Raw genomic sequence first — 230,686 nt, forward strand, 5'->3', positions numbered from 1 at the left:
TATTCAATAGTGATATTGTATGGACAAGTACATTTTGATTACAATTACTTTATCATACTTTTTTTCTAATGGCACAGGTAATCGGAACTTGTGTTGTACCAAAGCTAACATGTCAGAACGATCATAACTCATAGTATCAGGCACATTGAGTATACTATTGAAAAATAAAGAAGGAGCAGATGAGCTGGAAAATGTGGTGCAATCAGATTTCTCAGTTGTCTGGGGCACAAGACCTTTGCAGGCTGGCATTAATAATTGCAAAGGGGGAAATAACCACACCTCACTGGTAGTCTCACGTCTATGGCGGGTATCCCAAAAGACCATTCCTGTTGCTCATAATGATTGTTTCTGTTAGTAGGTATAGATCTTGTATTTCCAGTATACTATGAACATTTAAAAGAGATGAAACCGCCAATAGTTCGACCAAACATATTCAGTGCCTTCTTATTCCACTTGCACCCGCGCACAATCCCTGAGTCCACACTGAGGTTTGGCCTCAGTTTAGGTTTAGGCGGAATGGCCGCAACCCTTTTTAGTGTGATGGTGATAAGTGGTTTACTCCAACTTCTTTCCTATTCTCCCCAACCTGAGTCCGCATATTCTTCCATCCAACAGTTGTACAACGTCGGGGAGGTGGGTGGCTTTATCCGCAATGTTCATTTTTGGTCTGGCAACCTGCTGGTCATTATGAGTTTTTTACATTTGCTCAGGGTTTTTTTTACAGGAGCCATAGACCGGAAAAGGCGGATGAACTGGCTTGTTGGAATCTGTCTTTTTATTCTTCTACTTTTCACAAACTTCACAGGCTACCTCCTCCCATGGGATCAACTGGCCTATTGGGCGGTGACAATATTTACCAATATGTTGTCATATGTTCCTGTAATAGGTGAACAACTGGCCCTGCTCTTCAGGGGCGGTCGTGAAGTGGGTGCTACCACCCTGCATATCTTTTTCGGGCTCCATGTTGGTTTGATTCCTCTTATCATTGTTGTGTTGTTAGTATTTCATTTCTGGCTTGTACGAAAAGCAGGAGGTTTGATTCGTCAGGAGGCTAATGGTAAACGGATAGCTGTTGTTCCCCATCTTATCAGCCGGGAGTTTGCAACAGCGACTGTTATTGTTGCGCTGGTTTGTATCTTTTCATCCCTTGTGGATGCGCCACTGGCTGGACCAGCAAATCCAGGTGAAAGCCCAAATCCTGCAAAAGCTGCCTGGTATTTTATGGGGCTGCAGGAGCTGCTCCTCCATTTACACCCCACCGTTGCAATCTGTCTTATACCTGCCCTAATGCTTCTTTTTCTTGGAGTTATTCCGTATATCAAAGGAACCACATTACCTGGCGGGGTATGGTTTGGCGGCAGTAGGGGCAAACGTCTCGTTGTAAATGTTTTTCTGATGATGAGTATTATGACCTTTATGGTCGTTATCTTTGATGAGCAGCTGCTTCATGGGGAGGGTTCTGTGCAGGCAGATGATCTTTGGCTATATAGGGGGCTTTTCCCCCTTGGATTACTCATATTTTTACAGGTATTGTTGTATTTCGTTGTGACTCATTTTTTTGCCTTTACAAGGCCCGAAGGTGTGATGGCAGTATTTGTGGCGAACATTGCGATCATTGTCTCCCTTACTGCCATAGGTATCTGGTTTAGAGGTGCTGGAATGGCCCTTGTCTATCCTTTTTGAAACTGAAATAATACATTACCCATGAATACAGAAGAAATCCCAACAGAGAATGAATCCTCAGATTCGGCAGAAGAAACAATGGGGCGCAGGTCGGTCATTCGCTGGTTCTGGAAAATAGTTGGTGTTCTTGCTGTGATCGAAATGGGGTGGCTTACAAGTCGTGTACTGCGCTCTTCTGGTCGTTTAACAACAGATACGAGTACAAAGCTAATAGATGTCGGAATGGTCGCAGAGTTTGCTCCTGGAACGGTAACTGCGGTCCCCCAGGGTCAGTTTCATCTTGCCTGTCTTGAGGATGGTAGTTTTCTTGCCCTGTCAAAATCCTGTACTCACCTTGGTTGTTCAGTACCCTGGGATGAGGATCAAAATAAATTTATCTGTCCATGCCATGGTTCTACCTTTGATTTACAGGGGAACGTCTTGACTGCACCTGCCCTTCGTCCCCTTGATTACTTCCCGGTATTTCTTGAAAACGGGCTTGTGCGTGTAGATATTTCAAAGCCTTTGCGGCGGGATTCCTTTTCCTCAACTCAAACGACAAGAGTGTAAGATGACGGACGGAAAAGGTAGTAAGAAAAATATAACAGCATCTGAATCCAGCCTTAAACCATGGTTGTGGCTTGCCTGTGTTGGTGCAATTTTAATCCTGTTGAGCCCTTTCTTCTATTTACAGCGTTCTGGACATAACATTGCAGTGGTTGAAGAGCAAGAGAACCATTTTGTGGGCAGTAAGGCGTGTGCCAGCTGTCATAAAGGAGTCTATGAGAAGTGGGAGAACTCCCACCATGATCTTGCAATGGCTGTAGCCACTGATGAAATAGTTAGAGGGGACTTCAATGATGCTGTCTATTTTGACAAATATTCAGGTGTTACAAGCAGGTTTTTTCAGAAGGCTGAAAAGTACTTTGTCGAGACTGAGGACGGGGATGGTGTTGTAGAACGTTTTGAGATCACCCATACCTTTGGCGTTTACCCGCTGCAGCAATACCTGATTCCCTTTAATGGAGGTAGACTCCAATGCCTTAATATTGCCTGGGATGACAAAAAAAAGGTCTGGTACCGCCTCCCTCCCTATGAGGTGGATGGTCCTTCCGATTGGCTCCACTGGACTAAGGGTGGGCAAAACTGGAATGGGATGTGTGCAGAGTGCCACTCAACAACTCTACAGAAAAACTACGACAAGAAAAGCAATAGTTACTCAACAAATTGGTCGGAAATAAATGTGGGCTGCGAAGCATGCCATGGTCCTGCTTCTAAACATAGGGATTGGGCCGAAAAACCGGCCATGGGTAGACCGGAACTTAAAAATGCCGGTCTTACTGTTACCACAAGAGACCTCCCTGCTAAAAAAATGGTAAGCCTCTGTGCTCCTTGTCATTCCAGGCGGTTTCAGCTAGGCGATAATGATCATAGTGAGGGGGAACTGCTCGACAAAATGGTGCCCAGCCTCCTCGATGAAGGGCTTTATTACCCTGACGGCCAGATTTTAGAAGAGGTGTATGTGTACGGTTCCTTCACCCAGTCAAAAATGTATAAAAATGGTGTGAAGTGCAGTGATTGTCATGATCCCCATAGTATAAAAACCCATGCTGAGAAAAATGAACTCTGCCTCCAGTGTCACCGAAAAGATGAGTATGATACTGAGACCCATCATTTTCACAAAGAAATGTACAAGGGAAAACCAAGTGATGGGCATCTCTGTGTGAAATGCCATATGCCGGGCCGCTATTATATGGGAGTCGATTATCGACCTGACCATAGTCTTAGGATACCCCGCCCGGATCTGAGCGAGAAACTTGCAACTCCAAACAGCTGTTCGGCTACGGACTGTCATGGGGATAAAACCATTGAATGGGTGGTGGAGAGTTATAACAAATGGTATGGCACCAAGCGCAAACCCCATTATGGAGAGGTCTTCTCCAAGGCCCGGCAGGGGACTCTTGAAAAGAGCGTGGAGTTACAGAATCTGGCAGATGATGCGCTGCTACCAGCAATTGTACGAGCAACAGCACTCTCTTTGTTGCGACACTACCCCGGCCCTGAGACGCTCAACACCTTTATACGAGCCCTGCAGGATGGTGATGCACTTATTCGCTATACTGCACTTCGCAATCTATCCCAGTTGCCAAATGACAGGCTCGTGAAGCTGGTTGCCCCAAAACTCTATGACTCGGTAAAGGCTGTACGAATTGAGGCCGCTTCGGTTTTGGCGAAGGTTCCTTTACAAGAGTTGCGGCCTGTAGATAGAGAGCTGCAGACAAAAACAGTGGAGGAATACCGCACGGCCATGCTCTACAACAGTGACTTTGCACCCCAGCGCTATAATTTAGGGAATCTCGCCAGTTCCCAGGGCGATGGTGCTACTGCAAAAAAATACTTCCGTGAAGCCATAGCAATTGATAATCTTTTTTATCCTGCAAAGGTTAATCTGGCCATGCAGCTTAACCGCGAGGGGTTGAACGAGGAAGCTGAAAAACTGTTGGAAGAAGTCGTGGCTGAACATCCTGAGCATTATGAAATTTCTTATTCCTTGGGGCTTTTGCAGGCTGAGCTAGGTAATTACAAAGGGGCGGCGATAAGTCTTGGTAAGGCTGCTGACGGAATGCCGCAATATTCTAGAGCGAGGTATAATCAGGCCCTTGCATATATGAAATTACAGGATTGGGACCAGGCGGAAAAACGTTTGCTTCAGGCCCTTGAAATCGATTCAGGTAATCGGCAGTACTTTATAACACTTACTAATTTCTACCTTAGAAATAATAGGCACGATAAGGTGAAGGTGCTGGCAGAGACTGTTTTGTCTCGTTTTCCTGATCATCCCGAGGCACTGGAAATAATTCGGCTCCTTCAGCAATAATTTCTGCTCTTAATATTGAGAATATTCCCCATAGGTTTTTAAAAAAACCAGAACAGATTGATTTCCTCATACTTTGATCTTATACTGCTACATGTTGTTAATGTATTTCCAGTATTGTCGAAATTTCATATGTATTACAAAATGTTACCTGGGAGGGAATTATGCACCGAGTACCAAATTGGTCGGTAAAGCGGATGTTTGCCGGGACAGTAGTCTGTTTGGGGCTAGCTATGCTCGCAAGCGGTCAGGCTGTGGCAGCAGACAAACCGAATATTGTCGTTATCTGGGGTGACGATATCGGTCAAACCAATATTTCAGCCTACTCCAGAGGGATGATGGGCTATAAAACTCCAAACATTGATAGTATTGCCGATGAGGGAATGATGTTCACCGATTACTACGGTGAACAGAGCTGTACCGCAGGACGTTCTTCATTCATCACAGGTCAGTCTGTTTTTAGAACTGGCCTCAGTAAGGTCGGCCTTCCCGGCGCAAAGGAAGGTTTAATGGCAGAGGATGCAACAATTGCGGAAGTTCTAAAGCCACTGGGTTATGCAACAGGGCAATTTGGTAAAAACCATCTTGGTGATCGGGACGAACATTTGCCCACTGCCCACGGTTTTGATGAGTTTCTTGGAAATCTCTATCATCTCAACGCCGAAGAGGAGCCGGAAAATTCTGATTATCCTAAGGATCCTGAGTTTAGAAAGAAATTTGGACCCCGTGGTGTAATTGCCTCCACTGCAGATGGCAAGATTGAAGATACCGGCCCCCTTACTAAAAAACGTATGGAGACCGTTGATGATGAAACCGTTGCTGCGGCTCTCGACTTTATGGACCGTCAAGTTGCTGCTAAAAAGCCATTCTTCCTCTGGTGGAATGGAACCCGTATGCACTTTAGAACCCATGTCAAAGAAGAGCTGAAAGGCATCTCAGGACAGGATACCTATAGTGATGGTATGGTAGAGCACGATATGCATGTTGGTCAGATTTTGAAGAAAATTGATGACCTAGGCATTACCGATAACACCATCGTCTTTTATTCCACAGATAATGGTCCCCATTACAATACCTGGCCCGATGCTGCTTCTACGCCGTTTCGCGGTGAGAAGAATACCAACTGGGAAGGTGGATGGCGTGTACCTGCCATGGTTAAGTGGCCTGGTAAAATTGAAGCAGGTAGTGTCTCCAATGAGATTATGCATCATATGGACTGGTTACCGACCTTTGCAGCAATGGCAGGTGATCCTAATATTAAGGATGAGTTGCTGAAAGGATATCAGCTTGGCGATAAGAACTTTAAGGTCCACCTTGATGGATATAACTTTTTACCATATCTGACTGGTCAGGAAGAAAAGGCACCGCGTAAAGAAATCTTCTATTTCTCTGATGATGGTGACCTGACAGCACTTCGCTATGATGACTGGAAGCTTATTTTTATGGAGCAAAAAACTGAAGCAGGGCTCAGAGCGTGGATGGAGCCTTTTGTGCCCTTAAGAATACCTCTGATTTTTAACCTCCGTCGTGATCCGTATGAGCGATCTGAAATCACCTCAAATACCTACTACGACTGGTTACTGGATAGGGCCTATCTGTTGGTGCCTGCCCAGGCGTATGTGGGCGAGTTCTTGAAAACATTTAAAGACTATCCACCGCGACAAAAGGCCGCATCTTTCAGCCTTGATCAGGTAATGGAAACGTTATTGGAACCTAGCAGTCACTAAGGTGTAAGAAATTCACTCCCGATGGCCAGAAGCTGTCGGGAGTTTTTGTTTAAGGATCACTCTAATGAAACGGTATTGCTGTATTTCAATTCTATTCTTTTGTTTTCTCCTTCAGTTTTCCACCTTTCTCCAGGCTGCTGACTCTAACCCGCCAAAATTAATTCTGCAGATTACAATTGATGGTCTGCGTGGAGATTTGCCATTTAAATATATGGACAGGTTTACATGTGGTGGTTTCAAATACTTCATGGATAAAGGTGTGGTCTATACCAACAGCCACTACCAATACGCAAATAACGAGACAATTGTAGGGCATACGACTCTGGCGACAGGTGCCCATCCCGCATCCCACGGTATGATTGGAAATATCTGGCTCGATCAGGCGACTGGTGAGTTGAACTACAATATAGAGGATCCTGATTACTCAATTATTGGTTCAGGGGCCGCTGTAGACAAAAAGACAGAGATCGACCCAACCCAGAGAGCAGCACGCACAGATGGTAGGTCGCCACGGGCGATACGGACCTCCACCTTTAGTGATGAATTGTTATTAAGTTCCAATGGGAAGGCGAAGGTATTTGCTGTCTCTGTAAAAGATAGAGGCGTAGTTCCTCTTGCAGGTCATGGTGGTAAGGCGTTCTGGTTCAGTAAGCAGAGTGGAGAATTTATAAGCTCAACCTACTATTATGAAGAGTATCCCAACTGGGTGACTGAGTGGAGTGGGAAAAAACTGGCAGATAGTTATAGTGGTGGGCAGTGGGCCCTTATGCAGGAGCTTGATAATTATGTGTTAAAAGATCGGGATGATCGGCCATATGAAATTGATATACGAGGTTACGGGCGAACCTTTCCCCATCCTTTTGGAGATGACCTTAAGTTGTTGTACACTCTTTTGACCTTAAGTCCTGTGGGAGATGAACTGACTCTCGATTTTGCGAAAACGCTCATTGCAAATGAAGAGTTGGGAGCAGACTCTGTAACTGATTATCTCTCTGTCAGCTTTTCTTCGACAGACTACGTGAATCACGTCTTTGGACCATCAAGTCTTGAGATGGAAGATAACTTACTGCGTGTTGATAGGACTTTGGCAGAACTCCTCAGTTATGTTGAAAAGAAAATTGGGCTAAGTAATACAGTAGTTGTGTTATCTGCTGACCATGGTACTCCAGAAGCCCCGGAACAGATGGCAGAACTTGGTATGGATGTGCATAGGCTTTCACCTGAACGGGTAAAGACCGATAATGTAGAGAAGCGTCTGCAAAAACAGTTTGGAATTGGCAAGGAACTCATCCAGATCTACTATCATCCCTATATCTACCTTAATCGTTCACTGATTGCAGAAAAAGGACTGGATCAGCTGGAAGTTGAACAGGCGATTGCCGAAGAGATTATGAAAATTCCTGGTATTGCTGCAGCCATATCGAGCAGTGCTCTGCAGCAGAGTGATTATATCAACACAATGTTCAGCAGCCATGTGAAGAATAACTACCACCCCCTTCGTTCTGGAGATATTTATGTTATCCAGGAACCCTATAGTCATTTGGTCTCAGATGAATCGACACCGCTTGCCGCAATGCATGGCTCTCCGTGGACCTATGACACATTTGTGCCCATGATGTTTGCTGGAGCAGGCATCAAAGCGCAATTTGTTGAGAGAGCAGTTCACCCTGTTGATATTGCAAGAACGCTATCGGCCATTATGAGGATTAAAGCACCATCTGCGGCCGTTGGTGATGTTCTTATTGAAGTAACTGGGCAGTAAAATACTCACAAAGGGTATGAATAACTTGCATCGTATCTCTAAAATTTTGATGTTAATAATTTCCCAGTCGTTTCTCATATGTTACCAAGGTTATCACAAGCAAGGCTCTAAACCTAAGGAGATAGCATGACTTCCCATGAAGTGATTATGGACCTGCGCGGGCGTATGGCCCAAAATATCATAGGTCAGCAGGATATTGTTGATAAACTTTTACTGGCACTTTTGTGTAATGGTAACGTGCTTATAGAAGGGTTGCCAGGTCTTGCTAAAACACGGGCAGTGAAGGGGCTTGCAAAAAATCTGGATTCAGAGTTCAGCAGGATACAGTTCACTCCGGATCTACTACCTGCAGATATTACCGGCTCAGAGATGTATCTGGGAGAAAATTCTGCGAACCGTTTTGAGTTTCAGCCAGGGCCGATTTTTGCCAACCTCGTCTTGGCCGATGAGGTGAACAGGGCTCCTGCAAAGGTTCAGGCGGCGCTGCTTGAGGCAATGGAGGAGCGGCAGATTACAGTTGCAAACACAACCCATGATCTTCCTCCGTTATTTATGGTAATGGCGACTCAAAATCCCATTGAACAGGAAGGCACCTATGCGCTGCCCGAGGCACAGATGGATCGTTTTCTCATGCACCTCTATATTTCTTATACGGATGATCTCTCAGAGCGTGAGGTTATACGGCTGGTACGCGGTGAAGAGATTGGACGAGCTCAATCTGGATCAGAATCAAAAAAAACGCTCCCAACAATTCAGCAAGACGCAATATTTACAGCTCGAGAAGAGATCGCGGCTGTTACTATCTCTGAACCAATGGAAGACTATATAATAAGCCTTGTTGCGGGCACGAGAAGACCAGAAGAGCTGGGTGATGATTTAGCCAAATATATTCAGGTTGGTGTCAGCCCCAGAGGTTCAATTGCTCTTGATAAGTGTAGTCGCGCCCATGCCTGGTTCAGTGGTAGAAATAGTGTGACTCCAGATGATATACGGGCTGTAATTAATGATTGTCTCAGACATCGCCTGGTCCTCAGCTATGAAGCCCAGGCCGATGGAGTGACCTGTGATGAGCTTATCCATATGTTGGTTAAGCTGGTTCCAGTAGCCTGAATCCATGGACTGGTCAAGAGTTAAGCGAAACAAAGCTACCTCAAACAAACCAAGAGGGCCATATACAAGCCTTGATGAACTGGTGCGGCTTCAATTTAAGGTCCGGGACTTTTCTTTGAAACCAACCCAACCTGTGACGTCTATTTTATCTGGAAGATATGGTTCTCACTTGCGAGGCCGTGGTCTTAACTTTGAAGAACTCCGCCGCTATCTGAGTGGCGATGATATTCGAACCATTGACTGGAAGGTTACTGCACGGACCAGAACACCCCATGTACGTGTGTACAGTGAAGAAAAAGATAGAAAGGTACTGCTTCTTGTCGATCAGCGCATCAGTATGTTTTTTGGGACCAGAGATAAATTTAAATCAGTCACAGCAGCAGAGGTAGCTGCGATCGCTGCCTGGAGAGCCATTGCGGCCGGGGACCGTGTGGGTGCATTGGTCTTTAGCGATGAAACTATTCTTGAGACAAGGCCGGGGCAGAGCAGTCGGGCCGTACTTTCTATCTTAGGTAATATCGTAACATTGAACCATTGTCTGAGTAAGGATATGACGACTGCTCCAAACGATGAGATGATGAATCAATGTCTTGAGAGCGCAATGAGACTTGCCCCCCATGATGTCCTTGTGGTGCTCATAACCGATGGCTCTGGCCTTGATGAGACGGCACAGCGGTTGATAACGAAGATTGGGAGAAAAAACGACATCATAACCATGTTGATACACGACCCCAGTCGACTTGAACTTGCACACCAGTCCATTACCTTAAGTGATGGGAGACGTCAGATGGAAGTGGATTTTAGTAAGGATACGGTACGGAGTGCCTTACTGGATCATTATGTAAAAGAGCAGGAACAAATTCAACATGTACTCAGGAAATTGACAGCTCCGTTACTTCCTGTATCCAACCAGGGCGATGTTGGGGATCAATTACGCCAATTGTTGGGTGTCGTTCCCAGGAGATAAATTTTTTATACCTCACCGTACTAGCTAGAAAAGGATGGTGCAGAGAGACGAATGGAAAGTACTCAATCATCTTTAAATAATCTCAGCGATATTGTACTACCGGATCCAGTGTCATTCTGGCCGCCTGGGCAGGGAAGTTATCTGTTGCTTGTGGCGGTTTTGATAACTGCAGTGGTCTTGGCCTATCTGTATAGAGAACGTTACAGGAAGAATCAGTATCGTAGAGTTGGCCTCACTCTTTTGAGTAGTGCTGTTACTGTCTATGATGTTTCTGTGGTGCTTAAACGGGTGTCCCTTGCTGTTTTTCCACGCACACAGGTTGCAGCGTTGTATGGGGATGAGTGGGCTGAATTTCTTGAGGAAACATGCCCGGGTTGTACTATCAAAGAGATCAGGGCTCACCCGGAAAGTGAGGCGGGAAAGGGGCTAAAGGATGCAGCCAGTCTCTGGATTCGAAACCACACTGTGAATGGTAAGGGGTAGGAGGAGAACATGTATGTACTGACCTATCCCTGGCTGTTACTCCTCGTCATTCTCCCTCTTGTTGTACGCTTGTTGGCACCGGGTGTAACCCATAAAGAGCAGGCTGTACGGGTGCCCAGGCTCGATAGAATCGGTAAAGTCCTCGGCCTTACACCCCACGAGGGGGCAACAGTTTACAGAGAAAATAAATTGTGGTTGCTCCTGTACTGGCTGCTCTGGGTGATACTTGTTGTAGCCCTTGCAAGGCCCCAACTCGTTGAGCCTCCCATAGAGCGCGTTTTGCCGACCCGGGATATCCTCTTGCTGGTGGATCTCTCAGGCTCCATGGAAACCAATGACTTTATAAATAAAGAGAGCAGGCAGGTTAATAGGTTAGATGCGGTTAAAGAGGTCCTCAATGATTTTCTGAGTGAAAGAACCGGGGATCGTGTTGGCCTGATTGTCTTTGGTAACAGTGCCTTTGTTCAAGTACCTTTTACCCAGGATCTTGATGCTTGTCGTACGCTCTTGTCTGAGCTTCAGGTACGGATGGCAGGGCCTAAAACGGCCTTTGGCGACGCCATTGGCCTTGGGATTAATCTCTTTAAAAACAGTGAGATCGAAGACCGATTGATGCTGGCTCTCACCGATGGCAATGATACTGGTAGTAGGGTTCCTCCCACTGAGGCGGCCAACATTGCAAGGGATAATAATATAACCATCCATGTGATTGCAATAGGTGACCCGTCAGCCGTTGGCGAAGAGAAGCTGGACGAGGAGACGTTAAAAATAGTTGGTAAGAGTACTGGTGGGACCTATTTTCATGCCGATGATCAACTGCGGTTACAAGAGATCTATGAGGAAATTGACAAGCTTGAAGTACAGGAGGTGCAGAAGGAAATTTACTACCCGAAAACAGACCTGTATCATCTCCCTCTTGGTCTTTTCCTGCTGAGCAGTTTGTTACTGTACACCTTGCGTCTACGTTTTATTTTTCGTGGTGGGAGGGGCAAGTGATGACTGATTTCCATTTACTGAGACCCTACTGGTTGCTAACAGTAATACCGATTGTTCTGATCTGGTTGCAGTATAAAAAACATGGCAGGGATGGAAAACGTTACAAGGCCCTGATTGATCCCCATCTGCTGGAACACCTTTTAGTTGGCGAGACAGAGAAAAAGAAAATCACTCCACTCAATGTTTTACTTGTGCTGTTACTGCTGAGTGTTGTGGCACTAGCCGGGCCCACTTACAGGCAGGAAGCATCCCCGTTTGCAGGTGATGAAGCGGGGCTGATGGTGCTGCTGAAAATGAGTACATCCATGTCCAGTAAAGATCTGCAACCTTCTCGAATTGAACGGGCCAAACAAAAGCTTCGGGATCTGCTCGATGTGAGGAAGGGAAAGGCCACGGGTCTTGTTGTGTATAGCGGCAGTAGCCACCTTGTGATGCCTCTCACAAATGATGGTCAGGTCATTACGTCGATGATTGAGGATCTCACACCGGACCTTATGCCAAGAGAAGGTGATGAATTGGCAGCGGCGATAACACTTGGGCAGAAGATGATTGATCAGTCGGCAAAGCCCGGGTCAATACTTCTCATGGCTGATAGTGTGGCCCCATCCCAGCTTCCGCTTCTTGAAAAGTTGCAAGTAACGACTCCACTACAGATCCACGGTTACAATCCTTCTGGAGCTGCAAATGACCGGGGCCTGCTGCAGGTGGCTAAAATCTATGATACCAGTGTGGTTGAGGTGAGTCTTGATTCCAGCGATGTAGAGCTACTGGCCCAAAGGGCGGCAACTTCTCTTACCCGGATCTCTAATAGCGAGATGGGTGAGAGATGGCGCGATGATGGCTACTGGTTTTTGCCCCTTATAGCAGGCTGTTTTCTGTTGTGGTTTAGAAAGGGGTGGGTCGTCCAATGACAGGGAATAGTGGAATAGTAATTAAAAAATCTGGAGCACGAATTGTGACCCTTGGGGGGCTACTCCTGAGCCTTGCACTTGTGGTGGTTTGCCTTATTGATAATAGTTATAATCTTCTGACGGAAGATCAGAAGGGATATCGGATGTTTGAAGGCGAAAAATTTGAGCTGGCAGCAGAGGAGTTTCACTCATTGGCCTGGAAGGGTGTGGCGTTGTATCGGGGAGGCAAGTTTGAGGAGGCTGCGAACACCTTTTCAGGTATGGATAGTCCCGAAGGTGCCTTGAATCATGGTAATAGTCTTCTGATGCTGGGTAAATATGAGGATGCCATTGAACGGTATGAGAGGGCATTAACCCTTAAACCGGATTGGCCTCCTGCTGTTACTAACCTTGCCATCGCAAAAAACAGGGCAACGTCACTTGAGAAAAAAGGTGGTGAAATGACCGGCGGGAAGTTGGGTGCAGATGAATATGTTTTTTCCAACAATCCGTCCAAAAACGGAGGTGAAGAGACTGTTGCTGGAGCGGAAGCTACTGAGGCGGAGCAGCGCGCAATATGGTTGAGACAGGTACAGACTAAATCCGCCGATTTTCTGCGAACAAAGTTTGCCTATCAGTATCAGATGAAAGACAGAGAAACTGTACATGCAGAAACTGAAGAGTCAGAGTCTCAACCGGGGCAGGAATAGCCTGTGAAGCGTCTGATCCCCATCGCATTGTTAATTGTTGTTCTTTGCTATAGTACTGTTGCCTGTGCGACAAGTGGTGTGGTTGTGAGAGTTGCAGCTGAGCCGGCATCCCCTTGGGTAGGGCAAAAGGTAACTCTTATAATTGATGTTCTGGCCAAGGGCGGCTGGGCAACGATTAATACTCTGCCGCATATTGAGGTGCCCGGTGCATACCTGCACCGATATGAGACTCAAGGGACTCGGTTGAATGAAAATATTGATGGGATAAGCTATACAGGTCAGCGATATGAACTACTGCTGTTTGCTCAAGCGGCTGGAGAATTGACCATCGACTCGTTTCCTGTGGAGGTTTCAGTAAAGAGTTGCTGGGCAGATGCAGCAACGAAAGTTGAAAAGTTGTCCACAGAACCGGTACAGCTCTCTGTCGTAATGGTGGAAGGCATTTCCCCATCAGACTATATGCCGGTCACCGAGAAACTTGAGGCCACACAAAGCTGGTCTTCAGAGAGTACAGAATACAAGGCAGGAGATGCCATACAAAGAACGGTGACTCGAAAAGCAGAAGATGTTTCCGCAATGGTTTTCCCTCCGTTTCCTCCCATAAATATTGAGGGAATGAGCTGTTATCCAGACCAGCCTGAGGTGGATGATACCTTTAATAGAGGTGTGTTGACTGGAATCAGAACTGATAGATTGAGCTGTATCTTTGAGAGGGAGGGCGAGTTCAGCCTGCCCGACATAGAAGTCTCATACTGGAAGGTAACTGAGAAAAAATTAGAGAGAATTTTGCTGCCTGGGAAGGCATTTATAGTTAAGGGGGGAGCCGGGGAGCATAGGTTGGGCGTGGGAGGATCGAATACTAAAACGGAGACCCGGCTCTGGTGGTATCTGTTACTTCTTGCTGCTTTACTGTGTATTATTGTGTTCTATTTCAGAAGCGGTTTATCAGCTTTTTTTAGAAACCTGCGTGAAAAAAGGCAAAAATCAGAACAATTTCTATTTGCGCGTATTAAAGCCGAAGCCAGAAATGGTAATAAAGACAAAATGCTTTCTGCAATAATGTCTTGGCTTGACCGTTTGCCAGGTCTGACCCAACCTGCAAGGTTAGAGGAATTTACAGGAAAAGCAGGGAGTGAAAAACTTCTATCTCTGCTCTTAGAACTTGCGCAAAAACAGAAGTGGACTGTAGAGGAGTGTCATGTACTCAAAAGAGAACTTCAGACAGGACGTAAGGCCTATCTAGCCGCAATTTTGAAAGAATCGGGATTAGAAGCAGAGCTTCCATCTGTAGGTCTACGTCGTTAACTTGACACATCTATTTTTTCCATTTCTCATCAATTTCAGCGTAGCACTCTTCGCAAACGCCATGGGAAAATTCACTGTCACTCCGGGTGGCAATGTACTTTTCCATCTGGTGCCAATGACCCTCTTCATCTCTAATCTTTTTACAATAACTGCAAATAGGCAGTATGCCTTTTAAGGTTTTGACTTCCTTCAGGGCCTGGTTGAGTTCATCGATGAGTCGCTCCTGATTTTCCATAAGGCGGCGCAGTTGCAGGTGGGTCCTTACCCTTGAGATCACCTCCTCCTGTCGATAGGGCTTGGATATGTAATCAACGCCCCCGGCTTTAAAACCTTGGACAATGTCTGCTGTTTCCTTTTTTGCAGTAACAAAGATGATAGGAATGGTCGCTGTAGCTGGATCATCTTTTAATTTCCGACAGGTTTCAAACCCATCCATATTAGGCATCATAACATCCAGGAGTATCAGTTCAGGCTGGTCATGGCTTGCAACATGGAGTGCCATTTTCCCGCTGGTCGCTATGCTGATGTCATAGCCCTCCATCTCAAGAAAGGTCAGCATGACGTCGATATTGGCCGTGTTGTCGTCTACAACAAGTATGCTTCCTGCACTTTTCTTGGGATCTTTTAGATCATGTTTGTCATCTTTGTCCATGGCTTTACCTAATTCTCTATTTACTGGTCGATGTTAAAATATCGAGGATGTTATCAAGTTGGTACTTTTCGAGGTAACCCTCTATGGTGTCCACCAGGGTAGTATTGACACTTGCATCGTTCTTTAGAAGATGAAGAAGTGTTTTGAGCTCACTGACTCGGCCAAATTCGGCCGCCTGTTGTAATTTTATCCTGAGTTCTTCGGGAATATAGAGCTCTGTAGAATTCAGCTCGATTTCACCCGGCGTCTGTGATAATTCTGGCACTGGCTCTTCTGTGACCGTTTCCAGGTTAAGGGTGGTGGATAGACATTTCAGAACCTGATGTATTTCGATGGGCTTGAACAGAATTCCAGCAATTCCCATTTCTTTTACCGAGAGATTTTCTGACTCAAATGCTGCAGCTGTAATCATAACAATTGGCGGGGCGGAAGAGCCAAATTGTTTTTGTATTGTTTTAATTGTCTCTACACCATCCATCTCCGGCATATATCGGTCAAGAAAAATTATATCTGGGCTCTTTTTCTGTAGAACTTTCATCGCATCGACGCCATTTACAGCCTCAATTGTATCTATGTCTGCTTTGTTGAGAAGATAGGCCAGCATAGATCTGCTCAGCTTGTCATCGTCAACTATTAGTGTTGTGAGCTTATGGTCCGTGACAAGTTTAGTAATCGCTTGTGGCTGGGAGGTGGCCAGTGGGGATAAAAGTTTTCCAGGGGGCAGTACTAGATTAAAGCAAAACCTGGAACCATGCGGTGTATTGTTAAGCACCTCAAGGTTACTGTCCAGCATAACCAGAAAACTTTGGCAAATTGACAAGCCAAGTCCGGTACCTTCTTTGCCATTACGACCACTCATCTGATTAAAAGGGTCTAAGATCTGGTCTTTAGCACTGTCGGGGATACCAATTCCTGTATCCTCAACGCAGAAACGGTAGTTATTCTGATTGCTTATTATGATGCGCAGTACAACCCCACCCCTGTCTGTAAACTTAACCGCATTGCCGAGAAGGTTGATCAGTATCTGGCGAAGTTTGCCGGAGTCCCCATATACTGGAATAACCTGGGAAATATCCAAGCCAACCACCTGCCAGGTAAGGCTTTTTTCAGTGCAGCGTAGCTGAAACATACTGGTGATGTTTCGTAAGAGTAGACATAGGTCGAAATGGTTTGGTTTGAGTTCGACTCTTCCGGCTTCGATTTTCGAAAGGTCAAGAATATCATTTATAATTCCAAGGAGGTGACTTCCACTTTTATCGATAGCCTTGAGGGCCTTTCTGTCTTGCTGGTTAAAGCCATTTTTACTCAGCAAAATTTGTGCATAGCCGATAATGGCGTTCAAAGGGGTTCTGATCTCATGGCTCATGTGTGCAACAAAATTGCTCTTATACATATTGGCCTGTTCTGCCGCATCTTTTGCTTCTTTGAGTTCAGTTTCTGTTTTTTGCCGAACCAGAATCTCCTTTTCAAGGATATCATTGGTTTTAATGAGATCGGCTGTACGCTCATTCACCTTTCGCTCAAGATCGAGGTAGAGTTGCTCAAGGTTTTTACTCATTTCATTAAAAGATTGCGCCAAATGACCGATTTCATCGTTTCTGTTGGCGTCTTCTGTCTCAACAAAATCTCCGCGGGCCAGGTTTTTTGCAGCTTCAGACAGGTTGATTACGGGCGATATGAAATTGCGGGACAAAAACACATAGAGGGAGGCTGCGACCACAGTTAAGATAATGAGTACTGAGGCCATAAAGCCGTAGGTGTAGTTGGTGATCTTGGTCTTGATGGGGGAGATCTCCAGACCAATTTCTACTCTTCCTAAAGAATTGCCATCCTTTGTTATTTCTTTTACAATAACAAGGACTTCAGAGTCTGTTTGGCGACTCTTCTTGACCAGGGCTTTACCGTGGATGGTTGTGTCAACAAGTACCAATGAATCGCCATTGGAATTATATATCTCACAAAATGCTACACCAGGGGTATCTTCAATACTCCTGGCAACTTCCTGAACAATATAATAGGTGAATTTTTCAATAGGTGTTGCACAGAATTTTGCCACAAGAGTGGCCAGGGTTTGACCTTCCCGTTCCAGTGCGCTTTGCAGACGCAGTTGCTCCCGTTGGAGAAAAAACGAACCGGCCAGTACCATGCAGGCAAACAGAATGAGGAGTGTTCCCAATGTGATTTTTGGTCTCAGACTGAGTGATATTGCCATAAAATCTATCCTTGCAATTTCTGCTTATAGTATCTTTTTTAGTGGTTTTGAATCTTAATTTTCCCGTTGATGATGTCCGTTTTTATTTGATCAATCTCGCTCATCACGGATTCAGGAATGAGTTGATGTGTAAATTTCATGGGACTGAGACCAACCCCGTTTTCTGCAAGGCCATAGGTAACAACGCCGTGGGTAAGGTTACCATCAATGATCTTTTTGACCTCGGTATATGTTGCGATATCCAGCCGTTTCATCATACTGGTGAGGACATTGCCTTTTGCCAGGTGGTCTTGGTCTGAGTCCACCCCTATGGCAAATTTTCCTGTCTCTTTTGCAGCCTGGATAACACCGTTTCCTGAAAGTCCAGCTGCCGAAAAGATAATGTCGATACCGCTGTTATAAAATTCGTTTGCCACCGTATGTGCTTTAGCGGGATTTTTGAAGCCGGAAAAATCAGGGGCAGTAGATATAAACTGTTCTTTTACTGATACTCTGGAATTAATATAGTGAACTCCTTGTGTGAATCCTCCACTGAACATATGCATAATTGGAATATCTACCCCGCCAATAAACCCCACTTGACGACTCTTGGTCATAAGTGCTGCAAATGCACCTGCAAGAAAGGAGCCTTCGTTGACTGAGTAAAGAATTGAGACTACATTTTCTAAGTCTGTAACGGTTGCATCCTGTAAAATGAAATATATTTTTGGATGGAGTTTTGCATATTTTTCAACCAGCTCCTGCATATAAAAACCGTTGGCGACAATAATGTTTGACCCCTTTTGTATAAGCCGCTGCATGGAAGATTCGAACGCTTGTACGTCTTTTTTGCTGTCCTCGAAAATCAGACGGATGTCATGCTCTTTTTTAACTTTAAAAAGGCCTGCATAGGCCATGTCATTGTAACTCTGGTCCCCAAGACCAGAGACTCCGACCATGAAGCCCACAGTGATCTTATCATCTGAATAGGCAGAGATCGGAGCGGACAGAGTCAGGATGGTGAACATAAAAATGGAGAAAATAGACCCACATTTTTTTATACAATTATGGAAAACGTATCTTGCCATTGATGATATCCTGTTCAGCTTGCTCAAGGAGTTCGAATGTCTTGTCCGATATAAGATGACGGGTAAAGCGCATGGGAGAGAGGCTCACTCCTCCATTGTTAAGACTGTAAAATTTGACGCCCGGTTTAAAGTCCCCTCTTAATATTTGATTAATTTCAGCATAGGTTGAGCGGTCAAGTCGTTTCATCATACTTGTCAGGACATGACCCTTGGCCATATGATCCTGGTCTGAATCGACACCAATAGCCATTTTGTTTTTGCGCAAGGCTGCCTGAATGACACCATTTCCTGTGAGTCCCGCGACAGCGTAGATGATATCAACCCCATCATTGTACATCTGGTTGGCGATTTGCAGACCTTCATTTGGCTTATCAAAACCTGAAAAATCACCCGCTTCTGTCATGTACATGCTGATAATAGTAAGCTCAGGTGATATCTTTTTTGCTCCTTTAGTATATCCAGTTAAAAATTTTTGGATTTGGGGTATATTAACACCCCCTATGAAACCGATTTTACCAGTTTTACTATAAGATGCCGCTAGTAAGCCTGCAAGATAGGACCCCTCCTCATGGGCAAAGACGGTTGATGCTATATTGGCATACCCTTCAATGGCGCTGGAGTTGACAACAAAATATCTATCGGGATATTGTGGTGCATGCTCAATTATAAGTTCATCAAGCCCTGCACCATTTGCAACAATGATATCTGCATGCTCGTCTAATAATTTCTTAAGTGCTTTTTCCTGGGATTCAGTTGTTCCAAAAGATTCTTCGATGATGAGCTTAAAGTTGTGTTCCTGTTGTGCCTTGCCAAGTCCAGTGAGAGTCATGTCATTATATGACTGGTCACCAAGACCACCTGATCCCACCAGAAAGCCAATGGTCTTCACCTCCGCCCTCAGTGGCCCTGGTTTGAAAGCTAGACATCCAATAAGCGCTAAGGTTATAAACAACAGCCTTATGTGATTGCTGAATTGTTTTTCTATCATAGGACTTTGCGTAAGTGATGGTGAACGCAGGGATGTAGTCTGGTCGAAGATACCGTATGTGTTAAATAATCTTGTTTTCATAGATTTAGCCTATCACAGCGGTTTGGATAGCTCCAGAAAAAATTACGGCAAATGGTAGGGGGCTTGTGTTGCTTGTTTTATGCGGATTGGCCAAAAACTTTATTTAAGACTGGAATTCTCTGGGTAGACAAGGTTTTCCGGTCTGATATCCTTTAGTATCTCTCTAAAGAATGTACCGGCCTCAGCCTTTGCCTTTGGAAGATCCATTAAGGTGTGATTGCCGCATTCTATAGCTGAAGCACCGGGTATTTCGCTACTAAATTGAGCAATGTAATTGAACAATTCACGAATGAGGGGGATGATTGCAACGGACTCTATCTTTTCAGTGAGAAGCAGGTAAAACCCTGTTAGACAGCCCATGGGGCCGAAGTAGAGTATTTTGTCTCGATATTCCTTGTGGTTGCGTAAAAATGTTGCACCAATATGTTCTATGGTGTGTGCAGCGGCAGAACTGAGTGCAGCCTCATTGTTTGGTTCTTTCATGCGAATATCAAAGGTTGTTGATATACCGTCTCCAATCCTGTCTTGGCGGGAGACATAAACGCCTCTTTTCAGTTTTGTGTGGTCAATTGTAAAACTAGCTATTGTGTCCATTGTTGGTCCTGTAGTTCATGGATTATTCGAAGTACTATCTTAGTTGAGTTCGAGGCTGCCTTTTCCAGCCATTTTGAGTAGGTTGCTGGGTTGCCCTGTTCAGAAATCTTGTCAGAAATGGAGCGAATCAAAACAAAAGGTACATTAAAGAGAAAGGTGGTTTGGGCAACAGCTGCTCCTTCCATTTCTACTGCCATCACACTGGGGAATTTATCAGCCAGAAAAGAGACCTGTTGGTCTGTGTGGATAAAGGAGTCACCTGAAAGGATTGGCCCGTGGTGAACGGAGATATCGTCGCAAATGGACCCGGCTTTATAGGCAAGTCTAGAAAGAAGAGTGTCTGCTTTGTACACAGGTGGCATTTTAGGAATTTGGCCGAGTTTATAATCAAAGGCTGTTGCATCTGCATCATAGTGGCTCACTTCGGATGAAATGACCACATCTCCTATCTTAACATGATCAGGGAATCCACCGGCGACACCAGTGTTTAACAGAAAATCGGGATTGAACTTATCAAGAAGCAATGTTGTCCCAACTGCTGCGTTCACCTTTCCAATACCACACTGAAAAAGAGTTACCTCAATATCATCTATTCGGCCTGTGTGATATCTGAATTGTCCAAAAGATGAGGTTTGAACATCTTCGAGATTATTTTTGAGAAGGGCCAGTTCTTCTTCCATTGCTGCTATAATACCTATTTTCACATCGTCTCCATTTAACTGTTACCGTCTATGTTTGAACAGTGGCTCAGGATACGCGAGGTATGGGTTGTTAGTAAAGTTAATTGTAATTAACTGAACTGTTAGCTGTGCTAATGAAGGACTGGATTGGTTTTTAGGAATGACGTAACAACAGGGAGAAGCGCGTTGATGTTTTTTTTCTGCTGTCAGGTAATTGTGAGAGACTGGTTGTAGTATGACAGGTAATGAAAGATCAAACACTCGAGTAAGTACAACTTAATGGAGGTGTGATATGTCATTACTACAAGAAGCCATCGTATTAATTCTGTTTCTTCCCCTTCTACTACAACTTGTTCTGCCCCTAGCAATGCTCCTTGTCTATCTTGTATCCTTTCCTGTTCGGTCTCTGTTTTTTATAAAGCAGGCGCAGATGGAGCTTGATTCAAAAAAACATTCGTCTATAGAACAGCCCGTCTAAAAAAGTTTCGGGTGGGGAAATAAACAGGGTGGTAGTGGTTTGTGTCTGTGGAATGGTTCTGTTCTGCAGGTAGGAGGAGTGTTGTCATTATAGTACCTTCACCTTTTTTTTGTTTTTCCGCCCAGCACAAATATATTTTTTATCTGCAGGAACATCACCTTAGGTCTGCTGGCTACATGTTCAGCCTTGTCCATCACAACAACGTGTTTGTATTCCCACCCCAACGATATGGACTCACCCTTATTGTATTATCCTCTGTTGAAAGTCGCGCTAGCCGAGGAAAATAATGCAATAATTTGCAAAAATTAAAAGCTGTGAGATAATTATTAAGAGAAGTGTCTGAGCTATGAAAGAAATCAAACTAGCGTAATTGCATATAGGTTTGGTGTCTATTTGTGTAAATAGTTATCTTTGCGAAGAATGTGACGAGCAGTTAATGGAAAAAGTACACAGATAATACGATTCATTTATGAAAAAACCGGCGATTCCTCTTAGTTTGAATTTTGCAATTTTAGCGTTGTTCTGGACGATATTTATCATTGCAATGGGAGTGTATGATTACCATTCCACCAAAGTCACTACGGTTGAGCTTGCAAGAATCCAGGCTATTACAGGACTAGAGAAAGATATAATTTACAGAAAATGGAATGCCCTGAATGGTGGAGTTTACGGTTCGATTTCAGACAAAACTGTTCCTAACCCCTATCTAACAAGCAAGGAAAGAGATATTGCAACTCCATCTGGGGGGCGTCAGCTTACTCTTATCAACCCGGCTTATATGACCCGCCAGGTTCATGAACTTGAAATTGAAAATAATGGTGTGGTTGGCCATATAACAAGTCTTCTGCCCATTCGACCAGAAAATAAGGCGGATGAGTGGGAAGCTCAAGCCTTAAAGAAGTTTGAGGCGGGAGTGGCCGAGGTGAGCAGTCTGGAGCAGATGAACGGAAATGATTATCTGCGAGTGATGAAGCCGCTCATGGTAACCGGGGCCTGTCTTGCCTGTCATGCAACTCAGGGCTATCAGGTGGGGGAGGTGCGCGGTGGCCTCTCTATTTCTGTACCTATGAAACAGTGGTATGACTATCGACAACAGACTCTTCGTCGTCACATTTTTTTCTTAGCGGGGTTATGGCTTGTTGTTCTGATCGGTTTGTCGTTTGGGTTTTGGAACTTGCGCAAAAAAATTCTGCTGGTTGATCTTACTCAGAACGATTTGAATAAACTGAAGAATGTTCTAGATCAGATCAATGACAGTGTTTTTCTTGTTGAACCCAGGACGCTTCTTTTCACTTATGTAAATCAGGCTGCTCTTCATTCGTCAGGATACAGCGAGGATGAATTGTTTAAGCTGACTCTTGAGGATATTTTTCCGGGAAGGTCACAGTTCTTAAATGTTAATTATGTAGAAAAATTAAAGAAAAAACCTGAAAAAATTTTTCATTTTGAATCGGCATTTACAAATAAAAAAGGAGAATTAAGCCCAGTTGATGTGCAGCTTCAATACTTAAAACTTGAACAGGGGACAGAGCTTGTGGCTGCTGTTCTACGAGATATAAGTAGCAGGAAGGATTTAGAGGAAAAACAGAGGGCAATGGTTGAGCAATTACAGCGGTCACAAAAGTTGGAGTCAGTGGGGCAGCTTGCTGCAGGCATTGCACACGAAATTAATACACCGGTCCAGTATATAGGATCAAATCTCGATTTTCTGCAGGATAATTTCTCGGACGTGAGAAAACTTGTTGAAATACAACAGAGCTACATCGAGACCGATCAGCGAAAAGGAGGTGACTCCTACGCAGAGCTTGTTGATCTAAGAGAAGAGATGGACTGGGAGTATCTGGGTGAGGAAATACCCCAGGCAATCATCCAGTCGCAGGATGGTGTAAAGCAGATCAGCTCTATCGTTCTTGCCATGAAGGATTTTTCCCACCCAGGGTCCGGTGAAAAGGTGATGGCCGATGTTAATCACTTGATACAAACAATCGTAACGGTCGCCAGAAATGAGTGGAAGGGTATTGCTGATGTACGTTTGGATTTGACCAAACAAGGGAGCTCAGTCCCGTGTCTACCTAATGAAATAAGCCAGGTTTTTCTCAATATCTTAGTTAACGCTGCCCATGCAATTGCAGACTGTGCAGAGGATGGGGATGAATCCAGGCTTGGAAGCATTGACATAAAGACACATCGCATGGACCAGTTCATTGAAGTCCAGATTCAGGATTCAGGGCAGGGCATCCCCGCAAATATAATCAATAGGATATTCGATCCATTTTTTACCACAAAGGAAGTTGGTAAAGGTACAGGTCAGGGGCTTGCCATCGCCCATGATATAATAACAAAAAAGCATAACGGAAGTCTTGAGGCGATCTCAGAGGAAGGGAAAGGGACGATCTTTACTATCCACTTGCCGCTTGACGACAAAGAACAGAAGAATCTCATGACTGAGGAGTAACTGAATAGTGACTAAATCGATTCTATTTGTAGATGACGAGCCTAATATTCTTTCAGGCCTTAAGAGAATGCTCCGGTCCATGCGCAAGGAGATGGATTTTAACTTTGCTGAGGGTGGCAAGCAGGCTCTTGAAATTATGGCGGAAAAAGAGATTCATGTTGTTGTGTCAGATATGCGGATGCCAGGAATGGATGGTGCTACGCTGTTGACCACTGTGCAGGAGGAGCATCCACATATCATCCGTATAATGCTGACAGGCCAGGCAGATGATGACTCGGTAATGCGAACTGTGGGAGTTGTGCATCAGTTTCTTGCCAAACCTTCCGATCCGGATACCTTGAAAGAGGTGTTAACAAGGGCCTGTGCCTTGCAGGAATTGATGGTGAATACAGAGCTCAAGGGTCTTGTTTCAAGCCTTGGAGGGCTTCCGAGTTTGCCAGATGTCTATAGTCAACTGCAGGAGGCGCTGAAAGATCCGGAATGTGCTATTAGTGATGTTGCTAAGATCATTGAGCAGGATATGGCCATGAGTGCTAAGGTCCTACAGCTGGTGAACTCTGCTTTTTTCGGTTTATTTAAAACAATTGAGAGCCCTGCACATGCTGTCAATCTTCTTGGTCTCGATACAGTAAAGGCCCTTGTTCTTGGGGTTGGAGTGTTCTCCGAAATCAGTCCAGCGAATCATGCTTCGTTTTCGGCAGTATCGTTATGGTCACATTCTGTGACAACAGCGGCATTTGCCAAAAAGATTGCCCAGGCTGAAACAAGTGATAAGGATATTGTGGACAGCTCTTTTATTGCAGGCATGATTCATGATATTGGTAAATTGTTACTCTTTTCACATGTGCAGGAATCTTTTGTCGAGGCCGTGGAAATGGCTAATGATACCGGGATGTCCCTTGTGGAGTGTGAACAGGATGTCTTTTCAGCAAACCACTGTGATGTTGGTGGTTACCTCATTGGACTTTGGGGTCTTAAGGGGGATGTTATCGAAGCAATCACTTTTCATCATAGGCTGGATAGTTATCCTGCTCCTTCTTTTTCTCCTGCAATTGCAGTTCATGCTGCTGATGTCATCTATTATAAATTACATCCTGATCAGATTACAGGGGCTCCACCGGAGTTAAATGAAGAGTACTTAACTCTTGCTGGTGTGGGTGGAAAGCTTGAGGCGTGGACTGAATTGTGTAAAGAACTTATGGAGTAGTGCAGATAAGAGAGCTGGACCTGCCCTCTAAAAGCAGTATAATGGGCTAATGTAGGTGTGAAATTAATACTTTGAAATATCCATGTATCCATGCGCGGTAGAACACTATGACGGAAAAGATACTTTTTGTTGATGATGAGTCCCATGTGCTGCAATCGATCAAAAGACAACTGCGAAAGCGGTTTACGCTTGAGATTGCTGAAGGGGGTGCTGCTGCCTTGAAAGTACTCGAAGAGAAGGGTCCCTTTGCGGTTATCGTCTCGGATATGCGCATGCCTGGAATGAATGGGGTTGAGTTGCTAGCAAAAGTAAAGGATCTCTATCCGAATACCGTTCGAATGATGTTGACCGGAAATGCTGATCAGGAAACTGCCATGGAGGCGGTCAATACAGGCCATATTTTTAGATTTCTCACAAAACCATGTCCGCCAGCAACTTTTATAACTTCCCTTGCCCTTGCCCAGAGACAGTATCGATTGCTCAATGCTGAAAAGGAATTACTTCAGCAAACTCTCCGTGGCAGCGTGAGTGTCTTGTCTGAGTTGCTGGGCATAGCAAATCCTCTGGCTTTTAGTTCGGCGGGCAGGATTAAACACTTCGTGGTACAGCTGGCAGAAAAATTCAGTCTGCCGGGATCCTGGCAGTATGAGGTTGCTGCCCTTGTTTCTCAAATTGGTTGTATAACCCTTCCCGGAGACGTTCTTAATAAGATGTATTCCGGTATAGATCTGTCCGCGGAAGAACAAGAGATGTATGAAAGGCACCCGGATGTTGGTGCGAAGCTGCTGGAAAAAATTCCCCGCCTTGAAAATGTTTCCAGAATGATTGCCTTGCAGCTGCTCTCTTTTGAAGATTATACTGAAGATTTCGCTGATGTAGAAGTGGAAGAAGTCATTGCTGGAGCTCAGATATTAAGAGTTGTCATTGATTTTGATCGCCAGATTTTTAGGGGAGCAAACAGGGGGGAAGCAATCTCATGGCTACGAAAGCAAAGGGATCAGTACAATCCAAAATATATAGATGCTCTTGCTGAAATTAAGATGAATTATGAGGTGCAGACCATATCGGTTAAGGTGCAGGAGCTTACAGTTGGTATGGTACCTATTCAGGATGTGTTGGCGAAAAACGGGGCGATGATTATTCCCAAGGGACAGGCTATTAGTTGGTCACTGCTGCAGGGGCTGGGCAATTTTGTGAAGCAAATTGGGGTTGTTGAGCCAATAACTGTTCAAGTTGGAATCACCGAATAGGAGTTGTCACTGCTCTGTCTGTTGAATGTATTGATGAAGGTCCTGTTGCAATCGCTTCAGGGCTTTTTTAGTTTCTGATGTTGATTTATTTTGCGGAGCTACTCTGATATTGTTGGTCGCTGGGTAGGATAATGGGCTTGCTTAATGATTTACCTTTTCACTTCTGGTAGCTATATTCCTGAAACATTTTTATTAAGAAATCATGATAAAGAGCAAATAGGAATAATAGGAACATTATGAACACCACCCGGTCATTGAAAGAGCAGATAGAAAAGACAAAAACCATCCTTGTAGAATCCCGTGAGAATTACGAAAAGAATCCGGAAAGTTATAGTGCCCAGCTTCTTCTTATGAGCACAGAAAACTATCTTGCTGATCTCTTAAAGGAGCTTGATACATTGGAAAATTCTTCTGGAAGTGAATAACGATTGTTGTCGGCGGTTTTGTCGCCTAACCTAAAATGTGTGAGTTGATGATAGTTGGAAGTATCTTCAAGTTACTGGTGGTGATCTCGGTTCTGTTTTGGGGTACCATGAGTTATGCAACAGACTACCATGTCGGGCCGGACCAGGCGTATTCTTCAATTGGAGATGTGGTCTGGGAATCATTAGGCCCTCATTTCACAATGAGTAATATATGATTATACCAATAGATAACGATGTAGATGTTGATACAGACGCTCTCAGTAGTGAGGAACGCCATATTCTGCAAAAACTGTTATGCTATAAAGTGATAGCAGATTCTTTGGACAAGTTCAGAGAGGATACAGAACGTGCTTTTGTAAAAGGTTGGAATGATTCTGGTCCTGTTGGTAAAAGTGAGACTCTTGTTAAGGTGATTGTGCAGATGGAAAAAGATCTGCTCTTACGTTTAGCTGGAGACCCTGATCAGAAAGAGACGTAGAACAGGCCTCTGAGCTAAGAAAAGATAAAAATACGGGCATACTATTTCACTTCCAGGTGGAAAAGTCACTTTTACCCCCCCCATGCACGTAATAACTCATCCCTATAACGGTGAGTTGCGAAAGCGCAACATGGTGCGTTATTGCAACTTTACTCGTCCTTTCCGTCCTTAACAGCTGGTTTTTGGCTCTGTTTCGACTCGTGTAAAGAAAATTCTACGGTCGGTTGCAGGATTTAAGCAGTGGGAAATAAGTGCTGTTGCATTTATGCACCTTAGATACGTTGTAACTCCCTCCAGCAGTTTCTTCATTCTAAATAAAATAATTAAAATAGGTAGTTATCCACTTGGCATACAATATGCTATTCGGCTGAGAACATTTAGAACGTTCAGTTTTATCGTCTTGGTAGAGCCGGGCATTACAGGATTTGCAGGTGACGCTTTATACCCATTATGGCAGGCGGATCTGACAAGTTTACTGCATGTTATGAGACCAAAATTTGTTCTGATAACGAATATTTATATAGAAATTGGACAAAACAGGAGGCTAACAGAGTGGGCATAATAGACTTTCGATTTAGGCCGAACACCAAGGAAACCTTAGATGGAATCGGCAACAGCCCAATGTTCGCGGGCTTGTGTGATCTCATTAAATTTCCTTCCATGGCACCCCAGACCATGCCTGAAGTTGTGGGTGATCTTAAGGCGCATAACGTGGTTAAGGCAGTAATAACAGGGCGCGATTGTGAAACAACCTATGGTGCAAAATCAAATAATCAATCTGTTCTGGATTTTGTAGCTGCATATCCGGATATGTTTATCGGCTTTGCAGGCTTTGATCCCCACAAGGGCATGGCAGGTCTTCGTGATTTCACCGGAGCCATTGTTGACAAGGGTCTCAAAGGTGGAGCAATCGATCCGTACCTTGCAAAGATCTATGTCAATGATGCAAAGTACTATCCTTTTTACGCAAAGTGCTGTGAACTCGACGTTCCAATGATCATCACAACCGGCCCTGCAACTCTGGTTCCCCAGGCAGTGATGGATCATGTTGCTCCACGGTACATTGATTTCGTTGCACGTGATTTCCCAGAGTTGAAGATCATTGTCAGCCATGGTGGTTATCCATGGATTTCAGAGATGATCAACGTGGCTCAGAGAAATGCCAATGTGTACGTGGATCTTTCAGAATATGAGCGTTCCCCTCTGTCTGAAGCCTATATCCAGGCTGTAAACACCATGATTACCGATAAGGTGCTCTATGCCAGTGCCCATCCATTTGTTGATTTCAAAACAGCACTGAAAACCTATGAAGATCTTCCTTTCACGCCCGAGGCGAGAGAAGCGATCATGTACGGTAATGCGGCAAAACTGCTTGGTCTGCCAGCAGCGCAGTCGGTAGGTGCAGGGGCAGGTGTAAATTCAGATGAGGAAAGTCGTCTTGTGGAGCAGGTGTTGAGAAGACTCGCTCAGGAAAATATCAAGCTCGCTTAGTTTTTGTCTAAGGGGTGCGACGATCACTCAAAGTGATCCTCACATTTCGAGTGGCAGAACGCGATAGTGTGAGAGTGTCGCGTAAATTAAAATCAGCAAGGAGTAGGAACTATGGTGGATAAAGATCTCTTATCCATACAGGAAGCCAGATCACTGGTACGATCCGCACAAAAGGCCAGGTTGGAAATTAACAGCCTGAGTCAGAGCCAGATCGATGCAGTGACCGAGGCTATCGGTAGGAGTGCTGTTCAGAATGCTGAAGTCCTCGCAAAGCATGCAGTTGAGGAGACAGGGTTCGGAAAGTGGGAAGATAAGAAGGCAAAAAATCTTCTCGCAAGTGAGATGCTTCTGGATAACATTCGCGGCATGAAGACCGTGGGAATGATCAATGAAGATGACGAAAAAGGTATTTGGGAATTTGCTAAACCTGCAGGTGTAATCGCAGCGCTGATTCCTTCAACAAATCCTACTTCGACCACTATCTTCAAGGCCATTATCGCAATTAAGGCCGGGAACGCGATAGTTTTCGCCCCCCACCCTAGTGCCTTAAACTGTATCAATGCAACAGTTGCTATGATCAAGCGAGTGCTGGCTGAGCAAGGTGTACCCGAAGATCTCGTGAACGCCATGAGTGTTCCCACAGTTCAAGGTACTGAGGAGCTGATGAAACAGTCCGATCTCATTCTTGCAACTGGTGGTCCTGGAATGGTTAAGGCGGCGTACAGCTCCGGAAAACCAGCTCTTGGTGTAGGTTCTGGTAATGTGCCGGTTTACCTTGAGCGAAGTGCCAATATCGAAGATGCCGTTGAAAAAATAATGGCGAGCAAGACCTTTGATAATGGAACTGTCTGTGCCTCAGAACAGGCGATACTTGCAGACCGCGTAATCACAGATCAGGTTAAATCGACACTGAAGGCTAAGGGGTGTCTTTTTCTTGAAGGCGACGATGTGCTGAAGGTTAAAGCGATTATGGAACGTCCCGGTGGCGGCATGAATCCAAAGATCGTTGGTAAGGATGCACAGACTGTAGCTGCCATGGCTGGAATTACAATTCCTCCGGGAACTCGTCTGCTGGCCTATGAAGAAGAAGGTATCGGACCTGAATTCCCGTTTTCAAAAGAAAAGCTCACCGCTCTTATCGGTTACTATACCGTTGAAGATTGGCGCCAGGCTTGTGAGTACTGTCATAAACTACTCATCAATGGCGGTATTGGTCACACCCTGTCAATCCATTCAAATGACAGAGCGGTAATCCGGGAGTTCGCCATCGCAAAGCCTGTTTCAAGGCTTGTGGTAAACACGGGATCCACTCACGGTGCGGTTGGTATCTCCACTGCGCTCGCCCCTTCTCTTACTCTGGGATGTGGTACTGAGGGCGGAAGTTCAACTTCTGATAACGTTGGTCCGGAACACCTCTTTAATGTGCGAAGGGTGGCTTTTGGCAAGGATCAGGCTGCACCAAAAACAGCTGCTGTTCCAGCTGTTAATGTTGACGAAGTGACAAGAATAACTGAGCTGGTTATGCAAAAGCTTAAAGAAGGCGCTGTAATTTAAGTGTTTGTCCATAAATGGCCATTTTTTTTTAGCTCGTCGTTGCGCTCAAAATTTGATCCTCGGAATGTTAAGTATATGCCTGTGGTTAAATTTATCTCGCGCCTTGATTTAAGAAAAAATGTCTCACCTATGGACAGAAACTACCACGTTCTATGTGAAGAAAAATGAGAGATCGTCTTCACCTGGAAACTCATTAATTGACGTACTATTATCCGAAACGGAGGATTTATCATGAATGCTTTAGGAATGATCGAAACAAAAGGTTTTGTAGGTGCAGTAGAAGCGGCTGACGCAATGGTAAAAGCTGCAAACGTAACCATGGTTGGAACCACCATGGCAGGCGGAGGTTTGGTTTGTGTTGTTGTACGTGGCGATGTTGGTGCTGTAAAGGCAGCCACCGATGCAGGTGCTGTTGCTGCTGAGAGAGTTGGTGATCTCGTGAGCGTTCATGTGATTCCACGTCCGCATAACGATGTAGAAGATATTCTTCCAAAGGCATAACTGGCCCAAGTGAGAAACAGTCCGGACCGGTGGTGTATTGTAGGCCGCCGCCGGGCCAGACTGTAGAGCGAATTGAATTCTGGAGTAGGACACAATGGCTGAAAGCAAACCACGTAAAAGAAAAGCACCTGTAGCCAAAAAGACGGTCGCAGCCAGAAAGCCGGCTGCAGCTAAAAAGACAGTTACTGCCAAAGAGCCACGCGGTGCGCTAGGCATTGTTGAAACCGTTGGATATGTTCCCGCAATTGAGGCAGCAGATGCAATGCTGAAATCAGCAAACGTTACTCTTGCCGGAATCAAAAAAGTAGGCAGTGGACTCATCTCAATCATCGTTCGTGGTGATGTTGGGGCCACCCAGGCAGCAACTGAAGCAGGAGCACAAGCGGCAAAAGCTGTTGGCCGGGTAAAGAGTGTCCATGTCATTCCTCGTCCCCATGAGGATGTGGAAATTGTACTTCCCGAAAATGACGGAACTGCGCTGCCAAAGGTTTGATTGGGACGAACCGGTCCCTGTGGAGATGGTCAGGGCTGATTAGCACCTTAGAAATACCCGCTTTTGCAACGAATGCAGAAGCTGGGGGTAGATGGATTCGTAAGATATTGAGAGGCATGAGTAGATTATGGCCGTAAGTGAAGAACTCATTTCAGCAATAGTTGGGGAAGTAACAAGGAGACTCAGAGAGCAGTCTCAGCCATCTAATAACAATGATATACCAATAGAGCTTTCTGCGAAACACGCTCATCTTTCCGAAAAAGATTGGTATGAACTTTTCAGTGAGCCTCCTAAGCAAATACGTGAACTTTCACAGCCTGGTCAATATCTTCTCGATAAGAGGATTCGTCTCATCGGTCCAAAGGGTGTGGTAGACAATATTGCTATTTTAGGACCATTTAGAAAAGAATCGCAGATTGAGCTCTCAGTCACTGATGCTCGTATGCTCGGAATCAATGCTCCGGTGCGACACTCAGGTGATCTTGATGGCACTCCGGGTGCTGTTATTTCATCACATGACGGTTTAATTGCTCTTGATCGCGGGGTTATTGTGGCTGGCAGACATATCCACATGCACCCTGATGATGCAGAGCGTCTTGGTGTTAAGGATATGGACCTTGTTTGTGTTCAGACAGAGAGTGCCAGGCCAGTCATTTTCCGTGACGTTCTTATCCGTGTGAATAAAGATTTTAGATTATCCATGCATATTGATTTTGATGAAGGCAATGCCAGCGGTTGTAGTTCAAAAACCAGATGTACAATAATTAAAAATGTCGCAGAGGTTCAGTGTGCGTGTTGATAAAGAACTCGTAGAGCAACTGGTGGTACAGATACTTGGACAGCTATCCAGTGGGCATGACGTGGAAAATGTTCTTGTCCTTGGCTCAAGGAGTGAGGCAGACCAGCTTAGGTTGCCAGGCAGCGCTGATTCTAAGGTTAACGTGCTCTGCGTGGATGATGTGTATAACGCGGGCGAAATTGACAGATATATTCTTCCAAGGCTTGAAGTAGAGGACATGGCTGATCTTGCTGTTGGTAAGGCAACTTCGAGTAAGGCCAAGGATGTCCTCGCGCTTCTTCTGGGCGGTAAGACTGTGGAAGTCTATCAGTATGGTTATACAAAATTTGAAGAAACCGCCCCCGTACAACTGTATCAACTGTACTCTGATTACGCAAAAACATTGAGTGATTTTGGCCTTTGCCCGCTTCAGAAACAGGTGAGAAGAGTGGTGAGAGTTACTTCGAAAGTTCTCAGTGAAAAAGATATTGAGAAGTGTGCTGCTGAAGGAGTGACGCGGATTGGTGTTTCCGGAAAAGCTCTTGTAACATCTCTTGCAGAAGAATGTGCTAAGAAATTCGGGATTGAAATTGAACGAAATTAAAGAGGTACATAAATGATAGTTGCAAAAGTAGTTGGAAATATCTGGGCCACCCGTAAGGAAGAAAGTCTGCAGGGAATGAAACTAATGATTGTTCAGGCTGTCGATCCGGTGACCAATGAAAACTGTCGGGCCTTTGTGGCTGTAGATCAGGTAGGTGCCGGTATTGGTGAGAATGTCATTGTGTCCACTGGTAGTTCGGCAAGGCTGGCAAAGCTTGGAAGGCACTCTCCCATAGATGCAATTATTGTGGGTATTGTCGATGAGATGGACGTGCCTAAAGGTTGAGGTTAAAGGACACGTAGGATTTTTACTCGATGCTGTAGGGTTTTCAGATTGTTGCTAAACAAATATTGATGTTGATGGAGAAATTATGAAGAAGAAGCTGGTTAGCGCAGAAAATATCTCTGATTTTCTAAGCACAGGTGCAAAGGAATTTCAAATTGATAACAGTATGATAGTTACATCCGGAGCGAAGGATTATCTGCGTGAAAAGGGTGTAAAGATTGTCTACGGAAAGCAGAGTTCTTGTTCTGCATCTCCTGCGAGCGTGAAGCCTGGCGTTGGCCAGGACCTTAAGAGTGTCGTGACTAGAATCGTTTCCATATTACGAAACGACCTTCAAGTAAGGGATGCTGCAACTGTAGAGAGTGTTACACAGAAAGTGCTGTGTGGCCTTAAGCGTAGATAGTTCCATCTTAGCACCTTACTCATCAAAACCTGTCGTAAAAAACAAGAAATTGAGTTGAGGTAAATGTATTGTTTCGAGTAATTCACAAGGCATTTATCCCGTTTGTCGGGGTTAGATTGTATTGAGTGTTTTTGGGGTTTAAGTAATTATGAGCAAGAATCCGATTGTTTCTGAAGTTCAAGAGAATGGTATTGTAGGGGCCGGTGGTGCCGGTTTTCCTACCCATGTAAAGCTGGCTTCAGAGGCCAATACCATTATTGTTAATGCTGCTGAGTGTGAACCGCTTATCCATAAGGATAAGGAGATACTCCTCCATCACACCGAAGAGTTCCTTGCGGGCTTAAAGATGGTCATGGAAGCCGCTTCTGCAAGTGAAGGCCTTATTGGTATAAAGGAAAAGCATACTCATATAATTGATCATTTGAATACGTATGTGAGTGGGGGAATTCGAGTTGCTCCAGTGGGAGACTTTTACCCGGCAGGAGATGAAATTACACTTATTTATGAGACAACCGGCAAGGTCGTTGAGGCTGGTAAGATACCAATAACCCAAGGCATTATCGTAAGTAATGTTGAGACTCTTCTTAATGTTGGACGAAGAAGACCGGTCACCACAACCTTTGTCACTCTTGGTGGCGATGTTGAAAATAAGGTGACCCTTGAAGTTCCCATCGGTATTCCAATTAGTACTCTGATCGACTACGCTAAGCCTACTATAAGTGACTACGCAGTGCTGCTAGGTGGGCCTATGATGGGAAGATTGACCACTGATTTTGGTGAGTTGACTTCAAAGACGAGTTCTGCCATTAATATCCTGCCTTCTGATCATACTCTTGTTAAAAGAATGCAGACCATGGGGCAGCCCGATACCGTGCGGAAGATTGGTAAGTCCGCCTGTGATCAGTGTGTGTTTTGCACAGCACTCTGTCCAAGATATCTACTTGGGCACCCCATTCAGCCCCATAAGTCCATGCGTTCTCTGATGTTCACACCTGTCGGTGAGTCTGTCCCTGAGATGCACGCCATGGCCTGTTGCGAATGTAACCTCTGTACGCTTATTAGCTGTCCGGAAGGATTGTATCCTGGAAGTGTAAGCTCTTTAAGCAAGCGCTTTGCCAGTTCACAGGGGATGCGATTTGACTCAGATGAATTCCCGTCCACTGGTCCCCATCCGCTCATAAAATATCGTCGCACGCCAACAAGTAAGTTGAAGCGTGTTCTCGATCTTAACCGCTTTGGTGACACCGGCCCTCTTGCAGATTTTAACTATAGTCCAAAGACTCTTTTTGTTCCAATGAGACAACATATTGGTAAGCCTGCCGAGGCAATTGTTTCTGTAGGGGAGAAGGTGAGTGGTGGACAGAAGATTGCTTCTGTGGGAAAAGATTTGGGAAGCGAAATCCATGCGCCTTTAGCTGGCACGGTTCTCAGTGTAAATGAGAATGTAATTGAGCTTGCAGTAGCCTGAGACGCTGTGAATTAACGTAATATTAACAATAAGTGAAGAAGACAATGGCAAATTCTATTGGTGTTATAGAACTTTCAAGTATAGCAGCTGGTTATCAGGCTCAAGATGCGATGATCAAGGCAGCTGATGTGCAGATTTTACTGGCAAGAACTATCTGTTCGGGTAAGTACCTTGTCATCGTTGGTGGAACTGTGTCTGCTGTGGATGCCGCGCTTGATGCTGGGGAATCCCAGGCAGGATCATACATGATTGAGAAACTCACCATTGCTAATGTTGACGAACAGGTCTTTGGTGCTATTGCAGGGTCGGTTTCTGTAAGCGATGATTCCTTTCGTGCCCTTGGGATTGTCGAAACCTTTTCAGCAACAAATATTATTGAGGCAGCCGATGCTGCTGCAAAATCCGCCGATGTCATAATTTTTAGAATTCATGTTTCCATGGCAATTGGCGGTAAGGGTTATTTTCTTGCAACTGGTGATGTTAGTGCAGTGCAGGCAGCAGTAGATGCAGCTTGCTCCGCAATTCAGCACACTGGAATGTTGATGAACAGGGTGGTTATACCTGCGGCTTCAAAGGAGTTGCTTCAAGAACTTCTCTAATTACGATTTCTCCTAAGGTGCAGGTTTGGGAATCATGGATTCCTGAGCCTGCCTTTGCTTTCTTTTCTGTACCCTCTAATCCGCAGTAGATTTTATTTCCCACTCAGCTATAACGTGGTTGGTGATTTTCTAAAATAGTCGTTAATTCGTTATGTTGCTATTGTAAATTTGCTATTTTAACGTTTGCTCTTTGTGTTGCTGTGGCATCATTTTCTTTCTGCTCCCAGTATATGGATTAATCCGCTCATATTCATTTCAAGTGTTACGTTGTTGCATTAAATGTTGCATATGCGAAACTAGAGTTGCAAAAATGCATCAATTAAAATATTGTTGTATGTCCCTGGAAAATCATGGAATTTCAACAAAGGTGCAAATGTGCAACATAGGTATTTCGATGTACCATCGTAGTTGGGAAATGTTCTCAGTAGTGGCGGGGCCTTCTGGTGCAAAATTACACTGGCTAATCGTGATCTGCTCATTGTTGTGTCACAATGTAGTTTATCATGTGTAAAGCGTGAATGTGGTCAATGTTGTTGGAATAAAACGAAATGTTGTTGATTGTGTCTCGATTGTAGATTGGTTTTCGATGCAAGGGGATGGATGTTTGGCAGGAGGGAATTAGTGATCAAAAGCGTAATTGCTGCAAAATGGCATCACTATTGCGAAGAGGGAGAGAACTACATTTTTGCAGTTTCTACGTATTCGGGCGAATTGATCGCCATTAAACATAGGTTGTATTCAATTGGAGGTAGTATGAGTTATTTAGGAAAGAAGGTTCTCGCAGCATTCCTCGCTGCTGGTCTGACCATGGGTGTGGCAGCATCTGTTCAAGCTAAGAAGATTACCCTTCGCCTAGGACACCCAATGGCACCAGGTAACAACGTAACTCTTGGTTATGAAAAGCTGAAAGAGCTTATTGAAGAGCGTTCTGAGGGAAAAATCAAAGTTCAGCTTTTTGGAAACGCAATGCTCGGAAGTGATCGTGTAACCATGGAGTCCACCCAGCGTGGTACCTTGGATATGGCTTCTGCTTCTTCCCCAAACATGGCGAACTTTTCTAAGGCGTTCATGGTTTTCGATCTGCCTTATATCACCAGCCCTGTATATCAGAAGAATCTTTATGCTGCTCTTGATAATGGTCCTTTAGGAAAATATCTCGCAGACGAGTGTGAGAAGATCAATCTTAAGCCAATCATGTACTCAGAGTACGGTTACAGAAATTTTGTTTCCACCAAAAAAGAGATCAAGTCCCTTGCGGATCTTAAGGGCCTAAAAGTCCGTACCACCGCTTCTCCTGTAGAGGTTGCTGTTGCAGCTAAGCTTGGAATGAATCCAACTCCGATCGCATGGGGTGAAGTTTACACCGCGTTGCAGCAGGGTACCGTTGATGCAGAAGGTAACACCTTTTCTCTTCTCAACGATGCTAAGCACACTGAAGTTTTAAAGTATGCAATGGATTCTGCACATAATTACTCCATGCATATTCTTCTCATGAACAAGAAGAAGTTTGATTCTATGCCTGCAGATCTTCAGGAAGTTGTACTTAAAGCAGGTCAGGACGCACTGAACTACCAGCGTGGAATTACTGCTGATCTTGAAGTGAAAGCAAATGAAGCTTTCAAAGCGCAGGGTATTGCTATTCACACCCTGACTGACGCAGAACGTGCTGAGTTTGTTGAAGCAACCAAGCCTACCTGGGCTGAGTTCGCCTCTGAGATTCCTGAAGAAGTTATGACACTTGTTCAAGATACCCAGAAGTAATTGCAATGCGGGGCAGTTCTACTGCCCCGCTACTTGCTGAATTTTTGAGGAGAGAACATGTCCACCCTCGCAAACGCCGATAAAGTAACCATGTCGACCCCCGACGCTAAACCATCAAATAAGCCAGGCACTTTTGGGAGTGTCATCAGTTGGCTGGATGAAAATGTAGAGAAACCTTTCCTCTTTATGGGGATGCTTTCAATCATCCTGATTATTACCTTTCAAACGTTTTACCGATACATTGGTCAATATCTCTCAGCAGATGCTGCTGGAGCTATCTGGACCGAAGAACTTGCACGATTTATTTTTATCTGGATTTCCTATCTCGCAATACCCATTGCAATTAAAAAAAGAAATAACATCCGCGTTGATATTGTCTATGATAGACTGCCTGCACGTTTCCAGGCGATCAGCTGGATGGTTGTTGACCTCTGTTTTCTGGCACTCGTCGCTGTCATTTTCTATATGGGCGTTGATAACCTGAAGATGTTGAAGTTATATCCACAACTTGCTCCAGGTACCGGCATGTCATATTTCTGGCCATATCTGGTCCTCCCGGTTGCCTTCGGTCTCATGGCTATCCGTTTGTTCCAGGATATGTTCAAGCAATATAAAGAGTGTGGATTTGTCGACACTCTTATCGCAATCACCTTTGTTGGAGCTCTTGCTGTTCCTGTATATTTTAGTGAAAGCCTCGGCACCCTGACTGTACTTTTTGGCTATTTCCTGATTTTCCTTGTGATTGGTGTGCCGATCTCTGTAAGTCTTGGCCTTGCAGCTACCGCAACTATCATTAATGCAGGAACCCTTCCAATCGAGTATGTGGCTCAGATAGCATTCACCTCCATTGATAGCTTCCCGATTATGGCCATCCCGTTTTTTATTGCGGCAGGTGTCTTCATGGGAGCAGGTGGTCTGTCTCGCAGGTTGCTTACCCTGGCAGATGAATTACTCGGATCACTGCATGGCGGTATTGCTCTTGCGGCAATTGCTACCTCTATGTTTTTCGCAGCGATCAGTGGCTCCGGGCCTGCAACAGTTGCAGCGATCGGATCCCTTACTATCCCTGCAATGGTTGAGCGTGGTTACGACAAACTCTTTGCAGCAGCTGTTGTTGCGGCAGCCGGTGCAATCGGTGTTATGATTCCACCAAGTAACCCCTTTGTTGTATACGGTGTTTCTGCACAGGTCTCCATCGGTAAACTCTTTATGGGTGGTATCGTACCTGGTGTTTTGACCGGTCTTTCCTTGATGGTTTTTACCTACATTTACTCTAAGAAAAAAGGTTGGCAGGGTGTTCAGCGTGAACGAACTGTCATGAGTTTTGTCAAGGCCTTCTGGGATGCAAAATGGGCCCTTATGGTCCCCGTTATCATCCTCGGTGGTATCTACGGTGGTATCATGACACCGACTGAAGCCGCAGCACTTGCAGCATTTTATGGTCTTGTTGTTGGTATCTTTGTCTACCGGGAGCTCAACCTGAAGAACATCGTTCCATGTTTTATGGATGCATGTAGTACCTCTGCGATCGTTATCATCTTGATGTCAATGGCCACCATCTTCGGCAACATCATGACCATCGAGCAGGTTCCAGCGACCATTGCCAATGCAATGCTCAGCCTTACCGAGAATAAGATTGCTATCCTGATGCTCATCAACGTTCTGCTCCTCATCGTTGGTACATTTATGGAAGCGCTTGCTGCAATCGTAATCTTGACACCAATTCTACTACCTATTGTGATGAAGGTCGGTGTAGATCCGGTTCACTTCGGTATCATCATGGTTGTTAATCTGGCCATTGGTTTTGTTACTCCACCGGTTGGAATTAACCTCTTTGTTGCAAGTGGTGTAGCAAATGTCAAAATTGAAAATCTGTCCAAGGTGGCGTTACCGCTGGTTGGTCTGATGATCATCGTACTTTTATTGATTACATACATACCAGCCTTACCGCTGCTCTTTGTAAACTAGGAACTAATTGCGAAAGGGTTGCCAGGTCAGCCCTTTTGCAGCTGTGAATAAATTATTTTAGGAGTCCATTATGGATTGTTGTGTATCCCCCCACGAGCAGCGTCTTTTAGACAAGATTGAAGGAAAAGAAGATATCTACCGCGCATCGCACCCCAGAGTATTCAAGATTCTTGATACCTTTGATGGTGTAAAGCCGGTTATTGATGTAGAGCGTGCGCAGTACTTCACCGAGTCCATGAAAGAGACTGAAGGTCAAATGCTCTGTCTTCGTTGGGCCAAAGCACTCAAGCACATTGCAGAAAACATCACCGTATATATTGATGAAGATAACCTCATCTGTGGTCGTGCAGGTGTAAAGGGTCGCTATGGCCTTCTCTACCCTGAGCTTGATGGTGATTTCCTTGATATCGCAGTAAAGGATCTTCCAAATCGTACCGAGTCCCCTTTTTCCATCTCCGCAGAAGATGCAAAGATTGTTGTGGAAGATATCGCCCCATACTGGAAGGGTAAGACCTACCACGAGGCACTTAATGCAGCCTTCCCTCCGGAAGTACATAAGCTTTCCTATGATGACCCTGAAGGTCTTAACTCCCGTTTCATCGTAAACGAGACTTCTTCATTCCGCTCTTCCATCCAGTGGGTACACGACTACGAAAAGATCTTAAAGCGTGGTTTTGGTGGTATTAAGCAGGAAGCGTTAGAGAAGATCGTAGCTCTTGATCCACTCTCTCCAATTGATAACTGCGAAAAGAAGCCATTTCTTGAGTCCATCGTCATCGTATGTGATGCAGTAATCACCTGGGCACGTCGTCACGCAGCACTTGCTCGTGAAGTTGCTGAGCAGGAAACTGATATGGTTCGTAAAGCTGAACTGTTCAAGATGGCAGACATCTGTGAGCGTGTGCCTGAGCACCCGGCAACAACATTCCATGAAGCTGTTCAGTCCCAGTGGTTCACTCAGATGTTTTCCCGCATCGAGCAGAAGACCGGTACCATTGTATCCAATGGTCGTATGGATCAGTATCTGTACCCATTCTACAAAGCAGATCTGGAATCTGGTATCATCGATTCAGAAAAAGCTCTTGAACTTCTTGAGTGTCTCTGGGTTGGAATGGCTCAGTTCATCGATCTCTATGTATCTCCTACCGGTGGTGCGTTCAACGAAGGTTATGCACATTGGGAAGCTGTAACCATCGGTGGCCAGACACCTGAAGGTCGCGATGCAACTAACGATCTCACCTACCTGTTCCTGAAATCAAAGCGCGAGTTCCCTCTGCACTACCCTGATCTTGCTGCACGTATTCACTCCCGTTCCCCTGAGAGATACCTCGCAGACGTTGCAGAGACCATCAAAGATGGTTCCGGTTTTCCAAAGCTGATCAACGATGAAGAAGTTGTACCTCTCTATGTCTCTAAGGGTGCGACCTTTGAAGAAGCGTATGACTACGCAGTGTCCGGTTGTACTGAAGCTCGTATGCCAAACCGTGATACCTACACCTCAGGTGGAGCCTACATCAACTTTGTAGCAGCGCTCGAGATGGTACTGTTAAACGGTAAAATGCAAAAGCATGGTGACGAAGAGCTGGGTCTTGAGACCGGCGATCCTACCAAGTTTGAGACCTGGGAGGAGTTCTGGGAAGCATACAAGGCGCAGCATCACCTGTTTTTGAAGACCGCTTTCCATCAGCAGTACACCATCAACAACCTGCGTGCTAAGCACTTTGCTCAGCCCATGGGTTCTGCAATGCACGATCTCTGTATGAAGCATTGCCTTGATCTCCATACCCCTCAAATCCCTGAAGGCATCAACATGGGTTACTTTGAGCACATGGGTCTAGGAACTCTGGTTGATTCCCTTTCCGCTATCAAGAAGCTTGTATTCGAAGATAAGAAACTGACCATGCAGGAAGTCATTGACGCCTGTGCCTGTAACTTCGAAGGCAAAGAAGATGTTCGTCAGCTCCTGATGTCCGCTCCTTGTTACGGAAACGATGATCCATATGCAGATGACATTGCAGTTAAGGTAGATGAGTTAAACGTACTCTACGGTCAGAAGTATGGTAAAGAGCTCGGCATGCATAACGATATCCGCTACGTACCATTCACCTCCCACGTACCTTTTGGTAAGGTTGTTGGTGCGACTCCAAACGGTCGTTTCGCATGGACTGCGCTTTCTGATGGTTCTTCCGCATCCCATGGTGCAGATAAGACCGGACCTACTTCAGTTCTTTTGTCTAACTACAACTCCAAGAACTACGGACACCGTGATCGTGCAGCACGTATGCTGAACATCAAGTTTACTCCTAAGTCCCTTGAAGGTGAGGAAGGAACAGACAAGATGGTATCTTTTATCCGTACCTTCTGTGATCTTAAACTGTGGCACGTACAGTTCAACGTCATCAATAAGTCCACCTTGATTGCAGCCCAGCAGGACCCTGATAAGTACCGTAGTCTGATTGTTCGTATCGCTGGCTACTCAGCATATTTCTGTGATCTCTCCCCAGATCTTCAGAATGACCTTATTGCCCGTACCGAGCATGAGGTAATGTCGTAAACTGAGATAGCTTTTTCACGAGCCCGCCACTGTTATGGCGGGCTTTTTTGTTTTTATAATTTGATTTTACCTGGCCAGAACTATGACAAATAAAGAAATTTCATCTAATGAAGGTACTGTTTTTAACATACAGAAATACTCAGTTCATGATGGGCCGGGTATACGAACTGTTGTCTTCTTAAAAGGTTGTCCACTCGCTTGTAAGTGGTGTAGCAATCCTGAGTCTCAAAGTTTTAAACCTGAGCTCGCCTATAATGAAAAAAAATGTATTACCCTCTCTGAATGTGTTCGATGCGCGGAAGTTTGTACCGCCGGTGCACTTGTAAAGGGAGACAATGATAAGATAGAGGTCGTATGGGACAACTGTAATGATTGTCTCGCCTGTACTGATGTTTGTCCAGCAGAGGCCCTTGTACCCTATGGCGAAGTGAAGAATGTAAAAGATGTTATTGATCAGGTGGAAAAGGATGCATCTTTTTATGCAAGATCCGGTGGTGGTCTTACCCTTGGTGGAGGCGAGCCTCTTGCGCAGCCTAAATTTGCAATTGCACTATTAAAAGAAGCGAAACATCGGTATATAAAGAGTGCTATTGAGACCTGTGGTTATGCGGCCAAAGAAGATTTACTTGAAGCATGCAAGTACTGCAATATGATCATGTTTGACATCAAATCAATGAATTCAGCAAAGCATGAAGAGTTTACCGGGAAAGCTAATGAACGAATCCTTGAGAACTTTATTGCCATAAGAGAAACCTACCCCAAATTGAAGATCCGGGTCCGTACTCCTGTAGTGCCAGGGTTTAACGATACTGAAGAAGACATTCAGGCTATTGTTGATTTTATTAAAGATAAGAATGTAGAATACGAATTGCTTCCCTATCACAGGCTGGGGACACAGAAGTATATCAATGTCGGTAGAGACTATCCGCTAGGGGATATTGCCCTTGATAATGATAAATTTTTGAAGCTTCGCAAGATTGCTCAGCAAAATGATGAGAAAGCCTCGTGCTAACATGTCGCAATGTTTTATGTTTAATAGAGATATCTTGAGGGTTCCACGTATAACTGTTTTCTCTTATTGTATAGGGGAAAACAGTTTCGCATAATAAAGGTACATCGATGGATCAATACCGTACACAACTCGCGCCCTTTATAGAAAACATACTTGCAGCTCTTGATGATGGTGTATATGTCACCGATAAGTATGGAATGACGCTCCATGTCAATAGGATGTACCAAAAGCTCACCGGACTTAGATCAGAAGATTTGCTTGGGCAAAATGTCCGTGTTCTTCGGGAAAAAGGTGTTTTCGATGAGATAGTAAACCCTATTGTCGTCAAAAGACAAAAGCCGGTCACAAGTGTCCAGGTTCTGAAAAACGGTAAACGCGTTGTTTTGCGCGGCTATCCTGTTTTTGATGATGATAAAAATCTTACCCTTGTTATCACCCTTGTTCGTGATGTCACTCTTATTGGGCAGATGCGCGAACAGATTATCAAGCAGAAAAAACTCATCTCGATTTATCATGATCAGATAGAACTTCTTTCTTCTACTGCACCGAGTAGTAACTCCTATGATGCCCCACAAATTCGTGAATTGACAGAACTGGTTAAGCGTGTTGCTGCAACCGATGCTACAATTATCTTACTTGGTGAAACTGGCGTAGGTAAGGATCGTTTTGCGAGAATGGCCCACGAACACAGCCCACGCAGAGATGAGATGTATCTGAAAGTTGACTGTGGAAGTATCTCAGAAAATCTTATTGAATCCGAGCTTTTTGGTTATGCACCTGGTGCATTTACTGGGGCAAACAGTAAGGGGAAGATTGGCCATTTTGAAATTGCAAATAAGGGAACAATCTTTCTCGATGAAATAGGGGAACTGCCTCTGACCATGCAGGCAAAACTGCTCCGTGTTCTGCAGGACCAGGAGGTAATGCGTGTTGGGTCTTCTATCCCTAAAAAAGTTGATGTACGCATCATTGCTGCAACCAATCGTAATCTTGAAGAAGAGGTTGAGAAAGGGAATTTTCGCATAGATCTCTTTTATAGACTCCGTGTAGCAGTGGTGGATATTCCTCCCCTTCGCCAGGTCCCGGGTATGATTCCGGGCCTTGTGCATCATTTCCTTGAAAAATTTGGTCAAAAATACAAGAAGGATATTCTTTGCCCGGATGGAACGATGAATATTTTTTTAACGTACAGATGGCCTGGTAATATCCGCGAACTTGAAAATACAATACAGAGTCTGGTGGTAACCAGCCAGAGCCACGAGATCCTTCCAATTGATTTACCACCATGTATGTGTGCTGCTATCTCGAACATGTCCAAAAAAACCGCCGCTGCCGTAAATGCAGAGTCTGGCCAGTCACTTAAAGAGATAATGTCCGGTCTTGAAAAACAGGTTATTCAGCAGACCCTTGATAAGCACGGTTCCGTGAATAAGGCATCTGAAGTTTTGGGTATTAACAGGACGACGCTGTTTCGCAAGATGCGCTCATAGGTAGATGTCACTTGCAACTTTCTCGCAGGCGAGTTAGATGCAGCATCTTAACCGTTAAAAAACGTTGTTCAATTTTCTTCAACCACTGGACGCACTATGCTGGAGTTATTTCTTATTACCCTGGGCTGGTGTGTTGGTGGCTTTGTCAATGGTGTTGCTGGTTTTGGTGCAGCTATGATCGCCATGCCACTTATTGCACCCTTTATCGATCTTTCCATAGCCGTCCCCAGTTGCACTCTCATTGTTCTCACTTTAAACTGTCAGGTAGGCTGGACATTTCGAAAATTTATTGAATGGCAGTATGTCAAAGGGATATTCATAGGTGCTATTCCTGGGGTCATTCTGAGTGTCTTCGCTTTACAATACCTTTCTGAGCAGATGTTGAAAATTGGCATGGGGGGCTTTATCTTTGTATACGCATTGTGGAGTCTTTTTGCCGACAAGGGGGGAGTAAAGGTCATAAGCCCTGCCTGGGGATATCTTTCGGGGCTCTTGTCATCCACCCTCGGGATGGCTTTCGGTTTTAATGGCCCGCCTCTTGCCGCCTATATTGCCTATAGTGGTTGTTCAGCAAAGGCTGTCAAAGGCCTTTTGGGTGCTGGTTTTATTATCACCGGTGTCTTTATTGTTGGTGCCAAAGGGCTCACTGGACAGATTGATTCGAAAGTAATGCTTATTTACCTGGCAGCCACCCCGGCTGTACTGCTGGGGAGTAAGCTCGGTATCTGGCTTTCGGCCCGTCTCAACGAATACTCCTACAGGAAGATTCTGTTTTTCAGCCTGGCAGCAATGGGTATGAATATTGTTGTACAGGCTGTGTGAGTCCACCAACTTCTAACCATTCAAAGAAATCGTATCGTTTTTAATTTTTGTAGGGTTTCGAAAATGCATCATTGTCCTGAAGGGTAATGAGTATTGTCCTCTGTATTGCCTCTCTATGTCCCTATAATCTCTATGTTAAGCGTCCCAAAGAATTGCATGTTGAATAATTGCAACAACTCCTGGTAGCTATTCTCATTTCTGCATCTTACTAATGGTTCTGCCGACCCATAGCCGCAGTTTACTATCCAGTATCATGTAGTATATCATTGTGATTGCCAATCAATTAATGACTTGATGGTCAGGTTAAGTGTTTGAATATATACGGTAAAGTATATGGGCCCTGTTGGGGCATGCAGCAATACACATAAATAATGTTTTGATAAGGCTGAGTTGGCATACCTGTTGCTATATGAAATTGAAACAGGAATTATTCTCAAAGTCTCGACGATGAGTGATAACGGTTAACGAGTTTATAAAGCAGTTCAAAAAATAAAGTTTATTAAAAGCGGGTAGAAAGTAGAGGTAATCAGATTATCTATAGTTTCTGCCAGTTGACTCAAAACATTAAGGAGACCACCATGGATTGTTGTGTATCCCCCCACGAGCAGCGCCTTTTAGACAAGATTGAAGGAAAAGAAGATATCTACCGCGCATCGCACCCCAGAGTATTCAAGATTCTTGATACCTTTGATGGTGTAAAGCCGGTTATTGATGTAGAGCGTGCGCAGTACTTCACCGAGTCCATGAAAGAGACTGAAGGTCAAATGCTCTGTCTTCGTTGGGCCAAAGCACTCAAGCACATTGCAGAAAACATCACCGTATATATTGATGAAGATAACCTCATCTGTGGTCGTGCAGGTGTAAAGGGTCGCTATGGCCTTCTCTACCCTGAGCTTGATGGTGATTTCCTTGATATCGCAGTAAAGGATCTTCCAAATCGTACCGAGTCCCCTTTTTCCATCTCCGCAGAAGATGCAAAGATTGTTGTGGAAGATATCGCCCCATACTGGAAGGGTAAGACCTACCACGAGGCACTTAATGCAGCCTTCCCGCCGGAAGTACATAAGCTTTCCTATGATGATCCTGAAGGTCTTAACTCCCGTTTCATCGTAAACGAGACTTCTTCATTCCGCTCTTCCATCCAGTGGGTACACGACTACGAAAAGATCTTAAAGCGTGGTTTTGGTGGTATTAAGCAGGAAGCGTTAGAGAAGATCGTAGCCCTTGATCCACTCTCTCCAATTGATAACTGCGAAAAGAAGCCATTTCTTGAGTCCATCGTCATCGTATGTGATGCAGTAATCACCTGGGCACGTCGTCACGCAGCACTTGCTCGTGAAGTTGCTGAGCAGGAAACTGATATGGTTCGTAAAGCTGAACTGTTCAAGATGGCAGACATCTGTGAGCGTGTGCCTGAGCACCCGGCAACAACATTCCACGAAGCTGTTCAGTCCCAGTGGTTCACCCAGATGTTTTCCCGCATCGAGCAGAAGACCGGTACCATTGTATCCAATGGTCGTATGGATCAGTATCTGTACCCATTCTACAAAGCAGATCTGGAATCTGGTATCATCGATTCAGAAAAAGCTCTTGAACTTCTTGAGTGTCTCTGGGTTGGAATGGCTCAGTTCATCGATCTCTATGTATCTCCTACCGGTGGTGCGTTCAACGAAGGTTATGCACATTGGGAAGCTGTAACCATCGGTGGCCAGACACCTGAAGGTCGCGATGCAACTAACGATCTCACCTACCTGTTCCTGAAATCAAAGCGCGAGTTCCCTCTGCACTACCCTGATCTTGCTGCACGTATTCACTCCCGTTCCCCTGAGAGATACCTCGCAGACGTTGCTGAGACCATCAAAGATGGTTCCGGTTTTCCAAAGCTGATCAACGATGAAGAAGTTGTGCCCCTCTATGTATCTAAGGGCGCGACCTTTGAAGAAGCGTATGACTATGCAGTTTCCGGTTGTACTGAAGCTCGTATGCCAAACCGTGATACCTACACCTCAGGTGGAGCCTACATCAACTTTGTAGCAGCGCTCGAGATGGTACTGTTAAACGGTAAAATGCAAAAGCATGGTGACGAAGAGCTGGGTCTTGAGACCGGCGATCCTACCAAGTTTGAGACCTGGGATGAGTTCTGGGAAGCATACAAGGCGCAGCATCACCTGTTTTTGAAGACCGCTTTCCATCAGCAGTACACCATCAACAACCTGCGTGCTAAGCACTTTGCCCAGCCCATGGGTTCTGCAATGCATGATCTCTGTATGAAGCATTGCCTTGATCTCCATACCCCTCAAATCCCTGAAGGCATCAACATGGGTTACTTTGAGCACATGGGTCTAGGAACTCTGGTTGATTCCCTTTCCGCTATCAAGAAGCTTGTATTCGAAGATAAGAAACTGACCATGCAGGAAGTCATTGACGCATGTGCCTGTAACTTCGAAGGCAAAGAAGATGTACGTCAGCTTCTGATGTCCGCTCCTTGTTACGGAAACGATGATCCATATGCAGATGACATTGCAGTTAAGGTAGATGAGTTAAACGTACTCTACGGTCAGAAGTATGGTAAAGAGCTCGGCATGCATAACGATATCCGCTACGTACCATTCACCTCCCACGTACCTTTTGGTAAGGTTGTTGGTGCGACTCCAAACGGTCGTTTCGCATGGACTGCGCTTTCTGATGGTTCTTCCGCATCCCATGGTGCAGATAAGACCGGACCTACTTCAGTTCTTTTGTCTAACTACAACTCCAAGAACTACGGACACCGTGATCGTGCAGCACGTATGCTGAACATCAAGTTTACTCCTAAGTCCCTTGAAGGTGAGGAAGGAACAGATAAGATGGTATCTTTTATCCGTACCTTCTGTGATCTTAAACTGTGGCACGTACAGTTCAATGTCATCAATAAGTCCACCTTGATTGCAGCCCAGCAGGACCCTGATAAGTACCGTAGCCTGATTGTTCGTATCGCTGGCTACTCAGCATATTTCTGTGATCTCTCCCCAGATCTTCAGAATGACCTTATTGCCCGTACCGAGCATGAGGTAATGTCCTAAACTGAGATTGTTCAGTTAGAAAGCCCACCGGATCTTCCGGTGGGCTTTTTTTTTGCTATAAGCAAAAAACTGTACTCCGGTTTTTCTGATAGAGTTGTCCTTCAATGAATTGTTCGATATTAAATATTGATAAATCCTATGGTTGTTCTCTCGTCTAGAGGAATAAAATATTGTACTCATAAGGTAAAAATAAGTATTTTCTCATCCAGGTTACAATGTAGTACTTGTTAATATACAATTATTTGGAGGAACAATGAGAACGCTTACTTTATTATTTGGCTGCCTGCTTATGCTGGCTCATCCTGTAACCGGACATACCGCAAAACAGTCATCAGGTACCATTACCATGGAATTTGATCTCTCAGCCCAGGCTGGAGATGAAACAAAACTATGGATACCGTATCCCCTTTCTGATTCGGATCAGACCATTACAGATATCTCAATCTCTGGTGATTTTGCAGAGTCTGCTGTCTATTCTGATAAAAAATATTCAACGCCTATGCTGTATGCGAGATGGGATAAAGGAACGATTGATAGACACCTTTCTTTTACCTTTCATGCTGTTCGAAATGAAGTTGTTCGAAAAGATTTTCCAGATAAAGAGGTTGCATGGGATGTGGCTGATTATAGCATGTATCTTCAGCCTTCCAGCCGGGGACCAATTGACGGGGTAGTAAAGGCCCAGGCTGATAAAATTGTTGAAGGCAAAACCACTGTCCAGGCAAAAGCTAAGGCGATTTATGACTGGATTGTGGAAAATATGTACAGAGACCCTGAAACCAATGGTTGTGGAGAGGGAGATGTATGTTCCTTACTACTGAAGCCCGGTGGAAAATGTACTGATATTCACTCTGTCTTTGTCTCTTTGTGTAGGGCCGCCGATGTACCTGCAAGGGAAGTTTTCGGGATTCGTCAGGGTAAAGAAGATGTGGTTGATATTAGCAAATGGCAGCACTGCTGGGCAGAATTTTACCTTCCAGGTTATGGCTGGGTACCAGTTGATCCTGCGGATGTAAGAAAAATGATGCTCAAGCATGATCTGAAACTTGGCGATAAAAAAACTAAAGAGTATCGCGATTATTTCTGGGGTGCCTGGGACCAGTACCGGGTTAAACTTGCAGTTGGTCGTGATATTGTTCTGACTCCAGCGCAGCAAGGTGCTCCTGTGAACACCTTTGGTTATCCCTATGCAGAGGTTGGCGGGAAGGTTTTAGATTGGCTTGACCCCGCAACATTTAAGTACACGATTACTTATCGCAAGTAAACAGAGCGACATCAGGCGGTTCCAATCTAAGAACCGCCTTTCTTTTTATGTTTCGCCCTCCAATAACAGTCCATTTATGGTCCTTAGAGTTATCCTTTGGGCGTTCATTTCGCCTGCAGTACGCTTGATCTTCTTTTTACAGATCCTTATCTTCGTTTTAATTAGATACAAATGTTGTCGTCCGCGATGGATAAAATGATCCCTCTTGTAGAGGAGGATTAAGCATGAGTAGAATTCCGCTCTGTTCTGATGATGTGAGAAGTAGAGCCCTATACCTTCAAAACAAGGTATTGCCTCATAACTATATGGGTGATTTCAGTTTGATGGGTTTTGTTGTGAGTCAGTATGAAGATGCTCTAATGTTACTTGCAGCGAAAGGGTGCCAGCTTATAGAAGTTGAGGGAGGGATGGATATAGTAATCGATTCGCCGGATCAACTCCCAAAAATCCAAAATATCCTTACAGAAAAAAGTATTACCTGCGTTTATACAGATATTGCAGACACCTTGTATCAGGCGTGATAATGGCAATTCCACCAGGTGGGTGGAAGGGAAGTTGTAAGGTGCTTGGAATCTGAAACTGCTCTACTTGTGGTAATTACCAGTTTCTACTTAGTAGCTGGGATACTTTTCGTTGCTACAATTGACTGGGCTCCATTGTTTGTCTTCTGCTGATCAATTGCCTTTCGTACTGAAGTTGCCAGACCATTTCTGGAAATAGGTTTGTGGATGAAGGTGATCCCATCGTCCAGTACTCCATGATGCACGATGGAATTTTCTGTGTAGCCTGACATGAAAATAATTGCAATGTCAGGATGTTGGGTCGTGATAACCTTTGCTGTCTCAGGTCCATTGAGAATAGGCATAACAACATCTGTAAGTAGTAGGTCTATCTGGCCATGAAAGCGGTTGGCAGTTTCTATGGCCTCTTTGCCGTTGGAGGCCTCAAGTACTGTGTAGCCGAGTTCGGTGAGAATCTCTACGCATAGTTGACGTAGTGCTTTTTCATCCTCGATCAGTAGAATAGTTTCCAGACCGGTTTCTACCTTGTCCGAGTGATTGTTATTATTGGGGGTTTTCTCATACTTACCTTCAGTGCATCGAGGGAAATACAGCTTAAAGGTGGTTCCTTTTCCGACTTCACTATAAAGTGAAATATAGCCATTGTTTTGTTTGATGATGCCATACACGGTGGAGAGGCCTAAACCGGTACCCTTATTTTTGTCTTTGGTTGTAAAAAAAGGTTCATAGATCTTCTCCTGGATATCACCACTTATGCCAGTACCGTTGTCGCTAATGGCCATGGCAACGTAATCACCAGCTGGGAGCGTATTGTTGAAACGTATCTCATTGTTGTTTTCATCGCTTGTGAAGTTGGCGAGTTCGATGGTCAACTTGCCTCCTTCCGGCATCGCATCTCTTGCATTGATGGCGAGATTAATCACAATTTGTTCAAATTGAGCTTGGTCGAGCTTAACATCCCATGTCGATTTTTTTTGAGTGAGTTCAATATCTATATGTTCTCCAAGCAGGCGTGCGAGCATATTGTGAATGGCTGTGAGCTGATCAGCAAGACACATTATTTTTGGTTTGATTATTTGGCGTCGGCTGAAGGCGAGGAGTTGTTGTGTTAATCGCGCAGCCCGTAACCCTGATTCCTTAATCATTTCAATATGGGCCAGGCAAGAGTGATCTTTTTCCATTCTCAGGAGGCATAGATCAGAGTAGCCATTGATAACACTCAAAATATTGTTGAAATCGTGGGCGATACCACCGGCCAACCTGCCCACCGCTTCCATCTTTTGTGATTGTTGAAGTTGTACTTCCAGCTGTTTATTCTGGGTTGTATCTCGGATTTTTGAGACCACTCCAACCACGTCTTTGCCGTCTTCTGAAAAGATCGGGAAGTATTTGGCCTCGATGAACCTTTTTCCCCATTTCGGAAACTCTCGCCATGTTTGATAGGAGATTGTTTTACCCTGCAATGCCTGGTTAATCTTCTCCTCTACCAGCTCTTTATACAGTTTGATGTCAATCAGTTCTTCAATGTTTTTTCCTAATATTTCCTCACGCTTAACACCATAGGCATGGTAATGGGCCTCGTTTACAGCTTTGTAGATGTGGTTTGTGTCAACGATGGCCACCAAATCATCAATGGTGGCGGTGATGGTCTCATAGTGTTTAAGACTTTCCTCAGCCTGGGTACGGCTGCTAATATCTTCAAACGTGCCGAGGATACCTATGACTTTTCCTGCGTCATCATGGAGAGGGATCTTGTTGGTGTTGATCCACGTTTGATTGTCCATTGAGTCACGCTGTGACTCAATGATATTATATTCGGCCAAACCAGTATCCATAATTTTTTGGTCATAGCGACGAAATGATTCAGCTTCCGCTGTTTTCCAAGGGAGATCGAAGTCGGTCAGGCTAACGATGTCTTTACTGCATTTCAGGCCTGCTCTATTGGCAAAGGTTATATTACAGCCTAAGTATCGAAAATTCAGATCCTTCCAGAAAATAGCCTGGGGGATGCTGTCGATAACTAATTGTAGTGTAGGTGTATTTTTGGTATCTGGAGGGGTTGGAATGGGAGAGTTTACTTCATCGCCTACAGGATTTTGCAGTTGTTCTTTTAATCTGTTGTTCTCTGCAGTCAGAGTAGCAATACGTTCTTCCAGTTCTATTTGGGATGTGTTGTTTGTCATTATGTCAGGAAGAATTTCAGGTGTGAAATCATCTCTTCTACTTGGTGTGAAAACCTCGGTTCCATCCTACTTGATAAGGAACGTTTTGAGCCCTTTGCAATGTCTAAGTCTTTCAACATCGTGTTAAAGCCTATTATATATGGCACCTATCGGTCAAGCTAAAAGCAAGCCTTGTCTGAGGGTTGTCTGGTATTTTAGTAGACTGCGTTTATTGAAGAAACGACGAGTTTGATAGAAATTATCAAAAGAGGAGGGGTTCTAGACTAACCTGTGTAACCAAGATGAGAAGTGTTGAATTCTGTTTCTTGTGAGGCTAATGATAGATGAGCATCACAAGTGCTCGGACAATTCCTGTCAAAGAAAGGATGAGTAGCAGGACGAGGGCTATTTTTTTGAAAAAATCTGGGCTTGCCACATTGAATACCCTTTGGCCAATTGCAACACCAAACACCAGAACTGGTAAGGAGACTACTGCGAAGATAAGGGCGTCCCCTCCTATCATGCCGTGACTGCCAGCAAATATCAGGGCGTAAATATCCGTTGCAAAAAAGGTGGCAATCAGGGTGGCTCGGGTTGACGCCACCTGTGCATCTGTTGACAGCAAAAAGGTTACAATAGGCAAGCCTCCAAGTGCGGCTGTTCCATTGCAGATTCCTGAAATAAGGCCAAGCCCACTATGTACAGTAAGAGTCCTGGGATCATTGTAGTTAAGGCCTTTTAAGATAAGTAAGGCAAATACCAGCACTGTGCTCGATATAACAAGCCGCATGGTATCAGGATTGGTGTAAGCGAGAAGTGACATACCAACGGGAGTACCTACCAGAATGCCAATACCTAGTGCTCCGATAAGACCCCAGTTAATGTTTTTCCAGGCTCGTGGCAGCAAGTGGGCGCTTGCAATAATTTCAAGGAGCAGGGCTAGCACGACTGTTTGGCTGGGGATAATAATGAAACTAAGCCCGGTGACAAGAATAGCTGAAAACCCAAACCCGGTAAGGCCCCGTATAAGGGATGCAATAAAAAGAAGGGTGACTGCGAAGAACAGCTCTCCTCTGGAGAATTCACTAAACAGCTGTGTGGCTGCGCTGGGGTCAAACAATGTATTTCCTTACTAAAAATGAAGTGTTTAGGTAATACTGAACTCTTCTATAGTTTTTCCCCACAATTTTCAAGTCCAATACCTCTAAGTGCTGTGAACAGATGACCTCATCTGAAAGTCTGGAGGCCTTGACTTCTTGCCCCCTGATAGTGATACAATAAAATCAGAGCAAAACGGCTCAAGTGATACGGCCCAACAATCAAGTGAAAAACTGCGGATGTTTCTATGACTGATCTTGACCCAAAACTGCAAAGATTTCTCAACCATCTCCATGATGGGCTCTATTGTGTTGATACAAACATGGTCGTCACCTATTGGAATAAGGCGGCAGAGCATGTTTCCGGATTTATTGCAGAGGAGGTTGTTGGCAGGTCCTGTTCCGATAATATTCTCACCCACGTAGATGAGAATGGTAGGAGTCTCTGTCATTCTCTTTGTCCTCTCGGAGCAACTATTAAAGACGATGTTCCCCGTGAAGCCACGATATATATGCATCACAAGGATGGTCACAGGATCCCGGTTTCTGTCCGTGTTAATTCTCTGAAAAATGATGAGGGTGAAATCATAGGTGGAGTTGAACTCTTTACCGATATTTCAAATAATGAGGCAAATGCCCTTAGACTTAAGGAACTCGAACAACTTGCTCTTCTTGATAATTTAACTCAACTTGCCAATCGTCATTATCTAGATCGTGAAATGATAGGCCGGATGGAGGAGTTTGAGCGTTATAATGTATCTTTTGGTGTGCTACTTATGGATATTGATCATTTCAAAAGTGTTAATGACAACTACGGCCATGATGTGGGGGATGACGTGTTGAAGTGTGTTGCCAATACGCTGGTTGCTACATCGCGACCATTTGATCTGTATGGCAGGTGGGGAGGCGAGGAGTTTTTGGCTATTATACGAAATGTGAACAACACAGAGCTTGAAATTGTAGCCGACAGAGTACGTGCAATGGTGGAGAATTCCTATGTTATGCTTAATGGTAAAAAGCTCTCTGTTACAATTTCAATAGGTGCAACCTCAATACGACCAAAAGATGATGTCAAAAAAATACTGAAAAGGGCTGATACATTATTGTATAAAAGTAAGGCAAACGGCAGAAACCGGGTTACTATCCTATAGTTGGAATGGAGGCTGAGAATGGCAGTGATAAAGTGGCGTGATTCCTATAGTACAGGGATTGAGGTAGTGGATGATGAACATAAGAAACTGGTTGATCTCATTGAAGCCATGTACACAAGTATTCGAGATAAGGAACCAAAAGAGACGGTGGAAAGGGTGCTCACAGAGATAGTGGAGTACACGCAAACCCATTTCAACAATGAAGAAGCATTGATGGAGGAGAAGGAGTATCCGGACTTGGAGACCCATAAGGCTGAGCATCAAAACCTTATTGAGGAGGTCGGTGAATATAAAGACAGGTTACTCAATGATTTTCCAGATGGCAGGCAGGAGCTGTATCGCTTTTTAAGAGAGTGGCTCATTAACCATATAATGGAGTCCGATAAGGCCTTTGGTGCCTATGTCAGTGAACAAGTGTAGGTAAGATTAATGGTGTAGGATTAATCCAGTAAATAATCAAGGGCCTGGTCATCGGGCAGGCCTTCCTGACTTGATTGGAGGAGATTGTTTTCGTCTCCAAAAAACCAGAGTCGCTGGGAACTTGTCTCTCCAGGTATTGAAGAAGTGTGGTCTTTGTAGCTTGGATTGAGCCCTTGTTGTTTTGCGAGTGTCATAATCCTTGATTTAGCGATTTTTGCAGATCGTAGCTCATCTGTGAGTAGAGGTTTGGGGGAAAGGTGTTCTTGTACCATTGCCAGCAAAAAGAAATTTTTCTGAACGGCGACGACCTTTTCATTCATACTAAAAAAGAATTCCATAACGTCTTCTTTGAGTATGTCTTCTTTTACTGCCTCGTTAAAGTGAGTGTCCTTGTAAACACGCATCCACTCCTGAGCGCAACGGCTGCACTTTTCAAATTCCCGCTTCATCATCTCTTTGGATTCTTGCGGCATTTGAGAACTGACACCTTCAGCATATTCGGCCAGCTCATTCTTCATGGCATTGAGCTCTGCCATGTCTTTTTCAACGATATCGGCTGCCATCTTCTTAAGGTAATCGTATATTTCTGTTGTCGCTTCGTTGTTCATTTTGGCTTCCTGATATTTGAGTTGCTTAGTTTTCTTGGCAAAAGTAGATGTCTGTGTTGAAATATATTAAGGAATGCAAAAGCGAGGGCTTTAATCTTCCTCCTGAAATGAGATTTCCATATCTATCATTTCCTTAGCCCTTTCCATTGCCCTTTGTGCCTTTTCTCCACCCATCTTAACATGTTGAGATTTACCACTCGGATCTGTGATATCAAAACTAAATTTGGCGCACAAATTGTTACTGGCTGTAATTGAAATAGTCCAACCTTTATACCTTTCTGTCATTTTTGAGTCCATAATGGTGAGCCTCATAAATCTGTTGATTGTCTCGAACGGGTATTTACCTCATCCTGTCATGCACTAAAAGCAGTGTGATAGATGTTGGAAGGTATTCTACCCTAACAGGTAGAACTTGACAGTATTCTGCTTATACAATACATGATAGGAATGTCGAATTAAATAGTATATTCGGCACACAATTCAGGTAATGTTTGTTGGTGATCCTTTTGTAGGATCCATGCCTGTTGCGCCATAGGGTGCAACAGGGTGCAGGGAACCCGGTGTGACTCCGGGACGGACCCGCCGCTGTATGTGAGGACGAACCCCGTAAAATGTCACTGTACTGTCTGATTTCTCTTCGAAACAGTATGGGAAGGCACGGGAAGTAGGGTGAATCATAAGTCAGAATATCTGCCAGACAAGCAATCAATTTCTCGGAGACATGGTATCCCCCCGGGCTGACACGTGTTGGTTCGGTTTAATCTGGACCACGCATCGATGTGCAATGTGGAAACAGCCGACAATCTGGTTGGAGCTGACATTGCAAAGGAGGGTGTATGGACGGGTATCTGATCTTTGTTTTACTTCTCGCTGGCTATATCATGCTGCTTATTGGTACCGGCTACTATTTCAACAAACGGCAGACTTCAATTCGGGAGTTTATGTTGGCGGGGAGAAGGGCCGGTGCTTTTTCGGTGGGGTTTTCAGCCGCTGCATCCTGGCTGACAGCAGGTGCACTTCTTGCGGTTATCGGTTTCTTTATGTTGCTTGGTATGGGCTCTGTGTGGGGTTTTGTGGCTCCCAATATCCTTGCTCTGCTTCTCCTTGCATTGTTTGTCGGTAAAATTCGCTCCATCCCGGCCATGACCCAGCCGGAATTGCTGGAGATCCGCTACGGATCCTTTCTGCGAACGCCGGTTGCCCTTATTATTATTGTTGTCATGATTCTCTTTGCCGTGGCAGATATTAAAGGTTTCGCTCTTGTTCTGGAGGTTTTTTATGGAATCAGTAGTCTTCATGCGGCTCTGATTGTTGGACTTTCAGTGGCGGTCTATGTTTCCTTAGGTGGTTTGTCGGCAGTACTTGCAACCGATGTTATTCAGTTTCTTTGTCTCTCCTCTTTTGTCCTAATTATGGCAGTACTTGTAATCTCGGGAGCGGGAGATGTCTCCGGGATGGATCTGGGCCAGATGGCTGCATCCCTTGATAGTGGCTGGTGGAATCCCTTATCCATTGGATTGCCCATGGTGTTAATCTTCTGTTGTGCAATTATTCCTGGCTGGGTTACAGAGCAGGACCCATGGCAAAAGGTCTGGGCGGCTCGTGACACAGGATCAGCAAGAGCTGGGCTTGTTCTTGGATCTATTCTGGTTGCAGTTGTTTTTGCAGGATGTGCACTTATCGCTCTTGGGCTGCAGTTTATCTATCCGGATATTGCAGCCATGGGCTTTCCCATGGGAATGGCAAAAGCGGAACCGGCACTTCTAAACTTCATAATGGATGGAGGATACTCTCATTTGATTGTAGCTCTATTTGCCATAGCACTAGCTACCGCCGCCATGTCATGTGCAGACACATTTGCAGCATCAGGTGCAACCTGTGTGGCACGGGACATTTATCAGCGGCGAATTAACCCTGCGGCATCGATGCAGCAGATGCTGGCTGTTAACAGGTTCAGCGTTCTTTTCATTATTGCTTGTGCTACCATCGGCTCTTTTTTTATACACTCCATAATCGATGCAATTCATATCGCGACCTTCATCGCAAGTGCCTCATACTTCTTTGTGTTGATGGGTGGTATTTTTTGGCAAAGGGGAACCGGAGCAGGAGCCACTGCTTCTATGTTTACAGGTTTTATTTTGCAATGTACCTTTGTTGTAGTCGACCTTATCAAGGCCCAAGCAGGGGGGCCTCCATACCTTGAATCATTGCATCCACTTTTGATGGGACATGGCGTGATAGTCGCAATGACAGCGAGTGGACTCGTCTATGTTGTTGTCTCTCTTGTCACAAAGCCGTCTGAGATATTCAGGTTAGCACCCTTTTTCAAAGGGAAAGCCAAAGAGCTCGCCCATATAAATGGCAGTAAAGCCGCTTCCGAACAAATGCCTGCTTCTGTAGATGTAGCCGAGATTATTAAAGGAAGTCAGGTCTATATATATATGGATGTCGATCTGCCCGAGGGTCTGACGTGGCTGGAGTTTGTGGAGCTTATGCGTACAAGCCATCCTCATTGGATCTCACTTTCAGGGCTTGATTCGATTCGTCGTTGTACAAGGCCAGAAATACTCTCCTGTGTTTCTGTTATTCCAGGGCAACAAGGAACAAGTGCCTGTCTTGAAATTGAAGGAACCCAGTCAGGTCTTGGAGAGTTGCGCGATGAGGTGACACGAGCCTATCTGGAGATTGTCGATACCTTGCCTGCAGTCGACCATCGAGCAACCGTCTGATATTTTTACCTTCATACGCTGTAATTGTGCCGGAATGTTTTCATGGAGCAGACCGGCACACATGTATTGATGTAATTCTGATTGGTAATATATGCTTATATTTGTTAGGTAAAGGTAGGGTGTACGTTTATGAATGAGCTAGTTTTCCTATGGGAATAATTCTTGACTCAATTCATTTTACCTACAGTTTCACCTGTTTCATCTCACTAATTCTTATTCTTGTTTTCATGAGATATTTAGGTTAGGCACGATCATACATGATATACCTACAGAGATTCTTATACCTGTCTGTCTTTCTCCCCCTTCTACTACTTCTTTCCGGTCAATTATCCTATGGAGAAACTGACCATCTTCTTACGGTTAAGGTTGGTGTCTACGAAAATCCTCCCAAGGTATATACCAATGCAAATGGAGATGTTGCAGGGATCTTTCCTGATATCCTGGAGGTGATCGCCGGTGAAGAGGGCTGGCATCTTGAATATGTTCACGGAACCTGGGAAGAAGGACTGAAAAGACTGTCTCTTGGCGAAATAGATGTGATGGTTGATATCGCTTTTTCGAAGAAAAGAGCGAAAAAGATGTTGTTTACGAAAGAAAATATCTTTCTCAACTGGGGCTGTATCTATACAAGAGAAGGGCTGGTTGTTGAGTCACTTATTGAGCTTAAAGGTAAAACAGTCGCAACAGTTAAGGGTGATATCCATAGCGTGGGAGAGAGTGGTATTCTACAGCTCAATGAGAGATTCGACCTTGGTTTGAAGTTTGTCTTTGTCGATAGTTACGCCGAAGCGTTAGCGCAAGTAGAAACAGGAGAGGCTGATGCTGGGGTAGTTAACAGGCTATTTGGTATTATTTCTGAAGACCTCTATGCGGTCCAAAAGTCTTCTGTGGTCTTTAACTCAGTACGGCTTAAATACGCATTCTCCCCCCAGGCTGCTGAGCGAAACCTGCCAGAAGCAGTGGACGATCATGTCCACCGCTTGAAACAAAACCCTGAGTCAGTATTTCATGAAATTATTAACTCATATCTTGCAGGCATTGAATATGATCTGGACGCTTATCAAGACATGAAGCCTCTGGATTTAACAAACGAAGAGCTGGAGTGGCTGAAAACAGGGCACAGCATCCGTGTTGGGGTTGATCCAGCATTTGCTCCTTACAGTTATAGGGATACAAGTGGGGCCTACCAGGGTCTTGTCATTGATATTCTCCAGCTTGTGACCCAGCACCTTGGTTTAAATATTGAGATTGCACAGGGGCTGTCGTGGCGTAAGATCATGGAAGGGGCGAGAAAAAACGAACTAGATCTCATACTGACAGCAGCTAAGCTCGATAGTCGGCTCGATTTTATGAACTTTTCTGATGTCTACCTTCCAACTCCCCTGGTCATTATGACGAGAGAAAATAACTTCACTATTGAAGGGCCGGAAGATATAGAAGGAAAACGGGTTGCACTGGTCAATGGTTACGCTGTGACTGAGCGGTTACTGAATAAATATCCAGGGCTCTCTCCGGTAATGGTGGAGAATCCACTGGCTGGACTTGCAGCCGTTTCTGCCGGCGAAGCTGACTGCTATGTCGGTGTTCTTGGTGTAGTTGATTATCTGCTGCGAAAAGGGGGTATTTCTAATCTGAAGGTCGCAGGCCGCTTTGACATGCTCTGTACAGGTCAGAGCGTTGCTGTGAGAAAGGATTGGCCCATTCTTTTGACAATATTAGATAAGGCCTTTAAGGCAATATCTGAAAAGAAAAAAAGTGAGATACATGATAAATGGATTTTTTCACTATCTCTTTTAGACGGCCCAGCTGCACTGCAGGAAGAAAATGCACTGACAAAAGAGGAAACAGAGTGGGTTTTGGAACATCGAGATATTACTCTGGGGGCTGATCCGGAATTTGCACCCTTTGAGTTTTTTGATCAAAGTGGTCGTTATCAGGGCATTGCTGCAGAGTATGTGCAGATCTTAAACAGACGCCTGGGGCTTAATATGGAGGTTGTTCCCGAGCTGAGCTGGAAGCAGGTCAATGAAAGGGCAAAACAAGGCGAGATTGATGTACTCCCCATAGTTGGTAAGACGAGGGAACGTCAGGAATATCTTAATTATACCAAACCGTATATGAGTTATCACCGGGTGGTAATCACTCGTTCTGATATGCCGTTTATCTCATCTGTTGAGGACATTAAAGATTTGAACATAGCTGTGCAGGAGCACTCTTCCCACCAGGGTTTTCTCAAAGAGATGACCTCACTTAATGCAACAGAATACCCGACTCTTTTAGAAGGTTTAAAGGCGGTTTCCGAAGGTAAAGAAGATGCCTATGTGGGAAATCTTACATCCGCCATGTACTGGATTCGTAAAGTGGGGCTGACCAACCTCAAGGTTGCAGGACCTGTGTCTTATAGTCAGGAACATCTCTATTTTTCCGTGCGAAAGGATTGGCCGGAGCTCGTGGGTATAATCGAAAAGGGGCTGGCCTCTATAAGCAGTTCAAAGGAGAAGGAAATTCGGGAGCGCTGGGTGGAGGTGGAGTATGAACCTGGTGTGGACCCCCATGTTGTTTTTGAGTATTTCCTGGAGGCTGCCTTTGTCATCCTCTTTATAATTATGCTTATTCTTGCATCCAACAAACGTTTGAAAAAAGAGATTCTTCGAAGGGAACGGGTTGAAAAGGATTTGACCTATAAGCTCCTCAGTGAACAACTGCTCTCTCGTATTGCTTCACGGGTTATCCATTTAAAAGAAGCAGAAATTTCAGCCGTTCTTGAGAATACACTAAGAGATATTGCTGAATTGATGAGAGCCGATTCGGCCTATCTGTTGAACGTTGCAGAAGATGGAAAAGAGGCAACTATCACATCAAGCCAGATGGTTAAAAGTGCTACTGAGGGTGATAGAATGTTTTCTTCTGTGGTTCCCATAGAGTCAAATCACTGGGTTGAATCGATAGATTCTGGAAAGGCAGTAATCTACGGAAATAGCATGTTGGGCGCAGCTCTTGATAGGTCGATGGGGACCAGCTCTCACCCCTTATGGGAAAGTCCGGTTGGAATGATCCTGCCTATCTTGAGAGGAGATTCTCTGTTTGCTCTTCTCTGGTTTACTTCTGCGGACGAGGAAGTCGACTGGCAAATAGACGATGCAATATTTCTTGAGACCATAGGGAATATAATCAGTAACAGCTTAGGCAAGGTTGATATCGATAGAGAGTTGCAAAAACACCAACAGCATCTGGAAGAGAAGATTGCAGAGCGGACAGATGAACTGGCAAAAGCCAATCTGAAGCTTATACAGGAAATTGCAGACAAGATTGAGGCAGAAGAGGAAAAAGATGAACTGCAGGGCCAGTTACTCCATACTCAAAAAATGGAATCCATAGGAACTTTGGCTGGTGGAATTGCACATGAATTTAACAATATTCTCACTGTTATCCTCGGGAATACTGAAGTTACGCGAGGCTTGTGTCCACCGGGTTCAGTGGCTCGCAATAATCTCGATCGTATTTTGTCAGCAGGAGGCCGGGCTAAAAACCTTGTTTCACAGATCCTTACATTTAGTCGTGAATCGAAGACTCGTCCTCAATTGATTGATCCAGTAGAAGCAGTTTTTGAATCGTTACAAATGCTGCGACCTACCTTGCCGTCAACAATTGAGATTCAGGAACAATATAAGGCAGAGGAAAAACAGATCTTCATCGACCCGGGTGAGGTGCACCAGATACTGATCAATTTATGTACAAATGCTTCCCATGCCATGGAGGAGAAGGGTGGGGTCTTGACAGTGGTGGTGGATGAACAGTTTATTACAGTTGAAGGCCTGAAACATAGCCCAGATATAGCGCCGGGCCGCTATGTGGAAGTCAGGGTCAGTGATTCCGGTTGCGGGATTGATCAGATCATTATGAGAAAGATATTCGACCCGTTTTTTACCACTAAAAAAGTAGGCAAAGGAACGGGGCTTGGACTTTCGATAGTGCATGGTATCGTCAAGAAAGCAGGGGGCTTTATTACGGTTAAAAGTAAAGAAGGGGAAGGGACGACTTTCCAAATGTTTTTTCCCTCCCTTCCTGCAAGAAGAGAAGAGCAGCAGGGCACAGTAGAGCATTCTTTGCAGGGGAATGAACGAATTCTACTCGTCGACGATGAGGAGGAAGTGGTTGCAACTACCAGCAAATTGATCAAGACCATGGGGTATCAGGTTACGGTGGCAGTTAATGGGCAGGCGGCACTTGAACAATTTGTAGAGCAACCTGAAGCCTTCGATCTTGTTATCACTGACCAGACTATGCCGAAACTTACTGGTGTTGAACTTACCAAAAAACTACGAGAAATTCGACCTGATCTGCCTGTGATTTTGTGTACAGGCTACAGCTCGCTCATTGATCAGGAGAAGGCTGAATCCATGGGTGTGAGCGGTTTTATTTTAAAACCGTTTAGCAGAAGAGAGATAGGCCAGATGATCCGAAAGCTCTGTGACTATTCTCGTTGATTTTTTAAGTAATAGAGCTTCATGTGGAGCCATTGGGACTGAGGTTTTTCTCCTTGGATTATAATTTATTGCTTTTTCGCTTAATCTTCACGTTTTCAATTTTTACAAACTCAAGTATGCTTGCCAAACCTTTTTTCTGTGCTGTTATAGGTGAATTGCAAGATTACTTCCACGTAAGGAAATAACTGTCGTTGCATCCTGCCCAGTCATCATGATACTTTATGAATTCATCTCTAACTAATGGATAGCGGTACATGGCGAAAAAAGCCAATCATAAAAAAGTCGACGCATTATCACTGTTTCCAGATCTTTTCAGCCAGATAATCCAGAAACGGCGACCTAAAGACGATTCGTATGGGAATGAGCAGCTGAAATCGACAGCAAGTGGCTCTTACACTTTGGTGCGTCCTCCCCTGCCTCCGGATATTAGTTGGCTCAAAAATGGGATTGTTGACAGTTCAAATGATGAATCTGTAAATATTCCATCAGCGCTCATTCTCATGCCAGATGGCAGGCTAAGAGACACAGCTGTCTCCGTTATTAAAACGTATGGCTACTTAACGGAAATCGTAGATACAACTCTTGAGGCAATACATCGATTATCTTTTTCTGAATATGGGATAGTGGTTGTGCACAATGGTTTTGAAGACAGGATTTCATTTTCGGATTCAGTTGTTCATAACTATCTCTGTAGTCTTCCGATGTCTCGCAGGCGCCTGGTTTACTACATTGTAGTCGGTCCAGATTTACACACCTATTACAGACTCAATGCATTGGCTCTGAGTGCAAATCTTGTGGTTAATGACCGAGATGTTGGGAATCTAAGAAAAATTCTGAAAAAAGGTTTCTGTGAATATGAGGAGTTATTTGGCCCTATGATTGAACTGATGCAGGATAATGTGTAAATTTTTCTTTTGCTACCAACATAAGACCTATTCTGGTGTCGCCCCAGCACTTTTCTCAGATTTTGAGTAATGCTTTAGATGTCTTTGCAAACGCTTGCTTTTTTGAGGGTTCCCAGTTCTCCGGCATATCGTATGAAAACACATCCATATTGAGCTGTGAGAGGTCTACGTCTCGTAATTTGATGAGAGTTTTTTTGTTGTTGTCATAAAATAGACGCACGATGGGTTGTAGAATATGGTGGGTAGAGTCAATTACAACTCCAGTTATACCATTTTCAAGCCTGACGTAGGCACCTATTGGGTAAACTCCAATGAATTTAATAAATTTCAAGGTCATTTTCTTGTCAAAATGGCCGTTTCGCATGTCGTATATTTTTGTTAGACCTGTCACCTTGTCAATAGCTTTTTTGTAGCATCTTTCAGCGGTTATGGCGTCATAAACGTCACAGATTGAAGCGAGTTTAGAGCTCGTTGTGATAGATTCCTTTCTCAACCCGTATGGGTATCCCGACCCGTCGCACCTTTCATGATGGTGAAGAGCGATATCAAATGCTTCATCAGGTAGTTCTTTAGTCTTTGATAAAATATCCGCCGAGTGTTCGGTATGGGTCTTTATTATATTAAACTCATTGTCGTTTAATCTTCCTGGTTTGTTGAGAATGGTCAATGGGATCTGTGTTTTACCGATATCGTGCAAAAGAGCGCCGACGGCCATCTTAATTGAAGAATCGTAATCGATGCGCGATGCGTTGCAAAAAGCCAGGAGCATCGAACTGACACTGATGGAGTGCATGAGGGTGTATTCATCTTTATTACGAATTCGAGTCAACAGGTGCAGAGCGTCTTTGTTCCTCTTCACAGATTCGTGCATCTTTTCGATTACATTATAGGCACTGTTAATATCAATGATCTTGGCCTTATGTATCGATGCCATAGATTGTTGAATAACATCGGCAGCTTGCTGCCTGATTTTTTGAGCAATTTTGATCTCTTCTTTCAGTGGAACAAGGGGAGCTGCGATATTGGTGATTTCATCAGGACCTATGACTTCTTCCTTTGGTGGTTTCTTAGGTGAAAGACCCCGGGAGGTGTCAATGTAAACTTCTTTGATGTCCCAGGATTTGAGGATCTCGATAACCTTTTCACTTTTGATGTGAGTCTGATTGATAAAAAAGGACTGTGAATTATGGGAACAGTTGAAGTCGTGGACGAAGACACCGACTCTTAGTAAACTGATGGGGACTTTGCAAATCATAGTAATGAACTAAAACCTGGTCAGAGAATAGGGGCTTGTTTTTACAGTTTCCATAGTATAGTCCGTTATTTCAAGTTAAAGTCAACAGGATTATCTCTATACTTCAAAATAAGTGGTAGTTAGGGGTGATGTGCATGTTCGTCAGTGTGGTTGTAGCTTCCTTTATACTTCTGCCCCTCTTTACAGTAAAAAAGGTTGAAATTGCTTGAGTAATACCCTTTAAGACGCCGCTTAGAACCTGTTTTTCTTCCTTCTTTCGTGGAACATCTAAAATATTAGCTTGCTAAAACAATGTATTTAGGAAAAAACTGGACATCTTCTCCCCACCTCTGATACCTTATCAATAGATAATTACGTCACAATATTTCCTTTATTATTTGAAGGTTAAGTAGGCGTCATTAAGAAAACCTATGAGTTGGCAAGGTAGTATAGGTCGTTTTTCCTTTAAGAGGTATCAGTAAACGTTTATGGATTCATTGGTTCAATATTGGCTATCAACACTGACGAAAAGTGTTGAGGGAGTGGCACGTGCTGTTGTGGTGAAGATTGCTGCTGATAGTGCAGATTCTGTTGTCGCACGACTTCCTGATAGTTTAACTGATATTGAAGAACTTCAGAAGATTATTGAAACAGTCTCTATAAAGACGAAGACTGTATTTTACCATAACGTCTCTTACAAAAATAGTGATGGGGAGCCTCAGGATATCATTGCCTCACCTCTTTTTGTTGATAAGGTTCTCTTTGGGGTTGTTGTATTACAAATATCAACCAGAGTGACCGGTCGACAAAAGGTTGCTGTGCAGCAGACCGAAAATGCGTCCACCTGGTTTGAAATTCTTTACAAACAGAGATCGCTCAACGAAAAAGACCAGCTTGTAACAGTTGTTGAACTGGTGGCAGCATGTCTTGAACATGAAAATTTTCAGGCCGCTGCTACAAGCGCGCTCACTCTATTTACATCGTCTTTTAAATGTGACCGTATCAGCCTAGGTCTTTGTAAAGGAACCGATGTGGTGGTGGAGGCGATATCTCATACCGGTGTTTTTGATCGAAGGTCAAATTTGATTGGGATGACAAGAGACGCCATGGTCGAAGCCGTAGAGCAAAACCAGACTATTCGTACCCCGGCAGAAGCAACTTCTGTCTACTATAGTCGGTGTCATGATCTGTTGATGGATCAGCAAAGTATTGGTCATATTTGCTCTGTTCCCTTTGTTGTTGATGGAAAAATTGCAGGGACTTTTCTGGCAGAGGGAGCGTCATCTCAAAAATTCGATGCCACCCAGGTAGAGCAGTTCGAGCAAATCGCCTCTCTCATAGGACCACTTCTCTATGTACGTAAACAGAATGAACAGCGTCTGCTTACGCGAATCACCAGCGGAATAAAAGAATGGAGTCAAAGGTTTGTCGGACCTGGTCATTTTGGATTAAAGCTCACAGCTGTCGTTCTTGTCGTAGCTGCTTTGATAGTCTCAATTGTCCAGACGGACTACCGGGTCACAGGCAAAGCACGACTTGAGGCGAAGAATCAGCGGGTGATAGTTGCACCTCAGGATGGGTTTGTTGCCGAAAGCAAGGTGCGACCCGGTGATATTGTACAAGCCGGGGAGCTTATTGCTGCTCTTGATATAAAAGATCTGACACTTGAACTCCAAAAATGGACCAGCCAATTTGAACAGTTGCGTAGAGAATATCGAGAGGCACTGGCTCAGCATGAACGTTCGGCTGTTAACATCTTGCATGCCAGAATCAAGCAGGCCGAAGCGCAGATTAATCTTGTTCAGGAGCAAATTGTCAGGAGCCGGTTTAACGCCCCATTTGACGGTATCGTTGTCAGCGGTGATTTGAGCCAGGCACTTGGGGTTCCTGTAGAGCGGGGGCAGGTTCTGTTTACTGTTGCCCCACTTATCGCTTACAGGGTTGTTCTGATGGTGGATGAGAGAGATATTGGCAGTGTACAAAAGGCACAGCAGGGGAAGCTGGTGCTTTCATCCATGCCGTCAAAACCTCTTCCCTTTACTGTTGATTCTATTACTCCTGTTTCTTCTTTTGAAGATGGTAGAAACTTTTTCAAAGTAGAGGCAAAGCTCACTGAGAGTTCTGACCTGTTGCGGCCAGGGATGGAAGGTGTAGGGAAAATAGTCATCGAACCTCGTCGGCTTATCTGGATATGGAGTCATAAGATCGTTGATTGGTTGCGGCTTGCGTTCTGGTCCATACAGCCTTGATCAGATATTACTTCTTGAGTTAAACAATGTCTATTTACAGTACATACTGGTACCGGGTCGCAGACGCAAAACCACGTTTAAGGGGGCACGCAAAGCTTTGCCGACACCACTATCGCGGTGAAGACTGGTATGTTCTCCTAGATCGCTCAGCCAATCGTCAGCACAGGTTTAATACGGGGGCATATAGCATCATAACCCGTATGGATGGTCAACATACGCTTCAGGAAATTTGGGAAATTGCTCAGGAAACATTAGAAGACGATGCGCCGACTCAGGATGAGGTGATCCAACTTCTGGGTCAGTTGCACAGTTGCGACATTCTTGAGAGCAATATGATTGCCGATGATACTGAGCTTTTTGAACGACAGAGTGTTCAGCGCGGTAAGTGGAAAAAATATTTTACCAACCCTTTTGCTCTTCGCTTCCCACTCATTGACCCGGATCGATATCTGGCCAGGATGATGTTTTTAGTCAAGCCCTTTATCGGCTATGTGGCGCTTATTCTTTGGCTCGTTACCGTCACAGGTGCAGTTGTCGTTGCAGCACTTCACTGGGCAGAACTTACCCACAATGTTGCCGATCGTCTTCTTTCTCCCGAAAACCTTCTCCTGTTATGGTTGGTGTATCCATGTGTGAAGCTGCTGCACGAAATTGGCCACGCCTTTACCGTAAAGGCATGGGGCGGGGAAGTCCATGAAATGGGAATAATGGTGCTTGCCCTGTCTCCTCTGCCCTATGTGGAAGCCTCCTCTTCCTCCGCTTTTCCTGAAAAAAAGAAGAGAATAGGAGTGGCTGCTGCAGGGATGATGGTCGAGTTGTTTCTTGCATCTATTGCTCTTTTTGTCTGGGTAAGTGTAGAAGTCGGGCTGGTGAGTGTTTTGGCCTATAACGTCATGTTGATTGGTGGGATATCCACAATTTTGTTTAATGGCAACCCCTTGTTGCGTTTTGACGGATACTACGTTCTATCTGATCTAATTGAAATCCCCAACCTGGCTCAGAGATCAAAGCGTTACCTTGGATTCGTGTTTAAAACCTACCTGCTGGGAATTAAGAGTACATCTCCAGTGACGGCTCAGGGGGAAGAGGGCTGGTTTGTCTGCTATGGTATCGCTTCTTTTATCTATCGTATCTTTATTATTTTAGCCCTTGCTCTCTTTATCAGTGGTAAGTTCTTTATTGTAGGTGTTCTTATCGCAATATGGGGCCTGCTTACCCAAATGGTCATTCCTGCCGTTAAAAGTGTGAGTGGGGTGTGGAATAGCATGGGGGGCCGCCGAAAACGGAGTCGTATTGTCGCGCTCAGCTCTGCAATAGCCGGTTTGATGTTTTTGCTGCTCTTTGTTGTTCCATTTCCCCTCAGTACCCAGGTTCCTGGTGTTGTGTCTGTACCCGAACATGCAAGAGTACAGGCTGGCACAGATTGTTTTATTGCGGAAATATTTGCAGACTCAGGCAGTACTGTAAAAGCCGGGCAACCACTTCTTCGCTGTGAAGATCATCTGCTTGAGGCAGATCTGGCGGTTAAAATTGCAAGGCTTGAAGAGGTGGAAGCCAGGTATGATGCAGAACCACTACGCTCTCGGGTGCGGCGTGAAATCTTCAAAGAGCAGATACAAACAGAGCTGGCTGAGGTTGAAAGAAAACGTCAGATGCTGGAAGAGTTGGTGGTCCACAGTGCAAGTGAAGGGGAGTTTGTCCTACCACAGGCGGAGAGTCTTGTGGGTACATTTGTCCCTCAGGGAGGCTTGATAGGTTACGTTGTAGGGCCATCAGAGGGTAAGGCAGTACTTGTTGTTGAGCAGGCCCAGCTGGGACTCATCCGAGATAATACCAAAAGTGTAGAGTTACGTTTTGCAGGGCAGATTGCTCACCCCCTAATAACCGCTGTAGAGCGGGAGGTGCCCGGTGCCAGTGAAAGACTCCCAAGTCCTGCCCTGGGTAGTGCTGGTGGTGGCAAAATCCCGGTAGATCCTGGTGATCCTGCTGGGACAAAGGCACTCAGAAAAGTGTTTACCTTTGAGGTGGGTTTGCCTGTGGGTGCAGATAATTTAAGAATTGGAGAGCGGGTCTATGCCAAATTTGACCACGGTCTTGAACCTATAGGATTTCAGTGGTTCCGTAGTATACGACGATTATTTTTGCGGCAATTCAATGTTTAACAAGAAAAACGATCTGTCAAAAAAATCTTCTCTACTTCGCCCGGGGCTTGTCACAGGCGTCTATCCTGAAAAAAAACACATCTCCAGGGGATTGCTGGAAAATGTCTGGCACCACACGCTTGGTTACCTGCGAAGTGATCGAGCGCGATCTCATAAATATACAAACATACTATCCGCTATACACAAACAGTGTCAGGCATTAGAAACATTGGACGATGCCTCCTTTAAAGAGGAGGTAATCTCCATCCGTCGACGTATGCATAGAGATGGGCTTACCTCTGATCTGACAACCCAGGCTTTTGCACTTGTTCGGGAGGCAGCCTGGAGAGCCTTAGGGATGCGCCACTACGATTGTCAGTTGATTGGTGGCTGGATTATGGTCCATGGTGGGCTTGCAGAGATGGAGACTGGGGAAGGCAAAAGTCTTACTGCAACTCTTGCCGCCGGAGCGGCTGCCCTTGCCGGCATTCCCGTGCATATCATTACGGTGAACGACTATCTTGTTGAACGTGATTCTTCTCTAATGGAACCACTCTATACTCTCTTAGGGGTTACAGTTGCAGGGGTTACAGCAACTATGGATGCGAGCGTCAGGCGGACAGGCTATCTTGCAGATATAGTCTACTGCTCAAATAAACAATTAGCATTTGATTACCTTCGTGATCGAATGTTGCTGAGTAGCGACCAACATAAACGTCGGCTGAAGCTTGATAAATTGAGCGGCAGGCAGAGCCGTGCTGATCACCTGTTCTTACGTGGTCTCTGTTTTGGAATAGTTGATGAAGCGGACTCTGTTCTCATTGATGAGGCGGGGACGCCCCTTGTTATTTCCAAAGAGTCGGATAGTACTCAAGAAAACGAGACCTACTATGAAGTATTCAAAATGGCTCAGCTACTTGAAAAAGATGCTCATTTTTCTGTGGATTATCAGAACCGCTGCATCACCCCCCACGATACCTTCTCTGATCGCGTAACTGTTCTTCGCCAAAAGCAGGAAGGTCTTAAGCTTGGCCGGTTGCAAACAGAAGAGCTTGTAGTGAAGGCGTTGTCTGCATTGTGTCTGTATCGCCTGGATAAACACTATCTCGTACAGGGCAATAAAGTTGTCATTATTGATGAAAACACCGGCCGCCTCATGGCTGACAGGTCCTGGGAAAGAGGGTTGCATCAGTTTATTGAAATAAAAGAGGGGTGTGAGTTGAGCGGGCAGCGGGAGCATATCGCCCGTTTGACCTATCAACGTTTCTTTAGTCGCTATCTCTGTCTTGCTGGAATGAGCGGGACAGCATCTGAAGTCCGACATGAGATCTGGAATGTCTACAGTTTGCCGACTGAAAAAGTCATAACAAATAAAAAGAGTGTCAGGTGTGATGAAGGACAGAACTTCTACCCCACAAAAGCTGCTAAGTGGGCTGGCATTGTTAAAAGAATAGAGGAAAAGAATTCTATTGGTCAACCGGTTCTTGTAGGTACGAGGTCTGTTGCAGATTCGGAACATCTTGGGGCATTGCTCACAAAGCATGGGGTTAAGCATCAGATATTAAACGCAAGGCAGGATAGTAAAGAGGCAGAAATAGTCGCTGAAGCAGGGAGTTTTGGCAAGGTGACGGTAGCTACTAATATGGCCGGTCGCGGTACAGATATCCCCCTTGGCGATGGTGCTGCACATGTGGGAGGTCTGCATGTGATCTGTACGGAACTCAATGATGCGAAACGTATAGACAGACAACTCTACGGTCGCTGTGGACGACAGGGGGAGCCCGGCAGCTATGAAACGTTTATTTCTTTTGAAGACGAACTGTTTCTCTCCTACTTAGGGGTAGGTAAAGAGACCTTGTTTAAAATGGTCCTCTGTCTCAGTTCTCATTGCACCACAATGTTTGGACCATTTTTGGCAAGGCAGGCTCAAAAAAGAGTTGAGAGAAAAAACAGAGTTCGCAGGGTCGAGTTGCTGCAGCGAGAAGAACAGTTCAGTAAGGCTTTGGCCTTTAGCGGTTCGATGGAGTAGTTCATAGCCTCCCTAAAAAAAATAACAGTACTGATTTTGGTCCTTTTTGCTCATAGCCAAGATTAAAATGGAATTCGCAGTGTACCTTCCAACCACCTCATTGTAATTCGAATTACAACGTGGTGTTTTATTCGTTAAATCATAAGAGCTTATCCTCGTTTGTTTCCCTTGTGGGTAGTGGTTTGATCCTGTTTGTCGTTAGTGGTTCGATTATTGCAATATACCACTCAGTTCAACTCTGATTGTCAGTATAGGGAAGTTAGGGTTAGTTTTACGCAGTGACACAGTAGAGACAAAGCCAAACTTGTCGCAAGGCAAGGACGGAAAGCCACGGGTCCCTTTGGGATCGCCGGGTTACCTTTTTGTTTACGGAGGGACTCGGTTTTTTTATGCCCTCCAATCATTTGCAGTAACTATGTAAATAATTGATTTGTAGAGGTATTGATGAAGGGATTACGTGGATTTCTCAGGCTTGAGGTTATTGTTTTGTCTGCTGTTGGCCTGATGTGGGTGTGTGCCGGGTCTTTGGTAGCTCGGGACCTTGGCGAATTTGAAGGTTTGATTGAGCCTTTTGAACTGGTAAATGTGGGCACACCTGTTGCTGGGGTTGTCTCTGATGTTAAGGTTCAGAGAAGCAGTTCCGTTAAGCAGGGCGACAGTCTTGTTGTTCTCGAATCTTCTGTTGAAAATGCCGTGGTAGAAAGGGCACGTATTCTTGCAGCCGTTGAGGGTGAAATCAAACTCCAGCAAGAAAGTCTTGCTTTCGCCAAACGCATGTATGACAGGGTAGAAGAGCTGTTTGGTGGTGATGTTATTTCTGCTGAGAAACATGACCAGGCGGCAACGGAAGTAACGCTGGCACGGGCTCGCTTGCAAAAGGCGAAAGAGAATAAAGATATTGCCCGGCTTGACCTGCAAAGAGCAAGAGCCATGCTCAACCAAAGAACCATCAAAAGCCCAATCTCTGGCATCATTGTCGAAAAATTTGTGGCGCCAGGTGAGTTTGTAGATTCCCAACCCCTCCTTACTGTAGCGCAAATGGATCCTCTTCGAGTAGAGGTCGTCCTTCCAGTTTCCATGTTTAATAAGATACAGCCAGGAATGGTGGCAGATGTGTTTCCTGAGACGTCCAGTGAAAGTCACTTCACTTCAACGGTCACTATCGTTGATCGCGTGATTGATCCGGCAAGTGGTACGTTTGGGGTTCGTCTTGAGTTGCCTAACCCGGATTACCGTCTTCCCAGTGGCTTGAAATGTCTTGTTCGCTTCCAGGATGATTCTATTGAGACCATCCCGAATAACAGTGCGGGTGAAATGCTCAGTAAGGGTCAAGAAAAGGTAACTGATCAGGACCTTTTACTAACAAACGTTATTCAATAATTTTCCAGTGTAAGCTATGGCGCCACGAAGTCACAATTCCAAAGCCCTCCTTTTTGAAGAACTTGAACCTCGTCTGCTCTTTTCTGCAGATGGGGCTGAACTGTTGGCTGCTGAGGCCGTTGAACAGGATGTTAATGAGGACGTCGTTGTCATAGATGAGGTTGAGTCGGAGGAAAATGCCCAAGCTATAGAGCAGGAAAATGAAGAGAACGTCGCAGCCACTGCAGAGCCAAAGGATGAGGACGTAGCTCCAGGAAATGCTGCGTCTTCTACTGAACTCCCGTTGGATTCTGAAGAACATGATCAGGCAACAGATGCTGGTGAATCGGTATCGCGCACTGAACTCATACTGGTCAACGACAATGTCGCTGACTACGAGCAATTTATTGATGGTATAGAAACTACGGATAACGACACTGTCGTTGAGGTTCTAATCCTTGAGAGTAGTAAAGGTGGTATTGAGCAGGTAAGTACTATCTTGTCTGAAAGAACTGATCTCGATGCTATCCATATTATCAGCCATGGTTTTAATGGTGGTTTTTCCCTTGGCAATGACTGGCTTGAGAGTGAAGACCTGCTAGATAATGCAGGTGAAATTAACAGTTGGGCTGATGCCTTAAGTGATGATGCGGATATACTGCTTTACGGCTGCAACATTGCTGAAGCTGAGACAGGGGAAAACCTTACCCGGACTCTTGCACAACTCACCGGGGCCGATGTGGCCGCTTCTGAAGACCTCACGGGCCATGAGGATATGGGCGGCGATTGGGATTTGGAAGCACAGGTTGGTGCAATTGAAACTCTAGGAGTTGTCTCACCAGAGACTCAGTCATCCTGGCGTAGCATTCTGGCTGGAGTGGCCGACAGTTATGTGACAGATGAAGATAGCGGTTTAACAGTCACTGCCCCAGGAGTTTTGGCCAATGATAGTGGCAGTGGGAGCGGAAGCACCGTGCTTGGGTTTGATGCCTCGGTGGATGCTGATGGAGATGCGACATGGAGCAGTTCTACCGGATCCTACGATCTCACTCTGGGGACAGGTGTCGTCTACACCACTAGTCCAGATAACGCTCCCGCAGGAATCACAGCCGCTTTTGACTTAGATGGAACGGGAGGAGCAACAGGCCCCTCCCTAGATTCTACCTCAGAGCTTGACACCACACAGTCTGCGACCCTTGAGACCTGGGTCTTAATTGATGCTTTGGGTTCAAATCAATTTATTTTTGATACAGGTGATCAGTCGACAGGAGGCATCAGTGTACTGAGTAGCGGTACCTCGCTGGTTCTATATGTAGCCGATGATATTAATGGTGTCTCTTCTACTGCCCCTGTGGTGTCATCAGGGGTCTGGCAACATATAGCTATGACTGTAGATATGGCTGCAAGCCCAACGGTCACCGTCTATGTTGATGGAACTCAGCAACTTCAGGCTGAGCTGCCTAGCTTGACCAACTGGGGAGACGGGGCATTTGGCTTGGGGACGAATAATGGTACAACTGTAGGAGGCTACACTGGGAGCCTTGCAGGTCAAATTGCCAATTTTAACGTACATGACACCCTGCTGACTCCAGCAGAAATAGCTGCGCACGCGGCTGATCCGGCTGTCAGCGGCGGAAGCTCCCCCTTTGTGGTAAGCTTTGACGATTCAGCAACCCTCGGGACTGTCTCGGTAAGTAGTGATGGCAGTTTTAGCTACGATCCCAACGGACAGTTTGAAAGTCTATCAGCTGGGCAGTCCGCTGTTGATACCTTTACCTACATCCATGATGACGGCCTGGGCAATCAGGAGACAGTTAACGTATCCATCACGATCAATGGCGTCAGCGAGCGCCCGGTAAACAACGTACCTGGCAGTCAGACAACTGGTGAAGATACAGCCCTGGTTTTCAGTACAGCAAATGGAAATGCAATTACGGTCAGTGATACCGAGACGGCGGATACCCCGATGCAGGTATTTTTGTCCGTTGATAATGGTATCTTGAATCTCTCGCAAACGACCGGATTGTCAATTCCTGGCGGAGCTGATGGCAGCTCATTTATGACTATTCAGGGAACTGAGAGTGATATTAATGCAGCTCTGGAAGGAATGGTCTATACGCCAACAGCCAATTACAACGGATCGGTTACCCTGCAGATGACCACATCTCTGGATGCTGACCTTGTGGCTCATTATACCTTTGATGCAGCTACTGCAATTGATGACAGTGTGGGGATTTCCCAGGATGGAACTCTTGACGGTGGGGCAACAACCACCGCAGATGCAGACAGAGGAGAAGTCCTGCTTTTGCAAAACGATGTCAGTGATGTAGATCGGGACTATGTGACTATAAACACTGTGTTCAATGAGCCTGCAGACGTCACCCTTGCTGCATGGGTAAACTACACCAGTAGTGATACTAATGGTGGAGACGTTATTTCAATTGGTAATGATATTGCCATACGAGTCGATGATGGCACAGAAGGGGTAACTGGTTTCTTCTGGGATGGAACTAGGCATCAGTATATAGGAACAGGAACAAGTCTGGCTGATGGTCAGTGGCATCATGTAGCCTTTAGTTTTGACGACGTTGCAAACACACAGAATCTTTATATAGATGGACAACTCGCGGCTTCAGCAAGTATCGTCTCATCTATCACCTACACAGGGTGGTTTCCACAAACCAGCATAGGTGCTCATGCAGATAGGGACCCAGCGAATACAGGGAATTTCCTCTTTGACTTTAACGGCATGATTGATGATGCCAGGATTTACAGTCGTGCACTTTCGGCCAGTGAAATATCCACTCTTGCAGCGGACAAGGCGAGTGTTACTGATACTGTTGGGATTACTGTCGATGCGGTAAATGATGCCCCCACATTCACCGTCGGTGACGGCTTTTCCGAACAGGATCTCGGAGATACTGAAAGAAATTATGCAATGACTGTTCAGTCCGATGATAAGGTTATTGTAGTCGGACGTTCAGGTTTTAATACCTCTGTTGCCAGGTTTAATGCCGACGGTTCCCTGGATGCAACGTTCGGAGGGGATGGTTCGGTGACGACTTCCGTTTCTAACGGAAATGCATTTGAGTTGGGGCTTGATGTCACAGTTCAGGATGACGGAAAAATAGTGGTTGTTGGGCGTGACGGCAATGGCGATGGAACCATAATTCGTTACAACAGCGATGGTTCATTGGATACTGATTTTAATGGTAGCGGTGTCCTGGTTGACGATTTGGGAGGTGTTGACGATTTTTATTCGGTGGGCGTGCAAACGGATGGAAAAATAGTGGTCGTTGGTCGGGCTGAGAGTGGCCCTACATCTAATATTGCAGTCTTACGATATAATAATGATGGTACAGTCGATAACGCTTTTGGTACGGGTGGGGTCGCAACATTTGATCTTTCGACTACTTTTGAAGAGGCTACATCGCTCTACCTGCAGGCGGATGGAACGATTATAGTCGGTGGTCACGCAGAGATTGCAAGCCCTGATGACTTTGCCTTGATTAAACTCTTAAGCAATGGCTCGGTTGACCCATCCTTTGGCGGTGGTGATGGAATTGTCACCCTTGATCTGGGGACGAGTTCAAGTGATCAAATCAGCGATATTACGGTCTTGCCGGATGGGAAGATAATCGCTGCGGGGATAAGGGGAGCTGATATTGCCCTGGTCAGGTTTAACAGTGATGGTGGTGTCGATACCACCTTTGGCGGTTCTGGTACCGGGATCAACGTCGTTGATCCGGGCATGAACGATGAGACCACAGGACTATATGTCCAGAGTGATGGAAAGATCCTGGTATCCGGTAGTAGTGGCGTGGATATGACCGTTATTCGATTTCATGCTGATGGTACACTTGACACTGATTTTGGGACAGGTGGTTGGGTTGTCAACTCTGACTATGGTGATGCAAGTGGGGTTATTACTTTATCCGATAACAGCATTGTTGTTGCTGGTACTGATGCAGACGATGTTTACGTTGCCCGACTGCTGGATGACGGCAGTCCTGATCAGGACTATGCCAAAAGCAATACCTTAGATGGTAATCCCACCTTCGTAGAGAACGGCTCCCCAGTAGTGCTGGATGCGAATGTTCAAATCTTTGATGCAGAACTTTCTTCTCTGGATAATTTCGATGGGGCTACCTTGATCCTTGCTCGTAACGGTGGAGCCAGTGCAGAGGACCTGTTCAGTGCCAGCGGAACGCTTGGTGTATTAACCGAAGCTGGTAGCCTGGCAATTGGGGCGACTAGTATAGGAACCGTAACAACGAATTCTGCTGGTTTGCTGGTCATGACCTTTAATGGTAATGCCACAAATGAACTGGTCAATCAGGCCATGCAGCAGATTGCCTATGGCAATAGCAGTGATGCCCCCACCGCAAGCGTGCAGATCGATTGGACGTTTAATGATGGAAACAGTAGTAGCCAAGGTGTTGGAGGGACACTACAGGTAACCGGTAGTACGATCGTGGATATTACGGCAGTCAACGACGCCCCGGTTGTAAACAATGGTGGTCCATACACCTTGGCAGAAGGGGACACGCTCGAGCTGGATGCTTCTGGAACAACCGATGCTGACAATGGGGCCTTGACCTATCGCTGGGATCTTGACAACGACGGTGTGTATGACGATCTGGTGACGACTTCGGCGACATCTTCTGTCAGTTGGGCTGCGCTGAATGCTCTGGGCATTGCAGATGACGGCAGCTACACCATTAGTCTTGAGGTCGATGATGGTAGCGGCGCTGTAGTGGCCTCTTCAACAAATGTGTCCATTAGCAACGTGGCCCCAACATTGATTGCAACCGGCGACGCATTAGCGGCAGGCGGAGAGACTTATACCTTGAGTCTCAGCCATTCCGATCCCGGTAATGATAGCATCATGAGCTGGACAGTGAACTGGGGAGATGGGACAATTACAACCCATGCTGGTGATCCCTCCAGTGTGACCCATGTATATTCGAATAATTTGGGCGGCCTTTCTTTTGAAATTACCGTCAGTGCTACAGATGAAGATGGTACTCATTTCGGTGCAGACATGTTGTTGCCAGCCTACGTTGGCAGCTCCCTTCAGGTGTTCGATGGCTCTGCCGGAACTTTCCTGGCGACCGTTGCTCCTTTATCCGATGGTTTAACCGGGCATGCAAATATCGTCATCGCGCCAAACGGTAACTATCTTATCAGTGGACATGGTTCTAATAATATTCTTGAATATCAGACTGATGGTACTCTTGTCGGGGCCTTTGCCACTTCAGGTGAAGGTGGTTTGAACGGTCCTGCCGGTATGGCCTTTGGCCCCGACGGGAATCTCTATGTCACAAGTTCCAACACCGGCAAAGTACTGCGCTTTGATTCTGCAGGAACGTTTGTTGATGAGTTCGTTGCTGGCGGTTTGTCTTTCCCCCTGGGGTTGACCTTTGGTCCAGATGGAAACCTGTACGTGGCCAGCCAGGGTGCCAATGGTGTTGTAAAGTTCGATGCTGCTACGGGTGGGGTGGATGTGACCTTTACTGCCCCCAGTATTGGAGCAACCGAGGACATTACCTTCGGTCCCGATGGCAACATCTATGCTTCTGTCCTCAATGGTGGAATCGTCCGTTTAGATGGTACGACAGGTGCCTTGATTGACACCCTCATCCCGATAGATGGTAATCTGGGTTCTGCCGCAGGTGTCGCGTTTGGCCCTGATGGTAACATCTACGTATCTGATCAGAATAACGATGCTATTCGCATGTTTGCACAAGATGGTAGTTATCTCGGTGATTATGTTGCTTCAGGATACGGAGGATTGAATGGGCCGGCTTACATGTTGTTTGTCGGAGACCATCAGGTCACCGTTACCAAAACCAATGAAGCACCTGTCTTCATTGGATTGGACGCGACGCCCACCTTTATTGAAGACGGCTCTCCGGTGTTGCTCGACGGAAATGTGCAAATCAATGATGCGGACCTTTTGGGAATCGATGATTATTCCAGCACCAGCCTCACGTTGGTTCGCAATGGCGGAGCCAATACAGAGGATGTTTTTAGCGCCAGCGGGAATCTGGTCTTCAATGCGGGGGCGTTGGAATTGTCAAGTACCAATGTTGGTACCTATATCCAGACAGGTGGTACGCTGACTCTGTCTTTTGTAAATGGTATTACCAACGCCGAGGTTAACGCAGTAATGCAAGCCATCGCCTATGAAAATACCAGTGACACTCCTCCCACCAGTGTGCAGATAGATTGGACTTTTAGCGATGGTAATAGTGGTAGCCAGGGGACTGGAGGACCATTGACAGCCACAGGCAGCACGGCGGTAAATATCACAGCAACAAACGATCTTCCTGTATTCGATCTTGATGCCGATGACTCATCGGGTGGGGCAACTGGAAATCATATTGCGGTATTTACCGAAGGTGATGCACCTGTAGCGGTTATTGATAGCGATGTTACAATTACCGATGTTGATAATGTGATCATGAGCAGCGTTGGCATGATTGGCAATTTCAATGGATCAGTGGATGGTAGTAATGAAATATACGCGATGGGTGGTGAGCAGTTTATCATAGGTACGGCAAAAACTGTTATTGTTACCCAGGGAAGTACGGATTTTGAACTGGATTTCTCTGATGGGACATCTTTGCAGTTTGGTGTCTCATCTGGAACTGGTGTTATCGCGGATTTTGAAGCCCTGTTGGCAACTATGACCTACCAGCATATCGGCGAAAATCCAACTGCCGGGGTTCGTAGTTTTCAGTATATGGTGGCAGATGCCGACAGCGGAAATTCTAATGTAGTCGTTTCGAGTATCAATGTCATTGCAGTGAATGATGCACCAGTCGCTAACGATGATACTGCAACAGTGAACGAAGGTGGGTCGGTAACCTTTAGTCTTGTTGGTAATGATACGGATGCGGATAATGCCCTTGACCTTTCAAGTCTTGTTATTTCTTCTGCGACCAACGGTACTATCCTAGATAACGGTGATGGAACGGTCACCTATACCCACAATGGAAGTGAGACTGTCAGCGATAGTTTTACCTATACCGTTGATGATGCGTCCGGTGTGACGTCCAACTCAGCAACGGTCACCATTACGGTCACTCCACAAAATGATGCACCAGTGGCGGTTGATGATGCTGCGACAGTGAACGAAGGTGGTTCGGTAACCTTTAGCCTTGCTGGTAATGATACGGATGCGGATAATGCCCTTAACCTAGCAAGTCTTGTTATTTCTTCTGCGACCAACGGTACCATCGTAGATAACGGTGATGGAACTGTTACCTATACCCATAATGGTAGTGAGACTGTCAGCGATAGTTTTACCTATACCGTTGATGATGCGTCCGGTGTGACGTCAAACTCAGCGACTGTCACCATTACGGTAACTCCACAAAATGATGCTCCAGTGGCGGTTGATGATGCTGCGACAGTGAACGAAGGTGGCTCGGTAATCTTTAGCCTTGTTGGTAATGATACAGATGCGGATAATGCCCTTAACCTAGCAAGTCTTGTTATTTCTTCTGCTACCAACGGTACTATCCTAGATAACGGTGATGGAACGGTCACCTATACCCATAATGGTAGTGAGACTGTCAGCGATAGTTTTACCTATACCGTTGATGATGCGTCTGGTGTGACGTCAAACTCAGCGACTGTCACCATTACAGTCACTCCACAAAATGATGCACCAGTCGCTAACGATGATGCTGCGACAGTGAACGAAGGTGGGTCGGTAACCTTTAGCCTTGCTGGTAATGATACGGATGCGGATAATGCCCTTAACCTAGCAAGTCTTGTTATTTCATCTGCTAGCAACGGTACCATTCTAGATAACGGTGATGGAACGGTCACCTATACCCATAATGGAAGTGAGACTGTCAGCGATAGTTTTACCTATACAATTGATGATGCGTCCGGTGTGACGTCCAACCCAGCGACTGTCACCATTACGGTAACTCCACAAAATGATGCACCAGTCGCTAACGATGATACTGCAACAGTGAACGAAGGTGGGTCGGTAACCTTTAGTCTTGCTGGTAATGATACAGATGCGGATAACGCCCTTGATCTCAGTAGCTTGGTAATTTCTTCGGCTACCAACGGTACTATCCTAGATAACGGTGATGGAACGGTCACCTATACCCATAATGGCGGTGAGACTGTCAGCGATAGTTTTACCTATACCGTTGATGATGCGTCTGGTGTGACGTCCAACTCAGCGACTGTCACCATTACGGTAACTCCACAAAATGATGCTCCAGTGGCGGTTGATGATACTGCATCAGTCAATGAAGGTGGTTCGGTTACTTTTAGCCTTGTTGGCAATGATACGGATGCGGATAATGCCCTTAATCTTGCAAGTCTTGTTATTTCTTCTGCTACCAACGGTACTATTCTAGATAACGGTGATGGAACGGTCACCTATACCCACAATGGCAGTGAGACTGTCAGCGATAGTTTTACCTATACAATTGATGATGCGTCCGGTGTGACGTCCAACCCAGCGACTGTCACCATTACGGTAACTCCACAAAATGATGCACCAGTCGCTAACGATGATACTGCAACAGTGAACGAAGGTGGCTCGGTAACCTTTAGTCTTGCTGGTAATGATACAGATGCGGATAACGCCCTTGATCTCAGCAGCTTAACAATTTCATCTGCGACCAACGGTACCATCGTAGATAACGGTGATGGAACGGTCACCTATACCCATAATGGTAGTGAGACTGTCAGCGATAGTTTTACCTATACCGTTGATGATGCGTCCGGTGTGACGTCCAGCCCAGCGACTGTCACCATTACGGTCACTCCACAAAATGATGCACCAGTCGCTAACGATGATGCTGCGACAGTGAACGAAGGTGGCTCGGTAACCTTTAGTCTTGCTGGTAATGATACAGATGCGGATAACACCCTTGATCTCAGTAGCTTGGTAATTTCTTCGGCTACCAACGGTACCATCGTAGATAACGGTGATGGAACGGTCACCTATACCCATAATGGTAGTGAGACTGTCAGCGATAGTTTTACCTATACCGTTGATGATGCGTCCGGTGTGACGTCCAACCCAGCGACTGTCACCATTACGGTAACTCCACAAAATGATGCACCAGTCGCTAACGATGATACTGCAACAGTGAACGAAGGTGGGTCGGTAACCTTTAGTCTTGCTGGTAATGATACAGATGCGGATAACGCCCTTGATCTCAGCAGCTTAACAATTTCATCTGCGACCAACGGTACCATCGTAGATAACGGTGATGGAACGGTCACCTATACCCATAATGGTAGTGAGACTGTCAGCGATAGTTTTACCTATACCGTTGATGATGCGTCCGGTGTGACGTCCAGCCCAGCGACTGTCACCATTACGGTCACTCCACAAAATGATGCACCAGTCGCTAACGATGATGCTGCGACAGTGAACGAAGGTGGCTCGGTAACCTTTAGTCTTGCTGGTAATGATACGGATGCGGATAACACCCTTGATCTCAGTAGCTTGGTAATTTCTTCGGCTACCAACGGTACCATCGTAGATAACGGTGATGGAACGGTCACCTATACCCATAATGGTAGTGAGACTGTCAGCGATAGTTTTACCTATACCGTTGATGATGCGTCCGGTGTGACGTCCAACCCAGCGACTGTCACCATTACGGTCACTCCACAAAATGATGCACCAGTCGCTAACGATGATACTGCATCAGTGAACGAAGGTGGGTCGGTAACCTTTAGTCTTGCTGGTAATGATACGGATGCGGATAATGCCCTTGACCATTCAAGTCTTGTTATTTCTTCTGCTAGCAACGGTACTATCGTAGATAACGGTGATGGAACGGTCACCTATACCCATAATGGAAGTGAGACTGTCAGCGATAGTTTTACCTATACCGTTGATGATGCATCTGGTGTGACGTCCAACTCAGCAACGGTCACCATCACAGTCACTCCACAAAATGATGCACCAGTCGCTAACGATGATGCGGCGACAGTGAACGAAGGTGGGTCGGTAACCTTTAGCCTTGTTGGCAATGATACGGATGCGGATAACGCCCTTGATCTCAGTAGCTTGGTAATTTCTTCGGCGACCAACGGTACCATCGTAGATAACGGTGATGGAACGGTCACCTATACCCATAATGGTAGTGAGACTGTCAGCGATAGTTTTACCTATACCGTTGATGATGCGTCCGGTGTGACGTCAAACTCAGCAACGGTCACCATTACGGTAACTCCACAAAATGATGCACCAGTGGCGGTTGATGATACTGCATCAGTCAATGAAGGTGGCTCGGTAACCTTTAGCCTTGCTGGTAATGATACGGATGTGGATAACACCCTTGATCTCAGTAGCTTAACAATTTCATCTGCGACCAGCGGTACCATCGTAGATAACGGTGATGGAACGGTCACCTATACCCATAATGGAAGTGAGACTGTCAGCGATAGTTTTACCTATACCATTGATGATGCGTCCGGTGTGACGTCCAACTCAGCGACTGTCACTATTACGGTCACTCCACAAAATGATGCACCTGTGGCCGTTGATGATGCTGCGACAGTGAACGAAGGTGGGTCGGTAACCTTTAGCCTTGTTGGTAATGATACAGATGCGGATAACGCCCTTGATCTGAGTAGCTTGGTAATTTCTTCGGCTAGCAACGGTACTATCCTAGATAACGGTGATGGAACGGTCACCTATACCCACAATGGTAGTGAGACTGTCAGCGATAGTTTTACCTATACCATTGATGATGCGTCCGGTGTGACGTCCAACTCAGCGACTGTCACCATTACGGTAACTCCACAAAATGATGCTCCAGTGGCCGTTGATGATGCTGCGACAGTGAACGAAGGTGGCTCCGTAACCTTTAGCCTTGCTGGTAATGATACAGATGCGGATAACGCCCTTGATCTGAGTAGCTTGGTAATTTCTTCGGCTACCAACGGTACTATCCTAGATAACGGTGATGGAACGGTCACCTATACCCATAATGGCGGTGAGACTGTCAGCGATAGTTTTACCTATACCGTTGATGATGCGTCCGGTGTGACGTCCAACTCAGCAATTGTCACTATTACGGTCACTCCGCAGAATGATACCCCAATAATAGGTGGTGTGGATTTTGTTTCACTTACTGAAGATAGTGATCCTGATGGTGACGGTCTGCTCGAATTCTCTGGTGCTCTAACCATTAATGACCCTGATATTGGTGAATCTTCCTTTGTTGGTGAATCCATTATTGGAACGTATGGTGAACTGGTTATAGATAGCTCTGGAAACTGGACATTCAGTGCAGATAACGGTCAAAGTGCAATTCAAAATCTTGATACGGGACAATCTCTTACAGAAACTTTTCTGGTAACATCAGCGGATAATACTACTCACAATCTTGTTGTTTCTATTCTTGGTGCGGATGAACCAACACTTCCAGATGATACAGGAGGTGGGGGTGATGGAACAGATGGAGGTGCAAACGGAGGTTCAGACGGAGGTTCAGACGGAGGTTCAGACGGAGGTTTAGATGGAGGCTCAGGTACAGGCAATCCTCCTGGTGATACAGTTGAACTGCCACCTGATGATAATGACCCAACCCTTGATCCTGAGGATGATGAAGATAATATTCCTGAATCTGGCATTGACGATGATGACGATGCAGAAATCACTCCAGACGATTTTGATGATGGAGATGATGAGTCTGCAACAACAGATGACACGAGCGATGGTACAAATCTTCCGGGTGATAGTGCTGCTGTCAATAGTGAAACACCAACAATCGACGAGGTGCAGCTGGATTCAATTAATAATGTTGAGACCCTCGATGTTGGACCTTCTCATACAGTCGCGATAGAACTCGTGGAAGACCAAAATTCACAGAGAAATGGGAACAATCTGCAACCAATTAAGAAAAATCATCTTATGAAGATGTTGAGTATGGGGTTAAAGGTCGCAGGTGATGGAGTTTTTGACTTTATTGCACCACCGCTTGCTGCAAATCCAGTGTTTTTGAATTTGAGTGATGCGGATATTGATATCCCTCTTACAGAGAATAAAACAATGCAATCACACCTGGCCATGATGGAGGATGAGATTGAGCGCACTTATGAGGAATCAAAAACCACTAATAAGGTAATCGTTTATGTGACCAGTGGTGTCTCCGCATCACTTACAGCGGGGGTTGCAACATATATGCTTAGGGCTGGCTCTTTGATGACAAGTTTTCTCGCAACCGTTCCCATCTGGAAGGGGTTTGATCCCATTGCAATCCTGACGACGCCGAACAAAAAGAAAGATAAAAAGGGTAAGGTGGAAACTGATTCTGAGCAGTCCGGAGATAAATCCGCCGAGCGTATTTTTGATGGCGGAGGTAATTGATAATGCGTCTGACGCCTGCAATGCGAATTAGCCTCGGTTTGGTTTCGCTGACAATCAGTTTGATGCTCCTTGGGAAAATGATAGGGTTTGCACCTGATCGTACCCGTGCAGTAGTGGAGTCGAGGATAAACCTTTCGCAGGCTCTGGCAGTTCAATTTTCATCAGCAGTTCAGCGGCAGGATATTACTGTTCTGGGTGACATCCTTTCTTCAATGGTTGAGAAGAATAATGATATCAACTCTGCTGCGGTCCGGGAAAATGATGGAAAGTTGCTGGCTGAAGCTGGTGATCACGTTGGTCACTGGGCCCCTCCTGACGATGGCAGATCCACAGCTACCCATGTGCAGATCCCTGTATTCAGGGGGATGGAGCGCTGGGGAACAGTGGAGGTGAGCTTTTCTCCGCTCTGGCAGAGCACGTTTACCTCTGGATTTAAAAATTCATATTTCAGCTTGATTCTTTTTGTAGGTTTTACCGGTTTTGCAGGATATTTTCTTTTGATCAAAAAAACACTGCGTGAGCTTGATCCTTCAAATGTGGTTCCGGGAAGGGTGCGAGCCGCATTTGATGTGCTGGAGGAAGGTGTCCTTGTACTTGATGAAAAGGAGTACGTTGTTCTCGCCAATTCTTCTTTTGCTGAATTCACTGGGAAATCGTCCACCGATCTCATTGGTTATAAAGGGTCTGAATTGGGGTGGAGAAGAGGGGGAGACCCTCGCTTTTCTGATGAACTTCCCTGGAATCAGGTGCTGGCTGGAGCCGATAACAGGCTCGGAGTTCGTCTTATTATGGAAAGAGGAGATCTACCTTCGGTAACCTTTGTGGTTAACGCGGCTCCAGTGCTTGATGGAAAGGGTAACCGTCGTGGGGTGTTAGTCACCTTTGATAATATTACGGAGCTTGAAGAAAAAAATATAGAATTGAACAAGGCTGTTAATCAACTGCAACTCACCACCGAGGAGGTACAGGCACAAAATAAGGAGCTTGAATTCCTGGCAAATCATGACCCCATGACGCAGTTATTAAACAGGAGATCTTTCAATCGGGAGTATCGTAAGCTGTTTGATATTGCCCAGAAAGAAGGGCTCGACCTATCTTGTATTATGTGTGATATTGACCACTTCAAGGCGGTAAATGATAACTTTGGTCATGCCATCGGTGACAAGGTGATCATAATGGTGGCAGATCTTTTGAAAAAATTTTTCCAGGAAGAGGATCTTGTTGGCAGGTATGGTGGTGAGGAGTTCTGCATTGCTATGCCAAATATCGACCTTAAACAGGCTGCAGGTATCGCGAACCGGGTTCGTCAGGCCATCAAGGACGATATTTCTGCAGGAGTGCAAATAAGTATGAGTTTTGGTGTCGCAGCTTTGCATTCGACATCACACGAACCAGATGAACTGACAAATCAGGCAGATAAGGCTTTGTACGTTGCTAAAGAGAGTGGTCGGAACTGTGTCGTCTGTTGGGGAGACGAAGAGATCGCAGGTTTTGCATCAGTCTCTGATGGTTCTGAACTCGCAGGCTCTGAGGATAAAGAAGTAACTCGGTCCCAGCCGAGGGAGGCAAAGAAAGAAAGAAAAGATGAGATGCGGCGGCTGGTTGTGCGTCTTAAAGAGACTGAGCAGCTCGCAGAAAAGCGTGCACAGGAGTTGAAGCATTTTACCGCTTATGATGCCTATTCAGGTTTGCCCACAAGAGTGCTGTTTTACGATCGTGTTTCACAAGCTCTGTTGAGAGCGGATCGTTTTAAGCGTTTTGTAGTTGTTTTATCTATTTCTGTTGATGCGGTGCAGCGGATTAATGAAACCCTTGGGTATAAGGAGGGAGATCTCCTGTTTAGAGCAGTTGCAACCCGCTTGTCAGAACTTCTGAGGGCAATGGATTCAATTGCACAATTTGAAGATACAGTTCAACCAACGGTAGGTCATCTGGGTCAGGAGGAAATTGGAGTACTATTAACGGATATTGAAGATGTTCATTATATCACCTGGATAGTATGGCGTATCCTTAGTTCCTTTTCGAGTCCATTTCAAGTTGATGGGAACGATGTCTATGCAACGACCAATATAGGTATTGCAGTCTCTTCCCATGATGGTGACAGTTCGGACATCTTAATGCGTAATGCGACTGCTGCCAAAAGTTATGCGCGTAAACATCTGGGCGAAAATAAATACTACTACTATTCAGAATCAATAAATGCTGTATCAGTCCAGCATCTTGATCTTGAAAGACAGCTTAACCGAGCTGTCAAAAATGATGAATTTCAACTCTATTATCAGGCGAAAATAGACTCAGAAACCGGCGTGATATGTGGTATGGAGGCTCTTATTCGATGGTTCCATCCCGAAAGGGGGATGATTCCACCGGATCAGTTTATTCCGGTTGCTGAATATTCAGGAATGATCGAGGTTATTGGCGATTGGGTGCTGCAGGCTGCATGTAAGCAACTTAGAGTATGGTGTAACCTGGGCTTTGATAGGTGCAATATTGCAGTAAATGTCTCTAGCCGTCAGTTCCGCCACCAAAATCTTGTATCGAGAGTCCGTGAGCTTCTGGAAGAACACCGTTTACCGCCAGAGCTGTTAACCATTGAAGTTACAGAGAGTGCTATGATGGAAAATATCGGCAATTCTCTGGAGATTCTTAGAAAACTCAGTGATATAGGGGTTGGTATTGCTCTTGATGACTTTGGAACTGGCTACTCTTCCCTTGGGTATCTTAAAAACTTTCCAATCAGCCATGTGAAAATTGACAGATCTTTTGTTGCAGATATTGAAACGAACAAGAAGGATGCGATCCTTGTGAACTCAATTATAAACATGGCCCATGGAATGGGGTTGAAGGTTACTGCCGAAGGTGTTGAGAATAAAGAACAGATCGGACATCTGCTTGATTATGGTTGTGATGAGCTCCAGGGGTTTTACTTTAGCAAAGGGATTGCCGAACATGAGGCAACAGAATTACTCAAGCATGGTATTGAGGATAAAGAGGTGTTGTGGGAACATCGAGAAGGTGTGTAATTATTTGAAATGTGATAAGCTGTACCAAATAACCTCATTAATCTAACCCCAATGAACGGGATAAGTGCCTCGAAGGTCTCACTTCGTTCACTATCTGGAGGTAAGACTAAACTTACGATTTAAAATTCAATTCCTGAATTACTCGGAGTCTACGCCACCTGTTTTTATGACAGGTTTTCAGGAGTAAGTCACTAACATGTTTGATCTTGTCATATGTCGATTCGAAGTTTCCATGCCATAATTATATTCTGCTCCGCTGTGTTCATTGGCGGTGGTTTTTCTCATGCATTGGCTGCTACAGCTTCTATCCGACTCAATGAATTGACCATTTCTCACGATTATATTTATGCAGAACAGATAGAACTCCTTCCTGAAGACCTGATTGCGTCCAGTTTATTACTTTTTTATCTCGAGGAACCATACGAAAAATATATAACAAAAAAGTATGAGGAACTGGAGTCAGTCCAGATCGAAGATAAAATTCCTATCGATAAGGTCCTTAACCTCAATGATCTCATTCAGATTGCTTTTGCGAAAAACCGTCTCCTTGAAGTTGTCAAACAGCAGCAGGCCCAGCGTCGCGGTCAATTAACCCAGGCCAGATCGGGCTACCTGCCGCAACTTTCTGCTGAGGGCCGCTACACTTATGTTGAACGTGAAGAGTCCGCTGGCTCCACCAGTGAGAACTCCAGCTCAGAATTTTATTTTGATTCTGGTGAAACCGAAAAAGATGATGTCGTACATGGGGCGGTGAACTTCTCACAACTTATTTATGATTTTGGTAAAACGGCAAGTAATATTGAAGTGGGTAAGATGAATCTGCTCGCTTCAAATGCTAAGCTGCACAGACAGATTCAGGAAATCATCTTTCAGGTAAAAGAGGCCTATTACGATACTCTGGAGAAGAGACGTTTGATCGATGTTGCAAAAGAATCCGTAAAAAGTTTTCAGCAACATCTGGAAAGGGCAAAGTTATATCGTAAGGCTGGAGTCAGGACAAAGATTGATGTCATTAATGCAGAAGTTGAGCTTTCCAATGCCAGGATGAATTTGGTGGGAGCGGAGTATGATTTAAAGGTCGCTAAGGTCGCTCTTGAACAGATCCTGGGTGTGAAGCCCCATGGTGGAAAGTATGTTCTACATCAAGACGATATTCGTCTTGATAATATTTTGGAAACCATGCCGCCTGTACCTGAAAAACTTGAGCCCTTGATTGATGAAGCGATAATGTCACGTCCCGATGTTATCCAGCTTTCTTTACTCACCCAGTCTGCTGAGGCAGGTGTTGATGCAAGTAAAGGTGATTACTGGCCATCGGTAGGAGCACAGGCTAATTACAATAATTATGATACCGAACTATCCCTCTATAAAGATAGTTGGGAGGTTGGTCTGGTTGCGTCCTGGGATTTGTTTTCAGGGTTGCAGACCAAGGGTGCTGAAGCAGAAGCATATGGACACTTTTTTGAGAATAAGGCGCAGCTAGAAAATTTACACTTAGCGGTTGTGCGCGAAGTTACAGAGAGTTACCTGCGCGCTGTAGAGAATAAAGAACGAGTTAATATAGCCCTTAAAACACTTGAACTTGCAAAAGAAAACCTGGCTTTAGCTGAGAGAAGGTACGAATCCGGAGCCAACGATGTTATCGAATATAATGATGCTCAGCTTAGTCTCACCAAAACGAGAACGGACCTCGTAGTTACTTATTACGGTTATCTTACTGCTCTTGCACATATTGAGTACGCCAGTGGTCGGCTTTTGCAGTAGTGGGTGAGTCATTTGAAATGGGAGTATCTGTTCCCAATCATTTTATGCGATACGTGAATATACCCGCCAGTTTGAGAGGTTTGGGGAGAATAGAACCATTACTGCTTGCTATTTTTACTACAACCAATTAGGATGTCGCTCCGCTCTTTTGTGGGCGAAAAAATCTATGACGGGCATGTACCTCAGTTGGAGGTGCGTGCCCGTTTTTTTGTGTTTATTAACAATGTATAAGCAGGATGTATGGTCGAACTGATTAAGAAAAGAACAAAGAATGTAAAAAACGAAATAACCTCAGGTATTACCGTGGCCCTGGCCTTGGTGCCTGAAGCTGTTGCATTTTCATTTGTGGCAGGAGTTGATCCCCTCGTTGGATTGTATGCAGCCTTTATGGTGGGCCTTATTACCTCAATTTTTGGTGGCCGTCCCGGAATGATATCTGGTGCAACAGGCGCACTTGCTGTGGTTATGGTATCTCTTGTTAAGGAAGGCGATGCAATGGGGCTTGCAATGGCTGAACCGGTTGCGGGTATGGGCTTGCAGTATCTGTTTATAACAGTCATTCTCATGGGACTTATGCAGATGTTTGCCGGAGTTTTAAAACTTGGTCGATTTATACGTCTTGTACCCCATCCCGTTATGCTGGGTTTTGTTAATGGGCTTGCCATTGTTATCTTTCTCTCGCAGCTCAATATGTTTAAAACTGTGGATGGAGGCATCACCCAGTGGATGCAGGGGCCTCAGCTTGTAACCATGGGCGCTCTTGTTCTGCTTACCATGGCTATCATGGTGTTTCTCCCGAAGATAACGAAAAAAGCGCCAGCTGCGCTCACTGCAATTTTAGTGGTAACTGGTCTGACGCTTGTTCTAAAGCTCGATGTTGCAACTGTTGGTTCATTTATTCGGGACGGTGGTGGTGAGGGTCTTAAGGGTGGTTTGCCGGTTCTGCAGACTCAACTGTTGTCAGTTATCCCATGGAACTTTGAAACATTGACCTTTATATTTCCCTATGCCTTTATTCTTGCAGGTGTTGGACTTATCGAATCCCTTTTGACGCTGAACTTACTCGATGAGTTAACTGAGAGTCGCGGTAATTCCAAAAAAGAGTGTATGGCCCAGGGGGCTGCAAATATTGTGACCGCACTTTTTGGTGGTATGGGTGGATGCGCCATGATTGGCCAGTCAATTATTAATGTGAATTCTGGTGGTCGGGGAAGGCTTTCAGGTATTGTTGCAGCCGTTGCGCTGCTCTGTTTTATTCTTTTTGCCTCTGCCTATATTGAACTTGTACCTATTGCAACTCTGACTGGAATCATGTTTATGGTGGTTATCGGTACCTTTGCCTGGTCAAGTCTTCGTATAATGCATAAAATACCAAAATCTGATGCGCTGGTACTCATCCTGGTGTCAGGACTTACCGTGGCCTTTGATCTTGCCCTTGCTGTTTTTGTGGGCATCATTGTCTCTGCTCTGGTCTTTTCATGGGAAAATGCTATTCGAATCCGGGCAAGAAAGCGTTTTAAGCCTGATGGAACCAAAGTATATGAGATCTGGGGGCCACTGTTTTTTGGCTCTACCCAGATGTTTGTGTCAAAATTTGATGCCAAAGGTGACCCGGAGCAGGTAGAGATCGACTTCATTGAGTCGCGAGTCTCAGATTATTCAGGTATTGAGGCTATCTCCGTAATCATTGAAAAATATGAGAAGGAAGGCAAAAAAGTGGCACTCAAGCATCTGAGTGAGGACTGCAAGAAACTGCTGAGAAAATCAAACAGAAAGCACAGCACTCTTATTGTGGAAAAAGTTGATGACCCAAGGTACCATGTTGTTGCTGATCCGGCCAATTTTGCCTGATATCGATAGGATGTGGGGTTCGAGAATTCTGATCTTGTACCCCGTCTGTATTTCGTAAATAAAAAAAATCCCAGGGGAAATCATGTCCTCCAGTTTTAACTCCCTCGCTTTGTCTAAACCAATGCTCCAGAATTTGGAAGAACTTGGTTTCTCAAAAATGACGCCGGTCCAGGCAGAAAGTCTTCCGCACATTCTTCAAGGAAAAGATGTTATTGCCCAGGCAAAAACAGGAAGCGGAAAGACCGCAGCCTTTGGTCTTGGGATCTTAACCCGTCTTGACGTAAAAAAGTTTAGGGTCCAATCCCTTGTACTCTGTCCCACCCGTGAGCTTGCAGATCAGGTGGCAAAGGAACTCAGAAGACTTGCACGGAAGGTCCATAATGTAAAAATTCTCACCCTCTGTGGTGGGATGGCCTTTGGCCCACAGTATGGCTCTCTTATGCATGGTGCACATATAATTGTGGGTACTCCCGGCAGGGTGCTTAAGCATTTAGGTAAGGGAAACTTATCCCTCAAACATTTGGATGTTCTGGTTTTTGATGAGGCAGATAGAATGCTCGATATGGGATTTATTGATGATATCGATCAGATTATTGCCCACGGGCCTTTAGAGCGGCAAACATTGTTGTTTTCGGCAACGTACCCTAAGGCGATTTTAAAGTTAAGCGCCTCAGTGCAAACTGATGCCATTAAGGTAACAACAATCTCTGAGGAACCTGAGAACAAAATCGCCGAGTATTTTTACGAAACTGACGAAACATCTAAGGTTAATGCACTCATCGCAGCCATGGCGCACCATAACCCAGGTAGTGTGCTTATTTTTTGCGGCACAAAAATTGAGACCAGAAACGTAGCAGAAGAGCTTGTAGCTGCAGGCATTGATGCCTTGGCTATCCATGGAGACCTTGAACAGTACGAGCGAACCGATGTACTTGTTCGCTTTATGAATAGGAGTTGTTCGGTACTTGTGGCAACGGATGTGGCAGCTCGTGGGATTGATGTCAAAGAATTGGAGCTGGTGGTAAATTTCGATATTCCAATTACGGCGGAGGTTTATACCCACAGAATCGGGCGTACCGGACGTGCAGGTAAGGAAGGTTTAGCTGTTACGTTGTACGTTGAAGCTGAGCGCCGTGGGATCGAGTCGTATCGTAATGACACCCGGAAATTTGAAGAGTTACCTTCTATGGAGGATGGTTGTGAATTAAACCTTATTGCACCAAATGCTACCCTTGTTGTTGAGGGAGGGAAGAAAAATAAGATCAGGCCCGGAGATCTGCTTGGTGCCCTCACCGGTGACGCCGGGATAGATGGAAAGCGTATTGGTAAAATCGATATCTATGACCGACAGAGTTACGTTGCCATCGGGCGTGAGGTAATCGACACGGCCTGCTCTCGTCTTAAAAAGGGTAAGATTAAAGGTAAGACCTTCCCTGTCTGGATCTTAGGACGTAAGAAAAAAGTCGATTACACTAATGTTTGGGGAAGTTCCGACTCAGAATAATTTGAGCTGACATTTTACTGGAATTGAATTGTAAACCATCGTTGACGAGCAATAAAAAACTCCCAGATATTAATTACAACCTGTCGGTAGAAAAAAATATTTGGGAGTAAGATTCTATTGTGTAGTTACGTAATCCGGTAAGCGGGAAGCAAAACCGGGACGCTTTTCAGTATTCACTCTGCGGCTATAAGAGCCTTGTTGGCAACAATCAACTGTACGATTTTAAATATTGTTCCTGAGTTTCTCGGAGTCTACACTACCTGTTTTTTACAGAAGTTCAGGAGTAAGGCACTAAAAGTTCAATTCAACACGTCTGTTTTTCTGCCGTCCTTCTTTTGTGTCATTAGACACTGCTGGTTTCGTCTCTCCAAAGCCTTTGGTTGTGAGTCGTTCTTTTTCAATGCCTCGCTCTACCATGTAGTTGACTACCGCTTCAGCCCGTTTCTCAGAAAGGCCTTGATTGTAGGTTTCTGGTCCGGTGCTGTCAGCATGACCGAAAACATTAGCCGTAACCATTGGGTTGTTCTGAAAATATTCTACCCAGCGATCTAATTCAGGGACAAAGTCAGCTTTGATGACCCACTTATCAAATTCAAAAAGCACGTCGGAAACCTCAATAACGAGGGGCAGGCTGGCGCGTTGCTCTTCTGGGGTCATGTCAGCAGGGAAATTGTTTGCCTGCTTTTTGATTTGTCTGTCGCCTGGACTTATGTCACTATTGTGCTGACGATTAACATAGTGATCAGTCGCCTCATCATACTGACCGATTGTGTACTTCTTTCCACCAGTTTTGTTGGTGTATTTTATGGTTTGAGGGCCAGAGGTCGAGCTGTACTGAGCTGTGGCATTATCGTACTGGCCAACAGTGTAACTTGTCGTGCCAGATGCATCATTTGTCTTCTGACTGTAGATTCTTGTGTTTTCATCATAGCGTACTTCTGGGAAAACATGAGAGCAACCGCCCGTGAAAAATGACAATATAAGAAGAGTTGCCCCATACCGTTGATAGGTTGAAGTAAGGCGGATTTTGCTCATGGTGACCCTCGTTGAAAATTCTTCGTTTATGATTGTAATGAAATGATAATGCGAATCTTTTTAACACCCTATCGTTATTTTGCAGTTTTTTCCAGAATTTTTCGGAAAGTATTGTGCCTTTCTCATCCCTGGGATTAACATATGTTGTGCTCATTATTGTGGGTAGTGGTCTGTCACCCTTATGAAAAAATGTATAATATGGGTATGATACTTCAACTGGTAATGATTTAATATGATCTGTTGTAATAGGGGGTGAGCTGAAAATCTTAGATAATTTTAGTAAAAGAAAATATATGTCTTTGAAGCTATGCAGGTATATATTTCTTCTGCCTGCAGTTCTTCTTGTCTCATCATGTTATGCAAAGCCCGGTGTTGTCGTCTTGTCGCCTGAAGAAGGTAACGAGCCTTCTGAATGCGTGGTGTTGATTCACGGAATGGGCCGAAGTTCTCGGGCTATGAAGTCAATGCAGAAGGTACTTGTGGAGCAAGGGTTTGATACTGTAAATCTTGGCTATGTCTCCACGAAAAAGGATATTGAGACTATTGCTCGTGAGGATTATCCTCTGGCTGTTGATCGTTGTCTTGATTTTAAGCCTCAATCTATCCACTTTGTAACTCATTCTTTAGGTGGTATTGTTTTACGAAAAGCGTTCAGTGATAAAAAACCTGATAAACTTGGCCGGGTTGTGATGTTGAGTCCGCCGAATCAGGGAAGTAAGCTTGTGGATAAGATTAAGGATTGGTGGCTCTTTCGCAAGTTTACCGGGCCTGCTGGTCAGCAACTTGTAAGTGGAGAAAAAGGCGTGCCCGCACAACTCGGTAAGGTGGATTTCCCCCTTGGTATTATAACTGGCAATAGCCATGCCTTTTTTGACTCCTGGTTTGCATATATTATTCCGGGCCAGGATGATGGTAAAGTATCTATTAAAAGTGCTCAACTGGAGGGGATGGATGATTTTCTTATTACGGGAGATACACACCCTTTTATTATGAATTCCGCATATGTTCAGCAAGAGACGGTTTATTTTTTACGCCACGGGAAATTTATGCATAAGCAGTTTTCACCTGAAGCACCTGGTGGGCATGACTGGGATTCTGATTAACGGAACAGAGGAAAAGGAGTCTGTATGAAATATAGTTTTACTATCGTATTGCTGTTTTTGGCACTAACCGGTTGTCAGCCTAAAGTGTACCTTATGCCTCCCCCGGTCACTCTTCTCGAGGAGAGTGATTTTTTTGATTTTACTGAAGACAGCAAAGACGACAATCTCTTGTATACGCTATATGCCACCAACAGGCATCCATTTAATCGTCCTGATGGTAGCCTTGGTTACACAGTCTTTCCATCTGACTCTCTTCGACTTGGCTTTGTCGTACATAGTGTAGGGGATGAAGGAACAACCTGGGATGAGCTGAAACGCTCATCACTTTCCTCTGAAAGAGACAAGAAGCTACTACTTAAACAGGTCTATGCCCGTGAGAGGATAGAGTATGAAGAAGATGATGACATTATGCTTGTGTCGTCGGCTGGGGAAGGAACCTTTGATGTAATTAACAGGGCCTTGGATAGGGCTTTTGACACTGATCTTGTTGTCTACGTTCATGGTGCAAATAGCAGCTTTTATCGGGCGACCGCCCAAGGAGCCCAATTTTATCATTTCACCGGACATAACTCCATTGTTTTGACATTCTCCTGGCCGTCTGCTGAAAATTTGTTGAAATATAAGACAGATGTCCACCAGGCAAAGAAAACTATTCCTGTATTCGCCAAATTAATTGAAATTCTGGCAGCCCATACACATGCAAAAAATATCAACATTGTCGCTTATAGTGCCGGCGCCCAGGTGGTGGTGCCTGGACTTGCCTACCTCCGAGCTCAGCACGGCGAGTTAGGAGATGAGGAATTAAAGGAAAAATTTCGTATAGGAGAGGTTTATTTTGCAGCTCCAGATATGGATTTTAGTGCCTTCTGTGACGATTTCTTGAAGTTTAAAGATATCGTATTTAGGACGACAATCAATCTGAATAAAAACGACTCTGTGTTACGATTATCAGCTTTTCAAAATGGTGTGTCGAGACTGGGGCGGCCCGATGGAAACGATATCACAGATGAAGAAAAACAGATCTTAATTGAGGAACTGCAAACACCGAGCTTTAACATCCTTGATGTGGGGGCTTCTGAGGCGTTGAATTTAGGAGGCTCGCATAACTCATGGTACAGCCACCCTTGGGTGAGTAACGATTTGTTGTTGCTGCTATTGTTTCATGGAACGCCGGAAGATAGAGGGTTGGTTCGATACTATTATGATAGTGGTGTTGTGGGATATCTCTTCCCTAGTGATTATGAAGAAAAACTAAAAAATATAATCCAAGAAAAGAAAGATGAGTTGGCAGAGACTGTTCTGCAGTAGTCTATAAAACCTGTATGATGAATATGTGGCTGATATCTGGTGGGTATTGGGCAGAGAGCCCTTGGGCTAAGGACTCTCTGAGCCTTGTGTGTTCGAAAAATCAGCCCGCATATTTCATGAAAGGCTAAGCTCAAAAACAATAATATAGTTTAACATCTAACCCCGATAAACGGGATAAGTACCCTGTGAATTACACGAAACAATGAATTTACCTCAATTCGTGAAATATGCGGGTTAGGCCTCAACAGTTCCTTTTAAACCAATCTCATCTGCGACTTCACGCATGCCCATGATGGTGTCGGTAATCAGTTCTGAAATCTCAACGTCCAGCATTTCAGCACCTTTTTCAATAATCGACCTGTCGACACCTGCAGCAAATCTCTTATCCTTCCATTTCTTTTTCACAGATTTTGCCTTTATATCGAGAACGCTTTTTGAGGGGCGTACCAGGGCAGAGGTGGCAACAAGACCAGTTAATTCGTCGATGGCATATAAGACCTTTTCCATCTCAGACTTCGGCTCCACATCGCTGCAAATCCCCCAGCCATGACTCACCACGGCCCTGATGTATTCCTCTGGCCAATTATTTTCTTTCAGGATACTGGCTGTTTTAGTGCAGTGTTCATCGGGAAACTGCTCGTAATCAAGATCGTGGATGAGACCAATGATTCCCCATTTTTCTGCATCCTCAGCTCTCTTGCTTGCAAAGTATCGCATAACACCCTCCACGGCTAAGCCATGACGGATGAGGCTGTCAGATGAGTTGTACTGTTGTAGGAGGGCGAAGGCTTCGTCTCTGGTTGGTACTTGCTGCATTGGTTTCACCTGTATTGTTGTATGTGTCACTTATAGTGTAATTACTCGTCCCAGAGATTCTCTAGAGTATATGGACTTCCTTCCATTGTCCAGAAGCTGCCTGCCACGTAACGACGATTGCGGTTGAGTTTCTCGATGGCGGTCATATCTTCCTGGGTGAGACTAATATCTATTGAACCAAGGTTTTGTTTGATTCGCTCAGGGTTTGTCGATTTTGGAATGACCACTGTATTTCTGTGTATGGCCCAGCTGATGAGTACTTGGGCTGGAGAAGCATTCAAGCGCAGGGCTATCGCTTCTATTACCGGGTCTTCAAGAAGGATAGGTTCATTGTCTTCCTTTAGGCGAGCGGGGCGATCAGCAGAGCCCAGAGGGCTGTAGGCCGTGAGGTGAATATTGTTGGTCCTACAAAACTCGAGCATAGCGGGTTGTTGCATATATGGATGAAGTTCTATTTGGTTCATCTCAGGCGCATATTTGGCAGTCTCAATAAGAGCCTTGAGCTTTTTCACACTAAAGTTTGAAACCCCTATATGTTTACTCAGCCCTTTTGCCTGACACTCTTCCATTGCAGCCCAGGTATCAGCAATAGGCATATCTTCAAGTGATATCAGGTCTTTTCCCGATCTGTGGAAATCTAACCCTTTTTTTATTACAACCGGCCAGTGCATAAGATATAGATCGAGATAGTCTATCTGCAGGTTCTTAAGAGTTGTTTCAAGGGCAGGCTGTACGTCTTCAGGGGCATGGGAGTTATTCCAGAGCTTTGAGGTGATCCAGAGGTCCTCACGGCTCACTACGCCTTCTTTAAAAGCGTCCGTGAACGCCTGACCAATTTCAGCCTCGTTACCGTAAATATGAGCGCAATCGATATGTCGATATCCCTGCTTTAATGCTTCTGTTACAGCACTATACACTTCCCCTGGAGTTGATTTCCAGGTACCAAGGCCAAAGATGGGCATCTGGTCGCCATTTGCAAATTGAACAGTTTTCATTATTTTCCTCTCTGTTGAGCTGGTTAGGTCGTAGGAATATACGTAAATAAAATTGGTCTATTGATGAACAACGTCAGTTATATACATATAATGACAATGTTAACGGGTCAATAGAGTTCTGGCCTTCTACCCTGAAATATTGGGATTTGCTGCCTGATCTGTTGGACCAGCCGGGTATCGATCTCGGTGTGGCGGATTGCTTCTGCATCAGCCAGTTCAAATATTGTATTTCCATCAGGCCCATAGACCATGGAAGAGCCACCAAAAGGATGACTGTCATGGGTGATGTTGTTTGCCGCCAACACATAACACTGGTTTTCAATGGCCCTGGCCTTGAGTAGTGCCTGCCAATGGTTGATTCGGGACAAGGGCCATTGGGCCGATACGATTATCGCTTGGGCACCGTCTAGGGCGAGCTTGTGGATAAACTGACAGAACCTGATATCATAGCAAATTGCAAAACCAAAGGTGATACCCTCAATGGTATAGGTACATGACTTGTCACCGGCGACCAGATATTTATGTTCATCCAGCATTGGTACGAGGTGCACCTTATCATAAATGCAGCACAGATTACCTTGCCTGTCAATAATCTGTGCCCTGTTGGTTATGCCGTCCATTGTCTTTGCGGCTACCGATCCTCCAGCAAACCAGACATTATGTTTATTGGCGAGTTCTGCTAAAAAGAGAGCTTCCTCTTCTCCGTTACGACTTGCAAGGCGCCCAAGTTCTTTTAAGGCATACCCGGTGGACCAGAGCTCGGGAAGAATAACGAGATCTGTGGAAGGGTTCTGCTGCAGTGCTTTTTCCACAAGGTCCGTGACATTGGCAAAATTAGCCTTCTTGTCTGCTACTTCGACATGCTGCTGGATGATTGCAATATGCATCGTTATCCTCTGATTTTTTATCCATAGATCTATGAGGAGCCACAGGCGTATAGTACCACCCCAATGTGGATGTCATATGAAAAAGTGGCGCGTCGTACTGAATTCAAGTTAGCCAACAGAAGTTATTTTAATACCTTTTCTTTGCTTTGCAGGTAGAATATTCTGCATTAATTTAAAAATACATCCATGAATTTTTCGGTGTGTACTTTTGCCAGAGAAAGGGGGTAAAAGGATAACAACCCCTTAGATGAAGCACTGTTAATGATCTTTAAAATACGAAGTATTGTGAGTGATACATGGGATTAATCAATATACATAACCGCATTGAAAAAGCCTTGCAGGCGGGCCGCTCCCGGCCTGATATTTTTAAAGAGCTATCCGAAAAACGTCCTGCCGATACCGCAAAATTTGCATATCTTCTGGCAAGTATTCCATACCCGGAACAGAGGCGTAAGTTTTTAAAGATTAACGCAATTCTCTTTCTGTTGTTGCTAATTCTACCATGCCTTATCCTGATGGCGGCATGGCCCATAGACCTGCAGCAGTCGACTCTCTTTCTCACCATTAAGATAGTTGTGCCTTTTCTGCTGTCCTACTTTGTATATCATTTTCATGGTGGAGTATATCGACTTCTCCCAGTCTGGTGCGGAATTGATTTACTCGAATCTCTTCTGTTATTGGAATTTACAACTGGCTATGAACTTGCCAAGATCGCACTGCTTGTTTTAATTATTGGTGTCAGTTTGTATCTTGCTAAGAAGGTCTTCCCAAATCTTAAATTCATGGGACCAAGACAGGATGAAGCAGGTCGTTATCTGCTGTAAGACTCAATTTTATAGCTTCTTTGATCACTGGTAGAGATCATTGTCTTTGTGGAAACTTTTGGCGACACTGTTGCCTGAAGTTTCCGTTCTGCTGCTTCGTCGCACCCTTCCAGGAATGTCGTGGTGTCCACCTGCATGACGTTAACTTCTTGATAGTATATAGAGTTTTTTGTCCATCTTCTTGTATAACTTTTTGGCATCCTCCTTGCTTTATCTCCCTCTGATGTAACGAGTTCTGGGTATTGCTTCCCGTAGAGTACAGGGGTGCAGACTCAGGGAAATTATAAATATTATAGGAGGAAGTACATGTCTCGAGCACAGCAAAATATGCCAGTGTTTATCATGAGTGGCCTGCTGCTGGTCTATGGGCTTATAGCCAGTTCTGGTTTACTTTTACCAACAATGAAGTATCTGCATACCCATAAGACAATGGATCTGCAGGTCACGATGTGTCTTATCGTTGCAGCAATTGGACTCTTTGGAGCTATTGTTAACAGCGTCAGGGAGCCCGGAGATAGTCTGTTTGACAGATTTTTTCTTCAGCCCATTGGTGGAATTATCTTCCTCCTGCTCCTCGCAATGTTCATACGATGGTATGCAGAGCCCATGGTAAAGATCTGGAGTACAGCTCTTGCGCCAACTCTTGGATTTAAGATCTATAAGATCCTCAACCTGAACTATGTGGTTTTGGGGCTTCTGGTTGGTGTCGTTGTCACGAATACCGTAGGGATTCCAAAATTTGCTGGCCCCGGTGTGAAGTGTGCCCGTTTTGTCTTGAAGATGGGTGTTATCATGCTTGGAGCCCGCTATAGTTTTGCAGAGCTTGCAAAACTCGGTATCTACAGTGTCTGGCTCATCGGTATCTTTGTTCTTGGTACCGTCTTTGTTGTTCTCTGGTTGGGTAAGGTCTTTAAACAACCTAAAACCATGACCGGCGTTCTCTCGGCTGGTATGGGTGTGTGCGGTGTCTCAGCGACTGTTGCAGTAGCCCCTGTTGTGAAGGCTAAAAGTGAAGAGATGGCCTACACCATCGGTACCATTCTTTCCTTTGGTATTATCTGTATGTTTGTTTTTCCAACCGTTGGTCACCTTGCAGGTATGAATCCTGTACAGTTTGGTGCCTGGGCGGGAACCGGTATCTTGAATTCAGCACAGGTTGCAGCAGCTGCCCTTGCCTTTAACTCTGTGGATATCAAAACCCTAAAAGTTGCTGAGATTTTTAATATTACCCGTGTTCTGTTTCTGCCAATTATCGTACTGGTTCTCGCAACCTGGTTTGGTAAGGATAGTGGTCAGAAACTGAGTTTTAAAACTGTTGTTATTGATAAGTTTCCTATTTTTATCCTTGGATTCCTCATTCTTTTTGGAATGTCTTCAGCGGGTCTCTTTTCACCACCAAACCACTATAAAGGTAAATTCATTGATGTAAGCTACAATGAAAGAACCCAGATCACCGATGAAGAGTGGCATACCCTTGATGATGCCCTTAAAGCTGGCACTATCACGGGCCTAAATGAGTCGCAGATGGCTGCGGTTACTGATTTACATGCCCAACGTCAGATTGCAGGTAACTTTAGTGAACGTGAAGACAAGAAACTCTTTGATAAGGTTGGTCGCGCCCGTATGACCGAGCTTGAAGGAATTCTTGCTGGTGCCAAGGCAAAGCAGATTCCTCTCTCGGATGATATAAAGTCTGTGGTCAAGCATGCAGTTAAGCAGGTTCATAAGAAGTCAAAGACCGTTACAACCTTAACTGATGTAATGATCTGGTTCTTTGCCTTTGGTCTGATTGGACTCGGTATGCAGATTACCAAGAAGGCTATTTTCCAGGCTGGTGGCTGGCCGCTGGTCATTGGTGGTATTTCTGGTATTCTGAAGGCGACACTGTCTTTCTTTGTCGTTCTCTGGCTGGTAAAAGATGTTGTCTTAAATTGATGCTGAGGTGATATAATGAGTGATAAAAATAACATTGAAAATGACGACAAAAATACAGAAGAACTCGAAGAAAGAGCACTTTCTGTTTTTTCCAGCGAAAGAAATGAGGATATTACTGCCCTTGTGTTCTGTCTCGCAACGACTTTTATAGTTCTCCTTTTTACCAAGTGGCTCGTATAGTAGTGTCGTGACTATCCCGGCCTTTTAACAGAGGCCGGTGGAGAGCATTTGTAACAATCCCACAGTTATCAGATACGGGTGACTGTGGGATACTCGTTTCTTCTTCTTGAGTTGGATAAATGTATAAAAACATTCTGCTGTGTACACATGGTTCCCAAGGGGCACAAAAGGCCGAGGAATATGTATTTAAAAAGTTGATGCCAGGATTCCCTGGTGCAACAATATCGGTTTTGACCATTATCGATAAGGACTGGGCCGAGATGTCCACCGATGACTGGTTGAACACCTCCACCACCAGAACCCAGTTCAAGGACTATGTCGATGAACAGCTGGGTCGGGAGATAGAGGCAGATTGGCAAAGAATAAAAGAGACCTATCCCAAGGCTGATCAGGTACAGTACTATAAGATAGTCGGAGGGATTGAAGAGACCATCGTGGAGCTCGCTGGGAAAATTAATTGTGATCTCATTGTGGTTGGCCCATACTATAAAAAGCCGAAACGGCTTTTTTCAACCAAAATGAAACCTGGACTCGCTGATACCCTGGATAATAAAAAACTACATCCTATTCTTCCCTGTGCCCTACTTATCGCTCCATAACTGCATGGTGTTGGGGTGTTATACTCAGACAATATCTGTTCACAGTAAAATAATATGCAAAAAGAATATGATTTAAGCCTTCCGCTAGCTGGTGCCAAAGTTCCCCTTAATCTTGGGGCGTGCCTGTCAATTGAGACATTCTTTCGCCTCAATCCACACTGGATTGTCGAAGAGATTGAGGAAAATGGTGACAGCTTCGTTGCACGATTGAAGGATCATGTCTCGGGTACCCAGTTTACAGTGAAGGGAGAGTTGGCAACGAACAAGAGTAACCGGCTTGTTATCATTTTGGATCATGAAACATACCGGAGTATAGAAGTGTTTACTACCTCTGATAAGCTGATGGGTGTGGTCGAATATGGTGTTGCTGAAGATGAGTTGACAGAAGAGGCCGAACGCCATGTTGTACTCTGGTTACGTAGTGTGAAAGAGTACCTCAGGATGTATCTCACCAATGGTCTTAATGCCAGAGTCTTCAGATATATAATGAATCGAGTGATCCTTAAGATGACCCCTTCCCAGCGAAAAATATCGCTTATGCTTATCAGGATCACAGTGGTGGAAATTCTGGTTATCCTATTAATTGTTGTGGGATATGTCATTTTTGTCTTAAAATAACAGGCAGCTGTTTCAGATCTATGGGGACCGAGGTAATTTGACTCATATCCTTGTTTGGATAGGGTGGATTTGTTCTAAAAAGTTCTATAGGTAAAGCTCATGTCAACCAGTGAAGATGAGAAAAGAGAGGATGGAGCCCGCTATGTAAGGCTTCAGACAAAATTTTTGCTTGGTCTTGCAGCCATACTCATTTCATTTTCCGCCTTTGCTTCCGCTACCATCTACTACCTCCAGAAGAAAGCCCTTGAAGAAGAGGCATATCAGAAGTCTGAGCTGGTGATGACCGCCATGGCTGCAAATCGCAGCTATGTGAGGAAGGTCTTACGTCCTAAAATGTACGAAATTCTAGGGCATGATCATTTTATTCTGGAAGCGATGTCATCTTCATATATCAGCCGCAATGTTATGGAGCAATTCAATGACACCATAGACAACTTTACCTATCGTCGGGTTGCCATAAACTCCAGAAATCCTGACTATGAGGCGGACCCCAAGGAAGTTGAGATGATTGAGTTCTTTGACGATAATCCCAGCGTTGACGAGTGGAAGGGAATTGTTGAGGAAGGTGGTGGCCGCAGATTTGTTCGCTATAAACCGGTGTATTGGGAGGAGTCGTGCAACCACTGCCATGGGGATCCTCAAAGTGCACCTGTAGAGATTGTGGAACGGTATGGGGATATTCGAGGATTTTACCGTGAAGCAGGTAGGGTCTACGGGGTGGTAAGTATTGGTCTGCCGATTGATCTTAATCTTGCAAAAATTAAAGAAATTGCCATTACAGTCTTTGCCACAGTTTTTCCCTCCATCCTCTTTCTCTATGCAATCATCAGTATATTTTTTAACCGTCTGATTGCCCAGAATTTGAACAATGTCTTAAATATATTTCGTACTAGTCTTGGTGAAGGTGAGCAGAAAGTAAAGGGCTCACATACAGGCGCGGTTGATGAAATTTATGAGATGACAACAGTCGCCAGACAGATGGCGGCAGATCTGCAGGTCAACAGGCAAAAACTGGAAGACTATGCGGCAAAAATTCTTCATAGCAAAGAACTGCTTCAGTCCGTATTTGACGGTATAACGGACCCTGTGGTCCTCCTTGACCGCAAAGGAATGATAAAAAATGTGAACCTGGCATTTTTAGACCGGTACTCTTTTTCCCTTCAGGATGTGTTACACAAGACAATATTTACTCTCCACTTTAGTGATGCCTGCCCCATAGTTGAATGTCAGGATATCTTTGCAAACTTTCCGGAAAAACCGATTACCAGAGAAAAGGTTCTTGTGAGTGGGGAAATATTCTTAATTTACTTTTACCCCATACAGGATGAATACCAGAAGACCGAGAGCATGGTCTGTTATGTTAAAGATATTACCGAGCAAAAAAAGCTGGAGTCAAAGATTCAGCAGACAGAGAAGATTGTCTCCATGGGACAACTGGCGGCAGGTGTTGCCCACGAAATAAATAATCCACTGGGCATCATTCTCTGTCATACAGAACTGATAAAAGATGAGCCGAATTTGTCAAAGGAAGTCAGGGAAGATTTGGCCGTAATAGAAAAACATGCGGATAATTGCAAGACTATTGTCGCAAGCTTACTTAATTTTGCCCGGCAACATAAATCGGTTCGAGAGCTTGTGTCACTTAATACCATTATCCGTGAGGTGGTACAGATTGCGGCAAATCAGTTTCAGCAGCAGAATATCACCATCGACCTTGATCTTACGGCGGGACTGCCACTGGTAAATGTTGATGTGGATAAGTTGAAACAGGTCTTTTTTAATCTGATTATCAATAGCGGACAGGCCATTGATGAAAATGGGTATGTTCTCATTTCCACAAGCTACCTCAATGATGTTGATTCTATTCAGATTGTAGTGGAAGATAATGGTTGTGGTATTGCTTCTGAGATGACGGATAAAATATTCGATCCATTTTTTACCACAAAGGACCCCGGTAAAGGGACAGGCCTTGGATTATCAGTGAGTTATGGCATAATAAATGATCATAATGGCGAAATTATTTTCGAGAGTGTTGAAGAGAAAGGGACACGGGTGGCCGTGATCCTTCCGGTGGCGGAGGAAAGGGAAGATGAATAAGGATTGTCTCCTCATAATCGATGATGAAGAGGATATGCGAAGCGGCCTGAAGCGCATGATTAGTCGGTCCATTGCACATCTTGAGGTCTTGACTGCTCCGGATGCTGAATCGGGTCTGGAGGTCATTGCAGAAGTTCCTGTGGATCTACTGTTACTTGATGTGAAAATGCCCGGAATGAGCGGCCTTGAAATGCTTGAGCAGCTGAGTAAAACCCGTCCCTGGCTGACAATAATTATGATGACCGGGTATGGATCCATTGAAACCGCTGTGGAGGCTATAAAACTTGGTGCCTACGATTTTATTACCAAGCCCTTTGATAAAAAAGATATCTGCAGGATTATCAGCAAAAGTATTGAGCGAAAGCAGCTCATAAAGGAAAATTACCTGCTTAAGCAGAAGGTGGGTGCCCTGGAAGGTCAATCCGGATTTATCGGTCAGTCTGAGGTTATGCGAACCTTTTTGGGGCAAGTCAAGACTGTTGCCAGATCAAATTATACAACCCTGATACGTGGTGAGTCCGGAACAGGCAAGGAGCTGGCGGCAAGGGCTGTACATAATTTAAGTGCCAGAAGTGATAAACCCCTTGTCATTGTCAACTGTCCTGCAATTCCAGAGCACCTTCTTGAAAGTGAGCTGTTCGGCCATGTAAAGGGGGCATTCACCGGGGCAGACCATGATCACTCTGGACTCTTTGCTGAGGCAAGTGGTGGTACAATTTGCCTTGATGAGGTGGGTGATCTACCAATTGCGGTACAGAGTAAATTACTTCGGGTATTGCAGGAGCATGAGGTCAAGCCTCTGGGAGCGACGAAGACTGAGAAGGTCGATGTGCGTGTTATCGCCTCTACTAACCTTGACCTTGAAGACATGATCAAGGAGAAAACCTTCCGTGAGGATCTGTTCTATCGCCTCAATGTGGTGACCTTGCAAACGCCCGCATTACATCAAATCATGGACGATATCCCACTTCTCGTGGATTATTTTACCCGACAGGTGTGTCGTGAGCTAGAACTTGACCCCAAACAGTTCAGTCAGAAGGCTATTGCGGCCCTCATGCAGCGCCCGTGGCCCGGTAATGTCCGAGAGTTACAAAATCTTGTCCGACGGGTTGTCATGTTCTCCCAAGCTGAAACCATCGAGCTTGAAGAACTTCATCTCCTGGATCTCCAGCAGAGAAAGGTGGAGGATTCAAGGCCAGGAGCTACACAGTTTCTCAGTGATGGGCCCATAGCGGAATATAAGCAGGTCAAAGAGGAAGCATTGGATCACTTTACCAACGAATATCTACAGCGACTGCTGAAAGAAACCGCAGGAAATGTTTCAAGAGGAGCTGAAATATCGGGGCTTTCGAGGACTGCACTACAGAAGATAATCCGTAAGTATAACATTAACGCAGATGAGTACCGTGCAAAACAGGACAGCTGAACTGTATGCGATTTAACTGTCCTTTGTTGTCTGGCGCACTCCAAGGCGCGTTGCCAGGTTGTGTAAGTTACTCCTGTTCATACCCAGCTCCCGGGCAGCTCCTGCCCAGCTTCCATTATGTCTTTTCAGCGCCTCTTGTATCATCGTTATTTTAAGATTGGTCACTGCATCTTTTATGGAAATATTCTGCTGTACAACCGTTGGAGAGGCAGATGGCGCAGAGGTACTTGTGTAAATTGGAGCACCTAGATCTCCAGCCAGGTGATCCGCCTGTATGGTTATGACATCGCTTGCAAGACTTCCGGATGATGCCTTTAGGAGTGATCTGGAAATGACATTCTCCAGTTCCCGCACATTGCCTGGCCAGCTATAGCGCGACAGGAGTTTTAAGGCAGTGTCGCTTATACGGACTGCAGACAGACCGAGCTGGCTCATGGATCGTTCAGCAAAAAAACCTGCAAGGATAGGTATATCCTCTTTTCTATCCCGAAGAGGCGGCACCTTAAGGGGATAGACATTGAGACGGTGGTACAGATCGGCCCTGAAACGTCCTGCTTCAACTTCTTGCTTGAGGTCCCGGTTGGTGGCTGCGATAAGCCGCACATCAACAAGTTTCATCTGCTCTGAACCGACCCGCTGTAACTCCCCCTCCTGAATAGTACGTAAGATTTTTGCCTGGATCTCTAAAGAGAGTTCGCCGATTTCATCAAGAAATAATGTCCCTCCATCCGCGAGTTCAAATTTTCCGGTCCTGTCGGTTAAAGCTCCGGTAAACGCTCCTTTGGTGTGGCCAAAAAGTTCACTTTCAGCTAACGATTCGGGAAGAGCTGCACAGTTGAGGTAGAGAAGCGGCTTGTCTCTTCTGCGGGAATGGTTGTGGATAGCCCGTACCACAAGCTCCTTACCAACTCCGGTTTCTCCAAGTACAAGGCTTGTATATTCGGATTTTGCCAGCAGTTGAATTTCTTCGCGCAACTCTATGATACCCCGGCTTTTTCCTAGAATTTTTTTACCACGCTGCTGATGTATGTCAGCCATCAAATCACTTGCAAGCTGTCCCTGGCGTTCAGCTTTTTCCTCTAGAGCTGTTAACAGATCAACTGTCTGCATCTGTGCCCCAGTCATGAGGCCAATGACGTTTAAATATTCTTTGGGCAGATGTTCAAAGGCGTTAGGCGCGAGAGCATCGGCTGTGAGGACACCAACCAATTGTCCTTCTACATATAAGGGGCAACCAAGGCAGGCGTGGATGTGGTGGCTCGTTCTCGGGTCTGCGGTCAACAGGCCGTCAAACGGGTCTGGAAGGGGGCTGTCTTTTGAAAAAAGAACAGGTTCATGGGCGTTACATATTGTATCAAGACGGGGATGAAGCTTTCTTGAATATTCCCGCCCCATGGCATCGGGAGTGAGGCCTCTTGAGGCTAGGGGGATAAGCATTTCGCCCTCAACTCTAAACAGGGCTGCAGCATCATAAGGTATAGCAATGTGCAAGGCTTCAAGAAGACGTTGGTAGCGGTCTTCTGCACTTAGAGTGGCTGTCAGGTTGGTTGCAATGGCTGCTAGTGTTTCAAGTTTATCCATGTTGTGTAAATTACAACAGTGTTGTTGAAATAGCAACAGATTGCTGTTGCTATTTTGACAACATGCGAGCTATCTATCTGTAAATACGTGGTTGGGTAAATGGCATGTTGCTTGCTTTATATAAAATAGAAGATGAGGCGGTGCAGAGTAGGGCTATGCCGCATATTAACAAGACAATGAGAGGGAAAAAATATGAAAGTATTAAAACTGACTGAGACCAATGAATATACTCCAGGCGCTATGAAACGATTTTTTCTGGTGGAAGACTCGGAGCATTTTAAAATTATCAATTTTAATCTTGATGCAGGTGTTACTTTTCCGGTTCATTCCCATGACCTCGACGGGGAACTCTCTATTCAGGTACTTGAGGGTGAGGGATTCTTTCTCGCTGATGCTGATGCAGAGATTCCTGCAACGGTGGGTGATATTCTCATCTCAGAGATTCGGGAACCCCATGGCGTGAGGGCAACAACGAAGATGCGGATCATTGTAACAATAGCTCCTCCGATTTGATCAATTCATTCGGAGTCTACATATCATTACATATCATAAATGAAAAGGAGAACACCATGGCTAAGCAAGTAGAAATTGATCAGGAAGAATGTATTGGTTGTGAAGCGTGTGTTGAGTTGTGTCCGTCAGTATTTGCCTTTGACGATGATGAGGAAAAAGCCTATGTTATAGATGGTGCTGATCCCGACTCAGATTGTGTCGATGAGGCGATTGCTTCATGTCCAGCTGAATGTATCACCAAGGAATAGTGTACAGAATTAAAATGGCCAGCCTTTGCTTTGGAAATACAGAGGCTGGCCATTAGTGTGTCATACAATTATTCACTTCTCAGGAGTTTTAATAGTTCAGATGTGCTCATCTTACCGCTTATATCACTACCTGTAAGTAAGCTGTCTGCCAAGGCTCGTTTTTCTTTATGTAAGGACACTATTTTCTCTTCAATGGAATCTTTGACGACCAGACGGTAGATGGTCACCGGCCGTTGCTGTCCAATACGGTGGGCCCTGTCTGAGGCCTGGTCTTCCACAGCCGGATTCCACCAAGGGTCCATATGAATAACATAATCCGCTGCAGTGAGATTGAGACCGGATCCTCCAGCTTTTAAGCTGATTAAAAAGAGATCACCTTCACCTGCCTGGAATTTATTTACGCGTTTTTTACGTTGTGGAGCTGTGGTGGAGCCATCGAGGTACTGGTAGGAGATTCCAAGTGAGTCTAAACGTTTTCGAATAAGTGTAAGATGGCCAACAAACTGACTAAACACTAATGCTTTGTGGTTGTTTGCAAGTAATTCTTGCACAACGGTGGTGAATACCTTCAGTTTAGAGCTGGCAATTCCCATATTGGGTACTACCAGTTCAGGATTGCAACAGAACCGTCGGAGTTTAGTAATTTCAGCAAGGACTCTAAGATGTTGTTGACCACCAGCAGCCTCTTGTCCCTCAGAAAGGACTTCCAGTGCTTGCTGTCTCTGGGCTTCATACATTGCGGCTTCTTCCTGGCTCATCTCCACCTGCATGGTTACTTCAGTGCGGGATGGGAGTTCTTGTAATACGGCGTGTTTTAACCTGCGGAGGATGAACGGCTGTATGAGTTTTCTGAGATGATGTGCTGCAGTACGGTCGTGGAGCTTTTCGATTGGATTTGCAAATGTGCGTTTGAAACTTTCAAAAGAGCCTAACAGACCGGGATTGATAAAGCGGAAAAGGTTCCATAACTCCCCAAGATGATTTTCAATCGGCGTACCGGTGGTGATAAGTTTAAATTTTGCACGGAGTTTCATGGCAGACTGCGATCTTTTGGTCTGCATGTTCTTTATTGCCTGAGCTTCATCAAGCACTATGGTTTGCCATTCCACACCGGCAAGCATCTCCCCCTCACTCTGGAGAAGACCATAACTACAGATAACCAGATCAAACCCAGTGAGCCTGTCAATGGTTTCCTGTCTATTTCCGTTGCCAAAGTACGTAACATTTAAGGTTGGTGCAAACCGGTTGGTCTCGTCCTGCCAATTCATCATAACCGAAGTGGGCGCCACCACAAGGGTTGGTCCTTCCGGAGCCCGCAGTAGGATGGCGGCCAGTGCTTGAACAGTTTTACCAAGGCCCATATCATCGGCTAGACAGGCTCCAATGTTCAACGATGATAGGCTGCCAAGCCACCTGAATCCTTCCTGTTGGTAGTCACGTAGGGTTGCCTGTAGGGTCGATGGCAGTTCTGGCTCGGTAATGTCTTGAAACCGTTTTAGATTTTTTTTCCAGTGCGTATCAGTGATACAGTTACCTATTTCTTCAGTAAATTCCTCAAGTGCATGGGCTGCAAGGGGGTTAATACGGATGCCGTCACTGTGGTTGACTGAATAGGCCTGTAATTCTTCAATGCGTTTTTTGAATGCCTTATTTAAGGCGAGGAACCTCCCGTCATCGAGTTGAATAAAACGACTTTGCGAATTCAAGGTGAGCGCAAGTAGCTTTTTCATGTCTATTGTTAATTTTTCATCAACCTTCAGGCTTCCTGTGGCCCCGAACCAGTCATTGTCTTTTTTGATGGCTAACGAAAAATGTGCAAACGAAGCGACCGGCGTTACCCTTAGGCTTTCTTCTTTAGGCCATTCGACTATGGCGGTTTCTCCAAGTTCCTGTAGCTCACAGAGTAGTTCAAGACATGTTTCAGGATTTTCAATGAGCCATTCGTTACCGTAGCCATCAGCACGGTTGAGTGTGGGACAGAGGTCCTGGACCATTCCAGCATTATTTTTCTCTAAATCAAGGTCCCGTGTTGTCTGAAGCTGCACTCCGTCCACTTCTGCGAGCACAGTCTTACCACCGCTCCCTGGTGGATAATATGAGCCTCCACTAGAAAATGGACGGCATAATATCTCAACCTGAATACCATCGTTAAAGGGGATGAGATGAATACAGGGGCGTGCATCTGCAACTACTATTTTGGCATCGGTTGATGTTCCTCCAATATCTGAATGAACCGTGAGTATTTTAGATACTTGGGAGAGTGCTCCAAGAACTCTATCTTTTGCATTGATAGGGATTTCCACTGAATCGCCAATGATATCAAATATGCGAACATAATCCTGGGTGAACGGAATGTATTTCAGTCGGGACGGTGTCTCCTGAAAAAGGTGGTATGGTTCATCCGCATCCATCTCAGGGGTGAGGGTGAGCTTGTAACTGTTTGCCTGTTTTTCTACATGCAGTTCAGGTGATCCCTGGATCAGCTCCAGTTGGGTTGTCGGGTGATGTGCCCAAAAAAGAAGCGGGTGGTCAACAAGCGCTGGCAACGCCTGATCCTGTAGTATATCATAGCTACTGGTGCTTCCATAATAGTCCCATGAGGCTTCTCGAGATTTTTGAATGGCCCCTACGACATGCTTGTCCTGTTCGCTTAGATAGGTCAGGGTGTTCACGTTCTTACTGAGAGTAGAAAGTGCAACTGCACGGCCTTTGGTCCATTTGCCGTTTTTGCCAAGTTTCTGCAGTCGTGGAGCAATACCACATTCGTAGTAGTCGTCATCAAAATCAATGAGCCAGATTAAGCGTTCCCTGTTTTCTGGTTTCGATTTTCCTGGGGTACTATTGAGGTGGGTGAGCGCATCAAGTACCTTTTCCCATTTTGGTTGTTGTTGTATTGCGTTATGGAGATCTGGAATTGGGCAGAGAGTGTGTAGATTGTTATGCAGTGTGCGGTTGACATCGGCGCAGTAATCGTTTGCAAGGAGGATTGCTGTTGTTTCTTTGTTGAACCAGTGGTAGTCGTTTTCTTCTGCACGTTCTTGCACCATTTTTAAAAAATCTAATGCCCTCTCGCTTTGTCTTTCTCCCTGCCAGCAAGAGGTCAAAAAACCGATGAGGGCTGAGAAAAAATCGTAAAAGGTCAGCTGATTGAGAGAGTGGAGGGTTTTGTTGGCCAGGCTTTTGCGTCCTAGGCTGAGAAGTAGTGTTTGTTCCATGTCACTGGCAATAGTGTTGGACATGAAATTTACTTTCTGTTTTTTCAAACGCTTCATATAGTCAAGCGCTTCTTCGTAGTTGTCGTTTCCACCTGTCTGAAGTAGTGCCACGCTATAAAAAAATCCGGCTATGTTCTCAAAATAGACCTTTCGTTTGCCTGTTTCTTTTTTAAGAAGTTCAAGTCCTTGTCGGTACCAGTTGAGGGATTCGTCAGTGTTGCCTTGTAGGAATGTGAGCCAACCACGATAACTGAGCATCTTTGAGGAGTGTATCCAGCTGTCTGCTTCGTCAACAAGTGAATCTATGTTACCTTTGCAGATGGAATGTAGGGCTATGACTGACTCGAAACTATCACTTCTAATCTGGTTTTTGTCCGCATAGACTTTGATAAATTGAATTAAATCATCGGCTGGCTGCAGCAGCATGATAGCACTGATAATGCTGGGAATGATCAATTCTGAAATAAGCGGTATGGGAAGCGAATGCAGCCTTTCCAGATCAAGCGGGTTTAAAAAAATACGGTCAATGGGGGAGTGACGTTGAGTATCATGGGGGAACTGGGAACAAATAGACGTGTATATGTCGAGGATTGTACCAGTGGTTTTGCCGGTAAATAGAGCTATTCTGAGTTCACGGAGTCCCTGATTATAATCATTGTACCATACTGAAGAGTCCCAGCGCGCTTGCAGGGGAATCTCCTCTTGGACAATTGTTGCAAGGGTTGCGAAACTGTTTTCGCGTATAGACTCCTGGCAGACTAATTCGACTATCTCCACGTTGCAACAAACTCCCTGGGGAGTTAACTCGATCCAATTATGTTCTTCGAGATTTTTGAGATATATCCCGATGTTTTTATTTGTATATCTTTTCCCCAGAGTATCTCTATATCCGGCTTTATTAAGACAGTTGACGAGCCTCGTTCGGGAAATTTTCTGATAAATAACAGATAGGCATTTTAATACCTCCTGATCGGTTTGGGTGAGTTTTGAAAATGTGTCGTAAAAATTTTTCTGGGTAGTAGTTAGATTGTGTTCGTTCATAGGATTTAATATGGCAAGACGCAAATGGTTAGACAAATAATATCACGAGTAGTGTGCAAAGTAGCGGGTTATGTTGTTGAATGAAAGAGAGAAGCAGGGATAGGTTGTTATTTTTTCTTGTTGTACAGGTTATCCATTAGAAGAATCAGTATAAAAGTTTTAATAGTGCTGTCCGAGGAGGTTGCCGATGCAGACTATCAACACTCCATGTCGATCCTGCGCAAATGTAGTCTTTTTGACTACTATATTTGTAATACTCTTTACTCTGGATCTTTATGGTTCCCGGTTCTCTGAAGATCTCATGCTGCCAAAAAGCTACACAGGGAAAGAGGTGGGGGAAGATTGGCTCTGGAGTGAAAAACTGGATGGAGTACGAGGGGAATGGACAGGGACTGAGATGCTGACAAAGCAGGGGAATCGACTGGATGTGCCAGTCTATTTTACTGAAAACTTTCCACCTTTCCCTCTCTCTGGGGAAATATGGGGTGGAAGGGGAACCTTTGAACGAACCTCAGGTATTGTGGCAACGTCTGGCCAGGATAAGGGCTGGAACACATTGCACTATGGTATCTTTGATTCAAAAGATTCCAGCTTATCCATTGAAGAGAGGATAGAACGAGCGAGATCGTGGTTTGAAAAGCATCCTTCAAAGTATGCCTTTATCATAGAGCAGCAACCGGTGAAAGACAGGGGGCATCTGCAGCAGCTGCTTAAAGAAATTGAGGCTGGAGGGGGGGAGGGAATTGTTCTTATACGGAAAGGCTCAAAATATAAGAATGGTCGTTCGCTTGATGTACTGAAGGTTAAGAACTTTAAGGACGCAGAAGGGGTGGTTGTAGGTTATGTTCCAGGTAAAGGAAAGCATCATGGACGAATGGGGTCTCTTATTCTTGAGTTGGTAACTGACAGGACTATTCAATTTAAGGTTGGCACTGGGTTTAGCGACGAGCAGCGTATTCACCCTCCACCAGTTGGTGCCATCGTAACCTTCAAATACACTGGATTTTATGCTTCGGGAAAACCAAAATTCCCATCATTTATACGAGTACGCAGTCTTAAGAACGAGATGATGTGATCGTGGATTAATGCTACGAAGGTGTGGTTGGTTTGAATGAAAAATACAAATGGCCATGATTGTACTTTTTCAACTATCAAATCTGGTAAGCCTTAATTTTAAAAGCTCGATCTCAGATCAGATATGAACTGCTGCAGTGCAAAGGGAGTTACTCAAAAATGAGTATTGCAGCTATTTTTTAAAAACCTCAACTCTATTTCTGCCTTTTTCTTTCGCTTTATACAACGCTTCATCCGCCATCGACAAGAGCATCTCAGGACTTTTGGGTTGATGCTTTTGCAGAGATGACACCCCTATACTTACTGTTACCTGGAGCTCTGTTGAACCATCATTATAAATAAGGCTTTCGGCAGATTTGCGAAGTTGTTCAGCCATTATTGTGCACTCATCCAAAGCTGCTCCGGAAAGAAGTATCACAAATTCTTCACCACCATATCGTGCTGAAATGTCTGAATCTCGATGGGTATTCTGCAATAGTTTGGAGAACTCTCTAAGAACTAAATCACCATAGGCATGTCCCTGGGTATCATTGACGTTTTTGAAATAGTCAAGATCTATAAGGATGCAACCAAGGTCCTCTTTAGTGTATTTACAGTGGGCAAAGCGAGAGGCGAGTTCTGTTTGAAAATAGCCTCGATTATAAACGCCTGTTAGCGCATCGTGTTCTGCCTGATATTGAAATTTAAGGTTGAGTGCTTCTAACTCCTTGGTGTATTGACGGTTTCTGAGATGTGTAACTATTCGCGCTCGAAATTCTTCTTCAATAAATGGTTTAGGAAGGTAATCACTGGCTCCTGCTTTGAAAAAATTAAGAATTGTATTTTTTTCAGTAACTGAACTGATAAAAAATATGGGAACTTGTTCTAATGCCTCAATCCCCCTTAGTGTTCTGCACAGCTCCTCTCCACCCATGCCAGGCATAATGAAATCAGTAATGATGATATCAACGTTGAATTTATTCTCTTTGATAATTTCAAGGGCTTGCTCACCATTTTGTGCCTCGAAAATGTCTTTTAAACCATGTCTGGAAAGGATGTTACGCACAATTCGGAGTACAAAAGGAGAGTCTTCAATTACAATAGCCGTCATGTCAGTGAACTGCTCACGAGCATTTAGTATATTGTCAATGGTGCTAACCATTTTTCCCGGAATAAATGGTTTGCCAATGAAGTCGATGACTTCTAACTCATAGGCTTTTTCTCTGTTGTCAATGTTATCATTTGCTGACACAAATATTACTGGTAATGCTGCAATACGTCTCTTCTTTTCATCATCAGAATCACCACCTGCTCGTAGCTTAGCGCATAGTTCAAAGCCGTTCATGTGCGGCATATCAATATCAACAGAGATGAGATCGGGCAGAGGGTCAGCCCACTGCAGTATGGCTAATGCTTCCACTCCATTTTTTGCTAATATTACTTCATAATCAGCTTTAGATAGTTCACGCTGTATGATTTTCCTGATAGTAGATGAATCATCCACAACCATGATTGATTTACTTGGCATTTTGTTCCCTTGTCTCAATAGTGATCTAATCCTTAGATTGCATCACAAAAAATAATAATATGCAAATCATATCTAGAGTGATTTAGGGTCTAGTCAAAAAGTCAAAGCGGAGGCAGGGGGGCTTGTTTTGGTTAGGTTTGGGGCCGTTCTCTACCGGCATAAAGGTGTATAAGTTACTGCAAATTCAAATTACTGCTCTTTCATTAAGATGAACATGGTGATGCTTTTAAATTGCAACTTGGTGGGTGGTATGGACTACACAGAGTTGTGGTATAATTCGTGTGTAGAAACAGTTTTACCGGAGAAAAATTGATGAAAAAGACTGGCCTATGATAAGGCCAGTCTTTTTAGGGTTAGACGATATTTAAAATCTTGCGTTGAAGGTGATACCGGTAAACACACCAGAATCACTGTCTTCTTCTATTATTGTGTTCCCTTTACTATTTTCGACCAATAATTCTCCGCCAGATTCAAGGCCCGCAACGAGGCTGATGGAGCTCTTTCGGTTAATACTGTAGGTGCAGTTGGCAAAGAGTGGAATAGATGAATCCTCACCAACACCACCAGCAACGGCTCCGTCCTTGTCAAGTCGGAAACGCAGCTTTTCGTATCTGCCCCCAATACCAAGCTTAAGTTTTGGGGTCGCTTTGTAATTCAGTGTTAATCCGGGCCCCAGTGTGGCAGCTAATCCTCTACCGGTTTCAAGGCTGAGTTTATCTGTTACTTTCCAGTTAACAATCAGTACCGGAAAAATAGAAGCGGATTCCTCCAATTGAGTAAATACTCCAATTCCTGGCCCTATTGTCAAGCGATCACCAAATCTGTATGATACACCGGTAAGGACACCACCTGTAATTGTTTCGCTGAATTCTGCTCCGGATTCTCCTGTTGAACTTAAGGATGGGATCAGAAATGCAGTCCAGTTATCTCCGACACTTGTTCTAAGAGGCGTACTGATGGAGAAGGTGTGGATGTTTTCCCAGGGATTTCCAAAGGCGATGCCACCTGGATCACCATCTGAGAAATCGTAACTGTCTAAACTGTAACTGATTGCAAGGGTCGCTGTGTCATTTCTTGACCATGCATAGTTTTGACCGACTTCAATGTTGTATCTGGCACTGCTGTAACCTCCTCCCTCATCAAGGTCGGTGTCAAATTGGTAAATCGCTCCCCCGCGAATCACGCTAGACCAACCCGCCATGGATCGAGCTGAACTCTGTTGCACGTTGTCCTCACTGTGTGCAATCGTTGGTAACATAAAAAAAGAGCACAACGCCAGGCTAGAAAGTGGTGTGAGAAATTTCATTATTCTCCAGTTTTAATAGAGGTTATTTTTGATTGTTCTGGAGACATAATAATACAAGTAGTTGCTATAAAAAACAACACCCCCTACTAAAAGACAGCAGAGGGTGTTAAGGGGGTGGGGGGAGAAAGCAATTGTTACCAGCTGTCACCCAGTACTGTATTTAAATTCATACAGTTTTTTTGTTCATGTTGGGAGAGATCTTCTTTGCTTTTCACATCGCGGTTCGTATCAATCTTACAGGCGTACTCTGTGCCTTTATTGTCTTGAACAAATACTATCTTATTAAATTCTTGAGAGATAATTTGACCTTTCATAACGTCCTCCGACTGTATGTATAGTATTCCTGATGTTGTGTTTATTATTTTAATCGTGCAGTTCTACCAGCTGTCACCCAGTACCGTATTTAAATTCATACAGTTTTTTTGTTCATGTTGGGAGAGATCTTCTTTGTTTTTTACTTCGCGGTTCGTATCAATCTTACAGGCGTACTCTGTGCCTTTATTGTCTTGAACAAATACCATCTTATTAAACTCTTGTGAGATAATTTGACCTTTCATAACGTTCTCCAATTATTATCAGTAGTAACTCTTATATTCTGAGTGCTGTTTATTTCTTCATGTCAGCTATTGAGCAGTGAGATATGTGGCTTGAGCCATTCTCTGCTGCTCTGTTGCTTTCTTACCTGATAATTTAAGCTTGTTTATCTCTAATTCAATGGGGGTTTAATGATGGTTTAATGGTAAGCAAAACTATTAAAATGTTGCTTCTTCTCCCCCTACGAGCATCAGGGCCTTATTGACAGTGAAGGTGACGAGGTATCTCTCAGTGTTATCATTGTCTCCGGATGAAGAGCGCCTGGACATGGCTTGGATCCGCTCCTGGTCTTGACTTTCTTCTAGCATGGTCAAGCTCAGCCGAACCCCATTAAATCCATGATTGTGCTCGATGAACATGTAATTTGCGTGGGGGTTTTCACTCACATTCTTATGGGTCAGTCTGTCTCGCATGATAAAAGCTACGGTGTTGCTATCAATTACATGGGGTTTTGCATAAACAGCGCTGTTTACCTCTCCCTGATTATTAGATGTTGATATAACGCCAAATCCCGATTTTCCTTTGAAATAGTCCTGTAAATTCATATGAGATCCTTATGTAGATAATTATGTTATGTGTTTATTCTTCCGTTTGGCCTTTCTGGGGCAAGGTGCTGAAAAGCATGATTGTCGGAAATATGAGTGACCAGATAAGAGCTAATAAAAGTAGTGATGCAGGAAGAGACCAGTTAAATGATGCGGTCCCCAAACGAGTTCCTCCCCAGTATGCAGCAGGCCCTCCCACCGCACCAAAGAATGCTGCAAGCAGCAGTCTGTTTTTGAACCATGCAAGACTGTGGTGAATTGTCATGGCCAGTCCTAGCCAAATTATGAGTAGCCAGAATGGAATGGGGAACCCCGAGCTTCTAAAGCTAAAAAAACCAACCTGCTGCAACGTACCGTCCACAAGCAAGCCAAGAAACATGAGAAAACCGATCATCTTCAAATCGTTTCCACGGTTTTCTGAGATTGCCAGTAGGATAAGTATGATGAGGCAACCGGCGACAGCACCCGAGTTACCCCAGAGGATTGCTGAAAACCAGACAGCCTGGTAGGCAAGTGCATTGGCTATGAGTTTCATCGCTCAATTGTCCTTCGGTTTCCGGGACGTGTTGCAACTACATGGACAACACTTATTGAGCGCTCAAGAAAACCACCCTCACAATAGCAGAGATAAAATTCCCAGAGTCTTTTGAACGTCTCGTCATAGCCTTTTTGCAGCAGTTGTTCGTAGCTGTTGCTGAACCGCTTACGCCAATCGTTAATGGTACGAGCATAGTCAAAGCCAAAATCGTCAATTTGCCGAACTACCATATCAGTTTTTTCAGCGATAACCCCAAGCATTCTGGCATTGGATGGTACACAGCCGCCCGGGAAAATATACCGCTGGATAAAGTCAACGGAGCGTGCGTATTGCGCATACTTCTGGTCTGCGATTGTGATGGCCTGAATGAGCATTTGTCCATCGGGCTTTAACAGACTCTCACACTGCTTGAAAAAATCAGGCAGATACTTATGGCCAACAGCCTCAATCATTTCGATACTGACGAGTTTATCAAAGCGGCCGGTCAGTTCTCGGTAATCTTTTTGCACGAGTGTTATTTTGTCAGTAAGCCCAAGAGCTTCTATTCGTTTACTGGCTTCTGCATATTGAGCATCGGAAATGGTGGTGGTGGTCACATGGCAGCCGTAGTGTGTAGCAGCGTGTATTGCAAATCCACCCCAGCCAGAACCAATCTCTACAACCGTATCGGTTGGTTTGAGATCAAGTTTTTTACAGATGATATCAAGCTTATTTTGTTGGGCCTCCTCAAGAGTACTTTCACAGTCCGGATATATTGCAGAGGAATACATCATTGTAGGGTCAAGAAATGAACGGTACATATCATTGCCCAGATCGTAGTGGGCAAGAATATTACGTCTGGAACCATGCTTGTTATTGGAATTTAACAGGTGCTTGGCTAAATCAACAGGGCGGGTCAGCCATGCCAGTCCGCGCTCCATCCGGTCGAGCAGCGACATGTTCAAGACCATGATACGCACAAGGGCTGTAAGATTGTCTACATCCCATAATTTATCAATGTATGCTTCTCCAGCTCCAATTGAGCCACCAAACAGTATCTTGCGGTAGGCGCGGTTATCGTTGATCGTAACGTGTGCCTGAAGAGAACTGTCACTTCCGAAGGTTCTCGTATTGTTTCCTTCCTCAATGACGATCTGACCATGAACAAGTTTTTCAAGCATGTTGAACAATAGACTCGTCAGCCAGCTCGCCGGGAGGCTGGTTTTAGATTTGGTAGCGTAGGTTTGAGCGTTGGTTATACTGTTCATACTGTCTCCTTATTATACGTAATGTAAGGAACACCTTTTCTAAATAGATTAAATGCCTGCCAATAAATTCCAGCCACAATCGACATTGTCATCGCCGGTTTTCTGAGGATTCTTGATCGTATGGATTGCAGATTGAGAGGGTGTCTTTTAAGACCAAGTGCTGCTGTAAATATGTGTCCACGTTCATCATTTACATCAAGTTGCACTGATACATCTGCACCGGGCTTTCTGAGGGTCCAGCTGTAGTGTTGATTCTCGTTGTTAAACGGGGAGACATGAAATTCCTTGGGATGATTTGGAGTGAGTAGGCCGTCACCTACATAGTGGGCGTATTGGTGTCGCTCATTCCATGGGATGTTGGAAACTTCTGCAAGAAAATGGCTGAAGTCACCCTGGTCGTCATAGCCGTAATAAAAGTTTACCGGACTAAAATAGACCCCAAGGGTTCGCATATTTAAGAGACCGCACACCTGACCTGTTACAGGTTTTCCTGTTAACTCCTCCATGCGTATTCTGATAGCATCGGCAAGTGGTGTTTCAGGATGACCAAAATAATCAGGGCGATGGAATCGACTCATTGCCCACTTTTTTGCGGAGAACCATCTGCCAACCGATGGAAGCCTGTCAAGTTCATCCAGGTTTAAATACCACATGAAAAATGGATATTGGAAATTGTGTTCCACAGGTATGTTTCGTTTATGGGCTATGGTGCCTATATAGAGTGCAGGTTTCATAACATTTCCTCTATTGCATTTTTAACCCGCAGCCCACTTTTTACACCATCTTCATGAAAACCGTTAAACCAGTATGCGCCGCAATAGTGACTCCGGTTTTTACCTGATATATTCTCCCATTTTGTCTGGGCTTCTATAGCCTCAAGGGAGAATATGGGGTGGTGGTAGTTGAACTCTTTTAAGATATGTTCCTTTGCAATCTCTTGATTGAGGGTTACCAGATAGGTGTGTTGTTTTGATAGTCTCTGGAGAATATTCATATTGTACGTAAGCGTAGTCTGTTCCTTGGCACTGTCCACCATATTATAGTTCCAGCTTGCCCAGCCGAGTCGCCGTTTGGGCAGCAAAGCGGTATCGGTATGCAAGACAACCGAATTACTCGACGTTTTAAATGGTTGTAGTATCTCCTCTTCTGTGGAGGTTGGAGCGGCCAGCAGTGACAGCGCCTGATTGCCATGGCAGGCAAAAATAACCTGGTCAAAACGTTCAGTTTCTGACGTGGTGACTATCTGGACTCCAGCATCGTCTCTTTCCACACGGATAACGGGGGTGCTGACTCTGATCCTGTCTTTGAAAGGAGCTGTCAGTGGTTTAATATAGCTGCTTGATCCACCAATAATAGTATACCACTGGGGTCTGTTGATAATGTTGAGCAAGCCATGATTGTCAAAAAATCGTACAAAGAACTGTAGTGGAAAGTCTTTACAGCTTTCTAGTCCCATGGACCAGATTGCTGAAATCATGGGGAGGAGATAATTGTCTCTAAAGAAAACCGAATATTTTCTGGTTGCCAGAAAATCCCCTATGGTCAGTTGCTCGTCGTCAGCAGCTCTTAGAACCTCTTTGTTAAAGCGAACAATATCACGCACCATGCGAAGAAAACCTGGTCGGACTATGTTCTTTCGCTGGGCGAAAAGACTATTTATGGTGTTACCGTTATACTCAAGATCTGCAGCGTCATTTCGTACTGAAAAGCTCATTTCAGTTGGTTGGTAGTTGACACCAATGCTATCCATCATCTTGATGAATTCCGGATAAGTACGGTCGTTAAATACAATAAATCCTGTGTCGATATCAGATATCTCACCTTGCTTTTCAACCTGAACTGTATGGGTGTGTCCACCCACATAGTCTTCAGCCTCAAAGATGGTCAAATCGTGTTCAGTTGCCAGGTGGTGTGCACAGGTGAGTCCTGCAATACCGCTGCCTATTATTGCAATACGTTGTCGTGTCATCATTTCACCATTTTTTGAGCAAGTTGTGTCCAAACAGGAGTTGGAAGCCATGATAAAAATTTCATAATTAAGGTGAACCGTTTCGGGAAATGTATCTCTGATCTGCCTTTTGCAAGACCATCCCGAATAGCTCTACTTGCCTCTTTGGTTGAGACCCGAAAGGGCATATCAAAATCATTGAGGTCTGTAAGGGGCGTTTTTACAAAGCCAGGACAGATAAGGCTTACCGGAATACCTTCTTTTTTCAGGTCAATTCGTAGGCTGTTTGCCATATAGGCCACCGCAGCTTTAGAGGCACCATAGGCTTCAGCTCTAGGCAGAGGCACATAGGCCGCCGAGCTGCCGACTATGGCCAGGCGTCCATTGCTGTTTTTGCGTAACAGTGGCAACACTCCTTCAATGGAAATCGCCAGAGAATCAATATTGGCGCGCATAACACGCTGGACAGAAGCGCTGTCAAATTCGGGAAGGTCGATATATTCACAGTTTCCCGCATTGAGTATGGCAAGGTCTATGTGGTCTAAATTTGTAAACCATTGAAGGCTCTGGTCTCTGTCTGTCAGGTCGAGTTGACCTGTTTGCATCCCTAAATCTTGTAACTCCTGCAGAGAATTTTCATTCCTGCCAACTGCCCATACCTGGTGCCCTTCATCCAGATAATCGAGGGCTACTTGTTTTCCGATACCTGAGGTTGCGCCGGTTATAAGAATATTCATTTTCCAAGCCTCCCTTTTATAGTGGTCACAAAACGTCCAAGTAGGGGAATATGTTCGTAGAGCATTTCTCCGAGATCAAAATAGTCCCGGTGAAAGTAAACCTTGTGATCGTTATTCATTTGCAGAAATGTTGTGCCGCTTACGAGAATAGTTTTTCCACCTGCAAGACTTTTGTGGCGAAAGTTCATGTCCCATTGGAGGTAGCAACAGTTCTCATGTTCTACGATGTCTTTGAAGTCAAAGTGGATGGAAATGACATTTTGGTAGAGGGCTGAGAAATATTCGGTCAGCCTATCCAGGCCATTAATCTCATGGGCAGGATCCATAAATCGTATGTCAGAGCTGTATACATCCTGGAGTAGATGAAGGTTCTCAGAACTTAAATCCTGATACATTGCGAGGAATTTTTTCATACTGAATACTCTCCGTGAAATTGCTAATTATCGCTTTCTTCATGAGAAATTTCAGAAAAAACAAGAGATTCGGGCGTTATTTGAAACTAGACCCTACTTTGACATCCAAGGCACTTATACCTCCCCCCTTGTGGGGTGTTATCCGTTTCGAGCGAGTAACTTATCCCGTAAGGTGTCATCAAGAGGAGAATCATTTCCAAGCCAAATGCTGAAATATACTTTTGCAAATGGCTGTGATATTATCCTAACAACTTCTTTGCCGTTGTGCGAGAGCGTGGTGCTACTTTTTTCACTGTCGTAGCAGAGCGTGTATTGATCTCCATCTTCCACATCGACATAACCTGCATGGAGCTGATCGATCTCATCTTGTACAGTTTCCAGCTGTTCTGGAGTAAATTGTCTCTCAAGAACCGTATTGGCAGCCTTGATAAAATCGTTTTGTTTGAGGGAAACCTCATATTGGAGCAGTAGACATTTTGAAACCATCCCCTGTGTAATCTCATCCTCATTGGCGGCCAGTTCAGTGTACAAGGCTGCATCGTACACTTTTATAAATTTCAGGTAGTATGCTTCTCCTTTACCGTGCAATTCCATGTTTTCAACATTGTTACTGTAAGCAGTTGAGTAGAGCAGAGTAAAAAGTAGTGTTAATCCCATTAATGTATTGATCATTGTAGCCACCGACATTTGAGTTATTTCTGGAAAACTATTGTTACTTCTCCAACTGTTAGACCGAACTTTGACATCTTTGCCCTGTTGATCAGTACCTTGTCTGTCACAAGAAACATCCAGTCGTCAAATTTGATTTTCCAAGTGGTATCATCCACCGTAAGGTTGAGTAGGTACTGCCAGTTGAGTACATTGCCGTATGCGACACCGTCTGCAGGGCCAGATACATCTTCGGCTGATCCGGAATAGAGATGATCGTTTTCTCTACTGATTATCCAGGTCCTGGTTGACTTTTCCCCATCGCTCCAGTCAAATTTTTCATAGAGTTTCAAGCTCCCATCTGCAAGCACTGTACCCACTATGTCCACTGTGAACTGGCGGGTCAGTGTACCTTTTCTGTCCTGGACTATTCCGTAGCCTTTGGTTTCACCAAGGAAGTAGCTAAACAGGTCGAGTTTAGGACTGTTCGAACTGTACTGCTCAACATTTATAGCAGAACAGCCTGTCAAAAAGATGAGGATAAGTAGATGTATTATGTATTTCATAGCATTGTTTTCCTTGTGGTCTCCGGTTTGTTTATACTTACAACAATAAGGGGAGTGGGATGCTTATCAATGAGTAGAGAATGGGGGGGCAGTGGTAGCTAAAACTATCACTGAGGGGTGTGAAAGTAGGAGCTTTGACATGGAATGGGAAGAAAAAATCTAGCAACTATGTGCTGGAAAGAATTATCCTTTGGCGGTTTAATTGGCTCTGTAGTAGTTTTTTTGATACTCTATTGTTACGAAGATGATTGATAGCCATCTTATTCATGATAGTAAAAGGAAATATTTTACAAATGACTAAAAATCCACTTTGGTTATTCTCCCTCATAATATGCTGCACCATTTTACTTTCATCCTGCAAGACAGAAGACCCCCCTTTTGTTTGTAACGATGTCATAGGTTGTGTAAATATCGCTTCCAGCGAACCTGTCAGGCTAGGAGTACTGCAGAGCCTAAGCGGCACTATGGCTTCTGTTGGCATGGATCAAATCCGGGGTATTGAACTTGCCCTGGCAGGAAGCAACAAGCAAATACTCGGCCATCCAATTGAGTTGCAGATTGAAGACGAACGATGCACATCTGAAGGGGGGATTATTGGAGCCATGACAATCGTTGCCGACCCCCGGATTGTGGCAACCCTCGGAACAACCTGCTCTGGAGCTGCCATTACAGCAGGGAAGATCATATCTGATGCTGGTATGGTCATGGTTTCTGGCCTTAATACTGCTCCTTCTTTAACAGCGATTGCTGGGAAAAGAGGTGCTAACTCACAACCTGGCTATTTTCGAGTCATGCCGAGTGATGAAATGGAGATACAGGCATTAGCAGCATTTATTTTTAAAGAACTGGGGGTGGCTAAAGTCGCCACCATCAGTGATGGTGATCTCTATACCACCAACCATGCAAGTGCACTGAAACGAGCATTTACCAAGCTGGGTGGTGAGATTGTCCTGGCTGCTTCTGTAAATAAGGGTGATCAAAACATGCGGCCAGTGCTGACCGCTGTTGCGTTATCTGGTGCGGAACTTCTCTTCTTGCCTCTGTTCCAGCCGGAAGGTAATTTTATCGTCCAGCAGTCCGTGGAAATAGAAGGGTTACAATCTCTAAAATTCCTGGCTGGTGACCCCTTGTTTCGTGACGATTTTATTAGATCTGTTGATACCGCTGCTACAGGTATGTACTTTATTGCTAAGCTTGCTCCTCAAAGCCCTGCATTTAAAGAATTAATCTCCGACTATGAAGCACACTATGATGAGTTGCCTGCAAAACACAACTTTGGTTTTGCTTATGATGCCACGAATATCCTTTTAAACGCCATTGAAAAGGTGGCGATACAGGAGTCAAACGGAACGTTACATATTGGCCGCCACGCCTTGCGTGAGGCATTGCACAGCACCACAGATTTTGACGGTGTAATGGGCAGAATCAACTGCGATGGTTTTGGTGATTGTGGCTTTGGAAATTTTAGTATTGTCCGTTTTGATAATATGGCTGCCGGGTTTGAAGGCCTAACCTCAAATATCATATATACACATTCGCAGAAGTGATAGTTCTATCCCGGATATACGTAAACGCCCCCTCTTACAATGAGATGATAACAAAACGAATGGACATCTTTCAATATTGGCGAAGACTTACTATTAAAAATAAGTTTCGTTTAGCCTTCGGGACCCTCATCGGTTTTTTGACGCTGGTGGGGGTGAGTGGGATTGTGGTGTTAAATGTATTCCAGGACAGGGCAGAAAGGTCAAATGAACTCAGTGCGAAGATTCAGTATCTGGTAGAAGGAATGAATCTGAACATGTATAAAGCCCGGAGTCTGGAAAAAGATCTCTTCCTATGGTACCCAATCATAGGATATTCAGCGGCATCTAAGAAGTACGCAGAAGCCGCAACTCATCACACGAACATTGCTGAAGCACTAAGCATCAAATTACAGGATCTGGTATTACAGTCCTCTGTTAGTGACGCATGGCGGGAAAGTATAGTGAGTCTGAACCTGTTTATCTCATCGGTTAAGCGTCACGCATTTACAGTGAAACAGACGGAAAAACTCATTTCCTCATTGGCTGCAGATGAAACTGGTTTACAGAGTCAACTTTCCAAAACTGCCCTTTTACTGGGCGAGGCTTTCAATGGAGCTGATGCCAGGGACGTAACACACCTGTTTCACCAAATGCAGGCATCTGAAAAAGAGTATCTGGCCACACGTCAACGGCCTCATATGCAGTCTGCTTTTAATACTGCGGTGCACTTAAAAGAGGCGATTGCGCATGCACCCTCGTATGCGACAGAAGAAAAAGCAGAGTTGCTGAAAACCTTGGCTATTTACCTGAGTATTGCAGAAGAAATAGTTACTATTGATGTTGCTATTCGCGGTAAATTTAAACAGTTTGATCTGGAATCCGAAGCGATAGCTCCCATTATTGAAACTTTGTTTTCCTTAGCAAATGAAGAGATTGAGCATACCCGTGTTCACATGGGTAACAGAGGACGACTCTCGATAGTGATACTACTTGTAACGGCAATAGTTGGACTACTTTTATCGAGTATAATTGCGCTGATCCTCAATAAAAGCATTACATCTAATGTGATCAGGTTGACGAAAGCTACCAGAGAATTCCAGACTGGTAACAAGGAGGCGCGTGCTGCTATTGACAGTGATGATGAACTTGGAGAACTCGGAGACAATTTTAATGTGATGGCGAGCAGTATAGAAGCCCATGTCGGCGATCTTGAACGAAAGGTGACTGAGCGAACAGCTCAACTTAAAACAACAAATAAACAGCTGAGTAGAACAACATATAATCTTGGCGAGCGTCTGAAAGAGCTGCATTGCCTATATCGGATTGAAGAACTTGTTCGTCAAGAAAATGCTACGACTGAAGAAATACTTCAGAGTATAGCGGATCTGATTCCATCCTCCTGGCAATATCCTGATATCACCTGTGGACAAATAAAAATCGCAGAAAAATCCTATAAAACAGATAATTTTAAGGAAACCGAATGGCTTCAAACCCAAAAAATAATAGCTTCTGGGATAGAGGTCGGTGTGGTTGAAGTGTATTACCTTGAGGAGAAACCTGAAATCGATGAAGGACCCTTTTTGGGGGAAGAAAGGAAGTTGATCGGTGCTATTGCTGAAAGGATTGGTGAAATCATTGAAGGCAAGCAAAAGGAAGAGGGAAGACGGCTTCTTGAAAAACAACTTCAACAAGCCCAAAAGATGGAATCCATAGGTACCCTTGCTGGAGGTGTCGCCCATGAGTTTAATAATATGCTCGCCATCATTATGGGTAACAATCAGCTTATCATTGAAGAATTACCGGAAGGTAGCTTAGCTAGAGAGAGTACTGAAGAGATTAAAATTGCAGGAACACGTGCCAGGGATGTGGTGAAACAGCTCTTAACCTTCAGCAGACAAGACGATGCGGAAAAAAAGGAAATGGATTTTACATTTGTCGTGCAGGAATCCATGAAACTTATTCGTTCATCAATTCCAGTAAATATAAAAATTGAGCAAAATTTATCAGCAGATACGTATCCGGTCATGGGGAATGATACACAGATAAATCAACTCCTTATACATTTATGCAACAATGGTGTTGACGCTCTGCCGGAAAAGGGAGGTATTGTTACTGTTGAGCTGTCGTATGAAACCATTGATGAAGTGCAAACCAAGCACCAGCAACAACTAAAACCAGGTCTATATGCTAAACTGATGGTCAGTGATAATGGTATCGGGATGGATAAAGTGGTTCTTGATAGAGTATTTGAACCGTACTTTACAACCAAAGATATTGGCGAGGGGACAGGCATTGGAATGGCCATAGTTCATGGTATCGTCGAGAGGCATGATGGTGCGATATATGTCGACAGTACGCCTGGCCAGGGAACAACTTTCACAATATTCTTGCCAGCCCATGAAGGTCTCATTGAACAGGAAAATGATGAATTGGATGTTTTACCTGTTGGAGATGAATCTGTTTTGTATGTTGACGATGAAGCCTCAATAGCCAAACTTGGTAAACGCCTCTTAGAAAGTCTAGGATACACTGCCGAGCCCATATCCGATCCAGAGAAGGCACTGGATATGGTTAGAAATGACCCGGATAAGTTTGATCTGCTTATCACTGATATGGCAATGCCAAATATGACTGGTGAACAATTGGTTATTGAAACCTTAAAAATCCGTCAAAACATGCCAATAATTATATGCACGGGTTATAGTGCCAAAATTTCTGAAAAAGAAGCTGCTGACATCGGAGCACGTTCATTTATTATGAAACCAATTAATAAATCTGAGTTAGCAAAAATGGTCCGAAAGGTTTTGGATGAAACTAAACGCTCTGATCCTGTGATGCCTTAATACAACCATCTCGGCTGTATGGATATTTTGCCGCTACTTCAAATTGAGTTATTCTGCACACGATTAATATAAGAATTGACGTCAAACTTTCGCCTGCAACCCGCTTCGTTCATATAGCGTATTTTACCAAAGACTTGACGTTCGCCCCATGTCCTGTCGTGGACCCCACCGATTGACCAGGCAACGCCTGTATAGCCGTTTGGATCATGGCCATCGATGGAATATTTATCATTTAAGATAGTTGCGTATAGAAGGGCGGTCTCAGGATCTTTTGTCCACTCAAGGATTTTCTTTGCCCCGTACATGCACAGGAACAAGGTCAATTTTCAGTTTTTCTTAAATGGTTAACCTTGCCAATTCTAGTGTCTTAGGCCGTGATATCGTGTGTCCCTATACCTCTCATGAACAAGGTCTGATCTAAGATCACTTGTTTGTTGTTAGGTTTTGAAAATTGCATAGAGTGCTCGAAATCACTCTATAGGTCACGGAGATGTGTGAGCGTAAGTGGTATCCAATAGCTATTACTCGTTTTGAACGCAAATTGATTATTATTCAATTATTGCTAATCTTGATTAACCACCGAAAAATGATATTCAGAATAAATTCAGGAGAGCTTGTCCGCCCTCGGTCTTTTCTTTTGTGGGACACACCATAAGGGAGTTGTGTTTTAATTATGGTTATCAAGAAGTAAGCTGAAAATAAAAAAGGTTTGATCATTAAATGACCAAACCTTTCCTCAAACAATTCTTATAAATTTGTTATTTTTTTCTTCTCCTTATACCTAGAAGACCTACTAGGCCTGTTCCCAAAAGAAGTATGGATGCAGGTTCGGGAACGGGGGCAGCAACAGTCACACTGGAATTTACTACAGAGTCAACGGATAACACAAAACCATCTGCACTAGCGAGAACCTCACTAGATATGTCGAATAAACTAGTCCCAGTAGCGTGGCTTGCAAATTGTAATGTCGCTAAGGTAAAGCTGTCACTTTGAAGCGCATCTAGTTCAAAATCCTCAAGCCATGAACCTTCTTCTATATAAGCAATTCCTGCTGTCGAATTATCAAAATAAGCATCAGCCTCAAAATTATCTACATCTCCTAAAAGAGACCCAAAATCAACGTCTAATAACGTAAAGATAGAGCTATCATAGGAAATATCAAGATTAAATGCTCCTAATAAGTCCGGGCTTCCTGCTGTAAGCCCCTCTACGTATAAATTAAGGTATACATTTTCTCCAGATAAGACATCTTGAGTGGTTGGGCTTAATCCAATAGTTAAAGCATTTGCAATACTTGCACTAGTAAGGATACATAGAGCTGTTAGTAACATTAATCTTTTTCGCATTCATTTCACCTTGTAATAGTATCTTTTAGTATTTCCTTATCATTAGTCATTAATTTAGAAACAAGAAGCTCCTCTTGGATTGTCAAATAATGTAACGAGATACCTGGCATCAGCAATGTTGACGACACCATCATTATTCAAATCATAAGAAACGTCATCACTTCCAGATCTAACAGCTGATATGATTATTGAATAGTCAGCCCTGTCTACACAATCGTTTTGATCAAAGTCACCAAGGATAGTTTCAAGGCTACAAAGAATTGAACAACCGTCACCATCTTCTATATTACCATCATCACATTCTTCATATTCTTCAACAATTCCGTTACCACATATTTGCGAGTCACAAACATCACCAATCCCATCATTATCTAGGTCGATTTGATCGGGATTTGGTGTGTTGAGACAATTGTCTGTTTCATCTAAGATACCATCGCTATCAACATCAGTATTACTCTCAGATATGGTAACTTCTGTTGTAGCAATATTGGTAGCACCATTAGTGTCTGTCACTCTCAAACTGATAAGACCAGAATATGGCGAATTCCATTCGTGATTAATGGTTGATGAAAATGTACTCTCATCATAGGTACCATCATTCTGCCAATCCCATTCGTAGGAAACAATATCACCATCCGGATCAGAAGAATTTGTAGCATCTAATAAGATGGGTTCATAAACTTGACCATTATAAGGCCCCCCAGTGTTGGCTATAGGGCTTTGATTTGGCGAAATTCCAGAGACCAAGGCAAAAGGATAATTGTCGTAAGGTATTTCTATAGCAGTGATTTCACATCTCCAATTCCCTTCTTTTGGGTTTGGGACATTTACTATAAGAGGTGGTTCTGTTGTTTGATACTCTCCATAGAAGTTGCCATCTGGGTCATATAGTGAAATTTTTAACTCACTTCCACCCCAATTAAGAACAATCTCTAGGAGTTCTTTGCCACCTTGTACCAAAATGTTATAATTTAGAGCATCGGCCTCATTAATTATGTCAAAAATATCCAGTGCGACGTCAAGGTCTGGCGATAAATTTGCCATAGCATCTTCAATTATTTTATATTCCAAGCTTAGACGTATATTCCGTTCACTGTCACCATCAATAATTAATTTTTCAATATTGAAATTAGGATAACTCGCTGCTGGTGGATCAATATTCAAGCGATACGTACCGCTGTTTAAATACAATTGATAGTTTCCGTCAGAATCTGTTAGGTTCTGGGAGTAATAAGTGTAGTTGTTATTGCTGGCCATTACCCAAACATCCGCCTGTGGATTATTTTGTAAATCAGTTACTCTGCCTGTTAGCGAGTGCGAATCATCGTGGGGGAATATAACATCATGACTTGTGTCACCAGAAACATTCACTGTCGCATATGGTGCTATGATATAATTATACGTACCATTTAGATTCATGTAGGCTTGAGCATTAACTTGATAATCACCTCCATCGAGCGGGATTTTGAATTGCCCATTATTGACATAATAATTTTGATAAAATCCGTTAGAATTGCTGAAAAGAGAAAGCCACCCACTCGCCAGGTTTCCATCATTGAAGGTGAAATTTCCCGAGAGGACATCGTCACTAGTGTTCAGGATGATATTCAGTGGATAATCTGAACTTACTTGTAAATCTGTAAAGTGTTCCGACTTTAAAAGACTTCCTTCCTGCGGAATCACATTTAAAGAATATGTTCCTTGGGTGACCATCAAGTCATAATGACCATCATTGTCAGTATAATCACTTGAATAACTAGTTGAACCGCTGGTGTTTATTTCGACACCGGATACGCCATCATTGTTATTATTTACTACTTGCCCATGGATATGGTAAAAAGTGTAAGGTTCTGCCTGAATATCAAATGTTCTATCACTCAACACATCAATGGTTTCCATAGGAAGACTTACGTTAGTATAACTAGCCGAAGTATTGTTTAAATAATAAAATGTTGGGTATATCATATAGCTACCAGGGAAGAGAGCCATTTCATAGTAACCATCATAAGTTGATACATTGTTGTATAGATTGGAGTCAGAGGTGTTGTAAGCGTATATATATCCATACATAGGATTACTATCAGCATCACTGAGTAGACCTGAAAGTGTATGGAATTCAACCGTATCACCGACGAACTGAAGGTTGCCCTCAAGGATTGTGTGAATTAGTCCATTAACGATCGGATTTCCGTCAATATCATTTACGAAAATTAGATATGATCCTGCTTTGGTAAACCAGTGGACAAAATTATTTTGGCTATCATAACTGGTCGGAACAATGTTCTCCCCTTCGATTGGCCATGAATACCGATTGTAAGGATTTTGCGGATCGGCAAATGTCACAATATCTCCGCTGGTGGGGTACTGGCCGTCAAGTAAAACACTTGGATTGACCGCGAACGCTCCAACAGGCATATGACCTGTTACTCCGTTGTCCGGATTATGTACGATCGTCCTTCTTTCATTATTGTAATATGTTCCGTTTTTTCTTAGTTTGAACTTCTGAACCACAATACTTTGTGGTTCGCAACCAGAACAGCTTTCACTGCTCGGCCTAATTAGATCAGAGCTTTCTGTCAAGTGAGAGTCAGCTAGCTTTCCCGCTATCTCAGAGGTAAAGGGAACACCATAATTACAAGGACCATCTTCGTTCATGTAGAAATCACGAATCGCTCCCTGTAAAATATTAACAACTGGTTCATCCTCAAGATCATTTAATATTAACGCATACCATTGCTCTGTTTCAGGATTGTAGAAATCTTGAATCCAGACAGAAAAACTATCGTCCGCAAGGCCTTTATATTCATGTACGAATACGCCACCATCATCGTTGTCTGCTGGGTAGCCAATAGTAGCTTTTAGTTCGTTGTAAGTGTCAATAAAAGCTTGGCTCGTTCCGTCAGTGTGAAAGCCTGATGAATCATCGTAAATGCCTACGGGGCTAATAGTTAATTTTATAGCATCAAACGCTATAAATTTAACATCTCCGCCACCTTCTCCAGTGCTATTACTAAGTTTTATATGGTGATCATTTCCATTTTTAAAAAAATATGCCCCCAAGGAAACCCAACGCTCATTTAAATCACCAGAGATTGCGCTTTGGTCAACTTCAACGTAGTCATAAAGGTTGTTATGATATATTTCGTAGGTGGCCTTTTCACTTGTAGCATTATTGGCTGGAATGCTAACTTTCACCTCGTAAGTCCCACTTTCAGGTAAGCCGAAATACCATTTACCTGAAGTTGTTTCATCGCCATGAGTTGTCAATGAATAATGGTAATTACCCTCAAATCCTCTATTTTCTCCTGTGGAACCCGCATAAGTATTCCACTCGTTGAGATTCCAGCCCTGAAAAAATAACTCTTTAATTATCGAACCCGAAGTACTCTCTACGCGATTATCAATAATATCATCACCGATATCAGGATAAGTTACGGCATCATCCACTATTATGACCGTTTCATTATCGTTTTGATGCATACGGACAAAAGCTAAAGGTGACTCATAGTTGGTAAAAACCTCTTTCCTGGAATTTATGTTTGCCCCCTTAGCCCCCCAATAATCGGCATCTGTTGGATCAGGATGGAACGGTGATCTAATTTCAAAATGAAGGTGGTATACACCATCTGAACCTTCGTCACCTACATATCCAATAAGCTGGCCCTCGGTCACTTCATCGGGTACATCAAGTATGTTTTCACCGTCAAGGTGTATCATATGTCCATATTGTGAATAATAGTTTTTTGTATCGACAGTATGACGAATAACAATCCCACCCCAATTAGTATTCTTGGCTACTATTTCGCCAGCAGCTATTGCGTATATTGGTGTTTGCCCAAGATTATCATTTTCTGCATTTAGATCTGCTGCTGGGTGATAAACATAATAGGTAGTACCATCATTTCTATCCGTATAATCAGCATAACTCATATAACGCCAACCAAAATTATCTGATTCGAAATTGATGGGAGAATCCATTGCTTGCAAATAATTAACGCAGAGAAAAAGAAATAAAAATGGAACAGCGAATAGCCATTGTTTCATTAAAAGACCTCCCTATTGGGTTTAGAAGTTGAGTATATATACAAACAGATCAACCAAAAATGACTCCAACAATTGATCAAGTAAATAACAGACAAATGCACCGTGTACCCGATGTTAACAAATTGAAAAGAAACTCATTACAGTAAATTAGCTCTCACATCCGTTGTATCTTTGACCGCTACTAGGACTCATTAAAGCTCAAAAAATAAATTACGTGCTAGGGTAATTAAAATGCTTTTAGTTATAAAAAATAACACCGGTGCAATTCTGTCGACATAGGTACTAGGCTATCTATTAAGATCCGAGTCTTTCTGTCCCTGTCTTACGACAAGTTTGGCATTATCTTGATTTACAACCCAACTTCCCTTTGCAATAATTGCACCACAACAAACGAACTTATTGTGTACACTTGGAGCAACTGAAATAACAGTTTGTTCTCACCACAAGGACAAACATATTGGCTGAATCTATTGATCATTCTTTTTCCACATTCCGGGGTTTTTTCCGCACAACCGAACAGTGTAACTGTTTAAATTTACGTCCTTTATGCCACGTTGTCACACTCCCGAACACTGTTTTACCCTCGCCCTTAAACATAATTGAGTGGAAAAGTTAAGATTATGAATCTTTCAATGACAAACTCAGAGATGAATTGCTTGACGTAGAAATACTTTATATCTTGACTAAGGTACTGATAGAGCAATGGTGAAAAGAGCACCATACCGTTCACTCTCACAGTTAGTTAGGCTACAAGACTCCGACTCCAAAGACTTATTTTTTTGAGTACAGAAAGCCAAGAAAAACAGATAAAATTTATAAATATTCTTCCCAAGAATTTTTCAGAATTGAGTAACAGCAAAGCAGAGGCTACCAAAGATCACATAATTTCGGCAGTTGATCTTCGTGCTTAGCATTGCCAAGGCGAAGGTAAGCAGTTCAGTCTTACCCTCAGACTTTAGGTGCTTCCTGTTCATTGTCGGAACATCCTATGATGTGGCAGAGGTAATATTAGACAACCTGCAAGACTCCAAGGCATTCCAATGTTCAGTATTTATCCCTCGCTCTCTGCTTAATTGTATTCTGCACACTAGTAATATAAGAATTGACATCAAACTTTCGCCTGCAACCCGCTTCGTTCATATAGCGTATTTTGCCAAAGACTGGACGTTCGCCCCATGCCCTGTCGTGGACTCCACCGATTGACCAGGCAACACCTGTATAGCCGTTTGCATCATGGCCATCGATGGAATATTTATCATTTAAGATAGTTGCGTATAGAAGGGCGGTTTCAGGATCTTTTGTCCACTCAAGGATTTTCTTTGCCCAGTACATGCGCAGGAAACCATGGAGTTTACCACTGTGGACGAGGTCTAATTGACAACAGTTCCATAGTGTCTCATGGGTTTGTCCCGTTTCAAGCTGTTCAAGGGAGTAGGTATATTCTCTGGCGTCATCCCGGTGTTGGATGAGAGTCTTTTGTGCCCAGTCAGAAAAACCATCAATACTATTATAATTTTCCTCATAGAGACAGAAGTTGTCGGAGAGCTCTCGTCGAACAATCAGCTCTTCTAAAAAAGGTTCTGTTATCTCCTCAGTAGCATTGGTGGCAAGTACCATTCGTGCAAGTCGTTGTGCAGACAGTTGGCCAAAATGAAGATATGGAGAGAGTCCGGATTGACCAGCTTCACATGGGTCGTTTCTTTTGGCATCATACTGGTAAAGGGTAGTAGAACAAAAAAGTTGTGCAGCAGTAAGGGCCGCTTCAGTTCCTGAAGTGATGTTGGAAAAAGATGATTTATATCGAGTTGTTAACGGTGGGGTATTCCACAGTTGCAGTTCAGGGTAACGATTTGGAGAACATGGAAATGGGTGGGGAGTAAGCGCTGGAATGTCGGTGAGAAAATCACCAAGTAGTCGTTTTATTTTGGGCCGAATTGTGTAGGCGGCATACTCTTTTTTTGTTGATGTGGTCCAGACAGGGATGATGTTATGGCAGTCGACTTCGAATAATGGAGTCGAAATCAGATTTACCAGTTGTTCCTTCCATTTCTTATATATCGTTAAGGGGTTAAAGTCACAGACAAGGGAGTGTGCTTGAGTCGTGTGGAGTAATTCCGGTAATATCTTATCTGGAAGGCCCTCCAGAAAAGCCCATCCAATATTAAGCCCCTGTAACTTTTGGGCAATGGGCTGGAGTCCCTGGATAATAAAGTCTACTTGTTGAGGTGTTGTTCCTGGGAAATCACTGGTGAGACAAAATACTACCAGTAGACTTCTCCCATGGATTATTGCTTCTTGCTGAGCCCATAATAGACACCAGTTATCAACCACACGCTGGTCTCTTGACATCCAGTAGACCACAGGACCTATTCCGGATTTTCCTGATTGTATCCTTCGTCCTCGCCGGTAAATATCAGTGTTTCGTCGATGCATTCGGGCTCCATATGACAGCTAACTACTGAAATAAATTGTAAGGGTTCTTGTTTCGTGCTCTATAAATACTATAGTAATGATTATCGTAAAAATACAACAAGAGGGAAAGTGAGATTATGGAACCTGTTGAAAACAACAAGATTATAATTGGTGTAAGTTCGTGTCTGCTTGGTAATAAGGTCCGTTTTGACGGTGGACATAAGCATGATCGTTATATCACGGGAACTCTTGGGACATTTTTTGACTTTGTTCCAGTTTGCCCTGAAGTGGAATGTGGTCTGCCAATTCCTAGGGAAGCCATGCGACTTGTGGGCGACCCTGAAGACCCGCTCTTACTGACCAGTAGGACAGGTGTAGATCATACAAAAAGGATGAAAGACTGGACTCTCTCAAGAGTTGAACAGTTGGCAGACAACGATCTTTGCGGCTTTATCTTCAAGAGTAAGTCTCCATCTTCAGGAATGGAACGGGTAAAAGTATATGGCAAAAACAATATGCCAAGGCCCGTTGGCGTAGGGCTTTTTGCAAGGGCTTTTATGGAACGATTTCCCTTAATACCAGTCGAGGAAGAAGGCCGTCTACACGATATGGTACTGCGGGAAAATTTTATTGAATCTGTTTTCGTTTACCGCAGATGGCGAGCTTTGGCAGAAGATTTTAGTCTTGATAAGTTGGTTCATTTTCACACAGAGCATAAAATGTTGCTCCGCTCCCACAGCGAAAAGCATTACAGGGAACTTGGTCGTGTAGTGGCAAAAGCCGGGAGTCTAGATTTGAACGAACTCCTTACAGTCTATCAAGAAACTCTTATGGCAGCGATGCGTCTCAAGCCCACCGTAAAAAAACATGTGAACGTGTTGCAGCACATGATGGGTTATTTCAAAAAACAAATTTCCAGTGATGAAAAACAGGAATTACTTGAGGTCATTGAGAGCTACCGTCAGCATCACGTACCTCTTATTGTCCCAATAACCATGATGAACCATTATGTGAGAAAGTATAATGATGTCTATTTAGAGAAACAGTATTACCTCAAACCCCATCCAACAGAGTTAAAGTTGAGAAATCATGCCTGATAACGCTAAAAAGCAAACAGTACTCATTACCGGAGCCACTGGTTATATCGGTCGACGTCTTAAAAAACGGCTTCTTGACAGTGGTAATTATGATGTTCGCTTACTTGTACGCAATAAAAATAAAGTGCAGTTAGCAATGGTTGACCGTGTGGATGTACGAGAGGGTACGACCTTTGATGTGGCATCTCTTAATACTGCTCTTGAGGGTGTTCATACTGCCTTTTATCTCATTCACTCCATGGGGACTACAGACGATTACAGCAGACTTGATCGGGAGAGTGCTGAAAATTTTCGTACAGCATGTGTCGCGGCGGGTGTTAAACGGATTATTTACCTTGGAGGTCTGGGGGTAAAAGAAAGCGCCAGTGAGCATCTTCTTAGTCGCATTGAAACTGGTGAGGTCTTATCTGCGCAACCAGATAAAGTACAGACAATTTGGCTTCGGGCGGGCGTTATCATCGGTTCGGGCAGTGCAAGTTTTGAGATTATTCGCAACCTTTGTCAGAAACTCCCCGTGATGATCACTCCACGCTGGGTGCGTAGCCGAACTCAACCAATTGGTATCAAAGATGTATTGTCATATCTTGAATCATCCATTGATCTGGATTTCGATGATGATCTTGTCGTTGATATAGGCTGTGAGGAACTGAGCTTTCAACAGATGATGCAGCAGGCGGCAGAAGTTATGGGCCTCAAACGGTCTTTATATCCTGTCCCTGTGTTGTCACCCCGTTTATCTTCATACTGGCTTGTCTTATTTACTCCTATTCCTTTTAAACTCGCATCGGCTCTTGTGGAGGGTTTAAAGAGCGAGACCCTACTCCAAAACGACAATGCGCAAAAAATGTATCCGCATATTACACCATCACTTTTCAAAGAAACGGTGGCAGGGGCGATAGCAGAAATTGAAGAAAACCAGGTGATTAGTCGTTGGTGTGATAGTAGTGCGCAGGTAGCCTGTGATATCAAAGATTTTGATAATCCCGAAGGAGCAGTTTTGCGGGATGTACAAATCATTCCTTTTGTCAGCGGCAGAAGTCAGGACGATGTTTATCGATCAGTGTGTGGCCTTGGAGGTAAAAACGGTTGGTTTAAATACAATATTCTCTGGAGAATTAGGGGCCTCATGGATAAGGTCGCTGGCGGCTATGGGCTTAACCGTGGAAGGCGTTCAGGAGAAGACTTGAGGCTTGGGGATGCACTGGATTTCTGGAAGGTAGTAGATCTTAAACCAGGCAAACGTGTCCTGTTGTACGCTCAGATGAAGGTGCCGGGTCAAGCATGGCTGGAGTTTGATATCCAACCCGACCAGCTTGTCCAGACAGCACACTTTTTACCCCGGGGGTTACTTGGAAGGCTCTACTGGTATTCTATACTGCCGTTCCACTATTTTGTTTTTACAAATCTTGCACGTACAGTGGTTGAGGGAAGCGGGAGTAAATAAGAGGTCCGGTATCTCACTTATTGAGTATGAATGATGCTGTATCAGTTAATCTCTGGGTAAGTCGTAGCAGCAAAACTATCAAAGACCAAACATCTCCTTCCAGTGGTTTCTTGGTATACATTCTACCTTTTTAGTATCGATCATTGTGAGTGGGTCTATGAGTTTTGCATCTTCTGGATAAGAAAGCATATCCCAGTCAAATTTTTCAGCAGGTACCTCTTTGGCAATAGTCATGAGAGAAATGTGCAGATGGGCGGGGATCCTGTTTTTCTTTCCTTTTGTGTCGGTCACTGTACCGATAACATCTCCAGCATAAACTGTATCGCCATTTTTTAAATCAGGAAGCGGTGTAATGTGCGCATATATTGATACAAAACGCGATAATTGTTCATATTGGTGGTCCAGGAACACAGTCTCTCCCAGATAATCTTTAATTATCGTCAGGACTCTGCCCCTTGCCATTACCGGAACCCTCAACTCAGATGTAACTCTACACTCCTGGCCATTTGAATCGATGAAATAACAGATATCTACGCCTTCATGGGGCGTAGCTCTCTGACCTGTATCAGCCCACCACTTTATTTCGCTACGAAATTCCATTCCGGGATAGAGGTAAAGCCTTTTCATTCCAGCAAGACAATTATTCTGCTCTTCGAGGATGTCTAAATATGAAAAAATTTGTTCAGTCATTATAACCCTATTCCCGCTTGCTCCTGCATCTCCATCGATTTCTTGCTGGGTGCCAGGCGACTCAACATGCACGGACTTCAAGTCGGTGGTTGTTAAGTCATCTGATACTCCACAACGTCTTCAAACTTTGATACCAATAAATACGTGTTTACCTCTATCTTGAAAAATACAGTTAATGACGATGCTAAAAACGTCTCTAAAGGAGAGTGTCGCTTGAGATAGAGATCGCTGAAATACTCTCTCTCCTCTAGACTAACTTCACGAGCCTCACCCATAATCGTAAGCGCGGTTGCATTCTGGAAATCCTCTCCATTGTTCGATCTATCATCAATAAGGAGAGCAACTCGTGATTCTCCTGCTATGTTTTTGTATTTACGAGTAGACATTGCCGTTGCAACAACGAGAAATCGTAAATCTTCGGTAAACGCATAGGCCATAAGACTTGTATAGGGTTGACCATCACCTTGTGTTGCCAGTACTGCAAATGTTTGGCTTTCAAGCAGTTTTTTTATGTCTTCTGCAACTGTATCATTTTTCTCAATCATCAAATGTGCACCATCCTTTTTATGCAAAAACAATCAGGTCGTTCTAAAAAACCTCCTAACCGATAATTTTCTCTGCTGCCAATCTTCCTGACATCATCGCCCAGAGAAGACCGGGAATCCCATTTTGTTCACCACAAATAATAATATTTTCTTTTTCAGAATCCGGTAACCTATACGGGCTAGGTACAGGTAAAGACTGATCCGGTAAAGCGTGCGAGATCCTATAGGTTTTGAGGTGTGACCAGTTGTTGACCTCTTCTCCAAACCATTCTACGCACTGTGCCTGTACCAAAGCTGAGAGGTTGCTTTTATTTTGCCACTCTTCTCCCAGTACTACAATGGCAATAAGCGTTTTACCAGGAGGAGCATATTGGGAAGAGACCATACTTGGAAAAGCGATATTGTTTATGGGACCATCTGTTTCTCCGTTTAAAATAAGAAAAGGGTTCTTGAAAGGGGGCGTCCAATGTGCAGAGAAGTAGATACAGGTTTCTGTTATAGATCTTCTCGCACTACTTTCTGGTATAATCATTTTTACAGACGGCCCTTCTGTGGCAAGTACTATATGCTTTGCTTGAATCTCTTCTCCATCAAGTAAAATAACTGTATTACCATCAATTCGATCAACAGCTGTATTGTAGCGAATCATATCGTCCGGCAGCCTGCTGAGAAGTTGGTTTGGAATGTCTGCCATACCTCCGGATGGTATGCACGCCTCACCCATGGCAAAGACACGTACGAGATATTTTAGCACATGGCTTGAAGCATTCAGTGATCGCTCCAGAGTTGCACCAGCAAAGAATGGAATGAAAAAGCTCTCCACAAAGGCGTCGGTAAAGCCACTCTGTTGTAAAAAGTCCAAAGCAGTTTCTTCCTTTTCTTCGAAGATTTCTGCCATTGGCTTTTGTGTCACTGAACGAACAAGACGTAACAGTCGAATCCGATCCCCAATCGTACCAACAGGTGCAGCGATCGTTGACAGCAAGCTAAAAGGGTGTTTTCTTGGGTCAGCAATTTGATGAAATGCCCCATCATATCGAATCACAACTCCTGCAGGGAATTTTTTCAGATGAAGCTTTTTCAAATCAAGGTACGAGTCTATTTCGGGGTAACCTGTCTGTAGAACCTGAAAACCGTAATCTAATAAGAACCCATCAAAATTTTCAGTCGCAATTCTCCCTCCTGCTCTGTTCCTTTTCTCAAGAACCAGGACTTGTCGCCCATGCTTGTAGAGTTCTATGGCACAAGTTAATCCTGTAACACCACCACCAATAACCACAACATCATGTTGCATAAGGTATCTCCTTTAGCTGTAAGGTTTTTGGAACAAATACTCTACATCTTGTTAGAAAAGATACTAATCACTTGTTTCAGATATCACAAATCAACCAGTAGTATACCACCGGAAACTCCACGTCATAATTCCTTCCTTCATCGTGAACTTTGTACAGAGCATCTACTATTTGTTATGAGGTTTTTTTTAAGAATAAGCAACCGGGGCTCTTCTCCTTATCTATTAGTAGTTTTTGCTACTAATGAACCCTTGTATGTCTGACATTGCTAGTGCAGGAATCAGTGCATATCTTTTTTACAACAGAAAGTAATCGATGTTGAATTAAACCGATTAGACATTTTAGAAGAGGATCTAATCACGGGTGGAGGCACTAAAATGAAAAAACATTTTCTCGCTACAGTAAGTAATGATTACGATCAGTTAACCGGACTGGAATTTGTCTGTTCATTTTTTAAAAAACTATCGGAACATCAAGTGACACTTTTGCATATTTGTCGTCTCGATGCAGGTAACCCAAATAAGGCGTTACTGGAAATGTGGGAACATCCGGATGAACGCATATCAGGGAAACCAACTGTTGGTGCACAAAAAGCACTGAACAAAGCAACTCAAATGCTGAGTCAGAGCAAAATGTCGGTGGATTCAATGGTTACAAAGACTTTTGCGGAGCGCTTCGGAAAAATAAAAGACATCCTCAACGAAAGCTCCACTGGTCTATACGATGCAATAATACTAGGTAAAAGAGCCTCATACACCTTGCAATGGTTCTTTGAACGACCTGCAGATGAAACGGCTAAAGCAATTATCAAGGATAGTTCTCTAGCTACCCCTATTTGGATCTGTCCGGAACCAGAACCTGGCAGAAGTAATGTTCTAGTTTGCGTTGATGGATCAGATGAATCTTTTCGTGCTGTTGATCATGTTGGTTATATTCTCTCGTTACAAGATCAGCATAACATAACACTTTTGATGGTAGATAACGGATCGGGTTTAAATTCGGATGTTATTTTCCAAAAAGCGATAAAGATTTTGACAGAGCATTCAATCACCAGTGAGCGTTGCAGAGTAGAAACTACCTGGGGACTAAATATTGCTGGAACAATAACCAGCTATGCTGAAAAGAACAATTATGCAGCCATTGCTGTAGGTTTACATGGTGTCAATGAAGGTTTTATGAAGCGTATCAGTTTGGCAGGAGGCACTACTTCCAGCCTTATTGAGCGCGCAGAAAAAGTAGCAATCTGGTGCTGTCCTTAGCCCGGGAATGGGAGCTGTATCCAAACACTGAAGATCTTCTAGTTAGAAATTCAAAATCTTGTATTTGACTACTGCGAATAGTTCATATCACTATGGAGGCCTTTTGATGAAAAGATTCAAAAACATACTCTACATATCAGACGGAACATCAATTCATCTGGGTGGCAGCGCCGAAAAAGTAGCAAGCCTGGCACGGTTAAATGATGCACGTATTACCGTAATAATAAGTGATGAGACAACTATTTTTGATGATCTCAGTTTAAAAATAAGTGGCCGTTATGCGGAAATGAAAAAAGCGATACAGGAGCAAAACGTTGAAAATCTGCATCAGTTTATCAGCCACGAACGCTGGAGAGGTGTTGATATTCATGCAAGTACAGCAGAAACCAATGATTTTATTTCAATTATTCGCTCTGTACTGCAGCACAAATATGATCTGGTAATCAAGGAGGAAACTCTCGATCAGGGAATAGATCAACTCGCCATGAGGCTTGTCAGGAAATGCCCTTGTCCTGTATGGATAATGAAGCAAGATTCTGGCAATTTCAGGAAGATTCTTGCAGCAGTGGATGTTGCTGAAAATTATCCGGAAAGTATTGCACTAAATCAAAAAATCATAGAATTGACCTATTCTCTGGCTCAGCGAGAAAAAGGAGAAGCACATTATCTGCATGTCTGGCGACTTGAGCATGAGGCTATGATGAGTGGTCCACGATTTAAGGTTTCTGCACAAGAGATCTCAGAGATGAAAAAAGAAATACGTTCAAACCGAATGTCACAACTCCATGAATTACTAGGCAATATTCATCTTTCTTTGAATGATGGAAACATCCACTTGAGAGAGGGAAGGAGTGAGGACGTGATCAAACAGGCAATTAATGAGTTAAATGTTGATGTGCTCGTTATGGGCTCAGTTGCACGATCTGGTATCCCCGGTTTGTTAATTGGTAACAAGGCAGAAAAGTTACTCAGCACCATTAACTGTACTGTTTTAACTGTAAAACCCGATGGCTTCGTTTCCCCAGTAACCTTAAATTAACGTTAATTAAGCGTATGAAACTTGTGAAAAAAGAAGAGGATCGGTTTCTCTGGTATCTTAAAAATATAATCCATCTTTCTCTTAAAACATTGGCATTATTGATGATTTTGGTGATTGTCTTTGGCGTGGTTGACGTTGGTTGGACTATTTATCAACGCTTCATAGCAGAACCACGCTTTATTTTGACGATGGGGGACGTCTTGGCAACTTTTGGAGCATTTATGGTCGTCCTGATAGCCATCGAAATTTTCCAGAATATAGTATTGTACCTTCGTGATGATGTTATTCATGTTAAAATTGTATTGGCAACCGCACTCATGGCAATAGCCCGAAAAGTCATCATTCTCGATTATGACGAGTTGCAACCGATGTATATTCTCGCAACTGGCGTTGTACTTCTCGCAACCGGAGCCACATATTTCTTTGTCCACAAACTGCCTGAAAAAGATCAACGAGAGCCGACTGATTAAAACTTGTCTATAAAGAATACACAAAATGGATTCAATAACACAGGCGGCGCTTGGGGCTGCCGTAGGCCATGCATGTCTGCAGGACAAGTTAGGGAAAAAGGCTCTGATTGCCGGCGCGATGCTGGGTACATTGCCAGACCTGGACATAGTGATATACCCATTTATTGATGAGGTCCAGCGGCTCTACTGGCATCGCGGTGAATCTCACTCTGTATGGTTTTTGTTGTTGGGCTCCATTGGTATTGGTTGGCTGCTCAGTCGACGTTACAGAGAAAAAAACATTGAAATATTGCAATCAACAACTGCTGTTTTTTTAGTACTCAGCACCCACGTCCTCATTGATTTGTTCACTGTATACGGAACGCAATTGTTAGCTCCAATCTCGCGAAAAGGTTTTGCGCTTAACAATATGTTCATTGTTGACCCTTTGTTCACACTTCCTTTGCTCTTTGGTATCATGGGCGCTTATTTTGTAAAAAAGCAGGTCATTGCAGAGCGAATAAATATGGTCGGTTTGTTGCTCGCCGCCTTGTATGCTGTCTGGTCATTTTCGGGGCAATCAATTGCTGACCAAAAGTTTCGCACGGCTCTGAATGAATTTCACAACGTCAAGGTAAGTCGTCAAATAACCTCAGCAGGTCCATTTACCACACTCCTATGGAGGCATATTGCCGAAACACCTGATGGGTTTCTTCTTGGTTATTGGTCCTGGTTTGATGATAGTAGTCAGAAAATACATTTCCAGTACATTCCTAAAAATGCTGCAATCGTAGAGGAAATACAATCTACACGTACTTTTGAAGCTGTTGATTGGTTTTCAAAGGGATGGTGGTTTGTGGCAAAGAGTAACGATACAACAGCCAAAATTGTAGATTTAAGATTTACAGAAATACCAGCTGCAAAGGACCAGCCATACACTGAATGGCAGTGGCCATTTGCCTGGACTTTCAATATAACAGCCCGGCAGGAAACCCGGCTTAAGCCTGTTCGGCCTGCCGTTTTCGAACCGCTAAAAACGTTAAGACTCCTTGGACAAAGGGTTCAGGGCAAAGATGGATGGGTATCGCCATTTGAGTAGTTGTAGACAAACAACATGGAACTCGAAACAGGAACGTATCCTGTAAGACCGTGGTACGACACTACACAGATACAGTTTTTATTATATGAGTCCAGATTACCACTACAGAGAATGAGTCTTGTGTATTTGCATTTTGCAACAGTGCTACAGTGAGGCAAGGTCATGAAAAAAACAATCTCATTTCAAGAACGAGTAGAAGGTGCACTGTTTGGTGCTTTCATAGGAGATGCCCTGGCGATGCCGGTTCATTGGTACTACGATACTCAGGCACTTCGAAGGGATTATGGAAAAGTGGATAATTACCTTAAACCCCGCAATCCACACCCTGATTCCATCTTATGGCGCTCATCCTATAATCCACCAAATAAATCTGCAGATATCTTACACGATCAGGCGCAATATTGGGGTAAGAGAGAAATTCATTACCACCAGTTTCTCAAGGCTGGAGAAAATACTCTTAATGTTAAATTGGTGAGAGAACTTTTGGTACTCCTGGAACAGGACGGTTCGTACCTGGCTGAATCTTGGTTGGACAGGATGATTTCTTTTTTAACAACTCAAGGAAATCATGAAGACACCTATATGGAAGAATATCTCAGACATTTCTTCACCAACTATGGCAAAGGCATAACGCCAATGGAGTGCGGCAGAAGTGATGAACATCACATTGGTGGATTCAGCCTAATGCTTCCCATGCTCGTAGCCTATGCCGAAACTCCTGAGTACGCCAAAAAAATCGCACTGGACCATCTCGCTTTGACCCATGGCGGCTCGATAATGAATAGATGGGGGGGCTTTATAGCATCAACTCTACTTAACCTTTTGCAGGGTGACACTCTGCAGGAGTCAATGAAGAAAAGTAGCGGTGATTGTGATATTACACTCGATTATGAGGGATTAGAGTCATTGCAAGACTATCCAGATGATACAGTAGTTGGCAAACATTTTTCCTCAGCCTGCTATGTTGAACAAGCAGTTCCTGCAACGTTTTTCCTGGCCCTGAAATACTGTGCCTCACCTGAGGAAAGCTTGATTGTAAATACCATGTGCGGTGGTGATAATGTCGGCAGAGGAGCAATACTTGGAGCACTTCTTGGAGCATTACATGGGGTGGAATGCTGGCCTGTCAGGTGGCGAGAAGGGTTGCTGCATCCGCCACCGTTGGTTCAATTGGAATTCAGATAAAGAGATAATTTAGAATTCGCCATTTCGCAATTATCCATGCATCATGGCCATTTGATGTTAGCCCAAACCGCAAATACTGGATCTGAAATGTTTGATGTAACTATATGTTTGTCGGATGGAGGTCTGGGCAACCCTATAATTGATTCAGTGTGGATATTCTCAAACTTTCTGGTTTTGAGGTAATAGTCCAATACCAGTCCCAATCGTTCAAAAGAATGTAAGTCAGCCCATGGGGTAATTTCTTTACCCGGAAACCATCTGTCTGAAAATGTTGTAATGAATATACCTCCTGATATGGTGATTCTCGCAATCTCAGCAAGTATCTCGAGAGGCTGGGTCAGGTATTCTATAGATGATGTGCAGATAACAGCATCAAAGGTGTTGTCAGGAAAAGGTAGCCGGGGAAGCTGGTTGAGGTCGTGAACCACGGTGTTGGCTAATCGTGGGTTTGCCCTTAGTTCTTCCTCGTTAAGTCCGAGTCCTGTTATTTGGCAGTTCTCATAAGTATCTGGAAGGTGTGAGGTCCAACTACTCATCAAATCCAGTATAGTATTGCGTGGGGATAATAATCTTGAGTGTATTAATTTGATCTGTTCAATAGCGGTGTCATCGAGATGATTAATCAGTCTCGCATTGTGGTAGAATATAGAGTCATCGTCGTCATTTTTTCTATGGAAAGGATACGGACTATAGCAATCTTGTGTTGCCCATTGGTGGGGAATTTGCATTCCCGGACCGTCTCCGGTAAGAATTGAAGATATGTCTTTACATTCACCACCTCGCTCTTTGGTCGGTTCCCACGTATCAATTACTTGTGCCTCTAAGGTCAAGGGGTAACGACAGAGTGGATGGTTGCTATCTGCGACAAAGAGCTCCTTGTCTCTTTCTATTACTCGAAATGGTTGGGTGTTAGGAGGGAAACAGTTCAGTGCTCTCCAGGCCCATCCCTGTGGATAAAATTTTCCTATTTTTGGGGAGACCCTATCCCCATCGTTGTTTACAAACTGATTTATTTTTACTGTTTTTATCCGTTGCTGATCGAAGGGCGCCACCAGAACACCTGCATCGTACTCCTCAATGTAGGTCTCGCCAGCAGTGAGATGCTTTCCATGTGAATCTAATTTGCCGGGAAATATATCACGCCAGAAATGAACTTTGTCTACAAAATGCCTATCAATATGGACAGCATAAGAGCTTTTCCATTGGATCTTGAATTCCATCGACGCAAGATTAATTTTTTCCATCTGTCTTTCCTTATTAATTATCCATTAATTGCCTCTTAATGGAAACAATAAGAATGCTAAATCGCGTCCTCAATGGATATAAATAAGGGGTGTATTGGTAGTATATACTACCCTTGCTGGTGGGTTTTATAAATCGATCTTTACAGTCAACATTAAGTACAGAAGGTCCCCATACTGGCCAAAGGCGAGTGTCTGTGAGAATATCCCAGACAACTTCCGGTGAAGCAGATATCACTCTGCAAACTGAAATTCGCCTGTTTCTATACTATATCTTTACTGGCAAGATGTTTTTTGTCTCTTGATATGGGTCTTCACTACATCCGCTGCATTTTCCGATGATAGATGCCTAATCTGGCTAAAGAGGGTTTCGCAGGTTGTCGTGCTAAGTTGTTGAACTGCCGCTATGGACTCGAGTTCATTGAGGGCGTGAGGAAAGTTTTGGTCGCCTGCCAAACTTTCTTCCTTTTTAATAATTTTGGAGTAGATGAGCGATTGGGCACAAAACATTTCCCATTTCTTCTGGCTAACGTCTCGTCCGTAAATATACTGCAGTGTCAGTTTGTCTCCAGGACTAAAGAAACTGCCCTTCTTTTTTAAAATTTTTAAAACCTCTCTGTCAATAGAGTGAAGATGAAGTTGCCACTCATTGGGTAGTCTTTCTGCTAGTAAACGATAGAGCAGAAGATGTATTGACCCGGCTTCAATGTACGTATCTTTTCTCCCATCCAATACGTTCAAGATCCCTTTTACCCTCAATGAATCACGAAGGACAAAGCGGGCGGCATCTGCTTTGGCAAACGAGTTCATTGATGACAATATTTTCTTGAAATCATCTCCCTGAACTTCCTTGTAATAATTTATCAGCAACCCGGTAGTATCACGTTCTGAACAGTAGACAGCGTGGGCTATCGTATTGGGTGGAATCTCTTCCGGGGTGTGATCCCCTGCGAGGAAATACTGAATGTGCAACAAATGCTGGAGATATGGTTCGACCTGGAATATTTTTTTTCCGACCTTTGAAAATTCCTGGAGAAGTTGATATTGCCCCAAAGTGAACTCTGGATAGTCAGTATCCAGTCCAAGCAAGTGGTCTTCTATCTCTATATTACCGTCAAGCAATTCAATAAAATCATCGTGAACAGGCTCTTCAAGAATGATAACATCATGCCCATGCATAATCTTGCTCGTGAGTTCCAATGTTTCAAGGCGATGGGTAGAGTAACATATAGTTATTTTATTCATGTTGAATACACTATCCATGATACTCTCACACTCAAGTCTCGACACAACAGTTTCGGTCCAGACTCGTCAATGTTCACTGGTTCGTTAGTGGCCATATGAGCCATTTTCAGTGAATCGGCTTGCGAAAAACGCATTCCAATCGTAAGATAGTCAAAATATAACATAGGCTCAGGTATTTGAAGGCGCGTTTCTCTTAAATCTTTTCGAATGAACAAAGAAATGACTGACAAGAAAATCACTTTATACAGTTTGACAACCTGCGGTTTCTGCCAGGCTATTAAAAAAATGCTCGATGATCTTAACATTTCTTTTACCTGTATCCAGGCAGATGAACTTCCTGACAAAGACAGGAACGAGGTTATCAGTGCGCTTAGAAAAGTAAATCCTAAATGTTCCTTTCCCACGGTTGTTGTTGGTGATGATGTTATTGTTGGTTATAAGGTGCAGGAAATAAAAGAAACCATTGGTATTCGTACTGAGGTCGACGATCTTTATGCCATGCTCAAAAAAGTACATGAACCTAAAGGGTATTACCTGAATGGTAATAAGGAAAAAACCTTTGAGCTTCTGCGTAGTCTTCTCACCAACAAGAAGCGTTACGGCTATATGGCTTGTCCCTGCAGACTTGCTTCAGGAAAACAAGATAAGGATCGAGATATTATTTGCCCCTGTGTGTATAGAGCCCCAGATGTGACTGAATTTGGCAGCTGCTATTGCTCACTCTATGTTTCTGCCGACTGGTATACAGGTACGATTGAGCGTGAAGAAGTCCCGGAGAGAAGGCCCCCGGAACTCTATGACGTATAATGAAATTCAGTACAGTTGAGGTTGTTTTCAGCAGTAAATATCCTTCCAGTGGTAGTTTTACCTATCATTAAACTCCTGTTTACTCACTGTTGTAAATCATTTGGAGCGTCATATAGTTTAGTCATCCAAGGAATAATCAAGAATCAAATTCATGGATGGCAACAAATTAGAAATACGCAGAGCTGATCTTGATTATTCAAAAATCCAACCTCAACAAAGGTGATGATATGAGTATGAGAGGCGAAATAATTTCAGAAGAATATAAGAAAATGGTTTTTGTACAAGATAAAGATGGAAAAGAATATGCGTGCTATGCTGCGGACCTTAAGAATCTAAAAAAATCTGAGGACCTTACAGATGAGGAAAGAGCAAATTGTACGGACTTAAGCACTGTCCTTGGCGATAGTTGGTAGGCTTGAGCGGGGTGCACCCGATCTGCCAACCATGATCGGGAGTATCCTGCTCTCCAATAGAAAGCCCTGTTTATTAATTTAAACAGGGCTTTTTACTTTTGTGGGGCACGTCTTTCCAGAAACTATGGATCTACTTCGTACAATGGAAGAGAAATTAAAATTTCGAGCTATTCTTTCCATTTTTTGTACTTTGGTAAAGGGGGTAAGTCACAGAACAGGTTGTGTGTGTGGGGCTTGTGGAGTAGCTTTGGTAATACCTTGTCTGACGTTTCATGATTTTGTTTTTACAAATCTTGCACGTACGCTGGTTACGGGACGCAGGAGTCAATTGGGCCTCTGGCAGCTCATTCATTGAGTATTATCGCAGCTGTAACTTGACACATTGGCTTGTGACTTTTAAATTAATGGTAGTAATCACTACTACAATGGAGAAGGCGTGCTAGATCCGGGTTTATATCAAAAAGTTGTCAATTCAATGTCTGCCCATGTGGCAATTCTTGACGAACATGGGGTGATCATTGACACCAACAGGGCGTGGCAGGATTTTGCCCTGCAGAATGGCATGAAACAGTCTTTTGATGGTATTGGAATCAATTACCTTAATGTCTGTGATGGTGCAAATGAAGAGCATGAAGCAGATGGAATTAATGTAGCAAGCGGTATACGAAAGGTTCTCTCTGGTGAATTGCCAGAATTTCTGACCCACTATCCCTGTCATTCACCCGATGAGAGGCGATGGTATGCTGTTCGTGTGGTGCCGTTTCGTGGTGCGGAGACAAGCAATGTTATTGTTACCCACGAAAATATCACCCAGATAATAGAGGTGCAGGAAGCTCTTGAAAAAAAAGAAGCTGAATTACGTAACGAACGGGAGCGCTTGGAAGAAACCAATATTGCCTTACGGGTACTTCTTAGGCAGCGGGATGAGGATAAAAAGCGTATTGAAGAAACAATTTATGTAAACGTTGACCGGCTCGTTCTCCCCTATGTGGAACAACTCCTTCAGGGAAGGTTGTCTGAAAAACAGAAGACCTTAACGGAGGTGATTGATACTAATCTTCGAGATATAGTTTCCCCGTTTTTGCGCAGTCTAACCACAGTGCACACGATGCTCACACCCCAGGAGATTGAGGTTGCCAATATGGTGCGCAGTGGCAGATCCAGTAAAGAGATTGCAGAGGTTTTGGGTATTTCTACAAGTGGTGTTGATTTTCACCGAAAAAAGCTCAGGCAAAAGCTGGGACTGACAAACAGCGCCAAGAATCTCAGGTCGTATCTACTCTCCCTGGAAAGCGATGGGTGATGTGTATTTTCATTGAATGATAAAAAATGTACGTCCAGTTACCTTGAAAGGCTCGTTTTAATGAAAACTACACAAACTGTATTGTCCGACACAGTTGAGCAGATCGATACGACCGGTGAAGAGATGCTTACACACATGTCTGAATAGTTTAAAGAAGCTGGCATAGGGTTTTATATCACACGGGCTAAATTCAAAGTAACAGATGAACTTGAACGCACCGGGCTATACGACAAAATTGGTAAGGAGCATATCTATAGCAAGCGCCAGGACGCACTTCTAGCGCTTACAAAGAGTCAAGCGAAGAGCTCTAATCTCTTCAGTGTAACGCTTGCTGATTTTGGCCTTTTGGCGAATTACCTATTAAACCCAAGTTGGTCTTCCGGCGTTGCTTATCTCAATAGAGTCGTTGAAAGGCGGAGGCTTTTATTACTGCAACGAGTTTTGTCCCTGGCTTGATATCCATTTCGATTACAGATTGCGGCACAATTTCAGCAATAAGTGTGCTGCCCTGGCAATCGAGTTCTACCCCCACAAGCCAATCTGTTTGGTAGGTGGTTTTCACTGTACAGGAGAGCATGTTTCTGGCACTACCGGCTTCTGGGTGCTTTTTAAAAAGAAGAATATCTCGGCCACCGAGGCTAAATTGCCCTCCTTTTGAATGGTTGGTTTTCACCAGCATTAGTTTGACCTTGCCCCATTGATAGCTGAACAGGTCGCCAAGGTCTTCCTGTTGGTCAAGCTGCAGTAGGTTAATATATCCTCTGCCTCCGGTACCAAAACTTGATCTGGCCAGTTCTTCAGTTCCAACCTGCTGGGTAATCTGCCCCTTTTCCATTACAAGAATATTGTCAGTCATCATCCGCATCTCCTGGAGATTATGACTGATAAAAAGCATTGGGATAGAAAATTCAGAAAAGACCCGCTGAAGATGGGGGATTATGGTGAACTTTAACTGGTCATCGAGACCCGTGAGCGGTTCGTCCAAAAGTATCAACTCAGGGTTTGTCAGGATGGTTCTACCGAGGGCAACTCTCTGTTTTTCGCCGCCTGATAGCTGGCTTATGCTCCTTTTCATCAGGGGTTCAAGTTGTAAAACCGATATCAGCTGCTGGGGGTCAATCTTCCTTTCTGAGGAAGCTGTTCGCTTACAGCCATAAAAGAGGTTGTTCTTCACACTCATATGGGGAAAGAGATGGGCGTGTTGAAAAACGACTCCCACCCTGCGTTTATCCGGCGGCAGATTAATGCCTTTTTCACTGTCAAAAAGTGGCCTGCTGTTTAAGGTAATAGTGCCATGATCCGGTTGCATCAGGCCCGAAAGTAGATTCATAAGTGTAGACTTGCCGCTACCGGAGGGACCGAATATTCCGGTTCGGCCTTGATTGATGGAAAAGTCCACCTTGCTACTGAAATTGGCAAATTTCTTTTCGACATTTACTTCAAGTAGCACAGCCTAACTCCTTGTTATCTTCTTATTTACAGTTTCACTCATCAGGAGAACTACAAACGATAGGCCGATTGAAACAATACATAGTGATAGTGCCATTGTATCGCCGCCTGGGGTACTTGTATACTGGTATATGGCAAGGGGGATGGTCTGGGTTATCCCAGGGATGTTTCCTGCTAAAATGATTGTTGCACCGAATTCGCCAAGGCTGCGGGCAAACATAAGGGTCATTCCGGCAAGAACCGCCTTATAACAGAGCGGCAGGGTGATACTGATCAGGGTATCCCACCATCCTGCACCGAGGGTTCTTGCTGCGTGGATGATCTTTTGGTCGATATTTTCCATGCCTGTTCGAATTGACCTGACAAGCAGTGGAAATCCAACAATAGCAGAAGCAATAATAGCACCCTTTAGGGTGAAAATTACTGTAATACCAAAATGATTGAGTAGAGCACCGATTGGTCCGTTTTTACCCATGAGCAGTAAAAGCAGATAGCCCACAACCACGGGTGGCAAAACGAGGGGAAGGTTAATTATACCCTCAAAGATGGTTTTGCAACGCATGTTGCTAAAGGTGAGAAGATAGGCCGCAGCAAATCCCACAGGCAATGCAACACATGTAGCTGCAGTTGCCACCATTAACGACAGTCGAATGGCGGTGATGTCATCGGGCTGTAAAAAAAACATAGTTATTATTTGGCTGGTTTAAAGCCATACTTTTCAAGGATGGTTTGAGCTTTATCACTGGTCATAAAGTCATACAGTTGTTTGGCTAGGGCGCTTTTTATACCGAGTGGGGTGAGGGCTATAGGATATTTGACTCTTGGGTAAAGGTCGTCAGGAACAGTGAAGGCTATGGCGGCGTTTTTGGCAAGAAGTGCGTCGGTTTTGTAGACAAATGCTCCATCAACCTCACCTCGGTCTGCATAAAGCAGGGCCTGACGTACATCCTTTGCCATGACGAGGATTTTTTTATTTTCAAGATCACTATACATTCCAGCTGTTTCCATTGCCTGTTTTGCATATTGCCCAGCTGGAACACTGCCTGGGCTGCCTATGGCAATGCGGGAAAATTTTGTTATTTCATTGAGGTTTGTAACCTCAAGGTTTTGGCCAACAAAGACCAGAGAGTTGTATGCAAAAACCTGATTTGTTTCTGGAGCTATGGCCTTGTTGTCAATCAAAAACTTCATCCATTTAGGATTGGCAGAGATAAAGAGATGGGCGGGAGCACCTTGATTAATCTGTTTTGCAAGGGAGCCGGAAGATGCAAAGTTTGGCAGAATCTTGTCATCCTTATGTTCAGCTGAGAAGGTGGAGATAATTTCCTTCATGGCATCTGTCATGCTTGCAGCTGAAGAAAGATAGATTGTTTCTGCAGCACATATCTGCGCGCCAAAAAATATTAAAAGTAAGCCGAGAATAAGGGATCGTCGTTTCATGTTACGCCTCCGGGGCAAGCAGTTTGGGGATCTATTGCAGGTGTTATAATTATATAAGGAAAAGTAGACCAATATTGAAGGTTTACAGTAAACCCTTGTCGCGTTATCCTTTTTACACATAACGATTAACCTTCGCAACATTCTTTTTATTACAAATGATGTGCCAGTTGTTTACTATCCTGGCCGGAATCAGAAAATATATTAAAAACAGTGTTTTATGTTGATTGTGTCACGTAGTGATAGTCGCTCATCAAATAGATCCGTGAGTGATTGAGGTAATACCGTCTTCAATTTGGTGTGGTTGTAACAAAAATGTGAGAAGGTAAAGGGGCAGATGCTATCCTGATGATTGTAGAGATTGAACGATCTGTTGTTTATTGGTTCTATGGCGGGTTATTGAATGCTTAGTGAATGATAACTTTATAATTCCCCCGTGGGAACCTATGGTTTTATCACAGGGGAATCGACTATTAACCTGAATGGTCCATTGTACCTGAATGGTCATGCATTTCATGACCATCTTTTTTCATCTTGCCCTTCATCTTCATACCCGAACGCATGCTGGTTACCTTTTCGAGGGTAATCTGGTCAAATTGGTAGATCATTTTTCCTTTATGGTCTTTCATAAAATTATCAGCAGCTGTTTGTGAGTTAAATGGGATAAGTTCATGTCCCATGGGGCCCATGACATCACTGCCTACAACGTATAAGGCTTTCTTGCCGTCGATCCATTCTTGGGTGTAGTAGTCTTTGACGTAAATTGCGGTAGCCTTTTGACCATGTTTGCCCCCAAAATTCTCAGGCTCAAAGTAGTAGGCCATCATATCCTTTACACCGTCAAACATTGCAACATCGTCTCCAGCGTATTGAATTTGAGCTATCCATGGCAAATATTTTGCCACAAACATTCCGCAGACCTTACATTTTTCATCCGGTTTTATGTCTGTTACTGGTGCTGCCTGCAGGTGAGTTGCAAGTAGGAGTGCTGCAGCCAGTGAGACAAGAATTGGTCTAAAATAATTTAGCATAGCTTTTCCCCTTTTTTCTTGTAACAAATGAGTCGATGATAGATTAAGATTAATCTTGTGATGTGTTAGAAACCTGAGAATATATGTGTAATAAAATATGTTAAAAAGTAAAGTCTTTATAGGGTTTATTCTCATGGAATGTTTAGCCATTCTACTTATGCTAGCTCATGGGCAGGTGCGCTATCACCTTCAAGACCAGCAGATGTTGGCAGCAAAGCAGGAATTGGTTGTAAAGCTGGGGCTCACAGATTTTGCAATCTGGACAGAGGCAAGATACACACGGCACCCATCTCAGGCTGATTTTTTCAGTGCATTTCAGGAATTTCCAGGATCCTTCGAACACTTTCCGGCCGGAACTATAATGGCCCCTCCTCAGTTATTCCAAGGAAAAGAACAGTGATACGACATCTGAAAATTTTAGAATATGCCCTATCTTCTCTTTTCAGACGCAAGTCAAAAGTTATAGCTATTATGCTTGCCTATAGCTTTACAGTGGCGACTCTTGCATCTGTTCTCTTTCTCACCCATGCCCTTAGAACCGAGGCACACCAGATACTGCAAGGTGTGCCGGATATAATCGTCCAGAAACTTATGGGAGGGCGGCATGATCTTATTCCCCTCGACTATGGTGAAAAGATAAGGAAAATTCGTGGAGTGGGGGACGTTACCCCACGTTACTGGGGATACTACTACGACCCACTGGTTGAGGTTAACTACACAGTTATCGGGAGTGGAGGCTCAGTTGAGGGGTTGGATTTACTGGATGGCTCCTTGCCAGAGACCGATTCTGAGTGCGCCCTTGGTGCAGGTGTAGCGGCTTTAAGGGGTGCGGACTACTCAAAAGAGATAATTCTGATGGATAGTACGAATACTGCACAGCTCTTTGAGGTTACTGGACTATTTGATTCTGATTCGAGTCTGCTGACTAATGACCTGATCGTCTTAAGTGACTCTGCTGTTATTAACTTTTTTGGATTCCCCCCGAATAGGGCAACGGATCTTACAATTTCGGTCCCTAACCGCAACGAGATAGGAACAGTTGCCACTAAAATAAAAAAGATGTACCCGGATACAAGACCGATAACGAAGACGGAACTTACCCGTACCTATGACATGGTCTTTAACTGGCGGAGCGGTATGATGCTAACGGTTTTTTGTGCGGCTCTTTTCGCCTTTTGCATTATGGCCTGGGATAAGGCCACCGGGATCAGCGCAGGGGAAAAACAGGAAATAGGTGTACTAAAAGCCATTGGTTGGGATACTGGAGATATTCTGGTTTTAAAGTTTTGGGAGGGCGTGGTTGTCTCGCTGATCTCATTTTTAACCGGAATACTACTCTCATATCTCCATATTTTTTACTTTGATGCATTTATTCTGTCCTCTATTATGAAAGGTTGGTCGATACTCTTTCCTGCATTTGAGTTGATCCCATCGGTGAATGTAATGCACGTTCTCACCATGTTTTTCCTCACAGTTGTTCCCTATATAGCAAGCACTGTGTTACCAACATGGAAAACTGCTGTGACTGATCCTGATACTGTGATGAGGGGCTAGCTGAGTATGGGGTTAATTAAACTTTCCGAAGTATCGAAGATTTATAACAGGGGAGAAGTCAGTGAAGTTAATGCACTGAGAGCTGTTTCTTTAACTATTGAAAAGGGTGGGGTGGTTGCACTTACAGGGCCAAGTGGATCAGGGAAAACATCACTTTTGAGTCTGATCGGTTGTATGGCCAGACCGACAAGTGGACGTTTACATGTTGCCGGAAAAGATGTTGTTAAGTTGCCTGAACGATTTTTAACAGAGGTACGGCGTGAGAGATTTGGTTTTATCTTTCAGCAGTTCAATCTTATCCGTGACCTTAGCGTTTTAGAAAATGTTTTGCTTCCCCTCTATCCTCTACCGATTTCATTTAAGTCAATGCGACAAAGAGCCCTTCCGATTCTGGAAACGTTAAAAATTACCCATAAACAACGGATGAAGGTAAAGCAGCTTTCTGGTGGTGAGCAACAGAGAGTTGCAATTGCACGGGCACTTATCAATAATCCGGAGGTTCTTATTGCAGACGAGCCTACTGCCCATCTTGACCGGGAATTAGCGGGGGAGTTTTTAGATATTATAGAAACATTAAATAACGATGGTAAGACGGTGGTCATTGCCACCCATGACCCATATGTTGCTGAGAGTGGATTTGTGACACAACATGTTCTTATGCGAGATGGCTGTCTTGAGAGAGTGGTAGAAAGGTGATTTTACATCCCGGTATAATAGGGCTCATTATAGGTGCGGTTATCACCCTGCTGATGGTGAGTTATGCCACAATTACAGGGTGGCAGATCCTTGTGAAATGGGATTTTAGCAGTAGCTCGGAATATCAGCTTAAACTTGAGCGTAAAACCTACCTTGTAGCAACACTCGTCAACTGGGCCCTTGGGTTTCAGATTGTCTCCACTATTCTTTTTGTTTACACCATGGATGATATTCATGGACTCTTTGTGGGGGCAATGTGCGCTACGGGTTCCCTCAATGCAAATCCTGTTGGTTGGTACGCTCTGCTGATTAAAATTGTGACACTTTTTATTTCGGCTTTCTGGGTATCGCTCAATATGGTTGACCAGAGTCTTGAGGACTATCCCTTTGTCCGTCTCAAGTATATACTTCTCCTTGTCGTTGCACCCATGATTGCAGCCGATCTGGGTTTGCAACTTGAATATTTTATGGGATTGGAACCTGCTATTATCACCTCCTGTTGCGGATCCCTTTTTGGTAGTGAGAGTGTTGGTACTATTGCCTCACTATCGGCTTTTCCCGTTGGAACATCTATGGCTGTTTTTTATGGCACTGCTGCTGTGTATCTCTGTGTAACATGTGCCTTACTGCATAGTAACTCAAGCTTTTTACGCTATTTGACAACTCTTGTAGGTGGACTGTTTTTCTGCATTGTACTCGCTTCGATCATTTCATTTGTATCAATATACATTTACGAACTTCCCACCCACCACTGTCCGTTTGATATCTTGCAAGGTTGGTACAATTACATTGGTTATCCCATCTATATATTACTCTTTTTATCAGTCTATTTCGGGATGCTACCTGGACTGTTTCGCGGATTAAGACGGTATGCGGATTCAGAAGTGGTAATCATAAAATTTGAGAAGGGTTGGGTCTACTGGTCAATAGGCTCGACTCTTTCACTACTGGTTCTCATTACGTATGCTGTGCTGTCGAGTAATCTTCAATACTACACAGGTTAACTGATCATGTAATTCGCACTCGTAAATTCGGTCAATTATGGCGAGCGTCTTTCTAAATTCTTAGAGTCTTCCCTGTGTGAATTAATTAGAAAAATATTAATTCTGGGATAGCAGCAAGAACATATATCAAGATCGTCAGACAGTTTAACAGCAACTATCTTGCATTGGAAGACCGGCTACAAGATATGCTTGGTGAATACCTTTTGGGAAGAGGGTATGGAAGTATCCTGGGGTACCTTTTGGTGCTCCAAATTCCTTTGATAATTCAGAGGTAACGGCTCTGAGAGATGGATGCCTGTAATGTTGTCCATATGTAGTCCGGAGATAATTTATGGCATGCATGTGCTCATCTCCTAATGTAAGTCTCTCTTTATTGGCAAGCCAATCTCTAATTTCCTTATCCCAAGCAGAAAAATCTATCAAATAGTATTTATCATTCACGACGTATGTATGTGATGATATATGTATATCTCGTTTTATTTCAGGGTTAAAACACTTCATTTCGGAATCTTGAGCCATACTATTGTACTATTCTGGACCATAGAAAATACATGTGGAATAGCGCGTATTATAACAAATAATAGTGTAGTGCGGAAATAAACTTACAATTTACCCTTGGGATACGCGATATACTTCTTCGATGGTTGTCACACCCTGGAGGACTTTCTCAGCACCAGCCTGTTGCAGGGTGATCATGCCATTTTCGATAGCTCTCTTTCTGATTGCATTGGCGTCTGAGGTTTGGAGGATCAGCGCTTTCATATCCTGGGTCATGTGTAAGAGTTCATAGATACCTTCGCGTCCTTTAAAACCGGTACTATGACATTTCGCACATCCCCTGCCTCGATACGCTTTATGCTCATGATATTCCTCTCCTTCAAGTCCAATACGTGCAAACATTTCAGAGGAAGGAGTATATTCTTCCTTACAGTGTTCACAGATTATTCGAACCAGCCGCTGGGCGAGTATTGCGTTGACCGATGAGGCAATGAGAAAGGATTCTATTCCCATGTCACGCAGGCGTGTTATTGCACCAGGCGAGTCGTTGGTGTGGAGGGTAGAAAACACAAGGTGACCGGTAAGGGCAGATTGAATTGCAATTTCAGCTGTTTCTGTGTCACGTATCTCCCCGACGAGGATAACATCCGGATCCTGCCGTACAATTGAGCGCAGGCCGGAGGCAAAGGTCAAGTCTATTTTGGGATTGATCTGAACCTGGCCAATGCCGCTAATACGGTATTCAATTGGGTCTTCAACAGTAATAATATTGATATCTGTGTTGTTGATTGCCGATAGTGCTGCATAGAGTGTTGTGGTCTTACCCGAACCTGTGGGGCCGGTAACAAGGACAATACCATTGGGCGATCTGATTTCCTTGTCAAAGGTTGCAAATCTGTCTTCTGGCATTCCTAAATCCCCAAGGGAAATCATTACCGAAGACTTATGCAGTAAACGAAGAACCACACGCTCACCAAAGGCTGTGGGAAGGGTGGAAACACGTATGTCAATTTCCTTATTGGCAACCTTTAGTTCAATACGACCATCCTGGGGGAGTCTTTTCTCGGCGATATTGAGTTTTGCCATGATCTTAACCCTGGAAACAAGTGCGGACTGCACATGTTTTGGAGGGCGCAGCATATCATAGAGGATTCCATCGAGCCGCTGTCTGATTTTTAAACTGTTCTGGTATGGTTCTATGTGAATATCTGAGGCGTTGTCACGAACAGCCTGGGAAAACATAAGATTAACTAACCGGATAACAGGGGAGTCACTGGTATCATCTAAGAGATCACCCACCTCCTCAATTTCAGAGAAGAGTCGTTCCGGATCCTCATCATCAATGTCCTGCATAACCTCGTCAGCGGAGGTTGGGGTCATATCGTAGACAAAGTTAATTGCATTGATGATTTGTTGAGATGGTGCGAGTACTATTTTTGAAGTTTTAAGAGAAAGTAGTGAGCGCAGGTCATCAAGGGCCTGAAAATTATGGGGGTTATTGATGGCGATATACTTATCATCTGATGTGATGATTGGTACAATCATATTTTGTTTAAGAAAACTGATGGGTATAATTTCAGCAAATTCCATCTGTATTTCTGTTGGTAGTGTCCGGTACACCAGGATTCCATATTGTTCACCAAGTACTTTCAGGAGACTTAACTCATCAACTTCACCTTCTTTTAACAGTATTTCCCCTATGGGAATGTGGGTCTCCACCTGGGTTTTAAGAGCTTCCTCCACAGCATCTTTTGAGACTCCGCAATTATCTATGAGTAATTGACCAATTTTTTTCATTCAAATATGCCTATTTCTTACTGTGTTGCGCTATTGTTCTCGAGGCGTTGAATCTGCTCCTGTGCGAGTTCCACGATGGTCCGACCAGTTGCTTCTGGATCACTCGACTTCTCAGCTAATTTTTCTGAGCCTGTTGCGACAACGGCCCGGTACATTACTAGAGCTTGTTGTGGATGCATTTCCTTTTCGTAGACGACTCCTAAGTTCATGAGTGCGTATGGGTTTTGAGAATCAATCTGAAGTGCTTCTTCAAAAAACTGTTTCGCCTCTAGAAGTTTACCTTCCATAAGTTTATCAAACCCTGTTGTCGTAAGCTGTTCTGCATGGATGGGGTTTTCTGTAGGGTGTAGTTCGTTTTTTACGGCAGGCAGGACTGCTCCAAGTTGATCTTCTTTTTTGAGAGTAACGGCGAATATCTCCGCAGGATTTCGGACAATACGAGGAGTGATAAAAATGAACATATTTGTTTTTCTATCTGTCGTTGAATGGGTTTTAAACAACCAACCTAGATATGGGATGTCGCCTAAGAGTGGTATTTTCCATTCACTTTCTGTAGCATCATGGCCAATAATACCGGCGATTACGATGGTATCCTGGTCTCGTAGTATAACTGTGGTCGTCGCTGTCCTTTTGAAAGTCGTCGGCGTCTCAGGATCAGCACCACTCTTTAATCTGACGACCTCTGTTTCAATTTCCAGTCGCAAGGAGTCTGCCTGGTTTATGTGAGGGGTAATTGAAAGTTTGGTGGCAACGTCTTTATACTCGTATTGTGTGTAGTTCTGTTCGGCTGCATTTGTGTTTTTGCTGGTAATGAATGGAACGGTTTGGCCAACAGATATCTCTGCTTTTTTATTGTCCATGGTGAGGATCTGGGGTGTGGAAATAACATTGACGTTGGAATCAGTTTTAACAGCGGTGAGTATTGCTGCGATGTTGGGAAAGGTGACTCCGCCAAGCTCAATGCCCTGCTTAAGGACCCCAAGAGAAAATCCCTCGGCTGTTAGAGAGGGATTTGATGGATCAATACCGTCAAGATAGGAGTATTTACCATCATCACTAAAACCTGTGGCTAGTGCACCTGTACTGTCAGAAAATTCACCTCCCGCTGCCCATTCCACACCCAAATCAAGGGTGTTGTCAACGTCAATTTCCATTATGAGCGCTTCGAGATAGACCATTCTTCTTGGAATATCTAATTTCTTGATCACATCCTCAAGAACAACATACTCATCCTTTGTTGCTGTGATGATAAGTGCATTGGTTTCCTCGTCCGCCATAATCGTTACATCTTTAGAGATGGCGGCAGCTTTACCTGTGGTGTTCTGCCCTTGCGGCTGTTTTTCGGGAAGCGCATTAAGTACTTTGACGAGTTCAGCGGCGGTGGCGTTTTGCAGGTAATACACGTGAATATTGCCGTCAGCTCGCTGTACTTTGGTATCTAACATGTTGATGAGGCTTTTGATACGCCCCATCTCACTGGAATTGGCAAGAACAATAATGCCATTGACGCGCTCATAGGGGACTACTTTGATTGATCCCCCACTGTTTGCTGATCCATCTTTGGCTGTGACTCTGGATTTCTGGTAGATCGTTGTTAAAATCTTTGCCAGCGCATCAGCGGAGGCATTTTGGAGTGTAATTACGGCAACCTCGTCTTCTCTTGATTCAACATCGAGCAGATTTATAATGCCCAGAAGTTTTTGAATGTTGGACATTGTCTCAGTTATGATCAACATGCCTGACGGGGTGTGGGCTATGATCACGGAAGTCTGTGAGACAAGGGGAGCCAGAACTTTTTTTAAGTCTGTAGGAGAACTGTATTTCAAGGGGACAATCTGGGTGACAATTTTGTCTTCCGGAGTTCCCGATATGCCGTTACTCAACATTTTCACGTTTTGTGAACGGGCCCGTGCAGATGGGAGGATCTTTGTAACCGCACCGGATTCAACCGTGGTAAAGCCATGCACTTCTAAAACAGACTCAAAGACTCTATATGCCTCATCAACAGAGATACGTGTTGGTGAGATGATAGTGACATTCCCTTGAACAGTTTTATCAACAATAAAATTTTTGCCTGTTAATTCACTGATAAACTTAATAAAGAGATGGATATCTACACTATCAAAATCGATGATAATGTGCTGTCCGCTGTGATTGTTTTTAGATGTGGTTTCAGCAAGAGGGCGTGGAAGCTCTTCAGTAAAGGCAGTCTTTGGGTACGGGCATAAGCTGAGGCAGAGCAGGATGAGGGGGACAATATATTGAAACCTGTTCATACGTTTTCCACCATACGTTAGTGAAACATTATCTTTTTGTGGAAGCTCAAGTTTATATCTATACATGGCAATGTCTTTAATTTTCAGTGGATCTTGGACTGTTTTGGGTGGCACGAGGCCTTCGAACTACCCGACGTCTTGGGACGGTTGTTGAATTAATATTTGTCGAATTGTTGTTTCCGCCAAGAGTTGCTGAGCGCGCTGACTTCTTAGTCGATGTCTTTGGGGGGACATAGCGGGCTCTCATCTCTGCGGCTTCACTCATATCAAGGAAGGCATCTTTCCCATCTATGGATAGAACGAGTTTCCCTCGCTGAATATCCTTAATGAGGGCTCCTTCTACAACCTCCCCGATACTGAACAGCTCTTGCTCTCTGGTGTTTTTAGTGAGGATAAATGCGCGATTACTATTGTCACTACCACTTATTGTTCCCATGAGAACAATGCCTAACTCTGCTTTATCCTGAGGAGCTGTTTCTTCAGCAGGGTTAGCCTGCTCAGGAGCTCTCTTGTCGTCTGGCCTACCAAAGAGATTTCTCTGTAATATTATGCGGTAATCAGGTCTTTTTTCTTCTCGTTTCCTTTGTGAAGCTACAGCTGTTGTTTTGTCAGTACGGACTTCTTCTTCTGATACGACCGGGGTTTGGAAGACAAAATATTCCAATGCCTGGTAGAAACCCTCAACTGAAATAATACTGAAGATCGTAATCAGGAAGAGTATAACTATATTTGAGCTCCGACCTTGCATAAAATCACCTACTAAATCTAAATGTCGGATTGGATAGTGTGCCGCCCATTTTAAACGGGAGACCATTTTTTCTAAAACGTTTTGCGTACTGTTTTACCATTTTCGCTTCCGCAGGGTGGCTTTGTAAAAATTCCTGTTTCGGTTCCAAAAGCCCAGATAGTCTTAAACGGCTGTCCTGTAACGAGTTCATTATGTTCAGACTTCCCTCAAAGCTGGTGTTGATGTTTTCCCCTTTGAGTTTTCCCTGCTGTAGTTCAAGATACTCTTCAAATGATATGTCAAAAGTAATCTTTTCAAAGTTGATGGAAGAAAGGGATAATACAGGTTGTATCAGATCAAAACTTCCTTTCGTGAGTGCGATACGAGCCTTACCGGTTCCCTTTGAAGGAGATACCATCTTTGCCTCATAGGTGCCTGATCCATCAAGTTTGCCTTGAACCTTTCTATTGGTGATACCCTGATCTTTTAATATTTCCTCAAGGTTGAGGCCAACGAGTACTGTATCTGTGAGAGTAAAACTGCTGGTCTTACGGCTAAATCTAAGGGTTGAATAGAGCCTGCCTGAATAGACCTCACCTGTAATTTTGAAACTATTCCAAAATTTCATACGGGGTCGTATTGCTATCTGATCCATCACAATGTGTGTTTGCTGCTCGCCTGTTGTCTTATGCAGGTCAACCCCTTTTAGAACCACTGAGATAGGGAAGTGATAGCGGATTTGTGTAATGGAACATGTTGTGTCTTTTAGTGCCTGGCCAATTTTGTTTTCACAGTATGATTTAAATTCTCCGCTTGGAAAGCGAATGTAGAGAAGTACCAGGGTTATTATAAATGCATACCCGATATATAAGAAGAATCGAGTCGATGATTTGACTGGCATCACTGTTTCTCCTCAAAGGTGATTATTTGTAAAATAGCATCGAGGGAACCTGTCTCAGAGCTATTTTCCTGGATTGAGATCCGTTTTACAAAAACCACATTCTCTTTTGATTCGATCAGTCTCAAAAAACCGACAAGGGACTCAAGGGTGATGAGCTGGAATTTCATTTCAACCATGGTCTCGTTTAGGCTGTCCTCGCCCTCTGTTACAGATGGTTTCATGTATTTGATTTGTTTTTTTACCTGAACTCGCTCTGCCTGCTGATCGAGAAAGGTGAACAGGGAAAAGGTTGGTCCCCGTTTATTGATCATCGCCTGAATAGTACCTTCTTCCTTTTTCAGAGTAAGGTATTCCTGCTGAAGTTCCTTAATTTCTACCAATTCTTGTTTTTTTCTCTCAGTAGATTGCTCCAGGCGGCTTTTGGCACTAACAACAGGGATAATAGCGAACCGAACAAACATAAAGCAAACAAGGAATAGTACTCCCCCTGCGAGAAATAGTCGTTCCCGGGCTTCAAGGTTTTGAAGTCCCGACTTATCCCAAAGTTTTTGCAGGGTTTGTTTGTCAATTAAGCGGTTCATATATTTGGTATCAGGTGCGCTGAATTTTCAGTTCAAAGCTCACTTCATCGCCCTTTGGGGACTGGTTTGCCGAGCTGATAGAAACACTCTTGAAAAAAGGTGATTTTTCAAGTTCTTTCTGGACGTTATCTACTGTGTTAAAGTCTACTGTGATGGCTTTTATCCGTATGACCTCTGTATCGGCGACCAGGCGGACAACAGTTACCTGGTAGGCTGCTGGTATACGGCTGGAAAGCTCTGCCATCAGTTCTATTATGGTAAGTTCTGAACCACTTAAACCCCCAGGCCTGTAGGTTGTTTTAATTTCATTATTTTTTACTGAAAGCTGTTGAATGGGGTTCACAATGCGTGTGACTCCAGGCAGAGTCTCCTTGAAAACCTGTACGATCTGCTTATTGAGTTCGTCCTGTTGGCTTTGTAGACTGGTGTAGGTATAGATCCAGTATCCGATGCCTGAAATAAGAATAGCAAGGGCAGGGACTGCAAATCTGAAAAACAGGGAGCGGTAGTCGCCTGGCGTTTTTCGCTTTTTGAAAGCCCCTTTACGAAAATTAAAGCTGTTCTGTTTAGTGGTTCGACTTTGAGCTAAAGTGAGAACCCTGTCCATCTCTTCAGGAGCATAAGATGATTCGATTTCTGGAGCAATTTTTATAAGGGGTTGTTGGCTTTGTATGTATAGTTTTACTACGGCATCTTCGAGAGTTGTGGATAAAATATCGGCAAGTCCCTGATAGGGAGAAAGGGTACCTGTTAAAAAGACTACGGACTGTTTGTTATGAATATCAAACATACCGGATATAAGAAGTGTCTGTTTGATATTGAGGGCAAAGTCGGTATTTCGTATCTCTGTATCTGTTGCAAAGATTTCAGGTGGAGTAGATATAGAGCGGATAAGGGCGATATTTGCTTCTTTGACCACAATCACAGTGGCCCAGCTGCTTCCGATATCAATAAGGATAAAGTCGGTCTCTTCACCGTGGGTCAGAGCAATCGCTTCTTCAACCCCGCTAATACCTATTTTTTCGGGATCTAACCCAGCACCATTGAGGGACGCCAGACAGTCTGTGAAGACCTCTTTGTCTATCATGGCCGCAAGGACCTCTGTCCCTTCTGGTGTTATCTTGCTGATCACAAAATCGATAACCAGATCGTCTACATCCACAGGAGACGCATCTGCCAGTTCGAGAGGCAGGATCTGTTCTATTTTACTTTTATCACTAAAGGGAAGCGTCAGTGTTCTGTAGGAAAAGAGTTCGGCACCAAAGGCAATTCGACTGCCACCTTCTGTAAAGCCAGTCTGTTCTTTGAGATCTTCTAAAAGGGAAGGAAAAGGCGCTGTCTCAAGACTGTTTTTGGCACAGCCTTGTACAACGGTCGCGTCTGTACTGTTGTCGATTGCAAGTGCGACGATCGTATCTTCGTGGATATCGAGACAAAAAATAGTGTCAGCCATTAATTACTCCACTTTTTTTCTCAAAATATCAAGCGTTCCCTCTTCAGTACGCTCTGCATCGGCCACCATAGTCCATGTAAGTGTATCAAATCGTCCGGTTGCAAATATTTGAAAATAGTGACTCTCTGTTGTTAATAAATCTGTATCAAGTTCTATATCGCCCGGCCATCCAATATTTACATACCAGCCTGTGTCACTCAAGTTGCTGCTATTATCTGAATCCCGTCTATACTCGTCAAACTGCTCTACCAGGCTGTCAGTTATGAGTGGATTCATTGCTTGTACAATAAGTGGGTCTGCGGTATTAATATTAATTTTCCCATCATCACCATACACTGTAAGCAGGTCGCGCAACCCCTTACTCTCCTTGGTTCCGTAAAAAATCTCCGGGGTGATTCCCCGTACAAGCAGAAGCTCTTCAAGGTTATAGATGAGGCCGTTTTTTGCAGCATATGGTTCATCCAGCGCCTGGTAGTAGCTGGTTTCAGCACCATGGTCAGATTCTTTATCGTCGTCATCAATCCAGTCAACAATTGCATCGATAATTTCTGTTACCTCTGTCTCATCTTCAATTCTAAACTGTTCCGAAAGGAGAATGTTTTTCAATATAGTACGTAAATCATCAGATTTACCACTGTTTTCCGCCTTTGTACCCGAATTTTCTGTTTCGACCAGACTGTTTACTTGTAGTTTCCCTGATAAATCTGCGATTGTTAACCGCAGTTCACCGGCTGGGAAGAGTGCATCGAAGTTTTCCTCCTCCAGTTGTGCCCATGGGTCGAGGAGTGAATCTGAAATGTTTTCACCCAGATCACTTTGAAGGGTGGCAAGAGCTATGTTAATCCCTGATTCTGTTATTGATTTTAACTGTAGGCCACGTTTGTAATTGTCGGAAACAATGAGCTTGTGCCAGGTCACCTTATGGTACTGTATGGTCACTGCTGCGAGCAGGCTTAGGGTCATGATAGTTATGAGCAGTGCCATACCGCGTTCGTCCCCACGAGTAGTAAACCCGCCAGCAGATAAACGTTTTATACAGAGCAGTTTTGGTCGCTCCATATTTTATTCCTCAAGTTTTTTGGCAAAAGCAACAGCCGTTTTGAAATGATTACCGCTTTCCTCTGTTCCTGAACCCTTAAAAACAAGTTCAATGGACACCATGGCGGGCAGCTCCGGGCCTGTTACGGTCCCGTCTGATTCTATTGTACTCTCTGTTTCCCAATTGGTTGTCTCCTCACCCTCGTCATTGAAATAGGTGAAACGGATTTCTTGCAAGCCGCTACAGAGAAGATACTCTGTGCCATTGGTGCCCTCAACGGTGGCACCTGGTTTTTTTACCGCATCCGAGCGAAGGAGCCGCATACTGTTGTCTGATTCATCGATTTCGGAGGTGTAGCTGATGACGGCGTCCCCCTTAATAACATCCTTTCTTCCAAGGGATATATGAGTGGAAGATATAAATGTCATGGAATCGCCTCTGCTGCCTGCAATATCCCGTTCAGTTCCTACCAGGTAGCCGCCTGGGCCAGTTACAATTGCGGTAATATCCTCTGTTATTCTCTCAAGTGCAGCGCGGGCTTTGTGGGATTCGTTCAGGGTTGCCTCGGACCCCTGAATGATATGGAAGGTGGACCTATAGGCCCCATATACACTAGCAATCACTATGGCAAAGATGAAGATCGCAAGCAGCAGCTCGATAAGGGTAAAGCCCTTTGTATTACTGTAACTTGAAGGCATAATAGGTGAGTGTGTAGCTGTAATTTGTCCCTTCCCAGGATACAGTCAAGAGAACCTGCTGGAGAGGATTTTGAATATTATCCAGAGCCTCAAAACTGTCGAGTGCAGCATCTGAAACCTCAATTTCCCAGGAGTAGCCCGAAAAATCATCTTCAAAATCCCCCTCGTCGCTTTGAAGTGGGATGAGCTGACTTTCAATCTCTGCAAGTTTATAGGAGGCAAGCATTGGAGCAATATTATTAAAATGTGCCTCGGTTGCAAGGGATAGACTCCGTGCCTGGGAGCCAAAAAGGGCCACAAGGGCGACTGAAAGAATTGAGACGGCAATCATCACTTCAAGTAGTGTGAAGCCCGTTTTAGTTTGTCTCAGGTCTGTGAGAAAGGGTAGTCTGAAATTACACATAACTCACTTTTAATAATTAGTTTGGGAGGAACTCTTCGCTAACTGTCATCGGGTCTGTAAATGGATTGCACTGAACTGAGAGGGAGTTGCCTGAATCATCTGAAAGTTGGATTGCTGCCTGTTCCATATATCCTTTTTTACTTATATAAAGTGTTGTTTCCCCCTTAGAGGATACTCCACTATCCTGAATCCATATTTTTGTAAGACGTACTGAATCCGGGAACTGTAGTTCCTGTGTGTCAGAATCGAATCCTTCCTCCGTAAGGTCCTCCTCCTCTTTCGTTTTTTCGACAGCCTTTTCATACCAGATTCTGTTTTCAATCTGGCTTAGGTGAAAGTAGTAGGGTTCCTGGCTACGAACCGCCTTCTGTCTCACCTCATTAATGGCACCGATCATCTGCCTTGCTGCGCTCTTAAGCGGGTTTGTGAAAAAGGCATTTCGTAGGGATGGCGACCCGATTGAAAGCATTATACCGATGAGAAAACAGACGACAATTAACTCCAGAAGTGTGAATCCCCTATTGCTCTGCGCGTCCAAAATTGTTGCCCCACCAGAAGGTGTTAGTGCTTTACTCCTGAACTTCTGTTTTAAAAACAGGTAGCGTAGACTCCGAGAAACTCAGGAACAATATTTAAAATCGTGAAGTTGTTTGTTGCCAACAAGTCACGTACCACGTTTATCGGGGGTAATCTCCCTTCCATTAAAAATATTAGTCAATTTCCCAATTGTTGACATCTTTTGCGTCTCCCTCGCCACCAGATTCTCCGTCGTTTCCATAGGCGCTGAGATCAAAGTCAGAGTTGAGTCCGGGGCTGAGGTAGATAAACTCATTGCCCCAGGGGTCGAGAGGGACCTTGCCTTTCTCCATATAACCTCCTGTTCTCCACTTTGGAGGAAGTTTGCCTGTGGTGGGTGGTTCGACCAGGGCCTGAAGACCTTGCTCGGTGGAAGGATAACTGCCGTTATCAAGCTTGTACATTTTTAAGGCTGTCTCAATGCCGCGGATCTGCAGGCCAGCCTTCGTTCTTTTGGCTTCTTCTGGACGGCCCATAATTTTGGGACCAATATAGCCAGCGAGAACCCCAATGATGACCAGAACTACAAGGAGTTCTATGAGGGTGAATCCTGAATCTTTTAGTCGCGAGGTTCGAGAGATACGCAGTTGTTTTTTCATGGGGCAGATACCTTAAAGGAAGTAAAATATTTTAAGCATAAAAGTAGAGTGAAGGCGAGGCCTGCACTACAACATAATATTTTTGTGATAAGTGTTGTTTTAACGAAAAACATGGCCAGAAGTATTGCAGGGAAAAGGGCGATTTTAACAATTACTTTCAGTGCGCTGCTGTCCCTGATACTGTCTGCAACAGGTGGAGAATATCTATAATAAAGGGTTACAAAACGTTCGCCAATACTATTGGTGAGCAGGTAATTGTCCCGGAACTGGCGTAACAAAACCACGTGTTTCTCAAAAATTGACCCATAGGCCGCAGTTGCTATAAAGCAGGCATCGTCCGTTGTAAATCTATACTCATTGCCGTAAATAATTGTGTCGTCGGAGAGTATAGCGTAGGCCCGGAGGTAATAGGTGGTTCCCGGTGTAATACCTTCAACATCACTTCTGTATGAGTCTGTACCATCACCATCGCTTGTATAACCCTGTCGCACGATATAAGAGCCTGAGTCTTCAGGGAAGATCCCCCCGCTCGAATCGTTGCCCGAATCGTCGTCGTCCGAGTCGCTCACGTCAACCGAGTCACCCGAATCGTCTGAGTCCTCATCTTCACTATACTCAGGATGTGCTGTTGTACCGTAGACAACACCTTTTTGGGTAATGGTTAACGTGTTGGTGTCCTCTGAAGCGTCGTCATCCTCTGAAGCGTCGTCATCCTCTGAAGCATCGTCATCCTCTGAAGTGTCGGTGTCATCTGAACTCAGTTGTGTGATTGAACCACCTGAGACGGCAGAAACCCGGGTTATGGAGCTGACAGATTTTGTGGTAAGACGAAACCCGGAGGTGACAACACCATTTGTTGACCCAATTGCTTCGCTGGATGATGAGTCACTGCTTAGCGAGTCACTGCCAGCAAATCTCAAAAGAGCAATATCCAGATCAGTTCCGTTAGAGGCTGAGCCGGTGGCGAGGAGGGTGTCATCATCTAGCGCAATGGCTGCGTTAGCAATATCATCGTTTTCAGCAATGTCTGTGGTGATGAATGTTACTGCGGTGAGCTGGTTCTCTGTATCTTCTTCAAGAGACAGTACAAAGATATCCTTGCTAGTCGGAGAGGTCATGAAGCCAACGGCTACAATTAAACCATTCTCGTTAAGCGATATATCGTTAATCGCGTTGTCAAGAGAGTAGGTTGTTGTGTAGGTTCCAGACGTTCCAAAATCTGACACAGTCGTGCCGTCATCTTCAAGTTTTCCGACAAATGCTTCGTCATATTCTCCATTGTTTATTGCGCCTGCAATAATAATGTTTCCATCAGAACCTTCTTCCATAGCATTGATAACCGATGATGTGCCGCCAAGTTCAAGGGTCAATGTGCCGTCTGAATTGTAGCTTGTATCGAGTACGCCTCCATCAGTAAGTTGTATAAGGCCTGCCTTTTGAGATTCATTTTCAGCAAAAGAGCCGCCACCAAGAATTTTATTACTACTGAGGACGAGTAAGCTGTTGATTTGTACATCATTTGACTCGTCTGTGTAGGTGGTATAACCGGTGTAGCCTGTGGTTGAATCGACATCACCAAAAGAGGCTGTGTCCAGGTCACCTTGAGTGTCAAGTCTTGCAAAAAATGCATAGCTCGTTGAATCATCAGGTTTGATGGTAGCCGCAACGACCACTTTCTCTTCGTCGGTGAGCTGTACTACAGTGCTGGAGATGTCCCCATCACCCTCCGAGAACAAAATAAAACCGTCGTCGCTAAATGAGGAGTCAAGATTACCTTCAGGCGTCAATCGTAGCACCGCCACTCTGGTGCCTTCAGTATCGTAGGAGGAACCACCAATAACGATATAGTCATCTTCTTGAACAGCAATGCTTCTTCCGATGGTATCTCCACTACCAAGACTGACTGAGTAGACTCCGTCTGAGTTAAAACTTGTGTCAAGGGTTCCATCTTCCATAAATCTGGAGACGATCAGGTTTTTAATGGCCCCGTTATTTTGGTAACCGGTAACAACTATTTTCCCATCATTCTGAATCGCGATGGCATGTGCTTCGTCATCACCGTATCCAAAATCCTGCAGGATATAGCCATCTTCTCCGAAAGAGGTGTCAATGTTGGTGGTCGCCGTTGCAAAGGTAGCAAGCAGGATGTGTATAAAGAGTGTCGCGATGCCAATATTTCGGTATATGTTCCTCATCTGTCATCTCTTATGTTGGTGTTTTTAACTGTTGGTCTCAGCTCTTATTTTGATTTTACCCTATTTTGCAGAGCTCTACAAAAATAAGATATGAATATTATAAATATTGAGGGGGGGAAAGAATCCTCCCCCAAAAAAATATTTTACTTAGAGCAGGAGCTATAACACGTTAGGAAGTTTCGGTCTATCCTATCATCTGGTTCATTTCGAAAATCGGCAGGAGGATCGATAGCACAACAAAACCCACAGCAAACCCCATAACTACAATCATGGCAGGTTCCAGGAGGCTGGTCATGGCCATGATGGCCGTTTCAACATCCCTTTCATAGGCATTTGAAACTTTTTTTAGCATGCTTTCCAGGTTACCACTCTGTTCTCCTACTGAAACCATCTGAACAAACATGGGCGGGAACCATGGAGAGTCGTCAAGTGCGACGGTCATACTCTGCCCTTTTTCAATCTGTTTCATGGCATTATCGACTACTCCAGCAATGTGGACGTTGTTTACGAGGGTCCTGATAATTTGCATTGAAGCCATGAGACCCACCCCGTTATCAAGCAGGCTACCAAGGGTTGAGGCTATTCTCGCAAGGATAATCTTTTGTATAACGGTACCGACAACTGGGGTTTTGAGTTTGAGGAGGTCCCAGCCCCTTCGTCCAAAATCTAGACTGATAATAAAGCGAAAAGCTGTGAACAGAATTACAAACAGGATTGGTAGAATCCACCAGTATGACTTTAAGAAGTCACTGAGAGATATAAGAAAAAGAGTTGGGAGTGGAAGGGCCTTGTCCATCTCGTCAAACACCTGGGTAATATTTGGCACGATGTAGGTGATGAGGAGGAAGAGAATAGCTGTACCGATAACAGCCATGAAAATTGGATAAACAAGAGCGGCCTGAAATTTGGCCTTAAGGGCTTCCTGTTTTTCACTGAATTCGGCAAGTCGTTCAAGTACGATGTCAAGTGATCCGGAGGCTTCACCAGCCCTCACCATATTAATGAAAATACTTGAGAAAACTCCCGGATGTTCCCCAAGGGCTGAGGTCAGGGTGTTACCCTCGTTTACTGAGTCCTTTATCTGAGCAATGACTTTTTTAAGAGCGGCGTTACGTGTCTGTTTGATGAGGGACTCAAGAGCCTCTACAAGGGGGATGCCTGCACCCATCAGCGTTGCCAGTTGCCTGGTTATATTACTGACTTCTCCAGGCTTAATTCTACTAAAGAGTGTAAATCCCTGGCCACCCGAACTTTTGCCACCCTGTTTATTTGTGCTGGCGGTTATGGATACGGGAAATTTCCCCTGGGAACGGAGTTTTGTCCTGGCGTGGGATTCACTATTGGCATCCACTATACCTTTTAGTTTCTTCCCTTTTGCGTCGAGTGCACGGTATTCAAAAATAGGCATAGGTCATTAATTGTATGGTTAAAACCTTTGAAAATTACTCGCAGTCTTCACGTATCTAAAGTTGCCGCTTACCTGTTGTTTATTCATAAACCTTATGGAGTTACTTATATCCCTCAGGTAAGCGAAAATTCCGAGAGGGCGGTGTGCAGAATCTCGGTTTACTTCCCACTTCAGGGGTAAAATGAACAGAGTCGTTGAGATGCTCAAGTGTGATCACTTCTATAGCCTTATGCTAAGAATATTTTGCAGGAATGACAATAAGAAATAGCGATAGTGTAAGTGGACTATGGATTGCCTGGGGGTGTTTTTGAAGAGAATCCAAGGCAGAATTGACAACTGCAGGGATATTGTTTTGCTAGAGTATTATCTCAAAATGTTGTAACTGAATGGGTGTATGTAAGGGTTTGGTAAGTCTCTGGAGTTACCTGTATTATGCTCTTGCTCGACGTGCCCTTATCGACTACTGTCAGCCTGCGAGGCAATGGAAATGAGGTAAACTTTTGTATATTACAATTGAACTAACGAAGGGCGTACCATGAAAAAAATAATTATTGCACTTGTTATAGCAGGGGCAGCAGGCTACGGCGTTTTAAACTATCATTTTATACTGTTTGATAAAAGCTTCAAAATTTTGAAGAAGTCAGCGGTCCAGTATGAGAATACATTTGTAGATGCACGTGGTGCCAAGAAGCTGGAACTCGCACTAAAGCCTGATCTCATTTCTGCAGGTATACAGGATATTCTTAAGCAGCTCGAGGCTCCATCTCACTAGTCTGCAAAAATTGTTCGATCTTTTCCAGTAATAGATATGGATTACCAGATATGAGTACCATGAGTACCTATTGGTTAAGTGAGACAGTCATTTGTGCCAAGCATTTCCAAGCGCTGTACTGTATTTTCAAAAGGATATCTACGGCAAGGGTGTCATCCACAGAAGAGTTCTTTTCTTGCTGATTTTGATAATACCTGTATCTGCTTTCTGGTTGTTTATATCCTGTAACCCCAATGGTATGGTAACCTGGAACATCGATCCTTTACCCGTTTCACGTTGAACTTCTATATTTCCTCCCGAAGTTTTACTGAAGGTTGGTGACTATATTTTTAACTGATCCCTTGTGAAAAGAGACATGAAAAATAGAAAGTTATCTGCAGACACCTTATTGACGAGTGAATCTCTTATGGCATTTTGTAACTAATAATTTTATCATTTACCTGTTATGTCTTTTTTTTCCTAAAAAAAGGATTCCTGTAATGGAGGGCTGTTGTGTCGTTTTCTCTCGCACTCTAAACATATTGTTGTTGGCATAGGATCTATGTATACACGCTATTTTGGTCTCACTGAAAAGCCTTTTGCTATAACACCCAACCCACGGTTTCTCTATATGAGTGAACTGCACAGGGAGGCGTTAGCCCATTTACTCTATGGGATAAACAGTGAAGGCTGCATCATTTTATTGACGGGTGGGGTTGGAACCGGAAAGACAACAGTCTGTCGTTGTCTACTTGAGCAACTACCAGAAACAACTGATGTGGCGCTGGTACTCAACCCAAAGCTTACCATTGGAGACCTGCTCAAGACAGTATGCGAGGAGCTGGGTATTGGCATTGTTTGTGAGCAGCCAACCAATAAAGATTATATTGATGGGCTGAATAACTATCTGTTAGAGGCCCATGGAAAGGGCCGAAATACGGCTGTTATTATTGATGAAGCCCAGAACCTTGACACCGAAGTCCTGGAGCAGTTGCGATTACTTACTAATCTTGAGACAGATACTCAAAAATTGCTACAGGTGGTTCTTGTCGGCCAGCCTGAGCTTCGGGATATTTTAAAGATACCGGCACTATCTCAGGTGAGCCAGCGTATTACAACCAGATACCATTTAAACTCACTGCAGCCAACAGATGTAGCGGCTTACATACGGCACCGAATCTCCGTTGCGGGGGGGGACCCAAGAAGTCTTACCATTCCTGCGAATGCCATTAAAATAATCAATAAATATTCCGGTGGTGTGCCACGTCTCATAAACGTTATATGCGATAGGGCACTTCTTGGAGCCTATGCTGAAAATAAGGCATATATTGATGCGCAGATAGTAAAAAAGGCTGTTAAGGAAGTGATTGCTGCAAGCGGTAGTCGTTGGGAGTTCAATAAAATACTGGTTGTTGCAGCTATTACTCTCTTTGTACTGTTGGTGCCTCTCTCATTATATTTGGCCTTTAACCGTGATAGTGGATTTTTTGAAAAGCAGATAGATCGATTTTTCCCGGAAACGGTGGTCGAGATGATTAAAGAAAGAGATGGCAATTGAGTGGTGGCGAAAGACCTGTTGATATTTTTTAAAGATCGTCTGTGTAAATGATATGTCTTATATACTTGAAGCTTTAAAAAAATCAAAAGAAGAACGCCAGGACGAGGGTGTCCCGCACCTGCATATTGTGCACGGGGGACCTGTCTATAAATCACGTCTAAAGCTGTCCAGCAGAGCAGGACTGTTGTTGCTCGGTTGTGTCGTCATTCTTGCTGTGGGAGGCGTTTTCTTTTTTAGTCAACAAGAAGAACTCAAGCAGACCTCCAAGCAAAATCAGCGTATTAGATTGGGCCGGATTGAGATACGTAATGATTTTTTTACGCAACAGGAAGGTGATGTTGTAGTACAAAATTCATCAGCTGGTTCTTCTGGACGACCTGATCCGGAGGTTGTAAAGATTGTCAGAAGTCATGCAAAAAAAGCACTTCCAAGGGTCTCTGTGGTTGATAGTCCTCCAGAATCGAAAGAGACGTATGAGGATATCCAGTTTCGAAGAGAGTTGCCTCAGGATATACAAAAGACCTTACCCGAATATGTCTTGGCCGGTCACACCTTTGCCGATGACCCTGCTCAGCGGATAATAATTATAAATAATACAATACTTCGTGAAGGTGACAGCATTGATGGTGATACAACGTTGCTGAATATTATCTGGGAAGGGGTCGTTCTTAATTACAAAGGGATTACCTTTAAACAACGAGTCCATTAGGAAGCTGTGGTTAGGGCCTCAATTCGAGGGTCTTTTGCATGGCTGGGGTAGAGTTTATCTACACAAGTAGGACATATCCCATGGCTGCATTTTGCTGCGGTGTTAGATTCAATAAATTGCTCAACCTCTGTCCAGCCACCTTTTTTATCGCGTATTTTCTTACAATGGGAACAAATAGAGAGGGTTCCTCTCAGACGATTGAGTTGGGTGATGTCCTGTACAAATGAAAGTAGAAGAGGTGTGTTGTCGATGTTGATGGCGCCGGTGAAAACTTCCACGTCTTTAATTTCTCCGCTCGAGAGACGGTGTTTAAAGTAGTACACCTTGCGTTTTTCTTTGTTGGCGAGTTTCAGTTCTGTGAATATTTTTTCTTTGGTTTCAGTGTTGATTTCATGGATGTACATGTTCTTTAACTCTTTTACTGTATATCCATAAAAGGATGCAGCCTGGGGATTTGCATCTATGATTTTACCGGTGTCAGGATCTATGATCAGAATAATAGAATGACTTTTCTCAAAAAGGGCAAAATGCCAGGAACCTGCAATGGTGGATCTCCTGGCTTCTGTTTTCAGTTGTCTGTTCGTTTTCTCGAGCAGGGTCATACTGGCCTTCCACTTGTCAAGAAAGAGACCAATGAAAAACCCTGAAATTGCCCCCACCATCAGGGGGATGGTGTATCTGTAAAGTTCATTTTCCACTCCTGATCCATTTAGAGCGATCCGGCCAAAACAGGGAACAATTATGGCCGCAGTGATCGCGCAAAGGATTGTGTAGGGTGGGCAAGGCATAGAAACCTTTTTCTATAATGATAATATAGTGAAGGTGCATATCCCGTTCATCGGGGTTAGCTGATATAAAAATATATTGAAAAAAAGTAGGAAAAGCAAATTAACCTGCAATTTTCTCAAAAAACTCAATCGCTTTAATATCTATCCTCCATATTTCATGAATTGAGATGGTTAGTGGTTTACTCCTGAAAGTGTAACTCTCTACTAAAACGAAGGGTAGCTGACCATATCAGTGCGCTCGCAGGGTGAGAAACATACATTTGCTTAAGGTGCAAACTGTGACGAGAAGTTTGAAGACAAAAACAAGTCTAGCAGTCAGATATTAAAGTGTATTATTGTTTTTGAGCTGAGCCTTTCATGAAATGTGCGGGGTAGTAGCTGTGAAACAGTAGGTGTCGCTCCTAAAAATGGAGAGAGGAATGGTGTGGATTCTTTATGGAGAACCGACTATATAACTGTTCGTGGGATTGCTGAGGAATCACTTCTTTAGTTGCTAATGTGCTAATGTGTTACGTGTGCCATGGGGACTGGATGTCGCTTGAAAATAAATCTACTCAACAAGAGAGAATGGGAAGGATTGGGGAAAGACCCTACTGGGTTCTGAACCTTTCTATTGTTATCAGAGCTTTACATCAGGTCGGGGCTGCCGTTTTTTTGACGACATTTCTTTTAAAAGATGACTTCGTCCTGCCTCGATTGTATCTCTACCTTGTTTTTGTCAGTGGTTTTGCCTTAATCTTCACAGAGTGGATGAGGCATCGGGAGGTGTTTAGAGAGATTTCCGGCATTGCCACATGTATTAAGCTGATTTTACTTGGGGCTGCTTTCCATCAGTTTTTGCCTACGACTCCCACCGTGGTTTTCACCTTCCTGCTTGCATCAATTTGTTCCCATGCTCCTAAAAAAGTCCGTCATAAACTAATGTACTAGACTGATTTCAAAGCGGAATGGTTTGCTAGATGTTAGAAAGAGAATGTTCTACTCTGGAATGCAAACGAGTGTTACTGACACATTATCACGGCCACCGTTGTCGTTGGCCATATTGACAAGTATTTCAGTCCTGAGAGTAAGGGGCGCATCAAAGAGCAAAACGGCCTCAATCTCTTCATTAGTGACCATATTGTACAGTCCATCAGAGCAGAGCAGGAAGATATCTCCAGGATTTGCCTGACCACTAATTATGTCAACCTCCAAGTGGGGTGCCACCCCAACGGCCCGGGTAAGAACATTTTTGAGAACTGAGCTGCCCGCTTGTTTCTGAGCGATGATTCCACTGTCGACCTGGTCCTGCACCAGACTATGGTCTTTTGTGAGCTGACGTAGTGGTGTGCCTGGTGAGAGGAGATAGCTGCGACTGTCTCCCACATGGCCAATGACATAGTTCAGATCTGTAAATGTCAACACTTCTGCAGTGCACCCCATACCAGCGTGTTGAGGGATTTTCGTTATATGGTCCTGGATGATCTTGTTGGCGTTTTCAAAACAGGCATAGACCTTGTCTTTAGCTTGGTTGAGAGCCTTATTGATAGGCTGTTCAAGTTCCTCCTCTGAGTCTTCAAAGCAGGCGTAAAATCTTTCTTTGAGGCTCGGCCCTTTTTGAACCCCTGTGGTTAAGAATATTTCCTCAATGGACTGCAGAAAAAACTTACTTGCAAGATCACCTTTGGCTGCGCCCCCCATTCCATCGGCAACCATAAAGAAGTTGAGTTCAGTATTAACTGCGCATGTATCTTCATTTTGGGAGCGCTTCAAACCAACGTCAGTTTTACAACAAGCTTCAAGGGGGAGGGTAGGTATCATTTGGTCGCCTTTCCTACAGGTTATTCATGGAATTCATGGCCAAAAACTCTCTTCGGCTCAATAAAATATACTATATCATGAAGATTTAATAAGTTAATCGTCGAAAATCAAAGGGATTATGATATTATTAGGGGGAAAGTTAGACAACAGACATAATCAGGTTCCCAAAATCGGTACACCAGAATTGAAAGATATAAATAATACTGAACAACTCAGTAGCAAATACACCTTGCTGGATCTTATTGGCAGCGGAGGGATGGCTGAGGTTTACCGGGCAAAACTGGTGGGGACGGGGGGCTTTGAAAAACCACTTGTCATAAAACAGCTCCTTGCCGATGTCGCAGGGGATGGGGAAGTTGTTGCCAATTTTATCGATGAAGCTCGGCTTGCTGCTCTTTTGCAGCACGAAAATATAGCCTGTGTTTACGATTTTGGTGAGGAGGAAGGACATTACTTCATTGCCATGGAGTATCTTTTTGGCAAGGATCTACACACGACCATGGCCCAGGCAAAGAGTGATCGTGGAACCATTGGTATCAATCAGGCCCTTTTTATCGCGGCGCAGATCTGTGCAGGTATGGACTATGCTCATAATCTTAAGGATATGCAGCAGCAACCGTTGAACATCATCCATAGAGATCTCACTCCTCACAATGTCTTTCTTACCTACGAGGGGAAAGTTAAAATCATCGACTTCGGGGTAGCAAAGGCTGAACTCTTTGATAATCGCACCAGGGCAGGAGTCGTGAAAGGTAAGGTTACCTATATGTCTCCGGAACAGCTGGTTGAGGGAGATGTGGATTCCCGATCCGATATTTTCTCAATTGGCATCCTGTTGTATGAGATGCTGAGCGGGGTGCGCATGTATCAGGGTGATACTGCAACCCTTATTAGAAAATGTATCAACGTGGAGCATCTTCCCTTTGAGGAAGTACTGCCGGGGGAAGATCCGGTAATCTATAAGATACTCGGTAAAGCCCTGCAAAAAGATAAAGAAAAGAGGTATCAGAGTTGCGGTGAGATGCTCGATGATATTAACGAGTATTTTTTTGAACAGGGAGTACGTCCTGATAATAGAATGGTTAAGACCCTGCTGCTTGAACTTTTTCAGGTAGATCATGATGCGGAAATCCAGCGTTTATCTCCAGTCGATAATTCCGGAAATACAAGAGTTTCAACGGTTGTTCTGGACGATGATAAAACAATCTTTGTCGAAATGCCTTTTCCTGCTGGAGGAGACTGGAAACCGGGGTTTAATAGGAATAGCCTACTGGTTGGGTTCGCTGCACTGTTCTGTATAATTGCAATGGCCTATGTGAAAATGGCCTTTACAACAAGGCAGAACAATGAAGAACAGGTCATTGTCGAAGAGCTGCAGCCTACAGTGGTGTTGCGGGTACCCGAACCTGAAAGGAAGCCGGTTGTTCAGATTACACCACTGCAGATACCTGTTGAGCCTGAGGTGATAGTGGAAAAAGAACTGAATGACGAAGATATTATGGCGCGGGCTGTGGGGATCTTTATGGAAAAGGCAGAAAAGGCCCTTGGTGAGAATAGATTAACTCTGCCTGAAGAAGACTCAGCTTTTGGCTATTATAAAAAAGTGCTCGAACTTGATCCGGAAAATAAAGACGCAAGATCCGGTATGGCTACCATTGCAAGGCGGTACGAGGTTGCTGCTCTGAAAAAGCTTGAGGAGGGAGATGTTACTGCTGCAAGGGACAGGATCAGTAAGGGGCTTGAAGTGGAAGCCGGTAATGAAAAACTTCTGGCGCTGCAGCAGAAAATTGAAGATGACGAACAGGCTGTAATTGACAGTCTTCTCAGAAAGGCAAAAAATGCATTTGCCGCCAAGAGATACACCACTCCGGCAGATGACTGCGCATATCGGTATTACAATGAGATTAAAGAAATTCGCCCAGAGAGTAAGCTCGTTGAGCGAGGGCTACGTGCTATTGCTGATAGATATGCCACCATGGGGGATAAAGCCCTGCAGAATATGAACCTCAGTAAAGCGCGGGGTTATGTTTCTTCCGGCCTGAAGGTGTATCCCCGTCACCAGGCGCTTCTGGAATTGCAGGCCGATCTGCAAAAGAGTAAAACAGCTATTTTCTTTAAAGGCATTAAACGAAGTTTTCGGCCTATCTTTAATTAATTCCGAGAAATTATCTCAACCAAATAACCAGGTCGTGAATCTCTTCAATAGAGAAGGTGAAGCTTCAGCCTCTCTTGCCCTCATTTCAGCCTTTTCCTGCTCGCGGTGGATAAGGGTACGGTATTCGTTAGTGTCCAGAATTCTGGTTTTATCATCATCTAAATCGTCAACCCCGCTCTTTTTGTTCATCAGGTCAGATCGATCAAAGATCAGATCGTGTTTCCCAATGAGCAGAACATCGCCATGGCGTAGGTTGTGCATGGAAACCTTTTTCTTGTTAACAAAGGTGCCGTTTGTGGACTCTAGATCCCGGATGACAAAGGTTGTTGAGACAGATTCTATTTTTGCGTGGGTACCAGAAACAGCAAGATTATCAATGACGATATCATTGGAGCTTTTTCGGCCAATGGTACAGCTCTGGCCCACAGCAAGAGGATAGTCCCTTATCTTTTTGTCTTTAAACTTCAGTGTTATTATTGGCATAATGTATTGGTATATATGGCTTTTTACAGAGAGAATAACGTAAAATATGATCAATTATGTTAACGTTTTAAGAGATAATCTGTCAACCTGATTTAACAGGCCAGCCTTAATATACGGTAACCATACGGTTAAGAGGAGTGGTTGCGTTGCTCTATGGATATGCTGCAACTGTCTGTTTAGCAGCTTTAGAGGTTGCGTAGATGTTTTTTGATGGTAGTAAAAAAATGATTTTGTGGGGCTGAAAAACAGACTCCCACCTTGAAGAAGTGCTGGTTCATATGCTGGCAGCTGTCCATCCAGACAGAATGGGCTGTAAGGGTGAAATCACCCAGTGTCTCCATTGATTCGTGGGATTGGAGTAAAAGGTTGTGGCTGCTGTTGAGGGTTGTGAAGAAGAGATGTTTCCCTTCAATTAATAATTTGGGCGTGAGCAGACAAGCGCCACCTTTTGAGACGTTAATAATTTTAGCCTCTATCCTGCCCGGGTGCAGTTCTAAATTACTGTTAGCCTGTAATCTCAGCCAAACCGGTATGTTACTCGTGATTCTTGTCTCTCTGAAAGGGAAGGAAACCATCTGCTTAATTAAGTTGTGAGTAGATACTCATTGGCTTGCGTAAACTGCATACTCCTTTAATTGTAGGGGGTTGAACTCTTTTTGTCAAAAAAACCTCACTCCATGCTGTCCGGGTTGTATGTCGAAGTAAAAGTGTAAACAGGCGAATAGTTCTCTTTAGGCTACCTTGAAAAATTGGTTCCACCCAACTTCATCGTTGCACTCAAAATTTTATCCTTGGAATATCAATTGTATGCCTGTGGTAAAATTTATCGCACGTCTCGAATTTGAACGCATTACCCCGTTTTTCAAGGGACCCTTTAGAAAGAAAAATGTGGAAAGAATATGGTTGATGGTTTTTATACTATATTTGCTGGAAACGAGGGTTGTCTCGCGGTTGAATCTACAATCCGTCAATGCAAAAAGGATACTGTTAAATGAATCATGAAGTGATTGAAGAGCTTATAAAAATTGTAGGGCAGGAAAATGTGTCCACGGACACCACCGATAAAATTACACATTCTTATGATGCAACTCAGGAGCAACATCTGCCGGACGCAGTTGTCCATGTGAGTTCTGCAGAGCAGGTGAGTAGCATCGTAAAACTTGCGTGCAGCAAAAAAATACCTGTGTTGCCAAGGGGTGCGGGAAGTGGTTTTACCGGCGGTAGTCTGCCTGTTAATGGTGGGATTGTTCTGGTCTTATGCGGTATGGATAAGATCCTGGAGATTGATACAGACAACCTGACGGCAGAAGTTGAACCAGGTGTGGTAACTGCAGAGCTACAGCGTCAGGTGGAGAAATTAGGGTTGTTTTATCCCCCGGACCCGGCATCAAAAGAGTACAGTACCCTTGGAGGCAATGTGGCGGAGTGTGCAGGTGGACCACGTTGTGTAAAATACGGGGTGACCAAGGATTATGTCCTGGGGCTTGAGGTGGTAACTCCCACCGGTGATATTATCCGTACCGGCGGTAAGACCCTGAAGAATGTTGTTGGGTATGACCTTACAAAACTCTTTGTCGGTTCTGAAGGAACCCTTGGTATTATTACCAGCATTACCTTAAAGCTGATTCCAAAGCCCGCTGCTAAAAAGACCATGCTGGTACAATTTGAAACAATTGATGCAGCAGCAGAGTCTGTCTCAGCAATAATCGGGGCTAAAATTATTCCAACCACCCTGGAGTTTTTAGATGCGGCAACCATCGACTGCATACGGGATAAGAGTGATATTCCCCTACCTGAAAACTGTCAGGCTGTACTCATTATAGAAGTGGACGGCGACCCGTTAATCCTGACCAGCCAGGCGGAACAGATATTATCTATTATAGAACCATTTCAGGTGCTTGATACTCGTATTGCCACAACTGATGAGGAATCAGAAGAAATTTGGAAGGTTCGTCGTATTGTTTCCCCAAGTCTTCGTAAAATTAATCCTGATAAATTTAATGAGGATATTGTTGTACCTAGATCAAAGGTGCCCGATATGATTCGCGCCCTTGAATCCATCTCCAAAAAATATCAGGTTCCCATTGTTAACTTCGGTCATGCCGGAGACGGGAATATCCATGTGAATGTGATGGTCGACATGAACGAAGAGGGGATGGATGAAAAAATTGAAGTTATTATGGAAGAGGTGTTCAAAGCGGCTGTACGTCTTCGTGGCTCTATCTCAGGGGAACATGGTATCGGTACTTCCAAGGCTAAATATATGAGTATGGAATTGAACAAGGAAACAATCGAGTACATGCAGCGCATTAAGACTGCCCTTGACCCTCTCAATATACTTAATCCCGGCAAAATATTTACTGAGGAAGCGCCCCAGTCTGGAAAGGGTTGATGGGGGGACCTATGAGTAAAAATAAATCACTACAGGACTTTGAGTCGGTAATCCGCGAGTGCGTTAAGTGTGGGGTATGTCAGGCTCACTGTCCAGCCTATCTGGTGGGTAAAAAAGAGGGTGCGGTGGCAAGGGGTAAGATTAGTCTTGCAGCTGCAATTCTTGATGGCAAGGTTGAGCTGGATGAGCGACTACAACAGGATATCAGTATGTGTCTTATGTGCGGATCCTGTGTGAATAAGTGCCCTAACAAGGTTCCAACGAATGAAATTGTTGGTGCAATCCGTCGTCAAATTACTGAAAAACAGGGGTTGTCCCTTATTGGAAAGGGTGTTTCAACCGTGCTTGCCTCTAAGCCACTTATGAAGACACTTTCAAAAACTGGTGCAATGCTTTCCCCGCTGGTTCTGAAAAAGGTTCCTGAGGCTAGTGGCCTGCGCCTGCGTTTTCCATCTCCTATTATGAGTGGTAGAACAGTCCCTCATATTCCAGTGAAAAATCTCTTTGACCGTGTTCCGGAATACACCGAGGGCAGACCTGGTAAGCCAGTAGTTGGTTTTTTTGCAGGTTGTTCTATTACCTATGCCTATCCTGAAATAGGAGAGGAGATGGTTTCCATATTGCACTCCATGGGGTTTTCTGTCTATCTGCCAAGAGAACAACAATGCTGTGGAATTCCGGCTCTGTCCTCAGGTGATGGGGGGCTGGTTGAAGAACTTGCTGAAATCAACGTGAACGCCTTTCACGGACGGGAGGTGGATTATGTAATTACAGCGTGCGCGTCCTGTAATGGTGGTATTGGTGAGTATTATGGCACTATGAAGGATGATCTGTCAGCGTTTACTGATAAGGTCGTCGATTTCAGTGTGTTTTTACAGGAGCAGGGGCTTTTTGAACAACTTGCTGAGATGAAGAAGTGGCCCACAAGAAAAAGAGTCACCTACCACGATCCATGTCACCTCAAGACCCAGGGGATCACCCCCGAACCTCGGGAGTTTTTGAAGGCTCTTCCAAATGTTGATTTTGTTGAGATGGAAGGTGCTGACAGTTGTTGTGGCCTCGGAGGTACCTTTTCGGTATATCACTATGATGCGAGTAAGGCGATTGGCTCACGAAAGATTTCGGGGCTTATTGAAAGTGAGGCAACTCATATTGCGACGGCCTGCCCAGGCTGTATCCTGCAATTACAAGATATTATAAACCACGCAGAACTTAAGGTTAAGGCGGTTCATATTCTGGAATTGTTAGCTGAGGCCTTGGAAGAGTAGGTACACCTCGTCGCTTACTCTCGGTGTCAGACTTTCTGCTTCGTGATACGTGAAAAAGCCTTAACAGGACCCTGCTGCACTTGCACAGTGAGGTAGTAATTCCTGCAACCGCAGTTGAATTGGGGGGCATGTAGTAGTGTAAAAGCCGATCGTAGGGCCTGTCTTGCAACAATATTACGAGAAGGTCTTGATAGTTGAAACATCGCCAACCTTCTCGTAGTGAGTTCTGCAGGAAGCTTACTTGTTTTGTCCGGCTTTTAGAGCGGCAAGGGTTGTGAGGTTGAAGATATTGTCAGCATTGGCCCCACGCTCAAGGATGTGTGCAGATTTATTCAGGCCCACAAGGATAGGTCCGATGGTATCCACCTCAGTGAGACGCATAAACAGTTTATATGCGGTGTTGGCAGCATTGAGATCCGGGAAAATAAGGACATTGGGCTCACCTTTTAGGCTTGAGAACGGGAATATCTCATCACGAAGTTCCGTGTTAAAGGCTAGGTTTGCCTGTATTTCACCATCTATGTTGAGCTCAGGATCCATCTTTTTCACAAGTGCCGTTGCCCTGGCTATACGCGCCGCATCCTCTGATTTGGAAGAGCCGAAGTTAGAGTAGGAAAGCATCGCCACTTTTGGTGTGATATCAAACTCTTTTACAAATTCGGCAACACTGATCGCTATCTCGGCAAGTTCCTGCTCAGTTGGACGGATGTTGATGGTTGTGTCAGCAAAAAAGAGGGTCCGGTTTTTGAAGACCATCATATAGACCCCGGCAACAGTCGATCTACCTTCATTTTTTCCAATACATGAGAGGAGCGGTTTGACCGCTTTTCCATAGGGAATCGAGTGGCCATGGATCATGGTGTCCGCATCACCTTCCTGGAGCATCATGGCGCTAAAATACCCTGTGTCCTGGGTCATTATATCCCTGGCGTAGGGTAGAGTGACTCCTTTTCTCTGTTTGAGTTCGTAATAGCTCTTTGCATATCGCTCAACAAGGTCTTTTTCCTGCAATGGATCAATGCTTTCGATGGCATCCGACTTAAGGCCATGACTTTCAAGCGCAGCTTCAATCTCTTTTTTATTACCAATGAGGATTGGTTTCGCCATCTGCTCTTCCATGACATGAATGGCAGCACGGACAACATCTTTATTAGTGCCTTCGGGGTAAACCACTCGAACAGGATGTTCTTTGACATGATTTGTCACATAGCGAAGAATTGCCTTGGAACGTCCAAGAGTCGATTCCAGCTGTTCGGTATATTTTTCCAGATCGTCGATATGCTTTCTTGCAACGCCACTATCCATGGCCGCTTTGGCAACTGCTGGCGCGATACGCATGAGGGCTCTTGGATCAAAGGGGGTTGGGATAATATATTTAGGGCCAAACTCAAAGTTTTCAACGCCATAGGCTCTCAGAACAGAATCCGGAACTTCTTCTTTAGCAAGGGCTGCAATGGCTTCAACCGCTGCAATTTTCATCTCTTTGTTGATTTCCCGTGCCCTGGTATCGAGGGCCCCCCGAAAGAGAAATGGAAAGCAGAGGACATTATTTACCTGGTTATCGTAGTCACTCCTACCTGTGGCCATTATGCAGTCTGGACGGGCGGCTATGGCATCGGGGTATGATATTTCAGGCTCAGGGTTGGCAAGGGCAAAGATGATGGGGTTTTCCGCCATGGATATAACCATCTCTTTTGTGAGTGCTCCGGCTACACTTACACCGCAAAACACATCTGCACCAGCTATGGCCTCCGTAAGGGTTCTGTGTTCGGTGTTACTGGCAAGTCGTTTTTTATATGGATTCATGGACGCTTCCCGCCCTGTATAAATGACGCCCTTTGAATCGCATATAATAAGGTTTTCTTTGGGAAGTCCCAGCTCAAGAAACATCTGGGCACAGGCAATACCTGCAGCTCCTGCTCCATTAAAGACGGCCTTTACTTCGCTAATCTTTTTTCCTGTAACTGACAGGGCATTGATAAAGGCAGCACCGGTGATAATAGCAGTACCGTGCTGGTCATCATGGAAGACGGGAATGTCGATTTTTGCCTTTAAGTTTTCTTCGATGTAAAAACATTGGGGGGCCTTGATATCTTCAAGATTAATACCACCAAATGTAGGGGAGATCAGTTCGCAGGTACGAATAAACTCGTCAGGATCTTCCGTTGCAACCTCTATGTCAAACACATCGATATCTGCAAATTTCTTGAAAAGTGCTCCCTTGCCCTCCATTACAGGTTTCCCGGCAACGGCCCCAATATTTCCAAGCCCAAGTACTGCAGTACCGTTTGAGATAACTGCCACAAGGTTCCCTTTGGCAGTATACTCATAGGCATTCTCCGGGTTGGCCGCGATTTCTTCACAGGGGCGTGCGACACCCGGGGAGTAGGCCAGGGAGAGGTCTTTTTGGGTTGAAAAAGGTTTGGTAACAACAACTTCAATCTTTCCTTTTCGACCATTTTTATGATAGTCGAGGGATTCAGTATAGATATCTGTTTTCATAGTTTTTACTCAGTTAGTTTGGGGAGGGAGCGTTGTTTTTTGCTATTAAATTATACTGTACAGGGGTCTTGTGGGTTGAGCCCTACGGGGATATTGGTTGAATTCCTATAGGTGCAGGTAAAAAAAGATTATTCGCTGGGCTAATAAATGCTGTTTTTCATTAAACTGCAAGGAGGAAAGTATAAAATATCATTTGGTTTATTTTTGCACCTCTTATTCTCGGCTGGTAGTTGTGGCTATAAAGCCCTTTCTCTTTTTAGAATGCGTGTTAAAATACTCTACAGAGTAGTACTTAACTCGAGTGTGTCAGGAAGCTGATATACCTGAGATACTTGATAAATCTAGCACAAGGGACGCCTATGAAAGAAACGTATATTTCAACTGTATCTGGTCCTTCAACTCCTGGGATTGTTAAGGCCTTAGCAGAGACGACCAGATTTCATGGTGGTGAATGGCTTGCGAGTAAGGTGATGAAACTGGATGGCCAGTTTTCTGCACTTATGAAAGTGTCCATTGAGGCTGAAAGTGTTGAACCGTTGCAAAAAGCTTTGATAGAAGAGTTTAGCGATTTGCAATTTGTAAATAGCAGTGCTGTAAGTCCAACAAATGAGGAAATGCAGTCCATAGATCTAGAGGTGGATTGCAGGGACCGCGAAGGGTTGACGAGAGATATCAGCAATATAATTTTTAATCTTGATTTAGTTGTCCAGAATCTAGAATTTAACAGGTTTCCTGTCTCTTCTTTGGGAGAATCGGTCTTTTCAGCAAAGTTAACAGTCGGTGTTCCTGATGGGACTTCAGCTCGTGCTGTGGCTGAAGAAATTGAAGCTATTTCAGATGATATGAGAGTGAATGTGCTGTAGACAACATTTACTTATATAACATATCGGGTTGATGTGAAAAAAAGCCATCTGGAAATTTATCAGGTGGCTTTTTTGTGTTTGGTGTCGTCTGGTCGCGTGTCGCTTGGTCGCAATTGCACTGTGATTTAGGCTTAAAAGAAATATGTGGATGATATGTGGATTTGATGGTGGGTTGAAAGGATTCATGAATTTGTTGCGTGGATTGGGTTTTCCATTATAATGCTTCTAAGATCTCTCAATTACGTATCTTTATGATTACAAATCCTCATTACTACATTGAACGTGTGAATATGAATACAATACCTTCCCAGGAAAATGTTGGTGCCCTTACGTCTCAACTGCTTTCAGTCATTTTAGCTGTTGTTCTTGGCTCTATTTTCTTTAGCTTTAGTAGTGCTTCTGCAGAGAGTTTCTACGTCGCACCAAGTATTGATGTGGCCGTTCGAAGGGGCCAGGGGACGGAATATAAAATTGTTTCCATGGTAAAAAGCGGTTCAAGAGTTGAGTTTTTGGAAGAGGATGGGTTTCATACAAAGATACGTTTGCCATCTGGGAAAGAGGGCTGGATGTTGAGTAGGTTCCTCAGTCCTGATCCACCGCTTGACCAGGTTGTTGATAGACTTCAACTTGAAAATGACAAATTGAAGGAAGAATCAGCTACTGCAATAGAAAAGATTAATGAGCTTAATCTTGTTCTTCAGAAAACCCAGGAGGAACTGGAGGTTCTTAGAAGTGAGAGAGAGAAGCTGGGCCAAGACTATGATACCCTGCAAAAAGATACTGCCGATGTGGTACAAATTAAAGAAAATCTTGAGAAAACAGCTGAAGAAAACAGTACTCTTATGGGTAAGCTGGTTCAAGTGGAAGAACAGTATAATTCTCTAAGTAAAGACAACAAGATGTACTGGTTTTTAGCTGGAGCTGGGGTTCTGTTTGCTGGTGTCATCCTGGGTAAGATGCCTAGTCCCTCCAGAAGAAGAAAGTCGTCTCTGTTGTAGCCTGAATACCTAAACTGCAACGAGCTGTAATTGAGCTAAACGGTGTGTAACAGCCTGAGTAAAAGAGGGAAGGAAGTGGAACCTGATGTGAATAAAGATCCCATGCATGGGGTTAAACTGGCTGATATACTCCAGTGTCTGGTCGATGATTATGGCTGGGAAAAACTCGGAACCTATATCAAAATTAACTGTTTTCAGAAGAATCCTACCATCAAATCAAGTCTGAAATTTCTGCGAAAAACACCTTGGGCGCGAGAAAAGGTGGAACAGCTGTATCTCACCACAAAGAAAAAAGAACGTAGTTCAAAGAGAAAGTAGGGCGTGGCGTGATAAGTTCCGCTATTTGTCTATAACTAGAAATTTGAGCGGTTTGGCTGACGCTGAACTGTCTTGTGTGGAGATCTGCGCATTAATTATAGTCAACCTGTTCTGTATCTCTACTGTTCTCCACGCTCTTACCTGTATCCATTCTGATGGAACTGCGTCGGCCTGTTTTACATTAATCACACCTGATTCAGGAGTTGCCTGATATATAAGAGTGACAACTCCGGTGGTGGTCATACAAACCGTTAGTTCTCGGATTTGATTATTCTTCATGGTCGTAGCTTTGAGTGTTGGTGGAAAAACACCAGTTTTTCCGGCACCGGGGTTGGGGTGAGAGAGAGGGGGAAGGCACCGGAAAACCTGACATTTTTTAGTAGAAAATTTGCTCTTCAAGCTTTCTACTAATGACAAGATTAGTCCCTAAAGAAGGAACAAATATGGAGAAAATGTGTAATTTCAAATTTTTTCCTTAATGAATCTCTATTTTTAGAATTTTACGCTATGGGGTTGATTGTCTGTTTGAGCTCACAAGTTGTTTTTCGTTTACCCATTGCGGATATAATGCTGTTTTAGCCTTATGGAGTGCAGATTTTACTTTTGCCACAGCTTTTAAGCATAAGGCTGTAAGTATGAGAAAGCTGACAATCAGGCGGATGGCAATTGCTTCGGAAAACTTTTCTTGTTTCATGGGATGCTCCTTTACGTTTGTCGCGCTTATGCGCTTACTGTTAAACAGAGTTATAACGTTGTAATGTGGAACAAATATGGAGAAACTAAGAAAGAATGTGAAATGACCCGGGGGAAAGGGGAAAATCGCCGATTGTATGCAGTAGTGGCAAAATATCCTGACACTACTAACATGCTTTATCTGTTGTTACGAATAGGAACGTATTGAAGTAGACGATCCTTCATCATCACTGGAACTGCCTATGGCATCAAGTAATGTTGTCATCAGGTCACTACGTTCACCACTGTTTTGTGAATATGCTGAAATTACCTCCGAGGAATCGGGTGGTGGAGGAGGTGGAGGTCTATTTCCTTGTTTGTCGCCTTCTGCTTCGGCTGGTGAAAAGCCTATGCTTGAAAGCATGTCAAACATCTCTTGGCCGCTTAGACCGTTAGAGTCGCTATCAAAACTACTGAAACTCTCAGTTGTAACAGTTGTACCTGTTGCGTCTGAAAGACCTGCTGCAAGTGCATCGAGTTCAGTCCCTGAAACAACTCCATCTCCGTTGGTGTCTGAGACCGTAAAGGCGTTCTTACCCTCCGGCGGACGCGACATTGAGCTATTGCTCATCATTGTTGCACTATTCATACTGTTGCTGATGCTGCTAACCATAACAAGCCTCCTTTTAAATAGAGTGTTAATAGTTTGTGACGGTTTTCCCTCTATAAGTATCGGTTATAACGGCCTGGAGTTGTATGGTAATTTGGTAAATCTGTTGTATCAATTTGTATCCAGATCTTAGTGCCTTGGATGATTGTCTTCATCTGGGATAAATTGGTAACCGATGCCTCTGACAGTTTTCAAATATTGGGATGATCCAGGAGCATCACCTATCTTTTGTCGTATTCTGGAAATATAAAGGTCTATGGTTCGATCAATACCGTTATATGGGCATTTATAGAGCTCGTGGTGAATTTCATCCCTGGATACGACACTGCCATTACGTTTAGCAAGTGACCATATAAGCTGAAACTCGATGGTAGAAAGGTCTGCAGGCTGGCCTGAAATAAAAACATCACGTTTACTTGAGTCAATTATCAGTTGACCAAAGTTGAGCTGTTTAACAGAGTGTAGAGATGCATATCTTTTTTGTAAGGCCAGTAAATTGGCCACAGTGTATTGTGCTCCGTCGCTTATCTTGAGTGAGCCATCGACGCCAAGATCTAAGGCCAGGATGTGAAACTCTATTTTTTCCTGATTCGAGAGTAAGATAAACAACCCGCCATAGTGAGCGCGTATTTCCTGACATAGTGAAAGGCAGCTCACCCCCTCTTGGGGACCTTCCGCCATGAGGATATGGGGAGGGTCAGTTTGAAAAACAGTCAAAGCTTTTTCAATATTTTTTACCCTGTTCACTTTGACACCTTTTGTCTGAAGTGTTTCAGCAACCTCAAGGTAAAAATCGGTTTTTCCTCCGATAAAAACAATGTTTAAATGCTCCATAACCTTTGTATTTTTTGTATGATTAATTGTAGACGTATTCTGATGTATAGAAGATACATTACTCTGCAAATGTGGAGGAATTATGACCAAAAATTGTTTTTTAAAAGGAGATTCACATTTCTTTCATATTTAGGTACTACATAAATTAGTGTTCGGTTTGTTAGAGGGATACAATGTGACTATTTTTGGGGTGTGATACAACTTCTCACTTCGGACAAGGGATTTTTTGTGAAACAAAAAATTAAATATAAACTGTTTTTTACACTGTTACTGACAAGTGTGGTTGCTTCGCTCGCCCTGCATTTTTATGTGAAGGTGACTTTTGAACGTAGCTTTAAACAGTATGTTGAAGAACAGGAAATGGAGCAGCTTCAAGAGCTTACGACTCAGTTGAAGAGTTTTTACAAACAGCAGGGTGATTGGAGTTTTATCGCAGGTAATCACCACCTGTGGAAGCGTTTGCATGATGAGGCTTTAGAAGGGCAGCAATCTACAGAAATGCGGCCTAAAGGACGTCCTGGAAATCTGCCTCCTCCACCATCCCATGAATCTATGGATAGGATTGAAAAGGGGCCCGCTTATTTGGGGCCAAGAATAATACTATATGATGCAGACAAAAACTGGATCATCGGCGGCCCCGAAGAGCATGAAGAATTGTCGAACCTGCTTCCAATAAAACTTGAAGAAACAGTCATTGGTTATCTGGGGCTGTTACCTGCGAAAGCTCTTAGGATTGCTCGGGATCGACACTTTATACAAAAACAGGCAAGAACATTTGCATTCATTCCCCTTATTATAGTGGTGCTGTCACTGCTGCTCTCCTATCCCATGGCGGTTCACCTCCTAAGGCCCGTTGTTGCCATGACCGAAGGGACCGCTAAGTTGATTGCGGGTCGTTTTAAAACAAGGATTCCTGTTACCACAAACGACGAGCTGGGAAGGCTTTCTCAAGATTTTAATATTCTTGCAATGACCCTTGAGAAAAATGAAAAAAATAGAAAGCAGTGGGTGGCGGATATCTCCCATGAATTGCGTACTCCTCTCTCCGTACTGCGGGGGGAAATTGAGGCACTACAGGATGGAATGAGACAGCCGGACACTGAAACCCTGTCCGTTCTTCATTCTGAGGTAATGCATCTTGAACGAATGGTGGGCGACCTGTATGAATTGTCCATGTCAGATATAGGGGCTCTTAGTTATCGAAAAGTAGTTGTTGATCCGGTCGGTATACTTGTAGGGGTGGTGGAGTTATATGAACTGCGCCTTGCAGCAAAAAATATCAAGGTTACCACAGATTTTTATCCAGCATCATGTTCAATGGTTGCAGATCCTGATCGCATGCAGCAGTTGTTTTCAAATATTCTTGAGAACAGTCTCCGTTATACCGACGAAAATGGTTCAGTAAACCTCAAGTTTGTCATAGAAAATGACTGTGCGATTATTTCCATAGAAGACTCCTTGCCAACAGTATCTGAAACGGGGCTTGCTAAACTGTTTGATCGTTTTTACCGAGTCGATGGTTCTCGCAACAGGAAGACCGGCGGGGCAGGTTTAGGGCTTGCCATATGTAAGAATATCGTCGAGGGACATGGTGGGGAGATCAAGGCTGCATGTTCTTCCATTGGCGGTGTAGGAATAACAATTACGTTCCCCTTAGCTGCGTGAAATAAAGAGATTATGAAACAAAAAATACTGATAGTTGAAGACGAAAAGCGGTTGGCAGATCTGCATAGGGATTATCTACAGAAGTCCGGGTATGAAACGGAGTGGCTGGAAGATGGCGATGAGGTTGTGGCTTGGGTAAAGCAAAATTCTCCCGATCTGATTTTGCTTGATCTCATGTTGCCTGGAAAAGATGGCCTTGATATTTGCAAAGAACTTCGGTCCTTTTCGAGTGTTTCCATAATTATGGTTACAGCCCGCGTGGAAGAGATCGACAGGCTGCTGGGCCTGGAATTCGGGGCGGATGATTATATTTGCAAACCCTTTAGCCCAAGGGAGGTTGTCGCACGGGTCAAAGCGGTGTTGCGGCGAGGGCAACCCATGGGTTCCACAGATGAGTTACTTGCACTTGATGAGGATTGCTATCTTGCAACCATTAAAGGAAAAAAGCTTGATTTGACCGCTGTGGAGTTTCAACTTCTCTCAATTCTTGCGGGACGGCCTGGTCAAATATTTAGTCGGGATCAACTCATGGAAAGAATTTATAACGACGAGCGAATCGTATGTGATCGGACCATTGACAGTCATATCAAGAAGTTGAGAAAGAAAATCGCCATGGTTGCCCCGGGCTTGGATCTCATACGTTCTGTCTATAGTGTGGGGTATAAGTACGAGATACAGTAGTGCAGTCAAGAGTAACATGTCTGGATGCTCCCAACGTATACAAGCCTTGTCTTTTCGTTGATTTTCCTTAAAATGTATTCATGAATATATTGAATATTACTCAGCAGGGAAGGTGTTGGCGTGTAGTTCCATTGGTTCGATACGTAGCTTTGATATGTCTTATCGGCCTTATTCTACCTTTATCACTTTCTGCAGCGTCACTTGAAATCGAAGGGGAACGCGCCTGGTTAAAAGCCGATGGAGAACCACTGGTTGAGGTACTGCAGCTTTTCCAGGACCGTGGAATTGAAGTCCAAATTGATCAATTAATTGGATCGCAGCGTATTTCAGGAGATTGGAACAGTGTCTTAATAAGTCAGCTTATTTCTAAGTTGGCACATCCTCATAGCTTCATACTTGAGTGGAGACAAGAGGGTGGTGATGCAGGACATACTTACCAGCTCTCTTCCATAAAGATCTTTCCTGAAGGCAAAAAACTAGTGGCACAGTCAGACTCCTTAAACGAAAAGGTGCTTGATGTCGTTGAGGGTGAGAGTGGTGTTAGATATCTTCGAAGTGAAATTCTGGTTGGCTTTAGGCAGAATTCATCTGTCTCTGATTTGGAAAGATTACTCAGTCTTCTTGATGGTGTTGTGGTTGAAGTGATGAAACCTCTCGGTTTGTATCGCATTAAAATCAGTCAACACATGTCGGTTGAAGATGCGTTGGAAATTGTCAGGTCGTATCAGGAGGGTGTCGCGGCTGAACCGAACTTAGCTTTTCCACTGATTGCGAGTACTGTGGAGCCACAGGTCAATAAAGATAATGTTCTTGACTTTAACCGACTCAGTGACAGCTCCGTTATTGCCGTGTTGGATTCGGGCCTCGATCCTTCCTATGCCGACCACTCCTTTATTTTAGATACCTATAATGCCATAGATCCAAGCTCGGAAATAAATGATCCCAATGGCCACGGAACCTTGACTTCACTTATTGCGGCAGGGGCCATTACACCTTTAGGAGGGCAAGAAGCCGTTGGTCGCGTACCTGTGGTTTCAATTAAGGCCTTTGATAAAAATGGTATGACCAGTTCAGGAACAGTTATACGTGCTCTTGAATATGCCATCAACTCAGGGGCGAGTATTGTAAGCATGAGTTGGGGAGCAGAAGTTGATAGTTCGTTTATGAAGTCTGCTATGAATATGGCCAGTCGTAGCGGTATAAAGCTTTATGCTGCTGCAGGTAATAGTCCCACAGGTACACCTGTTTACCCTGCAGGATATGATTCTGTTATTGCTGTGGGAGGACTGAATCCCGATGGTAGTCGGTGGGAAGACTCTAATTATGGTGATTTTGTAGAATATTACGAACCAGCCTTGGCTAACTTTGAAGATAAATCTTTTGCGGGAACCTCCATTGCTGCACCTTATGCTGCTTTCAAAGATGCTCAAAGCGTGACAGAGTAAGTTTACCCCTTACCAGTATCGAGGGATCAGAGGTTGCAACCATTGCAATCCATAGTCATTGACGCTCTTTGACCTAATTGCTATATAAGTCATCACGCAACATTAAGCGTCCTGTATGAGTTCTGAAGGTATAGAACCCATAGAGCCTAATATTAATTCAAGTGTAATGGTGACTATTTTTGATGCAATCCCCCTTTGATAAGACCTCCGAGTGCCTTGCCAAAAAACATCTTGATCCGGAGAAGTATTCAAGGCTTAAGGTGTTAGCCACCGATAGCGGCTTTACTCTGGATCAAGCTATTCAGTCGGGTGTGGCCAATTCGGACAGTTCTATTGGAATCTATGCAGGGGATGCTCAATCCTATGAACTGTTTTCTGAAGTGTTCTCCCCTGTTATTCAAGAGTATCACTGCTTTTCCGGTGACGTTGCCCATTGTTCTGATTTTTCCCCGGTTGACTTGCCAGATCCGGATCCTGAAAGAAAATATATTCTTTCAAGTAGAGTTCGTGTGGCGAGAAATATTGAAAGCTATCCCTACACCTGTCACCTTACATTAAAAGAACGAAGGTGTTTGGAAAAGGATGTCGTTGCTGCCTTTAATGTATTGCCAGACGGATTGGCAGGTACCTATCATAGTTTTGAAGAAGAGGCTGATGCTGGGCTTCTCTTTGAAAAGGGTGACAGGTTTCAGGAAGCTGCCGGGATAAATACCGATTTTCCTCTTTGTCGTGGGATTTTCTATTCAAACGATAAACGGTTCCGGGTTTGGCTGAATGAAGAAGATCACTTGCGCCTTATAAGCCAGGACAGTTCTTCTGATATATCCGGGGTCTTTAATCACCTTGGCAAGGCGCTTGTTTCTCTGAGCGAACAGCTCCCTTTTGCACGGGATAAACGCTACGGTTATTTGGCAACCTGTCCCACTAATCTTGGTACTTCCATGCGTGCTGGGGTGCATATCCGCCTTAAAAATCTCAGCATAAAACAATCTCTATTACGTGAGCTTGTGGATACGCATCAGTTGCAGCTTCGCGGGACCGGTGGAGAAAATACTGAAGTTACGGATAGTGTCTTTGATATCAGTAATAAACGCCGTTTAGGGCTCTCTGAGGTTGATATAATTACCGGGTTACATAAGGGCCTGTTGGCAATCATTGGTGAAGAGAAAAACTGTGGTTAATAAAGGGCGATCATATGTTTAATTGGTTTCGAAAAAGAGCTCGGAAAAAGATTCTACAGACACCGTTTCCTGAAAAATGGCGTGAGATACTTACAGAGCGGGTGGCCCACTACAGCTATCTCAATGTAGAAGAGCAAGCCTACCTTGAGGAGCTGATACAATATTTCATTGCAGAGAAGACTTTTGAAGGTTGTGGTGGTCTTGAAATTACTGATGAAATCAGGGTGGTTATAGCAGCAGAAGCATCTCTTCTGGTTCTAGCTCTCCCTTCTTTTCAGTACAAAGAGTTGAAATCTGTCCTCGTGTATCCCACGACGATAACTCTGCCTGAAAGTAGATCCAGTGTTTTTAGTGAAGGTCTTTCAATAGTTCCTCATCGTCAGGCGATTCTGGGGCAGGCAATGCTCAACGGTCCTGTACTTCTTGTCTGGGATGCGGTCGTTCGGGATGCAAGGCATCCTGAGCGTGGCCATAACGTGGTGTACCATGAGTTTGCCCATATCCTTGATATGCGCGATGGAACTGCGGACGGAACACCAGAACTGCACAACACAAAACTATATCGTGCCTGGGTTGAGATCTGTTCAAAAGAGTATTTTCGTCTACAAAAACGTGTGGATGGGGGTAAGAAAACTCTTCTCGATTCCTACGGCGCAGTTCATGAAGCAGAATTTTTCGCCGTTGCAACAGAATTGTTCTTTGACCGTCCAAGACAGATGCGACGAGAGCGTCCTGAATTATACGATGTCCTTGCTGCATATTATCGGCAAGACACAGCGGCCAGAAAGGATTTGTATGACCAACGATCGAACACCCGGGTTTCTTTCCCATAGTTGATTGTCATGATAAGTACCTTATCCTTCGGAGCGTTTTTTTTGCGCTACTATCAACGTCCCCCTTGCTTATAACACAATGTTTTAGGGCTCCACCTTGTGTTCGCCAGTGCCTCACTGTTTCTCAATAAGTGCGGGAAACAGTATGAGCTGCATATTTATTTCGTTGTAGACTATTGACAGTGCCTGGGCTAGTGGATAACTATTATTAATAAGAAACTCTTACCAGTAACAAGATATGGCCATAATTGACCGAAAAGATATGACAGCAGAGCAGCGGGTGGAACAGATGGTGGGCCGATTAAAGGTTGGTGACCATCGGGTTACTCCGCAACGCCTTGCAATATTTAAGATTCTTGCCAATAGCGTTGGACATCCTTCGGCAGAAGATATCCATGGGGCACTTGTTGAGCATTATCCAACCATGAGCCTTGCTACCGTTTATAAGACGTTGACACTCTTAAAACAGGAGGGGGAGGTTCTTGAGTTACAATTTAGCGATTTAGGAAATCGGTATGATGGCAACAAACCCTATCCGCATCCCCATGTGATTTGTACCGGATGTGGTGAGATTGTTGATCCGTCTTTTTTGAATCTAGAAGAGATCACAAAAAAAATGACAGCCGATACTGGTTTTAAGATTGTAACCCACAGGCTCGATTTTTTTGGGATTTGTCCCAAGTGTCAGTTGGAGGAGTAGCGTTTTTTTTACACTATTGTGGAGAATCATTATCTATAAGAAATGGTTGTTGGTGAGTTTCTTGCACAAAGTAGGATCGTAGAAGTAGTTATCGAGTTTTGATCGGGTAATGTACAATTCATGTCAATCAAAGGAGATACGTAATGGCTGATGGAAAGAAAAAGTTAACCACAGGTTCTGGCGCTCCAGTTGCAGATAATCAAAATGTTATGACAGCAGGTCCCAGAGGACCATTGCTAATGCAGGATGCCTGGTTTTTAGAAAAACTCGCTCACTTTGACAGGGAAGTGATTCCGGAAAGAAGAATGCACGCCAAGGGGTCTGGAGCCTATGGCACCTTTACTGTGACAAATGATGTGAGTAAATATACCAGGGCGAAATTGTTTTCTGAAGTTGGCAAGAAAACGGAGTTGTTCGTCCGGTTTTCAACTGTTGCCGGGGAACGTGGCGCAGCGGATGCCGAGCGCGATATCCGTGGGTTTGCCATCAAATTTTACACTGAAGAGGGTAACTGGGATCTGGTAGGCAATAATACCCCAGTGTTTTTCCTTAAAGATCCGCTCAAGTTTCCTGATCTAAACCATGCCGTCAAAAGAGACCCCAGAACCAATATGCGTAGTGCCCAGAATAATTGGGATTTTTGGACCTCTTTGCCTGAATCCCTGCATCAGGTAACTATCACAATGAGTGACAGGGGCCTTCCGGCTTCCTATCGTCATATGAACGGATACGGTAGTCATACCTATAGCCTGATTAGTCCTGATAATAAGAGATATTGGGTCAAGTTCCATTTTAAGACACAACAGGGTATTAAAAACTTAACGGATGCAGAAGGGGAAGCACTTGTGGGTAAGGATCGAGAGAGCCATCAGAGGGATCTTCTCGATAGTATAGATAATAAAGACTTCCCAAAGTGGGATATGAAAATTCAGGTGATGGAAGAAGAGGACGCTGCAAAATGTGACTTCAATCCATTCGACCTGACAAAGGTATGGCCCCATGCAGATTATCCCCTTATTGATGTGGGAGTACTTGAGTTAAACCGCAATCCTGAGAACTACTTCGCAGAGGTTGAACAGTCGGCGTTTAACCCAACTAACATTGTTCCGGGTATTGGCTTTTCCCCAGATAAAATGCTGCAGGGACGACTCTTTTCCTATGGAGATGCCCAGCGTTATAGGCTCGGTATAAATCATAATCAGATTCCAGTAAATCAACCGAGATGCCCTGTGCATGGATACCACCGAGATGGTGCCATGAGGGTTGATGGTAATTATGGAAGCAGAATAGGTTATGAGCCCAATAGCTATGGTGAGTGGCAGGAACAACGCGATTTTAATGAACCACCCCTTAAAATTGATGGAAATGCTGATCATTGGGATCATCGGCTAGACAATGATGATTACTACACCCAACCAGGTAACCTCTTTCGTATGATGAGTGCAGAGCAGCAGAAGGTGCTCTGTGAAAATACAGGAAGAGCAATGGGGGATGCGCCAAAAGAGGTGAAGGTTCGTCACATTGGTAATTGCCTTAAAGCTGATCCTGCCTATGGTAAGGGTGTGGCAGAGGCATTAGGGATATCGCTTGAAGACGTACCTCAGTAAGAATTAACATCTGGAGGATTTCAACAAAGCACATATATCAACTTCTCACTGAAAGATACGTTAACCGTTTAGGGGTAACGTATCTTTTAGTGTTTTTTGAGGGTGTTTTCGTAATTAATCGTCCCTGAGAATATCATGTATATCCCAGTGACAAAATGTTGAACCAGCTCTTTAAAAAAAAATTAGTGAAGTCCTTACTTTAAAATGAGGCCTGCCGAATTACAAAAGTGCGTTCAGAACTGCTTTAACCCAACTGAAGTATCTTCTTCACTTGTTTGTTAATTTCACTGGCTGTAAACGGTTTATTCAATATACCGGATACTCCAATTGAGGCGAGTAATTCCCTTTGTGAATATTCCTCAGATGCGCCGCTCTCACGAAGATCGTTAAATCCTGTACAGAGCAGAATTGGAATGTCGGAGCGAACGGTCTTGATAGTTTTGGCCATTTCGTCCCCGGTCATTTCCGGCATAGTTAGATCGGTAATAACCAGATCAAAATCGCCAGGTTGTTTCTTGAAATGGTCAAGCGCCTCAACGGGGGAATTGAATACAGTGACCGTATAATTGAGCTTAGTGAGCATACGTTTAACCAAATTGGTGAGGGCTGTTTCATCATCAACAAAGAGGATCGATTCACCCTGACCCGATGAAACCTTTGTTGGCTCCTCTACTATCTCATCACTTGGGAGAGCTGGTTTTGCTTTGGGAAGATATACACTTATCCTGGTTCCGACATCAATCTCCGATTGAACCTGCAGGTAACCTTCAGAATTTTTAATAATTCCATGAACCACGGCTAGGCCCATTCCTGTGCCCCGGTCACGTTCACGTGTAGTAAAGAAAGGCTCAAATATACGGTCAAGGTTTTCCGGCGGTATACCGCAACCGGTATCAGAAATAGAGAGGTGAATATAGGTTGTGTCTGCTCTGCCATCTCCTGTTGCTTCTGCGATATCCGAACCAGATCGCTCGTCGAGGATAATCTCTATTGTTCCCCCCGATTTCTGCATGGCAAGGCTTGAGTTGGTGCAAAGGTTGAGCATGATCTGGCTCATCTGGCCACTATCAGCCATAACATATCCATTACTATGGATATGTTTTTTGATGCTTATAGACGCAGGAATTGAAGCACGAAGAAGAGCCACAGTCTCTTCAATTATCTCATCTAATGCTACCCTTTCAATGGACGGCGTGGAGAGGCGACTGAACGTGAGAATTTGACTTACAAGTCCACGAGCCCGTAAACCTGCCTGCGTGATATTTTTTAGAAATCCATACTCTTCACGATCTTTATCCAATGATGCTTCAAGTAATTCAGCATAACCGAGGACGGCACTAAGGATGTTGTTGAAGTCATGAGCAATCCCCCCTGCAAGGGTGCCGATCGCTTCCATTTTGTACGCTTGTCGAAGCTGGCTTTCAAGCTGGTTTTTCTCTTCTTCAATACGTTTTCGATCTGTCAGATCAAAGAATGATATCAGTATTTTCTCCCAGCTTTGTTCATAGCCGGGTGGAATTGAGGAACGTTTGACGAGGGTCAATGGAGTTCCTCCCAGGGTCAGGAGCTCAGTCTCGATTTCAAACGTCCGATTTTCTGCAATGGCAATTAACTCCTCTTTAAGCGATTGATTTGCGGTTCCCTCAAGAAGAGCTGATCGGTTTTTAATGAAATGTTCTTTGTTGTTTGCCTGGAAAAGTGTGAGTGTTGCATGGTTAACTTCTTTGATAGAAATAAGCGATGCCAACCTGACAACCTCTTCCGGGTAGGTTGTGAAATATGCATCAAAGCTCTCTATTCCATCGCTTTTAATTGTATCAATTGCACGTTTTGCCTCTGAGTAGTCCTTCTCAAGCAGGCTGATTGGTGAGCTTTCAAACAGGACACGGAAGCGTTTTTCACTCTCAGTAAGCAATTGCTGCTGGCTGTTCAGGTCATAGATATATGCTTTTAATTGACGGCTCATTGTATTGAAGCTGGTCGCCAGTGTACCGATTTCGTCGCGGCTACTGATTGAAATGAGCTGGTCAAGCTGCCCCTCACTGATCTGGTTGGCAGCCTCGGTTATAGTTTTGAGAGGACGAGTCATCCTGATGGAGATAAGGGCGACCAGAATTAAGGAGAGCCCGAGCAGGGGAAGTGAGACCAGAAGCATCTCTAAAAGAGCGGATCGACTTCTTTTGCTAATGACCGTTGACAGTTCGTGGGTTGTAATCGAAGCAAGCTCCACTGGAACAACCAGGCCAAGGCGAAGGTTGGCGTTGACAAGAGGCCGATACGCCATGTATTTGTCGCCGCTGGGAAGTGTGATTTTGCCCACATCCTTATTCCCCAGCGCCATGGCGTGCAACATATGCTGAAATGCCCGGTTGTCGGAACCTGAAAGGTCAACTACATCCTGACCCATTCCGGCCTCAACACCCGGTTTCAGATCGACGAGGGCAAGTGGAGGAGAAGCCACGAGTTGTGTATCATTGTCCAGCAGGAAGTTGTATGAGCCGCGAATCGCTTGCAGGTGATTATATTGCCTCGCCATACGAATAACGGAAACAGAAATTCCAAGAAACCCGGTCAACTCGTCATTTTTATAGATCGGAGCGACAGCATCGATGACCCTGTCATAGGCGATGGAGTGTGGATTCTGGTGGATTGGGCTCCAGGCCATGGTACCTTGCAGGTCGTATGTACTCTCAAATTGAGGTAGGAAATGTGCGTCCGCCAGAGAAAATGAACTATTTTTCCGCAGATCCCGCTCCCGGCGGACAAAGACTTTGGCACTCCCATCGATGGGGAGGTAGAATATAGTGGTGGCGAATTTCCCACCTTTAGCAAGAATAAGTTCGAAAATCTGATCATCTATCGCCGAGTCCTGTTCTGAAGCCAAGGCGAGTTCCAGGGCCTGGGCACCTATCATAACCACATTTTTCGTATGTTCCAGCTGACTGTCAAAGGTGTCCGCCTGCCCTGTGACGATGGAGAAGAGAAAACGGCGATTGGTATCCTCCAACATTGCTGAGCCGCGGTTGCGTATATCCTCACCTGTGCGAAGAGCAGACCAGTAGTTGGTTGCCATCAAGCCTGCTGCAAGCAGAACAAGGCACACCCCGCTTGAGAGAACAAGCTTTTGCCAGAAACGCAGATTGAGCCCCTTGAACACATCCATTTGCTATTATCTCTCTATAATTTACTCAATGAGCCTCGGGCCATTTCTCTAACTCTACATCCCATTTTAACTGGCACTGTTTGAGCGCCTCATCCGGTGACATTCTTCCTTCAAGAGCAGCGACGAGGGCATCGGTGATGTTCACGAGGAGGTCCGGTACAGCCGGGTGGTTGGGGAAAGCAACGAATGTTCCGTCAAGCAGCTGCTTTTCAACCTCGCTGACCTGGGGGGCAAACTCCTGGAATTCCATGTTATTGATGGTTGAAATACGCGTCGGATCATGTCCCCCGCCGCCAGGTATGAGATTGAGTTTGAGGGTTATGTCTTTTCTTATGGCAAACAGGAGTAACTGCTCAGCAAGATCGCGCTGTTTCGATTTAGAGGAAATTCCAAGGGACCAACCGGCGTTAAGCGGTGCCAATCCTGAGCTTCCGATATCCTGCTCAACCGGCATAGGCACGACTCCCCAGTCCCCCCTGATGAGTGATTGCCGTGGATCTTCAGCCATAATTCCGACATCCGTCCATTGCTCGACCATACCGACCTTGCCCTGAATAAATGCATCCCTGGCAACAGCGAAATCCACCTCCAGCGTAGAAGGAAAGGTGTACTTGGAATGCTCCACCATGGCTTCGAGAGCACGAACGGCCTCAGGTGAATAGATGCGCGGCTGCATATTATCGTCTTCCATTGTGCCGCCAAAGCCTCCGAGCCTGTTGAGAAAACTACCGACAATAAGAAATGGCGTGGGATAGGCCATAAATGCGGCGCCATAGATATTATTCTTTTTTTCTTTTTCCGTTATGAATTTGACGATCTCTAGATATTGGCTCCAGGTGGATGGTGGAGAGAGGTCATATTTAGCAAAGAGCGATTTTCGGTAGAAGAGAACGTGAATATCACCGTCAAAGGGAACAGCCCACCGCTTACCTCGATACAGGGTGTAGCGGTCAAAATAGTGGGGTATGAGATCGTCGACGTCGATTATCTCCGCATTTTTCTTGTAGAAATGATCCAAGGGAGAAATCACCCTCTCCTCAGCCAGTCTGGCGAGATTTGCATACCAGAACACATACACATCTGCCTGGGGGGATGGTGAGTTAAAATCATTCAGGGTTGCTTCATAGATTTCGTGATATTCAGCAGATATGATCCTCACCACATTACCGGTCTCTTCATAGAACAGCCGGGCCATTTCATCAGCCGCACCCAGATGGGATGTATGAATCATCAGGGTGACATGACTGCCCTGCTCTTGAACATCTTTTTTGACTGTTGTTGAAGGTTCGGGACTGTTATCGCAGCTTGTGAGGAGAAGGGAGGTGAAAAGAAGAATTACGATGTGTTTAATCACATAGGCTGACACTATATTTGTTCTCATATATTCGCCAATAGTTGTGTGTGCTGAGGGGACACACTTTTCCTTGCCCCAATATGATATTTTATGATCAAATAAATTAAGTATCGGCCAGGGAAGTGTATATTTCAAGTCTTTTTGCAGTTTTCTAGCAAAAGGACGGTCGGAATCATTGATTTATCTTGTGATTCCAAGATAGCCAGCCCATAAGGATGCAGATGGCAACAAGTATCGTCACCAACATCCATCTTTCCAACTCAATTACATCATATTCATTGGTTGCATCACAATAATATCCGATTGATTTCTTTCATACCTCAACTGTCAGCGAAATCAATGCGCCCTCTCTGCAGATACAGCTCTTGACTATCGGCTTTTGAGAATATATATCTATCTGTAGGTAGATATAAAAATTAAAACAGCTATTGGAAGCAATATGACTGCCAGAGAACTCAATACAACTGCCCACAAAATACTTGATGCTGCGCAAGGCCTTGTTCAGACAGCGGGGTTCAATGCATTTAGCTATAAAGATCTACAACAAGAGGTTGGCGTTAAGACGTCGACTATGCATTACTATTTTCCAACGAAACAGGACCTGGCTGCAGCCCTTGTGATACGACATAATGAGCAGTTAATACAGAAATTGGAGGAACTGAAAGGAGCCACTTCAAGCGGCTTGGAACGTATTAGGCTCTTAGGAGAAATATTTATTGATATCGCTTCTAAAGGGAAATTTTGCCTATGTGGGATGCTTACCTCTGATTTACTTTCTATGTCAGATGCGGGCAGACAAGCTCTTGATGATTTTTACTGCTACACCGAGGCATGGCTTGCAGATGCAATTACACAGGGAATAGCTGAGGGCGATATTGATGCTTCACTACATCCCACAGAGGGTGCTGCCAATTATTTGGCGACACTTGAAGGTGGTATCTTAATTGCTCGGGCAAAAAATAACAAATACTACATGAGTTCGATAGTTAATCAGGCTGTACATTACTTTAAGAAATACGCTTGATTAAGAAAGCAGTACTGTAGTGAATTGTAATATCAAGATGTACATACTACTGAAGAATCTACCTACGCATAGATACATTTAAAAATATACAGCAAGATGTTCTTCAGCCAGGAAGAGCTTCAATTCCAATACGAAGGAATAACCAGTGAAAACCATAAACATTTCAACACAAATAATACTCATTACTTACCTGCTCTTAGGAGTCGTGATAACACCATTTGCCAATGAAAATATTGAAAGAGTACGATATGGCCATGAAGAAGTTGATGGATTGAATATTTTTCTGGAAAGCTTTAAGTGATTCTTCTCAGTAACCACTTAATACATAAGAGATAAGACTGAAGCTTAGTGCAGAGCAGGAGAGGCGGGGGCTCACGTTTCTTACCGGTGTCACATTGTGAACTTAAAATGACTTCCAGATAAGTGAACGTAGTGAGGCCTTCGAGGTACTCTTCCCGGTTATCGGGGTTATACATCAAACATCTTCATTGTATGAATAATGTGTTCTTTCATGGCTTCCCTGGCGCCTTCAGCATCTTTGTTACCAATACAGGCAAGGATGGTTTCATGCTGTTTTGGGGTGTAAAAAATACTCCCCTTGGGGGAAGTATAAAAGGAATCATAGAAAAAGATGTATATCGATGCCTGGTGAAATAACTGCTTGCTCACCCGCTCCAAATACCTGTTATTTGTTGACTCAGCCAGCACGAAGTGGAAATCACGATTTGCACGGTAGTACGCTTCATCATCCTTTTCCTCCAGTGCCTGCCGGTCTTTATCGTTAATTATATTTAACTTCTCCAGATTCTCATCTGAACAGTTTCGGGCTGCTTCCCATGCAACCTGACCTTCGATCATTGTTCTAAAAGTAAACAGCTTTCTGCCTTCATCCAGGGTAACCACAGGGATAAAACACCCTTTCTTCTTCTTTCTCTCAAGGATGCCCTCAATATTCATCCTGGATAAAGCACGATTAATTGGAGTTCTGCTCATTCCAAGAGTGCGGGATAAGTACTCTTCCTGGAGAAAATCCCCTGGAATAAACTTGCGTTCATAAATGAGTCGGAGGATTTCAGCATATGCCTGGTCCTCGCTGCTTGCCTTGTTCTTCGTGCTCATCATAGTAACAATGATTCCTGGATTTATAGAGATAACTGATTGTTAAACAAATACCCTCCAGATCTCAATGATCATGGATCAAGCCGATCTGAAGAACCTTCTGTCTACGAAATAACGACCTTAAACTCATAGCATTCCCTTCTCTATACGAGTTATTTAAAAAATAATCCATTCAAAATGTTTTTTTCCTTGCACTCATCGTTGTATTCTTTTATTCATACATAACTTTGGCAGCAAATACATTTAACTGAACTTCCGTGTAATTTTACTTCCACGTACATGGTGTAAACCTGAAGGAGTCTTACGTGATGGAACGAAAAATTGTTCTTCTGGGCTATGGAATGCAGGGAAAAGCCTGCGTATATGATCTCATTAAATATGGTGAGTTTGATGAGCTGAGTGTTGTTGATTGCTATGATGGATTTCTCGATGACCTTACTGCTCTAGGTGATCCCCGGGTAAGAGGATTCCAGATCGACGGTTCAGATTCAGAAAAATTAAGAGAACTGTTCAACCCCGCCTCACTGGTCATTGATTTTTTTCCACCTCACCTGACACTCTCAATGGTTGAACTCGCCATTGAAGGCAATTGTCACGCCCTTACTTCAAGTTATATCAATAATCCAGCCTATGCAAATCAGCCTGGTATGGCCGAGCGACTCGATCTCCTCGATCAAAAAGCACGACAAAGCAACCTCGTCATTCTTGAAGAGTTTGGTATGGACCCGGGAATTGACCTGGCCATGGGACAAACGATCGTTAATTCCTTTGATGAAGTTCATGCCTTGCATTCCTATGGGGCTGGCTTTCCCGAATTGAAATCGGCAGACAACCCGTTACGCTATAAATTCACCTGGTCGGTTATTGGAGTGATTCGCTCCCACCTTCGCCCTGCCAGGTACCTCCACAATAATGAGGTTCGCGAGATTGAAGCCGATGCCATGTTCTCTCCAGAGAATATTCACTACCTCGATCTTCCAAATATGGGAGACACTCTTGAGTGTTTCTACAACGGTAACTCCACCCAATATGCAGATCATTTTGGCATAGGGGACACCGTTAAAAGCATGGGCCGATATATTTGCCGCTGGCCTGGACACGGTGCATTTTGGGAACGAATGGCTCGCTGCGGCTTTCTCAATAGCGAACCAATTCAGGTGGGCGATCAACAGGTAAAACCGGACGAATTCTGTGCCGCTCTCCTGGGAAATCAACAACAGTTTTACTACCAGGATAATGAGAGTGATGTTGGCCTGTTGCGTGTCGACGGCAGAGGTCTCATCAATGGTGAGCCAAAGCAAATTGTGATGCAGTCCATCGTCTTGCATAATCATGACTCTGGATTTTCCGCCATGCAGCAAACGGTCGGATTCCCAATGGCAATCGGTTCCATGATGATTCTGGATGGCAAGATAGAGAAACCGGGAAGGACAATGCCCATGGAGGTTCCCCTGGACGACTATTTTAACGAGTTAGAGAAACGGGGAATCCAGTTCACAAAAACCGTAAGCGATTGGGATGGGAAATTAAATCCTTGATTGAAAATCCTACCCTTTAAACGTACTTGCTCTGTGAGGCTGCCTCTCTGACGTGGTAGCCTTGCAAAGCTGCACCCCTACAGGAGATACATCAGTGCAGTCCAAAAAACCCTTTCTGGGAGTTCTTTGTTGGGAAAATGGGAGCAACCCAAAAGGCCTTGAACAGTTAGAGAGCCTTATCGGCAACAGCACCAACCCACAAACCTACCCTTTCCCTGTTCTTTTCAAGAGAGTTGCAGGGGCAAACTACCAATCGGTTCTGGTCACCCCTGACAGTGGACTCATCCAGCCCATGGTAGAGGCGGCGGAAGCCATGATAGCCCAGGGAGTTCGAACGATTATAACCAGTTGTGGCTTTAACGCAATTTTTCAACGTGAGTTGGCTGCTGCTCTTAATGTACCTGTCTTTACATCAGCCCTCATGCAGATACCGTTTATTCGCACATCTCTCGGCAGGAAAAAAATCGTCGTCATCACCGCCTCAAAACAAGATCTTAAACCTCAACATTTCCAGGCAATCGGTGTCGCTGATATGCAGGGAATAGAAATATATGGTATGGACGAGATGCCGGAATGGAGCAAAATCAGTCGTTCTCCAGACCAGCCTCTTTCCATCGAAAAAGTGGAAAAAGAAATCGTGTCACTTGCTGTGTCTGCCAAAGAGGATCATCCGGATGCGGGTGCATTTCTCCTCGAATGTACCGATCTTCCACCTTTTGCAAATGCGGTGCGTGAAGCTGTTGATCTACAGGTTTTTGACTTGTCGACCATGGTTTCATTGATTCATGACTCATTTTCCACATAATTTCAAAAGAAAGGAGTAGAACTATGTCATCAGGTGAAAAATCAGTAAAACCTCTCCATGCGTCTCTTGCAATGATAGGACTCATTATCATCCTCGCCACATGCCTTCAAGTCCTGAAGTTACCGACCCGAGGCACCTTGGTTCTGTGTATTGTCTACCTCTCGGTAGTTACCTATTTTCTAGGAAACAGTCTCAAGGAAATTGAAAGCTACCTCCTAGACGGATTCAAAAAAGCAGCCTTCACTGTTGGAGTTTTAATGGCGGTAGGCTGTGTTATTGGCGGCTGGATTATTGGTGGGGTCATACCATCGATCATTTATTACGGATTAGACCTCCTAACCCCATCAATGTATCTGACAACAGGCCTCATTCTTTGTTGCCTCACCTCATACTTTACCGGGACATCCTATGGCTGTATCGCAACAATGGGCGTTGCGCTCATCGGTGTTGCAGAGGGGCTTGGTGTGCCTCTTCCTATAGCTGCGGGTATGGTGGTTTCAGGCGCTCTTTTTGGAGATAAAATGTCTCCTTTTTCAGATACCACAAACCTGGCAGCAGCTACTGCTAAAACCCCACTCTTTAGCCACATCTACTCCATGTTATTTACAGGCGGTCCTGCCATCGTCATCTCCCTGATCATTTTCGCCGTGATCGGTATGAATTTCGGAGAAGGGCAGGGTACCAGTCCAGCCAAGACAAAAGAGCTGATGACTGCCATAGATTCTGCTTTCATGATCAGCCCCTTCCTTATCCTGGTCCCTGCTGTGACCATTTTAATGATCATTAAAAAAGTTCCACCTATTCTGAGCATTATGATCGGATCAATTATAGGTGTTGTTGCAGGAATGCTCTTTCAGGACGCTTTTACCAGCAAGGAGGCAATTCTTGCCCTGTTCAGTGGTGTTAGTTACGACTACGGTAACGCTGATGCTGCTAAATTACTCAATAGAGGTGGGCTTGGCAGCATGGCCTGGATTGTAACAGTTGCCCTGATTGTCCTCGCATTTGGCGAATTAATCCAACGATCAGGAATTCTCAAGGCCCTGCTCACAGCCATCAGCAGTTCAATTAACAGCAGCTTCAGGCTCATTGTAGCGACCATCGGCTCTTGCCTTGCAACAAACCTCTTCTCCGCCAGTCAGTATGTTTCAATTGTCTTACCGGGTGAAACCTTTGAACCTGCCTACAGGCGGATGAATATTAAGGGGAACGTCCTCTCCCGTACCCTCGAAGACAGCGGAACACTGTTCGCCTTTCTGGTACCCTGGGGTAACGATGCAATTTTCACGGCTGCAACTTTAGGCGTTGCAACCTTAGATTATGCCCCCTACACATTCTTCTCTCTTATTTGTCCCGTTCTGGCAGTATTCTATGCAGCTACCGGCATGTTTATTTGGAAAAGGGACGACGAAGAAACGGTTGATGATTCATTTGATGTTGCCAATCCAGAGTTGGCAACGGCAACCGTAAGGACGAGCGAATAAGCGAAAATCAACGAGCCCTAGTGACACAGTAACAGGCTGTGTCACTAGCCCAAAACAAAACAGCTCCTCAAAACTGCTTCAAAGCTTTTATATCCTCAACTACCAGAAATGTTACACTTGGTTCGTAGCTCACAAGCCCCTGCCAAAAGCGTAGGCATGGATGCAACAACGAACTATGTTAAATTTTGGTTCTGCTTAAATACCACAACATATTCAACAATAATATTGGTCAAACTATATTGTCTTCCTACGCTAGTGCGGTACCACTCAAATATTGATTGAATTTTGTGATGACTTTTTCTATATGTTTCTATTGGTAGAAACATAGTTATGAAATCAGAAAAAGAACTTATACAGATCATTGCTGGGTTAGCCGATGAGGCTGAGATGGATGCACTTCTCAGAGAGCTTCTGACCGAGCAGGAATTAAAGAATATCACCATGAGATGGCAGATCTTAAAGGAACTGTATCAGGGTGAGTCTCAGCGGGCAATCGCAGCCCGTCATAGGATAAGTTTGTGTAAGATCACACGAGGTTCAAAACAGCTGAAAAAGAAGAATTCCGCTACAGGAAGGCTGCTGAAAAAAATTTACCAAGGAGAGAAAACAATGAGCTCAGATGTGAAAGATATCGCCATGCCGGACGATAAGGGTTTTTTCGGCGAGTATGGTGGAAGTTTTATTCCACCCGTTTTGGAGGATATCCTCAAAGAAATCACAGACGCATATCTTGAGATTACAAAGGATCCCTCCTTTCATGAAGAGCTGAACATGCTCTATCGTGATTTCGTCGGTCGTCCGAGCCCTATTTTTCATCTGAAAAATATGTCTGAAAAAATTGGTGGAGCTCAGATATATCTGAAAAGAGAAGATCTCAATCACACCGGTGCCCATAAGATTAACCACTGTCTCGGTGAGGCCCTTCTCTGCAAGAAGATGGGTAAAAAGAAGATTATCGCTGAGACAGGTGCTGGTCAACACGGTGTAGCTCTAGCAACTGCGGCAGTTCTGGTAGGCCTTGAGTGTGATATCTATATGGGTGTTATTGATATTAAGAAAGAATACCCAAATGTTGTTCGCATGAAGATTCTTGGAGCCAATGTCATCCCGGTAGAGCGAGGTACACAAACTTTAAAGGACGCGGTTGATGCAGCCTTTGAAGCCTATCTTGGGGATCCGGTTAATCAGCTCTATGCAATCGGTTCTGTGGTTGGGCCCCACCCATTTCCTATGATGGTTCGAGATTTTCAAGCAGTGGTCGGTAATGAGGCAAAAGCTCAGTTTCAGGAAAACTATGGTAAACTCCCTGATAATATAGTTGCCTGCGTAGGCGGTGGTTCGAATGCCATCGGCATCTTTACTGCCTTTTTAGAAGATGCAGAAGTCGCAATACATGGTGTAGAGCCTTCGGGTAGAGGTTTTAACGTAGGTGATCATGCTGCAACTATCACCAAAGGATCCCCTGGAATGATCCATGGCTTCAAATGCTATCTTCTTCAGGATGAAAATGGTGAGCCACAGCCTGTTTATTCTGTTGCAAGTGGGCTTGATTACCCTGGTGTTGGTCCACAACACAGTTTATTACATGATATTGGTCGGGTGAACTATGTTACTGCCAGTGACACCGAGGCAATCCAGGCATTTTTTGATCTTTCACGAACAGAAGGAATTATCCCGGCTATTGAAAGTGCCCATGCCATGGCCTATGCTGCAAAACTTGCCAAAGAACTAGGTCCGGATCAAACCATACTGGTCAATCTCTCAGGACGTGGGGATAAGGATATAGACTTCGTTGTTGAACAATATGGAAAAGAGTATGGCCTGTAAATTATAGTTTACAGGTTTAAGCTTCCGGTTCAAAATCTCACCCTCTACAGCTAAAGACTGTAGAGGGTTTTTTAATGCTTTTTCACAAGGAGGCTTGCATTGTCTATACAGGCGATGGTGGTGTCAGGACTAAGCGCTAACAGGTGTTCAGAAACCTGACTGTGGTTCCACCTTGTGACTCCAATAGTGTCTATGATTTCATCGTCAAGAGAGGTGATAAGACCGATTTGTATCCGTGCTGATTTGGTCATCATTGAGAGCGCGGTTCCGCCATTACCGACATAATTGTCTGCAAGCAGTGCAAATGCAGACTGAAAAGAGTCCTGTTCAAACCAGGGCAAAAAGGTAGTGGAGCCGACACTGTCCCTACATTCGCAATAGACAAGTAACAGGCCGCCATCTTTGACAAACATGGCGCTGTTATTGATGGCTTTATGGGCCTGAATAAAATTGATGTCTTTTGGGAAGCCTCCAGAGGAGGCGATAACAACATCAAACTGCTCTGACGAGACTTCGCAGCTCGCTCCCTGTCGGGCACATGCCTCGTCAAATGTTTCGCGTCCCTTGCCTACAAGTAAGTCACAGATGGCCCCTTTAGAGTCAAGCAATCCATGAATGCTGAGGTGTGCGGGAAGGTGTGCTTCAATTTCAAAAAGATCATCGGCCAGGGGATTGTTGGTAAGATTGCCTGGTTGGCACCCTGCAGATAGTTTTTCCTTCTTACTATTAAGAAAGAGGCCATGATTTGCGTAAATCGCCTGCTTTTCTCCACAACCAGGAAAAATAAGCTTACGCCCGCCTCCATATCCTGCAAAATAGTGGTGAGTCACCGCTCCCATGGTGATGATGGCACTTGCCTCTATCAGGTCCTTTCGAAAACGTATAGGTGTACCTTTTGCGGTTACACCAAGATCAGTAAAACAGTCCGTATCATCGGCACTATGGTGGATGAAGGTGTGCGTGTTGTATATGTCACCGTATGCAGCGATGCACTCTTCTCTCGTTTGATCGGGGTGGGTACCGTAGGCAATGATAAATGTTACAGCCTCTGGGTTCATACCCTTTTGTACAAACTCATCGATGAGAATCGGTAAATATTCCGGGTACCCACAGAGCCTGGTTTTGTCGGCAACAACAACTACCGGATTACTTAAATTAAGAGGTTCCTGTTCTAAAAAGAGTTGAATGTTTTGCCGAAAAGACTCAGGAGTTACCGCTTTTTCGGGATCTGAGACAGAGAGTTGTTTCGTCTGTTTAGGGAGAAAAAGAGGCAGATTTTCATCCCCATAACGTATGTATGTTGGTCGTGGACTCATCACGTATACCTATGCTGTAACCTGCTGAGCGGGTGCGCCTGAATCTTGTTTTTTGTTAAAATAAAAGAGCACAAAAAGGGTAATTGCAGCAGCACTGTGCACTACAATTGACCATGGAGCAATGAGGAAGAATGCCAGAGCAAGACAGACTAATCTCATGAGAGGGTTGAGTCGACTTTCCATGTGTCCCTGGAAGGCACTGGCAAAGGCATAGAGGCCTAAGAAGGCGAAAGAAAAGATGGTGATGTCATCCACCCAGCTTCCCCCAAGCATCGGTGTATAGGCAAAAAGAAGAGGAACAATATAGAGCCCTTTTGCAAGCTTCCACGAATAAAACCCGGTAATCATAGGCGGCGTCTTGGCAATGGCCGCTGCTGTAAATGCGGCAAGGCAAACGGGTGGGGTGACATTACTGTCCTGACTTAGCCAGAAAATGATGAGGTGGGCCGAGAGCAGGGCAAAGGTTGCCGCATGGGGGCTAATTGCGACTTCTCGCACGGTTCCGGCAAGATCAGGCGGGATAGAGGCCAGTATAAGTTTTGCCTCTTCCACCGGCATTGCGCTATTGAGCAGTGCAATTTTTTCGGGGACAGCAATCATCATAATATTTTTGGCTTGATCTGAGAGGAGGCCGTTTGCAATGAGTTCAACCAGCTGTGCATCAACAATTAAACTATAGAGTGCAGGTGCAGAGAGGGTTCCAAGGACAATGTATGCTGCTGTTACAGGAAGCCCCATTCCCAGCACCAGTGAGGCGAGGGCGATAAGGACAATGGCGAAAAGTAGATTCCCCTGGGCCCATTCGGTGATCATAAGTGAGAATGTGTTACCGATGCCTGTGGTTGCAATAACATTGACAATAAGACCAACAGCACAGAGCAGCACCCCGGTCATCACCATGTTTTTAGCTCCAAGGGCGAGTGCTTCAAGGACCGCCTTGATTCCCATCTTATTTGGTGTCAGCCATGATGCAACAATCACGGCAACTATTGATATTCCTGCCGCATATGTAGGAGTGAAACCGTAAATAAGCATACCGATGAGTGCGGTTATCGGTAGTAAAAAGGGAAGTCCACCTTCTTTGAGTACGTCAATTACTTTAACTTGTTCATCGTCCACCATCTGTACATTGCTTTTCTTTGCTTCTATACGGACATAAAAGGCAACTGAGGCAAAGTAGAGAATGGCGGGTAGGATGGAGACTGTTACAATCGTGGTGTAGGGAATCTGGGTGTAGCTTGCCATGACAAAGGCTCCCGCACCCATGATTGGAGGCATAAGCTGGCCACCTGTAGAGGCTGCTGACTCAACACCTGCGGCAAATTTTGCGTTAAACCCAGCCTTTTTCATGAGCGGGATTGTTATACAACCAGTTGATGCTGTATTGGCAACTGCAGATCCGGATATAGTTCCAGTGAGGCCTGAAGCAAATACTGCAACAAGACCGGGGCCTCCAACGGTTTTTCCTGCAACTGCGCGGGCGAGGTTAATAACAAATTCACCAGCTCCTGATCTAAGAAGAAAGGCCCCGAAAAGAATGAACATGAAAACAAAGGTCGAGGATATCCGTGCAATGTTACCAAAGATACCGTCGTCTCCGTAGATAGATCGAAAGAGTATGGTTTCATAGCTGAGACCACTAAATTGGAAAACTCCGTCGAGCATTCCTCCCCACCAGCCAACATAGGTCAGAGCCAGGGTTATGAGAACTGGAATGATCCAGCCTGTTGTGCGCCTGGTAAATTCAAGGGCTGTTAAAATAAGTGCGATCCCTGCAATCCATTCAGGCAGGGCGAGTTTTACCCCCCTTGCGTAGATAGCATCTTCCATGGAGATAAGATACACAGCTGATATGGCAGCAGTGAGTCCAAGGAGCACATCTATGATTTTCATCCAGGGCTTGTGATGAAGAGGCCCGCCAAGTGGATATGTGAGACTGCATAACAGCGCAAACCCACCGTAGTGCAGTGCGTTTTGCCAAAGACTTGGGAGAACGGCAATGATGTTAAAGTAGATGTGCATAAGGGAAATCCCTATGCCAAGTACAAATATAGTCTTTGATAAAACGTCAGATGTGTCCGATGCAAATATGCTGTCGTTGTCCAAAATCTTCTCCAGGCAGGAATGGGTTATCGCAGTTGCCATGCACCTGCTCACTGTGTGCCAGGTGCATGGACTTAGGGGAGAAAGGCGAGAAATGTAGGTGTTTCAAATCGCCTGTTCTTTGTTGCTGTTACTACTTTGCTATAAGGTTCTCAGGTATTTCAAGACCAATTTCCTGGTAATAACGAAGTGCTCCCGGGTGTAGAGGCATAGGTAGTCCTGCAAGTGCTTTCTCTTTACTCATGGCTTTAGTCGCCTTGTGGATAGCATTGAGGAATGGGAGATTTTCGTAGATAGTCTTGGTGATCTGATAAACGGTTTCTTCACTAATGTCGCTGCGAACAGCTAGAAAGTTTGGCTGTGCGATAGTGGTCACAGCCTCTTTCAGTCCTGGGTAGGCATCGGCTGGAATCTCATAAGGGGTCCAGAGGCCGAGACCACCGTCTGCTTTTTTAGCCTGCTCTTCTGTAAAACTGAGAAGGGTGAGCTTGTCACCCATGGATGCCAGAGCTCTAGTGACGGCACTTGCAGGGACGCCCGCGGGAGTTCCCATTCCAGAAATTTGACCATTTTGCAGTGCATCTGCGCTGGGACCGTATCCTACATGGATGAGGTCATAATCTTTTTCGACATCAGCACCGAGGTTTGTGAGAATTACAGTGTTAGAACCAATGGTTCCGGAGTTCTTTTTACCTAGTGAAACTCTTTCTCCTTTAAGATCAACCATGTCAGAGATAGTTCCGGTTTTGGCCTTACTGGATAGAATGGTGAAATGCTCAACATTCTGCCAAAGCATACTTACAGAACGCAGTTCTGTTTGAGGACCATCTTGCTTCAGAGGACCTTCTCCGTGCCAGGCATAGTACCCGAACAACCCTTGAAGGATAGCAAATTGGGCCTCGTTATCGCGGAGTAATTTAACATTTTCCCCGGAACCGGCAGAGTTAATGGCGGACATACCAATCTTCTGCTTGGGTTGTAGTTTTACTTTGGTCAATGTTGAGAGTGCAACGCCAACTGGATAGTAGGTTCCGCCGGTGGATGCTGTTGCTAGAAGAAAATTTTTGCTCTCTTGCGCCTGCAGGTTGCTGCCGGAAAAAAGACCGACACAGATAGCGGTAAGGGCGGCAATTTTTTTAAAGTGTTTAATGGCGTACATTTTAGCTCCTTATGAGAATGTTTTTCGGTGAATGGCTAAACGACAAGAATATGACATAGATAGCTTCTTGGACCAATAGTAAACCATAATGTTGGTAATCATTACAAACTAAAAATTTTGCCTTCCCTAAAATTAGAGTATTTCATTTGAAGCAATAAGGTTCTGTCTGCAGGTAACATATAAAACCTTGACCTGTGATTAGTAATTAATTACACTTGGTATTGATTACTAATCATAAGAGGGCGGATATGCAGCTTCGAATGACGAACCAGCGGGAGATGATACTTCGGGAATTAGTGAAGAATAAGCAGCATCTCACTGCTGATGAATTGTATGATATTGTAAAGAAAGTTATGCCACGCATAAGTCTTGCAACTGTATACAGAAACCTGGAGATACTTTCGGAAGCAGGAATTATTGGAAAACTCGAAATAAGCGGGCGCCAAAAGCGGTTTGACTATGATCCAGAGGATCACGATCATATTTACTGTGCGGTTTGTCACCGTGTTGATAATCTTAACATAGAGAGAAACGGGGATGAAAAAAGGAAAATGGCCTCGGTAGAAGGATACACAGTCACAGGGTATCGTCTCGAAATAATAGGAATATGTGAGAGTTGCCAAAAAAAGGAAAAAGCAAGGGAGAAAAAGAAATGAGTGAAGTTACAGGTGCTACTAAACAGATTCTAGAGGCCATTGCTAAAATTGATAAACCGTGTGGAACCAAGGAAGTTGCAGAGGCTACAGGAATTGATAAAAAAGTGGTAACTAAGGAAATAACAGCATTAAAGAAAAAAGGTCTGTTGGATAGCCCAGTACGTTGTAAGCATGGCATCACAGAAGATGGTCGGTCTTTGTTAGGTTGATCTAACCTAAAAGGGTCCCCAAAAATCACTATCCTATTGACAATACAGGGGAATTTCTGCGTCTGGACTTTCCCTTGATAGAGGGCCTATAAAGTTTATCGATTAGTTTAACATGCTGAAATGTCAATGCTTTTGTGTCGCTCACTTGTAGGGACTAGAACATTGGACATTACCCGTTTACTGATTCGACTCCTCATTATTTCAATTTTCCCCTACCAGATACATCAAAATCAAGTTCAAGTTTTGCAACGTTCGAGAGCGAGACAACGTTGATATGCACGATTACAGATCATTTGCGATGAATAATATAATTAGGAGGGAAAAGACATTGCACTCTCCTTATATTGAGACTCTTTGGTAACGTCTTCTCTGCAGTTACTCCATTTGTTCTCAATTTTGGTGAAGTCAGCGACAATATTCCAAACCTGAAACAGTCACTATAAATGTTCGATATAGCTTCTTGTCGTTTTACCTTTACTTGACATGGTGTCTCCTGTGGGATGCAATGTATTGTGGAATACGAAATCAAGCAAACTTCTGAATTCAATAAGTGTTTCAGTAAAGTCAAAGACAAGTCAGTGCGAATCAAATTTCTTGCTCGTTTCGCAAGGGTTGAGAATGGCAACTTTGGTGACCACAAACAAATATCGCCACATCTGTATGAATTGCGATTCCGATCTGGGCCTGGATATCCGGTTTACTATACAATCCAGGAGAACATTATCGTTCTACTTTTGATCGGTGGTGACAAAGCATCCCAGAAAAAGGATATAAAAAGAGCTTCAGAAATTCTGGAGGAAATATGAAAATTACATCATTTGATATAGCAGAGCATCTAGAAACTCTAGAAGATATACAAGAGTTCTTACGAGAAGTCGATGAAACCGGGGATGAGAGCGACTTTATTCACGCTCTTAGTGTAGCAGCTAGGGCTTATGGAATGACAAAGGTGGCTCAGGAGGCGGGAGTCACCAGGGCCAGCTTATACAAGTCTTTGGCTCCTAATTCAAATCCTCAATTCAAGACGATAAGCAAAGTTACAAAGGTTTTCGGATTGAAATTGAAGGCCGCGTAAGGGGGGTGCAGCCAACTACGATCATGATAGACTCTGCTGCATGGAGTTCTCTTTTAATATTGAGAATTTCTTTGGTAAGCTTATTTTTGTTGTAGCTCCATTCCCAACCAGCTCTATGAAAATAATTCGAACGCGAGCGCAGGTATAACCTAACTCATTCATTTGTGATTTCTGGAATAGAAACCCCATTTAATCTCATGAACTTCGCATTAAAAATATCACATAAACTAGCCCCTAAATGGGCCATAGTATCAATCTTGTTGATGTTGTGCATTTGTTTTACTGAACGAAAAGGCGTATACTTAAAGATACCTTATCTCAAGCTTAATAAGAGAGTGTCTCTTTAGAGCGCTATCTCACACAATGCAGGTAATGATTGGTATATTGTGATTGATTCCCGTTGGTGCAATGTTAGTAGAAGTATTTCCCGCTTAAGGCAGCAATGACGCTTAGAAGCAGATGTGTTCTTAAAATTTCTTTAAGTTTACACTACTGTTTAATATATCTTTGTTGGAGGGAGCCTATGAAAATAGCATTAAAACTGTTCATGTTTGCTGTTGGATGTATTCTTCTTGCCGTTTCCGGCAAGGCCTTTGCTGAACGAGGTTATGTTGGATCGGAAACATGTTTCAAGTGTCACCCAGGGGAGTACAATGATTTTATTGTATCGGGACATTCATATAAATTGTCGAGGGCAAAAGATGCGAGATATAGACCTATTCCGCTTCCCCCCGGCTATACATGGGATGATATCTCTTATGTTATTGGTGGGAAGTATAAAAAAGCTCGTTTTATAGACAATAATGGCTTCATTATTACAGCAGCAAAAGACGGGTCGGAGTTGAAAACACAGTTTAATATTGAAGATGGTACTTGGTCATTTTATCACAAAGGAGAGAAAAAGCCATATAACTGCGGAAGATGTCATACAACAGGTTACACCAAAGAAGGACATCAGGATGGCAAGGAAGGATTGATTGGGACGTGGGCGCAGCCAGGAATTACCTGCGAAGCTTGTCATGGTCCTGCTGGTGATCATATACGAAGTAATGAAATGGCGAAGGCCAATAAAATGATGATTGTAGAAGAGATGCAGTTGTGTGGTGGCTGTCATATCAGAGGGGATAAAGATAAGATCCCTGCCAGTAAGGGATTTATTCGCCACCATGAGCAATTTAACGAAGCTCTTCGTGGTCCGCACAACGAAGGTAATGATATCACTTGTATCACGTGCCATGATCAGCATAAATCTGCAAAATTCAAGGATGGTATCAGGGTTTCATGCGAGTCATGTCATGAAGATGTTGGCAACGCTTATGCTGCTACAAAACACGGTGGGTTTGGAGTAGGCTGTATTGAGTGCCATATGCCTCGAGCATCAAAGTCAGCAATCAAAATGGGTGAATTTGAAGGTGATGTTCGGACTCATATTTTTGGAATAGCTACAGCTGCTGATGCTAAAATGTTTTCAGACGATGGAAAATACGTAGTAAGCGATAAGGTTACTCTTGATTTTGTTTGCTTGCATTGCCACCAGAACAAAGATTTAAAATGGGCAGCTGAGTACGCAAAAAAAATACACTAAAATATATTAGAAATTAGATTTTTTGTATGAAAAGACGCTCCTTTCTCATTAAGATTGGGGCGTTTGCACTTTGAAACTATTTTTATATTTGTCATTAAAATTTTCGGTAAAATTCAGATTACACCTGCACACATAGAAATACGCTGAGCTCGTAACCTTGCGATAAACACCCATCTGTAATTTGAGATTATCCATGTTTTTCAGCTGTTAATGGAGCATCTCTTCGAAGTGGAGGTAAAAAGATAATCTTTGGGAACCTCTTGTTTGCAGTTACTCCATTTCTGGCCAATTCTCCGTGTTTGGCTGATCCCATCTGTACAGGAATTATGCTGCTATTATTCTTAAATAGTTAATATTGCCAATACTAGTCTATTTCATTGCGATAATGTGTGCCTCTGTAGATACCGTAAGGTAAAGTTGACGAGATAAATAATTTATGAGGGTTTTTCCTGGCAATCAACTTCTTTTTTTGACAATATTGCTTCAGGGAGCAGGGATGTGTATTTAAAATCCATAAATAATTGATACTACGAATATAATATGTTCCCAATTTAACAGCAAATATACTGTCTAGAGGTCATCCCGATGTGTCATTTTTTCATCAAACCTTAATCTCGTTATTAATTGCTTGATTTCTGACTTATTTCTATATACTTGAGTAGTACAAAGAACAAGAATGCATATCAATGTCGTTTCTACCCCTATTCTCAATACTTGAAGAGAACGCAATGAACTGTTTGAGTTGTCATTGTGTAGTTTTGAAATGCTATGAAAAATCTGAGCTACATCCTGGTTATTATTCTCAGTGCAATTACCATGCATTTCTTGGTGGATTGTACTGATGTGTTTGCCGCACAATCTCACGAATACGAATCGGTCAACATTCAGTTGCGCTGGTCGCACCAGTTTCAGTTTGCAGGCTATTATGCGGCTTTAGAAAAAGGGTACTATGCCGACGAGGGGCTTGAGGTAACCCTAACAGAGGCGACACTCGGAATGGATCGCATTACGCCTGTTCTGAAAGGGCTCGCCCAGTACGGAATTGGCGATTCGGGGATACTGAAGTTGCGTTCTGATGGTCAGCCGCTGGTCGTAGTCGCCCAAATTTTTCAACACTCGCCTAATATCCTGATCACGAGGCGTGACAGCAATATCTACGGCCCGTATGAACTCACGGGCAAAACTATCATGCTTAGCGGCGAACCTACCAGCAGTGTCGCCGTACGGGCAATGCTTCTGGAGACTCTGGGTGACCTGAATCAGGTATCAATTCAACCCCGTACGAAGGGCGAAGAGCTCATTAACGGTCATGTGGATGCCGTGGCTGGTTACCTTTCCAATGAGCCATTCCATTACAGACAGAAGGGGATGCAACTCAATATCATCGATCCACGCAGTTATGGCATCGACTTTTACGGTGATAACCTTTTTACCACTGACCATGAAATCAGGACTCATCCGGAACGGGTTAAGAAGGTGGTCCGGGCCACACTGAAGGGCTGGAACTATGCCCTGAAGAACAGGGAAGAGATCATTGACGTAATTTTAGCCAAGTACAACCCTGGCCTTGACCGGGAAAAATTGCGATTCGAGGCTAAGACAATCGACCAGATGATCCTACCGGACCTTATTCCCATCGGGGATATCCACCCTAAACGTTATGAACGTATCGCAGAACTCTACCACCGCCTCGGTTTGAGTGCGTCCCCTGAGCTTCCCGAAGGATTTATATACCAGCAAAAGCTTGCTTCAACCAACTTGCTGACGGTTGAAGAACGAGCCTGGCTGAAAGCACACCCCGGTATTCGTTTTGGCTATACAAATGACTTCCAACCTTCCTTAATCGTGCATGAGGACGGCAGGCTGGAGGGGATATTTAAAGATTTGCTCGACATTCTCAACCGGCGACTAGGAAGCGATTTCAGCATTATCACCGGAGATCTACCTACCATTCGCACCATGATCCAAAACCGGGAGGTAGTCGGTCCTCTGGGAATGAGTCCAAAAGCTGGAAAACGCTATCAACTCCTTCAGACGAGTCCCTTATTAAACAGTTTTCCGGTGATCTATTCAGGACCAAGCACGGATGGTGTGATCACATCTCTTGACGACATCACTGGCCGTACATGTGCCATCGTTGACGGTAGCCCGGAAATTGAAGCTCTTGTAAAGCCTTATGGTGACAGCATCACGATTACCCGGACCAAGTCAACCATTGATGCGCTGAAAAATCTTTACGAAGGCAAGGTCGACTTTTTTATCGGCTTCGCCCAATATAACTATCTGGTACACGTTAATCAGCTGGTGGGAGTTAAACCGGTCCTGGCTCTTACAGAACATCAGTTTTCAAGTGTCATGGGGGTCCGAGAGGATTGGCCGGAATTGGTCGAGATTATCAACAAAGGGTTGGCTTCCATCTCGGATGAAGAACACAACGCTATTAACGAACGATGGTTAAAACTACCAAAAAACATTAGAGCGTCACGGGTGCTTCTGTCTCCCCAGGAAAAAGAATGGCTTGCAAAAAAGCAGACGGTGAAGGTTGGTATATCCGACCTTCAGCCCTTTGTTTTCCTTGAACAAGGGCGGCAACCATCCGGGATCACCATCGATATCCTTGATTTGATTTCCGAGAGCACCGGGGTAGACTTCAGCTATATGACACTTCCTGTATCTTTTCATGACGATACCGAAGGCCAGAACAAACTGGACGGCCCTGATCTGTTACATTGTCTGAGACCCAAGACTGAAACCGATGACCATAGTCTTCATTCAAAAACATACATGCGGACACCCCGGGTTGTCTTCAGCGAACGAAATGCCCTGCCTGTAAACGGTATGCAAGATCTGTTCGGCCACACCCTCAGCGTTCTACAAGGAAGCCCGCTGACCCATTTAATCTCGCAGGACTATCCCGAGATCAAACTGCTTCTCTACGAGACTGAAGAGGATGCTCTTGAGGCGGTGCAATTGGGCAAGGCAGAGTTTTATATCGGTGCATTAACTATTACCTCTCAGATAATTTCCCGTAACGGCTGGAATAGTCTCAAGGTTGCCGGCCCTTCAGGGCTGAAGGATATGGAGCTGTTTTTTGAAGTCCGTAGCGACGAACCCGAACTTCTCAGCATTATCGACAAAGGGGTTGAAGGCATCTCAGAGGGAGAACGGCTCGCGATACGCAACAAATATATGGCCATGCGCTATGAACATGGTATCAGCCCCCGAGAACTGACCCAATGGACGGCAACAGTCGTTGGCGCGTCCACAGGATTGGTTGTGCTGATTATATTCTGGAACAGGACTCTGGCCACCCGTGTTCGAAAACGCACCACTGATTTGCGTATCACGAATGAGCAACTGCAGACCGAAATTGAAGTGCGAAAGACCGCTGAGCAAGCGGTCAGGTCAAATGAGCAGATGCTGATGAAAAGTGAACGACTGGCGCGCATGCTGTTGAACGCCCCCGCTCACCTGATTCAACTCATTGATGAGGATGGGACGCTTCTGGATCTCAATGACGCCATGGTCAGGTACCTCAAGCGGCCGCGGACAAAAGTGCTTGGCACCTGTGTATTTGACATTTTTACGGAAGAGGAGAAAGTGAGACGGATGGATTTTCTGCGTCAGGTTATCCGTCAGAAGACTCCCGTGTGTTTCATTGACAAAGGATCGACGGGTAGAATTTTTGAAACTACAATTTATCCTATCGAGACACTGGAAGGCGAAAAACAACAATTCGTTATTTTTGCCTCCGATATCACTGACAGTGAAAATGCCAAAAAAGAAAAGATGGCGTTGCAGAATGATCTTGCACATTTGAACAGGCTTATGACGATGAATGAACTGGCCGCCTCCCTGGCCCATGAAATCAACCAGCCGCTCGGAGCTATTCTCAATAACGCCACTGCTGCTCAGGTTTTGTGTAATGACCTTGCTCAAGAGAATTTGGAAATCAAGGAAATTCTGGAGGACATCAGCGGTGATGCCTACCGTGCCGGTCAAATCATACGCAAAATCAGAGGGAGTGTAGAAAAGGGAGAGAGCAAATTTGAATTGTTTGATATTCATCAGGTTCTTGACGAAACTCTTGAAATATTTCAAAGTATGTTTAGCTTGGATAAAATCACTGTCCACTTGGACAAGTATCCGGAACTTCATCAAATTGTCGGGGACCGGATTCGGTTGCAACAGGTCATCATGAACCTGATAAACAATGCCATAGAGGCCGTCCGCTACAATGACCCTGCAGTCTTGATAATACGAACATACGTGCACACCCCTCACACGGTTACCGTAAGCATCATTGATAATGGTCCAGGCATCGATGAGAGTTTAAAAGAGAAACTGTTCGATCCGTTCTTCACGACAAAAAAAGCTGGCCTGGGGATCGGACTTCGTATCTGTCGGTCCATCGTAGAGGAACATGGCGGTAGGATATGGGCGGAAAACAACGCTGATGGCGGAACAAATTTTCAATTTACACTACAAACCAACTCGAGAGAATTTGAATGAATTCTAATGCTGCGGTCGTCTATATTGTCGATGATGATGTATCTTTTCTGAAAAGTGTGGAACGCTTAGTCCGCATTGCCGGCTACGAAGTAGAAACGTTCGGCTCCGCCGACGCGTTTTTAGCAAAGGCCAACATTCGCTATCCCGGGTGCCTTTTACTCGATGTCCGGCTTCCTGATGTCGACGGTTTGGATTTCCAGCGGACCCTCAGAGAAAAATGCTTTATTCTTCCCATAGTTTTTATGACCGGGCACGGCAGCATCCCAATGGGGGTTCAAGCCATGAAAAACGGGGCGGTCGACTTTTTAGCCAAGCCTTTCAAATCCGAGGAGCTATTGACTGCTGTTCGCGAAGCGCTCGAACGTAATGCAATCGAGGCCGCTGAAACGCAGGAAAAAGACCAGATCATCACACTGATCAACACCCTGACACCTCGGGAAAAGGAAGTCTTAGGGTTTGTAATCGCCGGAAAACTCAACAAAGAGACGGCCCTTGAACTCGGTACCTGCGAGAAAACCATCAAGGTTCACAGGAGCCGTATTATGAAAAAAACCAAGGCTTCTTCTGTGGCAGAGCTTGTCCGCCTGGCCCAGAAGGTCGATATACAACCTGTTGGTTGATCAGCTACCTCCTCCCCCTCCTCTGCCCGGCCAAATCTCGTTAACTGTCATTTTATCCGTTATTTGTTGTCCTTCTGATTGTTGGCCTAAGGTCCAATTTACATACCATTAATCGTTGTATACTATCACTTAAATCATTATTCGAAGCTTTCAATTTGATCCTGTGTCGTATTTTTTTATCAACAAGGCATGAGGTATGAAGCATTCTGAAATACGGGCATTTATTGTCGATGACAATCTCTCTTACGGAAAATCCCTGCAACGTTTGCTGGACTGTAGGGGGATATCTACCGACTTATTTGATTCCGCCGAGACTTTTCTCGATTCCGTCCCATCCGGTCAGAAGGGCATCGCCATCATAGATATCCACATGGCCTTTCTCGACGGCTTATCTTTAATGGAGCAAATGCAGGTTTTGGGCTACACCATGCCGGTGATTCTGATTACCGGACAAACCGGTCCATCGACAAGAGATATGGCCATGGACCGGGGTGCTGTGGGGTTTCTGCAAAAACCTTTTCTTGAAAAATCACTGATGAGCCTGATCGAAGAATTGCAAAACCCAAAAAAGTTAAATCCAACGAAATGATACGAAATATAAAGAGACACATTACCAGTAATGGTAGGAACATTTAACGAGTAAAAGCAGCACTTATCCTAAAGGGGGGAGTTACAGTGAAAACAAAAAACAAAAGTAGTGAAGAAAATCCGTACGCAACGAAAGACAATCCATACGCAACCAAAGATAATCCGCTGGCGACTCAATATAATCCATACGCAACTGGAAAGGATTATTCCACAATACCACAGCGTTTACACAAATACCCCTCTTCTGATACAGCGAAGAAAATCGTACATGACTCCATAACCATGGACACACTCTTTTCCGGTACTTGGCCAGAGCAGTGGTCAACTCCTGAAGGCCCTGAGTTTCATGAGCAAATGGACCTCTGCATTGCTGCAGGAATGAAGGTAATGGCTTTATGCCCCTCAGCTGATTCATTAAATCCAGCTGCTTCGGTATCGCTGAAGGCGCTGCAGTTTTATCTGAAAAAGATCAACGAACGCCCCGATAAATACAAGATTGTGCGTACGACCAAGGATATTGATGATGCGATAACGGAAAAGAAGTTGGGCTTATACTTTACCCACCAGGGTACAGGACATTATGAAGGTGATCCCGATAATGTCGCGATTTGGCGGCAGCTCGGTTATGGCTATTGTTTATTGGCGTACAACCAGCGTAATCCTGTGGGTGATGGATGTTTTGTGAAAGAGAACGGACCCCTTACCGCTTATGGAAAGAAAGTGATTGAAGCCTACAACCGTTACGGCATGCTCGTGGATGTGAGTCACACCGGTGAACGTACAGCACTTGACGCCATTGAGCACAGTAGTCAGCCGGTCATATCATCCCACTCGGTCGCCATGGCCATAGCAAAATATCAACGTAGTCTAGAGGACTCGGTTATTAAGGCGATTGCCCAGAGTGGTGGTGTCTGTTCCATCAACTCGGTGGGTGCTTTTGTTGATACGTCCAACCCGGATATCGTAACGACAGACATGCTTTTTCGGCATATCGATTATATGGTGAATCTCGTAGGTATTGACCATGTCGGTTACGCTTCTGATTTTATCCCGGATACCACCTTTACGTCCGATGGCATGCAAACAGAATTTGGTCAGGCAATTTTCCCGGATGGTGGCTATTCATTCAAAGCGGGCCAAAAAGGATTCCCAACACCCGCTTCCTATCAGATCATCGCCGCCCTGGTGGATAAGCTGCTTGAAAAGGGATATTCCGAAGAGGATTGTGGCAAGTTCCTTGGTGGCAACATGTACCGCGTCATGAAGCAGGTCTGGGGTTGAGCCCCGACCTGACCCCGCGAAATAAGAATGAACGAGTGGCTTCTGGGAACCCCCAGGAGCCGTTCTTCCTGTAACCTCAGTGTGAGTTAAAAGGAGTTACTACATGACAAACAAACCCATTTGCAGACAGTATCAAAGAGGCATCCGCTTGCCGTTAACGGCATTGCTTCTTGCCATAATAGTTTCTGGCATCTCCTCAGTTGCGATCGCTGCGGATACTCAAGGGACAGCAAAATCGGCAGATGATGTGGCTCGTGAGCTTGCCAATCCGAACTCTTCGCTTGCGACCCTGACAGTTAAAAACCAGTATCGATGGTACACCGGAGATCTGCCTGGTGCCGATGACCAGGATAACTATACGATGATTTTCCAACCCGTTTTTCCTCTTTCAATGCCTAAAAGTGAGAACGGCGACGCGAGGACCGTTTTTCTTCGGCCAGGATTTCCGATACTTTTCGATCAACCCGTGCCAGGTGTGGAGAATGGTGCACTGGATTGGGATGGTGTTACGGCCCTCGGGGATGTTGGATTTGACATCGGCTACGGCGTCTCCCAAAAAAGCGGCTTCTTATGGGCAGTTGGTATGGTGGGTACCCTGCCTACCGCAACCGATGAAGATGTGGCTGGAAAGCAGGTCCGTCTTGGACCGGAGTTCTTGCTGGCAAGGTTCGAGAAGTGGGGCATTTATGGAATATTCCCAAGCCATCAATGGGATGTGACTGGCTGGTCTGATAAGTCTTTTAATACAACCCAGTTTCAGCCAGTTCTCAAATTCATTTTGCCAGGTGGCTGGACGGCAGGTTCTTCACCAATTGGCAATTATGACTGGGAAGGTGAAGAATGGACTATCCCTGTCAACCTGAGTGTTTCCAAGACAGTGATGTTCGGTGAGACTCCTTGGAAATTTGAGTTGGAAGCCAATTACTATGTTGAGCAACCGGACGCCTTCGGCCCGCAATGGATGATTGGCTTCAATATCTCACCGGTCGTCAACAACCCGTTCCAAAAAGGGTTTAATCGGCTGATTGGCGTAAAATGATTGAGAGAGGCCGCCGCCCCTGCAGTTCCACTGGTCGGCAGCCAACATTCGTATCTTAATCAATTTGATTACAGAAATACTTCAAAAGACAGAAAATAAAGTGGAGCGATTATGAAAACTGGAAAACTAATAACCCGTGGGCTGGGATTGCTCATCGGCCTGACAGCCTTAGCCGTTCCGGCGCAGGCGCAAGACTATGACCTCGTCATTAATAATGGCCGGGTCATGGACCCTGAGACGCTGTTTGACGGTGTCGCCAACGTCGGTATTAAAGATGGCCGCATTGCCGAAATCAGCAAAACCCCGCTGAAGGGTGCCAAGACGATAGATGCCACCGGCCAAATCGTGGCACCGGGCTTCATCGACACCCATTTCCACTTTCAAATGCCGATCGGCTATTCCCTCGGGTTGCGCGACGGGTTGACCAGCAGCATGGATTTTGAGATGGGCTGTGCGGGATCCTATATCGCGGACTGGTACAAGGCACGCGAAGGCGTGACCGGGGCCAACTATGGCTGCGCGGTCAGCCACGAGTTTGCCCGCGCGATGTTCATCGACGGGTCAGACGGCGATTACATGAAAGACGGCCCCTTAGCCGCCTATGAAACCCGGAAGAAAACTGGCTGGAGCGTGACGCGCCCGACCCTGGAACAGGGCAACGCGATTCTCGAAGAGATTGACAAGGGCCTTCAGGCTGGTGCCCCCGGCATCGGCAGCACCGTGGGCTACATGAGAGCGGGCGTATCTTCACGCGAGATGTTCGAGATTCAGAAAGTCGGGGCACGTTATGGCCGCCCGACCGGTGCACATACACGCTATACGCTCGGCAACGACACGCAAGAGAATAACGGCGCGCAGGAACTCGTCGCCAATGCCCTGGCGCTTGGCGCCCCGGCGATCGTGCTGCACTTCAACAACCCCGGCTGGCGGCTTGCACACCAAATGATTATTGGGCTTCAGGAACAGGGCCACAAAATCTGGGGAGAAGTCTATCCCTACGCTGCGGGTTCCACCACGATCAATGCGGAGTTTCTGGAGCCCAAGGTCTGGGTCGATCAGATGGGCAACCGCTATGAAGATACCATGCTGGATCCGGTCACGAATGAGTACTATACCCTGGACACCTACAAGAAGACCGTCGCATCCGAACCGTCCAGGCCAATCGTCGTATTCAAGATGCCCAAAGAAGATCAGGCGAAGTGGCTGACGCTGAAGGGCGTGACCATGGCCAGCGATGCGGTGGGTGCCATGCCGTACGACGCCCCGTGGGATTACCCACTGGAAAAACTGGGCGGCACTCACCCCCGCACGTCTGGCGCCCGAGGCGCTACGATTCGCCTCGGTCGGGAAAACAACATCCCGATGATGCAGCTGATGTCGATCCTCAGTTACAACGCTGCCAAGCATCTGGGCAGCATTGGCTTGAAAATGATGGATGAACGCG

The 230,686-nt window shown here is 44.3% G+C and carries 186 protein-coding genes, 1 pseudogene and 3 riboswitches (1 of these 190 running past the window's edge); of the genes and pseudogenes, 115 read left to right on the forward strand and 72 right to left on the reverse strand.

The window, feature by feature from the left end; all coding sequences use genetic code 11:
• Positions 1-157 precede the first annotated feature (157 nt).
• The 13 genes from ACX6CI_RS21345 to ACX6CI_RS21405 all read left to right on the forward strand — a co-directional run bounded on the left by ACX6CI_RS21345 (position 158) and on the right by ACX6CI_RS21405 (position 14,487).
• Entirely contained in the window at positions 158-355 is a 198-nt protein-coding gene (locus ACX6CI_RS21345) for a hypothetical protein (RefSeq protein ID WP_458775669.1), read from the forward strand.
• Between the two features lie 47 nt (positions 356-402).
• Entirely contained in the window at positions 403-1,683 is a 1,281-nt protein-coding gene (locus ACX6CI_RS21350) for a cytochrome b N-terminal domain-containing protein (RefSeq protein WP_458775670.1), read from the forward strand.
• 21 nt (positions 1,684-1,704) lie between these two features.
• Positions 1,705-2,232, forward strand: a complete 528-nt coding sequence (locus ACX6CI_RS21355) for a QcrA and Rieske domain-containing protein (protein WP_458775671.1) — start codon at positions 1,705-1,707, stop codon at positions 2,230-2,232.
• A gap of 1 nt (position 2,233) precedes the next feature.
• Positions 2,234-4,540 carry a tetratricopeptide repeat protein gene (locus tag ACX6CI_RS21360; protein WP_458775672.1) on the forward strand — a complete coding sequence of 769 codons (2,307 nt, stop codon included), beginning with the start codon at positions 2,234-2,236 and terminating at the stop codon, positions 4,538-4,540.
• Between the two features lie 161 nt (positions 4,541-4,701).
• A complete protein-coding gene (locus tag ACX6CI_RS21365) occupies positions 4,702-6,264 on the forward strand; it encodes an arylsulfatase (RefSeq protein ID WP_458775673.1) in 1,563 nt (520 codons plus the stop codon).
• Between the two features lie 64 nt (positions 6,265-6,328).
• The gene (locus ACX6CI_RS21370) at positions 6,329-8,026 is read left to right on the forward strand and encodes an alkaline phosphatase family protein (protein WP_458775674.1); all 1,698 of its coding nucleotides are present in this window, start codon (positions 6,329-6,331) and stop codon (positions 8,024-8,026) included.
• Positions 8,027-8,152: 126 nt separating this feature from the next.
• On the forward strand, positions 8,153-9,136 hold the full coding sequence (locus ACX6CI_RS21375; protein WP_458775675.1) for an AAA family ATPase: 984 nt from the start codon (positions 8,153-8,155) through the stop codon (positions 9,134-9,136).
• A gap of 4 nt (positions 9,137-9,140) precedes the next feature.
• Positions 9,141-10,103: a DUF58 domain-containing protein gene (locus tag ACX6CI_RS21380; protein WP_458775676.1), complete on the forward strand. Its 963-nt coding sequence runs from the start codon at positions 9,141-9,143 to the stop codon at positions 10,101-10,103.
• Between the two features lie 51 nt (positions 10,104-10,154).
• Positions 10,155-10,586 (forward strand): DUF4381 domain-containing protein, encoded by a 432-nt coding sequence (locus ACX6CI_RS21385; protein WP_458775677.1) that lies wholly within the window; start codon positions 10,155-10,157, stop codon positions 10,584-10,586.
• A 9-nt stretch (positions 10,587-10,595) separates the two neighbouring features.
• Positions 10,596-11,582 (forward strand): VWA domain-containing protein, encoded by a 987-nt coding sequence (locus ACX6CI_RS21390; protein WP_458775678.1) that lies wholly within the window; start codon positions 10,596-10,598, stop codon positions 11,580-11,582.
• Positions 11,582-12,493, forward strand: coding sequence for a VWA domain-containing protein (locus ACX6CI_RS21395; protein WP_458775679.1), 912 nt, complete (start codon positions 11,582-11,584; stop codon positions 12,491-12,493). Before ACX6CI_RS21390 ends, ACX6CI_RS21395 begins: the two co-directional genes overlap by 1 nt.
• Positions 12,490-13,182, forward strand: coding sequence for a tetratricopeptide repeat protein (locus tag ACX6CI_RS21400; RefSeq protein WP_458775680.1), 693 nt, complete (start codon positions 12,490-12,492; stop codon positions 13,180-13,182). The genes ACX6CI_RS21395 and ACX6CI_RS21400 overlap by 4 nt, the downstream gene beginning before the upstream one ends.
• A gap of 3 nt (positions 13,183-13,185) precedes the next feature.
• Positions 13,186-14,487 carry a hypothetical protein gene (locus ACX6CI_RS21405; protein WP_458775681.1) on the forward strand — a complete coding sequence of 434 codons (1,302 nt, stop codon included), beginning with the start codon at positions 13,186-13,188 and terminating at the stop codon, positions 14,485-14,487.
• Positions 14,488-14,497: 10 nt separating this feature from the next.
• Here ACX6CI_RS21405 and ACX6CI_RS21410 read toward each other — a convergent pair whose 3' ends face one another.
• The 6 genes from ACX6CI_RS21410 to ACX6CI_RS21435 all read right to left on the reverse strand — a co-directional run bounded on the left by ACX6CI_RS21410 (position 14,498) and on the right by ACX6CI_RS21435 (position 20,785).
• Positions 14,498-15,139 (reverse strand): response regulator, encoded by a 642-nt coding sequence (locus tag ACX6CI_RS21410; protein WP_458775682.1) that lies wholly within the window; start codon positions 15,137-15,139, stop codon positions 14,498-14,500.
• A gap of 16 nt (positions 15,140-15,155) precedes the next feature.
• The gene (locus ACX6CI_RS21415) at positions 15,156-17,351 is read right to left on the reverse strand and encodes a response regulator (protein WP_458775683.1); all 2,196 of its coding nucleotides are present in this window, start codon (positions 17,349-17,351) and stop codon (positions 15,156-15,158) included.
• A 38-nt stretch (positions 17,352-17,389) separates the two neighbouring features.
• Positions 17,390-18,418, reverse strand: coding sequence for a BMP family lipoprotein (locus tag ACX6CI_RS21420; RefSeq protein ID WP_458775684.1), 1,029 nt, complete (start codon positions 18,416-18,418; stop codon positions 17,390-17,392).
• Positions 18,396-19,487 carry a BMP family lipoprotein gene (locus ACX6CI_RS21425; protein WP_458775685.1) on the reverse strand — a complete coding sequence of 364 codons (1,092 nt, stop codon included), beginning with the start codon at positions 19,485-19,487 and terminating at the stop codon, positions 18,396-18,398. The genes ACX6CI_RS21420 and ACX6CI_RS21425 overlap by 23 nt, the downstream gene beginning before the upstream one ends.
• A gap of 99 nt (positions 19,488-19,586) precedes the next feature.
• The gene (locus tag ACX6CI_RS21430; RefSeq protein WP_458775686.1) at positions 19,587-20,081 is read right to left on the reverse strand and encodes an S-ribosylhomocysteine lyase; all 495 of its coding nucleotides are present in this window, start codon (positions 20,079-20,081) and stop codon (positions 19,587-19,589) included.
• Positions 20,069-20,785 carry a 5'-methylthioadenosine/adenosylhomocysteine nucleosidase gene (locus ACX6CI_RS21435; RefSeq protein ID WP_458775687.1) on the reverse strand — a complete coding sequence of 239 codons (717 nt, stop codon included), beginning with the start codon at positions 20,783-20,785 and terminating at the stop codon, positions 20,069-20,071. Before ACX6CI_RS21435 ends, ACX6CI_RS21430 begins: the two co-directional genes overlap by 13 nt.
• 268 nt (positions 20,786-21,053) lie before the next feature.
• On the opposite strand from ACX6CI_RS21435, the gene ACX6CI_RS21440 reads away from it, so the two are divergent.
• The 26 genes from ACX6CI_RS21440 (at position 21,054) to ACX6CI_RS21565 (ending at position 49,684) form a co-directional block, all read left to right on the forward strand.
• Positions 21,054-21,239 (forward strand): hypothetical protein, encoded by a 186-nt coding sequence (locus tag ACX6CI_RS21440; RefSeq protein WP_458775688.1) that lies wholly within the window; start codon positions 21,054-21,056, stop codon positions 21,237-21,239.
• Positions 21,240-21,708: 469 nt separating this feature from the next.
• Positions 21,709-23,694: an ATP-binding protein gene (locus tag ACX6CI_RS21445; RefSeq protein WP_458775689.1), complete on the forward strand. Its 1,986-nt coding sequence runs from the start codon at positions 21,709-21,711 to the stop codon at positions 23,692-23,694.
• A 7-nt stretch (positions 23,695-23,701) separates the two neighbouring features.
• Positions 23,702-24,901: an HDOD domain-containing protein gene (locus ACX6CI_RS21450; protein ID WP_458775690.1), complete on the forward strand. Its 1,200-nt coding sequence runs from the start codon at positions 23,702-23,704 to the stop codon at positions 24,899-24,901.
• Positions 24,902-25,008: 107 nt separating this feature from the next.
• Complete coding sequence (locus tag ACX6CI_RS21455; protein WP_458775691.1) at positions 25,009-26,151, forward strand: HD domain-containing phosphohydrolase; 1,143 nt, start codon at positions 25,009-25,011, stop codon at positions 26,149-26,151.
• A gap of 236 nt (positions 26,152-26,387) precedes the next feature.
• Positions 26,388-26,576, forward strand: a complete 189-nt coding sequence (locus ACX6CI_RS21460; protein WP_458775692.1) for a hypothetical protein — start codon at positions 26,388-26,390, stop codon at positions 26,574-26,576.
• A 47-nt stretch (positions 26,577-26,623) separates the two neighbouring features.
• Complete coding sequence (locus ACX6CI_RS21465) at positions 26,624-26,791, forward strand: hypothetical protein (RefSeq protein WP_458775693.1); 168 nt, start codon at positions 26,624-26,626, stop codon at positions 26,789-26,791.
• Positions 26,788-27,054, forward strand: a complete 267-nt coding sequence (locus ACX6CI_RS21470) for a hypothetical protein (RefSeq protein WP_458775694.1) — start codon at positions 26,788-26,790, stop codon at positions 27,052-27,054. The genes ACX6CI_RS21465 and ACX6CI_RS21470 overlap by 4 nt, the downstream gene beginning before the upstream one ends.
• A gap of 552 nt (positions 27,055-27,606) precedes the next feature.
• Positions 27,607-28,545 (forward strand): amidohydrolase family protein, encoded by a 939-nt coding sequence (locus tag ACX6CI_RS21475; protein ID WP_458775695.1) that lies wholly within the window; start codon positions 27,607-27,609, stop codon positions 28,543-28,545.
• A 111-nt stretch (positions 28,546-28,656) separates the two neighbouring features.
• Complete coding sequence (locus ACX6CI_RS21480; RefSeq protein ID WP_458775696.1) at positions 28,657-30,099, forward strand: aldehyde dehydrogenase family protein; 1,443 nt, start codon at positions 28,657-28,659, stop codon at positions 30,097-30,099.
• 231 nt (positions 30,100-30,330) lie between these two features.
• A complete protein-coding gene (locus ACX6CI_RS21485; protein ID WP_458775697.1) occupies positions 30,331-30,600 on the forward strand; it encodes a BMC domain-containing protein in 270 nt (89 codons plus the stop codon).
• A gap of 214 nt (positions 30,601-30,814) precedes the next feature.
• On the forward strand, positions 30,815-31,093 hold the full coding sequence (locus tag ACX6CI_RS21490) for a BMC domain-containing protein (RefSeq protein WP_458778498.1): 279 nt from the start codon (positions 30,815-30,817) through the stop codon (positions 31,091-31,093).
• 127 nt (positions 31,094-31,220) lie between these two features.
• Positions 31,221-31,892 carry a phosphate propanoyltransferase gene (pduL, locus tag ACX6CI_RS21495; protein ID WP_458775698.1) on the forward strand — a complete coding sequence of 224 codons (672 nt, stop codon included), beginning with the start codon at positions 31,221-31,223 and terminating at the stop codon, positions 31,890-31,892.
• Positions 31,882-32,475: a hypothetical protein gene (locus ACX6CI_RS21500; RefSeq protein ID WP_458775699.1), complete on the forward strand. Its 594-nt coding sequence runs from the start codon at positions 31,882-31,884 to the stop codon at positions 32,473-32,475. Before pduL ends, ACX6CI_RS21500 begins: the two co-directional genes overlap by 11 nt.
• Positions 32,476-32,487: 12 nt before the next feature.
• Positions 32,488-32,760, forward strand: a complete 273-nt coding sequence (locus tag ACX6CI_RS21505; RefSeq protein ID WP_458775700.1) for a EutN/CcmL family microcompartment protein — start codon at positions 32,488-32,490, stop codon at positions 32,758-32,760.
• Positions 32,761-32,845: 85 nt separating this feature from the next.
• Entirely contained in the window at positions 32,846-33,163 is a 318-nt protein-coding gene (locus tag ACX6CI_RS21510; RefSeq protein ID WP_458775701.1) for a hypothetical protein, read from the forward strand.
• A gap of 148 nt (positions 33,164-33,311) precedes the next feature.
• Positions 33,312-34,631 carry a 4Fe-4S dicluster domain-containing protein gene (locus tag ACX6CI_RS21515; RefSeq protein WP_458775702.1) on the forward strand — a complete coding sequence of 440 codons (1,320 nt, stop codon included), beginning with the start codon at positions 33,312-33,314 and terminating at the stop codon, positions 34,629-34,631.
• 44 nt (positions 34,632-34,675) lie between these two features.
• Entirely contained in the window at positions 34,676-35,230 is a 555-nt protein-coding gene (locus ACX6CI_RS21520) for a BMC domain-containing protein (RefSeq protein ID WP_458775703.1), read from the forward strand.
• 753 nt (positions 35,231-35,983) lie between these two features.
• Entirely contained in the window at positions 35,984-36,991 is a 1,008-nt protein-coding gene (locus tag ACX6CI_RS21525) for a TRAP transporter substrate-binding protein (protein ID WP_458778499.1), read from the forward strand.
• A gap of 90 nt (positions 36,992-37,081) precedes the next feature.
• The gene (locus ACX6CI_RS21530) at positions 37,082-38,959 is read left to right on the forward strand and encodes a TRAP transporter large permease (RefSeq protein ID WP_458778500.1); all 1,878 of its coding nucleotides are present in this window, start codon (positions 37,082-37,084) and stop codon (positions 38,957-38,959) included.
• 70 nt (positions 38,960-39,029) lie between these two features.
• Positions 39,030-41,513 carry a (2S)-3-sulfopropanediol dehydratase gene (hpsG, locus tag ACX6CI_RS21535; protein ID WP_458775704.1) on the forward strand — a complete coding sequence of 828 codons (2,484 nt, stop codon included), beginning with the start codon at positions 39,030-39,032 and terminating at the stop codon, positions 41,511-41,513.
• Between the two features lie 82 nt (positions 41,514-41,595).
• Entirely contained in the window at positions 41,596-42,525 is a 930-nt protein-coding gene (hpsH, locus tag ACX6CI_RS21540; protein WP_458775705.1) for a (2S)-3-sulfopropanediol dehydratase activating enzyme, read from the forward strand.
• A 107-nt stretch (positions 42,526-42,632) separates the two neighbouring features.
• Complete coding sequence (locus tag ACX6CI_RS21545) at positions 42,633-44,015, forward strand: sigma-54 interaction domain-containing protein (protein ID WP_458775706.1); 1,383 nt, start codon at positions 42,633-42,635, stop codon at positions 44,013-44,015.
• A gap of 96 nt (positions 44,016-44,111) precedes the next feature.
• Positions 44,112-44,837 carry a sulfite exporter TauE/SafE family protein gene (locus tag ACX6CI_RS21550; protein WP_458775707.1) on the forward strand — a complete coding sequence of 242 codons (726 nt, stop codon included), beginning with the start codon at positions 44,112-44,114 and terminating at the stop codon, positions 44,835-44,837.
• A 578-nt stretch (positions 44,838-45,415) separates the two neighbouring features.
• On the forward strand, positions 45,416-47,899 hold the full coding sequence (hpsG, locus tag ACX6CI_RS21555; RefSeq protein WP_458775708.1) for a (2S)-3-sulfopropanediol dehydratase: 2,484 nt from the start codon (positions 45,416-45,418) through the stop codon (positions 47,897-47,899).
• A 253-nt stretch (positions 47,900-48,152) separates the two neighbouring features.
• Positions 48,153-49,163 carry a transglutaminase domain-containing protein gene (locus ACX6CI_RS21560; RefSeq protein ID WP_458775709.1) on the forward strand — a complete coding sequence of 337 codons (1,011 nt, stop codon included), beginning with the start codon at positions 48,153-48,155 and terminating at the stop codon, positions 49,161-49,163.
• A gap of 224 nt (positions 49,164-49,387) precedes the next feature.
• Positions 49,388-49,684 (forward strand): hypothetical protein, encoded by a 297-nt coding sequence (locus ACX6CI_RS21565; RefSeq protein ID WP_458775710.1) that lies wholly within the window; start codon positions 49,388-49,390, stop codon positions 49,682-49,684.
• 86 nt (positions 49,685-49,770) lie between these two features.
• On the opposite strand, the gene ACX6CI_RS21570 is transcribed toward ACX6CI_RS21565, so the two are convergent.
• Together ACX6CI_RS21570 and ACX6CI_RS21575 are read right to left on the reverse strand one after the other, a co-directional pair.
• The gene (locus tag ACX6CI_RS21570; RefSeq protein WP_458775711.1) at positions 49,771-51,867 is read right to left on the reverse strand and encodes a hybrid sensor histidine kinase/response regulator; all 2,097 of its coding nucleotides are present in this window, start codon (positions 51,865-51,867) and stop codon (positions 49,771-49,773) included.
• A 313-nt stretch (positions 51,868-52,180) separates the two neighbouring features.
• On the reverse strand, positions 52,181-52,966 hold the full coding sequence (locus ACX6CI_RS21575; RefSeq protein WP_458775712.1) for a TSUP family transporter: 786 nt from the start codon (positions 52,964-52,966) through the stop codon (positions 52,181-52,183).
• Positions 52,967-53,191: 225 nt separating this feature from the next.
• Here ACX6CI_RS21575 and ACX6CI_RS21580 point away from each other — a divergent pair, with 225 nt between their 5' ends.
• Entirely contained in the window at positions 53,192-54,094 is a 903-nt protein-coding gene (locus tag ACX6CI_RS21580; protein WP_458775713.1) for a sensor domain-containing diguanylate cyclase, read from the forward strand.
• An 18-nt stretch (positions 54,095-54,112) separates the two neighbouring features.
• Entirely contained in the window at positions 54,113-54,514 is a 402-nt protein-coding gene (locus ACX6CI_RS21585; RefSeq protein WP_458775714.1) for a bacteriohemerythrin, read from the forward strand.
• A gap of 20 nt (positions 54,515-54,534) precedes the next feature.
• Here ACX6CI_RS21585 and ACX6CI_RS21590 read toward each other — a convergent pair whose 3' ends face one another.
• On the reverse strand, positions 54,535-55,122 hold the full coding sequence (locus ACX6CI_RS21590; RefSeq protein WP_458775715.1) for a hypothetical protein: 588 nt from the start codon (positions 55,120-55,122) through the stop codon (positions 54,535-54,537).
• A gap of 90 nt (positions 55,123-55,212) precedes the next feature.
• A complete protein-coding gene (locus tag ACX6CI_RS21595) occupies positions 55,213-55,407 on the reverse strand; it encodes a hypothetical protein (RefSeq protein WP_458775716.1) in 195 nt (64 codons plus the stop codon).
• Between the two features lie 220 nt (positions 55,408-55,627).
• A riboswitch (cobalamin riboswitch) is annotated at positions 55,628-55,834 on the forward strand.
• 124 nt (positions 55,835-55,958) lie between these two features.
• Here ACX6CI_RS21595 and ACX6CI_RS21600 point away from each other — a divergent pair.
• From ACX6CI_RS21600 to ACX6CI_RS21610, 3 genes are all read left to right on the forward strand, one after another.
• Positions 55,959-57,851, forward strand: coding sequence for a sodium:solute symporter family protein (locus tag ACX6CI_RS21600; protein ID WP_458775717.1), 1,893 nt, complete (start codon positions 55,959-55,961; stop codon positions 57,849-57,851).
• 257 nt (positions 57,852-58,108) lie between these two features.
• A complete protein-coding gene (locus ACX6CI_RS21605) occupies positions 58,109-62,338 on the forward strand; it encodes a transporter substrate-binding domain-containing protein (RefSeq protein ID WP_458775718.1) in 4,230 nt (1,409 codons plus the stop codon).
• Positions 62,339-62,592: 254 nt separating this feature from the next.
• Complete coding sequence (locus ACX6CI_RS21610; protein WP_458775719.1) at positions 62,593-63,243, forward strand: hypothetical protein; 651 nt, start codon at positions 62,593-62,595, stop codon at positions 63,241-63,243.
• A 55-nt stretch (positions 63,244-63,298) separates the two neighbouring features.
• Here the strand turns inward: ACX6CI_RS21610 and ACX6CI_RS21615 are convergent, their stop codons facing one another.
• Positions 63,299-64,498, reverse strand: coding sequence for an HD-GYP domain-containing protein (locus ACX6CI_RS21615; protein WP_458775720.1), 1,200 nt, complete (start codon positions 64,496-64,498; stop codon positions 63,299-63,301).
• 467 nt (positions 64,499-64,965) lie between these two features.
• Here ACX6CI_RS21615 and ACX6CI_RS21620 point away from each other — a divergent pair, with 467 nt between their 5' ends.
• The 9 genes from ACX6CI_RS21620 to dbpA all read left to right on the forward strand — a co-directional run bounded on the left by ACX6CI_RS21620 (position 64,966) and on the right by dbpA (position 92,767).
• Entirely contained in the window at positions 64,966-66,726 is a 1,761-nt protein-coding gene (locus tag ACX6CI_RS21620) for an HlyD family efflux transporter periplasmic adaptor subunit (protein ID WP_458775721.1), read from the forward strand.
• A 26-nt stretch (positions 66,727-66,752) separates the two neighbouring features.
• Positions 66,753-68,888, forward strand: a complete 2,136-nt coding sequence (locus ACX6CI_RS21625) for a hypothetical protein (RefSeq protein WP_458775722.1) — start codon at positions 66,753-66,755, stop codon at positions 68,886-68,888.
• Complete coding sequence (locus tag ACX6CI_RS21630) at positions 68,881-70,896, forward strand: preprotein translocase subunit SecA (RefSeq protein ID WP_458775723.1); 2,016 nt, start codon at positions 68,881-68,883, stop codon at positions 70,894-70,896. The genes ACX6CI_RS21625 and ACX6CI_RS21630 overlap by 8 nt, the downstream gene beginning before the upstream one ends.
• A 287-nt stretch (positions 70,897-71,183) precedes the next feature.
• Positions 71,184-71,258, forward strand: a riboswitch (cyclic di-GMP riboswitch).
• A gap of 82 nt (positions 71,259-71,340) precedes the next feature.
• A complete protein-coding gene (locus tag ACX6CI_RS21635; RefSeq protein WP_458775724.1) occupies positions 71,341-72,276 on the forward strand; it encodes an efflux RND transporter periplasmic adaptor subunit in 936 nt (311 codons plus the stop codon).
• 16 nt (positions 72,277-72,292) lie between these two features.
• Positions 72,293-84,625, forward strand: coding sequence for a tandem-95 repeat protein (locus tag ACX6CI_RS21640; RefSeq protein WP_458775725.1), 12,333 nt, complete (start codon positions 72,293-72,295; stop codon positions 84,623-84,625).
• A gap of 2 nt (positions 84,626-84,627) precedes the next feature.
• Positions 84,628-87,648 (forward strand): EAL domain-containing protein, encoded by a 3,021-nt coding sequence (locus ACX6CI_RS21645; RefSeq protein WP_458775726.1) that lies wholly within the window; start codon positions 84,628-84,630, stop codon positions 87,646-87,648.
• A 213-nt stretch (positions 87,649-87,861) separates the two neighbouring features.
• A complete protein-coding gene (locus tag ACX6CI_RS21650) occupies positions 87,862-89,412 on the forward strand; it encodes a TolC family protein (RefSeq protein ID WP_458775727.1) in 1,551 nt (516 codons plus the stop codon).
• Positions 89,413-89,652: 240 nt separating this feature from the next.
• Complete coding sequence (locus ACX6CI_RS21655; RefSeq protein WP_458775728.1) at positions 89,653-91,263, forward strand: SulP family inorganic anion transporter; 1,611 nt, start codon at positions 89,653-89,655, stop codon at positions 91,261-91,263.
• Positions 91,264-91,342: 79 nt separating this feature from the next.
• The gene (gene dbpA / locus ACX6CI_RS21660; protein ID WP_458778501.1) at positions 91,343-92,767 is read left to right on the forward strand and encodes an ATP-dependent RNA helicase DbpA; all 1,425 of its coding nucleotides are present in this window, start codon (positions 91,343-91,345) and stop codon (positions 92,765-92,767) included.
• Between the two features lie 291 nt (positions 92,768-93,058).
• Here the strand turns inward: dbpA and ACX6CI_RS21665 are convergent, their stop codons facing one another.
• Entirely contained in the window at positions 93,059-93,802 is a 744-nt protein-coding gene (locus ACX6CI_RS21665; protein WP_458775729.1) for an OmpA family protein, read from the reverse strand.
• A gap of 293 nt (positions 93,803-94,095) precedes the next feature.
• On the opposite strand from ACX6CI_RS21665, the gene ACX6CI_RS21670 reads away from it, so the two are divergent.
• Together ACX6CI_RS21670 and ACX6CI_RS21675 are read left to right on the forward strand one after the other, a co-directional pair.
• Positions 94,096-94,905: an esterase/lipase family protein gene (locus tag ACX6CI_RS21670; RefSeq protein WP_458775730.1), complete on the forward strand. Its 810-nt coding sequence runs from the start codon at positions 94,096-94,098 to the stop codon at positions 94,903-94,905.
• A gap of 24 nt (positions 94,906-94,929) precedes the next feature.
• Positions 94,930-96,213 (forward strand): alpha/beta hydrolase, encoded by a 1,284-nt coding sequence (locus ACX6CI_RS21675; protein WP_458775731.1) that lies wholly within the window; start codon positions 94,930-94,932, stop codon positions 96,211-96,213.
• 234 nt (positions 96,214-96,447) lie between these two features.
• Here ACX6CI_RS21675 and ACX6CI_RS21680 read toward each other — a convergent pair whose 3' ends face one another.
• The 3 genes from ACX6CI_RS21680 to ACX6CI_RS21690 form a co-directional block, all read right to left on the reverse strand.
• Positions 96,448-97,029, reverse strand: coding sequence for an HD domain-containing protein (locus ACX6CI_RS21680; protein WP_458775732.1), 582 nt, complete (start codon positions 97,027-97,029; stop codon positions 96,448-96,450).
• A gap of 41 nt (positions 97,030-97,070) precedes the next feature.
• The gene (locus ACX6CI_RS21685) at positions 97,071-98,024 is read right to left on the reverse strand and encodes an aldo/keto reductase (protein WP_458775733.1); all 954 of its coding nucleotides are present in this window, start codon (positions 98,022-98,024) and stop codon (positions 97,071-97,073) included.
• Between the two features lie 107 nt (positions 98,025-98,131).
• Positions 98,132-98,911: a carbon-nitrogen family hydrolase gene (locus tag ACX6CI_RS21690; RefSeq protein ID WP_458775734.1), complete on the reverse strand. Its 780-nt coding sequence runs from the start codon at positions 98,909-98,911 to the stop codon at positions 98,132-98,134.
• A 296-nt stretch (positions 98,912-99,207) separates the two neighbouring features.
• On the opposite strand from ACX6CI_RS21690, the gene ACX6CI_RS21695 reads away from it, so the two are divergent.
• The 7 genes from ACX6CI_RS21695 to ACX6CI_RS21725 all read left to right on the forward strand — a co-directional run bounded on the left by ACX6CI_RS21695 (position 99,208) and on the right by ACX6CI_RS21725 (position 106,590).
• A complete protein-coding gene (locus ACX6CI_RS21695) occupies positions 99,208-99,735 on the forward strand; it encodes a hypothetical protein (RefSeq protein WP_458775735.1) in 528 nt (175 codons plus the stop codon).
• Between the two features lie 306 nt (positions 99,736-100,041).
• Positions 100,042-101,670, forward strand: coding sequence for a YeiH family protein (locus ACX6CI_RS21700; RefSeq protein WP_458775736.1), 1,629 nt, complete (start codon positions 100,042-100,044; stop codon positions 101,668-101,670).
• A 15-nt stretch (positions 101,671-101,685) separates the two neighbouring features.
• Positions 101,686-101,850: a hypothetical protein gene (locus ACX6CI_RS21705; protein ID WP_458775737.1), complete on the forward strand. Its 165-nt coding sequence runs from the start codon at positions 101,686-101,688 to the stop codon at positions 101,848-101,850.
• A 119-nt stretch (positions 101,851-101,969) separates the two neighbouring features.
• Positions 101,970-102,449 carry a universal stress protein gene (locus tag ACX6CI_RS21710; protein ID WP_458775738.1) on the forward strand — a complete coding sequence of 160 codons (480 nt, stop codon included), beginning with the start codon at positions 101,970-101,972 and terminating at the stop codon, positions 102,447-102,449.
• A gap of 54 nt (positions 102,450-102,503) precedes the next feature.
• A complete protein-coding gene (locus tag ACX6CI_RS21715; protein ID WP_458775739.1) occupies positions 102,504-103,067 on the forward strand; it encodes a hypothetical protein in 564 nt (187 codons plus the stop codon).
• Between the two features lie 99 nt (positions 103,068-103,166).
• A complete protein-coding gene (locus ACX6CI_RS21720) occupies positions 103,167-105,164 on the forward strand; it encodes a c-type heme family protein (RefSeq protein WP_458775740.1) in 1,998 nt (665 codons plus the stop codon).
• Positions 105,157-106,590, forward strand: coding sequence for a sigma-54-dependent transcriptional regulator (locus ACX6CI_RS21725; protein WP_458775741.1), 1,434 nt, complete (start codon positions 105,157-105,159; stop codon positions 106,588-106,590). The genes ACX6CI_RS21720 and ACX6CI_RS21725 overlap by 8 nt, the downstream gene beginning before the upstream one ends.
• Positions 106,591-106,602: 12 nt before the next feature.
• Here ACX6CI_RS21725 and norR read toward each other — a convergent pair whose 3' ends face one another.
• Positions 106,603-108,171: a nitric oxide reductase transcriptional regulator NorR gene (gene norR, locus ACX6CI_RS21730; protein ID WP_458775742.1), complete on the reverse strand. Its 1,569-nt coding sequence runs from the start codon at positions 108,169-108,171 to the stop codon at positions 106,603-106,605.
• 192 nt (positions 108,172-108,363) lie between these two features.
• Here norR and ACX6CI_RS21735 point away from each other — a divergent pair, with 192 nt between their 5' ends.
• Both ACX6CI_RS21735 and ACX6CI_RS21740 read left to right on the forward strand, forming a co-directional pair.
• Positions 108,364-108,684, forward strand: coding sequence for a cupin domain-containing protein (locus ACX6CI_RS21735; protein ID WP_458775743.1), 321 nt, complete (start codon positions 108,364-108,366; stop codon positions 108,682-108,684).
• A 56-nt stretch (positions 108,685-108,740) separates the two neighbouring features.
• A complete protein-coding gene (locus tag ACX6CI_RS21740) occupies positions 108,741-108,932 on the forward strand; it encodes a ferredoxin (RefSeq protein ID WP_458775744.1) in 192 nt (63 codons plus the stop codon).
• 68 nt (positions 108,933-109,000) lie between these two features.
• Here ACX6CI_RS21740 and ACX6CI_RS21745 read toward each other — a convergent pair whose 3' ends face one another.
• A complete protein-coding gene (locus ACX6CI_RS21745) occupies positions 109,001-112,924 on the reverse strand; it encodes a DEAD/DEAH box helicase (protein ID WP_458775745.1) in 3,924 nt (1,307 codons plus the stop codon).
• Positions 112,925-113,375: 451 nt separating this feature from the next.
• Between ACX6CI_RS21745 and ACX6CI_RS21750 the strand changes: the two genes are divergently transcribed.
• Positions 113,376-114,263 (forward strand): DNA ligase, encoded by an 888-nt coding sequence (locus ACX6CI_RS21750; RefSeq protein ID WP_458775746.1) that lies wholly within the window; start codon positions 113,376-113,378, stop codon positions 114,261-114,263.
• 171 nt (positions 114,264-114,434) lie between these two features.
• Here ACX6CI_RS21750 and ACX6CI_RS21755 read toward each other — a convergent pair whose 3' ends face one another.
• The 13 genes from ACX6CI_RS21755 to ACX6CI_RS21815 form a co-directional block, all read right to left on the reverse strand.
• The gene (locus ACX6CI_RS21755; protein ID WP_458775747.1) at positions 114,435-115,769 is read right to left on the reverse strand and encodes a diguanylate cyclase; all 1,335 of its coding nucleotides are present in this window, start codon (positions 115,767-115,769) and stop codon (positions 114,435-114,437) included.
• 364 nt (positions 115,770-116,133) lie between these two features.
• Positions 116,134-117,075: a hypothetical protein gene (locus tag ACX6CI_RS21760; RefSeq protein ID WP_458775748.1), complete on the reverse strand. Its 942-nt coding sequence runs from the start codon at positions 117,073-117,075 to the stop codon at positions 116,134-116,136.
• A 134-nt stretch (positions 117,076-117,209) separates the two neighbouring features.
• On the reverse strand, positions 117,210-117,389 hold the full coding sequence (locus ACX6CI_RS21765) for a hypothetical protein (protein WP_458775749.1): 180 nt from the start codon (positions 117,387-117,389) through the stop codon (positions 117,210-117,212).
• 63 nt (positions 117,390-117,452) lie between these two features.
• Positions 117,453-117,632 carry a hypothetical protein gene (locus ACX6CI_RS21770; protein WP_458775750.1) on the reverse strand — a complete coding sequence of 60 codons (180 nt, stop codon included), beginning with the start codon at positions 117,630-117,632 and terminating at the stop codon, positions 117,453-117,455.
• 195 nt (positions 117,633-117,827) lie between these two features.
• Positions 117,828-118,214, reverse strand: coding sequence for a pyridoxamine 5'-phosphate oxidase family protein (locus tag ACX6CI_RS21775; RefSeq protein WP_458775751.1), 387 nt, complete (start codon positions 118,212-118,214; stop codon positions 117,828-117,830).
• Between the two features lie 34 nt (positions 118,215-118,248).
• Positions 118,249-118,749: a DUF2878 domain-containing protein gene (locus ACX6CI_RS21780; protein ID WP_458775752.1), complete on the reverse strand. Its 501-nt coding sequence runs from the start codon at positions 118,747-118,749 to the stop codon at positions 118,249-118,251.
• Positions 118,746-119,990: a class I SAM-dependent methyltransferase gene (locus ACX6CI_RS21785; protein ID WP_458778502.1), complete on the reverse strand. Its 1,245-nt coding sequence runs from the start codon at positions 119,988-119,990 to the stop codon at positions 118,746-118,748. Before ACX6CI_RS21785 ends, ACX6CI_RS21780 begins: the two co-directional genes overlap by 4 nt.
• 5 nt (positions 119,991-119,995) lie before the next feature.
• The gene (locus ACX6CI_RS21790) at positions 119,996-120,733 is read right to left on the reverse strand and encodes a DUF1365 domain-containing protein (RefSeq protein ID WP_458775753.1); all 738 of its coding nucleotides are present in this window, start codon (positions 120,731-120,733) and stop codon (positions 119,996-119,998) included.
• Complete coding sequence (locus tag ACX6CI_RS21795) at positions 120,730-121,968, reverse strand: NAD(P)/FAD-dependent oxidoreductase (protein ID WP_458778503.1); 1,239 nt, start codon at positions 121,966-121,968, stop codon at positions 120,730-120,732. The genes ACX6CI_RS21790 and ACX6CI_RS21795 overlap by 4 nt, the downstream gene beginning before the upstream one ends.
• Positions 121,968-122,684 (reverse strand): SDR family NAD(P)-dependent oxidoreductase, encoded by a 717-nt coding sequence (locus tag ACX6CI_RS21800; RefSeq protein WP_458775754.1) that lies wholly within the window; start codon positions 122,682-122,684, stop codon positions 121,968-121,970. Before ACX6CI_RS21800 ends, ACX6CI_RS21795 begins: the two co-directional genes overlap by 1 nt.
• Positions 122,681-123,097, reverse strand: coding sequence for a nuclear transport factor 2 family protein (locus ACX6CI_RS21805; protein ID WP_458775755.1), 417 nt, complete (start codon positions 123,095-123,097; stop codon positions 122,681-122,683). The genes ACX6CI_RS21800 and ACX6CI_RS21805 overlap by 4 nt, the downstream gene beginning before the upstream one ends.
• A gap of 138 nt (positions 123,098-123,235) precedes the next feature.
• Complete coding sequence (locus ACX6CI_RS21810; RefSeq protein WP_458775756.1) at positions 123,236-123,769, reverse strand: chalcone isomerase family protein; 534 nt, start codon at positions 123,767-123,769, stop codon at positions 123,236-123,238.
• Positions 123,770-123,789: 20 nt separating this feature from the next.
• Entirely contained in the window at positions 123,790-124,311 is a 522-nt protein-coding gene (locus ACX6CI_RS21815; RefSeq protein WP_458775757.1) for a DUF3833 domain-containing protein, read from the reverse strand.
• A gap of 293 nt (positions 124,312-124,604) precedes the next feature.
• On the opposite strand from ACX6CI_RS21815, the gene ACX6CI_RS21820 reads away from it, so the two are divergent.
• Positions 124,605-125,858, forward strand: a complete 1,254-nt coding sequence (locus tag ACX6CI_RS21820; protein ID WP_458775758.1) for a branched-chain amino acid ABC transporter substrate-binding protein — start codon at positions 124,605-124,607, stop codon at positions 125,856-125,858.
• Positions 125,859-125,917: 59 nt separating this feature from the next.
• Positions 125,918-128,680, forward strand: coding sequence for a response regulator (locus ACX6CI_RS21825; protein ID WP_458775759.1), 2,763 nt, complete (start codon positions 125,918-125,920; stop codon positions 128,678-128,680).
• 38 nt (positions 128,681-128,718) lie between these two features.
• Here the strand turns inward: ACX6CI_RS21825 and ACX6CI_RS21830 are convergent.
• From ACX6CI_RS21830 to ACX6CI_RS21845, 4 genes and pseudogenes are all read right to left on the reverse strand, one after another.
• Positions 128,719-128,991: pseudogene (locus ACX6CI_RS21830) on the reverse strand (deoxyribodipyrimidine photo-lyase); the annotation flags it as partial.
• A gap of 447 nt (positions 128,992-129,438) precedes the next feature.
• A complete protein-coding gene (locus ACX6CI_RS21835; protein WP_458775760.1) occupies positions 129,439-130,026 on the reverse strand; it encodes a cohesin domain-containing protein in 588 nt (195 codons plus the stop codon).
• A 54-nt stretch (positions 130,027-130,080) separates the two neighbouring features.
• Positions 130,081-134,070 (reverse strand): golvesin C-terminal-like domain-containing protein, encoded by a 3,990-nt coding sequence (locus ACX6CI_RS21840; protein WP_458775761.1) that lies wholly within the window; start codon positions 134,068-134,070, stop codon positions 130,081-130,083.
• Between the two features lie 275 nt (positions 134,071-134,345).
• Positions 134,346-134,418, reverse strand: a riboswitch (cyclic di-GMP riboswitch).
• Positions 134,419-135,114: 696 nt separating this feature from the next.
• Entirely contained in the window at positions 135,115-136,503 is a 1,389-nt protein-coding gene (locus ACX6CI_RS21845; protein WP_458775762.1) for a deoxyribodipyrimidine photo-lyase, read from the reverse strand.
• 116 nt (positions 136,504-136,619) lie between these two features.
• Here ACX6CI_RS21845 and ACX6CI_RS21850 point away from each other — a divergent pair, with 116 nt between their 5' ends.
• Positions 136,620-137,579, forward strand: coding sequence for a YbgA family protein (locus ACX6CI_RS21850; RefSeq protein ID WP_458775763.1), 960 nt, complete (start codon positions 136,620-136,622; stop codon positions 137,577-137,579).
• On the forward strand, positions 137,572-139,023 hold the full coding sequence (locus tag ACX6CI_RS21855) for an SDR family oxidoreductase (RefSeq protein WP_458775764.1): 1,452 nt from the start codon (positions 137,572-137,574) through the stop codon (positions 139,021-139,023). The genes ACX6CI_RS21850 and ACX6CI_RS21855 overlap by 8 nt, the downstream gene beginning before the upstream one ends.
• Before the next feature lie 78 nt (positions 139,024-139,101).
• Here the strand turns inward: ACX6CI_RS21855 and ACX6CI_RS21860 are convergent, their stop codons facing one another.
• From ACX6CI_RS21860 to ACX6CI_RS21870, 3 genes are all read right to left on the reverse strand, one after another.
• Complete coding sequence (locus ACX6CI_RS21860) at positions 139,102-139,713, reverse strand: peptidoglycan DD-metalloendopeptidase family protein (protein ID WP_458775765.1); 612 nt, start codon at positions 139,711-139,713, stop codon at positions 139,102-139,104.
• Between the two features lie 92 nt (positions 139,714-139,805).
• Positions 139,806-140,258: a pyridoxamine 5'-phosphate oxidase family protein gene (locus ACX6CI_RS21865; RefSeq protein WP_458775766.1), complete on the reverse strand. Its 453-nt coding sequence runs from the start codon at positions 140,256-140,258 to the stop codon at positions 139,806-139,808.
• Between the two features lie 55 nt (positions 140,259-140,313).
• Positions 140,314-141,552 carry an NAD(P)/FAD-dependent oxidoreductase gene (locus ACX6CI_RS21870; RefSeq protein WP_458775767.1) on the reverse strand — a complete coding sequence of 413 codons (1,239 nt, stop codon included), beginning with the start codon at positions 141,550-141,552 and terminating at the stop codon, positions 140,314-140,316.
• Positions 141,553-141,927: 375 nt separating this feature from the next.
• Between ACX6CI_RS21870 and ACX6CI_RS21875 the strand changes: the two genes are divergently transcribed.
• From ACX6CI_RS21875 to ACX6CI_RS21895, 5 genes are all read left to right on the forward strand, one after another.
• Positions 141,928-142,809: a universal stress protein gene (locus tag ACX6CI_RS21875; RefSeq protein ID WP_458775768.1), complete on the forward strand. Its 882-nt coding sequence runs from the start codon at positions 141,928-141,930 to the stop codon at positions 142,807-142,809.
• 106 nt (positions 142,810-142,915) lie between these two features.
• Positions 142,916-143,848, forward strand: coding sequence for a universal stress protein (locus ACX6CI_RS21880; RefSeq protein WP_458775769.1), 933 nt, complete (start codon positions 142,916-142,918; stop codon positions 143,846-143,848).
• Between the two features lie 14 nt (positions 143,849-143,862).
• Positions 143,863-144,318 (forward strand): phosphate-starvation-inducible PsiE family protein, encoded by a 456-nt coding sequence (locus ACX6CI_RS21885; protein WP_458775770.1) that lies wholly within the window; start codon positions 143,863-143,865, stop codon positions 144,316-144,318.
• Positions 144,319-144,343: 25 nt separating this feature from the next.
• Positions 144,344-145,396, forward strand: a complete 1,053-nt coding sequence (locus ACX6CI_RS21890) for a metal-dependent hydrolase (RefSeq protein ID WP_458775771.1) — start codon at positions 144,344-144,346, stop codon at positions 145,394-145,396.
• A gap of 162 nt (positions 145,397-145,558) precedes the next feature.
• The gene (locus tag ACX6CI_RS21895) at positions 145,559-146,581 is read left to right on the forward strand and encodes an ADP-ribosylglycohydrolase family protein (RefSeq protein WP_458775772.1); all 1,023 of its coding nucleotides are present in this window, start codon (positions 145,559-145,561) and stop codon (positions 146,579-146,581) included.
• Positions 146,582-146,622: 41 nt separating this feature from the next.
• On the opposite strand, the gene ACX6CI_RS21900 is transcribed toward ACX6CI_RS21895, so the two are convergent.
• Together ACX6CI_RS21900 and ACX6CI_RS21905 are read right to left on the reverse strand one after the other, a co-directional pair.
• Positions 146,623-147,825, reverse strand: a complete 1,203-nt coding sequence (locus ACX6CI_RS21900) for a methyltransferase domain-containing protein (protein WP_458775773.1) — start codon at positions 147,823-147,825, stop codon at positions 146,623-146,625.
• Positions 147,826-148,098: 273 nt separating this feature from the next.
• Positions 148,099-149,085, reverse strand: coding sequence for a hypothetical protein (locus ACX6CI_RS21905; RefSeq protein WP_458775774.1), 987 nt, complete (start codon positions 149,083-149,085; stop codon positions 148,099-148,101).
• A 201-nt stretch (positions 149,086-149,286) separates the two neighbouring features.
• Here ACX6CI_RS21905 and ACX6CI_RS21910 point away from each other — a divergent pair, with 201 nt between their 5' ends.
• The 3 genes from ACX6CI_RS21910 to ACX6CI_RS21920 all read left to right on the forward strand — a co-directional run bounded on the left by ACX6CI_RS21910 (position 149,287) and on the right by ACX6CI_RS21920 (position 151,590).
• Positions 149,287-149,874, forward strand: coding sequence for a ferredoxin-thioredoxin reductase catalytic domain-containing protein (locus ACX6CI_RS21910; protein WP_458775775.1), 588 nt, complete (start codon positions 149,287-149,289; stop codon positions 149,872-149,874).
• 227 nt (positions 149,875-150,101) lie between these two features.
• Positions 150,102-150,287 carry a hypothetical protein gene (locus ACX6CI_RS21915; protein ID WP_458775776.1) on the forward strand — a complete coding sequence of 62 codons (186 nt, stop codon included), beginning with the start codon at positions 150,102-150,104 and terminating at the stop codon, positions 150,285-150,287.
• Between the two features lie 436 nt (positions 150,288-150,723).
• The gene (locus ACX6CI_RS21920) at positions 150,724-151,590 is read left to right on the forward strand and encodes a LuxR C-terminal-related transcriptional regulator (RefSeq protein ID WP_458775777.1); all 867 of its coding nucleotides are present in this window, start codon (positions 150,724-150,726) and stop codon (positions 151,588-151,590) included.
• Positions 151,591-151,984: 394 nt separating this feature from the next.
• Here ACX6CI_RS21920 and modC read toward each other — a convergent pair whose 3' ends face one another.
• The 4 genes from modC to ACX6CI_RS21940 all read right to left on the reverse strand — a co-directional run bounded on the left by modC (position 151,985) and on the right by ACX6CI_RS21940 (position 155,507).
• Positions 151,985-153,040, reverse strand: coding sequence for a molybdenum ABC transporter ATP-binding protein (gene modC / locus ACX6CI_RS21925; RefSeq protein WP_458775778.1), 1,056 nt, complete (start codon positions 153,038-153,040; stop codon positions 151,985-151,987).
• Positions 153,041-153,043: 3 nt separating this feature from the next.
• A complete protein-coding gene (modB, locus tag ACX6CI_RS21930) occupies positions 153,044-153,724 on the reverse strand; it encodes a molybdate ABC transporter permease subunit (RefSeq protein ID WP_458775780.1) in 681 nt (226 codons plus the stop codon).
• Between the two features lie 5 nt (positions 153,725-153,729).
• A complete protein-coding gene (modA, locus tag ACX6CI_RS21935) occupies positions 153,730-154,479 on the reverse strand; it encodes a molybdate ABC transporter substrate-binding protein (protein ID WP_458775781.1) in 750 nt (249 codons plus the stop codon).
• Positions 154,480-154,949: 470 nt separating this feature from the next.
• Positions 154,950-155,507, reverse strand: coding sequence for a nitrous oxide reductase accessory protein NosL (locus ACX6CI_RS21940; protein WP_458775782.1), 558 nt, complete (start codon positions 155,505-155,507; stop codon positions 154,950-154,952).
• Between the two features lie 97 nt (positions 155,508-155,604).
• Here ACX6CI_RS21940 and ACX6CI_RS21945 point away from each other — a divergent pair, with 97 nt between their 5' ends.
• Genes ACX6CI_RS21945 through ACX6CI_RS21960 form a run of 4 tightly spaced genes read left to right on the forward strand, consistent with a single transcriptional unit; the run spans position 155,605 to position 158,761 of the window.
• Positions 155,605-155,907 carry a hypothetical protein gene (locus ACX6CI_RS21945; RefSeq protein ID WP_458775783.1) on the forward strand — a complete coding sequence of 101 codons (303 nt, stop codon included), beginning with the start codon at positions 155,605-155,607 and terminating at the stop codon, positions 155,905-155,907.
• Positions 155,904-157,061 carry an ABC transporter permease gene (locus ACX6CI_RS21950; RefSeq protein WP_458775784.1) on the forward strand — a complete coding sequence of 386 codons (1,158 nt, stop codon included), beginning with the start codon at positions 155,904-155,906 and terminating at the stop codon, positions 157,059-157,061. The genes ACX6CI_RS21945 and ACX6CI_RS21950 overlap by 4 nt, the downstream gene beginning before the upstream one ends.
• Positions 157,062-157,067: 6 nt before the next feature.
• Entirely contained in the window at positions 157,068-157,757 is a 690-nt protein-coding gene (locus ACX6CI_RS21955; RefSeq protein ID WP_458775785.1) for an ABC transporter ATP-binding protein, read from the forward strand.
• Entirely contained in the window at positions 157,754-158,761 is a 1,008-nt protein-coding gene (locus ACX6CI_RS21960; protein WP_458775786.1) for a hypothetical protein, read from the forward strand. Before ACX6CI_RS21955 ends, ACX6CI_RS21960 begins: the two co-directional genes overlap by 4 nt.
• Positions 158,762-158,905: 144 nt before the next feature.
• Here the strand turns inward: ACX6CI_RS21960 and ACX6CI_RS21965 are convergent, their stop codons facing one another.
• From ACX6CI_RS21965 to gspF, 14 genes are all read right to left on the reverse strand, one after another.
• On the reverse strand, positions 158,906-159,280 hold the full coding sequence (locus ACX6CI_RS21965; RefSeq protein WP_458775787.1) for a TusE/DsrC/DsvC family sulfur relay protein: 375 nt from the start codon (positions 159,278-159,280) through the stop codon (positions 158,906-158,908).
• Positions 159,281-159,370: 90 nt separating this feature from the next.
• Positions 159,371-161,056: a type II secretion system ATPase GspE gene (gene gspE, locus ACX6CI_RS21970; RefSeq protein ID WP_458775788.1), complete on the reverse strand. Its 1,686-nt coding sequence runs from the start codon at positions 161,054-161,056 to the stop codon at positions 159,371-159,373.
• Between the two features lie 17 nt (positions 161,057-161,073).
• Positions 161,074-163,398, reverse strand: coding sequence for a type II secretion system secretin GspD (gspD, locus tag ACX6CI_RS21975; protein WP_458775789.1), 2,325 nt, complete (start codon positions 163,396-163,398; stop codon positions 161,074-161,076).
• Between the two features lie 10 nt (positions 163,399-163,408).
• Positions 163,409-164,080, reverse strand: coding sequence for a type II secretion system protein N (locus ACX6CI_RS21980; RefSeq protein WP_458775790.1), 672 nt, complete (start codon positions 164,078-164,080; stop codon positions 163,409-163,411).
• 4 nt (positions 164,081-164,084) lie between these two features.
• Entirely contained in the window at positions 164,085-164,960 is an 876-nt protein-coding gene (gene gspN / locus ACX6CI_RS21985) for a type II secretion system protein GspN (protein WP_458775791.1), read from the reverse strand.
• Positions 164,960-165,541 (reverse strand): hypothetical protein, encoded by a 582-nt coding sequence (locus ACX6CI_RS21990; RefSeq protein ID WP_458775792.1) that lies wholly within the window; start codon positions 165,539-165,541, stop codon positions 164,960-164,962. Before ACX6CI_RS21990 ends, gspN begins: the two co-directional genes overlap by 1 nt.
• Before the next feature lie 10 nt (positions 165,542-165,551).
• Positions 165,552-166,994 carry a type II secretion system protein GspL gene (gene gspL / locus ACX6CI_RS21995; RefSeq protein WP_458775793.1) on the reverse strand — a complete coding sequence of 481 codons (1,443 nt, stop codon included), beginning with the start codon at positions 166,992-166,994 and terminating at the stop codon, positions 165,552-165,554.
• A gap of 3 nt (positions 166,995-166,997) precedes the next feature.
• Positions 166,998-168,053, reverse strand: a complete 1,056-nt coding sequence (gspK, locus tag ACX6CI_RS22000; RefSeq protein WP_458775794.1) for a type II secretion system minor pseudopilin GspK — start codon at positions 168,051-168,053, stop codon at positions 166,998-167,000.
• Between the two features lie 3 nt (positions 168,054-168,056).
• Positions 168,057-168,731 (reverse strand): PulJ/GspJ family protein, encoded by a 675-nt coding sequence (locus ACX6CI_RS22005; RefSeq protein ID WP_458775795.1) that lies wholly within the window; start codon positions 168,729-168,731, stop codon positions 168,057-168,059.
• The gene (locus ACX6CI_RS22010; protein WP_458775796.1) at positions 168,712-169,134 is read right to left on the reverse strand and encodes a type IV pilus modification PilV family protein; all 423 of its coding nucleotides are present in this window, start codon (positions 169,132-169,134) and stop codon (positions 168,712-168,714) included. The genes ACX6CI_RS22005 and ACX6CI_RS22010 overlap by 20 nt, the downstream gene beginning before the upstream one ends.
• A gap of 16 nt (positions 169,135-169,150) precedes the next feature.
• Complete coding sequence (locus ACX6CI_RS22015; RefSeq protein ID WP_458775797.1) at positions 169,151-169,672, reverse strand: prepilin-type N-terminal cleavage/methylation domain-containing protein; 522 nt, start codon at positions 169,670-169,672, stop codon at positions 169,151-169,153.
• A 172-nt stretch (positions 169,673-169,844) separates the two neighbouring features.
• Positions 169,845-170,309: a type II secretion system major pseudopilin GspG gene (gene gspG, locus ACX6CI_RS22020; RefSeq protein WP_458775798.1), complete on the reverse strand. Its 465-nt coding sequence runs from the start codon at positions 170,307-170,309 to the stop codon at positions 169,845-169,847.
• Positions 170,306-172,504: a delta-60 repeat domain-containing protein gene (locus ACX6CI_RS22025; protein ID WP_458775799.1), complete on the reverse strand. Its 2,199-nt coding sequence runs from the start codon at positions 172,502-172,504 to the stop codon at positions 170,306-170,308. The genes gspG and ACX6CI_RS22025 overlap by 4 nt, the downstream gene beginning before the upstream one ends.
• Positions 172,505-172,688: 184 nt before the next feature.
• Entirely contained in the window at positions 172,689-173,912 is a 1,224-nt protein-coding gene (gspF, locus tag ACX6CI_RS22030) for a type II secretion system inner membrane protein GspF (RefSeq protein WP_458775800.1), read from the reverse strand.
• 535 nt (positions 173,913-174,447) lie between these two features.
• Between gspF and ACX6CI_RS22035 the strand changes: the two genes are divergently transcribed.
• The 3 genes from ACX6CI_RS22035 to ACX6CI_RS22045 all read left to right on the forward strand — a co-directional run bounded on the left by ACX6CI_RS22035 (position 174,448) and on the right by ACX6CI_RS22045 (position 176,930).
• Positions 174,448-174,684, forward strand: a complete 237-nt coding sequence (locus tag ACX6CI_RS22035) for a hypothetical protein (RefSeq protein ID WP_458775801.1) — start codon at positions 174,448-174,450, stop codon at positions 174,682-174,684.
• 541 nt (positions 174,685-175,225) lie between these two features.
• Positions 175,226-176,221, forward strand: a complete 996-nt coding sequence (locus tag ACX6CI_RS22040; RefSeq protein ID WP_458775802.1) for an ExeA family protein — start codon at positions 175,226-175,228, stop codon at positions 176,219-176,221.
• 52 nt (positions 176,222-176,273) lie between these two features.
• Entirely contained in the window at positions 176,274-176,930 is a 657-nt protein-coding gene (locus ACX6CI_RS22045) for a general secretion pathway protein GspB (RefSeq protein ID WP_458775803.1), read from the forward strand.
• Here ACX6CI_RS22045 and ACX6CI_RS22050 read toward each other — a convergent pair.
• Complete coding sequence (locus ACX6CI_RS22050) at positions 176,927-177,718, reverse strand: PAS domain S-box protein (RefSeq protein ID WP_458775804.1); 792 nt, start codon at positions 177,716-177,718, stop codon at positions 176,927-176,929. The genes ACX6CI_RS22045 and ACX6CI_RS22050 overlap by 4 nt on opposite strands.
• A gap of 531 nt (positions 177,719-178,249) precedes the next feature.
• Between ACX6CI_RS22050 and ACX6CI_RS22055 the strand changes: the two genes are divergently transcribed.
• Positions 178,250-178,648 carry a hypothetical protein gene (locus tag ACX6CI_RS22055; protein WP_458775805.1) on the forward strand — a complete coding sequence of 133 codons (399 nt, stop codon included), beginning with the start codon at positions 178,250-178,252 and terminating at the stop codon, positions 178,646-178,648.
• Between the two features lie 48 nt (positions 178,649-178,696).
• Here ACX6CI_RS22055 and ACX6CI_RS22060 read toward each other — a convergent pair whose 3' ends face one another.
• Positions 178,697-179,518 carry a PP2C family protein-serine/threonine phosphatase gene (locus ACX6CI_RS22060; protein ID WP_458775807.1) on the reverse strand — a complete coding sequence of 274 codons (822 nt, stop codon included), beginning with the start codon at positions 179,516-179,518 and terminating at the stop codon, positions 178,697-178,699.
• Positions 179,519-179,636: 118 nt separating this feature from the next.
• Between ACX6CI_RS22060 and ACX6CI_RS22065 the strand changes: the two genes are divergently transcribed.
• A complete protein-coding gene (locus ACX6CI_RS22065) occupies positions 179,637-181,673 on the forward strand; it encodes a protein kinase domain-containing protein (RefSeq protein ID WP_458775808.1) in 2,037 nt (678 codons plus the stop codon).
• Positions 181,674-181,688: 15 nt separating this feature from the next.
• Here ACX6CI_RS22065 and ACX6CI_RS22070 read toward each other — a convergent pair whose 3' ends face one another.
• Both ACX6CI_RS22070 and ACX6CI_RS22075 read right to left on the reverse strand, forming a co-directional pair.
• Positions 181,689-182,156 carry an FHA domain-containing protein gene (locus tag ACX6CI_RS22070; RefSeq protein WP_458775809.1) on the reverse strand — a complete coding sequence of 156 codons (468 nt, stop codon included), beginning with the start codon at positions 182,154-182,156 and terminating at the stop codon, positions 181,689-181,691.
• Positions 182,157-182,341: 185 nt separating this feature from the next.
• Positions 182,342-182,731, reverse strand: a complete 390-nt coding sequence (locus ACX6CI_RS22075) for a hypothetical protein (RefSeq protein ID WP_458775810.1) — start codon at positions 182,729-182,731, stop codon at positions 182,342-182,344.
• 416 nt (positions 182,732-183,147) lie between these two features.
• On the opposite strand from ACX6CI_RS22075, the gene ACX6CI_RS22080 reads away from it, so the two are divergent.
• Positions 183,148-184,548 (forward strand): FAD-binding oxidoreductase, encoded by a 1,401-nt coding sequence (locus ACX6CI_RS22080; RefSeq protein ID WP_458775811.1) that lies wholly within the window; start codon positions 183,148-183,150, stop codon positions 184,546-184,548.
• A gap of 11 nt (positions 184,549-184,559) precedes the next feature.
• Positions 184,560-185,816: a (Fe-S)-binding protein gene (locus ACX6CI_RS22085; RefSeq protein WP_458775812.1), complete on the forward strand. Its 1,257-nt coding sequence runs from the start codon at positions 184,560-184,562 to the stop codon at positions 185,814-185,816.
• A 237-nt stretch (positions 185,817-186,053) separates the two neighbouring features.
• Here ACX6CI_RS22085 and ACX6CI_RS22090 read toward each other — a convergent pair whose 3' ends face one another.
• Complete coding sequence (locus ACX6CI_RS22090) at positions 186,054-188,318, reverse strand: NADP-dependent malic enzyme (RefSeq protein WP_458775813.1); 2,265 nt, start codon at positions 188,316-188,318, stop codon at positions 186,054-186,056.
• Positions 188,319-188,677: 359 nt separating this feature from the next.
• Here ACX6CI_RS22090 and ACX6CI_RS22095 point away from each other — a divergent pair, with 359 nt between their 5' ends.
• The 3 genes from ACX6CI_RS22095 to ACX6CI_RS22105 all read left to right on the forward strand — a co-directional run bounded on the left by ACX6CI_RS22095 (position 188,678) and on the right by ACX6CI_RS22105 (position 190,497).
• Positions 188,678-189,181 (forward strand): glycine cleavage system transcriptional repressor, encoded by a 504-nt coding sequence (locus ACX6CI_RS22095; protein WP_458775814.1) that lies wholly within the window; start codon positions 188,678-188,680, stop codon positions 189,179-189,181.
• A 290-nt stretch (positions 189,182-189,471) separates the two neighbouring features.
• A complete protein-coding gene (locus tag ACX6CI_RS22100) occupies positions 189,472-190,179 on the forward strand; it encodes a TIGR04211 family SH3 domain-containing protein (RefSeq protein ID WP_458775815.1) in 708 nt (235 codons plus the stop codon).
• Positions 190,180-190,281: 102 nt separating this feature from the next.
• Positions 190,282-190,497 carry a VF530 family protein gene (locus ACX6CI_RS22105; protein ID WP_458778504.1) on the forward strand — a complete coding sequence of 72 codons (216 nt, stop codon included), beginning with the start codon at positions 190,282-190,284 and terminating at the stop codon, positions 190,495-190,497.
• Positions 190,498-190,518: 21 nt separating this feature from the next.
• Here ACX6CI_RS22105 and ACX6CI_RS22110 read toward each other — a convergent pair whose 3' ends face one another.
• The 4 genes from ACX6CI_RS22110 to ACX6CI_RS22125 all read right to left on the reverse strand — a co-directional run bounded on the left by ACX6CI_RS22110 (position 190,519) and on the right by ACX6CI_RS22125 (position 192,673).
• Entirely contained in the window at positions 190,519-190,896 is a 378-nt protein-coding gene (locus ACX6CI_RS22110) for a hypothetical protein (protein WP_458775816.1), read from the reverse strand.
• A gap of 106 nt (positions 190,897-191,002) precedes the next feature.
• Positions 191,003-191,191 carry a hypothetical protein gene (locus tag ACX6CI_RS22115; RefSeq protein WP_458775817.1) on the reverse strand — a complete coding sequence of 63 codons (189 nt, stop codon included), beginning with the start codon at positions 191,189-191,191 and terminating at the stop codon, positions 191,003-191,005.
• Between the two features lie 186 nt (positions 191,192-191,377).
• The gene (locus ACX6CI_RS22120; RefSeq protein WP_458775818.1) at positions 191,378-191,842 is read right to left on the reverse strand and encodes a hypothetical protein; all 465 of its coding nucleotides are present in this window, start codon (positions 191,840-191,842) and stop codon (positions 191,378-191,380) included.
• A gap of 126 nt (positions 191,843-191,968) precedes the next feature.
• Positions 191,969-192,673 (reverse strand): winged helix-turn-helix domain-containing protein, encoded by a 705-nt coding sequence (locus ACX6CI_RS22125; protein ID WP_458775819.1) that lies wholly within the window; start codon positions 192,671-192,673, stop codon positions 191,969-191,971.
• A gap of 228 nt (positions 192,674-192,901) precedes the next feature.
• On the opposite strand from ACX6CI_RS22125, the gene ACX6CI_RS22130 reads away from it, so the two are divergent.
• The 7 genes from ACX6CI_RS22130 to ACX6CI_RS22160 all read left to right on the forward strand — a co-directional run bounded on the left by ACX6CI_RS22130 (position 192,902) and on the right by ACX6CI_RS22160 (position 200,785).
• Positions 192,902-194,338, forward strand: a complete 1,437-nt coding sequence (locus tag ACX6CI_RS22130; RefSeq protein WP_458775820.1) for an ATP-binding protein — start codon at positions 192,902-192,904, stop codon at positions 194,336-194,338.
• 12 nt (positions 194,339-194,350) lie between these two features.
• A complete protein-coding gene (locus ACX6CI_RS22135) occupies positions 194,351-195,019 on the forward strand; it encodes a response regulator (protein WP_458775821.1) in 669 nt (222 codons plus the stop codon).
• An 80-nt stretch (positions 195,020-195,099) separates the two neighbouring features.
• Positions 195,100-196,464: a S8 family peptidase gene (locus ACX6CI_RS22140; RefSeq protein WP_458775822.1), complete on the forward strand. Its 1,365-nt coding sequence runs from the start codon at positions 195,100-195,102 to the stop codon at positions 196,462-196,464.
• Between the two features lie 182 nt (positions 196,465-196,646).
• Positions 196,647-197,645 (forward strand): phosphagen kinase, encoded by a 999-nt coding sequence (locus ACX6CI_RS22145; RefSeq protein WP_458775823.1) that lies wholly within the window; start codon positions 196,647-196,649, stop codon positions 197,643-197,645.
• A 14-nt stretch (positions 197,646-197,659) separates the two neighbouring features.
• Entirely contained in the window at positions 197,660-198,478 is an 819-nt protein-coding gene (locus tag ACX6CI_RS22150) for a M90 family metallopeptidase (protein ID WP_458775824.1), read from the forward strand.
• A 238-nt stretch (positions 198,479-198,716) separates the two neighbouring features.
• Entirely contained in the window at positions 198,717-199,178 is a 462-nt protein-coding gene (locus ACX6CI_RS22155; RefSeq protein ID WP_458775825.1) for a Fur family transcriptional regulator, read from the forward strand.
• Between the two features lie 143 nt (positions 199,179-199,321).
• Positions 199,322-200,785 carry a catalase gene (locus ACX6CI_RS22160; protein ID WP_458775826.1) on the forward strand — a complete coding sequence of 488 codons (1,464 nt, stop codon included), beginning with the start codon at positions 199,322-199,324 and terminating at the stop codon, positions 200,783-200,785.
• A gap of 244 nt (positions 200,786-201,029) precedes the next feature.
• Here ACX6CI_RS22160 and ACX6CI_RS22165 read toward each other — a convergent pair whose 3' ends face one another.
• Both ACX6CI_RS22165 and ACX6CI_RS22170 read right to left on the reverse strand, forming a co-directional pair.
• The gene (locus ACX6CI_RS22165; RefSeq protein ID WP_458775827.1) at positions 201,030-203,948 is read right to left on the reverse strand and encodes an ATP-binding protein; all 2,919 of its coding nucleotides are present in this window, start codon (positions 203,946-203,948) and stop codon (positions 201,030-201,032) included.
• A 25-nt stretch (positions 203,949-203,973) separates the two neighbouring features.
• On the reverse strand, positions 203,974-205,329 hold the full coding sequence (locus ACX6CI_RS22170; protein ID WP_458775828.1) for an ABC transporter substrate-binding protein: 1,356 nt from the start codon (positions 205,327-205,329) through the stop codon (positions 203,974-203,976).
• Between the two features lie 412 nt (positions 205,330-205,741).
• On the opposite strand from ACX6CI_RS22170, the gene ACX6CI_RS22175 reads away from it, so the two are divergent.
• Positions 205,742-206,326, forward strand: a complete 585-nt coding sequence (locus ACX6CI_RS22175) for a TetR/AcrR family transcriptional regulator (RefSeq protein ID WP_458775829.1) — start codon at positions 205,742-205,744, stop codon at positions 206,324-206,326.
• A 145-nt stretch (positions 206,327-206,471) separates the two neighbouring features.
• Positions 206,472-206,627 (forward strand): hypothetical protein, encoded by a 156-nt coding sequence (locus ACX6CI_RS22180; protein WP_458775830.1) that lies wholly within the window; start codon positions 206,472-206,474, stop codon positions 206,625-206,627.
• Positions 206,628-206,794: 167 nt separating this feature from the next.
• On the opposite strand, the gene ACX6CI_RS22185 is transcribed toward ACX6CI_RS22180, so the two are convergent.
• Positions 206,795-207,448, reverse strand: coding sequence for a GntR family transcriptional regulator (locus ACX6CI_RS22185; RefSeq protein WP_458775831.1), 654 nt, complete (start codon positions 207,446-207,448; stop codon positions 206,795-206,797).
• Positions 207,449-207,753: 305 nt separating this feature from the next.
• Between ACX6CI_RS22185 and ACX6CI_RS22190 the strand changes: the two genes are divergently transcribed.
• The 4 genes from ACX6CI_RS22190 (at position 207,754) to trpB (ending at position 213,099) form a co-directional block, all read left to right on the forward strand.
• Positions 207,754-208,983 carry a saccharopine dehydrogenase family protein gene (locus tag ACX6CI_RS22190; RefSeq protein ID WP_458775832.1) on the forward strand — a complete coding sequence of 410 codons (1,230 nt, stop codon included), beginning with the start codon at positions 207,754-207,756 and terminating at the stop codon, positions 208,981-208,983.
• A gap of 94 nt (positions 208,984-209,077) precedes the next feature.
• Positions 209,078-209,788, forward strand: coding sequence for an aspartate/glutamate racemase family protein (locus tag ACX6CI_RS22195; RefSeq protein WP_458775833.1), 711 nt, complete (start codon positions 209,078-209,080; stop codon positions 209,786-209,788).
• 23 nt (positions 209,789-209,811) lie between these two features.
• Positions 209,812-211,272 (forward strand): Na+/H+ antiporter NhaC, encoded by a 1,461-nt coding sequence (gene nhaC / locus ACX6CI_RS22200; RefSeq protein WP_458775834.1) that lies wholly within the window; start codon positions 209,812-209,814, stop codon positions 211,270-211,272.
• 330 nt (positions 211,273-211,602) lie between these two features.
• Complete coding sequence (trpB, locus tag ACX6CI_RS22205) at positions 211,603-213,099, forward strand: tryptophan synthase subunit beta (protein WP_458775836.1); 1,497 nt, start codon at positions 211,603-211,605, stop codon at positions 213,097-213,099.
• Between the two features lie 71 nt (positions 213,100-213,170).
• Here trpB and ACX6CI_RS22210 read toward each other — a convergent pair whose 3' ends face one another.
• The 3 genes from ACX6CI_RS22210 to ACX6CI_RS22220 form a co-directional block, all read right to left on the reverse strand.
• Positions 213,171-214,415, reverse strand: a complete 1,245-nt coding sequence (locus tag ACX6CI_RS22210; protein ID WP_458775837.1) for a lactate racemase domain-containing protein — start codon at positions 214,413-214,415, stop codon at positions 213,171-213,173.
• A 9-nt stretch (positions 214,416-214,424) separates the two neighbouring features.
• The gene (locus ACX6CI_RS22215) at positions 214,425-216,560 is read right to left on the reverse strand and encodes a TRAP transporter permease (protein ID WP_458775838.1); all 2,136 of its coding nucleotides are present in this window, start codon (positions 216,558-216,560) and stop codon (positions 214,425-214,427) included.
• A gap of 91 nt (positions 216,561-216,651) precedes the next feature.
• Positions 216,652-217,677 carry a TAXI family TRAP transporter solute-binding subunit gene (locus ACX6CI_RS22220; protein WP_458775839.1) on the reverse strand — a complete coding sequence of 342 codons (1,026 nt, stop codon included), beginning with the start codon at positions 217,675-217,677 and terminating at the stop codon, positions 216,652-216,654.
• 248 nt (positions 217,678-217,925) lie between these two features.
• Here ACX6CI_RS22220 and ACX6CI_RS22225 point away from each other — a divergent pair, with 248 nt between their 5' ends.
• The 11 genes from ACX6CI_RS22225 to ACX6CI_RS22275 all read left to right on the forward strand — a co-directional run.
• Entirely contained in the window at positions 217,926-218,333 is a 408-nt protein-coding gene (locus ACX6CI_RS22225; RefSeq protein ID WP_458775840.1) for a Fur family transcriptional regulator, read from the forward strand.
• Entirely contained in the window at positions 218,330-218,542 is a 213-nt protein-coding gene (locus tag ACX6CI_RS22230) for a FaeA/PapI family transcriptional regulator (RefSeq protein WP_458775841.1), read from the forward strand. The genes ACX6CI_RS22225 and ACX6CI_RS22230 overlap by 4 nt, the downstream gene beginning before the upstream one ends.
• 500 nt (positions 218,543-219,042) lie before the next feature.
• Positions 219,043-219,348 carry a type II toxin-antitoxin system RelE/ParE family toxin gene (locus ACX6CI_RS22235; RefSeq protein WP_458775842.1) on the forward strand — a complete coding sequence of 102 codons (306 nt, stop codon included), beginning with the start codon at positions 219,043-219,045 and terminating at the stop codon, positions 219,346-219,348.
• Complete coding sequence (locus ACX6CI_RS22240) at positions 219,345-219,617, forward strand: addiction module antidote protein (protein ID WP_458775843.1); 273 nt, start codon at positions 219,345-219,347, stop codon at positions 219,615-219,617. The genes ACX6CI_RS22235 and ACX6CI_RS22240 overlap by 4 nt, the downstream gene beginning before the upstream one ends.
• Positions 219,618-220,140: 523 nt before the next feature.
• Positions 220,141-221,202: a multiheme c-type cytochrome gene (locus ACX6CI_RS22245; protein WP_458775844.1), complete on the forward strand. Its 1,062-nt coding sequence runs from the start codon at positions 220,141-220,143 to the stop codon at positions 221,200-221,202.
• A gap of 816 nt (positions 221,203-222,018) precedes the next feature.
• Positions 222,019-225,714, forward strand: coding sequence for an ABC transporter substrate-binding protein (locus ACX6CI_RS22250; RefSeq protein ID WP_458778505.1), 3,696 nt, complete (start codon positions 222,019-222,021; stop codon positions 225,712-225,714).
• Positions 225,711-226,334 (forward strand): response regulator transcription factor, encoded by a 624-nt coding sequence (locus ACX6CI_RS22255; protein WP_458775845.1) that lies wholly within the window; start codon positions 225,711-225,713, stop codon positions 226,332-226,334. The genes ACX6CI_RS22250 and ACX6CI_RS22255 overlap by 4 nt, the downstream gene beginning before the upstream one ends.
• 196 nt (positions 226,335-226,530) lie before the next feature.
• Positions 226,531-226,923, forward strand: coding sequence for a response regulator transcription factor (locus ACX6CI_RS22260; protein ID WP_458775846.1), 393 nt, complete (start codon positions 226,531-226,533; stop codon positions 226,921-226,923).
• An 86-nt stretch (positions 226,924-227,009) separates the two neighbouring features.
• Positions 227,010-228,203, forward strand: coding sequence for a dipeptidase (locus ACX6CI_RS22265; RefSeq protein ID WP_458775847.1), 1,194 nt, complete (start codon positions 227,010-227,012; stop codon positions 228,201-228,203).
• A 103-nt stretch (positions 228,204-228,306) separates the two neighbouring features.
• The gene (locus ACX6CI_RS22270) at positions 228,307-229,242 is read left to right on the forward strand and encodes a hypothetical protein (protein ID WP_458775848.1); all 936 of its coding nucleotides are present in this window, start codon (positions 228,307-228,309) and stop codon (positions 229,240-229,242) included.
• Between the two features lie 111 nt (positions 229,243-229,353).
• Positions 229,354-230,686, forward strand: partial view of an amidohydrolase family protein gene (locus tag ACX6CI_RS22275; RefSeq protein ID WP_458775849.1) — the 5' portion only. 302 nt of this gene lie beyond the right edge of the window; 1,333 of the gene's 1,635 nt are visible here — the first part of the coding sequence; its start codon is at positions 229,354-229,356; its stop codon lies beyond the right edge, outside the window.

Source organism: Desulforhopalus glucosivorans, assembly GCF_054397165.1.

Bases quoted from the DNA above. Each gene is read 5' to 3' on its own strand.
- ACX6CI_RS21350 (WP_458775670.1), top strand. From the start codon at position 403: ATGAAACCGCCAATAGTTCGACCAAACATATTCAGTGCCTTCTTATTC.
- ACX6CI_RS21355 (WP_458775671.1), top strand. From the start codon at position 1,705: ATGAATACAGAAGAAATCCCAACAGAGAATGAATCCTCAGATTCGGCA.
- ACX6CI_RS21360 (WP_458775672.1), top strand. From the start codon at position 2,234: ATGACGGACGGAAAAGGTAGTAAGAAAAATATAACAGCATCTGAATCC.
- ACX6CI_RS21365 (WP_458775673.1), top strand. From the start codon at position 4,702: ATGCACCGAGTACCAAATTGGTCGGTAAAGCGGATGTTTGCCGGGACA.
- ACX6CI_RS21370 (WP_458775674.1), top strand. From the start codon at position 6,329: ATGAAACGGTATTGCTGTATTTCAATTCTATTCTTTTGTTTTCTCCTT.
- ACX6CI_RS21375 (WP_458775675.1), top strand. From the start codon at position 8,153: ATGACTTCCCATGAAGTGATTATGGACCTGCGCGGGCGTATGGCCCAA.
- ACX6CI_RS21380 (WP_458775676.1), top strand. From the start codon at position 9,141: ATGGACTGGTCAAGAGTTAAGCGAAACAAAGCTACCTCAAACAAACCA.
- ACX6CI_RS21385 (WP_458775677.1), top strand. From the start codon at position 10,155: ATGGAAAGTACTCAATCATCTTTAAATAATCTCAGCGATATTGTACTA.
- ACX6CI_RS21390 (WP_458775678.1), top strand. From the start codon at position 10,596: ATGTATGTACTGACCTATCCCTGGCTGTTACTCCTCGTCATTCTCCCT.
- ACX6CI_RS21395 (WP_458775679.1), top strand. From the start codon at position 11,582: ATGACTGATTTCCATTTACTGAGACCCTACTGGTTGCTAACAGTAATA.
- ACX6CI_RS21400 (WP_458775680.1), top strand. From the start codon at position 12,490: ATGACAGGGAATAGTGGAATAGTAATTAAAAAATCTGGAGCACGAATT.
- ACX6CI_RS21410 (WP_458775682.1), bottom strand. From the start codon at position 15,139: ATGGACAAAGATGACAAACATGATCTAAAAGATCCCAAGAAAAGTGCA.
- ACX6CI_RS21415 (WP_458775683.1), bottom strand. From the start codon at position 17,351: ATGGCAATATCACTCAGTCTGAGACCAAAAATCACATTGGGAACACTC.
- ACX6CI_RS21420 (WP_458775684.1), bottom strand. From the start codon at position 18,418: ATGGCAAGATACGTTTTCCATAATTGTATAAAAAAATGTGGGTCTATT.
- ACX6CI_RS21425 (WP_458775685.1), bottom strand. From the start codon at position 19,487: ATGAAAACAAGATTATTTAACACATACGGTATCTTCGACCAGACTACA.
- ACX6CI_RS21430 (WP_458775686.1), bottom strand. From the start codon at position 20,081: ATGGACACAATAGCTAGTTTTACAATTGACCACACAAAACTGAAAAGA.
- ACX6CI_RS21440 (WP_458775688.1), top strand. From the start codon at position 21,054: ATGTCATTACTACAAGAAGCCATCGTATTAATTCTGTTTCTTCCCCTT.
- ACX6CI_RS21445 (WP_458775689.1), top strand. From the start codon at position 21,709: ATGAAAAAACCGGCGATTCCTCTTAGTTTGAATTTTGCAATTTTAGCG.
- ACX6CI_RS21455 (WP_458775691.1), top strand. From the start codon at position 25,009: ATGACGGAAAAGATACTTTTTGTTGATGATGAGTCCCATGTGCTGCAA.
- ACX6CI_RS21460 (WP_458775692.1), top strand. From the start codon at position 26,388: ATGAACACCACCCGGTCATTGAAAGAGCAGATAGAAAAGACAAAAACC.
- ACX6CI_RS21465 (WP_458775693.1), top strand. From the start codon at position 26,624: ATGATAGTTGGAAGTATCTTCAAGTTACTGGTGGTGATCTCGGTTCTG.
- ACX6CI_RS21470 (WP_458775694.1), top strand. From the start codon at position 26,788: ATGATTATACCAATAGATAACGATGTAGATGTTGATACAGACGCTCTC.
- ACX6CI_RS21480 (WP_458775696.1), top strand. From the start codon at position 28,657: ATGGTGGATAAAGATCTCTTATCCATACAGGAAGCCAGATCACTGGTA.
- ACX6CI_RS21485 (WP_458775697.1), top strand. From the start codon at position 30,331: ATGAATGCTTTAGGAATGATCGAAACAAAAGGTTTTGTAGGTGCAGTA.
- pduL (WP_458775698.1), top strand. From the start codon at position 31,221: ATGGCCGTAAGTGAAGAACTCATTTCAGCAATAGTTGGGGAAGTAACA.
- ACX6CI_RS21505 (WP_458775700.1), top strand. From the start codon at position 32,488: ATGATAGTTGCAAAAGTAGTTGGAAATATCTGGGCCACCCGTAAGGAA.
- ACX6CI_RS21510 (WP_458775701.1), top strand. From the start codon at position 32,846: ATGAAGAAGAAGCTGGTTAGCGCAGAAAATATCTCTGATTTTCTAAGC.
- ACX6CI_RS21515 (WP_458775702.1), top strand. From the start codon at position 33,312: ATGAGCAAGAATCCGATTGTTTCTGAAGTTCAAGAGAATGGTATTGTA.
- ACX6CI_RS21520 (WP_458775703.1), top strand. From the start codon at position 34,676: ATGGCAAATTCTATTGGTGTTATAGAACTTTCAAGTATAGCAGCTGGT.
- ACX6CI_RS21525 (WP_458778499.1), top strand. From the start codon at position 35,984: ATGAGTTATTTAGGAAAGAAGGTTCTCGCAGCATTCCTCGCTGCTGGT.
- ACX6CI_RS21530 (WP_458778500.1), top strand. From the start codon at position 37,082: ATGTCGACCCCCGACGCTAAACCATCAAATAAGCCAGGCACTTTTGGG.
- hpsG (WP_458775704.1), top strand. From the start codon at position 39,030: ATGGATTGTTGTGTATCCCCCCACGAGCAGCGTCTTTTAGACAAGATT.
- hpsH (WP_458775705.1), top strand. From the start codon at position 41,596: ATGACAAATAAAGAAATTTCATCTAATGAAGGTACTGTTTTTAACATA.
- ACX6CI_RS21545 (WP_458775706.1), top strand. From the start codon at position 42,633: ATGGATCAATACCGTACACAACTCGCGCCCTTTATAGAAAACATACTT.
- ACX6CI_RS21550 (WP_458775707.1), top strand. From the start codon at position 44,112: ATGCTGGAGTTATTTCTTATTACCCTGGGCTGGTGTGTTGGTGGCTTT.
- hpsG (WP_458775708.1), top strand. From the start codon at position 45,416: ATGGATTGTTGTGTATCCCCCCACGAGCAGCGCCTTTTAGACAAGATT.
- ACX6CI_RS21560 (WP_458775709.1), top strand. From the start codon at position 48,153: ATGAGAACGCTTACTTTATTATTTGGCTGCCTGCTTATGCTGGCTCAT.
- ACX6CI_RS21565 (WP_458775710.1), top strand. From the start codon at position 49,388: ATGAGTAGAATTCCGCTCTGTTCTGATGATGTGAGAAGTAGAGCCCTA.
- ACX6CI_RS21570 (WP_458775711.1), bottom strand. From the start codon at position 51,867: ATGACAAACAACACATCCCAAATAGAACTGGAAGAACGTATTGCTACT.
- ACX6CI_RS21580 (WP_458775713.1), top strand. From the start codon at position 53,192: ATGACTGATCTTGACCCAAAACTGCAAAGATTTCTCAACCATCTCCAT.
- ACX6CI_RS21585 (WP_458775714.1), top strand. From the start codon at position 54,113: ATGGCAGTGATAAAGTGGCGTGATTCCTATAGTACAGGGATTGAGGTA.
- ACX6CI_RS21590 (WP_458775715.1), bottom strand. From the start codon at position 55,122: ATGAACAACGAAGCGACAACAGAAATATACGATTACCTTAAGAAGATG.
- ACX6CI_RS21595 (WP_458775716.1), bottom strand. From the start codon at position 55,407: ATGACAGAAAGGTATAAAGGTTGGACTATTTCAATTACAGCCAGTAAC.
- ACX6CI_RS21600 (WP_458775717.1), top strand. From the start codon at position 55,959: ATGGACGGGTATCTGATCTTTGTTTTACTTCTCGCTGGCTATATCATG.
- ACX6CI_RS21605 (WP_458775718.1), top strand. From the start codon at position 58,109: ATGATATACCTACAGAGATTCTTATACCTGTCTGTCTTTCTCCCCCTT.
- ACX6CI_RS21610 (WP_458775719.1), top strand. From the start codon at position 62,593: ATGGCGAAAAAAGCCAATCATAAAAAAGTCGACGCATTATCACTGTTT.
- ACX6CI_RS21615 (WP_458775720.1), bottom strand. From the start codon at position 64,498: ATGATTTGCAAAGTCCCCATCAGTTTACTAAGAGTCGGTGTCTTCGTC.
- ACX6CI_RS21620 (WP_458775721.1), top strand. From the start codon at position 64,966: ATGGATTCATTGGTTCAATATTGGCTATCAACACTGACGAAAAGTGTT.
- ACX6CI_RS21625 (WP_458775722.1), top strand. From the start codon at position 66,753: ATGTCTATTTACAGTACATACTGGTACCGGGTCGCAGACGCAAAACCA.
- ACX6CI_RS21630 (WP_458775723.1), top strand. From the start codon at position 68,881: ATGTTTAACAAGAAAAACGATCTGTCAAAAAAATCTTCTCTACTTCGC.
- ACX6CI_RS21635 (WP_458775724.1), top strand. From the start codon at position 71,341: ATGAAGGGATTACGTGGATTTCTCAGGCTTGAGGTTATTGTTTTGTCT.
- ACX6CI_RS21640 (WP_458775725.1), top strand. From the start codon at position 72,293: ATGGCGCCACGAAGTCACAATTCCAAAGCCCTCCTTTTTGAAGAACTT.
- ACX6CI_RS21645 (WP_458775726.1), top strand. From the start codon at position 84,628: ATGCGTCTGACGCCTGCAATGCGAATTAGCCTCGGTTTGGTTTCGCTG.
- ACX6CI_RS21650 (WP_458775727.1), top strand. From the start codon at position 87,862: ATGTCGATTCGAAGTTTCCATGCCATAATTATATTCTGCTCCGCTGTG.
- ACX6CI_RS21655 (WP_458775728.1), top strand. From the start codon at position 89,653: ATGGTCGAACTGATTAAGAAAAGAACAAAGAATGTAAAAAACGAAATA.
- ACX6CI_RS21665 (WP_458775729.1), bottom strand. From the start codon at position 93,802: ATGAGCAAAATCCGCCTTACTTCAACCTATCAACGGTATGGGGCAACT.
- ACX6CI_RS21670 (WP_458775730.1), top strand. From the start codon at position 94,096: ATGTCTTTGAAGCTATGCAGGTATATATTTCTTCTGCCTGCAGTTCTT.
- ACX6CI_RS21675 (WP_458775731.1), top strand. From the start codon at position 94,930: ATGAAATATAGTTTTACTATCGTATTGCTGTTTTTGGCACTAACCGGT.
- ACX6CI_RS21680 (WP_458775732.1), bottom strand. From the start codon at position 97,029: ATGCAGCAAGTACCAACCAGAGACGAAGCCTTCGCCCTCCTACAACAG.
- ACX6CI_RS21685 (WP_458775733.1), bottom strand. From the start codon at position 98,024: ATGAAAACTGTTCAATTTGCAAATGGCGACCAGATGCCCATCTTTGGC.
- ACX6CI_RS21690 (WP_458775734.1), bottom strand. From the start codon at position 98,911: ATGCATATTGCAATCATCCAGCAGCATGTCGAAGTAGCAGACAAGAAG.
- ACX6CI_RS21695 (WP_458775735.1), top strand. From the start codon at position 99,208: ATGGGATTAATCAATATACATAACCGCATTGAAAAAGCCTTGCAGGCG.
- ACX6CI_RS21700 (WP_458775736.1), top strand. From the start codon at position 100,042: ATGTCTCGAGCACAGCAAAATATGCCAGTGTTTATCATGAGTGGCCTG.
- ACX6CI_RS21705 (WP_458775737.1), top strand. From the start codon at position 101,686: ATGAGTGATAAAAATAACATTGAAAATGACGACAAAAATACAGAAGAA.
- ACX6CI_RS21710 (WP_458775738.1), top strand. From the start codon at position 101,970: ATGTATAAAAACATTCTGCTGTGTACACATGGTTCCCAAGGGGCACAA.
- ACX6CI_RS21715 (WP_458775739.1), top strand. From the start codon at position 102,504: ATGCAAAAAGAATATGATTTAAGCCTTCCGCTAGCTGGTGCCAAAGTT.
- ACX6CI_RS21720 (WP_458775740.1), top strand. From the start codon at position 103,167: ATGTCAACCAGTGAAGATGAGAAAAGAGAGGATGGAGCCCGCTATGTA.
- ACX6CI_RS21725 (WP_458775741.1), top strand. From the start codon at position 105,157: ATGAATAAGGATTGTCTCCTCATAATCGATGATGAAGAGGATATGCGA.
- norR (WP_458775742.1), bottom strand. From the start codon at position 108,171: ATGGATAAACTTGAAACACTAGCAGCCATTGCAACCAACCTGACAGCC.
- ACX6CI_RS21735 (WP_458775743.1), top strand. From the start codon at position 108,364: ATGAAAGTATTAAAACTGACTGAGACCAATGAATATACTCCAGGCGCT.
- ACX6CI_RS21740 (WP_458775744.1), top strand. From the start codon at position 108,741: ATGGCTAAGCAAGTAGAAATTGATCAGGAAGAATGTATTGGTTGTGAA.
- ACX6CI_RS21750 (WP_458775746.1), top strand. From the start codon at position 113,376: ATGCAGACTATCAACACTCCATGTCGATCCTGCGCAAATGTAGTCTTT.
- ACX6CI_RS21755 (WP_458775747.1), bottom strand. From the start codon at position 115,769: ATGCCAAGTAAATCAATCATGGTTGTGGATGATTCATCTACTATCAGG.
- ACX6CI_RS21760 (WP_458775748.1), bottom strand. From the start codon at position 117,075: ATGAAATTTCTCACACCACTTTCTAGCCTGGCGTTGTGCTCTTTTTTT.
- ACX6CI_RS21765 (WP_458775749.1), bottom strand. From the start codon at position 117,389: ATGAAAGGTCAAATTATCTCTCAAGAATTTAATAAGATAGTATTTGTT.
- ACX6CI_RS21770 (WP_458775750.1), bottom strand. From the start codon at position 117,632: ATGAAAGGTCAAATTATCTCACAAGAGTTTAATAAGATGGTATTTGTT.
- ACX6CI_RS21775 (WP_458775751.1), bottom strand. From the start codon at position 118,214: ATGAATTTACAGGACTATTTCAAAGGAAAATCGGGATTTGGCGTTATA.
- ACX6CI_RS21780 (WP_458775752.1), bottom strand. From the start codon at position 118,749: ATGAAACTCATAGCCAATGCACTTGCCTACCAGGCTGTCTGGTTTTCA.
- ACX6CI_RS21790 (WP_458775753.1), bottom strand. From the start codon at position 120,733: ATGAAACCTGCACTCTATATAGGCACCATAGCCCATAAACGAAACATA.
- ACX6CI_RS21795 (WP_458778503.1), bottom strand. From the start codon at position 121,968: ATGACACGACAACGTATTGCAATAATAGGCAGCGGTATTGCAGGACTC.
- ACX6CI_RS21800 (WP_458775754.1), bottom strand. From the start codon at position 122,684: ATGAATATTCTTATAACCGGCGCAACCTCAGGTATCGGAAAACAAGTA.
- ACX6CI_RS21805 (WP_458775755.1), bottom strand. From the start codon at position 123,097: ATGAAAAAATTCCTCGCAATGTATCAGGATTTAAGTTCTGAGAACCTT.
- ACX6CI_RS21810 (WP_458775756.1), bottom strand. From the start codon at position 123,769: ATGATCAATACATTAATGGGATTAACACTACTTTTTACTCTGCTCTAC.
- ACX6CI_RS21815 (WP_458775757.1), bottom strand. From the start codon at position 124,311: ATGAAATACATAATACATCTACTTATCCTCATCTTTTTGACAGGCTGT.
- ACX6CI_RS21820 (WP_458775758.1), top strand. From the start codon at position 124,605: ATGACTAAAAATCCACTTTGGTTATTCTCCCTCATAATATGCTGCACC.
- ACX6CI_RS21825 (WP_458775759.1), top strand. From the start codon at position 125,918: ATGGACATCTTTCAATATTGGCGAAGACTTACTATTAAAAATAAGTTT.
- ACX6CI_RS21835 (WP_458775760.1), bottom strand. From the start codon at position 130,026: ATGCGAAAAAGATTAATGTTACTAACAGCTCTATGTATCCTTACTAGT.
- ACX6CI_RS21840 (WP_458775761.1), bottom strand. From the start codon at position 134,070: ATGAAACAATGGCTATTCGCTGTTCCATTTTTATTTCTTTTTCTCTGC.
- ACX6CI_RS21845 (WP_458775762.1), bottom strand. From the start codon at position 136,503: ATGCATCGACGAAACACTGATATTTACCGGCGAGGACGAAGGATACAA.
- ACX6CI_RS21850 (WP_458775763.1), top strand. From the start codon at position 136,620: ATGGAACCTGTTGAAAACAACAAGATTATAATTGGTGTAAGTTCGTGT.
- ACX6CI_RS21855 (WP_458775764.1), top strand. From the start codon at position 137,572: ATGCCTGATAACGCTAAAAAGCAAACAGTACTCATTACCGGAGCCACT.
- ACX6CI_RS21860 (WP_458775765.1), bottom strand. From the start codon at position 139,713: ATGACTGAACAAATTTTTTCATATTTAGACATCCTCGAAGAGCAGAAT.
- ACX6CI_RS21865 (WP_458775766.1), bottom strand. From the start codon at position 140,258: ATGATTGAGAAAAATGATACAGTTGCAGAAGACATAAAAAAACTGCTT.
- ACX6CI_RS21870 (WP_458775767.1), bottom strand. From the start codon at position 141,552: ATGCAACATGATGTTGTGGTTATTGGTGGTGGTGTTACAGGATTAACT.
- ACX6CI_RS21875 (WP_458775768.1), top strand. From the start codon at position 141,928: ATGAAAAAACATTTTCTCGCTACAGTAAGTAATGATTACGATCAGTTA.
- ACX6CI_RS21880 (WP_458775769.1), top strand. From the start codon at position 142,916: ATGAAAAGATTCAAAAACATACTCTACATATCAGACGGAACATCAATT.
- ACX6CI_RS21885 (WP_458775770.1), top strand. From the start codon at position 143,863: ATGAAACTTGTGAAAAAAGAAGAGGATCGGTTTCTCTGGTATCTTAAA.
- ACX6CI_RS21890 (WP_458775771.1), top strand. From the start codon at position 144,344: ATGGATTCAATAACACAGGCGGCGCTTGGGGCTGCCGTAGGCCATGCA.
- ACX6CI_RS21895 (WP_458775772.1), top strand. From the start codon at position 145,559: ATGAAAAAAACAATCTCATTTCAAGAACGAGTAGAAGGTGCACTGTTT.
- ACX6CI_RS21900 (WP_458775773.1), bottom strand. From the start codon at position 147,825: ATGGAAAAAATTAATCTTGCGTCGATGGAATTCAAGATCCAATGGAAA.
- ACX6CI_RS21905 (WP_458775774.1), bottom strand. From the start codon at position 149,085: ATGGATAGTGTATTCAACATGAATAAAATAACTATATGTTACTCTACC.
- ACX6CI_RS21910 (WP_458775775.1), top strand. From the start codon at position 149,287: ATGACTGACAAGAAAATCACTTTATACAGTTTGACAACCTGCGGTTTC.
- ACX6CI_RS21915 (WP_458775776.1), top strand. From the start codon at position 150,102: ATGAGTATGAGAGGCGAAATAATTTCAGAAGAATATAAGAAAATGGTT.
- modB (WP_458775780.1), bottom strand. From the start codon at position 153,724: ATGTTTTTTTTACAGCCCGATGACATCACCGCCATTCGACTGTCGTTA.
- modA (WP_458775781.1), bottom strand. From the start codon at position 154,479: ATGAAACGACGATCCCTTATTCTCGGCTTACTTTTAATATTTTTTGGC.
- ACX6CI_RS21940 (WP_458775782.1), bottom strand. From the start codon at position 155,507: ATGCTAAATTATTTTAGACCAATTCTTGTCTCACTGGCTGCAGCACTC.
- ACX6CI_RS21945 (WP_458775783.1), top strand. From the start codon at position 155,605: ATGTTAAAAAGTAAAGTCTTTATAGGGTTTATTCTCATGGAATGTTTA.
- ACX6CI_RS21955 (WP_458775785.1), top strand. From the start codon at position 157,068: ATGGGGTTAATTAAACTTTCCGAAGTATCGAAGATTTATAACAGGGGA.
- ACX6CI_RS21965 (WP_458775787.1), bottom strand. From the start codon at position 159,280: ATGGCTCAAGATTCCGAAATGAAGTGTTTTAACCCTGAAATAAAACGA.
- gspE (WP_458775788.1), bottom strand. From the start codon at position 161,056: ATGAAAAAAATTGGTCAATTACTCATAGATAATTGCGGAGTCTCAAAA.
- gspD (WP_458775789.1), bottom strand. From the start codon at position 163,398: ATGTATAGATATAAACTTGAGCTTCCACAAAAAGATAATGTTTCACTA.
- ACX6CI_RS21980 (WP_458775790.1), bottom strand. From the start codon at position 164,080: ATGCAAGGTCGGAGCTCAAATATAGTTATACTCTTCCTGATTACGATC.
- gspN (WP_458775791.1), bottom strand. From the start codon at position 164,960: ATGCCAGTCAAATCATCGACTCGATTCTTCTTATATATCGGGTATGCA.
- ACX6CI_RS21990 (WP_458775792.1), bottom strand. From the start codon at position 165,541: ATGAACCGCTTAATTGACAAACAAACCCTGCAAAAACTTTGGGATAAG.
- gspL (WP_458775793.1), bottom strand. From the start codon at position 166,994: ATGGCTGACACTATTTTTTGTCTCGATATCCACGAAGATACGATCGTC.
- gspK (WP_458775794.1), bottom strand. From the start codon at position 168,053: ATGGAGCGACCAAAACTGCTCTGTATAAAACGTTTATCTGCTGGCGGG.
- ACX6CI_RS22005 (WP_458775795.1), bottom strand. From the start codon at position 168,731: ATGCCTTCAAGTTACAGTAATACAAAGGGCTTTACCCTTATCGAGCTG.
- ACX6CI_RS22010 (WP_458775796.1), bottom strand. From the start codon at position 169,134: ATGTGTAATTTCAGACTACCCTTTCTCACAGACCTGAGACAAACTAAA.
- gspG (WP_458775798.1), bottom strand. From the start codon at position 170,309: ATGAAAAAACAACTGCGTATCTCTCGAACCTCGCGACTAAAAGATTCA.
- ACX6CI_RS22025 (WP_458775799.1), bottom strand. From the start codon at position 172,504: ATGAGGAACATATACCGAAATATTGGCATCGCGACACTCTTTATACAC.
- gspF (WP_458775800.1), bottom strand. From the start codon at position 173,912: ATGCCTATTTTTGAATACCGTGCACTCGACGCAAAAGGGAAGAAACTA.
- ACX6CI_RS22035 (WP_458775801.1), top strand. From the start codon at position 174,448: ATGAAAAAAATAATTATTGCACTTGTTATAGCAGGGGCAGCAGGCTAC.
- ACX6CI_RS22040 (WP_458775802.1), top strand. From the start codon at position 175,226: ATGTATACACGCTATTTTGGTCTCACTGAAAAGCCTTTTGCTATAACA.
- ACX6CI_RS22045 (WP_458775803.1), top strand. From the start codon at position 176,274: ATGTCTTATATACTTGAAGCTTTAAAAAAATCAAAAGAAGAACGCCAG.
- ACX6CI_RS22050 (WP_458775804.1), bottom strand. From the start codon at position 177,718: ATGCCTTGCCCACCCTACACAATCCTTTGCGCGATCACTGCGGCCATA.
- ACX6CI_RS22055 (WP_458775805.1), top strand. From the start codon at position 178,250: ATGTCGCTTGAAAATAAATCTACTCAACAAGAGAGAATGGGAAGGATT.
- ACX6CI_RS22060 (WP_458775807.1), bottom strand. From the start codon at position 179,518: ATGATACCTACCCTCCCCCTTGAAGCTTGTTGTAAAACTGACGTTGGT.
- ACX6CI_RS22065 (WP_458775808.1), top strand. From the start codon at position 179,637: ATGATATTATTAGGGGGAAAGTTAGACAACAGACATAATCAGGTTCCC.
- ACX6CI_RS22070 (WP_458775809.1), bottom strand. From the start codon at position 182,156: ATGCCAATAATAACACTGAAGTTTAAAGACAAAAAGATAAGGGACTAT.
- ACX6CI_RS22075 (WP_458775810.1), bottom strand. From the start codon at position 182,731: ATGGTTTCCTTCCCTTTCAGAGAGACAAGAATCACGAGTAACATACCG.
- ACX6CI_RS22080 (WP_458775811.1), top strand. From the start codon at position 183,148: ATGAATCATGAAGTGATTGAAGAGCTTATAAAAATTGTAGGGCAGGAA.
- ACX6CI_RS22085 (WP_458775812.1), top strand. From the start codon at position 184,560: ATGAGTAAAAATAAATCACTACAGGACTTTGAGTCGGTAATCCGCGAG.
- ACX6CI_RS22090 (WP_458775813.1), bottom strand. From the start codon at position 188,318: ATGAAAACAGATATCTATACTGAATCCCTCGACTATCATAAAAATGGT.
- ACX6CI_RS22095 (WP_458775814.1), top strand. From the start codon at position 188,678: ATGAAAGAAACGTATATTTCAACTGTATCTGGTCCTTCAACTCCTGGG.
- ACX6CI_RS22100 (WP_458775815.1), top strand. From the start codon at position 189,472: ATGAATACAATACCTTCCCAGGAAAATGTTGGTGCCCTTACGTCTCAA.
- ACX6CI_RS22105 (WP_458778504.1), top strand. From the start codon at position 190,282: ATGCATGGGGTTAAACTGGCTGATATACTCCAGTGTCTGGTCGATGAT.
- ACX6CI_RS22115 (WP_458775817.1), bottom strand. From the start codon at position 191,191: ATGAAACAAGAAAAGTTTTCCGAAGCAATTGCCATCCGCCTGATTGTC.
- ACX6CI_RS22120 (WP_458775818.1), bottom strand. From the start codon at position 191,842: ATGGTTAGCAGCATCAGCAACAGTATGAATAGTGCAACAATGATGAGC.
- ACX6CI_RS22125 (WP_458775819.1), bottom strand. From the start codon at position 192,673: ATGGAGCATTTAAACATTGTTTTTATCGGAGGAAAAACCGATTTTTAC.
- ACX6CI_RS22135 (WP_458775821.1), top strand. From the start codon at position 194,351: ATGAAACAAAAAATACTGATAGTTGAAGACGAAAAGCGGTTGGCAGAT.
- ACX6CI_RS22140 (WP_458775822.1), top strand. From the start codon at position 195,100: ATGAATATATTGAATATTACTCAGCAGGGAAGGTGTTGGCGTGTAGTT.
- ACX6CI_RS22145 (WP_458775823.1), top strand. From the start codon at position 196,647: ATGCAATCCCCCTTTGATAAGACCTCCGAGTGCCTTGCCAAAAAACAT.
- ACX6CI_RS22150 (WP_458775824.1), top strand. From the start codon at position 197,660: ATGTTTAATTGGTTTCGAAAAAGAGCTCGGAAAAAGATTCTACAGACA.
- ACX6CI_RS22155 (WP_458775825.1), top strand. From the start codon at position 198,717: ATGGCCATAATTGACCGAAAAGATATGACAGCAGAGCAGCGGGTGGAA.
- ACX6CI_RS22160 (WP_458775826.1), top strand. From the start codon at position 199,322: ATGGCTGATGGAAAGAAAAAGTTAACCACAGGTTCTGGCGCTCCAGTT.
- ACX6CI_RS22165 (WP_458775827.1), bottom strand. From the start codon at position 203,948: ATGGATGTGTTCAAGGGGCTCAATCTGCGTTTCTGGCAAAAGCTTGTT.
- ACX6CI_RS22170 (WP_458775828.1), bottom strand. From the start codon at position 205,329: ATGAGAACAAATATAGTGTCAGCCTATGTGATTAAACACATCGTAATT.
- ACX6CI_RS22175 (WP_458775829.1), top strand. From the start codon at position 205,742: ATGACTGCCAGAGAACTCAATACAACTGCCCACAAAATACTTGATGCT.
- ACX6CI_RS22185 (WP_458775831.1), bottom strand. From the start codon at position 207,448: ATGATGAGCACGAAGAACAAGGCAAGCAGCGAGGACCAGGCATATGCT.
- ACX6CI_RS22190 (WP_458775832.1), top strand. From the start codon at position 207,754: ATGGAACGAAAAATTGTTCTTCTGGGCTATGGAATGCAGGGAAAAGCC.
- nhaC (WP_458775834.1), top strand. From the start codon at position 209,812: ATGTCATCAGGTGAAAAATCAGTAAAACCTCTCCATGCGTCTCTTGCA.
- trpB (WP_458775836.1), top strand. From the start codon at position 211,603: ATGAAATCAGAAAAAGAACTTATACAGATCATTGCTGGGTTAGCCGAT.
- ACX6CI_RS22210 (WP_458775837.1), bottom strand. From the start codon at position 214,415: ATGAGTCCACGACCAACATACATACGTTATGGGGATGAAAATCTGCCT.
- ACX6CI_RS22215 (WP_458775838.1), bottom strand. From the start codon at position 216,560: ATGGCAACTGCGATAACCCATTCCTGCCTGGAGAAGATTTTGGACAAC.
- ACX6CI_RS22220 (WP_458775839.1), bottom strand. From the start codon at position 217,677: ATGTACGCCATTAAACACTTTAAAAAAATTGCCGCCCTTACCGCTATC.
- ACX6CI_RS22225 (WP_458775840.1), top strand. From the start codon at position 217,926: ATGCAGCTTCGAATGACGAACCAGCGGGAGATGATACTTCGGGAATTA.
- ACX6CI_RS22230 (WP_458775841.1), top strand. From the start codon at position 218,330: ATGAGTGAAGTTACAGGTGCTACTAAACAGATTCTAGAGGCCATTGCT.
- ACX6CI_RS22235 (WP_458775842.1), top strand. From the start codon at position 219,043: ATGCAATGTATTGTGGAATACGAAATCAAGCAAACTTCTGAATTCAAT.
- ACX6CI_RS22240 (WP_458775843.1), top strand. From the start codon at position 219,345: ATGAAAATTACATCATTTGATATAGCAGAGCATCTAGAAACTCTAGAA.
- ACX6CI_RS22245 (WP_458775844.1), top strand. From the start codon at position 220,141: ATGAAAATAGCATTAAAACTGTTCATGTTTGCTGTTGGATGTATTCTT.
- ACX6CI_RS22250 (WP_458778505.1), top strand. From the start codon at position 222,019: ATGCATTTCTTGGTGGATTGTACTGATGTGTTTGCCGCACAATCTCAC.
- ACX6CI_RS22255 (WP_458775845.1), top strand. From the start codon at position 225,711: ATGAATTCTAATGCTGCGGTCGTCTATATTGTCGATGATGATGTATCT.
- ACX6CI_RS22260 (WP_458775846.1), top strand. From the start codon at position 226,531: ATGAAGCATTCTGAAATACGGGCATTTATTGTCGATGACAATCTCTCT.
- ACX6CI_RS22270 (WP_458775848.1), top strand. From the start codon at position 228,307: ATGACAAACAAACCCATTTGCAGACAGTATCAAAGAGGCATCCGCTTG.